Below are 170,969 nucleotides of genomic sequence, written 5' to 3'. Positions count from 1 at the left end.
GTCGGCGGTTCGACGCGTATGCCGGCGGTGGCGGAGCTGGTGAAGGAGCTGACCGGCGGCAAGGAGGCCAACAAGGGTGTGAACCCGGACGAGGTCGTCGCGATCGGCGCCTCGCTCCAGGCCGGTGTGCTGAAGGGCGAGGTCAAGGACGTCCTGCTGCTGGACGTCACCCCGCTGTCCCTGGGCATCGAGACCAAGGGCGGCATCATGACCAAGCTGATCGAGCGGAACACCACGATCCCGACGAAGCGTTCGGAGATCTTCACCACGGCGGAGGACAACCAGCCGTCGGTGCAGATCCAGGTGTACCAGGGCGAGCGGGAGATCGCGGCGTACAACAAGAAGCTCGGGATGTTCGAGCTGACGGGTCTGCCGCCGGCCCCGCGCGGGGTGCCGCAGATCGAGGTGTCCTTCGACATCGACGCCAACGGCATCATGCATGTGACCGCGAAGGACCTGGGCACGGGCAAGGAGCAGAAGATGACCGTCACCGGCGGCTCCTCGCTGCCGAAGGACGAGGTCGACCGGATGCGTGAGGAGGCCGAGCGCTACGCGGACGAGGACCACCGGCGCCGCGAGGCCGCCGAGACCCGCAACCAGGGCGAGCAGCTCGTCTACCAGACCGAGAAGNCCTGGGCACGGGCAAGGAGCAGAAGATGACCGTCACCGGCGGCTCCTCGCTGCCGAAGGACGAGGTCGACCGGATGCGTGAGGAGGCCGAGCGCTACGCGGACGAGGACCACCGGCGCCGCGAGGCCGCCGAGACCCGCAACCAGGGCGAGCAGCTCGTCTACCAGACCGAGAAGTTCCTCAAGGACAACGAGGACAAGGTCCCCGCTGAGGTGAAGACCGAGGTCGAGACCGCCGTCGGCGAGCTGAAGGAGAAGCTCAAGGGCGAAGACACCGCTGAGATCCGCACCGCCACGGAGAAGGTCGCCGCCGTCTCGCAGAAGCTGGGCCAGGCGATGTACGCCGACGCCCAGGCCGCGCAGGGCGCAGCCGACGGCGCCGCCGGAGCGGCGGGCGGCGCGGCGGGCGGCCAGGCCAAGGCCGACGACGACGTCGTCGACGCCGAGATCGTCGACGACGAGCAGCCCAAGGACGCGAAGGGCGGTGCCGCATGACGGAGGAGACCCCGGGTTTTGACGAGAAGCCCGACGTCCCCTCCGGCGCCACTCCTGATGACGCCGCCGCCGAGTCCGCCGAGTCCTCCCGCAAGGAGGGCGCGGCGGCCCCGGCAGGGGACGCAGCAGCACAGACCGCCGGTCTGACGGCACAGCTGGACCAGGTCCGCACCGCGCTCAACGAGCGCACCGCCGACCTCCAGCGGCTCCAGGCCGAGTACCAGAACTACCGCCGCCGCGTGGAGCGCGACCGGGTGACGGTCAAGGAGATCGCCACGGCGAATCTGCTGACCGAACTCCTGCCCGTGCTCGACGACATCGGCCGGGCGCGGGAGCACGGGGAGCTGTTGGGCGGCTTCAAGTCCGTCGCCGAGTCCCTGGAGACCGCTGCCGCCAAGATGGGTCTGCAGCAGTTCGGCAAGGAGGGCGAGCCCTTCGACCCGACGATCCACGAGGCCCTGATGCACAGTTACGCGCCTGACGTCACCGAGACCACGTGCGTCGCAGTGCTTCAGCCGGGGTATCGAATCGGCGAGCGCACCATCCGCCCCGCGCGCGTCGCGGTGGCCGAGCCCCAGCCGGGCGCGGCCCCGAAGGAGGCGCAGGGCGGGTCGGAGACCCCGTCCGCTTCGGACGAGTCCGGCGGCGGTGCGAGCGGCGGCAACGGCGGCGACAACGAGGAGAGCGGTGGCCCGGAGCAGGGCTGACGCCGAGGCGGTCCGGGAGGAGGGACGTCGATGAGCACGAAGGACTTTGTCGAGAAGGACTACTACAAGGTCCTCGGCGTCCCCAAGGACGCCACCGACGCCGAGATCAAGAAGGCGTACCGCAAGCTCGCCCGCGAAAACCACCCGGACGCCAACAAGGGCGACGCCAAGGCCGAGGAGCGCTTCAAGGAGATCTCCGAGGCCAATGACGTGCTCGGCGACCCCAAGCGGCGCAAGGAGTACGACGAGGCGCGCGCCCTCTTCGGCAACGGCGGCTTCCGTCCGCCGGGGGCCGGGGGGCCCGGCGGCACCTTCAACTTCGACCTGGGCGACCTCTTCGGAGGCGGAGGTCCCCAGGGCGGGGCAGGCGGCGCGGGCGGCGCGGGCGGCTTCGGCGGCGGCCTGGGCGACGTCTTCGGCGGGCTGTTCAACAGAGGCGCGGGCGGCGCGGGCGCCAGGACCCAGCCGCGCCGCGGCCAGGACATCGAGTCCGAGGTGACGCTCAGCTTCACCGAGGCCGTGGACGGGGCCACCGTCCCACTGCGGATGTCCAGCCAGGCCCCCTGCACGGCCTGCTCCGGCACCGGCGACAAGAACGGCACGCCGCGGGTGTGCCCGACCTGCGTCGGCACCGGACAGATCTCGCGCGGCGGCAGCGGGTCGTTCTCGCTCACCGACCCGTGCGTGGACTGCAAGGGGCGCGGACTGATCGCGCAGGACCCCTGCGAGACGTGCAAGGGCAGCGGGCGCGCCCGTTCCTCGCGCACCATGCAGGTCCGCATCCCGGCAGGCGTCGCCGACGGGCAGCGCATCCGGCTGCGCGGCAAGGGCGCGCCCGGCGAGCGCGGCGGCCCTGCGGGCGATCTGTATGTGGTGGTGCATGTCGACGCCCACCCGGTCTTCGGCCGCAAGGACGACAACCTCACCGTCACCGTGCCCGTCACCTTCGCGGAGGCGGCACTCGGCGGCGAGGTGAAGGTGCCCACCCTGGGCGGTCCGCCGGTGACGCTGAAGCTGCCGGCCGGCACCCCCAACGGCCGTACGATGCGCGCCCGCGGCAAGGGCGCGGTCCGCAAGGACGGCACCCGAGGGGACCTGCTGGTCACCGTGGAGGTCGCCGTGCCCACCCAGCTCGGCGACAAGGCGAAGGAAGCGCTGGAGGCCTACCGCGACGCCGCCGCGGACGAGGACCCGCGGGCCGAGCTGTTCCAGGCCGCGAAGGGAGCTTGACATGGAAGGCCGGTCGGGACGCAGTCGCAACCCGTACGAGCTCAACGACGAGACGCCGGTGTACGTGATCTCGGTGGCGGCCCAGCTCTCGGGCCTGCACCCGCAGACGCTGCGCCAGTACGACCGGCTCGGCCTGGTCTCTCCCGACCGCACCGCCGGTCGCGGCCGGCGCTACTCGGCCCGTGACATCGAACTGCTGCGCGCCGTCCAGCAGTTGTCCCAGGACGAGGGCGTCAACCTGGCCGGCATCAAGCGCATCATCGAACTGCAGAACCAGGTCGCCGCACTGCAGCAGAAGGTCGCCGAGCTGTCCGCGGCCGTGGAGGGCGCGGCGGCGGCGATGCGGCAGCGCGAGGCACAGGTGCACGCGTCGTACCGGCGGGACCTGGTGCCGTATCAGGACGTGCAGCAGACCGGGGCGCTGGTGGTCTGGCGGCCCAAGCGGTCCGGGGACTGAGCGCTCCGCAGGCGGCGCCGCGACGGGCCGTCGACCGTGTGCCGGCACGTGGTGGCCGGCCACGCCCGCGGCGGAGCCGCGTATGGATGCAGACACCGCGCCTTTCGGGGCGCTGATGACCGGAGATCCCCGTCGGACGCCGTCCGGCGGGGATCTCCGTTTGCTTCCAGAAAGACCGTGCGCCTGTGTGCCTGTGCACGCTGCAGTCAGCCAGTCAGCCAGTCAGCCAGTCAGCCAGTCAGCCAGTCAGCCCGTCAGCCCGTGCCGTGCCCGCCGGCGCCGTGGGCCGAGGGCCGCCCCGTGCGGGCGTGTGTGCGCCGGTCTGGGAGCCCGGGTGGTCCAGGAGCTGCCGGAGCCGTTCAGCGCCCCACAGCGCCTTCACACGCCCTGTGGGGCACACGGGCGGCGGCGGTGGCGGCCCCGCCCGTACGCGGGCGGGGACTCACTGGTTCTGCGCCGCCATCCGGGGAAGCCGGGGGCAGCGCTCCTGCTCATGCTCGAGGATGCCCGACTGCGCGATCAGATAGCCGAGTTGCGTTCTGCTGCCGCTGCCCAGCGCCGAGCCCAGCTTGGCGATATGGGCGCGGCAGGTGCGCACGTTCATCCCCAGGCGGCGGGCGATCGCCTCGTCGACGTGCCCTTCGACGAGCAGCTTCGCTATGGAGCGCTGGACGCCGGTGATGCCGTCCAACGTCGGCCCGTACGAGATCTGTTCCTCCCACGGGATGCCGTGCAGCCAGAACTGCTCGAAGACCCCGACGAGATACTCGACGATCCCCTTGTGCCGAAGCTCCAGCGCGGAGAGCCGGTCGCTGCTCGCCGGAATGAAGGCCACTTTCCGGTCGACGATGATCAACCGGTCGATGATCTCCTCCAGCGTCCGCACCTCCACGCCCGAAGGCCCGACCTGCTCCATGTACGACAGCGTGGCCGGGTGATGGCGCGCGGTGTGCTGATAGAGGGTTCGCATTCGGACACCCCGGTCGATGAGCGGCTCGACCCGGCGCAGCGCCTTCTCCAGAATATGCGGCTGACGCCCGCTGCCGGGCTGGACCGTGAGAAGCTCCTCCGTACAGTCGGCGGTGACCTGATCGAGGGTGGTGTTGATGCGGTTGAGCCCCTCGAGCACGGTGATCCCTTGCGGGACGGTGGAGTTCTGGGCGCTGAAGGCCATGAATGGCTCAAGTGCGTCGGTGAGAGCCACAGTTCGGCGTCTGCGCTCTTGGATCTCCCTCTCGATGGGGTGTATCAGCTGTGTCAACGCGGTGGTCGGAGGGACCGGGCGGAGCCACTGTGCATCGTCGGGGTCCGGGTGAAGCAGGGCGAGATCGAACAGGCATGGGGTCGCCTCTGCCTCTGAGCGGGTGATTCTCCCCGTCCGGAGGGCCGTTGTGTACAGGCCTTTGGCTGCCTCGCACAGCTCGCCACTCGGGTGAGAGTGTCCGGATTCGCCCTCGATCGACGTCATATGCACCCCCTCAGGCTCCTGCATTACAGGAACATGATGCCTGCCGTCGCTGGTGCAAGCGTTCGGAGTGAGACATCGTCTAATGCGCGGGGGAGGAGGAATGATCTGAAGAGGTGGAGATCTCCCATGTCTTGGAAGCTTCGTGCGCTATGTGCTCTAGCCGTGGCGGCGGCCGCGTTCGGCGCGGTGGCCTCCGGCGAGCCCTCCTGGGGCGGCTCCCCCGTCGGCGACGTGACGGCAGCCGTTCAGGGCGAGCCCTCCTGGGGCGCCGCTCCCGCGGCCCTGCCGGGCGAGCCCTCGTGGGGCGCGGCGCCCGCGGCGACCGAAGGCGAGCCCTCCTGGGGCGTCGTTCCCGCGGCCGCCACCGGCGAGCCTTCGTGGAGTGTTGCTCCTGCGACCGCCCAGGGTGAGCCCTCTTGGGGCTTCGCCGCGGGCACCCTCGAAGCATGACCGTGCCCCCGGACGACCGGGTCTTCCGGCGTGAGATGGCAACGGCCTACCGCTCGGGGTGGCATTTCATCGATCTCGTCACGGCCATTCCCCACCGTGGCGACTCGTTGATGGTCACCCTCTTCGGAGAGCCGATCGTCGTGGCACGCGAAGAGGACGAGGACGTCCGTGCATACCGTTGCCTGCGCCGGCCCCGGGGCGCTCCACAGCCCGTCCGCTGTGCCATCCGGTACGGCATGATTTTCGTCAATCTCGACGCGCGCGACCACCAGCTCGTCGAGGCCGACACCACCGCCACCCCCCGCAGTGCCTGAGCGATTCCCCCGTCGTTGTAGATCGCTTGGGTGCTTCCCCCACACAGCGGCGCCATCGCGGACCTGAAACGCGATGGCGCCGCTGTGCTGTTTGTTTTTGTAACTCGGTTCGCCTCCGGTGAAGGAGTGGCTGATCAGACGCGGCCCATGGCCCTGGTGAGGGCGATCTCGATGACCACCCGGTCCGGGTTGGGTCTCGGGACGCGCCCGTAGCGCTCCGTGTAGCGCGCCACCGCGTCGGCGACCGACTCCGGATCCGCGCGGACCGTCGCCCGTCCCTCCAGCGTCGCCCAGCGGGCCCTGCTGACCTGGCAGAGCGCCACCCGCGCCCCCTCCGGGCCCGCGGCCAGCACATGGGAGACCTTGCGGCTGTGCTTGTCGGCGATCACCCGTGCGATGCCCCGCTCGCCGCCCTCGGGGTCGTACGTCGCCCCCACCGGCACCACATGGGGAGTGCCGTCGGGGCGCGGGGTGGTCAGTGTGCAGACATGGTTCTCGCGCCAGAAGCCGAGGTACGACGCGTCAGGGTCGTGCAGGTCGATCGCCATGTCCCGGAACCTACCTTCTTCCCGATCCTTGAGCTGAATAGACTCAACTTTATGTATGCTGGATGAGTCATGGAGGTTATGGTCCGCAGTCGAGGAGGAGAAACCGCAGGTGGACGCCGAGCTGACCAACAAGAGCCGCGCCGCGTTGAACGCGGCCACCAACCGGGCCGTGTCGGCGGGGCACCCCGATCTCACCCCCGCGCATCTGCTCCTCGCCCTCCTCACGGGTGAAGAGAACGAGAACATCACCGACCTGCTGGCCGCCGTCGAGGCGGACCAGGCGGCCGTGCGCTCCGACGCCGAACGGGCCCTCGGCGGGCTGCCCAGCGTGACCGGCTCCACGGTCGCGCCGCCCCAGCCCAACCGCGATCTGCTCGCCGTCCTCGCCGAGGCCGACCGGCAGGCCAAGGAGCTGGGCGACGAGTACCTCTCCACCGAGCACCTGCTAATCGCGACCGCCGCCAAGGGCGGCCCCGCAGGGGACGTCCTCACCCGGCAGGGCGCCACCGCGAAGAAGCTGCTGGCGGCCTTCCAGTCGGTCCGCGGCGGACGCCGGGTCACCACCCCCGACCCCGAGGCCCAGTACAAGGCCCTGGAGAAATTCGGCACCGACTTCACCGCGGCCGCGCGCGAGGGCAAGCTGGACCCGGTCATCGGCCGGGACCAGGAGATCCGCCGGGTCGTGCAGGTGCTCTCGCGCCGCACCAAGAACAACCCGGTGCTGATCGGCGAGCCGGGAGTCGGCAAGACGGCCGTCGTCGAGGGCCTCGCCCAGCGCATTGTCAAGGGCGACGTGCCGGAGTCCCTGCGCAACAAGCGGCTGGTCGCCCTGGACCTCGGTGCGATGGTTGCGGGTGCGAAGTACCGCGGAGAGTTCGAGGAACGGCTGAAAACCGTCCTGTCCGAGATCAAGGAGAGCGACGGCCAGATCATCACCTTCATCGACGAGCTGCACACCGTCGTCGGCGCGGGCGCGGGCGGCGACTCGGCCATGGACGCCGGCAACATGCTCAAGCCGATGCTGGCCCGCGGCGAGCTGCGCATGGTCGGCGCCACCACGCTGGACGAGTACCGCGAGCGGATCGAGAAGGACCCGGCGCTGGAGCGCCGCTTCCAGCAGGTGCTGGTCGCCGAGCCGACGGTCGAGGACACCATCGCCATCCTGCGCGGACTCAAGGGCCGGTACGAGGCCCACCACAAGGTCCAGATCGCCGACGGCGCGCTGGTGGCCGCCGCCGCCCTCTCCGACCGCTACATCACCTCCCGCTTCCTGCCCGACAAGGCCATCGACCTCGTCGACGAGGCGGCCTCCCGGCTCCGTATGGAGATCGACTCCTCCCCGGTCGAGATCGACGAGCTGCAGCGCGCCGTCGACCGGCTGCGCATGGAGGAGCTGGCGCTCAAGAACGAGTCCGACGAGGCCAGCAAGCAGCGGCTGGAGAAGCTGCGCCGCGACCTCGCCGACAAGGAGGAGGAGCTCCGCGGACTCACCGCCCGCTGGGAGAAGGAGAAGCAGGGCCTCAACCGGGTCGGCGAGCTGAAGGAGCGGCTCGACCAGCTGCGCGGCCAGGCCGAGCGTGCCGAGCGGGACGGCGACCTGGAGACCGCCTCCCGGCTCAGGTACGGGGACATCCGCGCCCTGGAACGCGAGCTGGAGGAGGCCAGCGAGGCCGAGCAGGAGGCCGCCCGCGACACCATGGTCAAGGAGGAGGTCGGCTCCGACGACATCGCCGACGTCGTCGCCTCCTGGACCGGCATCCCGGCCGGCCGGCTGCTGGAGGGCGAGACGCAGAAGCTGCTGCGCATGGAGGACGAGCTGGGCAAGCGGCTGATCGGCCAGACCGAGGCGGTCCGGGCCGTCTCCGACGCGGTGCGGCGCTCCCGGGCGGGCGTCGCAGACCCCGACCGCCCCACCGGCTCCTTCCTCTTCCTCGGCCCGACCGGCGTCGGCAAGACCGAGCTGGCCAAGGCGCTCGCCGACTTCCTCTTCGACGACGAACGGGCCATGGTCCGCATCGACATGTCGGAGTACAGCGAGAAGCACAGCGTCGCCCGCCTGGTCGGCGCGCCGCCCGGCTACGTCGGCTACGAGGAGGGCGGCCAGCTCACCGAGGCCGTACGCCGCCGCCCGTACAGCGTGGTGCTCCTGGACGAGGTGGAGAAGGCCCACCCCGAGGTCTTCGACATCCTGCTCCAGGTCCTCGACGACGGCCGGCTGACCGACGGACAGGGCCGGACGGTGGATTTCCGCAACACCATCCTGGTCCTCACCTCCAACCTCGGCAGCCAGTATCTGGTCGAGCCCCTGACCACCGCGGAGGAGAAGAAACAGCAGGTCCTGAAGGTGGTGCGGGCCTCCTTCAAGCCCGAGTTCCTCAACCGGCTGGACGACCTGGTGGTCTTCTCCGCCCTTGCCAAGGACGAGCTGACGAGGATCGCCGAGCTGCAGATCGGCAGACTGGCCGACCGGCTCGCCGAGCGCCGGCTCACCCTCGACGTCACCCCGGCCGCGCTGGCCTGGCTGGCGGACGAGGGCAACGACCCGGCGTACGGGGCGCGGCCGCTGCGCCGTCTGGTGCAGACCGCGATCGGCGACCGCCTCGCCAGGGAGATCCTTTCGGGTGAGGTCCAGGACGGCGACACGGTCCGCGTCGACCGGTTCGACGACGACCCGGACGGCGGGCTGATCGTGGGTCCGGCCTGATCCCTTCGGGGGCAGGCCCGCTCCCCGCGGGGGCGGGCGCCGGGATCAGGACTCCCCTCCCGGGGAGGGTTGCGACCCCCTCCCCGGGATGAGAGAGGATGGCGGGAACCGTACGAAGGGACATCCACGGTGACCATCGATCCGTCCTCGATTCCGAATTTCGGGGGCAAGCCACAGCCTCAGCAGGCCTCGGGACCGGCGGGACCCGTCGTGCCCGACCAGGACCTGGTCAAGCAGCTCCTCGACCAGATGGAGCTGAAGTACGTCGTCGACGACGAGGGCGACCTCGCCGCGCCGTGGGAGGACTTCCGCACGTACTTCATGTTCCGCGGGGAAGGGGACCAGCAGGTCTTCTCGGTGCGGACGTTCTACGACCGTCCGCACTCGCCCGAGGACCGGGTCAAGATCCTCGATGCGATCGACGACTGGAACCGCCGCACCCTGTGGCCCAAGATCTACACCCACCTCCACGAGGACGAGGGCGGCGCGGCCACCCTCCGTCTGATCGGCGAGGCGCAGATGCTGATCGGCACGGGTGTGAGCCTTGAGCACTTCGTGTCCTCGACGGTGAGCTGGGTGCGCGCCTCGATCGAGTTCGACAAGTGGCTCGTCGAGCAGTTCGGCCTGGAGAAGCCGGAGTCGGACGGCTCGCCGTCCGACGAGGCCTGAGGCCTCACGCCGCACAGACACGGGAGAGCCCGGCCGTCAGGCCGGGCTCTCGCGCGTTCGCGGCCGACAGCCCGTCGCCACAGCCTCCCGACTGTTCCTTGCTCTGACGAAGCAGGACGACGGCGCCAAGTCGCTTCTGCTCGCGTTGCCCGAGGTGTTCCCGTGGGTGCGCCACCTGAATGACGAGGAAGGAGTACGAGATCACCAGCGGCGGTCGGGTCCGCTATCTGGTCAGCCCGACTCCGCGCCCGCGCCGGCCGTCAGCCAGATCAAGCCGCCCGCGCCGAAGAGCAGGGAGAAGACCGGGCACCGCCAGATACGAGTCGTCGGTCTGCTGACGCTGCTGCTTCTGCGGGACCTTGCAGATCCCTTGCTGCGTCAGCCGGGCGTCCACCCGCTGGCCGATCGATTCTGTGGCGTTGGCGACGAAGGACTCCAGTACGGCACGCTCGTAGTCCGGGCCCAGTTCCTTGCGGGCCTCGTATGCTGCGGTCGCCTCGTCGTGGAGGTCGGGAGCTACCATGGCTCGCGCGCCGTCCTTTCCGAATTTCCGGCATCAGGCAATCCGATCGTTCCGGTGGTCTCGAACACGGACGAAGGAATGGGTGTACGGCGTACCCTCGTTGGGGTTACGGCAGGTGGACGCCGTACACCTGTCAAGGGAAGGGTGGCCGGCTCCGGGCCCTGCCCAGACGAGAGGGGATGGTGGAGATAGTCACGCGGGCCGACGCCGCCGCGCAGCCCCGCCTCCCTCTGAGCAGGGAGCGGGTTCTGGCTGCTGCCGTCGCCCTGGCCGACGAAGGCGGGGTCGACGCGCTCAGTATGCGCAAGATCGCGCAGGCGCTGGGCGTCGTACCCATGGCGCTGTACAAGCATGTGGCGAACAAGAATGAGCTGTTGGACGGCATGATCGACGTCGTCGTCGGCGAGATCGCCCCGCCGGAAGCCAATACCGGCTGGAAGACCGCCATCCGCCGTCGGGTGTTGTCGGCTCGCCGCATGTTGCTGCGCCATTCGTGGGCGTCCGGGGTCATCGAGTCGCGGATGAAGGCGCGGGTCACTCCGACTCCCGTGGTGATGGAGTATCTGGACTCGATGATCGGGATCTTCCGGGCCGGGGGGTTCTCGATCGATCTGGTCCATCACGCGATGCACGTGATGGGCAGCCGTCTGCTGGGCTTCTCCCAGGAGCTGTTCGAGGACAGCTCTGGCCGTGAGCCGGATCCGGATGCGATGCCGCCCGAGGAGATGGCCGCCCGCTACCCTCACATCACCGAACTGGCTATGGCGGTCACCCACGACAACGAGTCCGTCGTCGGCTCCGGCTGCGACGACCAGTTCGAGTTCGAATTCGCTCTGGATCTGACGCTGGACGGTCTTGAGCGGCTCCGGGACGCGACCTGACCCACCGCGGTGAAGGGCCGGCAGTGTCTGCCTGAGCTCTTCGGTCGTCGCAGTCGCCCAGAAGCCGCTCACTCTCCTTTCCTCAGACAAGGGTGCGCAGTGTCGGCCTGCCTGATCATCCGCGCCCACTCGCGCGTGGCATGCCTCGAACTCGGCCCCTCCACTCCTTGACAGGTGTACGTCGTACACCTACCTTGCTCCTTAGTGGTGTACGCCGTACACCTGTAGTGATCTGCTGATCGGTTGATGCCGTAACCGGAGAACGGCGAGCGGCAATCGATCACGAGTGATGGGGGAGGCTGATGAAGGCGATCGTTCAGGAGCGGTTCGGCCCGCCGGACATCCTGCAAATGGTGGACGCCGACCGGCCCGAGGTCGCGGCCGATCAGGTGCTGGTGCGGGTGCACGCCGCCGCGCTCAACCCCTACGACTGGCACATGATGCGCGGCGACCCGTACGTGGCGCGGCTGATGGGAGGCGTGGGACTGACCCGGCCGAAGTCCCTGGTAGCCGGGATCGACGCGGCCGGACGCGTGGAGGCGGTCGGTGCCGACGTGCGCGGGCTCCAGCCAGGCGACGAGGTCCTGGGATTCTGCCCGGGCTCCTTCGCCGAGTTCGCGCGGACCACCGCGGACCTGCTGGTGCCCAAGCCCGCGACCCTGACTTTCGAGCAGGCCGCAGCCGTGCCGATGGGGGCGGTGACGGCCCTGCGCGGCATCCGGACCGTGGGTCAGGCACAGGCCGGGCAGCGGGTGCTGGTCAACGGGGCCGCCGGTGGTGTGGGCACGTTCGCCGTACAGATCGCCGCGGCCCTGGGCGCGGAGGTCACCGGGGTGTGCAGCGCCCGCAACGTCGAGTTGGTGCGCTCACTGGGCGCAGCGCACGTCGTCGACTACGCCCGGGAGGACTTCGCCGACGGGGGTGTGCACTACGACGTGATCCTGGACAACGTGGGCAACCGCCCGCTGAGCCGGCTGCGTCGGGCACTCACTCCGACAGGGACCCTGGTGGCCAACGGCGGCGGCTCGCCCGGTCACGTGTTCGGAGCGATCGGCGCCATGCTGCGACTGGTTGCGGTCAACGTGTTCGTCCGGCAGCAGCTCCGCATGATCCTCCCGGCGGCCCCGGCGGGGCCGACCCACGAGGACCTGCTTGCCGTCACCGCGCTCATCGAGGCCGGCAAGCTCACTCCGGTGGTCGACCGGACTTACTCCCTGACCGACGCGGCCGACGGCGTGCGCCATGTTGAGCAGAGCCACGCCCGCGGCAAGGCCGTGGTCACCGTGCCGTGAGCGATGGCGCCGACACCATGGCTGAGGGCGCCGACGTCAGCTCGTAGCGCCAAAGGTCGGTGTGAGGGAGGACCACGACGGCCGCGAACCTGTCCGGCCTGATCTCACAGTCGTACCGCCGGGCTCGGTGACACGGTGCCGTCCGCCGTATCCTGACCACACACGGGAAGGAGCCGTTCATGAGCGTCGACGCGATCGTGCACACCGAGTTCCCCAAGGGGTACACGGTCCTGTTCGGGGCCGACGGAAAGGTGATCACGACTCCGCAGAGCGAAGAGCACTCCAGCACCATCAGATCGATGCAGATCGACTCCGCTCTCGCCCTCGGCCGCCATGCGAAGGTCACCTCCGATGTCTACATCGACTTCCCCGCCGACGAGAACTCCGCCCCCGATCTGGCGATCCTTCGCGAGGACGCCCGCCGGGAAGGCAAGCGCTACAGCTTCGAAGACGTCCTGATGATCTCTGAGGTCGTCTCGACCTCCTCCGCGCGCAAGGACTACGACGACTGCACCGCGAAGTACGGCCGCTACGGCATTCCCGTCTACCTGGTAGTGGACCCCTACGCCCAGGAAGCCGTCCTCCACACCCAGCCGACGGCTACCGGTTACATCGCGGCGCATACCCACAAGTACGGCACGGGCAAGCTCCCCATCCCCCTGGCCGACGGCCGCACCTTCACCCTCGACCTCGACGAACTCCCGCGCCCGGAGCCCGAGGCGGACGCCCGCTGAGGTCGGACTCCCGGGCGCGGCCGGGCCGTACGTACGAGATCATCAGCGGCGGCCGGGTCCGCCATCTGGTCAGTCGGTGCTTCGCGCCTCACCGACCTCGACAACCTCGCCCTGACTGCTGACTTCCGGCTCAGCCCTTCGCATCGAGCCCTGGGTGAGCGGCTGCCCCCGGAGTGTACGAACTCAGCCGTCAAGGGCTGGGTCGGCATTCCGCTGTCCGCTGCCGAGGCCGATCGGCCGGTCTGCACTCGATCGAGCGCAGACCGGGCTGGCGCCCACGCCGGTGATGATCTCGCCTCGACCTCACTCGGGACGGAGGGAGCGCGAGTTCAGGACGCGAGGCGTGGCAGGCGGCGGGGGACGCGTCGACCAGTCCCGAAGGGCGGCGGTCAGTGCTCGAATGCCTTTCGGAGCCGTTCCGTCGCCTCCGCCAGTACCTCGGTGCGCTTGCAGAACGCGAACCGGACGTAGGGTGCGCCCGTCCTTTTGTGGTCGTAGAAGACCGCGTTCGGGATGGCGACGACACCCGCCCGTTCGGGGAGGGCGCGGCAGAAGGCGAAGCCGTCGGTCTCGCCGAGGGGGCGGATGTCCGTGGTGATGAAGTACGTGCCCGCTGGCCGGAAGACCTTGAAGCCCGCCTGCTCCAGCCCGTCCGCGAGCAGTTCCCTCTTGGCCCGCATATCGGTGCGGAACTCCTCGAAGTAGCTGTCCGGCAGGCGCAGGGCCTCGGCGACCGCGTACTGGAACGGGCCCGCCGAGACGAACGTCAGATACTGCTTCGCCGAGCGGACCGCGGCCACCAGCTCCCTGGAACCGGTAACCCAGCCGACCTTCCACCCGGTGAACGAGAACGTCTTGCCCGCCGAAGAGATCGTCACCGTGCGCTCCCGCATGCCGGGGAGCGTCGCGATCGGCACATGCTCTCCGTCGAAGACGAGATGCTCGTACACCTCGTCCGTCACCACCAGCAGATCCCGCTCCACGGCCAGCTCCGCGACCGCCGCCAGCTCCTCGCGGGAGAGGACCGTGCCGGTCGGGTTGTGCGGGGTGTTGAGGAGGATCAGCCGGGTGCGGTCGGTGACCGCGTCCCGCAGTTCGTCCAGGTCCAGCCGGTAGGCGCCGTCCCGCGGCCGGAGCGTCACCGGAACCCGGGCGCCGCCCGCCATGGCGATGCCGGCGGCGTACGAGTCGTAGTACGGCTCAAGCGCGATCACCTCGTCGCCCGGTTCCACCAGCGCCAGCAGGGACGCCGCGATCGCCTCGGTCGCGCCCGCCGTCACCAGGACCTCGGTGTCGGCGTCCCACTCCAGGCCGTACCGCAGCCGCTGGTGGTCGGAGATCGCGGAGCGCAGCTCGGGGATGCCGGGGCCCGGCGGGTACTGGTTGCCCCGGCCGTCGCGCAGCGCGCGCACCGCGGCCTCCCGCACCTCCTCGGGACCGTCCGCGTCGGGGAAGCCCTGGCCGAGATTGATGGAGCCGGTACGCGCCGCGAGCGCGGACATCTCCGCGAAGACCGTCGTCCCGAACTCCGCGAGACGTCGGTTGAGGGGCGGCCGTCCTGTTCGTCCTGTCATGACCGCCATCCTGAGCCGAACCTCTGGAGATGCTCAAGTCTGCTTTGGGTCCGCGTGGCCGGGGGCATTCCGTTGTCACACGGCGGTGGGCGCCGTGCAGACAGCGCCAAGGAGATGAAGCGGTCACGCAATGGTGCGGGGGGCTCGCTTCGGGGGAAATGAGGATGTGAGGGCCGTGGAAGGCATCATTGCGATCGTGGCAGCCGTTTTCGTTGTCGTCGTGTTCACATATTTGTTCGTCATCCTGCCGAGAGCTGACCGCAGGCGGAGCGCATCGCGTCGTAACGGCCGGGGCGCGAGGAGCAGCTGGTACGCGAGTAGCGGGGGAGGCGGCCACCACTGCGGCGGGGGTACGTCGGACAGCGGCGGGAGCTCGTCATGCGGGGGCGGAAGCTCCTCGTGCGGCGGCGGGGGCGGCGGAGGTGGCGGCGGGGGCGGCTGCGGCGGGGGGAGCTGACGAGCACCCTGCAACACCCCTGCGCGGAGGCGGCTGACACGGGGCAGCCGCCTCCGCGGCCATGGCGCAGGCGGCCGGCATATGACGAGTCAACAGCCTTTGTACGGCAGTGTGTTGATGATGTGCAGACCGTGCGACGGCCCAACGACGGTCATTCCGACGGTCGTTCCCATGACCTTCTCGACCATTTTCAGTTGAACAGATGAACCGTTGAGCCCCCAAGAGGATGGAAAGTCAATCAACTTGGGTAAAACCGCTGTGGGCATCGAGCAGTTCATGATTCAGTCACTGTCGGAACCTGATTGGAACCATCCAGCCCTCGGACCTGATGAAGGGGCCTGCGGGGATCCCCCTGTGCCCCGGCGGCCCAGAGGGAGGCGTTCCATCTCTTCCTCTTCTTGATTCCTTCTTCCGGGACGCCCCCGGGCCACGAGTCCACCCGCCAAAGCGTGTTTGCGGAGCCGACCCATGCTCACGACCCTCAAGACCGCCTATACCGACACCCGCGCCGACGACCTCGCCTGGGCGCTCGGTCGCGACCCGTTGCCCGCCCTCGCTCGGCTCGATCTCGAACTGTCAGGGGCAAAGCTGCAGTTGAGACTGTTGGGGGCATCGCATCAGGTGCTGCTGGAGGAGGAGCGGGGCAGCTGCTCCGAGACGGTCGCGTGCATGCCCGGCAGCAGCACACCGCTGCCGCTCGGAGTGGCGAAGCGGCTCGGCGACTGGGAGTACGAGTTCGCGGCGCGCGTCGAGACTCTGGGGCGCGGGTCGTTCGCCGGCCGGGCGCAGGAGCTGCTGGCGCTGGTCGCCGACCATCCGCAGGGGCTCGCCGGAACCTTCCCCGGCTCGCCGCACGCGTTCACGGCGATGCTGGCACAGCGCAGCGAGGGCCAGGTGCGGTGGCGTACCTGGCATGCCTATCCGCAAGAAGGGAGCCTCGTCGTCACCCGCACGCGTGTCGGGGTCCGCACGCCCGCCGCCGCCCTCTAGCCGCGGTCGGCCGCCTCGCCGTCCGGCCCGCGCGCCTTCGGGCGCGCCTTCGGGGGGCCCTTCGGACGCTCTGCGGTCGGCAGCGAGCGGCTCCCGTCCCCGTTCTCGACGGGTTACACCTCTGATGGCTGAGATGCACCCGTGTGGGTGACCAGTCGTACGCGTTCGGTGACGTAGCGTTTCGCCCGTGATCGACCAGCAGCCGACCTCAGCGCCCCAGGGTGCGGTGCGGCTCCCCGTACGCCCCAGAGCGGGGCGCGGACTGGTGCTCGCCGCGGTCTTCGTCTGCGCCGCCTGCGGGCTGGTGTACGAGCTGGAGCTGGTCGCGCTCGCCTCGTATCTCATCGGCGACTCCGTCACCCAGGCGTCCGTCGTGCTGTCCGTGATGGTCTTCGCGATGGGCGTCGGCTCCCTGCTCGCCAAGCGGCTGCGGTGCCGCGCGGCCGTCGGTTTCGGGCTGCTGGAGGCGGCGCTCGCACTGCTCGGCGGCTCCTCTGCGATGGTGCTGTACGCCTGCTTCGCCTGGATCGGCGAGTCACGCGTCGCCCTCGTCGGCTTCTCCCTCGCCATCGGCGTTCTGATCGGCGCGGAGATCCCGCTGCTGATGTCCCTGATCCAGCGGATCTCGCGGCGCGACGCGGAAGGAACCGTCGCCGATCTGTTCGCCGCGGACTATGTGGGGGCACTCGTCGGCGGGCTGGCCTTTCCGTTCCTGCTGCTGCCGTGGCTCGGTCAGCTCACCGGGGCGCTGCTCACCGGCGCGGTGAACGCGGTGGCGGGCGGGGGGCTGGTGCTCTGGCTGTTCCGCCGGGATCTGACCGCGCGGGCGCGCGGGGTGCTGCTCGTCGCCAACGTCGTCGTGCTCGCCGTGCTGGCGACCGCGGCCGTCCTCGTCGACGACTTCGAGCGGGCCGCGCGGCAGGCCGTGTACGGCGACGACGTGCGCGTCGCCGTGCTCACCGAGATGCAGGAAGTCGTGCTGACCGGGGCGCCGGACCGGCCGCCCGACCTCTTCCTCGACGGGCGGCTGCGGGTCAGCGGCCGTGACGAGCACCGCTACCACGAGTCGCTGGTGCACCCCGCCATGCGGGGTTCGCGCGGACAGGTGCTGATCCTCGGCGGGGGCGACGGGCTCGCCGTCCGCGAGGTGCTGCGCTATCCGGACGTACGGGCGGTGACCGTCGTCGAGGCCGACCCCGGCGTCGTACGGCTGGCCCGCACCGATCCCGGGCTCGTGGAGCTCAACGGGCACGCGTACCGGGACCCGCGGGTGCGGGTGGAGATCGCGGACGCCTTCTCCTGGCTGCGGGCGGCGGGGTCCGCCGGGGCGGCGGCGGGAGCCGGGCGGCAGCCGTACGACGTCATCGTCGCGGACCTGCCGAACCCGGGCATCACGGCGAGCGCCAAGCTGTACTCGCAGGAGTTCTACGGGCTTGCGGCGCGGGCGCTGGGGGAGGGCGGGCGGCTTGTGGTGCACGCGGGGCCGATGGCCGGGCGGCCGCGGACCTACTGGACGGTGGAGGCGTCGCTGCGGGCGGCGGGGTACGGGACGCGGCCGTACCGGGCCACGGGGCGGCTCGCGGAGGTCGCGGGGTTCGCGGCGGGGCCGGACCGGTCGACGGACGAGGCGGACGCGCTGCACGACTGGGGGCTGCTGCTGGCGGAGACGGGACGGGCCCCGCGGTTGTCGCTTCCGGCGGACGCGCCGTCGCTGCGGTCCGTGACGCCGGCGACCTTGGCGGCGGGTGCACGGGTCGCGGAGTCCACCCGCGTCGACGGGCTGCCGCCCTCCACACTGATGCACCCCCGGTACGCCCCCTGACCCGCCCGCCGCCTCTCCCGGGGTGCGGTGGGGTCTGCCCCGCACCCCGGGGCGGTGCTGTGCGCCGGGGCACGGCAGCCCGCCGGGAAGGGGCGCGCGGCGGAAACGCTGACGCGGGGCAGACCCCTGAGTAGGCTCGGGGCATGGAGCATGAGGTGTTCGTTCCGGTTCCGGCAGAGACCCTCCGGCAGGTGTTGCGCGACCCCGTGCGCGTCGCCCGATGCATCCCCGGGCTGCAACAGGACGCCGACGAGACCGCAAGTCCCCTCTCCGGCCGTCTCAAGGTCCGTGCCGGAGGGCACACGATCACCTACCGCGGAGCCCTCCGCATCGTCGAACAGGGAGATGCCTTCGCCGTCGAGGGCGAAGGCGTCGAGGCCCGCGGCAGCGGCTGTGCCAAGGTGACGCTGACCGTCCGTCCGGAGCCCGTCGAGGAGGGCGTCACCGTCGCGGTCACCGGCGTCACCCGAGCCGAGGGCCGGCTCGCCGAACTCGCCGACGACGCAGTGGAGTCCGCCGCCCGCCGCCTGCTCGACCGCATCGCCGACCGGCTGGCCACAGAGGCGGCCGAGGAGACCGGTGCAGCAGCCCCGGAGGAGCAGCAGCCCGTGCCGGAGGCCGCGTCCGGGCCCGAGGGGGCCGAAGCTGGGGCTGAGGGGGCCGTGTCCGGGCCCAGGGAGCCCGAGAACGAGCCCGAGTTCGGGCGCGAGTCCGGGCCTGAGCGCGAGTCCGGGCCTGAGCGCCAGTCCGGGCCTGAGCGCGAGTCCGGGCCTGACGAAGCCGCGCCCGGGCCTGAGGAGGCCACGCCCACCGTCTTCGACACTCCCGTCCCGCCCCCCTCCCTCGACCCCGCCGCCGAAGAAGAGTCCTTCGACGGCGACGACATCGACGACCACATCCACATCGGGGAACCGCCCGCCGCTGAAGCCGCCCACGCCCGGCGCACCATGATCGGCCGAAGTGCCGAAGAGGTCGACCACGCGCCGCCCCGCGGCCGCTACGCACCCGTGCCCGCGGCCGACGCAACCTCCTCCGGAGGAACGCTTCGCTGGGTCGCCCCCGCCGCCGCGCTCGCGCTCGCCTCCGCCGTCGTCGTCTCACGTGCACTGCGCCGCCGACGGTGATGCCCGCCGTCAGTCAGTAGTGTCGGAGGCGTGAGCAACGAAGAGAACGGCGTGCTGCTGTCCGCCGGGGACGTCGAGTTGACCGTGCAGCCGGACAACGGCTGCCGTATCGCCGGGCTTGTCATCGGAGGCGCCCAGCTGCTCCGCCAGGGCGAGAGATACGGGACCTTCCCCATGGTCCCCTGGTGCGGCCGGGTCGCGAACGGCCAGTTCCGCAACGGCGGTGTACTGCACCGACTTCCGCTGAACTCCCCGCCGCACGCCATCCACGGCACCGGCCGCGACTCCGTCTGGCGCACCGCCCGCGCCGGAAAGTCCGAGGCGTCCTTCACCTACGACCTCGCCGACCCCTGGCCGTACCCCGGCCGCGTCACCCAGACGTTTGAGCTGACCGAGCAGTCGCTGACGCTGGCCCTCGGCATCGAGACATATGACACCTCCTTCCCGGCGCAGGCGGGCTGGCACCCCTGGTTCCGCCGCAGGCTGGACGCCGACGGCGAGGAGGCGCGGATCGACTTCACCCCCGCGTGGCAGGAGAAGCGCGGAAGCGACCATCTGCCGACCGGAGAGCGCATCGCACCGCTGCCCGGCCCCTGGGACGACTGCTTCGGCATGCCCGACGGCGTGTCGGTCACCGTCACCTGGCAGGGACAGCTGGAGCTGACGGTCACCAGCCCCGCCCGCTGGGTCGTGATCTACGACGAGCAGGAGGAGGCGGTCTGCGTCGAGCCGCAGTCCGGTCCGCCGAACGGCCTCAACACCGACCCCCGGTTGGTCACCCCGCTCGAACCGCTGGAGCTCACCGCCACCTGGAGCTGGCGACGCCTCTGAGGAGTCGCCCCGCAGGGGCCGCCCTTAAGCTGGCCCGCATGAGTGATGTACGCGCTGACCTGCTCCAGCAGATCAAGGACAAGGCCGTGGTGCACGGCAAGGTGACCCTCTCCTCGGGTCTTGAGGCCGACTACTACGTGGACCTGCGCCGGATCACGCTGGACGGCGCGGCCGCGCCGCTCGTCGGCCAGGTGATGGCGGACCTCACCGCCGAGCTGGACTTTGACTGCGTCGGCGGTCTCACGCTCGGCGCCGACCCGGTCGCCACCTCGATGCTGCACGCCGCCGCGGCGCGCGGACGCCGGCTCGACGCCTTCGTCGTACGCAAGGCGGCCAAGGCGCACGGTATGCAGCGCCAGGTCGAGGGCCCCGACATCAAGGGCCGCCGCTGCCTGGTCGTGGAGGACACCTCCACCACCGGCGGCTCTCCGCTGACCGCCGTGGAGGCGGTGCGCGCCGCCGGCGGCGAGGTCGTCGCGGTGGCCACGATCGTGGACCGGGCGACCGGGGCGGGAGAGAAGATCAGCAGCACCGCCGGGGTGCCGTATCTGTACGCGTACTCGCTCGACGAGCTGGATCTCGGCTGATGAACCGGGTCTGACCTGGGCTTCCGCAAAGGGCCGGGGCGTCTGCGGTGAAACGCCCCGGCCCCTGCGCCGATGGCCGGGACAGGCGGGGTGGAGCCCGCGCGAGAGTCTGGAAAGATAGGCCGCGACGATGACGTCGCCCCCAGGTCAGGGCCAGCACATATCGCACGTACCCGCACATCACAAGGAGCGGACAGATGCCCATCGCAACCCCCGAGGTCTACAACGAGATGCTCGACCGGGCGAAGGCAGGCAAGTTCGCCTACCCGGCCATCAACGTGACCTCGTCCCAGACCCTGCACGCGGCGCTGCGCGGCTTCGCGGAGGCCGAGAGCGACGGCATCATCCAGATCTCCACCGGTGGTGCCGAGTTCCTCGGCGGCCAGCACAACAAGGACATGGTCACCGGCGCGGTGGCTCTCGCCGAGTTCGCGCACATCGTCGCCAAGAAGTACGACATCACCGTCGCGCTCCACACCGACCACTGCCCGAAGGACAAGCTGGACGGCTATGTCCGTCCGCTGCTCGAGGTCTCCGCCGAGCGTGTGGCCCGTGGTGAGGACCCGCTCTTCCAGTCCCACATGTGGGACGGATCCGCCGAGACCCTGGCCGACAACCTGTCCATCGGCCAGGAACTGCTGGCGAAGGCCGCCGCCGCCAAGATCATCCTTGAGGTCGAGATCACCCCGACCGGCGGCGAGGAGGACGGCGTCAGCCACGAGATCAACGACGAGCTGTACACCACCGTCGACGACGCCATCCGCACCGCCGAGGCCCTCGGCCTGGGCGAGAAGGGCCGGTATCTGCTGGCCGCCTCCTTCGGCAATGTCCACGGCGTCTACAAGCCGGGCAACGTCGTCCTCCGCCCCGAGCTCCTCAAGGACCTCCAGGCGGGCGTGGCCGCGAAGTTCGGCAAGGCCGCCCCGTTCGACTTCGTCTTCCACGGCGGCTCCGGTTCCACGGCGGAGGAGATCGCCACCGCGCTGGAGAACGGCGTCGTGAAGATGAACCTCGACACCGACACCCAGTACGCCTTCACCCGCCCCGTCGCGGACCACATGCTCAAGAACTACGACGGTGTGCTGAAGGTCGACGGCGAGGTCGGCTCCAAGAAGACCTACGACCCGCGCAGCTGGGGCAAGCTGGCCGAGGCCGGCATGGCCAAGCGTGTGGCCGAGGCCTGCGCCGCCCTGCGCTCCACCGGTACGAAGATCAAGTAAGCGTTGTCCGCCCGAAGGCCCGGCACTGATGAGTCTCAGTGCCGGGCCCTCGGCATGCCCAGGGAGGGAAAACGCATGGAGCACGACTTCGGCTTCGACGCTCCGGTGGACCGGCGGGGCACCTGGTCCGTCCAGTGGGACGGCGTCGCCGACCGCTTCGGAGCGGCCGGGCTGCTGCCGTTCACGATCTCCGACATGGACTTCGCCGCACCGCCCGCGGTGCTTCGGGCGCTGCATGAGCGGATCGCGCACGGCGTCTTCGGTTACACGGACTGGCGGCTCGGCGGCTTCCGGGACGCCGTGCGCCACTGGCACGCCACGCGTTACGGGACCGAGGTCGACCCGGAGCAGATCGTGTACGCCCCCTCCGTGCTCAGCCAGCTCTCCCAGCTGCTGCAGATGTGGACCGCGCCGGGCGACGGGGTGGTCGTCCACACCCCCGTGTACGACGGCTTCCGCAAAGCCGTCGACGGGCTCGGGCGGGAACTGCTGGGGGCGCCCGTCGGGGACATGCGGCAGCTGGAGCGACAGCTCGCCCGTCCGCAGGCGAAGGCGCTGATCCTCTGCTCCCCCCACAACCCGACCGGCCGGGTGTGGACGGAGCACGAGCTGGCCGAGACCGCGAAGCTGGCCGAGGCGTACGGGGTCGCGGTGATCAGCGACGAGATCCACGCGGACCTGGTGCACGAGGGGCGGCGGCACATCCCGTGGACCCGGTTCGCCGGCGGGGACCGGCCCGGTGCCGGTGCCGGTGTCGGTGTCGGTGTCCAGGGCGGAAGGTGGGCGCTGATCACATCCGGGTCAAAGGCGTTCAACTTCCCCGCGCTGAACGGCTCGTACGGCATCATCGCCGATCCGGACGAACGCACGGCGTTCGTCCGCCGGATGGAGACCGGCGAGGGCCTCGCCTCGCCGTCCGTCCTCTCGCTCACCGCCCATATCGCTGCATACCGGGAGTCGGCGCCCTGGCTGAACGCGCTGCGCGGCTATGTCGCCGGCAATCTCGCGATGGCAGCCGACCGGCTGAACGGGGCGTTTCCGGCGCTGGACTGGTCGCCGCCGCAGGCCGGATATCTTGCCTGGATCGATCTGCGGCCGCTGGGGGTGGAGGACGAGGAGCTCCAGCGGGAGCTGATCCAGCGGGAGCGGGTCGCGATCATGCGGGGGGCGGTGTACGGCTGCGAGGGATTCGTCCGTCTCAACCTCGGCTGCCCGCGGGCCAAGGCGGAGCGCGGAGTCGATGCGCTGGTCCGCGCAGTGCGCCGGCTGGCCGGGTGAGACGGCCACGCGGGATGATCCCGGTATGAGCAGCGGTGCGCGTGACGGTACGGAGGGCGAGCCCGGCCCGCGGCCCGAGCCGGGCGACGGCGACGCGTCCCCTGCCCGGCATGCGGCGTCGGAGGCCGGGGCCCGCAGGCCGGACCGGCCCGCGCCGGCTGGGGGCGGTTCGGAGGAAGGAGCCGGGCTGGAGGCGGGCGGCACCGAGGCGGCGGCCGACTCGGAAGCCAACCCAGAGGCCGATCCGGCGGCCGACCCGGAGGCCGGGCCGGTGCCGGAGGGCGGGGCCGGGGGGCTTCGGCTGGCGTCGGCCGTTGGCCGCTGGGTGGTGCTCACGACCGTCCTGGGCTCCGCGATGGCGCTGCTGGACTCCACCGTCGTCACCGTCGCCCTGCCCCGTATCGGCGAGGACCTCGACGCCGACCTGGGCGCCCTCCAGTGGACCGTCAACGCCTACATGCTCACCCTCGCCTCGCTGATTCTGCTCGGCGGGGCGCTCGGGGACCGCTACGGGCGGCGGAAGATCTTCGTCCTGGGGGTGGTCTGGTTCGCCGCCGGCTCGCTGCTGTGCGGGCTGGCCCCGGACGAGTCGGTGCTCATCGCCGCGCGTGCCCTCCAGGGGATCGGGGGCGCGCTGCTCACGCCCGGCTCGCTCGCGATCATCCAGGCGAGCTTCCACCCGGACGACCGGGCTCGTGCGGTGGGGCTCTGGTCCGGGTTCGGCGGGGTGGGCGCGGCGGTCGGGCCGTTCGTGGGCGGCTGGCTGGTGGACGGGCCCGGCTGGCGCTGGGTGTTCCTGATCAATGTGCCGCTGGCGGCGCTGTGCGTGCCGGTGGCGCTCAAGCAGGTGCCCGAGTCCCGCGACCTTCAGGCGCGCGGCCGTTTCGACGTCCTGGGCGCGGCGCTGGGGGCGCTGGCGCTGGGTCTGGTGACGTATGCGCTGATCGCGCCCGCGGTGTGGGCGGGAGCGGCGGGTGCGGCGGCAGGGGTGGCGTTCGTCCTTGTGGAGCGGCGGCGGCCGGAGCCGATGCTGCCGCCGTCGATCTTCGCGGTGCGGCAGTTCACCGTGGTCAATCTGGTGACGCTGTGCGTGTACGCGGCGTTCGGCGGGTTCTTCTTCCTGGCGGTGCTCCAGCTCCAGGTGGTGGCGGGGTACTCGGCGCTTGCGGCGGGCACCGCGCTGCTGCCCACCACGGTGCTGATGCTGCTGCTGTCCGCGAAGTCCGGCGAACTGGGCGACCGCATCGGACCGCGCATCCCGCTGACCGTCGGCCCGCTGCTGTGCGCCGCGGGGATGCTGCTGATGCTGCGGGTGGGCGAGGACGCCTCGTACGCGACCGATGTGCTGCCCGCGATGGCGGTGCTGGGCGCGGGGATGGTGACCCTGGTCGCGCCGCTGACCGCGACGGTGCTGGCGTCGGTCGACCCGGGGCGGGCGGGCCTGGCCAGCGGCGTCAACAATGCGGCGGCCCGGGCGGCGGGGCTTGTCGCGGTGGCCGCGCTGCCGCTGCTGGTGGGCATGGGCCCGGAGGCGTACCGCTCGGCGGCGGAGTTCGGCGAGGCGTTCCGGCGGGCGCTGCCGCTGCTCGCGGGGGTGCTGGCGGCGGGGGCGGCGATCGCGTGGTGGGCGGTGCGCCCGAAGGAGGCGGAGCTGGAGCGCTGCCATCCGGAGTGCCGTGTCAACTGCGGCGTCTCCGCACCGCCCCTCGAACCGCCGGAGTCGGGCCAGGCGCCCTGACCCGGCTCGGGCTGCCTGCCGGTCCAGGGGCCGGGCCGCGGCGGCGGCAAGCCGGCTCACGGAACCGCGCAGGCTGCTGCGCGAATGGAAGCCATCACGGCTCTGCGTATGTCATCTCGATGGGTTCCATGGATTCCGAGGACTCCGGCGCCGGGACGGGCGGTCCGCAGGTGGGGAGGGGCGGCCGGATGGGCGGCCCGGTCCCGGCGGTGGCCGGTGCGCCCGACTGGGAGACTGGGGTCATGGCCATTCATGAGAATCTGCTCGGGGGCCCGCCCCCGACCCATCTGCCCGACGATCCCGAGCCGCGTGAGCTCCTCGCCGGTGGCGCCGCGCCGGCCGACGTCGCGGCGAAGTACCCCACCTCCTCGCTGGCCTGGGCGCAGCTCGCCGACGACGCGTTCGAGAACGGCCGGGTCGTCGAGTCGTACGCCTACGCCCGCACCGGCTACCACCGCGGCCTGGACGCGCTGCGCCGCAACGGCTGGAAGGGCCACGGCCCCGTGCCGTGGGAGCACGAACCCAACCGCGGCTTCCTGCGGGCCCTGCACGCGCTGGCCCGCGCCGCGCAGGCGATCGGGGAGCAGGAGGAGTACGAGCGCTGCTCGGCCTTCCTGCGTGACTCCTCCCAGACCGCGGCCGACACCCTGAGCTGACCCGCCGGGACCCGGCGCGCGGGGCCCCCTCGGGTCCCCGCGCGCCGAGCCCCGTACCCGAATGCGGGCACCCGGCCGGTACGATCGAACGCGCTGTCGGAACAACGCTGTCGAACCATGCGGAAGCGCGCCGGACGCGCGCAACGGGGGATGAGGTCTGTCGTGGGCAAACGTGCTGCCTCTCGCCAAGTGCGCTCCCGCGCCGGGGTCCGCCGCCGTCCGTTCGCCCCGACCGTGCTGTCCGGCGTCGCCCTCGGCGTGCTGTCCCTCGGAGGCGGGGCCGCCCTCGCGCACTGGCAGGGCACGCCCGGCACAGCCGCCGACGACGCCCCCCGCGCGGCGGCCACGGAGCCGCGGACGCCGTCCGCCCCGGCCTCGCAGAGCCCGCCTGGGGCGACCGCGTCCGCGGAGCCGTCGGCGTCCGGGTCGTCGGGCGGCCCGGATCCGTCCAAGAGCCCGGACTCCTCGCCGTCCGCAGGCGACGGCGGAGAGCCGCCGCCCTCCGTGCCGGACAAGGCCAAGGGCACCTTCACCACCGCGCGGTCCTCGGGCAGCCCCGCCGGCAAGGGCCCGCTGCGCCGCTACCAGGTATTGGTCGAGGACGGTCTCGACCTCTCCGCCTCCCAGGCCGCCGCCGAGGTCGAGGCGATCCTCGCGCACCCCAGGGGCTGGGGCGCGAACGGCCGCGGCACCTTCCAGCTCGTCTCCGCGGGCGAGCCCGCCGACTTCGTCATAAAAATCGCCACCCCGGACACGGCGGACCAGCTCTGCCTCGCCGTGGGCCTGGACACGGGCGGCGAGCTGAACTGCGAGACCGTCGAAGGCGTCGTGGTGAACCTTAAGCGCTGGCTGCTGGGCTCGCCGACGTTCGCCGGGACCCCCGCCGAGTACCGGCACCTGATCATCAACCACGAGGTCGGGCATGAGATCGGCATCCGGCAGCACATGGGCTGCCCGGGCCCCGGAAAGCCCGCCCCGGTGATGATGCAGCAGATCAAGGGCCTCAACGGCTGTGTCTCCAATGCCTGGCCGTACGACGAGAATGGGACGTATCTCACAGGCCCGACTGTCTGAGGCGCCCGGCTTATGATGCCGGTGGGGACCGGGGCTCCCGTACCGGATCAGGAAGGAGCGGACCGCTACCCGGAGTGTCGAGGAGACAGCGATGTCACATGACGCCGCCCCGAATCTGGATTTCGCGGGCACCACTCCGTATGAGGACTATGTCCAGGCGGACGTCCTCACCCACCTCCAGCATCCCCGCTCGGAAGATCCGGGAGAGATGGTCTTCCTGGTCACCACCCAGGTGATGGAGCTGTGGTTCACGGTCATCGTCCATGAATGGGAGACGGCGACCCGCGCCCTGCGCGAGGACCGGCTGCCCGTCGCGATGGACGCGCTCAAGCGGTCCGCGCGGGAACTGGACGCGCTGAACGCCTCCTGGAGGCCGATCGCCCAGCTGACGCCCTCTCAGTTCAACGCCTACCGCTCCGCCCTGGGCGAGGGATCCGGCTTCCAGTCGGCGATGTACCGGCGCATGGAGTTCCTGCTCGGTGAGAAGTCGTCGTCGATGCTGGTGCCCCACCGGGGCGCACCGCGCGTCCACGCCGAGCTGGAGAAGGCCCTGCACGAGCCGAGCCTCTACGACGAGACCCTGCGGCTGCTGGCGCGGCGCGGGCTGCCCGTGCCGCAGGCCGTGCTGACCCGTGACGTGTCGCAGAAGTACGAGCCGTCGGCGGAGGTCGAGGCGGTCTGGGCGAGACTGTACGAGGGCGACCAGCAGAGCGACCTGGTCCGTCTCGGCGAGGCGCTGACCGACGTCGGGGAACTGGTCTGGCGCTGGCGCAACGACCATCTCGTCGCCACTCGCCGCGCCATGGGCTCCAAGACCGGAACCGGCGGGTCCGCCGGCGTCGCCTGGCTGGAGAAGCGCGCCCGGAAGAACGTCTTCCCTGAGCTGTGGACGGCGCGCAGCCATGTCTGAGCAGCTGGCCGACAGGGCCGCGGCGCTGGACGCCGCAGACGAACTCGCCGGATGCCGCAAGCTGTTCGCGCTCGACGACGCCACCGTGTACCTGGACGGCAACTCGCTGGGCGCGCTGCCCGCGCATGTGCCCGACCGGGTCGCGGACGTCGTGCGGCGTGAGTGGGGCGAGCTGCGCATCCGCTCATGGGGCGAGAGCGGCTGGTGGACCGCGCCCGAGCGGATCGGCGACCGGATCGCCCCGCTGATCGGGGCGCAGGCCGGCCAGGTGGTGGTCGGGGACTCCACCAGCGTCAACGTCTTCAAGGCCGTGGTGGCCGCGGTGCGGCTGGCCGACCCCACCCGCACGGAGATCGTCGTCGATGCGACGACGTTCCCCACGGACGGGTACATCGCAGAGTCCGCCGCCCGGATGACCGGGAAGCGGATCGTTCCGGTCGACCCGGAAGAGCTGACGGGCGCGGTCGGCCCCGCCACGGCCGCCGCGCTGGTCAACCACGTCGACTACCGCACCGGCCGACTGCACGACCTGCCGTCCCTGACTGCGGCGATCCACCGGGCGGGGGCGCTCGCCGTCTGGGACCTGTGCCACAGCGCGGGCGCGCTGCCGGTGGGCCTCGACGAACACCGGGTCGACCTGGCGGTCGGCTGCACCTACAAGTATCTGAACGGCGGACCCGGTTCACCCGCGTATCTGTACGTCGCCGAGCGCCATCAGGGGGCCTTCGACTCCCCCCTGCCCGGGTGGACCTCCCACGCCGACCCCTTTGCCATGACCCCCGGCTACCGGCCCGCCGACGGCGCGGTGCGGGGGCGCGTCGGAACCCCCGACATTCTGTCGATGCTGGCCCTCGAGGCCGCCCTCGACGTCTGGGACGGGGTCTCACCGGCGGCCGTGCGGGCGAAGAGCCTCGCGCTGACCGACTTCTTCCTCCAGTGCGTGGAGTCGTATGTGCCGCCGGGGCGGGTGGAGTGCCTGACGCCCCGTGAGCACGCGCGGCGCGGCAGCCAGATCGCGCTGCGCTGCGAGGACGCGCCGCGGGTGATGTCCGCGCTGATCGAGAAGGGGGTGGTGGGGGACCTGCGGCGGCCGGACGTCCTGCGGTTTGGCTTCACACCGCTGTATGTGTCCTTCGCGGACGCGGAGCGGGCGGCGCGGGTGCTGTCCGCCACCCTGCACTGACCCGCGGGCTGCCGCCCCGCACGCCCCGGTGCTCCGCCGGTCGGGCCCTCCGGCCCGCGCGGGTCGCCGGGGTCGGGCCCTTCTGCTCGCGCGGGTCGCCGGGGTCGGGCCCTGTTGCTCGTGCGGGTCGCTGAGGTCCGGGCCCTCCCGCCCGCGCGGGTCGCTGAGGCCCGGGCCCTGTCCCTTTCCCGCCTGCCCGTCCCCCAGTGCCTTGTCAGGCGCGGGTGCGGTCGGCCCGGAGTGCCGCTGCCGTCTGCTGCCGGCACCGCGCAGACGGGCACGCCCGAGAGGCCCACGGCGCGGGGCGCTGAGGGGTGCGGGGCGCTGAGGGGTGCGGAGCGGCCGCCCCGCACCCGGAAAGGGCGGGCGGGTGGGAAAGGATCGCGAACCCCGCGGGAGGCGTCCTGGTAGCGTCGCGGGATCGCAGGTGAAGTGTGGTTGTGCGTGGGAGGGTTGGAGATGCCGGACCCCGTCGCCCGGGATGCCGCGGAAGCCGAGTCGCTCTTCTCGCATCCGGCCGTCGAGCCGGACGCGTCCGTCGCGTACGGAGCGCACCCGGATCAGGTGGTCGATTTCTATGCGCCTCGGGGCGGCCGCGAGACCGCGCCGCTGGTCGTCGTGTTCCACGGCGGGGCCTGGCGGGCCCCGTACGACCGGCGTCATGTGTCCCCCTTCGCGGACTATCTGGCGCGCACGGGCCTGGCCGTGGCCAGCGTGGAGTACCGCCGCGGGCGGGACATCCCCCAGCAGGGGCAGCCGGAGGGCGGGGGCGGCGCGTCCGGCCCGGTCGCCGGCCGGTGGCCGGAGACCTTCGACGACGTCGCAGCCGTGCTCGACGCGCTGCCCGGCCTGGCCCGGGAAGCCCTGCCGCAGGCGGATGCGCGCCGCACGGTCCTCACCGGGCACTCGGCCGGAGGGCATCTCGCGCTGTGGGCGGCCGCCCGCCATGTGCTGCCCGCCGAGTCGCCCTGGCGGCTGGACGGGCCGCCCCCGCTCCGCGGCGTCGTGGCGCTCTCCCCGATCGCGGACTTCGAGCGCGCCGTCGAACTGGACGTCTGCTCCGGCGCGGCGGTGCAGCTGCTCGGCGGGGAGAGCGAGTTCAAGGAGCGGCGCGGTCACGTGGACCCCGCCGTGCTGCTGCCGACCGGCATCGCGACCGCCGTCGTGCACGGCCGTACGGACATCGTGGTGCCGCCCGCCGTCGTCGAGGCGTTCGTGGAGGCCGCGGCCCGGGCGGGGGAGACGGTGGGGCTGACGGTCCTGGAGGACGTCGGTCACTTCCCGCTGGTGGACCCCGCGGCCGACGCCTGCGCCGTCGTCGCTGAGGAGATCGCCCAACTCGCCTGGTGAACCGCGGGGCTTGCGGACCGGAACCGACCGCAGGCCTCCCTGGCGTGGCCGTCATGGACACCACACAGACCATCCTCGCCACCGGTGCAACCGGTGCAACCTGTGCCACCTGTGCCACCGGCGCCGTCGGCCGCCGCATCGTGGACGAGCTTGTGCAGCGCGGCCACCGGGCGGCCCGCCCGCACTTTCGCCGACTGGGCCCGGGAGCACGCGGCCGCGTTCCGCGGATGAGTGTGCGCGCCATGTAGTCCTCAAGGGGGACGCGGCAGGATCCGCATCACAGGTGACGCCCGCGTCTCCCCGCGCCCGTACCGTTCTTGGCGTGACCGAGAAGACCCGCGGCGCCCGCGGCGCCCGCAGCCCCGAGTACGACCTGGTCAAGGGTGCGCTCGCCGGGCTGCGCCACGACCTGTTCCACGATGCGTTCGCTTACCGCCCGCTGCCGCCCCTGCCGACGGACGGGCCCCTGATACGCCGGCTGCCCGAGCGGCTGCGGACGACGGCGCGCTGGATGCCGCACGCCGTCGTGGGGGGCCTCGCGGTGATCGTCCTGCTGATCGCCTTCGGCGAGAGCAGATACGGGAACCCCCTCGCCGTCGCCCTGACCGGGCTCATCCCCGCGGCCGCGGTCGTGATGACGCTGGTCAGGCCGGTGGGCGCCTGGTGGCTCTCGCTGGGCAGCGTGCCCGTCGTCGGCCTGCTCTCCGGCTACTGGGGGGACTGGCCGTGGACGCCCGCCTCACTGGCCGCACATCTGGTGGTGATGACGGTGGTGGCGGCCAGGACCCGGCCGCGCATCGCCGGCTGGATGTGGGCGCTGACCGCCGCTTACGGGCTGTTCGTGGAGGATTTCCTGGGCCGTGGCGCAGGCCGGGCCGCCACTGCCGAGGTGCTGTTCACCGCCGCGCTCGCGCTGCTCGTGGTCACCGTGTGGCATGTCCGCCGGGACGCGCGGCAGGAGGTCGCCGCCCAGCAGACCGTCACCGCCGTCGAGCGCGACCGGCGCACGCTGCTGGAGGAGCGCACCACGATCGCCCGGGAGCTGCACGATGTGGTCGCCCACCATATGTCGGTGGTGGCGATCCAGGCGGAGGCCGCCCCGTACCGGGTGGAGAACCCGCCGCCCGAGCTGGAGCAGGCCTTCGCCACGATCCGGGAGAACGCCGTGGCCGCCCTCACCGAGCTGCGGCGGGTCCTCGGCGTCGTACGGGCGGAGGACTACCAGGCCCCGGACGCGCCGCAGCCCGTGCTCGACGACGTCGACGGGCTGCTGTCGAACGTCCGGGACGCGGGCCTGGAGGTGGAGAAGACGGTCACGGGCGCGGTCCGCGAGCTGCCGCAGGGGGTGGAGCTGTCCGCTTACCGGATCATTCAGGAGGCGCTCAGCAACACGCTGCGCCACGCTCCGGGGGCGACGGCGAGGGTGGAGATCAGCTATGTCCTCGGAGGGCTCGGGCTGCGGATCGTGAACACCGCGCCGCAGGGGTTGGTCAAACCCTCGCCGGGCGCCGGGCACGGCATCACGGGCATGCGGGAGCGGGTGACCATGCTGAACGGCGAGATGACCGCGGAGCCGGCGCGGGGCGGCGGCTACGAGGTGACCGCCTTCATCCCTGTGGCGGAGTCGGCGGACGAGCGTGAGGGGCGGCAGCGGTCATGACGATCCGGGTGCTGGTCGTCGACGACCAGATGATGGTGCGCGAGGGCTTCTCGGTCCTGTTGAACGCGATGCCGGACATCGAGGTCGTCGGCGAGGCGGTGAACGGCCGTGAGGCGGTCGCCAGGGTCGCCGAGCTGACGCCCGACGTGGTGCTGATGGACATCCGCATGCCGGAGCTCAACGGCATCGAGGCGACGCGGGAGATCACGGCGCTGCACGCCGACTCCAAGGTGCTGGTGCTGACCACCTTCGACCTCGACGAGTACGTGTACCAGGCGCTGCGCGCCGGGGCGTCGGGCTTCCTGCTCAAGGACGCCTCCGCGCGCCAGCTCGCCGACGGGGTGCGTGTGGTGGCGGCGGGCGAGGCGCTGCTCGCCCCGACGGTCACCCGCCGTCTGATCACCGAGTTCTCCAAGCTGCCGCAGACGCCCAAGCCGCCTGCCATGGCGCAGATCGGCGATCTGACGGAGCGTGAGACGGAGGTGCTGGTGCTGATCGCCCAGGGGTTGTCCAACGCGGAGATCGCCGAGCTTCTGGTCGTCGCGGAGTCGACCATCAAGACCCATGTGAGCCGGGTCCTGGTGAAGCTCGGGCTGCGGGACCGCACCCAGGCGGCGGTGTTCGCATACGAGGCCCGGCTGGTCACACCGGGGTAGCGGTTCATGTCGGGGTGGCGGGCCGCGTCGGGTGGCGGGTCACGCCGGGGTGGCGGGCCGCGTCGGGTGGCGGTTCATGCCGGGATGGCGGGTCACGCCGGGTAGGGTCGGGTCGGGACGGCGGTCGCCCCGGGGGACGGCCGGTCGGACCGGGACAGCCGGTCGCACCCGGTCGGCGGGCACGTCCATGACCGCGGACTCCCGGACGCGCCCCGGCTCCGCTAGCGTCGGCCTATGGCAGACACGTTCGACCCGTGGTCACCGTCCTTCGTCGCCGACCCCTACCCCGCGTACGCCGCGCTGCGCGCCCGTGGCCGGGTCCATCGCTTCGAGCCCACCGGGCAGTGGCTCGTACCGCACCACGCCGAGGTCTCCGCGCTGCTGCGCGACAGGCGGCTCGGGCGGACGTACCGGCACCGGTTCACACACGAGGAGTTCGGGCGCACGCCGCCGCCCGCAGCGCACGAGCCGTTCCACACGCTCAACGACAACGGCCTGCTCGACCTCGAGGCGCCCGACCACACCCGTATCCGCCGCCTCGTCTCGAAGGCCTTCACGCCGAGGACCGTGGAGGCCCTCGCACCGACCGTGCACCGGCTGGCCGGTGAGCTGGTCGGCCGGCTCGTCGACGCGGGCGGCGGCGATCTGCTCGCCGAGGTCGCCGAGCCGCTGCCCGTCGCCGTGATCGCCGAGATGTTGGGCATACCGGAGGCGGACCGCGAGCTGCTGCGGCCCTGGTCGGCCGCCATCTGCGGGATGTACGAGCTGAATCCCGGCGAGGCGGCCGCGGCCCGCGCGGTCGCGGCGTCCGTGGAGTTCAGCGCGTATCTGCGGGAGCTGATCTCCGCGCGGCGCACCTCCCCCGGCGAGGACCTGATCTCGGCACTCATCGCCGCGCACGACGAGGGGGACCGGCTCTCCGAGCAGGAGATGATCTCCACCTGTGTGCTGCTGCTGAACGCGGGGCACGAGGCGACCGTCAACACCGCCGCCAACGGTTGGCAGACCCTCTTCCGCCACCCGGAACAGCTGGCCGCCCTGCGCGCCGCCGGCCCCGACGGCCCGCCGGACGCGCTGCTGTCCACAGCTGTGGAAGAGCTGATGCGCTACGACACCCCGCTCCAGCTCTTCGAACGCTGGGTGCTCGACGACATCGAGATCGACGGGACGACGATTCCGCGCGGCAGCGAACTCGCGCTGCTCTTCGGCTCCGCCAACCGCGACCCGGCCCGCTTCGAGCACCCGGACACCCTCGATCTGACCCGCGTGGACAACCCGCACATCAGCTTCGGCGCGGGCATCCACTACTGCCTCGGCGCGCCGCTCGCCCGCGTCGAACTCGCCGCGTCCTTCGGGGAACTGCTGCGCAGGGCACCGACGATGAAGCCAGCCGCCGAACCGGAGTGGCAGCCGGGCTTCGTCATCCGGGGGCTGCGCGAGCTGCTGGTCGAGCTGTAGAGCCGCTGCGCTGTTCTTCGCCGGTCCATGCGGTGATCCATGCGGTGATCCATGCGGTGATCCATGCGTCGATCCAGTTGATTCAGTCGATTCATCTGGTCCGTCTATTTCGTCTCCAGGTCCCGTCTGCGGAAGCCGGCCAGCCCCAGCCACACCAGCCCGGCCGCCAGCAGCGTCAGCAGCACCGGAGGCGTCCAGTCGAACTCCGCGGCCGGAAGCCGCGGGATGTGCCCGAAAGGCGAGAGGTTGTTCATCCAGTCCGGGAACTGGAGCAGCTGCCCCAGGTAGCCCACGACGAACGCGTACACGGGCACGATCCATGCCGCAGCGACCGCCCTCGGGAACCATCCGAAGAGCGCGAGCGTGAACCCGGACGTGACCCACAGCGCCGGGGCGTACGCCAGCGCCGCGACGGTCAGTTTGCCGAAGAGTGAGCCGTCGCCGGTCGAGGCGGCCCCCGACGCGCCGAAGCCGATCCCGGCCGCGAGCAGCAGCGCCGTGCCGCCGGCGGTCGCCACGGCGAGATGGCTGCCCGCCCAGCGCGCCCGGGACAGACCGGTGGCCAGCAGCGGCTCGGCGCGGCCCGCCGTCTCCTCGGAGCGCGGCCGCAGTGCTGCCATCACCGCGTAGACCGCCGCCACGACGGAGATCACGATCATCACGATCGAGGCGAAGGACTCAGCGACCGTGGCCCCGCCGATCTCCTCGATGGCTTCCTGGATCTGCTCGATGTTCTTGAGCATGTCCTCGGCGTCACCGAGGATCGAGCCGTACATCGCGCCCATCAGCAGCAGGCCCGCGCCGAAGCCGAGCAGCATCCCGCGGTGCAGCCGCAGTGCGAAGCCGAGCGGCCGGCTCAGTGCGCCGGAGGCTGCGGCGTTGCCCAGCCGGGCGGCGCGCAGGCCCGCGCCGACGTCCCGCCGGGTGCTCAGGGCGAAACCGGCGGCCGCCGTCAGCACGGCCAGGGCGAGGCAGAGCAGCAGCGGCCAGACGCGGTCGTCGACATAGGCGTACGTCCGCTGTGCCCAGCTGATCGGCGACAGCCAGGACAGCGCGTCGCCGCCGTCGCCGCCCGCGTCGCCCGCCGCGCGCAGCACATAGGCGGCCCCGATGACGGCGAGCGCCATGCCCGACGCGCCGCGCGCATGGGCGGTGATCTGTACGGTGACGGCGGCCGTGCCCGCGAAGACCAGGCCGACCGCGGCATGCGCGAACCCGTACAGCAGCGAGCCGCCCGTGTCGACGGACTCCACGCCCAGGCCGCTCAGCCCGAGGGCGAGCAGCAGCGCCAGCGCCAGATTGGCGAGCGCCGCGACGATCAGCGCGGCAGCCAGATGGGCGTGCCGTCCGACGGCGGTGGAACGCACCAGTTCGGCGCGGCCGGTCTCCTCCTCGGCGCGGGTGTGCCGGGTGACGGTCAGCACGCTCATCAGCCCGACGAGCACGGCGGTGAAGCCGAGCATCTGATGGCCCAGCATCGCGCCAAAGGTGTAGTCGTCGAGATAGTGGCGCGGGCCGGTCATGGCGAGCCCGGCGGGGCTGTTCATGGTGGTCGCGATGGAGGCGCGGTCCTCGGGGTCCGCGTACAGCGTCCGGTAGTTGCCGGCCGTGGCGAGGGTGCCGGCGAACAGCGCGAGAACCCACACCGGCAGCCGGACGCGGTCGCGGCGCAGACCGAAGCGGACGAGGGCGCCGACGCCGGCGAGCGGGCGGGTGCGGGTGGGAGTGCGGGTGGAGGAGGGGGAGCGGTGGGACGTGCCGGTGCCGGGCGCGGTGGTCATCGTGCCTCTCCCCGGCCTCCGCGGCTGCCGCGGCGGTCGCTGTTGGCGGCGTTGGCGGCGTTGGCGGCGTTGGCGGCGTTTGAGGCCAGCTCGTCTCCGTAGTGACGCAGCATCAGCTCCTCCAGCGTGGGCGGGTGGCTCACGAGGCTGCGGACGCCGAAGCCGGTGAGTGTGCGGACCGCGCCGTCGAGGTGCGCGCCGTCGACGGCGAACCGAACGCGTCCGCCCTCCTCGGTCCGCACGTCGTGTACGCCGGGCAGCGCGTCGAGCCCGGTCGCCGGGCGCTCGGTCTCCGCCTCGATCGTCGTACGGGTCAGATGGCGCATCTCGCTGAGCGTGCCGGACTGCACGGTCCGGCCCAGCCGGATGATGCTGACGCGGTCGCAGAGCTTCTCGACCTGGGCCAGGATGTGGCTGGAGAGCAGTACGGTCTTGCCGGCTGCCTTCGCTTCGAAGATGACGTCCTGGAAGACCACCTCCATGAGCGGGTCGAGTCCGGCCGTAGGCTCGTCGAGGAGCAGCAGCTCGGCGTCGGAGGCGAGAGCGGCGACGATGGCGACCTTCTGCCGGTTGCCCTTGGAGTAGGCGCGGCCCTTCTTGGTCGGGTCGAGGTCGAAGCGCTCGATCAGCTCGTCGCGGCGGCGCTTGTCGAGGGCTCGGCCGCCTCCGCGCAGCCGGGAGAGCAGATCGATGGCCTCGCCGCCGGTGAGGCCGGGCCACAGCTCGACGTCCCCCGGCACATAGGCGAGCCGGCGGTGCAGCTCGACCGCGTCATGCCAGGGGTCCTTGCCGAGCATCCGGGCGGCGCCTGAGTCGGCGCGCAGGAGACCGAGCAGCACCCGGATGGTCGTCGACTTGCCGGCGCCGTTGGGGCCCAGGAAGCCGTGCACTTCACCGGTCTCGACGCCGAGGTCGAGGCCGTCCAGGGCGCGTGTGCGCCCGAACGACTTGTGCAGACCGGCGATGCTGATTGCCTTCGTCATGCTTCAGAACGTACGCTATGTTCACAAACTTGTGAAGCTAAGGAACCATATAAACTCATGTGACGGCGAGCCGAAGGAGATGATGCGCAGGTGACGGACCAGACCGGACGGGACGAAGAGGCGGTGTCCGCCTTCGTCGAGCGCTTCGCGGGCCAACTCGTCGAAGCGGGGATGCCGCGCATGCCCTCCAGGATCTTCGCCGCCGTGCTCGCCTCCGAGACGGGCGCGCTGACCTCCGCCGAACTCAGCGAGGCGCTCACCATCAGTCCGGCCGCGGTCTCCGGAGGCATCCGCTACCTCTCCCAGGTCAACCTGATCTCCCGAGAACGGGAGCCGGGCTCGCGCCGCGACCGCTACCGGGTGCACAGCAACCAGTGGTACGAGGCGATGACCAACCGCGACCAGATCCTCAAGCGCTGGGAGGACACCATGCGCGAGGGCGTCACCACCCTCGGCCCCCGCACCTCCGCGGGCCGCCGGGTCGCCGAGACACTGGAGTTCCTCCAGTTCATGGAACGCGAGATGGCGGGTCTCCGCGACCGCTGGCGGGAACATCGCGCGCGCCTCTTCGAGCCCGAGTGACAACCGGCGGCTCGTCCCGGACACGCCGAGCCCGAGTGACAACCGGCTCGTCCCGGACACGGAGCGGAGGCCCCAGCGGGGACCGGAGCGAAGCCCCGGCTATGCCTCCGCCTGCGGCAGCACCAGCGACCACCCCTGCGGCCGAAGGGTCCAGGTTCGGCGGCGGACCGGACCGGTGACCTGGGTGTCGGCGCGGTAGCGGAAGGCCGTGCCCGAGACCGTCACCGCCCGTGCCTGCGCCAGCACCGGTTCTCCCTCCGCGCCACGGCACACGGTCACCTCGGCGTGCCCCGCGCCGGCCCGTACCCGTACGTCCTCCACCGGGTCGTGCAGATCGCTCAGCACCACCCCGTCCGCCTCCACCCGGAGCCGCTGCGCCCGCCTGCCGCCGTCGGCAGGGGCCGGGACCGCGGCCGGGCGGACCAGGGTGCGCACCAGTGAGCGGCAGGTGTCCCAGACCGAGGGCCCCCCTCCGGCGGCGGCCGCGGTCCTCGCCGAGGCCGGGGCGGCAGCCGCGCACGCGGGCGCCGCGGGAATGCTCAGATCGCCCAGGACCACTCCGTCGCTGTCGTCGACGAGCAGATCGAGCCGGTGTGCGACTCCGTCCAGCACGGCGCGCGCGGCCGCCACCGCGCCCGTCGGCACCCCGAGCGACCGCGCGAGCTCCAACGAGGCCCCGGGCGCGCCGACGGGCACCACGGCGAGCGTCTGGTCGGCCAGCTCACGCCCCTGGTGCAGCAGCGACACCGTGCGCTGCAGCGCCCGGTCGTCGCCCACCACCACTGGCCTGCGCGAACCTTTCCGCGCCAGGGCCCGGGAAAACTCCTCGGGCCCCTCCGGCAGGCAGATCTTCGCCGCCGCGCCGGCGCACAGGACATCTTTCGCGATCCGTACGGACTCGCCGTCGATGCGGCGGGCGACCGGGTCGATGACCACCAGGAGCTGGTCGTGAGCCGACACCTCGGTCCTTCCTCGGGTAGCATCTTTGTGCAAGAGCCCCTTGCGCTATTGCGCCAGGGGCTTCGTCTATTCCGGGGCACACCGGGTCGCGGCTCTGGCCCCCTGACCTTGGTCTTGCCCCGCCCGGAAGGGGTGTACGCCTGTGCCCGCACTTGTGCTGCTCGGTGCTCAGTGGGGTGACGAGGGCAAGGGAAAGGCCACCGACCTCCTCGGTGGGTCCGTCGATTACGTGGTGCGTTACCAGGGTGGCAACAACGCCGGCCACACGGTCGTCGTCGGCGACCAGAAGTATGCGCTGCATCTCCTCCCCTCCGGAATCCTCTCGCCGGGATGTACCCCGGTCATCGGCAACGGCGTCGTCGTCGACCCAGCCGTCCTGCTCTCCGAGCTGAGCGGGCTGAACGACCGCGGCGTCGACACCTCCAAGCTGCTGATCAGCGGTAACGCGCATCTGATCACCCCGTACAACGTCACCCTCGACAAGGTGACGGAACGGTTCCTCGGCAAGCGCAAGATCGGCACCACCGGCCGCGGCATCGGCCCCACCTACGCCGACAAGATCAACCGCGTGGGCATCCGCGTCCAGGACCTCTACGACGAGTCGATCCTGACCCAGAAGGTCGAGGCCGCACTGGAGCAGAAGAACCAGCTCCTCGCCAAGGTCTTCAACCGCCGTGCGATCGAGGCCGACAAGATCGTCGAGGAGATGCTCGGCTACGCCGACCAGATCAAGCCGTACGTCGCCGACACCACCCTGATCCTGAACGACGCCATCGACGAGGGCAAGGTCGTCCTCTTCGAAGGCGGTCAGGGCACCCTCCTGGACGTCGACCACGGCACGTACCCCTTCGTCACCTCCTCCAACCCGACCTCCGGCGGCGCCTGCACCGGCGCCGGCGTGGGCCCGACGAAGATCAGCCGGGTCATCGGCATCCTCAAGGCCTACACCACCCGCGTCGGCGCGGGCCCGTTCCCCACGGAGCTCTTCGACAAGGACGGCGAGGCGCTGCGCACCATCGGCGGCGAGCGTGGTGTGACCACGGGCCGCGACCGCCGCTGCGGCTGGTTCGACGCGGTCATCGCCCGCTACGCGACCCGCGTCAACGGCCTGACCGACTTCTTCCTCACCAAGCTCGACGTGCTGACCGGCTGGGAGCAGATCCCGGTCTGCGTCGCGTACGAGATCGACGGCAAGCGCGTCGAGGAGCTGCCGTACTCCCAGACCGACTTCCACCATGCGAAGCCGGTGTACGAGTACCTCCCCGGCTGGTCCGAGGACATCACCAAGGCCAAGACCTTCTCCGACCTGCCGAAGAACGCTCAGGCCTACGTCAAGGCCCTGGAGGAGATGTCGGGCGCCCCGATCTCCGCGATCGGCGTGGGCCCGGGCCGCACCGAGACGATCGAGATCAACTCGTTCCTGTGACACCCCCCGCCGTGTGGTGCGCGGCGCGCCAGCACCGCACACCACACGGCGAACGGCCCTGGATCTGGCCAGAGGCTTGTCAGACGGTGCACTCCAATTTCTTCTTCACGCCGAGGACGTACTCCTTGGTGAAGGTCTGGAGGATCTTGGCACCCTTCTCGGAAGCCTCGACGGTGTCGCCGAACTCCCAGATGTCGAAGGTCAGATATGGGGACCGGCCCTGGCACTGAGCGCTGACAAGGGCTCGATGGCTTCCGACGACTGCCCTGGCACCGGAGATGCCCAGGTCTGCTTCTGCAGAGTGAGGATAGCTCGCGACTGCGGTCGTCCAGTCCTCCGGAGCCAGAGTTCTATCAGATGTTCGGACGTCGATGCTGACGACCTCTGACCGATCGACGATCAGCGAGCAGTAGTGATGGGTGGTGCCAAAGCCTGAGCTCTCTCTCTCGCTCTCCTTCAGCTTCTCTCCGGGCGGCAGGAGTGGTGCCAGGGCCGATTCCTCGACGGCCGCGCCGCAGACCTTTTCGGGGACTGCGTAGTCACGCTCCGCCTGACCACAGGAGGTCAGTGCCATGGAGACACCCACAACAGCTAGTACGGTCCGCGACCGGTTGCCGGTTTTCATCACCGTTCCTGAGCCCCCGCTACTCCGTCATTCTTGTCGTTTCCATCGTTTGCGGCTGCCCGAATCCTGTTGTAGATGCCTTCTTCCTTTGAATACCCTGGCTCGTTCTCCGCCCATTCGGAGTTCTCGGCGTGCCAGGCGTGTGCGAGAGCGTTCAGCTGGTCTTGACGGGTTTGATATGTCGTTTTGCTGTCCTTGACGAGGCCGTCCTCGTAGCGTTGCATTTCGCCTTCGATCCATTTGGTAGTCACCATGTCGGCCCCGCGCTGGGCGATGTCGCCGACACCGGGAATGAAGTTCAGCGCCGCGCCAGTCAGGTGGTAACTCCAGGCCTTGTCCCATGTCATGTCCGGCAGGTCGCCCTGAAGCGCGTTGTACCGGGCCTCCTCCATGAAGCCGACTGCGTAACCAGCGGCGTTCAATGTGTCCTCCGGAGCGCGCGTCTTGTCGTCAAAGGCGTCCACGATGGCGTAGTTCATGCCCTCGGTGAGGATGACGTAGGAGTCTCTGTTTCTGGAGATCTGCTTGGTGATCTCCTGGACCTGTTCCTGGTCCAGAGGGGTGCGTGTTCCGCTCTGATCGCTCATCGCCGTGTAGACCTCGTCGCCGTGATTGATCATGATCTTGGCCAGGTCGTCGCGCAGCGCCGGTGCAAGGTCGTCACCCTGCTTGGACAGGTACTCAAGAGAGTGCTTGAAGACGCGGTCGTTGACCTCGGAGTGGCCCACAGCCTGGGCGTTCGGGTCGGTCGGGTCCATGCCCGTCGCCGCGGCTGTCAGCGCCAGGCCCAGGCCATGGCGGCTGTCCGCGTCTTCGACGTCCCGGCCGTAGGTCTCGCTCTTGCGGTATTCGACCGTGTCGACGACGTCCCAGTCGCGGCCGTCCTTGCCCAGCAGGTACTCGTAGTGTTCCTTCCCGGACTCCGTGCCCGGGTCGAGGTAGCCGGCCGCCGTCTCCGGGTCGCGGGCCATGACGCCGAGCGTGGCGTCGACGGGGTCATTGGCGAACCAGCCGTCCTTGCCCTCGAACGTGCCCCGGAGGTCCCAGATGTCGGGGTCCTTCGTCTCGGCCGCGATCATGTCGTCGGTGATGTCCGACAGGAACTGCCCGGAGTACCCGTCGCCGTGCTGGAGGAGCGTGGCCAGCGTCTGGTAGCCCTGCACCTTCTGGTCGTGGCCGATGCCCACCGCGTGCCTTTCGCCCGCGATTCTGAGGTCGTACTCGTCGTCTCCGTGCTTCTGAAGCCCTGTGCGCCACTCGTTGTAGAACGTCGCCTCCGGCGTCTTCTTCCACTGTTCAAATGCTTCCGTGTACGCCGTGGTCCCGAAGCGCAGTGGCTTGCCGTCGGCGTTCTTGAACTGCGGCACCCGGGTTGCCGAGGCCAATGAGTCGGCGATGCCGCCGTTGATGTTCAGATAGGCCTGCTTGGACTTGGTGTCGTCGAAGTAGGCGAGGTCGTGAAGCTTGTTGGAGAGCTTCAGCGTCGCATCAGGGCCCAGCGAGTTGAGGAAGGTCCGGCTGAAGTCCCTGTCGTCGGAGTTGTCGCGCATCAGGCGCTGCCACTCGGCCAAGTCCGAGGGCCGCTTGCCCGCCAGGATCTCGTCCGCGTACTCCCGGGCCAGCCTGGCCTCGACGACCTCGATGTCACCGACCGCGTCCGCGTTGAACTCATGGGCGCGCCCCGTGGCTGCGTCGAATGCCTCCTGGAAGAGGCTCTTGATACCGGCCGCGTCATGCAGGGCCAGCTTCACACCTTGGTCGGCGTCGTCGACGGCCTGCACCGCCTGCTTGAGAGTGCGTTCCCATATCTCCGACTTGTCGGGGGCTCGGACATACCGGTGGTCTTCGGGCACGTGCACCAGCTGTGCGTCGATACGGGACGCGCGGCCTTCGGAGTCGATGGCCACACCGCCTTTCCGCGCGTCCTCCACCACGTCCTTCACCCTGCCGATCAGCCTGACGAACTGGCCGTGGGCATCCCGCAGGATCGATGCGATCGCGCGGGCCTCGACCTGGGCGGCTGCGAACTGCTTTCGTGTGCCCGTAAAGGCCGTCGAGGCCGCGGACGCGCTGACGCCGACCCATTCCCCTTCATTCGCGGAGCTCTCGACCGCCGATTTGTAGACCCGCTCCAGTTCCTTGAAGGCGTCAGCCATACGGTCCCAGTCCACGGCGGCCGTGGTGAGCCGTGAGAGATCGACTGTGACAACGTCCTGATAAGTGAGCATGCGCTCGCAGCTTCCCGTTGCTTGGTGTGTCCGTTATGCCTGCTGTGAGTCGGGGCGGTCCGCGCCCAGTTGGGCGAGCCTGCTTCTCACCTCGTGGTTGATCTGGCGGAAATCGCCCTTTGCGGCGCGCAGCCCGTGCTCCTCCCATGCGAGGCGGGAGCGGAGGTTCTTCACCTGCCGCCCCCACTCCTCGTGAGCATTCTCAAGCCCGACGCCGGTCTGCCACCCTTTGAACGCCCGTGCCGCTGACTCCGACGATTCATCGGCCGCACAGCCCGCCTTCTGGGTGCCCGGGCCGATGTGTTCAATGAGGGCCTTGGCCGCGCCGCCCTTGACTGCGTCGCTGGTCTTGAGGTTGGCGCCACCATCGGCACCGGATGCCGTGTTCGCGGCCTCCGTCTTGTGGGCGGCCCACTCCTGCTCGAATGTCACGGTTCCCCCTCGCTACGGTATATAGCCGTCACCCTATTGCGGAGGCGTCACCCGGCTGCAGTCATGCTCAGCCCGACGGGTCGTCTTTCTTCCACGGCCTGACCCCGAGCTTCCCCGTGGTGCCGAGGTCAAGTTCCGGCGTCAGCATCACGGGCCGGGAGCCGGGCTCGGTCCGCACTCTGACGTAGGGGGCGTTCACGGGGGTGCCCGCCTCCGTGGTGTTGCGCCACATCAGGGCGGTGGATGCGGTCTCGCCCGGCTTCAGGGTCATCGGCTGCGGCGGGTCGTCGAAGCCGGTCACGGTGGCGATGCCGCCGCTGCCCCGCACGACTGTGACGCCGGAGACCGGAGTGCGATCCTCGTCCAGGACCTCGAGGAGCGGGTAGCCGTCGAGCCGGAAGCCGCCGGTTCCGCAGTTCTCCAGACGCAGCCCGACGACGCGGAGCCCCATCGCCGCGTCCCCGTCGTCCGCGGTGATCCGCATTCCGGAGGAGGGGCAGGCACCCGTCTCGGCCGGAGCCTCCTCCGTGGGGACACGTCTGACCTTCGCGATCCGCACATGCGCGCTGTCGAGCCCGTCCGGACGCATGGCGTCCAGTGAGACGGTCCCCGCCACGGTGCGGCCTGCCCCCACGGAGGGCACCGTGTGGTCGGTGTTGCTCAGCACCGCGCCGGACTGCGAGACGAGCGAGAAGGTCACGGTGTACGTGAACGACTCCCCTTGGCCGTTGGAGACCTCGAACCCGACGGTCGCCGGGGCCGGGTCGCCGGACCGGGGCGCTTCGCTCATGCCGGTGATCCGCACACCGTCCTTCTCCAGGCCCTCCGGGTCGCCGGGGAGCTCCTGGGGAGGGGGCATACGGGGCCGCCCCGCGTCATCACCCGGCGCACTGCCTCCGGGTGCACCGGCTCTCTGCGATCCGCACGCCGTCAGGAGCGCGACGCCGACGATCACGGCGGGAAGGACGCGAGGAAGGGCGGTACGCATCGGACCACCCCACCAGGGTCACGGCCGTCCGGGCCATGACCGGGGCCACACCCTCCGTCACAGGCGTGTAACGGGTCGTCAGGCTCCGTCCTGTCGCTGTGTCAGTCCTCGCCGCAGATCCGCAGACCCTTCGGGGTCGCGCACAGCAGATGGCCGTGGGTGCAGATGGCCGTCAGGCCGCTGCCGCGGGCAAGGCGGTCCAGGAAGCCGGAGGCGAGTGAGTCGGCGGGCGGCAGGCCGTAGGTGTAGGTGTATTCGATCTCCCGGTAGGGGTACGGGTCGGCGTCGACGGAGTCGATGGACGGCTCGGCGCCGTCGATGGACAGCGGTCGTACGCCCGGGAGTCCGTTCCCGGAGCGCAGTTCGCTGTAACCGAGGGATCCGGGGAGGCGGGCCACCGTCGCCAGGACGTGTTCGGTGCTGTCGAGTTCGCAGCGGACGACCGCCGCGCGGGGGTCGTCCTTGTGCTCGCAGTCGCGTGAGGAGAGTGCGGGCTCGTTGCGTCCCAGCACACGCCGCTGGAAGACCTCCCGGGTGCCGGAGTCGGCGTCGCGGCTCACCAGCAGGATGGGGAGGTCGGGGCCGCCGAGGTCCTTCCAGTTGCGCCGGTGCAGCGGTGTGAAGCAGCGCTTCTCGCGTCGCTGTGGCCGCCCGGTGCGGATGCCGCGACACGCGTCGAAAACACGTTCGCCCTCGGGGGGATGTGCGGTAGCGTCCTCGCTCGACAGCGATCAATGCCCACTCTCGCCGCCAACGACCTTGCGAAGGTGGGCAGTTGCTCCGACTGTGCAAGGGGGATTTTCGATGAACAGAAGGAAGCGCGGGGCCGTCCTGGCCGTCGCTGCTGTCGCCTTCACGGGGATCGGCACGGCCGCCTTCTCGGCGACCATCACCGACAACATGTACCCGACGAAGAACACGTCGTGGTCGTGCAAGGACGGGAACCTCGGTGACGGCTTCTGCAAGACCGACAACAAGACGCTGACCGTCTATCTCCAGGGGAGCCTGTCGAGCGCGGGCAAGAAGAAGGTGAAGAACGCGCTCAACAAGCAGTACAAGCCCACCTACCTGACGGTGACCTACCACAAGAAGGCCAGCTACAGCGGCAGCAAGGAAACGGACATCATCTACCAGAAGGGCTCCGTTCCGTCCGGCTACCGAGGGTTCGCCTGGTGCAACGACTCGGTGGGCAACAACAAGTGCGACCAGCACTATGTGCGGTTCGCCAAGGCCAACCCGCCGGCCAGCACCGCCTGTCATGAGACCGGCCACGCGGTCGGGCTGACCCATGGCCAGAACGCCTCGCCCAAGCTGAAGCAGAACGACTCCCGGCTGGGCTGCATGGTGACGCCGTCGTCTTCTTCGTCGCTGGGCAAGCACAACAAGTCCATGATCAACAAGACCTACTGATCCGAGGGGTGTCACAGATGCAGCTCACACGCGGCAAAATGCTCGGCGCCCTGGCCACCACGGCGGTGGCGGGTTCGCTGGCCGGCGCATGGATAGGACTCCCGGGCGGCGAACAGGCCCGCGCGGCGGCCGGATCAGGTGCGGACGAGGTGGTCGTCGCTCACGCCGATGACGCTCTGCCGTCGGTGACCGGCACGGACTGGGTCACCCACGCCGACCAGGTCGCCGTCGTCCGCCCCACCGCCGAGAAGGAGATCCCGGCCAGCGCGGAGGAGAAGGAGGCCGGCGAGGGGTACATCGGACGGTCCGCGACCCTGAGTCTGGAGCGGGTGCTGTGGTCCCGTGCGGGTGCGTCCGCCGCGCCGGAGTCGGTCACGCTGGATGTGGCGGGCTGGACGTTCAAGGGCGAGGAACGCCACAAGTTCGCCGTGCACGACGCACCGAGGCTGGAGCAGGGCCACACCTACATCGTGGCCCTGGCCCATGAGGACGACGGCTCATGGTCGCTCCTGGGCAGCGGAGGGGTGCTGCCGTATGACGCGGGGACCGTCGGCAACGGCGAGTCCGAGGGCGTCGTTCACACCGTCGCCAAGGCGGACAAGGCCAACCGGCCGCTGTCCGTCGCCGCCAGGGCGGGCGCGCAGTCCGACAAGAGCCTGGAGGAACAGGCTCAGGGGCGTTCGGCCGAAGCGCTGGTCTCCCTGCTGAACAGCGCCAAGCCGGAGCCCGGCGCGCGCTGACCCCTGGCGGTACGTCTCTTCCGGGGCCCGGCACCGCTCCCGTGGGGCGGGACCGGGCCCTCTCGCCGACCGCGCGACGCCAAGCGCATCCGCGGGAGTGCGGCGACCGGCCGTCGAGCGTGCACGGGGCACCTCGTGGCCCGTCGCGCCCACGTGGCGGAGCCGCACATCGATACAGCCCCGCACCCCCTCGGAGCGCTGCCGAGCTGCTGGCTTTCACCAGGCCCGCTCAGCCCGTGGCAGCGGCGGGAGCGGGCCGGGTCGTGCGCAGCAGCTCCGCCAGCTCCTTCTCGGTCTTGCCGGTCATCTGCTCCTCGACGCTGCCCTCCACATGGTCCCCGCTCGAGGCGCTGTGGATCACGCCTTCGGACTCCCCGCTCCCGATGGTTCCGCCGTCATAGGGCAGCACCGCGCTGCTGCCGAGCGTGGACCATGAGCCGTCGTCCTCCCGGGCCAGCGCCACGATGTATGAGTGCCCTATCTCTATGCGGGGCGCATCCCGCACGGCGAACTTGTGGCGTTCCTCGCCCTTGAACGTCCAGCCCGCCACATCCAGCGTGACCGACTCCGGCGCGGCGGACGCACCCGCACGGGACCACAGCACCCGCTCCAGACTCAGGGTCGCGGACCGTCCGATGTACCCCTCGCCGGCCTCCTTCTCCTCCGCGCTGGCCGGGATCTCCTTCTCGGCGGTGGGGCGGACGACGGCGACCTGGTCGGCGTGGGTGACCCAGTCCGTGCCGGTCACCGACGGCAGAGCGTCGTCCGCCTCCGAACCCACCGTCACCTCGCTGCCGCCGCCAGTCTCTCCGCCCTCGCCATCGGCCAGGACCACTACGGCGGTCGCGGCGACAGCGCCCGCCGCCAGCGCCGCGCCTGCCCACAGCAGGGGAGTCCGCCCTCCCCACGCGGCGCCCGTCATGTCAGTCACCGGGGGTCTTGCCGCCTGCTCGCGCAGCAGCCCCTCAAGCTCGCGCTCGACCCTGCTGACGCCGACCGCCGGATCGTGAGCCGACAGCAGCTCCCGCACCTTTTCCGCGTCCCGTCCCATCCGCTGCTCCTTCCTCTTTCTCTTCTTCTCTTTCTTCTTCTCCGACTTCGTCCGTCGCCGATTCGGCCAAGGCCCGGTCCAGCAGCTTCCGCGCACGGTGCAGCCGCACGGAGAAGGCGGCGCGGCTGCAGCCCATCACCCGGGCCGCCTGCCGGACGTCCAGCCCCTCCCAGGCGACCAGCAGCAGCGCCTCCCGCGCGGGCTCCGGCAGTCGGTCGAGCGCCTCGGCCGCCGCCATGCGGTCCAGCGCGCTGTGCTCCGCCGCGGCGGCAAGGCGCTCATCCGCCGAGGCGACCATCAGTTCGTGCAGCCGCACCGAACGGCCCGCGGCCCGCACCGAATTGGCCACGGTCATCCGGGCGATCCCGTACAACCAGGGCAGCGGCTCGCCCCGGACCTCCGCCCGGCGTCTCCACGCCGTCAGATACACCTCGGACAGAGCGTCCTCCGCCTGATCGCGCGGCAGTCTGCGCCGCAGATACCGGAGCACGGACACGCTGGTGTCCCGGTACACCGCCTCAAACCCGGCCCAGTCGTCCACCAGCCTGCCCTCCCCTGTCCGAATGCCCTGCACCCTGTCTGTGTCCGGCGGAGGCGTCGGATTACGTCCCACCGCCACGAGGTCACGGCGGATCCCGCGGAGTCGCGGCGGGGCGCGGCGGAGGGCGGTTGCGGCGTGGTGACGCGCCCCTCACGGGCTGCCGTACGCCGGGTTCCGCATGATGCGGGCAGGTGATGCTGCCCCTCGGCCCGCTCTACCGGCTGCCCGCGCCCGGCAACCGCCGCTACCGTCGCGGCCTGCGGCCTGCGGCCTGCGGCCTGCGGCACCGCGCCATCGCCGAGCGGCGGGCCCAGACCGGCGGCCTCGACGACACATCGGCTGTTGGTGACGCACAGGCTGCCGGCGACAGACAGGCTGCCGAAACCACTCCGGCCGGGTGGCGGCTCCCCGCGGGCACCGCCCTGCTCTGCAGCGCCTACCCGCTCCAGCACCGGCCCGAGCTGTTCCCCGACCCCGAGCGCCCCGACCCCGAGCGCTTCGACCCCGGCCGCCGGCTCGTTCGGCCCGGCGACGGCCTCCCCTGGGGCGCTCATGCCCCGTTCGGCGGAGGCAGCCGAAAGTGCATCGGCGACCAGTTCGTTCTGATCGAGATGACCATGGCCCTGGTGCCGTCTGCAGGCGCTGGAAGCTGTGCCCCGAGCCCGGAGATCCACCCTGCACGTCCGGGCCCGGGGCACACTCGCCCCCGGCCGTCCGACCACGACCTGCCAGCCGCGCGGCAAGGCCGCCGACGGCTGATGGGCGCTGTCCCCTGCGTCAGGCCGTTGGGCGGAGCACGACGCGGGCCGGGCCCGTGGCGCGCAGGGTGATGCCCGTGTCGACGGGGACGGACAGATCCACCGCGTCCAGTTCGAACTCCTGGAGGATCATCGCCAGCGCCAGCACCGACTCCAGCATCGAGAAGTGCTGCCCGATGCAGGCGCGCGGACCGCCGCCGAAGGGGAACCAGGCGTACCGGGGACGTTCCTTCTCCCGCTCCGGGGTGAAGCGTTCGGGGTCGAAACGCTCGGGATCATCCCAGTAGCGGCTGTGCCGGTGGGTCACCCACGGCGAGATGATCACATCTGCCCCGGCCGGGATCACATGCCCGTCGATCTCCATCGCCTCCACCGAGCGCCGCCCGATGACCGGGCCGGCCGGATAGAGCCGCATCGCCTCCTTCAGCACCCGGGTGATGTACGGAAGCGAGTCGAGGTCCGCGGCCGTCGGTATGCGGCCCTTGAGGACGTCCGCCGCCTCGTCCCGCGCCCGTGCCTGGACCTCGCGGTGCCGGGCGAGGAGGTGGAGGGAGAAGGCGAGGGAGGTCGCCGTCGTCTCATGGCCCGCCAGCAGGAAGACCAGCACCTGGTCGCGGATCTCGGAAGCCCCGAGGGAACCGTCTTCCGCGCTCTCCGCCTGCGAGAGGAGAGTCAGCAGGTCGTTGCCCTTGGCTTCCTCGCCCATCGCACGACGGCGGGCGATGATCGCATCGCACACCCCGTACAGCTCGTCCATCGCAGCCGCGGCCCTGCGGTTGAAGGGCGTCGGCCATGAACGCGGCACGTTCGCGGGGGAGTAGCCGCGGGTGAGGGTGTAGTCCCCTATGACGGGGAAGCAGCGCTCCACCACGTCCACGGCCTCGTCGACGTCCGCACCTCCGAAGAGGATGCGGGTGACGGCGCGGAGAGTCAGCCGCGTCATCTCGTCGACGACGTCCACCGTGCCGCCGGGAGCGGCGTGCCAGCCCGCCGTGATCACGGCTGTCTCGGCGGTTATGGCGTCGGCGTACCCGTCCACCCGCCGCCGGGTGAACAGCGGCTGGACGAGTCGGCGCTGGCGCGTGTAGTCCGCGTCCTGGGCGGTCAGCAGACCGTTGCCGAAGGACTCCCGCACTTCCTGGTAAAAGGCGTTGTCCTTGCGGAAGTTGGCCGAATCCGTGGCGAGTACGCGCTGCGCCCCCTCGGCGGAGAACACCGCGTACAGCTCGAACCGCAGCCCGGGAGGTCCCGCGGTGATGCGGACGACGTCCCCGTGCTCGCGGTAGGCGCTGAGGTAGGTCCCGAGCGAGTCCTTCTTGAGATCGAACATCGAGCCCAGCAGGGGCAGACCCGAGGGGCCCGGCACCTGCCTGCCGGTCGTACCTGTGATCGTCATGGGGCCTCCTGCGTCGGAGAGGTCAGTCCGCCCAGCGAAGGAAGGTGCTCCGGGCGGCCGGAGTGACGGCGAAGGTGGGGCCGTCGGGGGTCTTGGAATCGCGGACGTGGACGGTGTGGGGGCAGGCGGCGGCCTCCACGCTCTCGCTGCCGCCGGGGCTGCTGCAGCCGGACTCGAACCAACGGAGGGTGCTGCTCATGCTCCTTCTCCTGCCAACTGTTCGATGAGCCCCGGAGATTCAGGCGGATCCGGGGCCTGTGCTCGGATCCTCGCATACCGCTGCGTGTATGTACTCACCTTCGACGGTTACTTGATCAGGATGCTCTGGCCTCTGTGGCTCCGGATGTACATGGCGGTCGTGTCGCCGGATCTCCAGTCCTCCGCGGCGGCGTCGTCCGCTTCCTTCGCGAGGTCGATGAGCGCCCTTGCCGGCGCCGCTGCCGCGACCGCCGTGCTCGGCGCCGGAGTGCTCGGCGCCGGAGTGGTCGGCATGTCGAGCCCCGCGTACGCCGCGCCGGGCAAGAGCGTCAGCAGCTGTGTGAAGACACGCACCTTCAACCAGGCCGGCGGCTACACCGTGCAGGTGCGCAACACCTGCAAGAAGTCGGTGAAGGTGAAGGTCATCATGCGGCTGGGCAAGGACAGCAAGTACACGACGATCAAGAAGGGCGCGGCTACTTCCACTACAGGACGAACGGGCTCGGCACGCGGAAGTCCACCGTCCGGTGCTGACGCCGTACGAACGGGCATGACGCAGCGAGGGCGCGGTGAGGGCGTGACGGAGTGAGGCGTCGGCGGGCGGTCTCAGGGGAGCCTCCCGGCCGGGGTGTCTCAGCCGGCCGCGCCGGCGTCCGCGTCCGCGCCCGCTCGCCCCTCCGCGAGGGTGTCCAGGGCCCTGGAGAGCCGTTCCAGCGTCTGAGCCGTCTCGGCGAAGGCGTCCGGGCCGCCGAGAGCGTCGCGGAGGCGGTGGGCGAGGTCGGCGTGGCCGGGGCCGATCTGCTCGACCGCCGCGCGGCCCTCGGGGGTCGCCTGAAGGAGCTTGGCCCGGCGGTGGGCGGGGTTGGGGGCGTACACCGCCAGGCCTTGATCGACCAGCAGATCGGCGATGCGCTGCACGCTCTGGCGGGTGATGCCCATGGTGCGGGCGATCCCGGCGACGGTCTGCGCACGGCGCAGTACGGCTCCGAGTACCTGCCAGCGGGCGGCGGTGAGCCCGGCCGGGCGGGCCAGTTCCTCGGAGACGGTGAGGAACTGGCCGTTGAGCCGGAAGACGCCCAGGGCGGTGCGGGTGAGCAGGTCCTGGGCCGCCCGGGTGCCGATGTTGGGTGTGCGCGGGACGTCGGGTGTGCGCGGGGTCTGGTCGCTCATGCCTGGAGAACCTCGTAGGCGGTCGGGTCGGAGTCGTGGAACAGCCGGTACCAGGCGTCCAGCTTCTCGCCCTCGTACACGCCGAGCATGGCGAAGACCTCGCGGGCGAAGGCGACCGGCTCGGTGGGGCCCGCGGTGATGACGCCGCGGTCGCGGACTGCGTCCGCGTCCCGGTAGCGGTCGCCGCCCTGGTAGCCGGTGGCGGCGAGATAGAAGGAGACGGCGCTGGTGTGGTCGCGGTCGTCGAGGAGCCCCTCGCGGGCGAGCCCGGCGGTGGCGCCGCAGATGGCGGCGACCGGGACGGCCGCCTCGGTGAACTCCCGCGCTTTGGCTGCGAAGGGTGCGAGGTCGTCGCCGGTGTCCCACAGGGCCGCGCCGGTGAGGATGAGCAGGGCGCTGTCCTCGGGGCGGAGGTCCGCGAGCGCCATGTCGGGCTGGATGCGGACGCCGCCCATGGTGGTGACGGGCCGGTCGGCGGCCGGGCCCACGGTCTTGACCGTGTAGCCGTGCTGGGCGAGGTGGGCTGTGGTGTGTCCGGTCTCCCAGTCGGCGTAGGTGTCGTACACGGCGAGATGGACGGTTTTCGCCGCTGCGGGTTTCGATGCCGCGGCCTTCGACGCAGGGGTGTTCATGGTGTCCTCCCGGGGGTGCTCCTGGACGCTTTTCCGTATGACAACATGCTGTCACTTGGACAGTGTGCTGTCAATCCTTTCGGGTGGGCCGCGACGGCCCGACACCCTGCCGATGAAAGTGGCCCAGGCCATACAAGGTGGCCATGTCCGCCCCTGCCTGCGCGTCCTTACCCTGGGCCGCATGACCCCTCATGCCGACCTCCACGCCGACCCGCGTACCGGCGCCGCGGTGAAGGCCGCCGACCGCGCGCACGTGTTCCACTCCTGGTCCGCCCAGGGCCTGATCGACCCGCTCGCCGTCGCCGGCGCCGAGGGCTCGTACTTCTGGGATTACGACGGCAACCGCTACCTCGACTTCACCAGCGGTCTCGTCTACACCAACGTCGGATACCAGCACCCGAAGATCGTCGCCGCGATCCAGGAGCAGGCAGGGAAGCTGGCGACCTTCGCACCGGCATTCGCGGTGGAGGCGCGGTCCGAGGCGGCCCGGCTGATCGCCGAGCGGACGCCCGGCGACCTCGACAAGATCTTCTTCACCAACGGCGGAGCCGAGGCCGTCGAGAACGCCATCCGGATGGCCCGGCTGCACACGGGCCGCCCCAAGGTGCTCTCCGCGTACCGCTCGTACCACGGCGGCACCGCGACGGCGATCAATGTGACGGGCGACCCCCGGCGCTGGCCGTCCGACAGCGGCACGGCGGGCGTCGTGCACTTCTGGGGGCCGTTCCTCTACCGCTCGCCCTTCTACTCCTCGACCGAGCAGGAGGAGTGCGCGCGGGCGCTGACGCACCTGGAGGACACGATCGCCTTCGAGGGGCCCGGCACGATCGCGGCGGTCGTCCTGGAGACGATCCCGGGGACCGCCGGCATCATGCCCCCGCCGCCCGGCTATCTCGCGGGCGTCCGGGAGATCTGCGACCGGTACGGAATCGTCTTCGTCCTCGACGAGGTGATGGCGGGCTTCGGGCGCACGGGCGCGTGGTTCGCGGCCGACCACTACGACGTGGTGCCCGACCTGCTGACCTTCGCCAAGGGCGTGAACTCCGGGTACGTCCCGCTGGGCGGGGTGGCGATCTCCGGCGCGATCGCCGAGACCTTCGAGACCCGGCCGTACCCCGGCGGGCTGACCTACTCCGGCCATCCGCTGGCCTGCGCCGCCGCAGTCGCGACCATCGACGCCATGGCGGAGGAGAACGTCGTCGAGCACGCCGCCCGCATCGGCGAGACGGTTCTCGGCCCCGGGCTGCGCGAACTGGCCGAGCGCCACCCGTCGGTGGGCGAGGTGCGCGGCTTGGGCGCCTTCTGGGCGCTGGACCTGGTCCGGGACCGCGCCACCCGCGAGCCTCTGGTCCCGTACAACGCCTCGGGCGAGGCGAACGCGCCGATGGCCGCGTTCGCCGCCGCCTGCAAGAAGAACGGCCTGTGGCCCTTCGTCAACATGAACCGCACCCACGCCGTCCCCGCCTGCAACATCACCGAGGCGGAGGCCAAGGAGGGCCTGGCGGCGCTGGACACGGCGCTGGCGGCGGCGGACGAGCACACCACGGCGGCCTGAAGCCGAAGGGCGTCCTGTCGCGTCAGCGGTCGAGGCCGTACCCGTACGAGCGGTCGAGGTCGTACGAGCGGTCGAGGTCGTACGAGGGGCACGCTGCGCCCCTCGTACGGCCTCGCCTTGGGCTCCCCCGTTGCGAGCACGCGGACGGGGGAGATCGCGGACCCGGCCCTCAGGCCGTACCGGGGGTCCGGGGGGTTGCCCCTGGTTGTGGGAAGGGGGACTCCCCCCGTGCCGCAGGGCGCAGGGGGAACGGTGGGGGAATCTCCACCTCCAGGAACCGCCTGCCCCGCGGGCCCTTGTACAGCAGCGCCTCCCAGCCCAGGTCCGTGAGCGCCGCTGCGCAGGCGGTGAGTCGGGGAGTCTCCTCGTGGGCGGCGGCGCTGCCCGGGGGGCCGAGCCAGTCGACGAGGACGAGCTCGGGGCGGTCGCCGGCGCGGACGCGGTAACCGGTGGCCGTGCGGCGGCCGGACGCGTCGACGGCGGAGGGCGGGAAGCCGGCGGCCTCCAGGGCGAGGGAGACGGCCCGGACCATGCGGAAGCGCTCCCAGGGCGCGGGCGCCGAGGCATCGCCCCCGCCGGTCAGCCGGCGGATCTGGAGCAGCGATTCAAAGGCTGTGCGCACCTCGGCCGCCCGCGCCGCGCCAGGCGCCCCCGGCCCGTCCCCCGTCGCGGGCTCGAAGGTCTCCGGCGAACCGTTCGGCATGATGTGACCCTCCTCCCTGTCGTAGACCGTAGCCGCGGCCCCTGGCCTATCGTGTCGGGGACCTGAAGACCTCGGCCGCCGGGACCGGCGGAGAAGGAGAAGGAGAACGCCACGATGCGCGGCACCGGCAGCCCCAGCGCTGTCACCCGCAACACCTTGCGGCAGCAGATAGCCGAGGCGCTGCGCGACGAGGTCCTGGCGGGGCGGCTGCGGCCGGGACAGGCGTTCACGGTCAAGGAGATCGCCGAGCAGTACGGCGTCTCGTCCACTCCGGTCCGCGAGGCCCTCGTCGACCTCTGCGCCCAGGGGCTGCTCGACTCCGACCAGCACCGGGGCTTCAAGGTCCACCGGTTCTCCGTGGACGACTACCGCGGCATGGTCGAGGCCCGTGCCCTCATCGCGGACGGCCTCTTCCGCGAACTCGCCTGCCGCGGGTCCGAGGCCGCCCCGCGGGGCCGGGCCCTGGTGTCCGTACGCCGCCGGGCCGAGGAGGCCGCCCGAGCTGCCCGCAGCGGGGATCTGGACATCCTCATCGGCTACGACCTGCGGTTCTGGCGGGAGCTCGGCGCGATCGTCGCCAACCGCTACATCGGTGACTTCCTGCACCGGCTGCGCGTGCAGTCCTGGGTCTTCGCCGTGCCCTATCTGCGGGGCGACGCCAGTCTGCGCGACTGGCTGTGGAGCGGGCACGAGGAGCTCATCGACGCCGTCGCCGGCGGGGACGCCGCCACGGCCGGGGCGGTGGTGCGGGCGTACAACGACCACGCCCTCGCCTGGGCGGCCTGCCTGGAGGCCCGGCACGCACGACAGCCGGGCCCCGGGTCGCGTCAGTCTGCCGCGGGTGTCCCGGGGGCGGCGGAGTCGGGTGGGCTCGCCGAGCCGGGCCAGGTTTCCGGGGGTTCCCGTGAGGCAGCCGGTCCGCGTCTGTCTGCCGCGGGTGCGCAGTCCGGCCCCGGGGCGTGGCACTCTGCCGGTGCGCAGTCCGGCCCCGGGTCGCTTCGGTCTGCCGCGGGAGTCCCGGGGGCGGTCGAGCCGCCGCGCCAGGGGAGCCGTCCGGTCCAGGTCGCCGAGCCGGTCCAGGTGCCCGAGCCGGGCCCGGCCGCCGAGCCGGTCCAGGTGCCCGAGCCGGTCCAGGTCGCCGAGCCGGGCCCGGCCGTCGGAGGCCCGCAGGTGGCGGCCGGGCAGCCGGGGCCCGTCACCGGCACACAGGAGCCGGCCGCGCCGCCGTGCCCCGCCGTCGCGGAGTCGCCGTGCCCCGCCGTCGCCGAGTCGCCGCGCCCCGTCGCCGATCCATGCGAGGCGACCGAGCAGTGAGCGTCGTCGACCTGTCCGTCGTCGTACCCGCCTACAACGAGGAAGCCCGGCTCCGCCCCACCCTCGACGCCATCTGCGCCCATCTGCGCGCCGAACCCGGCCGCTGGGGCGAGTGGGAGCTGATCGTCGTCGACGACGGCTCCACCGACGCCACCGCGGCGGTCGCCCGCGAGGCCGCCGCCGAGGAGCCCCGTATCCAGCTGATCAGCGGCCATGGCAACCGCGGCAAGGGCGACGCCCTGCGCCGCGGGGTCCTGGCCAGCTACGGCCGCCGGGTGCTGATCACGGACGCCGATCTCGCCACGCCCATCGAGGAGCTCGACCACCTCGACAAGCAGCTCGCCGCCGAGGACAGCGCCGCCGCGATCGGCTCGCGCGCCCACCCCGGGGCCCGGATCGAGGTGCACCAGCGCCGCAGCCGCGAATGGCTCGGCCGTCTGGGCAACCGGCTGATACGCGCCGTCGCCGTACCCGGCGTCCACGACACCCAGTGCGGTTTCAAGCTGCTCGAGGGGGAGCGGGCACGCGCCGCGTTCGCCGAGTCGCGGCTCGACGGCTGGGGCATCGACGTCGAGATACTGCGGGTCTTCCACCGGCAGGGGTGGCCCGTCACGGAGGTCCCGGTGCGCTGGTCGCACCAGCCCGGTTCCAAGGTCCGGCCGCTGGACTACGCCCGCGTCCTCGTCGAACTCGCCCGCCTGCGGGCCCGGGGCCTCCGCCGCGCCGACCTCGCCGTCACCGGGCTGTTCCTCCTCGCCTCCGTCCTGCTCTACAAGGGCCTCTGGGCCGACCTCGACCGCGGCTACCTCGCCGACGCGGGGCAGGACCAGAACCAGTGGGAGTGGTTCTTCGCGGTCACGGCCGACAACGTCAGCCACTTCAGAAACCCGCTGTTCACCACCCTGCAGAACAACCCCGACGGTGTGAACCTGATGGCCAACACCGTCATGCTGGGACTGTCCGTCCCGCTGACCCCCGTGACGCTCCTGCTGGGGCCCACGGTCACCTGGGCGCTCGTCCTCACCCTGGGCCTCGCCGCCACCGCCGCCGCCTGGTACTGGCTCTTCGTCCGAAGAGTCACCCGCAACCGGCCCGCCGCCGCCCTCGGCGCGGCCTTCGCTGCCTTCGCGCCGCCGATGGTCTCCCATGGCAACGCGCACCCCAACTTCCTCGCCCTGTTCCTGATCCCGGTGATCGCAGACCGGGCGCTGCGGCTTGCCGACCCGCGGCCGCGCATCGCACGGGACGGCACGCTGCTGGGCCTGCTCGCCGCGTACCAGATCTTCCTCGGCGAGGAGCCGCTGCTGCTCGCAGCCATGGGCATGCTGCTGTTCGCCCTCGCCTACGCCGCCGTTCGCAGGGACGTTGCGCGGGCCGTGTGGCGGCCCCTGCTGCGCGGCCTCGGGGTGGCCCTCGCCGTCTGTCTGCCGCTGGTCGCCTTTCCCCTGGGCTGGCAGTTCTTCGGCCCGCAGAGCTATACGGGCGTGCTGCACGGCGACAACACCGGCAACAGCCCTCTGGCCTTCCTCCAGTTCGCCGGGCGCTCGCTAGCGGGCTCCGACGCGGGCGCGGACCCGCTCGCCATGAACCGCACCGAGCAGAACGCCTTCTACGGCTGGCCGCTGATCGCGCTCGCCGCCGCGATCGCCGTCCGGCTGTGGAAACTGGCCGTCGTCAAGGCGGTGACGTTCACGGCGCTGGCGGCCGCGCTGCTCTCGCTGGGGGTGCGCTTCCGGATCCCGTACACGGACATCGTGCTGACCGGGCCGTGGCGCGCGCTCGCCCACCAGCCGCTGTTCGAGTCGGTCATCGAGTCCCGGGTCGCGATGGTCTGCGCCCCGGCGCTGGGCGTGCTGCTGGCGCTGGCCGCCGACCGGCTGGCCGCCACGCCGGTGCGGCTGCACCGCGCCGTCGGCTGCGCCGCGCTGGCGGCCGCGCTGGCGCCGGTGCTGCCGACCCCGTATCCCGTACGGGAGCGGCCGGAGGTCCCGGCCTTCTTCGCGTACGGCGCGTACCGCGGTTACGTCTCCGAAGGAGAGTCGGTGGTGACCGTGCCGCTGCCCAACCCGGGCAGTGCGGACGCCCTGCACTGGCAGACCTCGTCGGGCCTCGGCTTCTCCCTCGCCGGGGGCTACTTCAACGGCCCGTGGGGCCCGGACCGCATCGGCATCTACGGGGCCGTCCCGCGCCACACCTCCAACCTCCTCGACGACGTGCGCGCCACCGGACGGGTCCCGCAGCTGGGCCCCGCCTGGCAGGCGCAGGCGCGGCACGATCTTCAGGCGTGGCGCGCGGGGGTGGTCGTACTGCCGCCCACCTACCACGAACAGGCCCTGTACGAGACCGTGGAGAAGCTTCTCGGCCGTCCCGGGGAGCGGGTGGCCGGGGTGTGGGTATGGGACCTGTGAGGAGGCGGACGGCCGCGGTGGCCGCCCTTCGCCCTACAGGCAGGGGGCACTACGCTGTCCGTCCCTCAGACGATCCTGCAACTCCGTTGGAGAGCGAGCTTTCCGTTGGCCTGTGACCTGTGGCTGGTGCCCCTTGTCGATGTGCTGTGCCACAGCCCCGACAATCCCTTCGCCGAAGAAATCGCGTCCTATGACAAGGCGCTGACGGAGTCCGGCCTGCCCACCGTCCCGGTCTTCGCCTATATGCCGGGCCTTTCCGGGGACGTCGCGCCGGTCGCGGGCTTCGACTACGACGCGCTGCACTTCCTGCGCCGCGCCTATCTGCTCCAGCTGTGCGGGCTCGCGGTCACGCCGGTGGACGAACTGGGCGGCGACTACGAGCAGTTGCTGGAGATGTTCGAGTCAACGGCCCAGCAGTCGCATCTGGTGTGGCACTACGACCACGCGGGCGCGTATGTGCCGGTCGACTTCCCGGCCCCGCTGTCCAACGAGGAACTGCTCGCGGGCGGCGGACCGCTGGGCTCCACCCAGGGGTTGCTGCGCGAACTGGAGTACGTCGCCCAGTCGATCGGCATCGATCCGGTGAATCCGCCGGACGCGCCGTCGCCGCCGGAGCGGCCGACCACGCTGGAGGAGCCCGCGGGGCCGATCCCGTACGACGAGAGCCCGTTCGCGCGGGAACGCCATGTGTGGCTGGGGCTGCACGCCGCGGCGACCCGGAGCCTCGGCCAGGGGTCCATGATCATCTTCAGCTGACCGGGCCGCTCCGTTGCGCTCCGCACGTGCTGCCGCACACAGAGTCTCCGCATTCTCTTCGGGCGTGCGCCGTCCGACGCGGGGCGGAGCCCCGGGGCCGGGGCCGCAGCGCCCCTACCGCGGGGGCTCCGGCGGCCGCTGCCGCGGCATGTTGGGGCGTGCGACCGGCGGCAGCGGCATCCGGCCGGACGGATGCCCGTTCTCCGGCCGCGGCGGCACCGTGCCGTTCGTCTGCATCACCAGCGGCGTCGGGCCCGACCGGAACGCCACCATCCAGTCGGCAGTCTCCGCGCGCACCAGCTCCGTCACGTCCTCGGTGAACCGCCGCAGCACCGTCAGGCAGCGCTCCGCCGCCTCGCCCGCCGTCCCCTCCGTGGGGCCCAGCACCTCGCGCACGCTCTCCGAGGCCCAGTCGAACTGCAGGGTCTGCAGCCTGCGGTACACCGCCTGAGCCGTCGCGACGTCCCGCATCCACCCCGAGGTGAAGCCGAACCAGCGGTCGCACCCCAGGCAGGCCGCGGCGAGCAGCAGCGACACATAGCCCCAGCCTGCCGCGCCGTCGAGCCCCGTCGTCACCTCCAGGAGCGGCAGCGCGGCCCCCACGACGGCGCCGGCGGCCGTGCCCGCGCGCAGGATCCGGGCGGCGAGGCGTTTGCGGTCGCGGTCGGCCAGGTACCACGCGGCCGTGCGCAGCGCACCCGCCTCCACCCAGCGGTACAGCTCGTCGAGGCGCTCAGCGGGCTCGCCCCAGTCGCCGAGCGGAAGCGGCCTTCCGGTCAGATCGCCGGGCGACGGCTTGCCGTCCTTGCCGTCCTCATCCCGGGCGGGTCCCCCGGGCTGCATCTCCGGCTGGCTCACCGGTGCACTCCTTACGCTCTGCGCTCTGCTGTGCATCTGCGTCTGCGCATCTACATATGCTGACAAGCTGGTGCGCTCCGCCACTGTGCGTGACGCGAAGGCGCGCGGGCGTACTGATGCGCGCGCTCTTCCTACCGCCGAATGGTGGGCCATGACCTCGGAATCCCGGTAATTCCGCCCGCAAGAGGCCGTTGATCAGGTATGGGAGCAGCAGGTTACTCACTCGAAAGTGTCAGTCGCCGTCTGCGGCGCATGACGACCGCCGACCACGTAGGCTCGCCCTACCGAACATCGTCGTCGAACGTGCCAGGAGTGACCGTGATTCCCGGTGGTGGCCAGCCGAACATGCAGCAGCTGCTCCAGCAGGCCCAGAAGATGCAGCAGGACCTCGCCAAGGCGCAGGAGGAGCTGGCGCAGACCGAGGTGGCGGGCCAGGCGGGCGGCGGCCTGGTGACGGCCACGGTCACCGGCTCCGGCGAGCTGCGCGGCCTGGTGATCGACCCCAAGGCCGTGGACCCGGAGGACACCGAGACGCTCGCGGACCTGGTCGTCGCCGCGGTGCAGGCTGCGACGGAGAACGCGCAGCAGCTGCAGCAGGCCAAGCTGGGCCCGCTGGCGCAGGGCCTGGGCGGCATGCCGGGTCTTCCCTTCTAACGGGAGCCCGCAGGAACTACCGTACGTACCAGAGATCCGAGCAGGGCAGGAAAGGCGTTCCGTGTACGAAGGCGTGGTTCAGGACCTCATCGACGAACTGGGCAGGCTGCCCGGCGTCGGTCCCAAGAGCGCGCAGCGGATCGCCTTCCACATCCTCCAGGCCGAGCCGGCGGACGTCCGCCGGCTCGCGCACGCCCTGCTGGAGGTCAAGGACAAGGTGCGCTTCTGCACGGTGTGCGGCAACGTCGCCCAGCAGGAGCAGTGCGGCATCTGCCGCGACGCCCGCCGCGACCCGGCGGTCGTCTGCGTCGTGGAGGAGCCGAAGGACGTCGTCGCGATCGAGCGGACCCGGGAGTTCCGGGGGCGCTATCACGTCCTGGGCGGGGCGATCAGCCCCATCGAGGGCGTCGGCCCCGACGACCTGCGGATCCGCGAACTGCTTGCCCGGCTCGCGGACGGGACGGTCACCGAGCTGATCCTCGCCACCGACCCCAATCTGGAGGGCGAGGCCACCGCCACGTATCTGGCACGCATGGTCAAGCCGATGGGACTCAAGGTCACACGGCTGGCCAGCGGTCTCCCTGTGGGGGGAGACTTGGAATACGCCGACGAGGTCACGCTGGGACGTGCCTTCGAGGGGAGACGACTTCTCGATGTCTGACGCCATGTTGCACGCCGTAGGCCAGAACCCCGACGACTTCGCTGTCCAGATCGCCGACTCCATCGAGTCGTTCATCGTCGCGACCACCGAGGTCGCCAAGGGCGACGAGCCCGACAGCGCCGTCCCCTTCCTGCTGCTCGAGGTCTCCCAGCTGCTGCTGACCGGCGGCCGGCTGGGCGCGCACGAGGACATCGTCCCCGACGAGCGCTACGAGCCCGACGTGGGACCGGACCTGGACATGGACGATCTGCGTGAGCGCTTCGCCAGGCTCCTTGACCCGGTCGACGTCTTCTCCGAGGTGTTCGACCCGTACGAGCCGCGCAAGGCGCCGGTCGCCTGCCGGGTCTCGGACAACCTCGCCGACATCGTCGCCGACCTGCGCCACGGCCTGGTGCACTACCGCGAGGGCCGCACCAGCGAGGCGCTGTGGTGGTGGCAGTTCTCGTACTTCTCCAACTGGGGCCCGACGGCCTCGGCCACCCTGCGCGCCCTGCAGTCCCTGGTCGCCCATGTCCGCCTGGACCAGCCCCTCCAGGCGCTGGACGGCCTGGACACGGACGAGGACCTGGGCGAGGACGCCCTGGCCGAGGAGGCGGGCCGGGTCATGGCCGAGGAGATCGCGGCCCCCCTGGGCCTGCGCACACCCGCGAGCTGAGCGGACGCGCCCGCGGCGGCCGGGCCGCGGGCGCTGGGGGGAGGGCGCGATGCGCGCATGGTGGAGACGGTTCCGGGCCCCGGCGGCAGAGGAGTTCCTCGAGGCTCCGGACGAGGAGCTGGATGCCGCGGCCGAGCGCTATGTCCAGCGGTTACGGCGCTTCTACGACGTCCGTGCGCGCTGGCACCGGCGGGGCTACCGGCTGACCGGGATCGTCGTGATCCTCGTCGGCGCGCTGCTGCCGTTCCTGGCGACGGCGGAGTACGCGCACAAGGAATCGGTGCTCGCCCTGGCGGGGGTGACGATCTCCGTGGTCACCGCGCTGCGTTCGTTCTTCCGCTTCGACCAGTCGTGGGTGCTGCTGCGCAATGCCGAGATCGCGATCACCGAGGAGTATCTGGGCTGGAAGCTCCAGCGGCGCTGTGACGGCGAGCAGCCGGCGGCAGCGGCCCGGCGGCTGATCGAGGCGGTGGTCCGCATTCGCCGCGACGAGGCCGGCGAGTACTTCAAAGAGCTGCCCTCGCCTCAGCCGGGCGTCGACGGCCAGGTGTCGGTTCCCACCCCCGGCAGGCGGCAGGTCTGAGGGTCCGGTGCAGACTGGAAGAGTACGGCGCAGGACTGTGGCTTGGGACACATCGAGGCGTGGGTCCGGCAGGTCAGGGCAGGCGCAGCCCCGGAGCGGACCGGCTCCGCCGCGTGATCGCACGGTGAGCGGGACATCTCACGATGTGGTATCTCGGGGTCGGAGTCCGGTCGCTCGTTAGACTGAGCCGACTGCGGCAGACTGCCGCAAACTGAACCGAGCGAGGAGCGCACGTGGGCCTTGTCGTGCAGAAGTACGGAGGCTCCTCCGTTGCCGATGCCGAAGGCATCAAGCGCGTCGCCAAGCGGATCGTCGATGCCAAGAAGAACGGCCACCAGGTCGTTGTGGTGGTATCCGCGATGGGCGACACGACGGACGAGCTGATCGATCTCGCCGGGCAGGTATCCCCGATGCCTACCGGGCGCGAATTCGACATGCTGCTGACCGCGGGAGAGCGCATCTCCATGGCCCTGCTGGCCATGGCGATCAAAAACCTGGGCCACGAGGCCCAGTCGTTCACCGGCAGCCAGGCAGGCGTCATCACCGACTCGGTCCACAACAAGGCGCGCATCATCGATGTGACGCCGGGCCGGATCCGTACGGCGCTCGACGAGGGCAACATCGCCATCGTCGCCGGCTTCCAGGGCGTGTCGCAGGACAAGAAGGACATCACCACGCTCGGCCGCGGCGGTTCCGACACCACGGCCGTCGCCCTCGCCGCGGCGCTCGACGCCGAGGTCTGCGAGATCTACACCGACGTCGACGGCGTCTTCACCGCCGACCCGCGGGTCGTGAAGAAGGCGAAGAAGATCGACTGGATCTCCTTCGAGGACATGCTGGAGCTGGCCGCCTCCGGCTCCAAGGTGCTGCTGCACCGTTGCGTCGAGTACGCACGCCGTTACAACATCCCGATCCACGTCCGCTCGTCCTTCTCCGGACTGCGGGGCACCTGGGTCAGCAACGAACCACATGTCGAGCAGGGAGCCCAGAAGGTGGAGCACGCCATCATCTCCGGAGTCGCCCACGACGTCTCCGAGGCCAAGGTCACCGTCGTCGGAGTGCCGGACAAGCCGGGCGAGGCCGCGGCGATCTTCCGGGCGATCGCCGACGCGGAGATCAACATCGACATGGTGGTGCAGAACGTCTCCGCCGCCACCACCCATCTCACCGACATCTCCTTCACCCTTCCCAAGACCGACGGCCGCAAGGCCATCGACGCCCTGGAGAAGGCGAAGGCCGCGGTCGGCTTCGAGTCGCTGCGCTACGACGACCAGATCGGCAAGATCTCCCTCGTCGGCGCGGGAATGAAGACCAACCCAGGCGTCACCGCCTCCTTCTTCGAGGCCCTGTCCGACGCGGGCGTGAACATCGAGCTGATCTCCACCTCCGAGATCCGCATCTCCGTGGTCACCCGCGCCGAGGACGTCAACAACGCCGTGCGCGCCGTCCACACCGCCTTCGGGCTCGACTCCGACTCCGACGAGGCGGTCGTCTACGGGGGCACCGGGCGATGACCCGCAAGCCGGCGCTCGCGGTCGTCGGAGCGACCGGGGCCGCCGGCGCGGTCATGCTCCAGATCCTGTCGCAGCACGCGGACGTCTGGGGCGAGATCAGGCTGCTCTCCTCGCCGCGTTCGGCCGGCCGCAAGCTGGCCGTGCGCGGCGAGGAGTGCGAGGTGTCGGCGCTCGCCGAAGAGGCCCTCGACGGGATCGACGTGGCCGTCTTCCTGGCGCCGCGCGAGGTGGCGGAGCGCTGGGCGCCCATCGCCGCCGCCAAGGGCGCGGTCGCAGTGGACACCTCCGCCGCCTTCCGGCTGGAGGCGGACGTCCCGCTGGTGGTGCCGGAGGTCAATCCGCACTCCGTGCGGGTGCGCCCGCGCGGCATCGTCGCCAGCCCGCACGACACCACGCTCGCGCTGCTCCCCGCGGTGGGCGCGCTGCACGCCGCGTTCGGGCTGCGGGAACTGGTCGTCTCCACCTATCAGGCCGCCAGCGGCGCGGGCCGGGACGCGGTCTCCGCGCTGCGGGCGCAGCTCTCCCTGGTCGCCGGCACGGAACTGGGCGCGGGCCCCGGGGACGTACGCCGGGCCGTGGGCGACGACCTCGGCCCGTTCCCCGCCCCGCTCGCGCTCAATGTCGTGCCCTTCGCGGGCGCGCTCCAGGAGGACGGCTGGTCCTCCGAGGAGCTGGGGCTGCGGGCCGAGACCCGCAAGATCCTCGACCTGCCGGGGCTGCCGGTGACCGCCACCTGCGTCCGGGTCCCGGTCGTCACCACCCACTCCCTGGCCGTGCACGCGCGTTTCGAGAACGAGGTCACGGTGGAACGGGCGCACGAGGTCCTGGCCACCTCGCCGGGCGTCGTGCTGTACGACAGCCCGGAGGCCGGGGACTTCCCGACCCCCGCGGACGTCGTCGGCACCGATCCGACCTGGGTGGGGCGGGTCCGGCGGTCCCCGGACGACCCCGCCGCGCTGTCGCTGTTCGTCTGCGGCGACAATCTGCGCAAGGGAGCCGCGCTCAACTCCGCGCAGATCGCGGAGGCCGTCGCGGCCGAGCTGGGTTCCGGCCGCTGATGAGCCCGGCACGCATACGCCGTGGCTTTGTAAGATCCGTGTAAGTACTGTGACCGAGTCGCAGGTCTGTACCTATTGAACGGGTGCACAAGGGTGTTCGACCATGCAGGTCCCGCGGGTCCCACAGGTCAACTGGCGTTCCCTTGCTGCAACCGGCAGTTGGCCGGGCGACGTCTTTGCGGTCGCGTCTGTGCAGTGCCGCGAACGAACGGGTCATTGGGGATGAGCGAGTACGCATGAACACATGCACAGCACCGTCGAAAACGGTGGCGTACGCGTACAACCCTGACGGGGGGAAGCGTGTCCAACCAGCGTGGCAGAGGTTCTCGAGTTCACCAGGGTGCTTCCGGCGCGCGGCATGCGCGGCGCCGGGCCGCGGCGCGTCCCGGCGGCCCCGCAGCCGCGCAGACCGCGGCCGCCCTGCGGCATGCCGGTGATCGCCCCGATGCCGATCGCCCGGACCTCCCGCACCGCCGCCCAGCTGCCGTCGCAGCGCGGGGGCGCTGACGACGCCATGGCTGCGGGCACCACCGTCGACCACCTCACCGAGACCTATCGCGCCCACTACCGTTCACTGCTCGGCCTTGCGGCCCTGCTGCTCGACGACACCGCCTCCTGCGAGGACGTCGTCCAGGAGGCGTTCATCCGCGTCCACTCGGCCCGCAACCGCGTCCGGGACCCGGAGAAGACGCTGGCCTATCTGCGCCAGACCGTGGTGAACCTCTCCCGGTCCGCACTGCGCCGCCGCATACTCGGCCTGAAGCTGCTCTCCAAGCCCATGCCCGACATGGCGAGCGCGGAGGAAGGGGCGTACGAGCAGTTGGAGAGGGACGCGCTGATCAAGGCGATGCGCGGGCTGCAGCGACGTCAGCGCGAGGTGCTGGTGCTCCGGTACTTCGCCGATATGACCGAGGCTCAGGTCGCCCAGACGCTGGGCATATCCCTGGGCTCCGTGAAGGCGTACGGATCACGGGGCATCGCGGCGCTGCGCGTCGCCATGGAGGCCACGGCGTGAACGGGCACCACAGCCGCCGGGACGGCTACGACGAATACGACGACCACGACGGTCACGACACCCACGACGGCCGTGAGGGATCAGACGGTCAGCGGTTCGGGCTCTTCGGGCCGGACGGACCGATGAGCAACGGAAACAGCGACAAGGGGTCGGATCAGCATGCGAGCGAGGGGCATGTGAGCGACTTGGACGGCGACGGCCTCGGGGCCGACGAGCTGGCGCTGCGCCGGCTGCTGCACGGTGCGGTACAGGACATCCAGCCGGTCGAGGGCGCCCTCGACCAGCTGAGGCGGGCGGTGCCCGCGCGGCGCGCCCGCAGGCGGCAGGCGCTGGTGGGCGTGGCCGCCGCCGCGCTGCTGGTGGGCGCCGCGGTGCCCGCGTTCGTCCACGCGGCGGGCGCCTCCGGCGGCGAGGACACCCGGGCGGTCAACGCAGGGCACGGCGAGCAGGCGCAGGGCGGCATCGGCGCCGAGACCTCCGGCGAAACCGGCGGAGAGACCGACGGCCAGGAGTCCGCGGCGGACAGCGGCGGAAGCGGGCGGAACCACAGGGCCCCGTCCCAGGCGCCCGGCGAGGAGCAGACCGCGGGCAGCACGGACGGCGCGACCGGGGCGCCGGTCGCCCCTCCCGGCACGGCGTCCTCCCCCTCCCCGGCGTGCCAGGCCGCCCAGCTCGGCGTCGCCGCGGCCCAGGCGGCCGCGCCGGACGCCGAAGGCACGGTGTACGGCACGTTCCGCATCGCCAATGTCTCCGACGCCGAGTGCACCGTCAGCACCCCGGGCGCCATCGCCTTCCAGACGGCCGGCGCGGCCGACCCGGCGAAGGTCGACGTCGTCGCGCATGTGGCGGGCGATGCGGCGACCGGCCTGCCGGACCCCGCACAGGAGCCCGGCACGCTCCGGCTGAAGCCCGAGGACGCCTACGAGGTGCAGTTCGCCTGGGTCCCCGCGGACACCTGCCCCAAGCAGAGCGAGCCGGCGCCCGACCCCACCCCGACGGGCGGGGGCTCCACCAGCGGCTCGGGCACCGCGGGCAGCACCTCCGGCGCGGGCGGCGGCGACACGACGACGTCGACCACCACCACGTCGGCGTCGGAGATGTCCGGCCAGACGGCGGAGACCGCCGACGGCGTCGAGCCGCAGCTCACCAGGGAGGACGGCGCTCCCCAGGAAGGGAGCGTCACCGTCACCCACACCCCGGAGGCCGGCGCGCCGACGGCACAGGCGACCGTGCCCAACGCCTGCTCGGGCACGATCTATCACACGGGCGTGCTGCCCGCTCAGTAGCCGGAGGAGTCGGCAGGGCCGCCCGGTGCCCGAAGCAGTGCGAGGACCGCCTCGGGGGTCCACGTCCCCCGGGCCCCGGCGCAGCCGGCCAGATAGCCGGCGGCACGCGCGGCGCTCCAGCCGTGCGCCTGCATCAGCCCCGCGGCCAGATGCCGCAGATACGGGGCCGAGGGCGGGTTCCCCGGCACATCGGCGCGCCCCCACGGGGCCGTGAAGGTCACCACGGGCAGGCCCTCCAGCAGACCCGGGCACACCAGGGTCTCGTACCGGCCGGGACCGAGCCGTGCGCGCCCGTGCGTCAGCACCTCCGTCAGATCGAGGTCCGCGCCGGGCGTCCGGTACATCTCCTGCGCGGCGATGTCCGAGAACTGGGCCGCCGTCAGCAGATGCGCGCGGGCGGGCGTCCCGCCCGGCTCGCCGGGGTCGTAGAACGCCCGGCCGCCGGTCCACACCGCCGACTCCGTGGCGAAGTACAGGCCGCCGGGCAGCACCACCGCCATGGAACGCTCCGGGGGACGCGGGTCACGGCAGCCGGGGCAGGCGCGGGCGCCGCCGGGGGGAGTGCCGCCGGCGATGTAGTGCATCAGGCGGCCCAGATCCATGTTGGAGCCGTACGCCGCGTACCAGACGCGGTCCGGCGGCCGCTCCGGCAGAGCCGAGGTCCGCCCGAGCGGGGTGATGACGCCGCCCGCGTCGCCGGTCATGCCGGCTCCAGACCCAGTTCCCGGTCCCTGGCCGCCTCCGCGTCCCGGCGGAGCAGCCGGAACCACATGAAGAGCACGAAGCCCGCGAAGACGAACCACTCGCCCGTGTAGCCCAGGTTCTGGAAGGCCTTCAGATCCAGTCCGCTGCCCTCGGGGGCGGCGGCCGGGACCGGCTTCAGACCCGGGTCGGCGGAGGTGAGCGTGATCCAGGCGTCGTACACGTCGTCCGGGACCAGATTCACCAGCGACGCCGCGCTGATCATGCCGAGCCGGCCGGGAGGCAGCCCGCCCGCCGTGTGCACGCCGTCCGTGCCGACGGTCTCCGAAGCCTGCAACGCGCCCGTGACCGTCACCTCGCCGGACGGGGCGGCCGGGGCCCGCTCCCCGTCGGCGAGCCAGCCGCGCACCACCGGCAGCGACCTGCCGCCGTCGGTCTTCAGCAGCGTCAGCACATAGCTGCCGCGCTCCCCGTCAAGCTCCCGTCCCGGCACCGTGAACTGCTCGCCGTACCGCCCGGTCGCCGTCGCCGCCCGCCCGGACGTCTCCTTGTCCACCGGCAGCAGGGTGTCGACCGGAACGGCCTTGACCGCGGAGGCGTCCGCGGTCTTCCGCCCGGCCTCCCGGTGGGTGTCGACGCGGTCCTCGAACTTCCCGAGCTGCCAGGAGCCCATGAAGATGCAGAAGGGGATCGCCAGCGCGACGAAGACGTTGATCCCCCACCAGCGGGGCGTCAGCAGGAACCGGTACACGCCTCCACGGTACGGAACGGACCCGGGCCGGGCCCCGCTGGGGTGGCGGGCCCGGCGGGGTCCGGGGCTTGTGGCCCGGGCCCCGCCGGAGGGGGGCCGGAGAACCTACCGTCGCCCCAGGTGCCGCTCCGCGAAGTCGATCTCCTTGGTCACCTGCTTGATCCGCTCTTCCACGACCAGCGACCCATGGCCCGCCTCATAGCGGTACACCTCGTGCACCGCCCCCCGCGCCGCCAGCCGGTCGACGTAGTTCTCGACCTGGCGGATCGGGCAGCGGGGGTCGTTGACGCCCGCGGAGACATAGACGGGGGCGCGGACCTCGTCGACGTACGTCAGGGGGGAGGAGACGCGGAACCGCTCGGGGACCTCCTCGGGGGTGCCGCCGAAGAGCGTGCGGTCCATGGCCTTCAGCGCCTCCATCTCGTCGTGGTACGCCGTGACGTAGTCGGCGACCGGCACCGCGGCCAGGCCCACCGCCCAGTCGTCGGGCTGGGTGCCCAGGCCGAGAAGGGTGAGGTAGCCGCCCCACGAGCCGCCCGAGAGGATGAGCCGCGCCGGGTCGGCGAGTCCGGAGGAGACCGCCCAGGCGCGCACCGCCGCGATGTCCTCCAGCTCGATCAGCCCGACCCGGTGCTTCAGGGCGTCGGTCCACTCGCGCCCGTAACCCGTCGAGCCGCGGTAGTTGACCCGTACGACCGCGTACCCGTGGTCGATCCAGGCCGCGGGCCCGGCGGCGAAGGAGTCGCTGTCGTGCCAGGTCGGGCCGCCGTGGATCTCGAAGACGGTCGGCAGCGGACGGCCCTCGGGCGCATCGGCCGGGCGCTGCACAAGGGCGTGGATACGGCCGCCGGGGCCGTCCACCCAGACGTCCTCGACCGGCACGGACGCGGGCGCCTTGCCGCCCGGCGGGTCGAGCACCACACCGCCCGCGGCGGAGCGCACGGCCGGCGGCTGCGCGGCCGACGACCACAGATACTCGACCGCCCCGTCGGGACGGGCCGTCGCACCCGACACCGAGCCCCTGGGCGTCTCGATGCGGGTCAGGGAGTGGTCGCCCAGGTCGTAGCGCCACAGCTCGCCGCGGGCCTCGAAGCTGTGGCCGATCAGCAGCGCGGAGCCGTCGGCGTACCACTCGGCGCTCACATCGCCGGGCAGGTCGATCGTCAGCGCGGTCTCCCGGCCGGCGGCGACGTCCCAGATCACCGGCTCCCAGCGGCCGCGCCGCTGGTGCGCGATCAGCAGCCGGGCGTCCCCGGCGACGGGGGCGAACCCGAGCACCTCGAGGCCCAGCTCCCTGGCGCCGCCCTCGGTGTCGTCGAGCTCCGCGACGAGCGAGCCTTCGAGCGTGACCACCCGGATCGCGGAGTGCATCGCGTCCCCGTGCTCGGTGTGCTCGAGCGCGACGAGCGTGCCGTCGTGCGAGAGGTCGCCGACCCCCGCCGACTCCCGGTGGCGGTAGATCTCGACCGGCTCCGCACCTTCCCGTACGACGTGGACGGTCGTCCCGTCCTCGTCCGTGGAGCGCCCGATCACGGCGAGGCCGTCGCGCCCTACCGCCAGCCCCGCGGGGTAGGACGGCGCGAGCCCCGGGGCGGCGGGCACATCCTCCCCGCCGCCGAAGGGCTGGCGCATCCACAGCCCGAACTCGTCCCCATCGGTGTCCGAGAACCACCAGACCCACTCGCCGTCCGGGGACAGCACGCCGTCCGTGGTGCCGTTGGGGCGGTCGGTGACCTGGCGCTGCTCACCGGCGGCCCGGTCCCAGGCGTACAGCTCGTACGTCCCGGTCGCGTTCGACACGAAGAGGGAACGGTCGGGCGCGTCCTCGGCCCACTCGGGCAGGGAGACACGGGGGGCGCGGAATCGCTTCTCCCAGTCGGGCATGGGGAGGGTCATGGCATCGCTCATGCCCCCCATGTAACCCGATCGAAACCCGATCAGAGCAGTCAGTGCTCCCCCGGGCCCCCGCAGGGCCGCTGCTCAGGCCGCTCCGTCACGGCAGGCCGGGCATGCCGGCCGTTCGGCGGGCTCGCGAGCAGATGGCGCGGGTCCGCCGCCCGCACGATCGCGGACTCGACCGCGGCCACCCGGTCCGCCAGCAGCCCCAGCGCGGCCACGGCGCGCGCCATCGGGTCGTCCTCCGCCCCGCCGAGGGCACGGGCGCGCACATAGAGCGCCTTGAGCTCCGCCCAGCGCGCCGCCCGCTCCGGCGTGAGCGAGCCGCGCAGCTCCGCCAGCTTGAGGAGATTGGCCTCCGCGCCGCTGGTGAGGGTCTGCGCCTCGCCTGTGTAGTGGTCGTCGACGACGGCGGACAGCTCGGCCTCGTTCATCACCGGGCTGATGCGCTCCGCGATCTTGTTCATATTGCGGTACGAGCCCTGGAGCTGGAACGGCGGCTCGGTGCGGGTCGCTTCGCTCTGTGCGGCGGAGGCGATATACGCCTCGTTGACGGCGAGGACCGTGCGCCGGGCGGTGAGCAGACGCCGCAGCACGGCCAGGACGCGCTCCAGCTCGGCGGGCGGGTACGGATGGACCAGCCGGTCCCGCTGCGCCGCAGGGTCGTCGGAGGCGAGGCGCACCAGCAGATCCAGATCCGCGCGGTCGCGTCCGGCCAGCGGCGCGAGGACCGGGTTGGCGGTCAGCGCGTTCTCGACGAAGCTCAGCGCGAAGACGTCCTCCTTGCCGGTGAGCACCTCGCCCAGGTTCCACACGTCGGCGCGGTTGGCGAGCATGTCGGGGATGCGGAAGCGCTGTCCGGACTCGGTGTACGGGTTGCCGGCCATGCACACGGCGAAGCGCTTGCCGCGCAGGTCGTAGGTGCGGCTCGCTCCGTTCCACACGCCCTCCATCCGGCGCTGCGCGTCGCACAGCGAGATGAACTTCTGCAGCAGCTCCGGCGAGGTGTGCTGGATGTCGTCCAGGTACAGCAGGACGTTGTTGCCCGCCTCCAGGGCGAAGTTGACCTTCTCGATCTCCTGGCGTGCGGTGGCGTTCGGGGCCTCGACCGGGTCGAGGGAGGTGACGCGGTGGCCCAGGGCCGGGCCGTTGACCTTGACCAGGACGAGGCCGAGGCGGTCGGCCACGTACTCCATCAGCGTCGTCTTGCCGTAGCCGGGCGGCGAGACGAGCAGCAGCAGACCGTTGCTGTCGGTGCGCCTGGACTCTCCCGCCGTGCCGAGCTGCTTGGCCAGGTTGTCGCCGATCAGCGGCAGATACACCTCGTCGATGAGCCGGTTGCGCACGAAAGCCGACATCACCCGTGGGCGGTGCTCGTCCAGCCGCAGCCGCTCCCGCTCGGCGGCGGCCAGCGCGGTGCGGCGCTGCTGGTAGGCGCGGAAGCCGGGCGTGACCCGCTCGCGGAAGTACCGGGTGCGGGACAGCAGTTCATCGAGCCGGACGGTCAGCCGGCCGCCCTGCCCGATCCTCGGGTGGCTGCCGAGGAGGCCCTCGACGGTCTCGGTCAGCGGGGCGTCCGACTCATAGCGGACGAGGTCCGGACAGAGCTCGACGGCGACGGCTTCGGGAAGGTCGTCCTCCCCCTCGCCGCCCCGGGCCGCGGTGTACGCGGAGAGCCAGTTCTCCACCAGCTGGCGGCGGGCGTCGAGTCCGTCGAGTCCGTCGAGGTCCTTCTCGTACGCGGGGGTCCCCGCGGCCCGGCGGAACCCCGCCAGCAGCGAGCGCGCGGACGCGGCCGTGACGAAACCCTCGGGGCCGGTCGTCAGCTCCTCGAAGAGGTACTCGGCGCACAGCGCGGCGTCGGCCTCCGTCCGCGCCGCGCGGCCGACCGCCTCCGCCAGCTCCCCGCGCAGCGCGTCGATCGCCGGGGCGAGGCCGAAGGTCTCGCGGGCACGCGCCATCGAGACCGCGCGGCGGGTGAAGTCCTCCCGTCGGGCCTCGTCCGCGCCGTGGGACCAGAACAGCTGGGCGGCGGCCCGTACGGCCGGCGGGTAGCGCAGAGCGCCCGCGGTCCGGGTCAGCCGCAGCAGCGCGCTCAGGATCAGCGTCGCGTCGTGGTCGTGGACGCCGCGCTCATAGCCCTCGTCGTAGGCGGACTGGGCCGCCTCGCGTACGAGGGCGGCCAGGTCGCCGGTCGCGGCGAGCTGCTGTGCGCCGTGCTCGGCCAGCAGGCGGGCCGCCAGGTGTTCGGCGCGGTAGACGTCCGCGTTCTCCGACGGCAGGGACTGGTTCCAGTACGGGCGGGTGTCCGCGAACGCCGGGTCGTCGACGGGCGACCGGTAGTCCGTGCCCGTCAGCGCGAAGGCGAGGCCGTCGTCGCCGTGCGGCACCAGCGTCAGGTCGAACGGCTGCGTGTTCACCGCGAAGCGGTGGCGGCCCAGGAGGAGGGACGCGCCGCCGTCGGCGTACAGGTCGGCGCGGTCGCGCAGCGCACGCGCCGCCTCCTGCCGGGCCGCCGTCAGCCGGCCGGCCAGCTCCTCCGCCCTTACGCCGTCGCCCAGTTCATGCAGCTCCTCCGCGGTGCGGCGGACCTTGGCGACCATCGGGTCGGAGGCGAAGTACGCGCTGACCGCCTCGGCGCCGTCCAGTGCGGCGGCCCGCCTGCCGATGGTCTCCAGCACGCGCACGGCCGACTCCGCGAGCCGCTCCGCGCGCCGGGCACGGGCGTCCTGCAGCGTCTGCTTGCGCGCCGAGAACGCCTCGTACAGCTCGGTGCGGCGGGCGTCCAGCTCGGCCAGGAAGCCGTCGTGCTCGGCGAACCGGGACTCCAGGTTCTCCAGCTGGAGCAGCAGCGCGGACAGCTGCTCGTCGCTCGCCTCCGGGGTGTCGGCGGCGGCCAGCGCGCCCGCCGCCGACTGGCCCAGCAGGGCCAGTTCGGCTGCGAACTCCGCCCGTCCCTCGCTGTCGAGCAGCTCCCGGCGGCGGCCGTCCAGCACGGCCCGCGCCCGGTTGACGCCGCCGAGGACCTCGGCGATCCGCTCCAGGATGGCGGTGCGCACCACGGCGTCGCCGATGTCCAGACCGGCCACCACGTCGGTGACCGTGCGCAGCGCTCCGGCCTGCCCGTCCAACTCGTCGGCGACCGGGGCCGCCTCGGCGACCGTGCCGATCGCGCCCGCCCGCTCGGCCAGCGCCGCCACGTCCCCGTGGTAGTCGTCGAAGGCGTCCTCACGGCTGAGGAACGCAACCGCGCGCTGCGCGAACGACGCGATGTCGGCGTCCGCGTCCGCGGACAGCGCGTCGATACGGCCGGTGTCCGCGTACCGCATCTCCTTGAGGGTGAGCAGTTCGCCTTGGGCGTGGCGGAGTTCGGTCAGCCCGGCGACCCAGCCGGCCGCGCCGCGCGGGGCCTCGCCGCGCATCCGGCGCACCAGCGCGGCGATCCGCCCGGCGCAGCCGTCCAGCGCCTCGGCGGCCCGCGCGGTCAGCGTCTGGACCGTCTCGAACTCTGCCAGCACCTGCTCGGCCGTCGCCCGCATCTCGGCGAGCGGGGTGCGCAGATCGCCCGTCTCGGCGTCGCCGAGCCAGTGGTAGGCGTCGAAGGCGCGGGTGCAGGCGGTCAGCAGCGCCTGGTACACGCCGGTCGCCGGGGTGGTCTCGGCGACGGAACGCGCGAGGGAGAGGCAGTCGGAGATGCCGCGCACGAGGTCGGCGTTGCCGATCCGGGCCAGCGGGCCCTCGCCCGTGGGGCGTGCGGCGGCATAGGTGTCGGAGACGTACGGGGAGAGCCAGCGCTGCAGCGGGTGCACGCGCGCGGGCTCGTCGGCGTCGGCGCGCAGCACCAGAAGCGTGCCGTCCTCGAAGACCGCGTAGCCGTGGCAGGTCAGCGGGGCGGCGACCTCCTTGCGGATGACGTTGTACGGCAGGAGCAGGCTGCGGCCCTCCACGCGCGCGTGGAACGCGTACAGCACGTCCTCGCCGTTGGGGGAGCGCACCGTCCGCTCGAACTCCAGGGAGGCGAGCAGTTCCGCGTCGAGGTCGAAGGTGCGGGCCGTGGCGGTGGCCGCCAGGTAGTAGCCGCCGGGGAAGATGATGCCCTGGTCCTCGGGGAGCCTGCGGCACGCCTCTCCGATGCCGTCGAGGCGCACGACGGTCTTGGCAGCGGTGTTGTAGACGAGGTGGCGGTGGGCCTCCTCCTTGTACGGGCGGATGCGCAGCAGCACCAGCGGGCCCACGCGCGCGTGGGCGACGTCGGCGTCGCCGAGGGACTGCAACGGCTCGTCGACCGGCTCGGAGTAGATGCCCTCGCCGGTCTCGGTGTTGTCCTCGACCTTGACGGTGAGGGTGCCGCCGACCGTCTCCACGAACAGCTCCCCGCCGATGGAGATGTGCGGGTGGCGACCCAGGATGTGGTCGTCGCGGGTGGCCGCGGTCCACTCGAAGTCATGGGACGGCGGGAAGACATGGTCGCGCTCGCCGCGCGCGTCCAGGAACTCGGCCTCACCGGCCGGGCCGATCGCCCAGCGCAGCACACGGATGTCGCCGGCCTTCTCGCCGGTCTGGAACACGGCGAGCAGCTTGCCGTCCACACGGCGCAGCTGGAGCAGATGCGCCTGCCGGTAGTAGCGGTACAGGGCATCGAACTCGCGGAGGAAGGCCGGGTCGTCGAGCAGTCCGGGAACCGCGTCGTCGGGCAGCCGGTTCAGCTCGGCGTCGTGCAGGGCGAAGACGTCGTCGACGGACGTCTGCGGCTTCAGGCCGAGGAAGACGTTGTAGCCGAAGAGGAGGCGGTCCTCGCCGACGGACACGATGTCGCGGGGCACGCAGTTGTTCTCGGTGCGGATCCGCTCGGTGCCGGCCAGCTTCAGCTCCATCGAGCCGAACGTCTCGACACGCCGCGCGTTGAGCTCTTCCGCCCGCCGCGCCAACTCCGCGGCCTGCGCCCCGAGCCGCTCGCGCAGCACCTCGTACGTGCCCGCGTCGAGCTGCGGTGTGGTCTGCGTGGTGGTCATGGTTGACGGTCGCTTCCTGCGAGTCGGTCGAACGGTGTGAAAGGCACTAAGGCACCCCCACGGGGGTTGCCCCCGGACGGGCCGGACATTCCAGCCCCTCCGGCGTTTGAGGAGCGGCTTTACGGGGGTGGAGCCCCCGTAAAGGGGGCTCCGCCGCCGTTACGGGAAGGGGCGGGACCGGGGAACAGAACCCGCCCCTTCCCTCGTCGCCGGGGCCCGGCCCCACCCCCGTTGCGGGGGCCGGGCCCCGGCCCCCGGCATCAGACCTGAACCCTGCCGTTCAGATCCGCCGGGGAGTCCGTTCCGCCGTCGCCGCCGCCCTGGGCGGCAAGCTCGGCGACCGGCATGTCCGCGAGTCCGAGGCGGTCGGCCGCCTCCAGCAGCTGACGGAGCTGCCCGCCGAGCTGACCGGCCGCGCCGCCGGACTTCATCAGCCGCATCAGCAGCGCGGACACGGTCAGGTTCTGCACGTCCCCCGTGGACACGGACCCCAGCACCCGCGTCAGGTCCGCGGTGAAGTCCGCGGAGCCGTCCAGCCACGGCTTGCCGAGCGTCTGCGCGGTCTCGGAGTTCTGCACGAAGCCGTCCACGCTCTTGCCGAGCGAGATCGACGACATCAGCCGGTCGAAGAAGACGGACTCGCCGCCCACGATGGAGATGTCCGCGCTCTCCAGGCCCGCCGCGACCACCGACGCCTGCGCCTCGGCGATCTGCCGCTGTGCCTCCAGGCCGGCCAGCCGGATGTCCTTCTCGGCCTCCAGGCGCAGCCGGTACTCCTCGTGTCCGCGCGAGGCCTCGTCCAGTGCGGCCATGGCCGCCGCCTTCTCGGTGAGGCCCGCGGCCTCGGCCTTCAGCTTCTCGGCGACCGCGGCAGCCTCCGCCGCCCCCTTGGCCCGTACGCCCTCGGCCTCGGCGAGCAGCCGCGCCTGGGCGGCCTCCGCCTCCGCGCGCCCGGCCTTCTCGATCGCGTCGGCCTCCTTCTCACGCACCTGCACCGCCGCGAGGCCGGCCGCGGCCGCCTCCGCCTGGATGCCCTCGGCGAGGCGCAGCTTGGCCTGGGCGTCGAGGTCCGCGGACTTCACCCGGGCCTCGGCGAGGGTGACCTCCTCGGCCGCCCGGTGCACCGCGGCCTGCTCGGCCGCCTCCGCCGCCTTGATGTCCTTGACCAGCTTCTCCTGGGCTTCCGCCTCGGCCGCGATGATGACGGCCTGGCGCTCGCGCTCGGCCTCCTCGACGGCGCGCAGCTTCTTGATGGACTCCTCCTGCTCGGCGACCGTGCGGTCCACCGCGACCCGCTCCCGGATGACCTCCGCGATCTCGCGGCGCTCCGCCTCGACCTCCTTCTCCGCGGAGATCCGGGTGAGTTCCGTCTCCCGGTCGCGTGCGATGACTTCGAGCAGGCGGTCCTTCTCGATCCGCTCGTTCTCGATGGCGATGACGCGCTCGCGGTTCTTCGCGGCGACCTCGACCTCGCGCGTCTGGTTCTCGCGCTGGACGCCGAGCTGCTCCTCGGTCTTGAGGAAGGCGCTCTGGGCGCGCAGCCGCTCCTCCTCGACCACCCGGGCGGTCTCGGCCTCCTCGCGGGCCCGCAGGGTGTCGATCTCCCGCTTCTGCTTGATCTCCGCGTCCGTCTGCCGGCGCTCCAGCTCCAGGATGGCCTCGCGGGCGTCGACGTTCTGCCGGGTGATCTCCTTCTGCTCGGTCTGCCGGAACTCGTTGGTGCGGACGTGTTCGGCGGCGGTCAGCTCGGTGATCTTCCGGATGCCCTGGGCGTCCAGGATGTTGTTGCCGTCGAGCTGGCCGACCGGGGTCTGCTCCAGGTAGTCGATCGCCGCGTCTTCGAGGCTGTAGCCGTTCAGATCGGTGCCGATGACCTCGATGATGCGGTCCCGCAGCTCATCGCGCTTGGTGTAGAGGTCGGTGAAGTCCATCTGCTTGCCGACGGTCTTCAGCGCCTCGGAGAACTTGGCGTTGAACAGCTCCTGCAGCGTGGCCTTGTCGCTGGCGCGGGCCGTGCCGATGGCCTGGGCGACCCGGATGACGTCCTCGACGGTCTTGTTGACCCGGACGAAGAAGGAGATCCGGATGTCGGCGCGGATGTTGTCGCGGCAGATCAGCCCGTCGCGGCCGGTCCGCGAGATGTCGATGGTCTTCACCGAGATGTCCATGACCTCGGCCTTGTGCAGGACGGGCAGCACGATCTGGCCGGTGAAGGTGACGTCGACCTTGCGCATCTTGGAGACGATGAGCGCCTTGCCCTGCTCGACCTTGCGGAAGAGGCGGGTGACCACCAGCAGCAGACAGAAGGCGATGAGCAGGACGACGGCGACGAGCACGCCGACGCCCCAGGAGATGGCATCCATGAGGAATCCTCGGTGGTGAGCGGAGAGCTTGAGGGGGGACGGGGGTCCGGTCGCCGGCGCCTGCTTCCGGCACCGGGTTTGAGGGTTTTGAGGGTCTTGCAGACTCTGACGGCGTTGAGGACCCGTGCTGGTCTGTGTGCCTCGGCCGCCTCAGGCGGCGGACTCGAGGGAGCCGTACGGCGCGACCCAGAAGAACTCGCCGTCCTCGTCGTACGCGTAGAGCAGCCCGGTGGACCCTGCGGTGAGCCCCGTGGGGTCCTTGCGCAGATCGTGTTCGGCCAGTCTGACCTGTACGAGGGCGGTGGCGCCGTCCTCGGCGGCGACCTCTGCCTGGCCGAACGCCGTATCCACCCGTCCGGTGCGGATGGTGCAGGTCAGACCGATGAAGTCCTGGCGCGAAGGTGCACGTTCGTCGGGGAAGAGCTTTGCCAGCGGGTGCAGCAGCCCCCGGGTGACCACCCAGGCGGCGAGCGCCGCGGCGATGAGCAGTCCGCAGGCGAGCGCGGCGTAGGCGCCTCCGGTGAGCCCGGAGCGGCGCAGCGGCACGGCGCCTGCGAGGCTGACGAACCAGCCGGTCAGGATCAGGAGGGACGCCGCCACGGCGACCGGGACTCCGGCGAGTCCGGCCGCGGGGCCCGAGCCCACGTCGCCGTCGAAGGCGTCGTGCTCGGCGGCTCCGAGCAGCACCAGCAGCCAGAAGCCGGCGACGACGACCAGCGCCGCGCTGAACAGGATGGTGGGGAAGGCGAAGGAGGCCGACAGGAACTCGTTCATGTCACTCTCCTTCTTCCGGTGCGTCACCCGATGGGATTTCAGCCATCAGGCCGTGGTGAGGCCGTTGCCGAATTACTGCATCGAGGGGTTCCGTTTCCCCGTCGCCCTTCCATGGTGACAGTGAGGGGCGGTCGTACGCATTGCCGGACTCCGGCAATCTTTACGGGTGCTTAATGCCGGTCGCACCGTGCGGCGCCTGATCCGGAGCGGCGACGGCGACGGCCGCCGCGCAGCCCGTCGGCGCGGGCAGGTCGGCCAGCAGCCAGCCGTTCTGCGGGGCGGGCCGGGGCCCTGTGCCCACATACGTCAGCGTCAGTTCCTCGTTGAGCCCGACTCCTTTCGCCTTCAGCAGCGCCTCCTTGCGGGTCCAGCAGCGCGCGAACGCGGCCGCCAGCTCCGCGGACCGGTCCAGGCGGCCGAGGCTTCTCAGCTCCGTGCGCTCCGCCGAGTGCAGCTGCGCGGCCACGTCGAGGGCCGTGGCGGGGGCGGGGAGCGCCTCGACGTCGATGCCCACGGCCTGCTCGGCGATCGCGATCAGCACTGCGTCGTGGGCGTGGGAGAGCGAGAAGTGGACGGGATCGCCGGGGACATGGGGTCGTCCGTGCGGACCGCCGCAGCTGACGCAGGGGAGGCGTGCCAGCGGCACCTCCCGCGGGGGCAGCCCGAGCCGCTCGCCGAGCAGTTCACGCAGCGCCACATGGGCGACGGCGTAGGTGTCGCGGTCGCGGTCGCGGACGAAGGCGGTCAGCCGGGCGGTCTCCTCGGCGTCGAGGACGTGCCGGTGTGCGAGCGCGTGCGCGCGGTGGTCGGCGGCCAGGCCCGACCACACCAGCTCGACGCCCGGCAGGGGGCGGGCCGGCTCGACCGGTGTGTACGTGCTCATGGACGTGCTCCCTCGCTCACGGTCTCGCCGTGTCCGTCGGACTGTCCGTCTGCCGGGCCGCCGGCCTGTCCGCCACTCTGTCCGGCGGCCTGTGCGTCAGCCGCCGCCGTGGCCGGCGATGCGGCTGCTGCGCGCTGCCTGAGCCGAGCCGTCAGCCGGGTGGCCACCGGCTCGGTGTAGCGGGCGGCCAGTGGTCCGGCGATCACCAGGATCAGCACATACGCCGTCGCCAGCGGGCCGAGCGAGGGCTCGATCCCGGCGGTGACGGCGAGCCCCGCGATGACGATGGAGAACTCGCCGCGTGCGACGAGCGTTCCGCCGGCCCGCCACCGCCCCTTGGCGGAGATCCCGGCCCGGCGCGCCGCCCAGTAGCCCGTGGCGATCTTGGTGCCGGCGGTCACGACGGCGAGGGCGAGCGCGGGCAGCAGCACCGGGGGAATGCTGGCGGGGTCGGTGTGCAGCCCGAAGAAGACGAAGAACACCGCGGCGAACAGGTCGCGCAGCGGGCTGAGGAGATTGTGCGCGCCCTCGGCGACCTCGCCGGACAGGGCGATGCCGACCAGGAACGCGCCGACGGCCGCGGAGACCTGGAGCTGCTGGGCGATCCCGGCGACGAGCAGGGTCAGACCGAGGACGACGAGCAGCAGCTTCTCGGGGTCGTCGCTGGAGACGAAACGGGAGATGAGCCGCCCGTGGCGGACGGCCAGGAACAGCACGAGCCCCGCGACGCCCAGCGCGATGGCGAGGGTGACGCTGCCCGCGGCCAGGCTCACCCCGGCCAGCAGTGCGGTGACGATCGGCAGATAGACGGCCATGGCCAGGTCTTCCAGGACCAGGATGCTCAGGATCACCGGGGTCTCCCGGTTGCCGAGTCGACCCAGGTCGCCCATCACCTTGGCGATGACGCCGGAGGACGAGATCCAGGTGACCCCGGCGAGCACGACGGCCGCGACCGGGCCCCAGCCGAGCAGCAGGGCCATGGCGGCCCCGGGCAGCGCGTTGAGTCCCGCGTCGACGAGCCCCGCCGGATACTGCGTCCTGAGGTTGGAGACGAGATCGCTGGCGGTGTACTCCAGGCCCAGCATCAGCAGCAGCAGGATGACGCCGATCTCCGCGCCGATCGCGACGAACTCCTCGCTCGCGACGAGCGGCAGCAGCCCGCCCTCGCCGAAGGCGAGACCGGCCAGCAGATAGAGAGGGATGGGGGAGAACTTCAGGCGTCCGGCGAGCCGGCCGAGCAGCCCGAGTCCCAGGATGATGGCCCCGAACTCGATCAGGAAGACAGCGGAACCGTGCACCGGATCACTCCCGCCCGAGTATCGCCGCGGCCGCCTCCACGCCTTCGCGGGTGCCGATCACGATCAGGGTGTCCCCGCCGGAGAGCCGGAAGTCCGGCGCGGGGGAGGGGATCGCGGTGGCGCGGCGCAGCACCGCGACGATCGACGCCCCCGTCTCCGTACGCATCCTGGTCTCGCCGAGCAGCCGGCCGTTCCAGTGCGAGGTCGACGGCAGTTCGACGCGCTCGGCGACCAGTCCCAGGTCGGTGGTCGACAGCAGGCTCGGGCTGTGATGGGAGGGCATCAGCGCATCGATCAGCGCCTCCGCCTCTCCGGACGTCAGCTTCACGGACAGCGCGCACTCGTCCGGGTCGTCGCCGTGGTAGGCGTTGAGGATGCGGCCGCCGTCGCGGTGCGCGACCACGGAGAGCCGACGGTGCTCACGGGTCGTCAGGTCGTACCGTACGCCGATTCCCGGCAGCGGCGTACGGCTCAGTCTCGGCGCTCCCACCCGTGTCTCCCAGTCTCTGTGTGTCCGCGTGTCCGCGTGTCCATGTGGCCGCGTGCGGCCGTGCGGCTGTGTGGCTGTGCGCAGCGCCGCCCGGCAGAACGCCTTCACCCTAACGGCGGACGCGGCGCCGGTCCCCGGAGGACGAGGGGCACGGCGGGGCGGACGATGGCGGCATGCGCACTCCCGCCGTGTCCGACGCCCTGCGGGATGGTCTGGCGTCCCTCTACCGGGATCTGCACGCCCACCCGGAGCTGTCCTTTGCCGAGACGCGCACTGCCTCGCTCGTCGCGGAGCGGCTGGCGCGGCTGGACGGGGTGCGGGTGACGACGGGGGTCGGCGGCACGGGGGTGGTCGGCGAACTGGCGAACGGCGACGGGCCGCACATCCTGCTGCGTGCCGACCTCGACGCGCTCCCGGTCCAGGAGAGGACCCGGCTGCCGTACGCCAGCGGGACGGCGGGCGTGATGCACGCGTGCGGCCACGACATGCACGTGGTGTGCCTGCTGGGCGCGCTTGAGCTGCTCGCGGGCGCCCGCGACGGCTGGTCGGGCAGGGTCACGGCCGTCTTCCAACCCGCGGAGGAGGTCGGCGCGGGGGCCCAGTCGATGATCGACGACGGTCTGCTCGCGGGGATGACCGAGACCCCGGACATCGTGCTCGCACAGCATGTGGGGCCTTTCCCGGCGGGCACGGTCGGCTGCCATCCGGGGCCCGCCCTGGCCGCCGCGGACGGACTGAAGGTGACCCTGTACGGGCGTGGTGCGCACGGTTCGCGCCCCGAGGCGGCGGTCGACCCGGTGGTGCTGGCGGCCGCGACCGTGATGCGGTTGCAGACGGTGGTCTCCCGGGAGATCGCGGGCGGGGACACGGCGGTCCTCACGGTCGGCGCGATCAACGCGGGCGTGCGGGGCAATGTGATCCCGGACGAGGCGGAGCTGAAGCTCAGCATCCGCACCTTCACGGCGCCGGTGCGCGAGCGGGTGCTCGCCGCCGTGGAACGCGTCATACGGGCCGAGGCGGCGGCGTCCGGAGCGGACCGCGAGCCGCTGATCACACCGCTGGACAGCTTTCCCGCACTGGTGAACGACGAGCGGGCGATGGAGCGGACTGAGGGGGCGTTCCGCCGCCACTTCGGCGAGCTGAGCGTCTTTGACCCCGGTCCGACAACGGGCAGCGAGGACTGCGGCGTGCTGGGCGCGGCCCTCGGCGCGCCGGTCTGCTACTGGTTCATCGGCGGCACGGACCCGGAGGCGTACCGCAGCGCGGCCGCGGAGGGCGCCACGGACCGCGACATCCCGGCCAACCACTCGCCGCGCTTCGCGCCGGTCGTCGAGCCCACGCTCACCACGGGCGTCGAGGCGCTGACGACGGCGGCGCTGACCTGGCTGGCCCCCTCGTGACAGCCAGCCCCGTCATCACAGGGGAGGATCCGCCGTGCGCCTGGTGAACCGCGAGCAACTGATCGCCGCCTCGCCGGCGGTGCTGCTCGTGCTGTACTTCACCCTCCCCTTCGACGGCCTCGGCCCTCGCCGGCCGACGCTCAGCTGGACACTGTTCGGCCTGAGCCTCGCCCTGATCGCGCTGCTGCTGATCAAACACATCCGCGACATCTACCTGGAGCGCACGGACGCCACCCACCCCGGCATCGCCATCCCGGCCCTGATGTTCCTCTCGGTCCTGGTCTTCTCCACCACCTACTACTCCCTGGCCGACGACCCTGACGCCCTCCCGGGCCTCGACACCCGCCTGGACGCCCTCTACTTCACCATCGTCACCCTGGCCACGGTGGGTTATGGCGACATCTCCCCCGCGAGCCAGTCGGCGCGCCTGATCGCCCTGCTGAACATCGCCTACAACCTCATCTTCATCACCGCCGCGGCGACCACACTCACGCACTACTACCGCGGCCGCATCGCAGCCCGCCACGGCAGGCCGCCGCCGGACGACTGAACCCGCGCACGGGGCGCTGCGCACGGCGTCAGTTCGCCTCTCATCCCGCTCCGCCGCCGTCGGCGTCCAGCCGCCCGAACCACGGGGCCTTACCATGAACGGCCCCCGCGGGGGGCCGGAGAGCGCAGCGGCTGGGGAAGAGGAGGCAGACGGCATGGCGCAGGAGCGTGCGGGCGGCAGCGGCCGGGAGGCGTCCGCGCAGACCCGGCGGCGCGGGCAGGGAGAGCTCGAGTCGCTGGTGCTCGCCGCTCTGCGTCAGGCACCCGGGCCGGTGAACGCCGGCTGGGTGCGGGAACGGCTCGGCGAGGGCCTGGCGTACACGACCGTGGTCACCATCCTCACCCGGTTGCACGCCAAGGGCGCGGTCGAGCGGGAGCGCGCCGGGCGGTCGTTCGCCTGGACGCCGGTGGCGGACGAGGCAGGGCTCGCCGCCCTGCGCATGCGGAAGGTCCTCGACGCCGAGGCCGACCGCGAGGCCGTTCTCGCGCGCTTCGTCACCGGCCTCGGCCCGGGAGACGAAAGACTCCTCAGAGATCTGCTGCGTCAGGCGTCCGACGAGCCCCCCGGGCCCGGCGGAGAGGCAGACTGACGGGCATGGGGGTTTTCGTCTTCCTGCCGCTGATACTGCCGCTCACCGCATGGCCCGTCGCCCGGCTGGCCGAACAGCATCTCCATCCGCGCGCCGCCACCCGGCTGCTGTCCGCCGTCGCCGCCGTCCTCGCGGTGTGCAGCACGCTCTGCCTGGCGCTGCTGATGGTGGTCGGCACCGCCCAGCTGCCGGGCAACCCGCTGCCGGACGGCTGGTCGGACCCCGAGGTGCGCGAGGCGCTGCCGTACGACGAGGTCGCGGGCACGGCGGCCATACCCGCGCTGTTCGCCGTACTGCTGTCCTGCGGGCGGGCGACCTGGCGGCACGGCCGCGTACGGAGGAGGGCCGCGCAGGCCCTCGCGGGCGGCGGGGTGTCGGCGTCCGCGGGCGGCGGCGTCGCCGTACTGCCCGACCGGACCCCGTACGCGTACGCCCTGCCGGGCAGCCGTCGCGCGCGCCGCGCCGGACGGATCGTGGTCACGGCGGGCATGCTCGCCGGCCTCGACTGCGCCGAACGCAGCGCCCTCCTCGCCCATGAGCGGGCCCATCTCACCGGCCGTCACCACCGCTTTCTGCTGGCGGTCCAGCTCGCCGCGCGGGCCAACCCGTTCCTGCGCCCGCTGCGCACGGCCGTGTCGTACACCGCCGAGCGCTGGGCGGACGAGGAAGCCGCCGCGGCGGTCGGCAGCCGCCGCGCCGTGGCGCGCGCGATCGGCAAGGCGGCGCTCATCTCGCACGCCGCCCCGGTCCCCGTCTCCGCCTCGGCGCTGGCGGGCTTCGCGGTCGCCGGCCCGGTGCCCCGCAGGGTGGCCGCGCTGCTGGCGCCCGCCCCGGCGGCGGGAAGCTGGCCTCCGGTCCGCACCGCGGTCGGGCTGGCGGCGTGGGGCGCTGCGGCGGGGGCCGCGGTCTCTGCGCTGTCCTCGGCGAACTCCGCCGTCACGCTGTTCCTTGTGCTGCGGGCGGCCACTCCGCTGTAGGCCCGCAAGGGACCGGGGTACGGCACCGGTACGGAAACCGGGGCGCGGGAAGCGCCGCGACCGGCCACGACCTGTGCCGGCACACGCACGACGGCCGGTCGCGGCGCTTCCCGTGGAGCGCGCCTAGAGGTCGAACTCGTGCGGCGGCAGCTCCAGCGTGAAGCAGGCCTCCCTGACGACCGCCTGCTCGGTCTTGTCGAAGTCGCCGTCCGCGCCGCCGATGACGATGCCGATCTGGATGACGGCGCGCGCCTCGGCGGGCTTCTTCCTCGCCTTCGCGACCTCCTGCATCACGCTGACCTTGCCGAAGTCGAAGTCGGCGGTCAGCTTGTTCAGATTGTCCTCGAAACGCCGCCTCAGATCGTCCGCGTCGAAGTTCTGCAGCACCTCGTTGGTGGCGATGAGCTGTGCGACCCGCTGCCGCTCGGAGGGGTCGACCGTGCCGTCGGCGGCGGCGACCAGCGCGCACATCGCCATGCTGGCGTCCCGGAACGCGCCGCTCTTCAGATCGTTCTTCTTCGCCATGAGCTGGGTCTGCATCGTCGATGCGGACTCCCTGATGCGATCCCACAGGGCCATGAGGACTCCGTACCTCTCGGTGACTTCCTTCTACAACGATGTAGAAGCTACCAGGGGGCCGTCTCCTACCCTTCGTCCTCCTCCTCGCCCTCGAAGAAGTCGCCGATCTCGTCGATCGCCTCGGCAGCCGCCATCCCGCCGACGACGCCGACCGCGAGCCCCGCCGCGCCGGCCGCGACCGCACCGCCCATCCCGTGCCCGGAGCGGTGCTCGGGCTCATGCCCGGAGTGATGCCCGGAGTGGTGACCGGCCGCGTGATGGCCGCCGTGCCCGCCGTGCCCGCCGAAATGCCCGTGCCGTTCGGCCAGCTGCCGCATCCAGGAGTCCACTTCCGCGTTCCAGTCGCGCAGCTCCACGCCGTCGTGCGCCACCGTGTGCAGGACCACCGCGTCATGCCCCTCCGAGAAGAGGCCGCCGCGCTTGTCCGCCTCCAGGACCACGTCCACCCCGCCGGGGGAGGCGAGGAACGTCACCTCGATCTCCTGGAAGGCATGGGCGTACTGCGGAGCCGGAGCCAGCTCGATCTCCTGGTAGAACGGCAGCTGCTGCGACGTCCCGCGGATCCGTCCGTACTCGAGGTCCGCCGACCGGAACCCGAACCCGAGCTGCCCGAGGGCCTGAAGGACCGCTTCCTGCACCGGCAGCGGCCGCACCGCGAGCGGGTCCAGGTCGCCCTTGTCCTTCGCGCCCGCCACCGCGAGCTCCGTGCGCACGCCGAGGACGACGCCCAGAGGCTGGCCGTGCAGTTCGGTCACGGGTGTCTCCCAGGGCAGCGTCAGCTGGAACGGAACGCTGTGGTCAGCGCCCGCCGCGAGCCGGAAGCCGCCGCCGACGGCGAACCGCTCGAAGGCCACGCCGCCCTCCGACTCGCCCTCCTCGTGCTCGACCTCGACCCTCCCCACCAGTTCCAGGCCGATCTGCTCGATCGTGAAGTCGGCGTCTCCGCCCTTGAGACGGACCTGTCCGGTCAGGGATCCGCCGGGCAGCGCCGCACCCGGATCGAGAACCGTGTCCACCGTGGGCCCGCCCACACCGAGCGAGCCGAGCAGTCGCTTGAACACCATGTCGGCGTCCACTCCTCCTGTCGTGCGTACGTCTTCCGTGCGGTACGGCGAAACAGCGCCGCCCGGCGCTACTTCGCGGCCGCGGCCAGCGCTCCCAGCGCCTGAGCCCACCGCACGTATTTCAACTCGGCCAGATCGGCGACGGTCTTGACCCCGAAGGCCTCCTCGAGCAGTTCCCCGTCCCGCTCCGAGACCCCCTTCAACGCCGCTGCCGGCGCCTCCATGATCTCCGCCAGGCTCCTGTCCGCCCACGCCTTGTCCAACACCCTGTCCAGGTCGATCGAAGCCATGAGAATCCCCTCCCGAGTCATTGCCCCTGCATATCTACAGGCGTGTAGAAGGATAGGGGCGCGGCAGCCCGCCGGCCGCTCGGAACAGGACAGCCCCGCGGCCGGAGTGCACCTCTTGACGGCAGCTCTCCCACCGGCTACCGCACTTCTCCCTCTCCGGCGTCCTCGTCCTCTTCCCTCTGCTTCCCTTCCCCCTGCTCCCCGCCCCCCTGGTCGGCCGCGTCCGTCTCCTCCACGTACAGCCGCCGGTACTTGGCGTTGCGGAGCTTCAGCAGCACGCTTGCGACGACTGCGGCGGCGACCGAGCCCAGCAGGACGGCGGACTTGATCGGATCGACCTCTCCGGGGCCCGGATACGCCAGTTCGGCGATGAGCAGGGAGACGGTGAAACCGATGCCGCCCAGTACGGAGATGGCGAAGACGTCCTCCCACTCCAGATCCGGGTTGAGGCGGGCGCGGCTGAACCGCACCGCCAGATACGCGCCGATGAAGATGCCGAGCGTCTTGCCGGCGGCGAGGCCGATCAGCACGCCCAGCGGTTCCGGGCTGCTGACGACCTGCCACAGGCTCTCTCCGGAGATCGGCACCCCTGCCGAGAACAGCGCGAACACCGGAACCGCCAGTCCCGCGGAGACCGGCCGTACGAGGTGCTCGATGTGTTCGGCCGTACCTCGCTCCGGTTCCCCGTCGCCGGCGGAGGAGTCCCGGGTGCTCACCCGGAGCATCAGCCCCATCGCGACGCCCGCCACGGTGGCATGGACTCCGCTGGTGTACATCAGCGCCCAGGTGACGAGCGCCAGCGGCAGATACCAGTACCAGCCGTGGACCCTCCTGCGGTGGTGCAGCCAGTAGAAGAGCGCGAGCCCGGCCGCGGCCCCCGCGAGCGCCGCGAAGTCGATGCTCGCGGTGAAGAACAGGGCGATGATGACGATCGCGCCCAGATCGTCGACCACGGCGAGCGTGAGGAGGAAGGCGCGCAGCGCCGAGGGCAGATGGGTGTCGATCACCGCCAGCACGCCCAGGGCGAAGGCGATGTCGGTCGCCATCGGCACGGCCCAGCCGGTCCATGTGCCACCCGTCGGCACGGCGACCAGCCCGTACACCAGGGCCGGGACCGCCATCCCGCACACTGCGGCCACGACCGGCAGCACCGCCGTGGCCGGCCGGCTGAGATCGCCGGTCACCAGTTCCCGCTTCAGCTCTGCGCCCGCGACGAAGAAGAAGATCGTGAGCAGACCGTCCGAGGCCCAGTGCGCGACCGACAGATCGAGCCCCAGGGCCGGTATCCCGAAGTGGGTGTCGCGCACGGTCTCGTACGCGGCGCTGACCGGTGAGTTGGCCCAGATCAGCGCGGCCGCCGCGGCCGCCAGCAGCAGCATGCCGCCGAACGTCTCGGTGCGCAGGGCGTCGGCGAGGAGCATCCGCTCCGCCCGCTCGGGCCGACGGAGGAAGAGCCCCCTCGAACCGTTCGCCCGGCTCATCGCCGCCTCACATGACCGGTACGGCGCCGGGGAGCCGTTCCCGCAGCTGACCGGCGGTGACGTCGATGAGCGTACCCGCGGGTGGAGCGCCCGACCGGGACGGCCCGCCGGGCGACAGGCGGGCGTCGCGCAGCGGGCGCGTCGCGGGCCGCCGCGGGCGCCGGCCCGCCGGTCCGGCCCCGTTGCCCCCGCCGTCGTACGGCTGTGCGAGATCGTGTGCACGCATGGCGGCCTCCCCGACGAGTGGGCGCCCGTCGACGTGCTGCTCCCGGCTCCGTGTGCCGTGAGTGGCGCTGGTGGCGTCCGGTGTGCCTGGATCTGGACCGTACCCGCGCAGGCCCGCCCGATCCAGCCCTCGTCCGCCGACTGTCGCCCGTCTGGGCTCGAAAGCCACCTCAGGGGCCGGGGCCCTGCGGCCTCGGCCCGTCCCGGACCAAGCCGCCCCACACCGCGCTGTGCCAGCCGCTTCCCACCCGCGGAGAATGAGTACAGAATCTTCTGAATTCAGGATTTCATATATGATCAGTGAATGCTGACCATCACCCCTGACATCGAGGTGCTGGCCCGTTTCGGCCGCGCGCTCGCCGACCCGATCCGCTGCCGTCTGCTGCTCGCACTGCGCGAGGCGCCCGCCCATCCGTCCGACCTGGCTGACCGGCTGGGGATATCCCGGACCCGGCTCTCCAACCACCTGGCCTGTCTGCGTGACTGCGGGCTGGTCGTCGCCGTCCCCGTCGGCCGCCGGGCCCGCTACGAGCTGGCCGACGAACGCCTCGGCCACGCCCTCGACGATCTGCGCACCGCCGTGGTCGCCGTCGAAACCGACCGCACGACCTGCACGGATGCCGCGGACAAGGACTGCTGCTGATGGTCTCCACACTCCACCCCAGGGGCCCGGCCTCGGCCGCCGGGACGCGCCGAACCCGCCGCATACGGCTTCCGACCGCCGTCGCCTGGATGGCCGCGACGCCCGGCGCATCGAGGCTGCTGCGCGGTTCCCGCAGCCGGATGCGACGGCTGCTGACCATTGAGCACGGAAAGGCGTGAACGGCGATGCACGACGGGGAACTGGGCGCGGACCAGCAGGCCCACTGGCAGCAGACCTACACCGAGCACCCCGGCATGTACGGCGGCGAACCCTCGGAGCCGGCACGCTACGCCGCAGGCGTCTTCCACACGGCAGGCGCCCGGGACGTCCTGGAACTGGGCGCGGGCCACGGCCGCGACACCCTGTTCTTCGCCCGCGAGGGCTTCACCGTCCGCGCCGCCGACTTCAGCCCCGTCGGCCTCGACCAACTGACGTCCGCCGCCGCCTCCCTCGGCCTCGCCGACACGGTGACCACCCTGGTCCACGACGTGCGCGACCCGCTGCCGCTCCCCGACGCCTCGGCGGACGCGGTCTTCGCCCACATGCTGCTGTGCATGGCCCTCTCCACCGAGGAGATCCACGCCCTCACCGCTGAGATCCGCCGAGTCCTGCGCCCCGGCGGCATCTTCGTCTACACCGTCCGCCACACCGGCGACGCCCACTTCAACACCGGCACCCCCCACGGCGACAACATCTTCGAACACGCCGGCTTCGCCGTTCACTTCTTCGAGCGCTCCCTGGTCGACTCCCTCGCCGAGGGCTGGCGCCTCACCGAGATCCACCCCTTCGAAGAGGGTGACCTGCCCCGCCGCCTGTGGCGCATCACCCAGACCCTGCCGGCGGCCGTCCAGCCGGCGAAGTAGCACCAGAGCCGTATCTCCCCATCCGGGTGTCAGACACCCGACAACGCCAGAGGGCTCCTGCCGTTAACCCGGCGCTCACAGGACCTCGACCTGCTGGCCCCGGCAGCGGTTCCGGGTGTCGAGGACGTATGACGCCGTCCGTTCGACGAGCGAGTAGTCGAAGACGTCGTGGTCGGTGGCCACGACGACCACGTCCGCCGCCCGGATCTCCTCTTCGGTGAGCTCCACGCACATGATGTCCGGGGGCAGCAGATGCGAGTCGGTGTGAGGTTCCACCGCGACGACATGGGCGCCCAGCGCGCACAGCGCCTGGGCGAGCATGACGGCCGGCGACTCGCGGATGTCCCCGGTGTTCTTCTTGTAGGCCAGACCCAGTTGCAGAACCCGGGATCCCTTGACCGACTTGGCCCGCTCGTTCAGCCCGCGAGTGATCCGCGAGGTGACATAGGCAGGCATCTGGTCGTTCATCTCGTTCGCCAGGGAGATGAACCGGACGTCCTGCCGCAGCAGCCTCTTGACCTGCCACGACAGATACGAGGGGTCGACCGGCAGGCAGTGCCCGCCCACACCGGGCCCCGGGGTGAAGGGCATGAAGCCGAACGGTTTGGTGCCCGCGGCCTCGACGGCCTCCCAGATGTCCGCTCCCAGCTGCCGTGAGATCATCGCCATCTCGTTGACCATCGCGATGTTGACGTGCCGGAAGGTGTTCTCCAGCAACTTCGTCAGCTCGGCGGTGCGGCAGGAGCTGACCGGAACCGTCTGCTCCACGATGCGTGAGTAGAACCGCTCGACGCTGCGCAGTGAGGTGGAGTCGATGCCCGAGGTCACCTTCGGCGTGTTCTCAAGGCGCCAGTCCGGGTTGCCGGGGTCGATGCGCTCTGGGCTGTATCCGAGGTGGAAGTCCACGCTCGCCTTGAGCGCACTGCCCTCCTCCAGCAGTGGACGCAGCAGGCACTCGGTGGTTCCCGGGTACGTGGTGGACTCCAGGACGACGGTGGCGCCGACCGTGATGTGGGGGGCGATGCTCCGGCCCGCGCTCTCCACGAAGCTCAGATCGGGCACCCCGTCACGCAGCGGCGTGGGCACCGTGATCACACACACGTCGAAGCCGGCGATCCGGTCGTAATCGGTGGTGGGCTCGTAGCGGCCGCTGTCCAGGGCGGCCGCCAGGCATGCGCCGTCGACACCCTCGATATAGGAATCGCCTGAGGCCAAGCGCTTCACGCGCAGTTCATCGGTGTCCACGCCGACCACACGGAAGCCGGCCGCCACCGCCCGCACAGCGAGAGGAAGTCCCACATACCCCTGACCGACGACAATCAGCTTCTCTTGCTCGTGCGCGTCGTGCGCCAACGTCACCGTGGCCTCCCGGGCGGCTAATGTTCTACCGGTCAATTGAGGCACACGCGATGCTCGGCGGACCCGTTGCCGCCGCATGTCTTCCCGACGTCACTCCAATCGAGTATCAGGCAGCCACGTCGAAGTAACTTCAGGCGTGCCGATGTTTCAATTTCCGCCTTTTCTCCCATAGGTGAATGTTGGGCTCGGTACGACGACTGAGCTCCGTCGGAGCTGTCCGACACTCACCCACCGAACCGGAGCGGCCCGCATGGATCCTTGTTCGAAGTACCTGGTCACCGGCGGAGCCGGTTTCATCGGCTCGCACCTCGTGGAGGCGCTGTTGGCCGAAGGAAAGGAAGTGGTGGTCCTCGACAACCTTGCCACCGGGCGAATGGCCAACCTCGCCGGGGCACAGGAGCACCCACGCTTCCGCTTCGTCCACGGCTCCGTGCTGGACGGGCTCCTGGTCGATGAGCTGGCGGGCGAGTGCGACGCGGTGGTCCATCTGGCCGCCGCCGTCGGGGTCAAACTCATCGTCGAGCAGCCGCTGAAATCGTTTATCACCAATATCAGGGGTACCGAGACGGTGCTGGAGTCGGCCCAGCGTCACTCGCTCAGGGTACTGGTGGCCAGTACGTCGGAGATCTACGGAAAGAACTCGTCCGGACCGCTCGACGAAACCTCCGACCGAATCCTGGGAAGTCCTTCAGTGGTCCGCTGGTCCTACAGCACGGCCAAGGCGGTCGACGAGATCCTCACCGGTCTGTATCACTGCGAGCGGGGCCTGAACGCGACGATCGTCCGGTTCTTCAACACCGTCGGCCCTCGCCAGAGCCCGGCATACGGGATGGTGATTCCGCGCTTTGCCAGGCAGGCGGTGCACGGAGAGCCTCTCACCGTCCACGCGGACGGTCGGCAAAGGCGCTGTTTTCTGCATGTCGCGGACGCGGTCAAGGCCCTGATGCTCCTGCTGGAGAATCCAGGGGCGGTGGGCGAGACGTTCAATGTCGGCTCCTCCGAAGAGATCAGCGTCCGTGAACTCGCCGATCGTGTCATCGCCCAGGCGGGAAGCGTCTCCTCGGTCGAACACGTGCCGTACGCCAAGGCATACGGAGCGGGCTTCGAGGACATGCAGCGCAGAGTCCCGGAAACCACGAAACTCCGCACGCTGACGGGGTGGCAGCCCCGACACAACCTCAGCGACGTGCTCACCGACGCCATCGCGGACGCACGCGACGAGATGAGCCGCCTGGCGTCGACGAGTCTCCCGGGCGGCAGGGCGGAGGGTCTTCCCGCGGCCCCGGCGAGCGCCGTGACGACCGCCCTGGCGGGCCAGTGAGTCCCTTCCCGACGACCGTGGCGGTCGGCTGCGCGGCCCTGTCGCTCGCTGCGCTGGTGACGGAACTGCTGCGGCGTTTCGCCCTGCGTCACGACGTCACCGACCGACCCGACGGCCGCAAGGGCCATGCCCGGCCGACCCCGTACCTCGGTGGGATCGCGGTTGCGGTCGTCACGCTCGTCGCGGGAGCCGTCACGGCGGTCGCCGGAGGTTTCGGGAACCCGGGACTCGCGGTACTGCTCGGGGGTGCCGCGATCATTGCGGTGCTGGGGCTCATCGACGACCTGCGTCCGCTGGGCCCGGCACCGCGGCTGGGCGTGGAGGCGACGGCCGCCTCGGCCGTGGTACTGGTCGGGGGACATCCGACGGTCTTCGGCGGCTGGCTCGACGCCGCTATCGCCGTCATGTGGATCGTCTTCATCACCAACGCGTTCAACCTGCTGGACAACATGGACGGAGCGGCCTCGTCGGTGTGCGCCGTCATCGGCGGGATCCTGTGCTGGCAGGCGTGGTCGAGCGGGCAGGCCGGGCTGGGAGTGGTCCTCGTGGCTCTCTCCGGCGCCAGTCTGGGTTTCCTCCTCCACAACTGGCATCCCGCGCGGATCTTCCTCGGCGACTCCGGGTCCCTCTTCATCGGCTTCACCCTGGCGTCCGCGTCGGTGGTGCTCCACAAGGACGCTGCCGGGCTCGCCGTGCCGGCCGGGCTGCTGGCCACGACACTGGTCGTGACCGTGGACACCGCACTCGTCATGTTCTCCCGCTACCGGGAGGCGAGGCCGCTGCTGCAGGGGGGACTGGACCATGCGTCCCACCGGCTGCGCCGCATGGGACTGACGGTACGGCAGACCACCGTGATCATCGGCATGTTCGCGGCCCTGGGCGCAGTGTCCGGAGCACTGCTGGCACGGGGCGTCCTGCCGTCGGGTGGCGTGCTCCTCGCAGCCGCCGCGGTCGGCCTCGCCACGGTGGCGATGTTGCTGAGGATTCCGTCCCTTCCCGGCGGGGCGCCGTCCGCGGTACCCGGACCAGGGCTCTCCGTGGGACGGCAACTGGCCCGTCAGACAGCCGGAGAGGCTGCGGACCTGCGGAAGGGAGCCAGCCATCTGCGCAAGTCAGGCGCGGCCGGCTGATGCGTACTGGCGCGGCGGGACCCGCTCGTCCGACAGCGTCGGGTGTCGGCCTGCATCTGTCGCCGGCTGCTTGGCGGCCCGCACGTCTCCGGTCCACGCGGCAGCGCGAGAGTCGGCAGCCACGCCCACTCCGGGGGTCGAACCGCATGCTTCCACTGGTCCTATTCAGTGACCCTCGGCGGGGTGGGCAGGTGGGGAGCGGGGCGGGAGGCGATGCTTCGTTGAGGTCCGGTCAATGGGCCGCTCCGGGCGGTCTACGAGGGGTGAGCCGGTGGTTCGAGCATTCGAGTCGGCCGCAGGGTGGAGCGATACTGTGATGCGCATCGTCCGGGTGAGCTACCGGGTTCCGCCCATGCCAGGTGGAATGGAACGCCACGTCGAATGCCTGACGCGCGAGCAGGTCACTCACGGGCACCGGGTGACCATGGCGTTCCGCCACGGATCGGTGGTCCCGCAGGGGGCCACGCGACTGCCGTTGCGCGGCGGGGCCCTGCCGCGGGCGCTGGCGCACGCGTCGGACCGGCTGGCGTTCGCGGCGGAAGCCGCTGCCGCCATCCGGCGCCTCTGCAACGATCCGCGTTCTACTGGGGTGGATCTGGTGCATCTGCACGGTGATCATGTCGAGGCCCTTGTGCTCGGCCCCGTGTGCCGACACCTCCGCGTCCCGCTGTTCCTGACCGTCCACGCGTCCCTGACCCAACGTCATCGCCGCCTGGCTCGGCGCGCCTTCAAGGACGTGAGGGCGTTCGTCGCCCTCGGATCGGCCACGGCCGCGGACCTCGTCGCACGCGGCGTGGACGAACGACGTGTCCTCACCATGTCGAGTGGCCTGGAACTGTCCGACATGCCGTCTCCGGCCGAGGCCGTGCCCCGCGAGCGCGGCCTGATCGTGAGTGTCGGCGCGCTGAATCCGATGAAGAACCACGGTCTGCTCATCGAGGCGTTCGATGAACTGGCCCGTAGTCGGCCGTGGTTGCGCCTGGTCATCGCCGGGGACGGCCCGGAGCGGGACCGGCTTGCCGGGATGGCTGCCGCCCGGCGGGGAGTGGAGCTGGCCGGTCCGCTTTCCCGGGCGGGAGTCTACGCGCTGGTGCGGAGGGCGGAGGCTTTTGTACTCGCCTCGCGTCGGCTTCCGGACAAGGGCGAAGGCGTACCGACGGCAGCGCTGGAGGCACTCGCCCTGGGCGCCCCAGTTGTGGTGTCGTCGGACGCCTCGCTCGATCCTGTGGTCACCGATCGCGAAGCCTGGAGGATGTTCCAGTCCGGGTCGAAAGCCGATCTCGTGCGTGTATTGGGCGCTGTACTGGACGACGAACCGGGCCGTCGGAAGATGAGCGCCCTCGGGGCGGGCGCCGCCGCGGCACTGGACTGGTCACGGGTCGCAGAGCGTGTCGAGAACTGGTACCGCGTGCAGTTGCGGCAGCGGCATTCCCCACCTGATTCGCGCTGAACAGGAGCAGAGGATTGCCGATGACAATTCATGGCATGGTGCGCGGAGCGTTACCGTTTTGTCGCGACAGCGAGAAGGTTCATCGCGAGGTGACGCCGCGGCGGAAACCGTTCCACTAGTTTGGCCAGCTGCTGGAACTTCCCTACCCAGCGATACACCTTTGGATATCGATAGTATGTGACGACGGCGTCGAACCCGCTCAACCCCAGGACGCCGAGCAGTTGATCGCGCGACAGTTCGCTCCAATGGTGATTCGGGTCCCAATCGCCCCGCAGAACTGGGCTACGCGCGAACCAGCGTTCGATATTGGGCGTCGTCAGTAGTAGGCGCCCGCCAGGCCGCAGTACACGCGCGGCCTCGCCGATGAATTCGGCGTGCTTGTGCGGCAGCAGATGTTCGATAACCTCGCTACAGATAACGACGTCGACGCTGGCCGACTCCAGGGGCCATCGACATTGGAGATCAGCCTCAATGAACCGGCTGGGAACCTGGACTGTGGAAAACAGTCGCTGAGCCTCTCTGACCCTGTCTGGCTGTACATCAACGCCGAGCACGGAACGCGCTCCAGCGCGCACCGCATATGCTAGCAACGGGCCGCTATCGCAGCCAGCCTCGAGTACATCCGCCCCTGCTGCGAATTGCTTGATGAACGGACGTAGCGTCTGTTGGTGGACGTTTTGGGCCGCCCTGCCGTGGTCCCAGAGTTGAGCGGCGGCATTCGCCCTGCTGTCAGTGATGTGAAGCCGCTCTCCTGTCGATTCCATGTCCAGAATCTACAACGGACACTTGATTCCACCGTGCATGCCGGTCGCGCCCGGCGTGTGACCCTGGATTACCTCCCACACGCCCCCGCGGCGAACTTGTTTGAGGGCCGCGGATACGACGTGGTGCTCTACGCCCCGGCCCGCAACCGGCTCGTGCCGACCCCGGAATCGCCCTCCGCGGGGCCCGACGTTCTCGCCGTGCACCGTCGATGCCGGCAGTTGGGGGAGGCGCGGCTCAGCAGTGAGGTCTGACGGGGAGGGGCGCGACGGCCATCACCCGTCCGCCCGAAATGGGCCGAATCCCGGCTATCTGGCGGGCGTCGCCGCCATTAGGACCTCCCTCGCGTGTCCAAAACAGGCAAACAGCATGTAAAGGCTAAAAATTAGCTGATTGCTCACTGGTGCTGTCCCGTGACCCGCGCCGTGCGGCAGGGGCATGCGACGAAAGGAAGTCCTCCATGGGTACAGCTCGACGCGTGGAACGCGCCGTCGTGACGGGAGCAGCGGGCTTCATCGGCTCACACCTCGTGGAGTCCCTGCTGCAACAAGGCGTCACCGTGCTCGGCTACGACCGGCGTTCGCCCGGCGACAACGCCATGGCGGCGCAAAACCTCGGCGGTGTACTGGGGCATCCAGGATTCCGGCTGGTGCAAGGAGACTTGGTCACGGATGACTTGAAGCCCTGGGTGAACGGTGCCGACACCGTCTTCCATCTCGCCGCCGTGCCGGGCGTCCGGCCGTCGTGGGGGGACACCTTCGGTGAGTATCTTGAGTGCAACGTGCTGGCGACACAGCGGTTGCTGAACACTTGTGTCTCCCTCGGCGTGGAGCGCCTGGTTCTCGCCTCCTCCTCCAGCGTGTACGGCGACTGCACGGGGCCGCTGCGCGAGGACGGCGTCACCGCTCCCCGGTCGCCGTACGGGGTCACCAAGCTCGCCGCCGAACGTCTGGCCCTCGCCTACGCACTTGCACCGGACAGCCCCATCAGCGTGGTCGCAATGCGCTACTTCACGGTGTACGGTCCGCGGCAGCGGCCGGACATGGCCATCGGGCGCATGCTGCGCGCGGTGCTGACTGGAGAGCCGCTGCACCTGTACGGGGACGGCCACCAGCGCAGGGACTTCACCTTCGTCGCGGACGCCGTCGCGGCCACCGTCGCCGCGGCGACCGCGGAGGCGACTGCGGAGGCGGTCAACGTCGGTGGCGGCGACAGCGTCTCGGTGCTTGATGTGCTGCGCCGGGTCGCTGAGATCGCTGGGGCGGAGGTCCCGGTGCGCGATGACGCGTACCAGCCGGGCGATGTGCAGGTTACCGAGGCCGATCTGACGAAGGCCCAGACGCTGCTCGGCTACCGGCCCTCGGTCACACTGACCGAAGGCATCGTGCACCAGTGGAAGTGGCTCTCCGCCCGTACCCCGACCACCGACTGCCCGGCGGCCGTGACCGCGTAGCGGCGAGAAAGTGGGAAGCATGCGCATCTTCCTCGATGTCGGCGGACACTACGGCGAAACCCTTGATGTCGCCCTGGATCCCCGTTGGGGGTTCGACAAGGTCTTCTGCTTTGAACCGGCCAGGCCCTGCCGTCGCATCCTGGGTGGCTTCCGCGATACCAGAGTGCGTGTCGTGCCGGTGGGACTGTCCAACAGGACGGGACGGACGACCCTTTACGGGACGGGCCTGCTGGGCGGAAGCGTGTACGCCGACAAGAGGCAGTTCGACGCACATGTGGCAGCGGAGACCGTCGACCTGGTGAGGGCCACGGACTGGCTACTGGCCAACACGTCGGACCACGACGAGATCTATCTCAAGCTCAACTGCGAAGGCAGCGAGTGCGACGTCCTCGAGGACATGCTGGACAGCGGCGTGATCGACCGCCTGCGGTGCATCTACGTCGACTTCGACGTCCGGAAGATCCCGAGCCAGGCGCACCGGCAGGCGTTCGTCGAGGAGCGTTTGCGGCAGGAGGGCTGCCGGTTCGTCACCCCCGAGTCGCTTACCTCTCCCGGCGGCAGCGCGGCCGTACGGGAGTGGCTCACGGCGGTGACATCCGCCGCCCCCGCCGCCTCCGGCACGCTGCGCTACCGGTTGGGGCTGCACCGCCCCCTGTATGTCTGGGCCAGGACGGCGGCCAGAACCGCCCTTCCGCGCCCCGTCTACTCGCTGGCGGCCCGACGCCTCGGCGCCCAGTCAAGGCAGCGCGCCAAGGATGCCGCCGGCTGATCAGGGTCTGAAGGCGGGTGACCGCCGTACCGTGGTCACCCGCCTTCGTCGTGCCCGGCCACGAGGCGTCGGTCACCGTGGCCGTGCCGGCCAAGGGCCGTCGGTCACCGTGCGCAGACGCTTCGGAACAGGGCGGCCAGCGCATCGATGTTCGTGTCGAAGCCGTACTCCGCGAGGACCCGGCTCCGCACCGCAGCCAGTTGTTCCGCGCTGGGAGGGGACTCGATGGCCCGTCGGACAGCGGACGCGATGGCGGCGGAGTCGGGCGGAACCAGACGGACACCGTCCCAGTCCGCGCAGGCCGCCGGGATGCCGCCCACCGATGTGGCCACGAGTGGCACCTCCGCGCTCGCGGCTTCGAGCAGGGTCCTCGGCAGCCCCTCGTCCCGGGAGGAGATGACGAAGAGATCGGCGCGCGCGAGTTCGGCGCGGATCTCGTCGACGTCACGTGCTCCGAGGAACTCGACATGGCCGGACAGCCCCAGACGTGCCGCCTCCTCGGCGACATGGGCCCGCAGCGGTCCATCGCCCACCACGCGCAGTCGCAGCCCCGGATGGGTGCGGACCAGTTCGGCGAGCGCCTCCAGCAGCAGGTCGTAGCCCTTCGACGACACCAGTCGGCCCACCGTCAGCAACCGGGGGGCGCGGGTGTCGGACAGCGGCGGCCGGTCACGCTCAAGCCTGTGTTCCCACACCGGAAGCAGCCTCGGCGGTACCAGGACCGAGGGGATGCCGCGCCGGTCCAGGGCATCGAGCATCGACCGCGCGACGACCCTGCGCCCGCCGGCGTGATGGGCGAAGAAGACCACGGCTCTCTTCAGCACCGCGCGGCGCCACCGGCCGAGGGAAGCTGCCGGCAGGTGCAGATAGTCGCCGTGGATCTCCATCAGCCACGGACGACGCACGATCAGCGAGACGATCGAGGCGGACAGCCAGCCCCATGGCTCGGCGCCGTTGAGGAGTACGGTCTCGCCCCTGCGAGCGGCCGCCCGTGCCAGACGCACCCCGATCCGTACCGAGCCGGCTGCCCAGAGCAGCGAGTGCGGTCCGGGGCGGCGGGGCCGCTGTACCACCCGAAGGGGACCGCGGCGGGCAGCCAGGCGCGGCCCCGACCAGACGCAGCAGGCATGACCGAGCCGATCGGCCAGCGCACCCCATGTGCGGAGGTTGGGAGAATCCCTGACCTCGGGCTGCTGGTGCCCGGAGAACGTCACGACGGTGACGCGGGGCAGGGGCGCGCGGACGGCGGGTGAGGGCGGCGTGGTCGTCATCGGTCGCTGAGCCGGTAGCGCGACAGCAGCAGCGGGAGCTCGGCCTGGACGAGCCGCGACCAGGCGTCGACCGCGGAGAGGCAGGGGACGAAGGAGCTGCCGCCCTGGGGGTACGTGGGATGGTCGAAGTCGAAGAACCGTACCCGGATGCCATGGTCGGCGAAGGCCGCCAGGTCCAGGTAGTCGCGTCCGGAAGGCCCCGCGATGTACTCGTCGGCGCCCACCGTCCTGCACAGGTCGAGGATGAGTCCGCTCTTGCTCCCGGTGGCAGAGAGTTCGCTCGCGCGGACCCGTGGAACCTTGACCTCGAACTGAGGGAACAGCCAGTCCACGATGTCCAGGTTGAGGTCCGCCAGCGGGGAACCGGGTGCCGCCGCCTCGATCAACGCCAGCAACCCCTCGAGCCGGCCGGCGCCGGGGGTGCCGGCCACCGCCTGGACGAGGCGTCCGCGGTACCGCCGCAGCCAGTGCGGTGTGCCCGCGACCCGGACATCACGGATCAGTGTGCCGAACGGGGCTTCGACCGGCACGGTGAGCCAGGTCTGCTCCCCGTTCAACAGGACCCTGTTGCGGTTCTGGAAGTAATTCTTCCGGTACGGCACCGAGTCGAGCACGATCCACAGGTCCGAGGCCGCGACCTTGGCCAGAAGGCCCAGCCACGGCAAGTGCTCCGGCTGATGAATCGTCACCTTCATGTGAGCACCTCCGGGCCGGGCCGCCTCGGGGGATTGGCGCTGGACATCAGTCATTCCTCCTGGGGAACGCAGACCGCCACAGCGACCGCGACAGCAGGGCGGCCGGGCCGGCGCCCTGGGACCGCAGAGAACGGAGCGTCACGGCGAGGGCCGAGGCCACCGGTTCGGTGTCGAAAACCGCGGCCCGCTGGACGAGTGCGGTGCGCGCTGCTTCGGGGAGCGGCGCCCGTGCTGCCGCGACCGCCAGCTCGGCCATCCGCTCGAGGTCGCCGTCGGGAGCCACGTACCGGTCCCGCAGCTCCCCCATGACGTCCGCGCAGCCGCCGACGTCGAAGGACACGCAGGGGGTGCCGACCGCCATCGCCTCGACAAGGACCCGAGGAAAGCCCTCCTGGCGTGATGGCACAAGCAGACAGCCCGCTTGCGCCATCACTCGGACGACGACGTCGTTCGGGACGCGGCCCGCCAACAGCACCGGCTCGGGGGCGAGCCGTGAGAACAGCGGACCGTCTCCCAGGACCAGGAGCTCGGCGTCGGGCAGGTCCGTGCGGATCTCCGCCAGCAGCCGGGGCAGTCGGTCCGCTCCGCGGATGGCGTCGAGGCTGTGCACGTAGAGGAACCGGTGGGGGGACTTGAGCCACCGCCGGACGACCGGTCCCCAGGCCAGCTCGGGGCCGTCGGTGAGGGTGCGCAGCGCCTTCCCGTTCACGTCGTTGCAGGCGAGCAGCATCCGGTCCCGGCCGAGACCGTAGCGCCCGGCGTACTGGTCGATCAGGCGTGGCGGACCGGTGACGACCGCGTCGACCATCCGGCGCAGCACCTGGCGGTGGACGAGCCGTCCGGCGCGCGCGCGAAGGCCGAGGCGAGTTCCGGAAAGCACGCCGACGCCGCCGGACGACCACAGCGCGACGCGCCATCCGCCCCCCATCCGCCCGGCCATCCACAGCAGCGCGGCAAGTTTCCAGTGGATGCGGACGAAGACGACATCGACCCCCTCCCGCCGCGCCCGTGCCGCGAGGCGGAGGAAGGCGCGCACCCAGTCGAGGCTGAGTCTCAGCGGCGGAAGGTCCGCGGGATCGCCGTACCCCACGGCGGTGGCACGGCAGGTATGCGACAGGGTGTCGACAAAGCCGGGGACGTGAGCCGCGTGTCCGCTGCGCATGCCCGCTGTGGTGAAGACGTACCACACGCACAGCTTCTCGACGGGAATCAGCGGGTCGGTCGAGAGCAGCAGTTTTCCGGCCGGTGTGGTCCCCCTGACGCGGAAGCCCGCGCGGGTGTACAGGGCGATCGCCGGCTGGTTGCCCGGATCGCAGTTGATCGTGACCGTCCCGGACGACTGGGCGAACAACCGGGCGATGAGCCAGGCGGCGACACCCATGCCCCGATGGCGCGGATCGACAGCCACGCGGTTGACGTGAACGCCGTCAGGGCGACTGGAGGCCACCAGGAAACCGACCGGCTTGCCCGACTCCATGACGACCAGGCTCAGTTCCTGCTTGCCCGGCAGAGGACGGGTGAAGTTCTCGAGATCCCAGGGCCGGTCGTCGTAGTGGGCGCTCTCCCGGTGGACGAGACGTTCCAGCTCGACGAGCGCGCCGAGCGATTCGTCCGTCAGGTCCGTCAGACGGCACAGTTCGTAGCGGTGCGCACCGCTCGGGATCGTCCCCACGGCACCATGCATCCGATTCCTCCGGGTCGTGTGGTGGTTCGCCCGCCAGGCTGACACGGTGTGACAGGTGGCTCCCACCGACGGGCCGTCCACCGTGCCCGGTCCATGCGGACGGCGTACCCCGTGTCCCGGGCGTGCCGGTCAGCCTCGGCGTGCCTCGGCCGTCATGGTGGCGTAGAGCTCGTCGAACCAGTCGGCGGTTTCCGACACGTCCACCTTGGCGGCGTCCGCGCGTGCCCCGGCGGCGAGGACCCGATGGACCTCGGGGCGCATGGCCCGAAGGACGCCCTCCGCGAAGGCCTTCGGCGAGCCCGGTCTGGTGAGGATTCCGTTGCGATTGTCGTCGACCAGTTCGGGGACGCCTCCGACCGCGGTGGACACCACCGGTACTCCCGCCGCGATCGCCTCCATGACCACGACCGGCAGCCCCTCGCTGTGCGAGGACAGCACCAGCACGTCCGATGCCGCCACCAGACGACTGGCCTGCGGAACCCTGCCCAGGAAGCGGACCCGGTCGCGCAGCCCCCGTCGGTCGATATCGGCCAGGACCTGCCCTCGCAGGGGGCCGTCCCCGGCGAGCACGAAGAGCGCGTCAGGGCGGTGGGCGATCACCCGTGACGCCGCGTCGATCAGCAGTTGATGGTTCTTGACCGGTCTCAGATTGGCCACGCATGTGAGGACGAATGCGTCCAGGGGAATCCCGAACTCCTGCCGCACCTGGTCTGCATGCCTGGCCCAGTGGCCCTGCCTTCCGGCGTCGATGCCGTGGACACGCGTGAGGACACGGCGGGCTCCCTTCACGCTTCGTGCTCTGGCGACCTGCGGAGAGACCGCCACCACCAGATCATCGAGACACCGGGTGGGACGGTTCAGCAACATGGCCAGTGAGTTGTAGCGCACCTGATGGACCGTAGAGATCAGCAGGGGCCGGGGCCGCATCAGGTGGACGAAGGGGCGCAACGCGGCCGCGGGAGACGGCGAGTGCACATTGATCACATCGGGCCCGAGGTGCCTGACCACAGCGATCAGCCTGGCATAGCGGAGCCACCGCGGGCAGTCGCGCAGGTCGACGACCCTCACCCCGGCGGACCGGAGAGCGTCGCACAACTCGTCGGTCGCCGCCTGCATGAAGACCACGGTGTACTCCAGCCCGGCCCGTCGCTCCCGGCGGAGGCGCTCGACAAGCAGTACCTCGGCGCCGCCGACGTCAAGGGTCTTGATCACCTCACAGACACGCGTCGTAGTCATCACCGGCCGTGCTCGATCCGATGGTTCACGCATGTCACGCCAGTGTGCCTTCCAGGCGCGACACCTCGAACGCCTCGCCGTGACGGGTGCGCATCTCATAGCCGCGGTAGCGCGACCGGGCCTCGACGCCTTCGATCCACTGCTCGCCGTACTTCTCGTACTCCGACCTGTGCTGCCGCAGGGCCTGCAGTTTCTGTTCGATGGTGTCGTCGATGCTGATGTACAGCTGCGGCCGGAAACCGACATAGCTGCGACCGGAGGGCACGATGGGCTCGTACATCACCACGGAGTTGTAGTACCTGCTGGCCGCGATGGTGGCGAGCGCGGTGTTCGCGTGCGACCGGTGGGTGTCGAACGGCCAGTGCGTGAAGACCATGGTCGGGCGGAAGTCGTCGACGACCTTGTTGATCGACTCCACGACGGCCGAGTGGTTCTCCACATCCTTCGCCGGAAACCTGAGGATGTCGATCTCCTTCACCCCGAGTGTCGCCGCGGCCTCCCTGCCTTCGGCCACCGCCACATCCGCGTCGCGGAAGTGACGGCCGTTGTAGCTGGTGTACTCCGAGGTGCTCATCACCAGGAAACGCACCTGCGCTCCCGCGTTGACCAGCCTGGCGGCGGTTCCGCCCGCCGCCAGTTCGATGTCGTCGAGATGGGCCCCCACGAACAGACTCCGCTCGAACATCGGGTTGCTGCAGAACATCACGTCTTCCTTTCGGGTAACGCCTGGCGTGGGCCCGGGAAGCGGACGGCACGCCGTGACGCGACGCCGCGTCACCCGGAGCCGGTCGGCGGCCCAGCGGTGTGTCAGGCCTGGAAGCCGCGGCCTCGGCCTCAGCGTGGCACGCACGGGGCCGCCCGCCGCCGCCGACGAGCCGCCCCGGAGAGCCGGTGTACTCCAACGGCGTACACCGCCCGGAGGCTCCGCGCGCCGGACAAGTCAACGTGACCCATCCGGCCGACACTTGGCCCTGCACCACCACCGAGGATGCCGCAGACGGCGGTCCTCCAGTCTGCGGAGGGAGCTTGCGGATGCGAACCCGGCCCCAGGAAGCCGTCCTTGTCATGGCCTGTGCCGCGGTGTTCGTCCTGCTGGTCACGGCACTCGGGATCGTGACCAGCACAACCGGCCCTGCAGCGATCGCGGTACGTGTGCTGGGCAGTTCCCCAGCATGGCTGCCGACGGTGGCTCTGACGACTGTCGCCGTACTGGCGGCGCTGGTGCTGTCGCCCACCCTTCTGCTGGTCGGTGCCGTCGTGGCGGGCCATGGGCTCGGCATCGCAGCCCTTCAGGAGCCGCTGGCGGGGCCGCTGGTCATCAGCGACCTGCTACTGCTCGCCCACCTGTTGGCCTCCTTCGCCAAGCAGCGCATCGAGAAGGCGGCACTGTTCGCGCCCGTGTGCCGGTGGCTGGGACTCTTCCTGGCCTGGTCCTTTCTGGCCACGGCGTCCGCCGGCGCGCCCATCACGCCGCTGCTGCGGATCAGCGTCTACGCAGCCGTGTTCGTCCTCCTGTCGAACCACCCGATCGATCGGAGGCTGATGTACGGGGCCGTTCTGTGCTACGCCCTGGTCAACCTGGTGGGCGGAGTGCTCCTGGGGCAGCCGCGGCTCATCGGGCTCGACATCGGAGACCCGGCGCAGATGGGGGCCCTTCTGCTGGCCGCGCTGTGTCCGCTGCTGACGACCGAACTGCGCTTCACCGGCCGGTGGGTGGTCGGCTCGATGCTGCTGTGCGGAGTCTTTCTGACGCAGACACGCAGCGTGTGGTTCGCCACGGTCGTGGTGCTCGTCGTCTGGGCGCAGAGGAGGGTGTCACTCGTCAGGATCGGAGCCATCCTGCTGGTGCTCGGACTGCTGGGGTTGGGGACCGTCGACCTGGTCACCCGCTGGTTCGGCCTCAATCCGTTCAGCGGGGACCTCCGCACGCTGAGCGTGATCAACGGAATCCACGCCGGTATGCAGGAACCCTGGTTCGGGGCCGGATGGGGGCGGATCCCGTTCGTGGATTGGGCGGGGGCCTCGATGCCGCCCTCGCCCGACCCGGTCATGCCCTACAACCTGTTTGTGGGCGTGTTCGCCTCGGTGGGCCTGCCTGCCGCTCTTCTCCTCCTGCTGTTCCTGGGAGAGCTCCTGCGCCGAGTGGCCCCTCAGCGTGGAACTCCTCTGCTGTTCACGGTCGGAGTGCTCGCCATGTCGCTGACGGAGATGACCCTCTATGCCGGATCGATGCTGACACTTCTGTTCTTCGTCTACGCGGGAATGGGTCTCGGCCGGGAGCCACGAGGGCCCGGCGTCGACGGAAGAAACTCGTCCAGCAACTCGGCGTACCCGCGGGCGAGCACGTTCCAGTCCACGAGGGAGGCCGCCGCACGTGCGTTGTCCGCCAACTGAGCGCGCAGCGCCGGGCTGCGCAGTACGTGTGTGAGGCGGCGGACGAACTCCTCGGTGGTGTCGACGACGACGCCTGCGCCTGTGCGGGTCACCAGATCGGTCGGGACGCAGCGGTAGCCGATCACCGGTACTCCGGCGCTGATGTACTCGGACAACTTGACGGCGGCACGGCGGTGTTGAATGCGTCTCGGATAGACGGCGGCGTCGAATGCGTCCAGATAGGTGGGCACCTGGTGCTGCGGAACCCGGCCGACGATCTCGATGTCGTCCCGGCCGTCGAGCTTGCGGCGCAGTCCGGCGCCGATTCCGCCCACCAGCCACAGTCGGGCGCGCGGACACGCTCTCACCACGGCGGGCCACACCTCGTCGACGAGGTGGTCGACGTCGTAGGCGGTACCGGCGCCGGCCTCCTCGGCGGTCTGGTGCCAGGCTGCGACATACCCCACGGTCAGCTCCCCGGGCGCGCGGCGCTGACGCAGCTGCCGGGCCAGACGGGCGTCGACGTCGAGAGTTGACGCGCCCTGGCCGATGACTCGGATCGGGGCTCGGATGCCCAGCTCGCGGTAATGATCGGCAGCGGACTCGTTGGTCACCACGATCGCGGCCACGCGCTGTGAGCCGAGCAGGGAGATCTCCTCCGTGGTGAACAAGGGATCGTCCATGTCCACGACGACGGGAAACCGCGCATGCGCGATGTGCTGGACGTTGGTGATGAACCCGTAGCGGTAGGTTCTTGCCGCGCGCCCGAACAGGTATGTGTTGTGCACCCCGCTTGTCATGTGCAGCGCCCGGAACTGCACTCCGCGGACGTACCTGTTGTCAGCGCATGACAGCAGGTAGTTGTCAATTCGGCGCAGCCGGGGCAGCAGGCTCTCATATCGGGCGTTGCTTCCCGCGAACCAGATGTTTGTGTGGAAGATGCGGTTCTCTGCATCGCCTTTGCGGCCGAGACTCAGAAAGGCCGTCGGGCCCTTCCTGGCAACCTGCATGGCCATTCCCGGTCAGTCGGAGTAGGGGCGGGCGCAGAAAAGGAAGTTGGTGTAGAGCAGGTCTGGATCTCTGAAGCGGCCGGTCACCGGGACGATCCCTTGGGCGCTGATGTGGTAGACGTGCCTGTATCCGGCGGGAGTCACCACCCGGCGGGCGCTCTCCAGCGCCGCAGAGTCAAGGCACTCGATGATCAGGTGGGGTGCGCGGGTGCGGAGAATCTCCGACATCCCTCCCAGCACCTGTGACTCCAGGCCCTCCACATCGATCTTTACCAGGTCCACCGGCATACCCGAGAGGAGCGCGTCCCCCGTCGTCACCTCGGCTTCGAGGGTCGTCTCCCCCTGGAGGGGGGCGCGAAGTGATGCAGCGTGGGTCCTTCTGCGCGGGATGGAGAGTGTGGCGCTTCCGGGAGCGTCGGACAACGCCGCCGCCACCACCGTGAGTCGTTCGGTGAGCCCGTTCAGTGCGGCATTCGCCCGGATGCGCTCGGCCAGGCCCGGGTTCGGCTCGCAGGCGATGACCCGCAGCTCGGGATTGGCAAGGCATCCCAGGATCGAATAGATCCCGGTGTGCGCTCCCACATCGACGAATACACGGGACTTCTTGGCCAACGAGTACAGCAACGGCTGGGTCGTTCTCTCCCAATCCCGCATATCGCGCCAGACGATCATGCGGCCGAACCCGTCCTCCTCGAAACACTCATACCGGAAAGGGGATCCGTCCGGGGCATGCAAGGTGGCCACACCGATAGGCTGGAGCCGTCGGTACAGGGCTTTGGGAAGACATTTGTGCGTGGCCCCCTGCTGGATCAGACGCTGCATCGCCGGGCTTCGTCGGACAATCCCGTTCCTGATGCTGATGGCAGTGGAGCGCAAGGATGTCGTGGTCATCTGCAATAACTCCTCTTTCTCTCCAGCCTGGTGCACGACGATATACGCGGCATCAACGCCTACAGGGATTCGCCACCGTCGGCGGTCGGCCGTTCACCCGTGCGCAGGGAGCGAGCAGGGCCTGTTGCAGCGCCTTTCCCGACAGACGCCTGTTCCGTCCTGCCCCGGTGCTCATGCGAACGAGCTGTCCGCCGGCGCCTCACTCCGGCGTGGCGAAACCGGGATTTCCGCACCGGGCAGGGTGCGGGTGAGGAACCACAGCACGACGAACCAGCCGACCGTGCTCAGAGCCAGTAGGCCCAGGGAGCTCCAGGCGAAGGCCAGCGCCACGAGTGACGCGCCGACCCAGATCTGGGTGACGCCGACCAGAGCCCCCAACTGGCAGATTCCTTCGACGGTCAGGAAGGCCAGCCGGACGCCTGGGAAGCCGAGGGCCGGCGGCAGTACCTTCCCCCAGACCACGCCGCCGCGCAGCGCGGCTCCGGCCAGCAGCACCAGGGCGGTCGTCGACAACATCACGTACCCATGGCCGTAGACCAAGGTCAGCAGCGGGCCCACCAGGGGGGTGGCGACGACGACGGTGATGACCCCGATGCCGCCGATCAGTGCACTGCAGCGCAGGGTGTCGCGCCTCACCGCCGAACGGCGCCCCTCGGCACTGGCCTGCGCCAGACGAGGGTAGAGCTGCGTCGCCACCGGGCTGACGAAACTCGAGAAGAGGCGGCCCGGTGCGGAGGCAATCCTCAGGTATGTCACCAGCGTCGGTCCGCCGAGCAGCCCGGCCAGTACGGAGATGCCGGTGTCCGAGGCCAATGAGACGGACCCTGCCGCCGAACTCTTCACCAGGAAGGGCACCAGGCCGACGGGCAGCGCGGCGGGACCGACAGCGGGTGAGCCGCACGCCTCGCGCACCCGCCGGCAGGCACTGGTGGTCAGCACGGATGTGGACACCAACGCCATGACCACGGTGGCCGCGAGGTAGCCGATCGGACCGGCCACCAGCAGGGCCGCAAGGGCGCCCAGACAACCGACGACGGCGAGAACCAGACGGATGGCGCCCAGCCGGGCCAGTTGGTCGGCGATCGCGAAACCGGACGATGCGCTCCCGGAAGGAGTGGCCGCCCCGGCAGCCAGCAGGGCCAGTAGGAACAGCCAGAACCGATCGCCGGAAATCCACCCGGCGGCAGCGGCAGCCAACACCGCGACCACGCCCACCAGCGTCGCCAGCACCCCGGCCGCGACGTCCAGCCGGAGAAGCCGGATATACAGCCGGGTTCCGCAGCCATGGCCTCGAAGCCGCTCGACGGGGACGAACCGCTGCTGCGCGTCCTCGAAGCGCGGATCCCACAGCAGGAACCAGACCGTGGCCACTGCCTGGGCGAACAGCACTTCTCCCGCTCCGGTGCTGCCGGCGATCCTGATCAGCACGGCGGTGGTGGCGAACGACAGGGCGGACTCGATCTGACTGGCGGCCGTGAGCGAGCCGAAGGTCCGCAGATGTCTCCGCCACGACCGCCGCTTCCCTGCCGGCCCGGCGTGTTGCCGTCGCCGGGTCTCCTTCACAGGACCTTGTCGCGCTCCCTCCGGATGTGGCTGTGCAGCATCGTCGCTTCCACCGGCCGGCGTTCGGTTGTCGGGGTCAGAGCACACTGGCACCAGCCGGTTCGCCGGCTGACTGTGCCGCGTACTGGGGAAGCCCGCGGAACCACCGCACCGTCTCCGCCAGCCCGTGGTCCAGCGGCACCGGCGTGACATCGGGGAAGAGTCCACGCAGTACGCCGTCGGAGGCCTGGGAGTCACGGACGTCTCCGGGACGGGCTGCCAGGTGTTCCACGGTGGGCGGCGGGCCTCCCACCGCCTCGGCGAGACGCTGGACGAGCTCGCGGATGGAGACCCGGGTGCCGAAGGCCAGGTTCACGGGGCCCGCGCAGGTGACGTGGCGGAGCGCGGCGTCGGCCAGGACCCGGACAACGGTGCCGACATAGGTGAAGTCACGCGTCTGCAGACCGTCGCCGTGGACGGTCACCGGCGCTCCGCGCAGCATGGCGTGGATGAAGGCGGGGACGACCGCGGCATAGGCGTGCCCCGCGGGCTGGAGCGGCCCGTACACGTTGAAGAAGCGCAGCGCGAGCACGGGGAGGCCGAAACTGGCCCCGTGCGCGAGTACATACGCCTCCGTGGCGAGCTTGCTCGCGGCGTAGGGGCTGAGAGGGCGGGTCGGCAGGTCCTCGTGCTTGGGCAGCGTGGGGACCGCTCCGTACACCGAGGACGAGGAAGCGGCGACCAGATGGGTGCCTCGGCGGCGGCACGCCTCCAGCACCCTTACGGTGCCGGTGGCGTTGACCTCGTGGCTGGCGAAGGGATCCGCGAGGGACCGGGGGACGGACGGGCGCGCGGCCAGGTGCACCACCGCGTCCGCCGAGGACACCGCGTCGTCCAGCAGATCGGTGTCGAGGATGCTGGCTTCCACCAGTTCCGCGTCGACGCCCTTGAGATTCGCGGCGCTGCCGGTGCTGAGATCGTCCAGGGCGATGATGCGCCCGACGCCGGGGCGGGCGGAGAGTTCACGGCACAGGTTCGCCCCGATGAACCCGGCTCCGCCGGTGACTACTACGTTCATTTCCCTTCACCCTCTGTCGGAGTAGGCGGCCACCAGCCGTGCGCCACCGCGATGGAGGCGTACAGGCGGTGGGTGTCGTCGACCAGGCGCTCCGCGCCGAATCGGCGGGTGGTCCAGGAGCGGGCGCGCTCGCCCATGTCCTGGCGGAGGCGCGGGTCACGAAGGAGGCGCACGGTGTGGCGGGTCAGCTCCGGGGCGTGGGGGCCGCACAGCAGCCCGGTCTCCCCGTCCCGTACGACCTCTGCCACGCTGCCCACGTCGGTTGCCACCACAGGCACCCCCGCCTGGCCCGCCTCGATGAGGCTGACCGGCATCCCCTCGTTGTCGGACGTGAGCAGGACCACGTCCGCCGCCGCGTACACGGTCTCCACGTCGGTGCGCCAGCCCAGGCGGTGGAGAGCACCGTCCAAGCCGTGGTCCTGTTGCAGAACGGCCCCCAGGTCGCCCTCCCCGCACATCAGGAAGGCGGCCTCGGGGACCGTGCGGCGTACCTCCTGCGCGACGGCCAGGAAGCGGTCAGGGCGCTTGATCCGCGTCACCCGGCCGACATAGGCCACCACCGGGGCGTCCTGGGGGAGGCCCAGCAGCCGCCGGGCCTCGGAACGCTCCGGCGGTGCGGGGAGCAGGGTGCCGGGCGGCACCACCGCGTACTGTTCCGTCCGGCCGATTCCGGCGGCGAGGAGTTCGTCGCGCACCCGCTCGCCGACCGCCACCAGCCGGTCGGTGCCTCGCGCCAGCCCTCGCTCGGCGTGCACCACCAGTCTGGTCTTCCGCGGTGAGAAGTAGCCGTGCAGCAGATGCCCGTGAAACGTGTGCACCCGGGCGGGAACGCGGGCCGTGATCGCCGCGATGCGCCCGAGCGCTCCGGCTTTGGCCGTGTGGGTGTGAACGATGTGCGGACGGAACTGCCGGATGGCCGCGACGAGTTCCCGCAGGGCCCGGACGTCGTCGGCGGGCCGCACCGCCCGCCCCAGGAAGGGCACACGGGAGACCGCCACATCGGTGGCCGACGTCTCGATGTAGTCCGCTTCGTCCGGTCCCACGGAACCGGCGAACAGCCGGTGGTCGAAACGCTCGGTGTCCAGGCCGCGCATCAGGGCGGACACCTGGAGGGCCGGGCCACCGACGTTCATCCTGGCGATGACTCTTATGACGCGGAGACGCATGGAGGCGACCTCGTATTCCGGAGTTCGGATGAGCGCTGGCTGAGGAATGTGCCGGCCGAGGCCGGGTGTCCGATCACGGGAAGCCCGTTGCGTCTATTCGCAGGCGGACACGGCCTCCAGGCGGGCGCGCAGCGGCGTGACCAGAGGCTGGTTCAGCAGTACGGGGGTGCGGTCGCTGATCGGCTCCAGGAGGTGGAGCGTCAGCGTGCGGCTGCTCTGCGCGGGCAGCTCCACATCCAGCGTGTAGACGGCGTGGCCGCGTTCGACGCTGGTGCCCACGGTGACCGGCTGACCGTCCAGGGTGGCGCCGGACAGGCGGGCGCCCGAGCTGGCGTAGTAGGAGACGAGCACGCGGTTGTCTCCCGGCCGGGTGGGGTATGGCGGATCGTCGACGCGCTGAGTGACGTAAGGGGGGAGCCCCGACGCGGGGGCCCGGTTGCCGAGTGTGACCCGCGCGGTGACCTTTCGGCCGTGCCGAGTGCAGTCGCCGGGGATCCAGTGCAACTCCCGATCCAGGTAGTAGTCGAGCTTGCCGCCCGCGGCGTTGTTGACCACCACTCCCGCGAGCGGTCCGGACTGCGACGGCAAGGCACCGGCCAGGGGGCGTTGCTGCAGCAGGCTCTGTTCCCGATGCTCGGCGCTCCATACTTTCAGGCGCCCCTGCCGCGTGATGTCGTAGGTCGCCTTGAGGAGTTCGGGAAGCTGGCCGGGGGTGCTCAGGGCACCCGTGAACGTGGTCGCGGCGGCGCGTGCGACGCCGAGGAGGAACGCCTTGCGCTCCCGGCTGTCGGCGAAGCGGGCATAGCTGGTGCGCTGGGTGAGTTCCAGTACGTTGTCGGCAGTGAGCGCTGTTCCGTCGGGCAGTCTGCCCGGGCCTGTCGCCTGAAGAAGCCTGGCCAGGGCGCTGGGATCCACGGCGGCCGCACCGTCCACCCGCTGTCCGCTGTACTTGCTCCACGCCGCCGTCCAGATGCGTGCCGCGTAGGGGAAATGAGGGCTGACGTTCGAGTTGGCCCAGGTGCCGGTGGGGTCCATGGCGCCGTACTGAGCACGGTACTCGGCTCCCAGGTCGACGTCGGGGCGCACATGGGCCAGCGTGGTGTCGATGTCGAAGGTCTCGAACCGGGGTCTGCCCTGATCGACCGTCAGTACGGTGAAGGCTCCGGGGAGGCCTCCGGTGCCCCTGGCTTCGGCGGTGTTCTGGAACACGACGATGTAACGCCGTGGGCCGTCCATTCCCAGCATGGAGGGAAGCACACGGCCCGCCACAGCCATGTCGGCCATGGCGGGGGCCGTCCGTTGGAGCTGCGAGACCAGCTGGACACGCGCCCGATCGAGCCCCGGCACCCAGGACGCGCGAGGCAGCCCATCGGCGAGAGCGCGCGTCTCGGCGGCAGCCCGTGCGGCCTGCTCAAGAGCCGCGGCACTGCTGCGGAGTTCGGACAGCAGGGCGTGCAGCCCGCTGTGACCGGCATCGTCGCTCGGCCGCGCCGCGAGTCCCACCAACGGCGGCAGCACGTCACCGGCCAGCCGGTCGGCGGACTCGGCGATGCCGCGAACCGTGGTGACCGGCCGACCCAGATAGGGCACATGTGAGGCCATGTACCAGGCGGGGCCGGTGGTGAGCCGGTGTGCCCGGGCGGCATGTGCCGCCGCGGCCCGCATCGTTCTCTCGGGGCTCGTCGAACTTTCTGTGGGTGAAGCGCTTGTGACGGTGCGCTTGAGCGTTGACAGCTGCCGCTGCGCCTTCAGCAGTTCGGAGCGTGCCATCAGCCCGGTGACCCCGATCCAGGCGGCGCCGGCCACGCACAGCGCCGCGGCGGCCAGCAGTGCGTTCCTGACTGAAGGGCGCCGAAGGGATCCGCGCAGGCGGGAGACGCCGTGGACGGGACCGGAAGGCCCTGGGACGGCAGACACATGTCGCTCCGTCATGGCACATGAATACATGCACGAACGGAGTGGTCGACTGCCGGGCGATCGGTGTTGCGCGTAAGTCACCTGATGGGGTGGCTCACTCCTGCCGCGGGCCCCTGGTGGGCGAGCCTGTCTCCTCGGGAACGAACACCACACGGAACATCTTGGGCCAGAACTTGCCGGTGACCAGGAACTGGTCGGTGCCGGGGACGGCCGCCACGCCGTTCAGGACGGAACCGTCCACGCGCTCGCTCTCACGGAGGAGCCCGGTGGCATCGATGCTCGCCGTCACCGCGCCGGTGGCAGGGTCGATGCGCACGATCCGATCGCTCAACAGGACGTTGGCGTACACGGCGTCGCCGACACACTCCAGTTCGTTCAGCATCGTCACCGGTCGCCCGTTCTCGGTGACTTCGATGTCGCCCGTCGTCCCGAGCGTCCTCGGGTCCCGGAACGTCAACCGGGACGAACCGTCGCTCGTCACCAGCCGGTTCCGGGACCGCTGATGGCACACTCCCCAGCCCTCGTCGGGGTAGCGGACGCGGCGCACCTCCTTCAAGGTCCTCGCATCGCGCTCGACGGCGATCCCGTTCCGCCAGGTGAGCTGCCAGAGCGTCCGGCCTACGAGGGTGATCCCCTCGCCGAACAACGGAGCCGGCATGTCCACACGGGCCGTGGGCCGGCCGCCGGGCGGGCCCGCCCGTACCGATGACCGCCCGGCCAGACCGGTCCCTTCGTACAGCGTGTCACCGGCCATTTCCAGACCCTGGGTGAAGGCCTGCGGATCGTGCGGCAGGGCCTCCAGCACCTTGACGCGCAACCGCTCCACATCGTCCGCGGACGCCACCGCGTCCCTCGCGGTGCAGGACGTGCAGCACAGGAGCAGCGCCCCCGAGAACACGGACGCCATCACGACGCCGACGTGTTCACGCAGGCAGGCACCGCTCTGTTCTGACGGCGTCATCTTCTCCACTCTCCTCGGTCGAGCGCCTGCCTGCCGGGCTGTTTGCGGGCCGAATGGGGGTGGCTCCCCGGATCGGGATGTTCTAGCCCCTATGTTCAGCAATGTACATAGGGAATAAACCTCTCCTTTGGGTGGTTTCCCTCGGTCCTTTGAGGGGTGCAGTTTGGATCTCCACGGATTCCTGAAGGCTCTTGCCCGACGCTGGGTGACCGTTGCGGTCTGTCTTGTTCTCGCGGTGGGGGCGGCGCTCGCCGTCACGCAGCTGAGCACCCCCGTCTACGCTGCCGGAACGCAACTCTTCGTGGCCACTCGCTCCAGTGAGGACACCACTCAGCTGAGCCAGGGGCAGAGCTTCTCGCAGGCGCGGGTACAGTCCTACGCCGCGATCGTGCCGACCCGTCAGGTGACCGGGCCGGTTGTGCGTGATCTGAAGCTGAGCACCACACCGGAGGAGCTGGCATCCCGGATCACCGCCGACGCCCCGCTCGACACCGTGCTCATCAACATCACCGTCCGGGACGCCGACCCCAAGCGTGCCGCAGAGATCGCCAATGCCGTCGCGGCCAGCTTCAGCGCGGTCGTCGAGCGGCTGGAGACACCCAAGCCGGTAGGCTCCCGGCGCGACGCGGACGCACCTCCAGCCGCTGTCTCACCCGTCTCGCTGGGCGTCACCCAGCAGGCGGTCGCGCCCGACGCCCCCGTCTCTCCGCGGCCGTTGCTCAACCTGGCCGGAGGAGCGTGTGTCGGACTGCTGCTCGCCGCCGGACTCGTCGTCCTGCGCGAGACCCTCGACACCACCCTCAAGACCAGCCAGGCGCTCAGCGAGCTCACCGGTCTGCCGGCCCTCGGAACCATTCCGTACGACAAGAGCGCACCCGCACAGCCGCTCATCACCGCCGCCGCTCACTCCCAGCGCGCCGAAGCGTTCCGCAAACTCCGTACCAATCTGCAGTTCGCCCAGGTCGACGACCGTCCCCGGATCATCATGGTGACGAGTTCGGTGCCGGGTGAGGGCAAGACCAACACCTCGGTGAACCTGGCCCTCTCCCTCGTGGAGGCAGGCGTCTCCACGTGTCTGGTCGACGCCGACCTGCGCCGTCCGTGTGTGGCCAATACCTTCGGCCTCGTCCAGGACGCCGGACTGACCACCGTGCTCATCGGACAGGCCCGGGCCGAGGAAGTGATGCAGCAGGTCGGCAACGGGCTCTCGGTGCTGGCGGGTGGCGCCGTGCCGCCGAACCCCACCGAGTTGCTGGCCTCGGCCCGTATGAGCGAGGTCCTCCAAGACCTCGCGAAAACGTACGAGGCGGTCATCGTCGACACGGCGCCGCTGCTGCCGGTCGCCGACACCATCGGACTCGCCCCGCTGGCCCAGGGCACGCTGCTCGTCGTCCGGTCCTCGAAGACCAGCCGAGACCAGGTCCGCACCGCCACCGATGCGCTGGAACAGGTGGGCGGCCGTGTGCTCGGCACCGTTTTCAACATGGCCGCGCCCCCGAAGGGCGACCGCTACGAAGCCTACGGGGCGCACGGCGAACTGCCCGCGCCGCGTTTGGCGGCCCAGCAGAAGAAGGCCGCCGTCATGGATCTCGCAAGTGAGAAATGAGCCGGGGGCCGCGGGTCCGACGTGCCGTAGCGCACCTCGGCCGGTGCCGAGGTGCGCTACCGAGGCGTGTCGCCGAGCCGTCGGCCGGCTCAGAAGGGGGAGACCTTGAGGAGGCGCTCCTTGACGGCGTCCCCGTCCTGCGACGGCCAGGCCCAGTCGAGGCTGCCCGCGTTCTGCAGGGCAGCCTTGACGGTCTGGGGGGACGCGGTCGGGTGGGTGGCCAGGTAGAGTGCGGCGCCGCCCGCCGCGTGCGGCGCGGCCATGGAGGTGCCGGACAGGGTGGTGTAGCCGCCGTTGAGGTAGGTCGACCTGATGCACACGCCCGGTGCGATCAGATCGATGTCGGAGCCGAAGTTGGAGAAGTCGGCGAGGGTGTCGTCCTGGTCGTCGCGGCAGGTCGGCCCGGCCAGGCCGCCGGGCTTCCCGTCGAAGTCCGCCAGAGCGCTGACGGTGATCACCTCGTCGTACGCGGCCGGCACGGTGTTCTTGGCGTCGGCGTGGCTGTTGCCGGCCGCCACGGTGTAGGTGACGCCCTTGGCGACCGAGTTGCAGATGGCTTGGTGCATGGCGTCGTTGCTGGTCTTGCCGCAGTTGCCGTCGTCGGCGCCGGAACCGCCCAGACTCATGTTGGCCACTTTGATCTGGTCGGCGTGCTGGGTGACGTAGTCGATGCCGCACAGGACGGTCGAGGTCGATCCCATGCCGAGGGGGCTGAGCACCTGCACCGGCCAGAGCCGCACACCGGGAGCCACCCCGACGACTCCGGTCCCGTTGTCCAGGGCGCCGATGGTGCCCGCCACGTGCGTGCCGTGGCCGTGGTAGTCGTTGGGCGGCAGGAAGGGCATCCAGCAGTTGACACCGCCGGACCGGTTCACATTGAGGTCCGGGTGGCTGGTGCTGATCCCGGTGTCGAGGACCGCGACATCCGTGTTGACCCGTGTGTCCACACCGTCGATGGCCGCGGTCGGGCTGAGGTCGGCGTCGACCCGGTTCACACCGGTCGGGACCGACTGGTCCGTGGCACGGACCACTCGGTCCGGCTGCACCGACTGCACCTGCGGGTCGAGGGCTAGCGCGGCCGCGGTGCTCGCGGTCATCGACGCCGCATAGCCATGGAGTGCATGGCGATAGACGTGGTGCACGAGGGCGCCCATGCCGGAGGCGCGCTCGGTCGCCGCCGTCAGGACGTCGTCCATGTCGCCATGTCGGTCAGTGCCGGTGTCCTTGAGCATCACGATGTACCGGTCGGCGATCGTGCCGGTCGTGTCGGACACCATGGCTGTGGGCGGGAAGTCTACTTCGCCCGTATGGGCGATGGCACTCGGTGTACCAGCCGCCAGGGCCGTCGCGAGGAGGGTCACCACAATGGTCTTGGGCATCCCGGACCTTTCTCGAATGTGTCGGAGTGGCGAGCCGGACTGACTTTGATGTTCTGGGTGTTCAGCTCGGCCGTGATTCCTAGAGCTTGCAGGTGCGCGAGGAATGGCGACGCCCCGACGTTCGGGCAGGCGGGATTTTCCGTGTATCTGTCAGCCGTGTGGCTCTGTGGCCCGCTTTCTGTGACGGTGCGAGAGCGTCAGCGTTCCGCGGAAACACGCGACGCCGGTGTTATGTGAATGCTTCGCACCCGGGTCTCAACGTTCGCAACGGGGGCGACCATGCGGCGGGGCCGGCGGCGCCTGTCGGCGCCCTTGCTCTGGGCGCCGCCGAATACGCGGCGGCCGCAGAAGCCCGCTGTTTCGGACCGTCGGCCTACTGAGCGACGCGGTGGTCCACGTCATTCGCCTCAAGGTCGGTGTGTTCGGGGCATCGTCGTCCACGGCCCGCTGCCCGAGGCGGTGACCGCCGGCCCGCTGACTCGTGGTGCGTTGTGCCGTTCTTCTCCGCCGTGGCCGTGGCCGTGGCCGTGGCCGTGGCCGTGGCGCTGCGCGTTCGGTGCGGGAAGGGATGACGACGGCAATCCAGATCCCTCTTGAGGGTGAAGTCGGTAGCTCGATGCGGCAGCAGGTGCCTTACGGGCCCTTGCCCTCAGACGGATGTGACGTCCATTTGGTGATCTTCATGCGCCAGATGGAGTCTCATACACCGACAGACGTTAAGACATGCCTTTCGGCGAGATACATGCGTATACCGTACTCGCGGGTCGCGCCAAGGCGTCGGCCTGATCCCACTCGAGGAGCGTGAAATGCGATGACGGCGTCATCCAAATGGCGTGCCGCACTCGCGGCCACAGCAGCCTCTGCTGTCATGGCCGCTGTACCAGTACTGGGGGCGCAGTCCGCCCTGGCCCAACCGTATCCCCCGCAGCCTCCGAGCCTGACTCTCGGCGCCGACACCGTCACCCAGGGAGACTCGCTCGACTTGACCGGAACCGGATTCGGACCGGGTGAGGACGGCATCGAGTCGGCGATCTTCTCCGACAAGGTCATTCTGGATTTCCACACGGCCGACGAGAACGGCACGGTGACGGACACCGTCACCATCCCCCATCACGTCAAGCCGGGTGAGCACATCTTCCGCCTCGAGGGTGAGATGCAGGTCCTCCTGGCCGAGATCACCGTGCTGGACGACGAAGACGATCCCGGTCGTCCCGGTGACGGTGACGGTCCCGGTCGTCCCGGTGACGGTGACGGTGACGGTCCTGGTCGTCCCGGTGACGGTGACGGTGACGGTCCTGGTCGTCCCGGTGACGGCCATGGCCACCCCGGTGACGGCGACGGGCCCGACCGTGATCAGGACGGCAGGCCCGGCCGCGATCACGACGGCAGGCCGCGCCTCGCAGACACGGGTGAGGACCACTCGGCCCTCCTGCTGGGCGGAGTCGCCGGGCTGTTCCTGCTCGGTGGCGGGGCGATTCTTCTCACCCGGCGCGTGAAGCGCGGCTGATCTGCGCGCATAACAAGCGCCCCCGACGCCTCAGGCAATACCTGTGACGGCCGGCAGCGACGAACCCTTCCCACACGCTCTCGCGGCGTCGGGTCGGGTACGTGCTGTCGGCCGTCGGCGTCTGTGCGTATCCGGGATCGGCTGGGCGAGTCGGTCGCGGTGCGGCCGACTCCGCACAGAAATGTGATGGCCCGACCGCGGGTCGATATGTGGGATGTAAGGGCAGTCATTCGGTTGGTTCCTGCGGGGTGTTTCAGGCCTTATCTGTCACCCGGCCTAGGTGTCCGCGTTATTCGGGTGTCCGTGAAATTCCTCGTGCGCCGTACTCCCTGCGGAGGTTCGAGGTACAGCCACCAGAACGACGGAGGAGACAACCGTGTGGAACACCGCTCTCTGGGTGTTGATCGTCTGTGCTTCTGCCTGCACCGTGGGAGCCCTTCTGGGGTCGCCTCCACTCGGCCGGATGTGGCGTGTTGACGTTCTTGAGCTGCGTCGGCGCCGCCGCATGATCGAAGTGCTCGAAGAGAACACCCACCCCCTGCATCGCGAGCTGGACGCTGTCGGCGTGGACCTCCTGACGGTGGCCCGATCCTGACCAACGGTCAAGCAATAGGGGTCATCATATGAATGTCGCAGCGCGAGTGAATACTGTCGAAATTCTTATGGACTGCATGCTTGCTCCGGTGTCCCTTCACTCCTTTGCCGCGCATCCAGGGGGAAGGGGAAGCGTTAGTGGTGACATGACTAAGGAAAGGAACATCGGCCTGTCCGTCCATCGCGAGGACGGACAGGGCCTGGCCGGGGCACATGCGGTGACGATGGGCCCCTCTATCCACACTCCGTCCTCTGCGTACTCCACGCCCGGTGCCAACGGCACTTCCGGCAAACCGGGGCGGCCGGTTGTACTGCGGGCCGCCGAACCCCTGCTGCGGAGATCTCCGGATTCCATGATGATGCGGCTGCGGGTTGGTCGCATTCAACGATTGGGTGCCTTGACAGGCCAAGGAACCCGTCCTCGGGCCGAATGATCAAGTTGCGAGATGAACGACGAGCGCATCGACCACCACTCCGGCTTCCACGCCGACCATCGCGGCTGGTACGACATGGAGGGCACCGGCCGGCATCGGCGTGCGACCGAGGCGTCCCACGCCCCCCTGGTTCCGCCGGATCCGGCATGGGACCCGGCCGAGGAACTCGCCTACCTGCTCCAGGACGCCATGGCGGCCGAGCGTGCCCCAGCCGAGCGCCCGGCCTGCGAGGAGACGTCGGTAACCGCACCGCCTTCAGGAAGCCCTCTGGGGAAGCTGCGAGATATCACGGCCGAACTGCCGCCGCTGAGGGTTGCTCCCACGAGCCATCGGAAGCTGCGGGAACGCAGACGTCCCAGCGGTGTGCGCACCCTGAGCTGTCTGATCGCCGCATTGGTCGCCGTCATCACATCGATGGTGAGCGTCTTCGGCGGCATGGCCACCTATGAGCCTTTGCGGCTCGCTGCCGTTCTCACCTCGCAGAACAGTGCTGTTTCCTGGTGGCCGCTGCTTGTTTACGGTCCCTGGCTTGTGGCGGCGCTGTCGATCCTGCGCGCCGCGCTGCACCGATGCCGGGCCGTGCACTCCTGGGCCGTGGTACTGCTGTTCTCCTCCGCCGCGGTGTTCCTGTGTGTCGTCCAGTCACACGGAACCGCCACCGACGTCGCTGCTGCTGCCCTGCCGACTTGCGCGGCTCTGGCGTGCTTTCAGCAACTCGTCCGACAGATCCGCCTGACAAGGCCACATCACCGAACCAGGCCCCGGCACCGATCGCGGCTCGCCGCGAGCACGGCCGCATTCGCTGACACGGAATCGGTTCGCGTGACGACGGACAGGCGTTCTCAGCCGCACGTACCCTGACGGGATCTCTGAGGCACTGGTGGGAGGCTCCAGTGTCGTCGGACTCCGGAGCGGCGGCCTGCGGAAGCGCTCCGTCCTTCCGCCTCCATCGCCGCGGTGCGGCGATGGAGGCCGGCCGATTGGGGCGGGCGCACCGGTGCCCGTAGCGCCCATCGCGACGGGCACCGGGAGAAGACGGCGACCACACAGACAGGTGAACCCGGAACCGGCCATCCCGGAACCGCGGGCCGGGACCTCCTTCCCCGGTCAGAGGATCCGGGAATACGGCCGCCGTGACGATCCGAATGGTCTTCGCCTGGCCGACGGCCGAAGCGCTCCGGGCCGCCCGGCTCGACGCCCATGAGTCATCCGGTCCGTACGGCCGCCGCGACGCGCTGCACGACGCCCTCGATCCGTTCCAGGCACTTCTGCACCTCTTGGGGACCGGCGCCGACAGGATCGTCGATGTCGTCATCACCGGCGTACGCACGCACGGCACCACGCCGAGAGGCCGCGCCCTGGACGAGGTTCGCGAACCGTGCGGCGGGATCCACCACACCCGAGGCGTCCTCGGCCCGCACCAGCCGGGCGAACTCGCAGAGGGTGAAAGACCGGGTCAGCGACCATGTGGGAGCCAGCCGCACAGCGGCTTCGCGATGTTCCCTCGCGGCCCCCAGCACCAGATCCGAGTTCTCGACCAACTCCTTCGTCAGGCGCCGGGAGTTCGTTCCGGAAGGATCCGCTCCGCGTGCGAGGAGGAAGGACGCCACCGTGGTCGCCATGGGAGTGCCGGGGAGGGCCTCCGTGCCCGCACTGCTCACCCGGATCGTCTGCCGAGCATCGAGATCGAGCAGCTGCTGCCTGAGCAGGCACTCGGCGAGGGGCGAGCGGTAGAGGTTGCCGGTGCACACGACGAGTACGCGGAACCCGGGTGCGTACGCGCCGGGCGACGAGGAAGGCGAGGACCCGAGGATGTTGAGCATGGCGTCAGTATTCACCGGTGACTTCCACTGGGCGGGGAGCCTCAGCTCCGTCAGGGCGTCGGATCGCCGTTTCGGGTGGAAACGCCGCCAAGTCGCCGACCCCTGGCGATGCCCTTCGGGGCGGCGCGTGTCGCCCCGGCGCCGTGAGGCGTCCTGTCGACCGGTGGGCGCGTCGAGCGCTGGAGGCGGCGGGCCGTGACTCACGATGGCCCTGTTGCGCGTGCCGGGGGCGATCGGCGGTGACCGGTGGGCCGTGGCCCGGCGTGCCCGTACGAGGCCGCGGGGCATCCGGCCGCGCGGAAGCGTGCCGGCTGCCGATCAAGGACCGGCTGACCCGCCACGGCCTCCGCCACGGGCACCGCACGCTCCTGGAGGAGCTGGGCACGCCCAAGGTCCTCATGGACGAGCGGATGGGCCACGAGGACGGATCGGTCGGGGCGCGCTACTCGCCCATGACCGACTCCATGCGGGCCCTGCTGATGGAACAGCTCACCGAGGTCCGGCACAAATCGCTGGACGACCGCCTGGCGCTTGCGCCCCGGTCCGCGGTGCCAGTGCTCGACCGGCTGCTGCAGGAGCGTGCGGAGTCCGCGTAGCCGCCGACCAAGATCACACCTGGTTGACACCCAACACCCGCATAGAACGCAGTCAGGGCCGGTCTCCCCGAAGGGTGACCGGCCCTGACCTGCTCTTACGAAGTCGGGGTGGCGGGATTTGAACCCACGACCTCTTCGTCCCGAACGCGATCAGGCCCTTTGTGACCTTGTCCACAAGGTGCTGAGCTGCACGTACCACTCCGCAGGCGTCCATAGCCGTCCAGGACGGTACTGGCGCGGCTGCCTCGTTTGGCCCCCCGTTTGGCCCCCTGCTCGGACGCCTGCGGGGCCATATCGTGGGCGGATCGTGCCTGGTCCCGGGGCCTGTGGGCGCGCTCGCTCGGCCGACTACGTGCGTCGCTGTTGCCGGCATGAGCTTGGTGTAGGGACAGCCCGAGCATGGTCCGCAACGCAACTGGGCAGAGAAGCATCTATGGCGGTGACCGATCCGTGACAGAACGTAGAGTTCGCAAGCGTCACTTTGGTCCCTAACCTATGGTCGAGGGGGAGGTGAGTGGCATGTCTGTCCGTGTCCGGGTGGAACCGGCTCTGTTGGAGTGGGCGGTTGAGCGGGCCGGATGGTCGGAGGAGATTACTGCCCAACGTGTCCCGAAGCTTGACGAGTGGCTTACCGGGAGAGCTCGCCCCACGCTGAAGCAGTTGGAGCGTTTCGCTCACCTCACCCACGCACCGCTCGGACTCCTGTTCCTCCCTGAGCCGCCGGAGGAGCCTGTACCGATCCCCGACATGCGAACGCTCGGCAATCGCGCCATTGTTCGCCCCTCCGTCGACCTCCTTGACACCATCTATTCCTGCCAGTCGCGACAGGACTGGTACCGCGATTATGCGAACAGTCACGGCGCCCCAGACCTCGAATTCGTTGGATCTGTAAACACGTCTAGTGACTCCCGTGAAGTAGCCGACGAGATCAGGGAAGTGTTGCGCTTCAGCGTTTCTGAGCGGACGGCTTTCGCAACTTGGCGAGAAGCGTTGCGTCAACTCATTGACCGCATCGAGGACATTGGGGTTCTCGTTATGGTCAATGGGGTGGTGGGAGCTGACACGCATCGTAAGCTGAAGCCGGAGGAGTTTCGCGGCTTCGCCCTGTCCGATCCCATTGCTCCGCTGATTTTCGTTAACGGTGCGGATACTAAGGCTGCTCAAATCTTCACCATGGTTCATGAGCTTTGCCATATCTGGCTCGGTGAAAGTGCACTCTCTGATGCTGCAATGGCGAAGAAAAGTGACAATGAAGCGGAGCTATGGTGCAATCGTGTGGCAGCAGAGGTGCTTGTTCCGCTGGTGGAAATTCGCAGTGAGTATGGCGGTGACGCTACAGTTGCCGAGTTGGAACGTCTTGCGCGTCGGTATCGCGTAAGTACCCTAGTGGTTTTGAAGCGGCTCTATGATGCAGGGTTCCTTCAATGGGATGATTATCAGGCGCGGTACGCTGCTGAACGCCAACGTGTTGTCGCCGCAATGGCAGGGCGGGAGGGTGAGTCTGGTGGCAGTTTCTATAACACGCAGCCTCTGCGTCTTGGTCGACGGTTCGCACGCGCAGTGATCGCAGACACCTTTGAAGGCGGGACGCCCTTCAGGGATGCCTATCATCTTCTGGGTACGAAAAAGCATCAGACGTTTGAGAATCTCGTTGCGAGTATCGGGGCCGCCTAATGTATCTAGTCGACTCCAACGTGCTGATCGAGGCGAAGAATCGCTACTATGCCTTTGATATAGCGCCTGGATTCTGGGCGTGGCTTGATTACGCTCACACTAACTTCGTAGCATGCAGCATTGAGCCTGTAAGGGATGAGTTGATCCAGGGTGGGGACGAGCTAGCAGATTGGGCGAGCGGTCATCCTGACTTCTTTCGGCCCATTGACGCAGTCACTACCACGCACTTTGCTCCGCTTACGGTTTGGGCTAATTCTCGCAGCTACACGACTGCTGCCATCGCGGAATTCTTGAATAATACGGCTGATTTCTTCTTGGTGGCCTATGCGAGAGCGCACAATCATACGCTCGTCACCCACGAACAACCTCGGCCGGACTCTAAGAGGCGCATTCTTATTCCAGACGCCTGCGAGGCGATGGGGGTTACTTACGCGAATACATTCGTAATGTTGCGAAATTCGAGAGCGCGGCTTGACTTCCAAACGCCGACGGCTGCCTGATCGTCGGACGGTTAATGACGCGAGGACCTGGGTCCATGTGAACCCAGGTCGCCTCTCGTGAAGTCACCGAGGCATGAACCCGGGCTTCTGCTCGGCGAGCGAGTGAAGCCGGGCGAGGTAGTCCTGTGCCCCCGGCTCGGAGCTGTACCGGTGGCGCATCTCGGCAGCAAGCTCGCGGCTGGTCATGATCAGTGAAGGCACCGACTTGCGGTCCCCTTCGAGAGCCCGCTCACCCATGATGAGTGCCTGCTCCAAGTCGCCCTCACGCGCCGCCGTGACTCCGAGCGTGACCCGCGCTTCCGCATTGCGCATCGGTGAACGCTCGGTGCCGTCGAAGTCTGTTCCCGCCCTCAGCACCTCGTCGGCGAGCGTGCGAGCAAGCTTGTCTTCGCCGACGAGGCGGTAGCAATCCATTGCGTAGAAGTCGAACTTGGCTGGGTCCACCACGAAGTGGTTGTCCAGGTTCTCGGGGTACGGCATCCCTTCGAGCAACCGCCGCCCCTTGTCCAAGGCCACCTCGACTTGCCGGCGGTCGCCGATCCGGGCCCACGCCTTGGCTTCCTGGGCTGCGAGTTGCACGGCCACGCCGTGGTGCTGCGCCGTCTCGGCTCCGGCCCGCGCTGCTGCGATGACACCGCGGTAGTCGCCGGTCGTGAGAGCGAACCACGCCCGCATCTCGTGCGCCCACCCGGCGACCTCCGCATGGTCAGCCTCGGTCGCGAGCGAGAGCGCCGCCTGCCGTGTCGACTCAGCCGCGTGCCGTGCGCCCGTGTCGTACTCGACACAGCCGACCAGGAGGGCGAGCCAACCGGACAGTGCGAGAACCTCGCGATGCTGCGCGAGCGTGAGGCTCTTTGTGTGGAGTTCGACGACACGGCGCAGCCACTGGCGCCCCTCGATGAGAAGCTGCTCGCTCGGCATGAACGGGTACTCCGAGGCGAGCCTGTCGGCCGTGATCCGCAGGGCGTCAAGCGTGGCGTTGTCGACGTCGGACCGGTTGAGACGGCTCACGATCTCCAGCGTCTCCATGCCGGACGCTGCCAGGATCTCCCTGTCACCGTCCCGCCGTGAGGGCGCCGGGAAGAGCGCGTGCGTCACGGTGCCGAAGAGGGCCGCGATGATCGGTTGGTAAAAGTCGTTCGGCATCTGGCCTGACTCCCAGCGCTTCCACTGGCGAATCATGCTGTCTTCCGCTGGGAGCTCCGTGGGAGCGTGCGCCCGAAGCGCCCTTACCGCGTCGCGCTGCGACCAGTCACGGGCCGCTCGTTCGGCAGCGATGCGCCGCGCCCATGCGGGCCTGTCGTCGGTCATGTGCCCTCCTCCGAGTGCCTACTCCGAGTCTCACCCGCGAGCCACGGGGACAGGGAAGGGGACACGGGGGTGTCACTGGACATGTCCCCACCTCCGCTTCGCCGTCCCCTGGCTGTCACTTACGCCACAACTCCCGTTCCCTGCAAGCTGGTTGCAGATCACGCACCACCCGGGACGGAGCGCTCTTCGAGCACTGCGACCCGTTCAGCCAATGCCTGAATCTGGGAGCGGATTTCCTTGATGTCGTCGCGCACGTCGCTGCTGGGGGAAGCCCCGTCGCTGACGAAGTTGCCGAGGTTCCCGGCCGACACGATCAACCCCTCGGCCCGGAGTGCAGCCAAGCCGTTCTGGATGGTCTGGCTCGCGAACCCGAAGCGGTCCATCAGCTCGCGCTGTGACGGGAGCTTGTCTCCCGGCTTCATCTTCTTGATGTCGTCGCGAAGTGCGTCCGCGACCTGCACCGCTTTCGGCTTCGGCCCTCCTGTGACAGTCATGCTCTGAGCGTACCCACCACAGCGAACTAGTGCGCATCACCCCACGAGGGTTGTGCACCACAGCAGACTAGTGCAAGCTAGTCAACAAGCGGTCCCGAAACCTCGGGAAACAGCCGCTTGACCTGCACGAATGCACAGGGCGGGGACGCTGCAATCCCGCTAAAGGCCAGGTGGAACAGGGCTTCGGCCCGTACTGGCGAGGTGGCCCGGTGACCGCGAGCAACGGCCGGAGAGTGGGGACACGGTCCCCCTTGCAGTGCGTATCCCCTGTTCAGCGGTCTGAAGGAGTGGCAGTGAGTCGACGAAAGCGATGGGCGCGGCCGTGATGACCGGCACGGCGGCGCCGTTGCATCCCACCGCCCGCGAGCACCTCGCAGTGCTGCGGGCAACCGGTCACCTTCCACCGAATCGCGGCGGCTAGCGCCGCGCCGGTTGCTCGCCTTGCCCGTCCGGGAGCTCTGCGGAGCGTCTCGTACGGGCGGGGTTGAGGGGAGCCGGAGCCCCGGTGTCCACAGCGTTCCGGAGCAGTCGCCGTCTCACCACACATGCCTGCGACTGCTCCGGCTCCAGTCCCTCCCACTTCAGGAGCATTCATGCGTGCGTACATCGGTCGCCAACAGGCCATCTCCGCTGAGGACTTCGCGGAACTCGCGCTCGGCACCCCCATTGAGCTGTGGCTCGGGGAGGAGGGCGAGACGGACGAAGAGCCCGCGGCCCGCGAGGACGCGGCGCGCGACATCCTCGCCGACAACCCGAACCTTCCCGATGACCTGGTCCGCATGGCCGCCCAGGTCATCGAGGAGAACCCGAACCTGTTCGACGTCATCCCGCTCACCCGCCCCGCCCGGCGCCGTCGCCCGGCACGCAAGGGGGTGGCGGCATGACCACGTCTCCCACCCCGGAGGCGCCCGCGTCCGGGGTGCCGCCGCTGACCCGCCCGGAAATGGGGCTCGCCGGAGTCGGCGCGCTCGCCGCGGCCGGAGTCGGCGCGCTCGGCCTGATCGCCTCCTTCGACGCCGTGTCGGCTGCCGCGCTGCGCTGGGGTTTCGGTGAGCCGTGGATGCTGCCGGTCGGCATCGACGTGGCCATCCCCGTCTTCACCGTCGCCAACCTGCTGCTGATCCGCATGGATATGGCGCTCGCATGGGTGCGGTTCGTGCCCTGGGTGCTCACCCTGGTCACCTGCGGGCTGAACGTCGCCGCCGGACACGGCGTGTGGGCCAAGGTCGCGCACGGCACGATGCCGCTGCTGTGGGTGGTGTTCTCCGAGATCGGCGCGCACATCTACGCCGTCCGCATCGGCGCTGCCACCGGCCGCCGCATGGAGAAGATCCGGTTCTCCCGCTGGCTGTTGGCCTTCCCCTCCACCTTCGCTTTGTGGCGCCGCATGACGCTGTGGGAGGTCACCTCCTACTCCGAGGCACTCCAGCGGGAGAAGGAACGGCAGTTGGCCCGCGCGGACCTGCGCGAGCGCTACGGCCGTAAGTGGCGCTCGAAGACCCCGCGGCGCGAGCGCGTGATGCTGCGCATGGGCGAACTCGCCCCCGCCACAACTGAGCAGGAGACGCCCGCACCGCCCACGGTGGAGACTCCGCCGGCGCCTCCGGCCGACCCCAGGCCGCGCCCGCGCCGGGCTCCTGTCAAGGGCAAGGGCAAGGCACAGCGCACCTTCGAGGAGCTGCTGACCGAGGCACGCGCGGCCACCGCGCAGTGGACGGACGCAGAGCTGACCGCGGACCGCCTCCGCACCACGCTGCACGTCTCGCAGGCCAACGCCCGCACGCTGCGCGACACCCTGAAGGGCGAGCGCGCCGAGGGCCGCCCGCTGCACTCGGTCGAAAACGCCGTTGCCGATTCGCGTCAGGATGACGCACCGGCTGAGGCGGCCTGATGCCCGCGTACGGCAAGTGCTTCGACCCGTCCGGCGCCCGGTTCGGGGTGCCCACCTTCCCGTGGCGCTTCGCCCCGGACGGCTACGCCACACGCCGCCAGTTGCGCGAGCGCGGGTTACGGCCCGGTGGGCAGCCAGTCGCCGCGCAGGTGATGCGCCAGCACCGGGGCCGCAAAGCGGGCGTGCAGGTCGCCTACCTCTACCGCGAGGACTTGGCCAAGCCGGTCCGCCCGATGACATCGCGCAAGTGGGGCGCGCTGGCGTTGGCGATGCTCGCCCGACGTACCTGCCCTCAGTGCCGGATCACCTACAGCTACTGCCTGCCGACCGCGCTCGGCTGCTGCCTGCTGTGCGCCTACCCCGATCCTCCGGCCGATGGCCCTGACCCGGGAGGTCAGCTGTGAAGCACTTCGTCTGCGAGTCGCCGGGCGACGACCACGCCCGCACCGAACGGCTGCTGGACGCCGCCGACATCGCTTTCGAGTACGAGCCCGCCACGGAGCTGCACGCCGACTTCGAGGCCGTCGTCATGGAAGGCCTGCTGACTGACCGTGCCGTCCCCGTCTATCCACCCGTCGGCCACACCTACCCCAGGAGGGGCTGACCATGTCCAAGCCCAACACCCGCCGCCTTGACCGCGAGATCCAGCAGACCGAGCGCAAGCTCGAAGCGGTCCGCAAGCAGGAGATGTGGCCGCTGACCGGCCGCGAGCGCCGTCAGGTCGTGTCTGCCCTGGCGGGTGGCTCGTACAAGGTCGTCCGCGGCAAGAGCCCCGGCCGCGCGGAACGGAAGCTGGAGACGCTGTGGCAGTCGGTGCTGAACCGGCTCACCACGGAGCTGACCGCGTTGCAGACCGAGCGGCAGCGGATCGTCAACGAGGCCGCCACCGCGAAGGCCGCCAAGAAGTCCTCCATCTGGTGGTGACCGCGCCGACCACGGGCGCCCCCACCGCCGTCTGACCGCCCCGGAGTGATCCGGCGGGGCCCGTCCGCTCACCTCCTACAGCGACGGACCGGCCCCGCCTTTCCTCCCCATTGGAAGGGACCTTCAGTGAAGCACCCCGACGACGACAACGAACTGTTCAACCGACTCGAAGCCGAGATGGCTGCCGACTCCGGGGGCGAGGTAGTCGACCTCGACAAGGCGCGGTCGGCCCGCGCAGAGTCGGCCGACTCGACCATTCGACCTGATGCCGACCGGTCGGCCGACTCCGAGGCCGGTCGGTCGGGTGTCGAGTCGGCCGACCCGACCGCGCGCGTGATGGTCGACCAGCCGACCCCGAGGGCGACCGGTCCGGGCTACCTCGGTCGGCTCGCGGGCGCGCACCGCCGTGCGGTCGTTCCCGAGTGGCTGCGGTCGGTGGCAGAGCTGCGGACCGCGGCGGCGTGGGTGGCTCGCCACTACGCCCACTCGGTCGGCTATCACGCGCTGCGTGCTCCGGTTTACGCCGCCCGGCTCGCCCTGCAAGCCCCGACCGGCACCGCCCGGTTCGTGGGCGGCACGATGCGGTGGGTGGCCGACCGTGAGGGCGAACCGGTCCGACTCGCCGCGGTCCGCCGCGAGGACGCCGCGGAGTACCTGAAGCTGTCCCGGCAGCGCGACGGACGCGTCCGACTGCGCACCCTCGTAGCGGTGCTCGCCATGTTCGTCGGGCTCGGGGCCGCGCTCGCCATGTACGTGCTCGCCCCCGACTGGCTTCAGGCGGTGTCGGTGAGCGCGGTTGTGATGGCGCTAGGGTTCGCCGGTCGCCGCGCGGATGCTCCGGTCATCCACCGGGCTGTGGAGCTGCCCAAGGCGGTCAAGCTCACCAGTGACATCGTGCTGCGTGCGCTGGGTGCGCTCGGCATCCCCGCTATCAACCAGGCGCAGGCCAAGGGACGCGATGGGTTCGAGTTCACCGCCCCGATCACCCGCGACGGTCCCGGTTGGCGTGCGGAGGGCAACCTCCCGTACGGCGTCACGGTGACCGACGTCATCGAGCGTCGCGACCGGCTCGCTTCCGGCCTGCGCCGCCCGCTCGGGTGTGTGTGGCCCGAGGCGGTGCCGGATGAGCACACCGGTCACCTCGTGCTGTGGGTCGGGGATCAGGACATGTCCCGCGCCAAGCAGCCCAAGTGGCCGCTGCTCAAGTCGGGTTCGGTCGACCTGTTCAAGCCCGTCGCCTACGGCACCGACCAGCGCGGACGCTGGGTCGAAGCCACGCTCATGTACATCGCGGGCGTCATCGGCGCCATCCCACGCATGGGCAAGACCTTCCTGCTCAGGCTGCTGCTGCTCATCGCCGCGCTCGACCCGCGCGCGGAGCTGCACACCTACGACATGAAGGGCACGGGCGACCTTGACCCGGTCGGCGACGCCGTCTCCCACCGGCACGCCGCGGGCGACGACGACGAGTCCATCGAGTACTGCCTGAACGACTTCCGGGCCCTGCGCGAGGAACTCCGCCGCCGCACCAAGGTGATCCGCTCGCTTCCGCGGGATGTCTGCCCGGAGTCGAAGGTGACCAGCACTCTCGCCGACAAGCGCTCCCTGGGCCTGCACCCGATCGTGATCGGGGTGGATGAGTGCCAGGTGCTGTTCGAGCACCCCGAACACGCCAAGGAGTTCGAGGAGATCGCCACCGACCTGGTCAAGCGCGGTCCGGCCACCGGCATCGTGCTGCTGCTCGCCACGCAGCGCCCGGACGCCAAGGCGCTGCCCACCGGCATCAGCGCGAACGCGTCGGCCCGCTGGTGCCTGAAGGTCATGGGCCAGCTCGAAAACGACATGGTGCTCGGCACGTCCGCGTACAAGCGCGGGGTGCGGGCGACCATGTTCGCCTGGGGTGACAAGGGCATTCACTACTTCGTCGGTGAAGGCTCGGACGCCCGGATCGTGCGGTCCGTCTACATCGACGGACGGGGCGCCGAAGCCATCGGCGCCCGCGCCCGTCGCCTGCGCGAGGAAGCGGGCACGCTGTCCGGGCACGCGCTCGGGGAGGCACCCGAGCCGGTCACCAGCGCGTATGACCTGCTGCGCGACATCCTCGCGGTTGTGCCGGCCGATGAGCCCAAGGTGTGGTCCGAGACCGTCGTCGCCCGGCTCGCCGAGCTGCGCGAGGAGGTCTACGACGGCTGGGACCCGGAGGGACTGGCCGCAGCCCTGAAGCCGCATGGCGTATCCACGATCCAGGTGGGTCGCCGGGTGAAGGGCAAGGTCGTCAACCGGCGCGGCATCGACCGCTCCCACATCACCGCTGCGATTGCAGAGCGTGACGGAAAGCGGGACGCGGGCTGATGCTCCGGGGCCGCTAGCGCTAGCGGCACACCCCGCTAACGTTAGCGGCCCCGCTAGCGCCCCAAACCCACTCTGATCAGGCCGCTAGCGGATAGCGGCCCACCTGCGGAAACCCCTGAAACCCGTCCGGAAGGGCCCGTCATGACTCCTGCCCTGCTCGCTATCACCCTGCTCATCGGCGTAACGCTGTGTTACGTCGCCGTGTGTGCGACCTCGCCGTTCGGTAACTGCCGCAAGTGCTCCGGCTGGGGCTTCGCGTTCAAGACCGACCGCAAGGGCCGCATGAAGCGCGGCAAGGACTGCCGCCGCTGCCACGCGACCGGCAAGCGCATACGCGTCGGCCGCTGGCTCTACAACCGCTTCGCCCGCATCTACCGCGCCGGCACGTCCTGAGACAGACGACCGGCGACCGCCCGTCATGAGACGGACCCCGCTCCGAGAAGGAGCTAGGCGGGCGCGGTCGCCGGTCAACGCCCCGAACTTGCCAGCACCCGGGGCGTGCAGAGCGTATCCCCCATCCACCTCGCCCGAAAGCGAGTTCCGTCGTGATCCTCAACCTCTCCGCCGTGCTGCTGTTCGGCGCGGCCTCCGCCCTCGCCGTCAAGACCCGGTCCGCCGGGGGCGGCGCCGCCGTCGTGCTGTTCCTGTTCGGGTTCTTCACCGCCGGGACCGGCGCCTATGAGCCCATCCACAACCTCGTGCAGGCGTCCGCCGACGCCCTGTCCGCGCTCGGCAACTGACAGGAGGAGCAGTCGTGCACGACTCCACCACCGCCCGCCACTGGCTCGCCGCCGCACTGCCCAAGGCCGCCCCTGCCATCGCCACCACGACCGTGCTCGCACTCGCCCGGATCTGGAACGCCAACGGCGCCGAACACTCCGTCGGCAATGCCGTGCTCATGACCGCCCTGTCCCTGGGCGTCGCCGCCGCGGGCGTGGTCGCGGGCAACGCAACCGGAGATTCCGTGCTCACCGGGACCGCGTTCGCCGCGTCCGGCGCGCTCGCCTTCGCCGGGGTCGCCGGATACTCCGACGGTCTCTCGCTGCCTCTGCTGCTGTGGTCGCTCGCCACCGCCGGCGCCTACGCCCTCGCCGCCCGCTACTGGCGCCACGACCGCCGCGAAACGGTCGCCTACGAGCGCCAGACGAGCGAGCGGCGCGAGGAGTACGCCCACATCGAGCGCGTCGAAACCCTGCGCGCGACGACGCAGATCGAGGTGGCCCGTACCGGCGCCGCGTACGCCGAACAGCTCGCGCAGGCACTCGTCACCCGCGCCACGCTGCCCGGCTTCGACCCCAAGGCTCTGGAAGCCGCCGGGCTCCCGGAGCTCCCGCAGGGGGATCGGTGAGGTTCTACCTGACCACCCACAAGCGGCACTGGCTGCGCCTGACCGACAAGCCGCTGTTCCTGAAGTCCGAGCACTTCGACCGCGCCGTCAAGTGGGACGAAGCCCGTGGCCCCTACGCCGTCGACTCCGGCGGCTTCATGGAGCTCAAGGACAAGGGCACCTGGACTCGCCCGCCCCGGCAGTACGTCGATGACCTGCGCCGCATATGGGAGCACGTCGGCCCTTACGACTGGGCTGCTCCGCAGGACTGGATGTGCGAAGAGGCCATCATCGAGGGCGGTTGGTTCGGCGGACAGTACTTCGTCGGCACTCACCTCAGCGTTGCCGAACACCAGCGTCGCACCGTCGCCAACTTCCTCGAACTGCGCTCCCTCGCACCCGATCTTCGCATCGCCCCGGTCCTGCAGGGACGGGAAGTTGACGACTACGAGCGCTGCGTAGAGCTCTACGAGAAGGCTGGCGTTGACCTGCGAGCCGAACCGATCGTCGGCCTCGGCTCGGTATGCCGGTTGCAGTCCACCCGCGAGGGTGCCGCGATCGTGACCGCGATGGCCGCGCACGGCTTCAGGCTGCACGGCTTCGGCTTCAAAACACTCGGCCTGGAACGCGTCGGCCACCTACTCGCCTCCGCGGACTCCGCCGCGTGGAGTTCCCACGCCCGCCGCCGCCCGGCCCTGCCCGGCCACACGCACAAGAACTGCGCCAACTGCATCGACTACGCCATGCGCTGGCGCACCCGCGTCCTGGACTCCATCCCCACCTGGCACCCAACCCCTCCTTGATGCAGCCTGACGAAAGGAAGCCATGTTCGAGATCCGCATCATCTGTGACCCGGCCGATACCGACCGCGTCACCGACGCCCTGTCGCAGGCCTTCACCACCGGCCCCGTCCGCCAGCACCCCACCCGCGACGGCAAGCGGCTGCGCCTGTACGTCACGGCCGACCACCACAGCAACACCGGACCGTGGCCCACGCCGGGAGAGGCCTACGCGCTCGCCCCGAGCATCGTCAGCGAGATCGGTTGGACCGCTCAGACGGCCGCCGACAAGCCGTTCGGCTCCCGGCTGCCGCGTGACTTCTGGCTCCGCAAAGCCGCGCTGCTGGACCGCATCGCCCTCCAGGACGTCGGCGACGACGCGGCAGAGGTCGCGAACGAGGCGGCCGAGCGGTTGATGAGCCTGGACGACGCGGGCGTCATCTGCGACCCGCGGCACTACGTCCGCCAGCAGTACGCCCACTGGATCACCAACCAGTAGCTACGCCCGAGGCGGGCGCCGTCTCACCACAAGCCTGCGCCCGCCCCGGTTCTCCAGTCCCTCCAAGAGAGCAGGAGACATCCAGCATGACCCAACGAGCGTCATTCGGCGAGGGCCGTCCGGCCCAAGCCACCCCATCGAGCACGGCGGGGGTGACGGCATGAACCGGCACCTCCTGTACGCCGCCCTCGACGCCGCGGAGCGGGGATGGGCCGTCCTCCCGCTACGCCCCGGCGACAAGCGTCCGGCCCTGCATGGTGAGGACGTCTGCCCCGGCATCGGGGACTGCGCGGGCGGTCACCGCAAGTGGGAAGAGCGCGCCACCATCGACCCGGACCGCATCCGCCGCGCGTGGGGCGACCTGCCGTTCAACGTCGGCATCGCGACCGGCCCGTCCGGCTTGGTCGTTGTCGACCTCGACATGCCCAAGCGGAAGAGCACTACGGACACGCCTAGCGGCGTGACGACCTTCACGGCGCTCTGCGAGCGCGCCGGGCATGCCGTCCCCACCACGCGCACGGTGCGGACCGCGAGCGGCGGGGTCCACCTGTACTTCACCGCCCCGTCCGGCGTCCGGCTCGGCAATACGGCCGGACGGCTCGGCAAGCGCATCGACACCCGCGCATGGGGCGGCTACGTCGTCGCCTCCGGCAGCCTCACCCCCACGGGCGCCTACGCGGTCATCAACGACATGCCGCCCGCCCCGCTGCCGGAATGGCTGAGTGCTCGCCTGACGGGCCGTCAGGTTTCGCGGGCACTGATGGCTGCACCGTCGGCCGTACGAGCCTCTCGCTACGCGGCAGCGGGCTTGAACGCGGAAACCGCGTCCGTGCGGCAGGCTCCGGAAGGCGAGCGCAACGCCACGTTGCTGCGGGCGGCGCGAGCCTTGGGGCGGTTCATCGCGTGGGGCGACCTCCCCAGGGAGCAGGTTGAGGAGGCTCTTCAGTGGGCTGGGGAGCAGGCTGGTCTCGCGCCGCGGTCGTGTGAGGCGACCATTCGCAGCGGGCTGAACTGGTCGATTGCCCGCAACGGTCAGGGGAGGGCGGCATGAGCACCCCGCCCCGCCCCGCCCTGAAGAGCCTTCCCGCCACCCCGACCGGCCCGCGCGCCGCCGCACAAGCCGCGCCCGCTCCGGCCGTGGGCGAGCCGAAAGGCGCCGCCCGCAAGGGCGTCCCTTCTGCTCTTCGTCCTGACCCGCACGCGGGAGACGGCCGGTTCCCGGTCGCGTGGCTGTGCATCTGCGCGCCGCGCGGCGCCGTCCCGACGGCCACCTCGAAGTGCCTGTGCGGCAGGGACCGCAGCGCCGTCGGCCACACGAAGGTGCTCGCCCTGATCGAAGACCACACCGCCCACCGCGACGCATGCCCGCTCCGCAGCAACCAGGAAGGGAGGCAGGCGGCATGAGCACCAATCCGCCGGCACCCGCCATGGACGGCTCCGCACTGCTCGATGAGGTCGAAGCCTTCCACCGCCGCTTCAACATCTTCCCCCTCGATGCCGCGTACGTCGCTGTGACGCTGTGGGACGCGCACGCGCACCTGCTCGACTGCTTCGACTCCACACCGCGGCTCGCGTTCCTGTCGCCGGAGCCGGGTTCGGGCAAGTCCCGTGCGCTGGAGATCGTGGAAACCCTCGTGCCGCAACCGATGGTCGCGGTCAACGCCTCAGCGTCCGCGCTCTTCCGCGCGGTCTCGGGGATGGAGGGACGGCCCACGATCCTGTTTGACGAGATCGACACCGTGTTCGGGCCCAAGGCGGGAGAGAACGAGCAGCTCCGCGGCTTCCTGAACGCCGGGCATCGCCGCTCCGGCGTCATGTGGCGCTGCGTGGGCGACGGATCTAATCAGCAGGTGCAGGAGTTCCCGTCGTTCTGCGGGGTCGCGGTCGCGGGTCTCGGCTCGCTGCCGGACACGATCCTGACCCGCTCCGTCATCGTGCGCATGCGCCGCCGTGCGCCGAACGAGCGTGTGGAGCCGTTCCGGCAGCGCATCCACGAGAAGGAGGGCCACGAGCTGCGCGACCGGCTCGCCGCGTGGGCGCAGTCCGTCCGCCACGTGGTCGACGGGGTGTTCCCGGAGCTCCCGGAGGGCATCAGCGACCGGCCCGCGGACGTGTGGGAACCCCTGCTCGCCGTGGCCGACGCCGCGGGCGGGGCGTGGCCGGAGCGGGCCCGCGCCGCCTGCATCGAGCTGGTCAACGCGGCCAAGACCAGCGACAAGGGCAGCATCGGCATCCGCCTGCTCACGGACCTGCGCGACTACGTGTTCAACGGCATCGACCGCCTGCCCACCGTCGCCATCCTCGACAGGCTGCACAGCCTCGAAGAGGCGCCGTGGGCGGACATGAGCGGCAAGCCGCTCGATGCCCGCGGGCTCTCTCGGATGCTGCGGGAGTACATGACCGCGGACAACACCCCCATCGCGGCCCGCAACATCAAGGCAGGCGGCAGCGTGATGAAGGGCTACTACGCGGCGGACCTTCACGACGCATGGCAGCGGTACTGCCCACCCCCCGCGGAAAGTGCGCTACTTCCGCTACCTCCGCTACCGGGCAGGTCAGAGCCCTAAAACCGGTAGCGGATCGCCCTTCCGCATCCGCTACCGCGCCGCCCCATCCGCTACCCGCCCCGCGGCCACGAACCCGGGGCCGGTAGCGGCTCCATCCGCTACCCGCACCCCTCTCCGCTACCTAGATCATGCCCCTGACCAGGGCGGTAGCGGAGGTAGCGGAAGTAGCGGACCTGACAGGAAGGGGGCTACCGCCCCCGACAGCCTGCCGAGGAGGCACCGCCGCATGACCACGGTTGCTGAACCCGCCGAACAGCTCCTCTACCGCCCCGAAGAGGCGGCCAAGGCTCTCAGGATCGGACGCTCGATGGTCTACGAGGAGATACGCCTCGGACGCCTTCAAACCGTCCGCATCGGCCGCCGCCGACTCGTGCCGCCGGAGTACATCGCGCAGTACGTCGAACTCCTCAAGCGCGAGGCAGAGGCCTCCGCCTGACCCCCCATCACCCCAGTTCCACAGGGCCGCGTCCTTCAGGGCGCGGCCCTGTCCTATGGAGGCACAACAGAAGATGAGCGAGACCCCGAAGAGCACTCGGGCTGGCCATGGTGCGGACACCATCTATTGGGACCCCGCCAAGAAGAGCTACGTGGGAGCCGTCTCCCTGGGCTACGCCCCGAACGGCAAGCGCCGTCGGCCGAAGGTGTACGGCAAGACGAAGACCGAAGTCCGCCAGAAGATCCGAGACCTGAAGAAGGAGATGCAGACCGGCGTCAAGGCGCCGGCCAACTACACCGTGGCCGACGCGGTGAACGACTGGTTGGAGCGCGGGCTAAAGGGACGCGACGAGAAGGGCACCATCGGCAAGAACCGCTCGATGGCGAACAAGCACCTGATCCCGTTCATCGGCAAGGCCAAGCTGAAGGAACTCAGCGCGGACGATGTCGACGACTGGTTGGACGACAGGGCCGAATTCCTGGCGACGCGAAGCCTGCGCGACCTGCTCGCCATCCTGCGCCGCTCCATCGCGCACGCACAGCGCAGGGACAAGGCCGCGCGGAACGTCGCCTTACTCGTCACCGCACCCGAGGGGCGCCCCGGCCGTCCGAGCAAGGCACTGAACTTGGAGCAGGCCAAGGCCGTGCTGACCGCCGCGCGCCCGTCACGGCTGTACGCCTATCTCGTGCTCTCGCTCCTCAGCGGTGTCCGTACGGAAGAGGCGCGCCCCCTTACCTGGGATCACGTCTTCCTGGAGACCACGGACGGCGTTCCGCCTCACGTCGCTGTGTGGCGTTCGGTACGCAAGCATGGTGAGACCAAGACCAGGAAGAGCCGCCGGACCATCGCCCTACCGAAGCAGGTGGTCGACGTCCTCAAAGAGCACATGCGATGGCAGAAGCAGGAACGGGCATCGAGGGGGATGGAGTGGAGCCCGACCGGCCGTGTCTTCACGACCCGGAGCGGTGAGCCACTGGACGCGGCGAACGTCCGGCGTGACTTCAAGGCCATCGTGAAGAAAGCCGGACTGAAGCCGGAGTGGACCCCGCGGGAGCTCCGGCACAGCTTCGTCTCCCTGCTCTCCGACCACGGCATCCCCCTGGAGCGGATCGCGCTCTTGGTCGGTCACAGCAGCCAAGCGACCACAGAGGCGGTCTACCGCAAGCAGCTCCGGCCCGTGATCACACAGGGTGCCGAAGCGATGGATGACATCTTCGCCGAAGATCAGGAAGGGGAGGACACGGAGGCCGACGAAGAGGGCGACGCGGTGGCCTGATCAAATTCGTTTGGCCCCCTGTTTGGCCCCCAAGCACGACAGAGGGCCATTCGCGATCATGCGAATGGCCCTCTGATCAGCGTCGGGGTGGCGGGATTTGAACCCACGACCTCTTCGTCCCGAACGAAGCGCGCTGCCAAGCTGCGCTACACCCCGGTGTCGCGCGCTGTCGCGGCGACGTCGATTACTTTAGCCCACCCGCGGCCGGAGACGAAATCCGGTTTTCGCCGCTTGCGGTCGGGGACGCCCCCGGCCACAGGCGGCGCGGTCAGTCCTTCGGGGCCAGGGTCAGGAGCGTGGCCTCCGGGGGGCAGGCGAAGCGGACCGGGGTGTAGCGGCTGGCGCCGCAGCCTGCGGAGACGTGGAGGTAGGAGGTGCGGCCCGCGCAGTGGTGGGTGGAGAGGCCCTTGACGCGGTCGGTGTCGAGATCGCAGTTGGTGACCAGGGCGCCGTAGAAGGGGATGCACAGCTGGCCGCCGTGGGTGTGACCCGCGAGGATCAAGGGGTAGCCGTCGGCTGTGAAGGGGTCCAGGGCGCGCAGGTACGGGGCGTGGACGACGGCGAGGGAGAGGTCGGCGTCCGGGTCGGGGCCGCCGGCGACCTGTTCGTAGCGGTCGCGCTTGATGTGGGGGTCGTCGAGGCCCGTGAAGGCGATCTCGCAGCCCTCGAGCTTCATCTGTGCACGGGTGTTCGACAGGTCGGACCAGCCGGCCGCGTCGAAGGCGTCGCGCAGCCCCTCCCAGGGGTTGTGGACGACGCCGACGGCCGGGGCGTTGCCGTTCAGGCCGTGTCGGCCCTGGGCCTTCTCGATCAGGTAGCGGGCCGGGTTGCGCAGCCGGGGCCCGTAGTAGTCGTTGGAGCCGAACACGTACACGCCCGGGTACTCCATCAGCGGGGCCAGCGCGTCCAGGACCTCCGGCACCGCGTCCGGGTCGGAGAGGTTGTCGCCGGTGTTGACGACGAGGTCGGGGCGGAGCCCGGCGAGCGACTGGAGCCAGGCTCGTTTCTTGCGCTGCCCGCACACCATGTGGATGTCGGAGACCTGGAGCACCCGCAGCGGCCGCATGCCTCTCGGGAGGACCGGTACGGTCACTCGCCGGAGGCGGAAGGAGCGGGTTTCGAACCCGGCGGCGTAGATGAGCCCGGCAGCGCCGACTGCCGTGATTCCAAGGGGTACTCCGTAGCGTGCGCGCATGCGCCCATCGTCGCAGACCCGCCGGCGACCAGGTGTCTTCGGGAGTCGTCCGCAGGGGCGGACGCGCGCACCGGGAGCGCGAGCAGCAGCCCCAGACAGATCCAGACGTACGCGTTGCCGCCGAGGAAGCCGTCGGCCCCGGCCGCGTCCCAGCTCCACAGCCATATGACGCTGCTGCACAGGATCACGTAGAGCGCGGCCGCCCAGGCCAGTCGGCGGCGTCGTAGTTCGGCGTCGGCGGAGAGCAGCCCGGAGTCGGCCAGGACGATCAGCGCCGGCACCGTCCACACCAGGTGGTGCACCCAGGTCACGGGGCTGATCAGACAGGCGGTGAGACCGGTCAGCGCGAAGCCGGCCAGTTCGTTGCCCGCAGCGGCGGCCTGCCGCGCGCGCCACGCCCAGAGCGCGAGCAGCACGGCCACACCGACCGCCCACGCCGTTCGGCTGGGCTCGCCGGGGTCGGCGAGCCTGGCCAGGACGCCCTGCCAGGACTGGTTGGAGACATACGCCAGTGCCCCCACGCGGTCGGTGTCCCACATGGCCTGCGTCCAGTAGTGGCGGGACGCGCCGGGTGCTGCCCAGAGGGCGAACAGCGTCGCCCCGAGCGCGACCGCCGAGGCGACCAGGGCCGCGCGCAGCCGCCGGGTGACGAAGAGATAGAGGATGAAGACGGCGGGGGTGAGCTTGATCGCGGCGGCGAGGCCGATCCCGATGCCCGCGAAGCGGCCGCGGCCGCCGCCTGCGGCCAGCAGCCGGGCGTCCGTCAGCACGAGCGTGAGCAGCAGCAGGTTGACCTGCCCAAAGCTGATCGTGTCCCGCACCGGTTCCAGCAGCGCGAACAGGCAGCCCGCGACCGCGAAGGCGTACCAGCGGCTCCACCCCTGCCGCCGTACCGCCGCGCCCGCGGTCAGCGCCAGGATCGCGGCCCCGGCGAGGGCGTTGAGCAGCAGGCTCAGCACCACTGCCTGGTGCCACCCCACCAGCGTCATCGGCAGCATGCACAGCGCGGCGAAGGGCGGATAGGTGAAGCCGTAGTGCGTGCCCGGGACGACGTAGTCGTAGAGGGGGCCGCCGCTGCGCCAGTGGGTGACGGCGCCCCGGTAGACGCCCAGGTCGAACCACTCCCGGTGCAGCGGGACGGTGATCAGGAAGATCCCGGTCGCGAGCGCCAGCGCCGCGACCAGCAGGGCGCGTGCGCGTGTGCTCAGGGGCCGGCCGGACGGCGAGCCGATGCCGGAGCGGGTCATATGGTGCTGCCCGCCACGGCCGATGCGGTCCGGCCCCGGCGTGCCGCCAGACAGGCGCACCAGAGCGTCAGCACCGCCAGCAGCCCTCCTGCCGTCGCGAGCGCCAGCTGCCGTCCGTCCGGTGCGAAGCCGTTGGGCAGGACCGCGAGGGCCAGTGCGCCGCTCCCTGCCGCGACCGCTCGGCGCACGGAGCGGTCGGGGCCTGCCGCGGCTATAAGGAACATGCCCCACAGCACGTACCAGGGGCGGATCGCCGGGCCGAGCAGCGCCACGGCGATGAGGCTCAGGCCCAGTGCGTAGAGGGGACGGCGCAGCCGGTGGCGGCGCCAGACCAGCAGTATGGCGAGCGCGGTGGCCGCCAGACCGGTCAGATGCCAGGCGGGGGCGGCGAGCGGGGCGAGACTGCTGCCCGCGCCCTCCAGAAGTCTGTGCGTCATCCGGCCGAGGGAGGAGGTCAGGGACCAGTTCTCCGGAGAGACGGGGGTGTCCAGTGCGGATATCCATCCGTATCCGGTGCCGGTGAGGGCGGTGGTGACGACGGTGGTCGCCGCGGACACGGCGAGCACGCCGAGGACCGCCCGTGCTTGAGCCCGCTTCCTGCCGAAACGCCGTCTCGCCCACAGCACCGCCACCGCTGCGAGCCCCAGCGCCGCCGGCGCCTTCACCAGCGCCGCCAGCGTGACCAGTACGGCGCCGAGCACCGGCCATCGGCCCAGCGCGGCCACCAGGCCCGCGCCCAGCAGGCCGAGCATGACCGCGTCATTGTGGGCCCCGCCCACCAGGTGCAGCAGGACCAGTGGATTCAGGGCGCCCAGCCAGAGCGCGGCCGCCGGGTCCGCCCCGCAGTGCCGGGCCAGGGCGGGCAGACACAGCGCCATCAGGGCCACCCCGAGGAGCGCCACGATCCGCATGCCGAACACCCCCGACGTCACTTCCGCCCGCGAGACATCCGCTATGGCCGAGGCGAGGGCCAGAAAGACCGGCCCGTAGGGAGCTGGGGTGTGCTGCCACAGCGGGGCCACCTCGGCCGGCAGCGGACCGCCGAGGTGGGAGGGCCCGTACGCGTACACGTCCATCCGTGCCTCGACCATCGCGCCCTGGGCGAGATAGCTGTAGACGTCCCGGCTGAACAGCGGCGGCGCCAGCACCAGCGGGGCCGCCCACAGGCACAGCGTGAGCATCAGGGTGCGGCGGACGGGGGGTTCGGGGCCGCGGACGGCTCGGCCGAGGAGGGCCCAGCCCGCGATCAGCAGGACGAGGCCGAAGTAGACGCCTACGAGGCCGAGGGCGGCGCGCCCCGAACCCGGTGCGAGCATCTCCCGCATCGGCAGGGCCCCCGCCGTGGCGCCGCCGGCGGCCAGCGCGGTCGAGCCTGCCAGCCCCAGGAGTTGGCAGCGGCGGGTGTCGACGACGGGGAGGCGGATGGCCAGCACGCGGGCAGGTTGTCAACATTCGATGACGGCCGGGCGACGTGCGCCTCGCAGCCCGGGGGACGGCGTGTGTCCGCGGTGTGACGGGCGCGGGACGGGACCCGGCCTCTTGTGTGACGGGCGCGAACGGGACACAGCCTCCTGTGGGGGGCGAAATGCGCAGGCGCTCCGACCTGCGCACCTGTCACACTGGATGCCATGACCACGCTCAAGTCCAGGCTTCAGGAAGACCTCACCGAGGCGATCAAGGCGCGCGACGAGCTGCGCTCCGCCACGCTCCGGCTGACCCTCTCTGCGATCAGCAAGGAGGAGGTGGCGGGCAAGCAGGCCCGTGAGCTCTCCGACGACGAGGTCCAGAAGGTGATCGCCAAGGAGGCGAAGAAGCGCCGTGAGGCCGCCGAGGCGTTCGCCAAGGGCGGGCGTGCCGAGCAGGCCCGGCGTGAGCAGGCGGAGGGCGAGGTGCTGGAGGCTTATCTGCCGCAGCAGCTCTCCGACGAGGAGCTGGCCGCGATCGTGGCGGAGGCGGTCGAGGAGGCCAGGGCCGCCGGGGCCGAGGGCCCGCGTGCGATGGGCCAGGTCATGAAGATCGTGAACCCGAAGGTGGCCGGACGCGCCGAGGGCGGCCGGGTCGCCGCCGCGGTCAAGCAGCGCCTCGCGGGCTGAGCCCGTACAGGACGGGGAAAGGGGGTGCGGCCGCCGGCCGCACCCCCTCATCGCTCCGTCGGCTAGCCGTCGCGGCGGCCGCCGATCCCTCCGAGGTTGCCGCCGAGGTCGAAGCCGCCGTTCCCGTTCCCGTTCCCGGCCGTGGCGTCGCCCTCGTCTCCGGTGCCGCCGTCGATGCCGGAAACGCCGCCGTCCGTGGTCCCCTGGGTGTTGCCGCCGATCAGGTCCGGCGGGATGGAGATGCCGGGCCAGGGCGTCTGCCCGCCGTTGTCGGCTCCGCCGCGGCCGTTGTCGTTTCCGCCGCGGTTGTTCCCGCCGCCGGGCTTGCCGTCGCCGGGCCGGCCGGGTTCGCCGCCCTTCGGGATGTCCGGGATGTGCACGCTGTTGAACGACGGCGCTTCCTTCCCGTCCAGCGCCCCGCTCATCGCGTCCTTCCAGATCGGTCCCGGGACCTGACCGCCGAAGACCTTCGCGTGGTAGGTGCCGCCGATGGTGATGTTCTCCATCTCCACCTTCTGGCTCGGGTCGCCCACCCACACCGCGCCGGAGAGGTTCGGGGTGTATCCGACGAACCAGGCGTTCTTCCGGAAGTCGGTCGTACCCGTCTTGCCCGCGCTGTCACGGCTGGTGAGACCGGCCTGCCGGCCCGTTCCGGAGTCGACCACGCCGCGCAGCAGCGTGTTGATGGTGTCGGCGGTCCGCTCGGTCATGGCCTTGGCGCACCTGGTCTCGGGCACCTCCAGGCTCTTGCCGCCCGCTGTGGTGATCGACTCGATGGCGGTCGGCGTGCAGTACGTGCCGCGGTTGGCGAAGGTGGCGTAGGCACTGGCCATGGTCAGCGGGGCGATGCCGGTGGAGCCCAGGGTCAGCGGGGCCGGTGAGACGGGCAGCTTCGCGCCGTTGCCCTGCATCACGCCCAGCTTGTCGGTCATCTCCTCGACCGGGCACAGCCCGATCTCCTCCACCATCTGCACGAAGTAGGTGTTGACCGACAGGGCCATGGCCTCCTTCAGCGCGTAGGGGCCGACCTCCGACTTGTTCTCGTTCGGGATCTCCTCGTTCTGGAGGTTCTTCCACGGCTTCCCGCTGCACGTCGTGACCTCGTCCGGATAGGGCATCTTGTACGGCGAGGAGTACACCTGCGTCGGCGGCTTGCCCTGCTCCAGCGCAGCGGCCGCGACGAACGGCTTGAACGTGGAACCGACGGGGAAGCCGTAGTTCGAGCCGCCCTTGCCCTTGTCGACCGAGTAGTTGATCGTCGTCTCGGTCTTTCCGAAGCCGTACGGGCGCGACTGGCCCATCGCAAGGATCCTGCCGGTCCCCGGCTCGACCATGGTCACCGCGGTGGCGACCTTGTCCGACTCGTAGACGTGCTTCTTTATCGCATTCTGCGCTGCCTGCTGCGCCTGCGGGTCGAGGGTCGTCTTGATCGTCAGACCGCCGCGGTTCCAGGTCTTCGCCCGCTCCTCCCGCGTCTTGCCGAAGACGGGGTCGGACAGGAACACCTCGCGTACGTAGTCGCAGAAGAAGCCCGCGCCGTTGACGGAGGTGATGCAGCCGTTCTTGGGCTTGCTGACCTTGAGGCCGAGCGGGGTCTCCTTCGCCCGGTCCGCCTCCCCCTGTGGGATGTCGCCCACGTCCGCCATGCGCTGCAGCACCATGTTGCGGCGCATGGTGGCTTCCTGGGCGTCATTGACCGGGTCGTAGCGGCTCGGCGACTGGACGAGGCCGGCCAGCAGCGCCGACTCCGCCAGGTTCAGGTCCTTGGCGGACTTGGAGAAGTAGCGCCGGGCGGCCGCCTCGACGCCGTACGCCTGCTGCCCGAAGAAGGTGATGTTCAGATAGTTCTGCAGGATCCGCTTCTTGCCCAGTTCCTCCTCGACCTGGATCGCGTACTTCAGCTCGCGGATCTTGCGGCCGAGGGTCTGCTGGGTGGCCTGCGCGACCTTCTCGGGGTCGTCGCCCGCCTCCTCGACGAAGACGTTCTTCACATACTGCTGTGTGAGCGTCGAAGCGCCCTCGGAGACCCCGCCCGACTGCGCGTTGCGGTTGAGCGCCCGCAGCACGCCTTTGAGGTCGATCGCCCCGTGCTCGTAGAAGCGCGCATCCTCGATCGCGATGATCGCCTTCTGCATATGCGGGGAGATGTCCTTGAGCTCCACTTCGGTCCGGTCGCGGGAGTACACCGTGGCGATCGGCCCGCCCTGCGCGTCCAGGATGGTGGTGCGCTGGCTCAGCGGGGGAGTCTTGAGGTTGGCGGGGATCTCGTCGAACCCCTCGACCGTCCCCTTGGCGGCAAGTCCCAGAGCACCGGCGGCCGGCAGGGCGATGCCCGCCAGCACGGCTCCCGAGAGCACACTGACACCGAGGAACTTGGCGGCCTGCTGGGTCCCGGTCAGACCTCCGCCCGCGCGCTTCTTTGCCATGAGGGGCAGCCTACGTTCTCATTCGCCGGACAAGCCCACATGCCTTGGCCTAAGCTGCTCTCAGCTGTCACAGCAGTGCAATTTCGTATCACGTATGTGACAGAGACCCGCCCTTTTCACCCACGAGGCACTGTGGCCGCATGAGGTGTCATGTGCCCGATGAGACGCAGCTCGACTATCCCGCTTTGTCGGATTAGTCGTATATGCCGTCAGCTCACTCCCCTGGGTGATCTGCCGCGTACGCATAGTCCGTTCGGGCCATTCAAGATTGGGCCCCACGGGGGTGTTGCACTGTGCCTGCCTTCCGTAACGTCCTCAACTGGCGGCGGTGAATATGCCGCTGCCGCCGTGGGGGAGCCTCGATTCGGGAGAGGACGGCGCCGGCATGGGCTGGGTAACCGACTGGAGTGCGCAGGCTGCCTGCCGCACTACCGATCCGGATGAACTGTTCGTACAAGGGGCAGCGCAGAACAGGGCCAAGGCGGTGTGCACCGGATGCCCGGTGCGGACCGAGTGTCTGGCCGATGCGCTCGACAATCGCGTCGAGTTCGGCGTGTGGGGCGGAATGACCGAGCGGGAACGGCGTGCGCTGCTGCGCAGGCGGCCCACCGTCACTTCGTGGCGGAGGCTGCTCGAAACGGCGCGCACGGAGTACGAGCGCAGCGCGGGCATTCTGCCTGTGGGGCTCGACGACGACGAGACATACGAGGCATACGCGGCAGTGGGCTAGGCCGAGACACGTACGGTCGGCACCCGCGGGGTCGGCACACGTACGGTCGGCGAACAGGGTCGGCACGCCCACAGCCCGCTCACGCACGGTCGGCAGACGCTCCGTCGGCGGATACGGCCGACAGACGCCGCCGACAGACGCGGCCTACGGGTGCGTCGGCAGTTCCCCGGGGCCACGTGTCCTGGGGTGGACAGGGTCGGTCGACGGCTGTCGTCTCAACAACGGTCGTTCGCGGCGAGACGGTCGCCGATGGCCCGTAGCCCCGCGAGATCGTGTACGTCTCCGGGCAAGGCGGCGACCTCCGCCACGGCCACCTCAGGGTGGAGCGCAGTGAAGCGGTCGCGCGTGCGCTGCTCCCGGGCGAGCACCTGCATACGTTCGGCGTGCAACCGCAGCAAGCCCGCGGTCAGCTCTTCCGCCGAATGTCCGACAGCGTGCCCGTCGGCTGCGGCAGACGGGGATTCGGGAGAGGCGTCCGCCGCGTCATACAGCCCGGGTACGTGATGCTCGTGGTGCTCGTCGATTTCGTCGTGAACGTCGTCGGGGTCGTGAACGACGTCGCGAACACCAGTCTTCCCGGGCATATGATCCACAATGCGGCCCTCATCAAGATTTTCTGCCGCCGCCAGCGCCCGCTCCGCCGACAGCCGCGCCGCGCCGCTGCCGTGCACCCGGTTCAGCACCAGCCCGGCCAGCGGCATCTCCTCCTCCGCCAGCCGCTCGACGAAGTACGCGGCCTCCCGCAGGGCGTCCCGCTCAGGCGCCGCGACCACCAGGAAGGCCGTCCCCGGGGCCTGGAGCAGCCGGTATGTGGCGTCGGCGCGGGTCCGGAAGCCTCCGAACATGGTGTCCATCGCCGCCACGAAGGTCTGGACGTCGCGCAGCAGCTGACCCCCCAGCAGCTTGCCGAGCGTCCCCGTCATCATCGACATGCCGACATTGAGGAACTTCATGCCCGCCCGGCCGCCCACCTTCGCCGGAGCCATCAGCACCTTGATGAACTTCCCGTCCAGGAAGGAACCGAGCCGCTTGGGCGCGTCGAGGAAGTCCAGCGCCGAACGCGACGGCGGAGTGTCGACGACGATCAGGTCCCACTCGTCCCGCGCCCGCAACTGGCCCAGCTTCTCCATCGCCATGTACTCCTGTGTGCCGGCGAAACCGGCGGACAGGGACTGGTAGAAGGGGTTCTCCAGGATCGCCCGCGCCCGCTCGGGGTCCGCATGCGCCTCGACGATCTCGTCGAACGTCCGCTTCATGTCCAGCATCATCGCGTGCAGTTCGCCGCGGCCCGTCGGATCCTCGATCCCCTCGACCCGGCGAGGGACGTTGTCCAGCTGGTCGATGCCCATCGACTGGGCGAGCCTGCGCGCAGGATCGATCGTGAGGACGACCGCCCTGCGGCCGCGCTCCGCCGCCCGCACGCCGAGGGCCGCCGCGGTCGTCGTCTTGCCGACGCCGCCCGCGCCGCAGCAGACGATGATGCGGGTGTCCGGATCGTCGATGAGCGGATCGATCCGCAGAGAGGGCGGCGCGTCCAGGGCGTCCGCGGCGTCCAGACCGCCGCTGTGACTGTCCCGGGACGCCCGGGACGGCGAATGCAGCGTCATGACCCGGCCGCTCCTTGCTTCCGCAGATCCTTCGCCAGGCGGTAGAGCCCCGCCAGGTCGACTCCCTCACTCAGCAGAGGCAGTTCATAGGAGTCCAGCTCCAGACGGCGGAGCGCGGCGCGCTGCTCGCGCTCCAGCTCGACGCGCTGGGCGTGCTCCGCGGCCTCCTCCAGCAGCGGATCGACAAGACTCGCGGCGCCCGTTCCCCCGTCCGCACCCGCACCCGTGCCGGCACCCGCACCCGTGCCGGCACCCGCACCTGTGCCGGTGCCCGTGCCCGCACCGCTTGCGCCGCCTGCCGTGCCGGCACCCGCACCTGTGCCGGTGCCCGCGCCCGCACCGCTTGCGCCGCCTGCCGTGCCCGCGCCGACGAGGCCCCCCGCGCCGCCCAGGCCCGCGGCGGCCAGCACCCGGGCGATCTCGTCACGTCGGCCGTCGGCGGCGCTCTGCACCGCCTCCTCGTCGAGGAGATGGGGCCGGACCATGTTCACGATCACCTTGCCGACGGGCAGCCCCGCCTCGTGCAACTCGGCGACCCCGTCCGCGGTCTCCTGGACCGGCATCTCCTCCAGCAGCGTCACCAGATGCACCGCCGTCTGCGGGGACTTGAGGACCCGCATCACCGCCTGCGCCTGATTGTGTATGGGGCCGATCCTCGCCAGCCCCGCCACCTCGTCGTTGACGTTCAGAAACCGGGTGATGCGGCCCGTGGGCGGGGCGTCCATCACCACGTAGTCGTAGGCGTACCTGCCCAGCTTGTCCCGTCGGCGCACCGCCTCGCAGGCCTTGCCGGTCAGCAGCACGTCGCGCACGCCGGGCGCGATGGTCGTCGCGAAGTCGATCGCACCCAGCTTCTTCAGCGCCCGGCCCGCGCCGCCGAGCTTGTAGAACATCTGCAGATAGTCGAGGAGCGCCCGCTCGGCGTCGATGGCCAGGGCGAAGACCTCGCCGCCTCCGGAGGAGACGGCGATCTTGCGTTCCTCGTAGGGCAACGCCTCGGTCTCGAAGAGCTGGGCGATGCCCTGCCTGCCCTCCACCTCGACGAGGAGAGTCCGCTTTCCCTCGGTGGCGAGGGCGAGCGCGAGGGCGGCGGCGACCGTCGTCTTACCGGTACCGCCCTTGCCGCTGACGACCTGGAGCCTGCTCACGCATTCGAGCCTAACCAGTCGGCCCGCGGCCTACGCAGGAGGCTGTCGGTCGGCAAGGGTGCGGTGCGGATACAGTCGGCTCCATGACCAAGTGGGAGTACGCCACTGTGCCGCTGTTGGTACATGCGACGAAGCAGATTCTGGACACCTGGGGCGAGGACGGCTGGGAGCTCGTCCAGGTCGTGCCCGGCCCGAACAACCCCGAGCAGCTTGTGGCCTATCTCAAGCGGGAGAAGTCCTCATGAGCGCCGTGGAGGCGAAGCTCGCCGAGTTGGGGCTGACCCTGCCGGAGGTGGTCCCTCCGCTGGCCGCGTACCAGCCGGCCGTGCAGTCGGGGCCGTATGTCCACACCGCGGGCCAGCTTCCGATGGTGGAGGGCAAGCTCCCGGTCACCGGCAAGGTGGGCGCCGAAGTCACCCCGGAAGAGGCCAAGGAACTGGCGCGCACCTGTGCGCTGAACGCCCTGGCCGCCGTGAAGTCGGTGGCGGGCGACCTGGACCGGATCGCGCGGGTCGTCAAGGTCGTCGGCTTCGTCGCCTCGGCCTCGGACTTCACCGGGCAGCCGGCGGTGCTCAACGGGGCCAGCGAGCTGCTGGGCGAGGTACTGGGCGACAAGGGCGTGCACGCGCGCAGCGCGGTGGGCGTCGCCGTCCTGCCGCTGGACGCGCCGGTGGAGGTCGAGATCCAGGTGGAGCTGGTCAACGGCTGATCAGGCTGTCCGACCAGCTGGTGATCCGAACCGGCCGCCCTCGAACATCCCGGTGATTGCGCATAGCATCCGGCCATGTCCAATGGTCAGTGGTACCCACCCGAATGGCCCGACCGGATCCGGGCGCTCGCTTCCGGCGAGCTGACGCCCGTCGCCCCGAAGCGGGCCGCGACGGTGATGCTGCTGCGCGACACGCCCGACGGCGGCCCCGCCGTGCATATGCTGCGCCGACGCGCCTCCATGGCTTTCGCCGGAGGCGCGTACGCATATCCGGGCGGCGGGGTCGATCCGCGGGACGACCGGCCGGTGCGGTGGGCGGGCCCCTCCCTGGAGAGCTGGGCCGCCCGGCTGGGTGTCGACGACACGGCGTCCGCGCAGGCCATCGTGTGCGCGGCGGTCCGGGAGACGTACGAGGAGGCGGGCGTGCTGCTCGCAGGCCGTACGCCGGACACCGTCGTCGGGGCTGTCGGAACCGCCGACGCCGACGCCGCTGATGCCGACGCCGCCGGCACCGGCGACGACGGCGAGGGCTGGGAGGCCGACCGGCAGGCTCTCGTCGACCGCGAGCTGTCCTTCGCGGAGTTCCTCGACCGGCGCGGACTGGTCCTGCGCTCCGATCTGCTCGGCGCATGGGCGCGTTGGATCACCCCGGAGTTCGAGCCGCGCCGCTACGACACCTGGTTCTTCGTCGCCGCCCTCCCGCAGGGGCAACAGGCTCGCAACGTCTCCACCGAGGCTGACCACACGGTGTGGATCCGGCCCGTGGACGCGGCCGCCGGCTACGACAAGGGCGAGCTGCTGATGATGCCCCCGACGATCTCCACGCTGCGGGCGCTGACGGCGTTCCCGACGGCCGGGACGGCGCTCGCGGCGGCGGGGAAGCAGGACCTCACCCCCGTAATCGCCCGGGCCGCACTGGTGAAGGGGGAGATCGTCCTCAGCTGGCCGGGGCACGAGGAGTTCACCAAGAGGATCGAACCGGCGGCCCCGGGGCGGCCCGCGGAAGACGAGGAAGGCCGATGACGGACGCAGCCGCGCTGCCGGGGCAGCCGCGCGGCGGGGTGCTCTCCGGCCCCGCCACCGCCCGTGCCGTCAACGTCCTCGCGCCGAATCCGTCCGCCATGACCCTGGACGGCACCAACACCTGGATCGTGTCGGAACCGGACTCCGCCCTCGCGGTCGTCATCGACCCCGGGCCCCTCGACGAAGGCCATCTGGAGACCGTCGTGTCCACCGCGGAGAAGGCGGGCAAGCGCATTGCGCTGACCCTCCTCACCCACGGCCACCCGGACCACGCGGAGGGCGCGGCCCGTTTCGCGGAGCTGACCGGCACGGCGGTGCGCGCACTCGACCCGGCGCTGCGGCTGGGCGACGAGGGACTCGCGGCCGGAGATGTGATCACGGTGGGCGGGCTGGAGCTGCGGGTGGTGGCCACGCCCGGACACACCGCCGACTCGCTCTGCTTCCATCTGCCCGCCGACCAGGCGGTGCTGACGGGGGATACCATTCTCGGCCGCGGCACCACCGTCGTCGCCCATCCTGACGGACGCCTCGGCGAATACCTCGACTCCCTGCGCAGGCTGCGCTCGCTGACCGTGGACGACGGCGTGCACACAGTGCTGCCGGGCCACGGCCCGGTACTGGAAGACGCCCAGGGGGCCGTTGACTTCTATCTCGCCCACCGCGCCGGCCGGCTCGCCCAGGTGGAGACGGCCGTCGAGAACGGCCATCGCACGGCCTCCGACGTGGTGGCCCATGTGTACGCGGATGTGGACAGGTCCCTGTGGCCGGCCGCCGAGCAGTCGGTGCGGGCGCAGCTGGACTATCTGCGGGAGCACGGCCTGATCTGAGCCCGCGCCGCTGACTCCGTGCTGCTGAGCGCGCTCCGCTGACTCCGTGCTGCTGACTCCGTGGAGCTGAGCCCACGCCGCTGACTCGGGCGAACGAGGCGGAGGGCATCGCCAGGGCGAACAAGATCCTCAACGAGTCGCTCAGCGACAAGGTGCTGGCCAACCAGTGCATCGACGCCTTCAAGGAGGCGGCAGCCAAGAACCCGGTGTATGCGGTGCCGTGCGGCGACGGCAGCGGAAACCCGCTGATCGTCGATGGTACGAAGGACTGACAGCCCACAGCTGAACAGCTGAGAACTGGACAACTGAAACAACCGACAGGCGGCGGGTGCGCGGAACCGCCTGCTGAGCAGAGGGCCGCCCCGGCTTCGGCCGGGGCGGCCCTCCGCTCGTGTGTGTCGTTATGTGTGTCCAGCCGGCGGGTGTGCTCAGCCGGCGTGTGTGCTCAGCGCGAGCGCTTGGCGAGCCGTTCCACGTCCAGCAGGATCACGGCGCGTGCCTCCAGGCGCAGCCAGCCGCGCTGGGCGAAGTCGGCCAGGGCCTTGTTCACCGTCTCGCGGGAGGCGCCGACGAGCTGCGCCAGCTCCTCCTGGGTGAGGTCGTGGACGACGTGGATGCCCTCCTCCGACTGCACGCCGAAGCGCCGCGACAGATCGAGCAGCGCACGGGCGACCCGGCCGGGAACGTCGGAGAAGACCAGGTCGGACATCTGGTCGTTCGTCTTGCGGAGACGGCGGGCGACCGCGCGCAGCAGGGCGCTGGCGACCTCCGGCCGGGCGTTCAGCCAGGGCTGCAGATCGCCGTGGCCCAGGCCGAGGAGCTTGACCTCGGTCAGCGCGGAGGCGGTGGCGGTGCGCGGCCCCGGGTCGAAGAGCGACAGCTCGCCGATCAGCTCGCCGGGACCGAGGACGGCGAGCATGTTCTCGCGGCCGTCGGGCGAGGTGCGGTGGAGCTTGACCTTGCCCTCGGTGACCACGTAGAGGCGGTCCCCGGGGTCGCCCTCGTGAAAGAGCGCGTCGCCGCGGGCGAGCGTCGCTTCACTCATCGAGGCGCGGAGCTCCGCGGCCTGCTCGTCATCGAGCGCCGCGAAGAGCGGGGCGCGCCGCAGAACGTCGTCCACGAGTTCTCTCCTTGTCGACCTGCTCAGGGGACGTTGGTCCCCATGATGCCGGACCGTCCTGTACTCGTCTGTACACGTCCGGGGTGGGCCCACGGACTTCCGGGCGGCAAAAATTCGTGCGATCAGTCACAACAAGTTTGACGCACGGAGGCGTCCGTCCCTACGGCAGGGGCCCGATTGGGGCCTGATTGCCGGTGACCGGGGCGGATGTCAGTGGCGGCCCTTAGGCTGGCCGGGTGTCCGATTCGCCGGTGAGAGCGCAGGCCAAGGGGGCTGGAAGCGTGTCCGCGAAGCAGAATTCCGCTGTGGGCGAACAGTCGTCGCCACCCCGCTCGCCTAATCCGTCAAAAGGGAAGAAAAGCGACAAACCGGAATCGAGGCTGGCCATGGTCCGCCGCGCGCGCCGGATCAACCGCGAGTTGGCCGAGGTGTTCCCGTACGCCCATCCCGAGCTTGATTTCGAGAATCCGTTCGAGCTGCTGGTCGCCACCGTTCTCTCCGCACAGACGACGGACCTCCGGGTGAATCAGACCACCCCCGCGCTCTTCGCCAGATACCCGACGCCGGAGGACATGGCCGCGGCCGTGCCGGAGGAGCTGGAGGAGATCATCCGGCCCACGGGCTTCTTCCGGGCGAAGGCGAAGTCGCTGATAGGCCTCTCCGCCGCCCTGCGGGACAACTACGGCGGCGAGGTCCCCGGCACCCTCAGAGACCTGGTGACGCTGCCCGGGGTGGGCCGCAAGACGGCGTTCGTGGTACTCGGCAACGCCTTCGGCGTCCCCGGCATAACGGTCGACACCCACTTCGGCCGGCTGGTGCGGCGGTGGAAGCTGACGGACCAGGAGGACCCGGAGAAGGTCGAGGCCGAGATTGCCGCGATCTTCCCGAAGTCGGAGTGGACGATGCTTTCACACCGCGTGATCTTCCACGGGCGGCGGATCTGCCACGCCCGCAAGCCCGCCTGCGGCGCCTGCCCCATCGCCCACCTCTGTCCGTCGTACGGGGAGGGCGAGACGGATCCGGAAAAGGCGAAGAAGCTGCTGAAGTACGAGCTGGGCGGGCAGCCGGGCCAGCGACTGAAGCCGCCGCCCGACTATCCGGGCAAGCCTGCGCCGCCCGCCCCCGCCCTGGGGGCGGCCGGGTGACGGGCCCGCTGGCGAGCGGGACGGCGGGCGGCCCGGAGGCGAGCGAGGCGGCGGTCGGCCCAGAGGTCGGGGCGGCGGTCGGCGCGGTGGTCGGGACGGTGGGCGGCCCGGTGACGGGTCGGGCGAGGCATGCCGCGATGAGCCCGGCAGCCGGCCGGGGGGCTTGCGGACGCGGAGCGCCGTGCCGCTGCGGCGGAACGATCCATAGGCCCCGGGGCGTTGTGCCCAGGGGGTGCATCTGATTGCGCATGGGAGAAGACACGGACGAGACATCCCGTACACACGGGGTCACGGAGACGGGACGGGCCGCGGGCGAGGTCGTCGTCACGACGCAGGGGCTGCCCGAGTGGCTCGATCCCGTCGTACGCGCTGTGCAGACCGTCGAGCCCGAGCAGCTCAGCCGGTTTCTGCCGCCCAAGAGCGGCCGCGGCCGCCAGTCCGCCGTCCTGATCCTGCTCGGGGACGGCGTGCGGGGCCCTGAGCTGCTGCTGATGGAGCGCGCGGGCTCGCTGCGCTCGCACGCCGGGCAGCCGTCCTTCCCGGGCGGCGCGCTCGACCCCGAGGACGGCGACCCGGCCGCCGCCGGCCCGCTGCGCGCCGCCCTGCGCGAGGCGGAGGAGGAGACCGGCCTTGATCCGTCGGGCGTGCAGCTCTTCGGGGTCCTGCCCAAGCTCTACATCCCGGTGAGCGGTTTCGTGGTGACACCCGTCCTCGGCTGGTGGCGTGTGCCGAGCCCCGTCGGCGCGGTGGACCCCGCCGAGACCGCCCGGGTCTTCACCGTCCCCGTGGCGGATCTCACGGACCCGGCCAACCGCGCGACCGCGCTGCACCCGAGCGGTCACACCGGCCCGGCGTTTCTGGTCAAATCCGCCCTGGTCTGGGGTTTCACCGCCGGAGTGATCGACCGGATTCTGCACTTCGCGGGCTGGGAGCGGCCGTGGGACCGCTCCCGGCAGGTCCCGCTGGACTGGCGCTCATGACAGGCTGATCCACACGCCGTGCTCCGCGGAGACGGCACTCAGGGCGGCTCTGCCGCAGGACCCCAAGGCCGGCCGGACGGGCGCCGGCGACGACACTGCGAGGCAAATGACGGTGAACGTGCTGGACATCCTGTTGCTGGTCGCCGCCGTGTGGTTCGCGATCGTCGGCTACCGCCAGGGCTTCGTCGTCGGCATCCTGTCGGTGATCGGCTTTCTCGGCGGCGGCCTCGTCGCCGTGTATGTGCTCCCCGTCCTCTGGGACCATCTGACGAACGACTCGGAGGTGTCCACCGCCGCCGCGATCGCCGCCGTGGTGATCGTGATCGTCTGCGCCTCCGTGGGGCAGGCGCTCACCACGCATCTGGGCAACAGACTCCGCCGGTACATCACCTGGTCGCCCGCTCGGGCCCTGGACGCCACCGGCGGCGCGCTGGTCAACGTGGTGGCGATGCTGCTGGTCGCCTGGCTGATCGGCTCCGCCCTGGCCGGAACGTCCCTGCCCACGCTCGGCAAGGAGGTCCGCAGCTCCAAGGTGCTGCTGGGCGTCGACCGCGTGATGCCCGATCAGGCCTCCACGTGGTTCAACGACTTCTCCTCCGTACTCGCGCAGAACGGCTTCCCGCAGGTCTTCACGCCGTTCGCCAACGAGCCCATCACCGAGGTCCGGGCCCCCGATCCGGCGCTCGTCGACAGCCCTGTCGCCGCCCGTGCCAAGCAGTCCATCGTCAAGGTCGTCGGCACGGCCCCGGGCTGCGGCAAGGTCCTGGAAGGCACCGGCTTCGTCTTCGCCGAGCGGCGGGTGATGACCAACGCCCATGTCGTGGGCGGCGTCGACGAGCCGACCGTGCAGATAGGCGGTGAGGGCAGGCTCTATGACGCCAAGGTGGTGCTGTACGACTGGCAGCGGGACATCGCCGTACTGGATGTGCCGGATCTGAGGGCGCGACCGCTGCAGTTCGCGGACGGCGATGCGAGCACCGGCGACAGCGCGATCGTCGCCGGCTTCCCGGAGAACGGCTCCTACGACGTGCGTTCGGCGCGGGTGCGTGGCCGCATCAACGCCAATGGCCCGGACATCTACCATCGCGGCACCGTGCAGCGCGATGTCTACTCGCTCTACGCCACGGTCCGTCAGGGCAACTCCGGCGGTCCGCTGCTGACGACGGACGGCAGGGTTTACGGCGTCATCTTCGCCCGCTCCCTGGACGACCCCGACACCGGCTACGCCCTGACCGTCGATGAGATCCGCGAGGACATCACCCTCGGCCGCAGCGCCAACCAGGAGGTCGACAGCCAGCGCTGTGCGCTGTAGACGGTGACGGGGAGAAGGGCGCGACAGACGGTCAGCCGCGGATGCCCCGACCGTGTGCCGGGCGGTCAGCCGGCGGGCCGGCCGGGCAAGCCGCGAGCGTGGCCGCCGGGGTCAGCCGCGGGTGTGTCGCAGCCGCGCGGACACCCAGCGGGCCCGACGCCTCAGGATGCGGGAGATGCCGACCCCCTGCCCGTAATGATCATGATCTCCGCCTCGGGGACCACCTGTGTCATGGGTGATCGGCCCACTGGCCGTGCGGCGGTTGCGTGCTGCGTCACCGTAGTCGTGCGTCCAGCCCATACCCCGACGTGTGCCCGTGGCCCATGGTCCGTAACCGTGCCGGACGCGGCCAATTGGCCTATGCGCCGGGCATTTGGCCGTTCGTAGGACAACCGTCCCCGGCGCATCCTGTAGAAGTCGACGATCGGACGGCCCGGCGGCCGGCGGCTTGCGGCGCACGGCTTCCGGAACGGGCCGGCGGCGTATGGTCACCGGTCCGGTTCGGGGTCCTTCAGCCAGTTGATGAGCTCCGTGGAGAAGGCCACCGGGTCCTCCTCGTGCGGGAAGTGGCCGAGACCGTCGAAGAGCCTCCAGCGGTAGGGGGCCTCCACATACTCGCCCGAGCCCGCCGCGCTGCGGGTCCGCATCGCGGGGTCCAGCGAGCCGTGCAGATGCAGCGTGGGCACCCGCACCGGTCGCTTCATCCGCCGGTTGAACTGGATGCCGTCCGGCCGCGCCATCGAGCGCACCATCCACCGGTACGGCTCGATCGAGCAGTGCGCCGTCGACGGGATGCACATCGCACGCCGGTACACCCCGAGCGCCTTCTCGTCCGGGGGCTGCGGACCCGACCACGTACGGATCAGTTCGCCCACCAAGGCGCCCTCGTCCGCCACGAGCTGACGCTCCGGAATCCATGGGCGCTGAAAGCCCCACACATACGACCCGGCACGGCTCTGTGCGAAGTCGGACAGCATCGCCGAACGCCACCGCCGCGGATGCGGCATCGAGGAGACCGCCAGTCGGCGCACCAGCTTGGGCCGCATCACCGCCGCGGTCCAGGCCAGATATCCGCCCAGGTCATGGCCGACGAGTGCCGCGTCCGGCTCCCCGAGGGAGCGGACGACCCCGGTGATGTCGAGCGCCAGGTTGGCGGGGTCGTAACCCCGGGGCGTACGGTCGCTGCCGCCCACGCCCCTGAGGTCCATCGCCACCGCGCGGAACCCCGCGTCGGCGAGCGCGGTCAGCTGATGCCGCCAGGTCCACCAGAACTGCGGGAAGCCGTGGAGCAGCAGCACCAGCGGCCCGTCGCCCAGCTCCGCGATATGGAAGCGGGCGCCGTTGGCCGCCACATCGCGGTGGGTCCACGGGCCGTCGATGCGTACGGGGCTGCCGGAGCCGCCTGAGCCGCCGGCACGGATGTCTGGGGCCGTCATGCTGTCGAGCGTCCCACATCCGGCGGAATGCGGCGCGGCTGCTCCGGAAGCGTCACACGACCGCCTTGTCCCGGGCCGGACGTGTGTGCGGCTTGACGGTCTGCAGGACGGCGGCCGTCTGCTTGGCCGACGCAATGGACTTCTCCGGCGGCTTGACCTTCTTGAACTTGGAGACGCCCAGCAGCGCGAGGCCCACGCCCAGCAGGATGTATGCGCCGCCCACGATCAGGAACGACCAGGCCAGGCCGAGGCCGAGATTGTGGATCCCGTACGCCGCCGCGAAGCTCAGCACGGGCAGCGCGAAGAGCACGAGCACCCCCGCGACGATGAACGCGAAGCCGCCGATCGCACCGCGTTTGACATCCTGGCGCAGCTCGGCCTTGGCCAGGGCGATCTCGTCGTGCACCAGCGCGGACATCTCCGCGGTCGCGGAGGCGACCAACTGTCCGAGGCTGCGGTCGGCGCCGGGTCCGCTGCCGTTGACGCCCGTCGTGCCCTGGGCGCTGCTGCCGGGGTCGCTCATCGCTGACTCCCTCTTCTCGCTCTTCTCGCGCTTCCCGATGTGTCTGACGTTGCCACGTTCTCGACTCCGGACCGCCTTCGGCTGCGAATCCGTCGCAGACGACTGCGAATCCGTGTCAGATCATGCCGGACTGTCGCCGCCGTCGCGCGACGCCCCCGCCACTTCCGCCATGCGGCGGTGCTCTGCGGCCTTCTCCTCGTAGATCGCCGCCATCCGCAGGTGGTACTCGGGATCGTCCTGCTCGTAGACGTCGGGGATGCCGTCGCGGTCCTCATCGCGGTCCTCTTCCGCGCACAGCGCCTGGTACCTGCGCACACGCACCTTGAGCAGCACGGTCGCGCAGACCGCGGCGATCAGCGAGCCGAACAGGACCGCGGCCTTGATCTCGTCGGTCATCACCGGATCGCCGGCGAAGGCCAGTTCGCCGATGAGGAGCGAGACGGTGAAGCCGATGCCCGCGAGTGTGGCGACGGCGAAGACATCGGGCCAGGCCAGCTCCTCGTTCAGCTGGGCCTTGGTGAAGCGCACGGTCAGCCAGGCGCCGCCGAAGATGCCGACCATCTTGCCGACCACCAGGCCGAGGACCACGCCGAGCGTCTCGGGCTGGGTGAAGACATCGGAGACCGCGCCGCCGGAGACGGAGACTCCCGCGGAGAACAGCGCGAACAGCGGCACCGCGAAGCCCGCCGAAAGGGGGCGCACCATGTGCTCGATGCGCTCGCCGGGCGAGTGCTCCTCGTCCTCGTGGCGGGTGCAGCGGAGCATCAGGCCCATGGCCACCCCGGCGATCGTGGCATGGACGCCGCTGTTGTACATCAGCCCCCAGATCACCAGGCCCAGCGGGACGTACACGTACCAGCCGCGCACACCCATGCGCAGCAGCAGCCAGAAGAGGCCCAGCCCGACGAGCGCGCCGCCCAGCGCCGCGAAGTTCAGGTCGCTGGTGAAGAAGATCGCGATGATCAGGATGGCGAGGAGGTCGTCGACGACCGCGAGGGTGAGCAGAAAGGCGCGCAGGGCGGACGGCAGTGAGGCGCCGATGACCGCGAGGACGGCGAGCGCGAAGGCGATGTCGGTGGCGGTCGGCACGGCCCAGCCGTCGGTCGAACCGCCGCCGATGCTGTTGACCAGCAGATAGACCAGCGCTGGGGCGGCCATACCGGCGATCGCGGCGACCACGGGGAGGGTGGCCGCCTTGGGGTCCCGCAGCTCTCCCGCGACCAGCTCGCGCTTGAGCTCGATGCCCGCGACGAAGAAGAAGACGGCCAGCAGACCGTCGGCGGCCCAGTGCTGGAGGGAGAGGTCGAGGCCGAGGGCGGACGGCCCTATGTGGAAGTCCCGTACGGACTGGTAGTCGTCGGCCAGAGGACTGTTCGCCCATATGAGGGCGATGATCGCCGCGATGAGCAGCAGCACGCCGCCGACGGTCTCGGCCCGTAGCGCGTCGGCGATGAAATTCCGCTCGGGAAGGGACAGACGTCCGAGGAACCTGCGGTCCGTCTGGCCGGCGGGACGATCGGTCTGGCCGGTGGGGGTCGGTGCGGGCACGTCGAAGGACCTCCGATGGTCGGGTGGGCAGGGGTGAAGCGCATGCCGACCAGACTTCCCGGCGCACCATTCGTCACATGCAGTTCTTCTAAGAGCGTCGTTGACGCGCGCTTACCTTACCCAAGCCCGCAAGGGTGTATCCGTGATCCTCACCATAGACACATAAGGGACATCCGGCGCGTCGGCCGGATGTCCCTTATGTGGTTCGGCTGGTCAGTCCTCGCTGGGGGCGCTCGGCAGCCTCGTCTGGATGAGGTCCATCACCGAGGAGTCCGTCAGGGTGGTGACATCACCGAGCTGGCGGTTCTCCGCGACATCGCGCAGCAGCCGGCGCATGATCTTCCCGGACCGGGTCTTCGGCAGTTCGGCGACCGGCAGGATCCGCTTGGGCTTGGCGATGGGGCCGAGCGTCGCTCCGACATGGTTGCGGAGATCGGCGACCAGGTCGGCGTCCTCGGCAGCGCTGCCGCGCAGAATGACGAAGGCGACGATCGCCTGACCGGTCGTCTCGTCCGCGGCGCCGACCACGGCGGCCTCGGCGACCTTGGGGTGCGAGACCAGCGCCGACTCGACCTCCGTGGTGGAGATGTTGTGGCCCGAGACCAGCATGACGTCGTCGACCCGGCCCAGCAGCCAGATGTCCCCGTCGTCGTCCTTCTTGGCGCCGTCGCCCGCGAAATACTTGCCCTCGAAGCGGGACCAGTAGGTGTCGACGAAGCGCTGGTCGTCGCCCCAGATCGTGCGGAGCATCGACGGCCACGGCTCGGTCAGCACCAGATAGCCGCCGCCCCCGTTGGGCACCTCGCGCGCCTCGTCGTCCACGACGGTCGCCGCGATGCCGGGCAGGGGGCGCTGCGCCGAACCGGGCTTGGTCTCGGTGACCCCCGGCAGCGGAGAGATCATCATCGCGCCGGTCTCGGTCTGCCACCAGGTGTCCACGATCGGGCAGTTCCCGCCGCCGATGTGCTCCCGATACCAGATCCAGGCCTCCGGGTTGATCGGCTCGCCCACCGACCCCAGGATGCGCAGGCTGGACAGGTCGAACTTGGCGGGGATGTCGTCGCCCCACTTCATGAAGGTGCGGATCGCGGTCGGCGCGGTGTAGAGGATGGTGACGCCGTACTTCTGCACGATCTCCCAGAACCTGCCCTGGTGGGGGGTGTCGGGCGTGCCCTCGTACATCACCTGTGTCGCACCGTTGGCCAGCGGCCCGTACACGATGTACGAGTGGCCGGTCACCCAGCCGACGTCGGCCGTGCACCAGTAGACGTCCGACTCCGGCTTGAGGTCGAAGACGGCGTGGTGGGTGTAGGCCGCCTGGGTGAGATAGCCGCCGGACGTGTGCAGGATGCCCTTCGGCTTTCCGGTGGTGCCGGAGGTGTAGAGGATGAAGAGCGGATGCTCCGCCTCGAAGGCCTCGGGGGTGTGCTCGGTGGACTGGCGGGAGACGATGTCGTCCCACCACACGTCCCGGCCCTCGGTGAACGCGGTGTCCTGGCCGGTGCGGCGGACGACGAGAACGTGCTCGACCTGGGGGCACTTGCTGACGGCCTCGTCGATCGCGGGCTTCAGCGCGGACGGCTTGCCGCGCCGGTAGCCGCCGTCCGCGGTGATGACCAGCTTGGCGTCGGCGTCCTGGATGCGGGAGGCGACGGCGTCGGCGGAGAAGCCGCCGAAGACCACCGAGTGGGCCGCGCCGATGCGGGCGCAGGCCAGCATGGCGACGGCGGCCTCGGGGATCATCGGCAGGTAGACGGCCACCCGGTCGCCCTTGCCGACGCCCAGCTCGGTGAGCGCGTTGGCCGCTTGGGCCACCTGGTCCCTCAGCTCCGCGTAGGTGATGGCACGGCTGTCACCCGGCTCGCCCTCGAAGTGGATGGCGACCCGGTCGCCATGGCCCGCCTCCACATGGCGGTCCGCGCAGTTGTACGCGACGTTCAGCCGGCCGTCCGCGAACCATTTCGCGAAGGGCGGGTTGGACCAGTCCAGGGTCTCGGTCGGCTCGACGGCCCATGTGAGCCGCCGCGCCTGCTCGGCCCAGAAGCCGAGCCGATCCGCCGTGGCCCGCTCATACGCCTCCGCCGTCACATTGGCGTGCGCGGCCATCTCGGCCGGCGGGGTGAATCGGCGCTCTTCGCGAAGAAGATTGGCCAGGCTCTCGTTGCTCACGACATCTCCCTTTCCCAGGGCGTCCTCTGTACCTATGTGTCCCAGGCCATAGCTCATCAGCCGACGGCCCGGGTGACAAGAGCCATCTGGAAATTGGTGTAGACCTATGCGGCCAGTTTTCGCCGCATGTAGGAATCCGCTGCCATGGGTGCGCTGAGCCCGGGGTTCCTCCTTCCCAGGGTGGCGAGGGAGGAGGAACCACCCGTTCCCACGGACGGACCGGGCCGGCGGTTCACCGGCCGGTCGGTTCACGGGGCCGGTCGGTTCACGGGGCCGGTCGGTTCACAGGGAGGCGTGGCTCGGACGGGGAACTCCTCCAGCGGAGCGTGCGGCCCTTCGGCCGCGCGAGGGGCCCCGGAGGACCGGGAGGTGGTCCGGGAGGTAGTCCGGGAGAACCGGGAGATGAGAGAGCTCCGGGAAACCAGAGGGCTCCGGGAGGCCGGGGAGCTCCGGGACGTCATGGCGGCCCCGGACACCGGCAGGGCCGAGACCGCGGGGTCGACGCGGTGGAACACCGCGCCGCTGTTCAGCCCCTCCCCCTCTCCGTCGTCGCCCGGGCTGCTCTGTCGCCCCGCTCCGCCTTCGCCGTCCGTCAGGAGATACGCCTGGGCCTCTCCCACGTGGAAGTACATCCCGTGCAGTTCGAGGGTGCCCTCCGCGAGCCGACGAGCCACGGACTCATGCGCGCGCAGATGCTCGAGCTGCTGCACCACATTCGTCAGACACAGCTGCTCGACCGCATCGGTGGGCAGCCTTCCGGCGATGCGCACCCAGGTGCGGTTTTCGCCGTTCAGCCGCTCCAGGCTCGGGCGGCCATGCCGGAGCCAGCGCTGCAAGGGGGTCTGTACGCCGGCTTCTCCGTCCGGCGTACCGCTCAGCAGTGCCTGCATCGCCCCGCAGCCGGAGTGCCCGCAGACCGTGATCGAGTCCACCTTCAGCACCTCGACCGCGTACTCGATCGCAGCGCCGACCGAGTCGTCGCCGCTCTCCTCGCCGGGCGGGGGCACGAGGTTGCCCACGTTCCGCACGGTGAACAGGTCGCCCGGGCCGCTGGCCGTGATCATGCTGGTGACGAGCCGGGAGTCCGCGCAGGTGAGGAAGAGCTGGGAGGGGCGCTGCCCCTCGCGCGCCAGCCGGGCCAGCTCGTCCCGCACCAGCGGGGCCGTGTTGCGCTGGAAGGAGCTGAGGCCGCTGGCCAGTTGGTGTACGGTCGGCGACTCTCGCTCGGCCGCAGCCTGGGCGCCGCTTCCGCAGTAGTGGTTGCGCCACGGCGTCCAGGGGCGGCAGCAGCCGTGTGTCTCCGACGCAGGCTCGCTGATCCGGCTGCCCGCCCTGCCGGTGAACTCCACCGTCCCGCCCTGTGCGATGTGCGCGGTCTGCCAGTCGTGCAGGGCTTCATGGGCGGCGTGGTCCATGAAGGAGCCGTCCAGTTCGACGAGGCAGTCCGCGCCGAACGGCACCTGGCCCAGCATCCGGCTCAGCCGGGGCACGGCCAGGAACGTCAGCTGCCCGCGCACCCGCACCCGGTGCACGCCCCCCTGCTCCTCGACGGTGATCCGCGTCCTGGTCAGCCGGTGCAGCGCCACGATGACCGCCACCGCGATCCCGATGGCGACGCCTTCCAGGACGCCGGTGAGCACCACTCCGGTCAGCGTCGCCGCGTACACCAGCGCTTCGCGATTCCGCTTGACGCTGCGCACATGGGTGATGTTGACCATCTGCACGCCGACGACCATCACCAGCGCCGCCAGGGCGGCCAGTGGGATCAGATCGAGCACGGGCACCAACAGCAGTGCGGCGACCACGACCCACAGGCCGTGCAGGATCGTCGAGTTGCGGCTGACCGCGCCGACGGCGACATTGGCGGTGCTGCGCACGGCGACGCCGGTGACCGGCAGTCCGCCGAGGGCCCCCGAGACCACGTTGCCCGCTCCCTGGCCGGCCAGTTCACGGTCGAGACGGGCGCGCGGAATGTGAACGTCCGGCGTTTTGCGTGCGGCGGTCAGCTTGTCGACGGCGACCGCGGACAGCAGTGACTCCACGCTGCCGACGAGGGTGATGGTGAGCACGGCCGCGATCAGGCCGAGTACGGGTCCCTCGGGCATCTCGGGCAGGGCGTGGCTGCTCCAGGACGGCAGGTCGACGCGGGGCAGGCGCAGCCCGGCAACTGTGGCGAGCACGGTCGCGCCCGCCACCGCGGCGAGAGCCGCGGGAAGCTTCCGCACGAGCTCCCCCGTCCGCCCTGGAATCCGCGGCCACAGCAGCAGCACCGCCACGGTGAGCGCGCTGACGGACAGGGCTGCGGGATGCAGGTCGGCCAACTGGGCAGGCAGCCCTTGGACGTTGGCGACGGCGGAGCTCTGGGGGCTGCCGCCGAGCACGATGTGCAGCTGCGCGAGGGCGATGGTGACGCCGATGCCGCCGAGCATGCCGTGCACGATCGCCGGGCTGACGGCGAGGGCGGAGCGGGCCACCCGCAGGGCGGCCAGGCCGAGTTGAGCCAGTCCGGCGACCGCGGTGATGGCGCAGGTGGCGCGCCAGCCGTACCGCTGGATCAGATCGGCGGTGACGACGGTCAGACCGGCTGCGGGGCCGCTGACCTGGAGCGGCGCCCCGCCCAGCCGCCCGACGACGATGCCGCCGACCGCCGCCGCGACCAGCCCGGCCTGGAGCGGCGCCCCGGTGGCGAGCGCGATGCCGAGGGACAGCGGCAGGGCGATCAGGAAGACGGAGATGGAGGCGGACAGATCGGCGCCCGCAACGGGGAAGCAGAAGCGGCGGCCGCCGGGTGGTCGCGAGCCGGGCGGGCTGTGCGGCCGTCGTGGAGAGCGGGGGCTCCGGCCGAGGCGGGATCGTCGGGGTGGTGTGCGAGAAGCGTCGTCGTCGGTGCGGATGGGGACGCAGGCGGACATGTTCCCGTCTCCTCCGGGGCTGCGCGGTCGCGGAATGTGGGGTCGCGGCCGTGTGTCACGGCGTGTAGCGGCGGGATTCTCAACTCTCGGTAAATTGATCGTAATGCAGAGTAAAGATTGAGGCATCATTTTCGGGGCAAACAGGGCAAGCTTTCACTCGTTCCGGTGATAAGTGATCTGATCGCGCCCCGTCTTCCTGCTTCTCCGCGGCCCTCGATGCGACGTTGGCGTGCCATCCGTCCTGTCGTACAGGCGGATAGTCGTACTGCCGGATCTTCTTTCGGCGTGCTTCCGTGCGGCGCGCCGCACGGCGCCGTCCGGTCAGCGGAAGAGCGAGGAAATGAGGTGGGCGGATGAAGGCCGCCACGAGCAGGATCGCCGTCGGCGTGCTCGCCGCGGCGCTGACCGCAGGACTTGCCGGCTGCGCCGACCCCGGCTCGGACTCCGCGGACTCGGACCCGCGGGCGGGCGCGAAGCAGGGAGGCGCCGAGAAGCAGGGCGCCGCCGGCCCGAAGAACGCGGTACGGCTGATCGGCGACGGCTCCACGGCGGTCACGGGGCCGCAGCCGGGGCTGCTCAAGCCGGAGCGCCTGAAGCCGGGTCAGACTCCGCCGCAGTTCGTGGTGTTCTCCTGGGACGGCTCCGGTGAGGACGGTCAGAAGCTCTTCTCGCACTTCCGCTCGGTGGGCAGGAAGTACGGCGCGACCATGACGTACTTCCTGAGCGGCGTCTATCTGCTGCCCGAGGAGAAGGCCACGCTCTACGACCCGCCGAAGCATGCGGCCGGCCGCTCCGACATCGGCTTCAACGACACCGGGGGAATCCGGGACACGGTGCGTGAGCTGCGCGGCGCCTGGCTCGAAGGCAACGAGATCGGCACCCACTTCAACGGTCACTTCTGCGGTGCCGACGGCGGCGTGGGCACCTGGTCCGTCGAGGAGTGGAAGAGCGAGATCGGGCAGGCCAAGTCCTTTGTGAAGAACTGGAAGACGAACGCCGGGCTGAAGGGCGAGAAGCCCCTTCCCTTCGACTACGACGAGGAGCTCATCGGCGGGCGCACTCCCTGCCTGGAGGGGCGCGACAACTTTGTGCGCGCCGCCGGCGAGCTGGGCTTCCGCTATGACACGAGCGGCATCAACAACCAGCTCTGGCCCGACAAGGACAAGGGCCTGTGGGATCTGTCCCTGCAGCTTGTGCCGGTGCCCGGCCGACAGTTCGAGACGCTCTCCATGGACTACAACTTCATGGTCAACCAGTCCGGGACCGTCAACGGCGACCCCGCAATGCACCGGTACTGGGGCAACCAGATGCGCGACGGCCTGCTGCAGGCCTTCGACCGGGCCTATGCGGGCAACCGGGCTCCGCTGATCATCGGCAACCACTTCGAGTCGTGGAACGGCGGCACGTATATGCGCGCCGTCGAGGAGACCATTGCGACCGTCTGTGTGAAGTCGGACGTGCGGTGCGTGTCCTTCCGCCAGCTCGCCGACTGGCTGGACGCCCAGGACCCCAAGGTCCTTGGGAAACTGCGGGCGCTGAAGGTGGGCCAGGCCCCGGAGGGCGGCTGGACGGCCTATCTTGCCGCCCAGCCGGCTGCCCCGTCCGGGCCCGCCTCCCCGTCGGCCGCGGCGGAGGGCTCCGCTCAGGCGGGCTGAGGGGTGTCGATCCGCGAGGCGCCCTCGCGAGGGGCGTGCTCGACCGGGGGCGACTCGCCCAGTACGAAGCCGGGGTCGACCTGGGCGGCCAGGTCGACCCCGGCCCTCTCGTTCCCCCAGCTCTCGGCGTTCTTGAGATGGAAGTGCACCATCTGGCGGGTGTAGCGCTCCCAGTCCCGCCCGGCATACGACTCGCAGGCCGTGTGGCCCAGTGTCTCCAGGGCCGTGCGGATCTCCTGCTCCAGCAGCCCGAAGCGGGCGGGACGGCCCTTCTCCATAGCCCGGACCCACTCGGAGTGTGCGAAGACGGTGAGCAGGTCGTCGCCCGTCTCTTCACGCAGAAACGACACATCGTCCCGGCCCTGCGCCTTGTTCCCGACGACCCGCAGCGCGACGCCAAAGTCCCGTGCGTACTCCTTGTACTGGCGGTAGACGGAAACGCCCCTGCGGGTCGGCTCGGCCACCAGGAAGGTCATGTCGAAGCGGGTGAACATCCCGGAGGCGAAGGAGTCGGCGCCCGCGGTCATATCGACGACCACGTACTCGTCCGGGCCGTCGACGAGGTGGTTGAGGAAGAGTTCGACCGCCCCGACCTTGGAGTGGTAGCAGGAGACCCCGAGGTCGGACTCGGCGAAGGGGCCCGTGGCCATCAGCCGGATCTCGCCGCCGTCCAGGCGCACCCGGCGGGCGCAGGCCTCGTAGACGGGGTTGCTCTCACCCACCCGCAGCAGCCGGGATCCCGTTCCCGGCGGAGTCGTCTTGATCATCGTCTCGGCGGAGGCGATGCGCGGATTGGAGCCCCGCAGATAGTCCTTGATCAGCGGCAGATGGGAGCCCATGGCCGGGAGCGCGGCGGCCTCCGCGTCATCGAGCCCGAGCGCTGCCCCCAGGTGCTGGTTGATGTCGGCGTCCACCGCGATGACGGAAGCCTGACGGGCGGCCAGATGGCGGATGAAGAGCGAGGACAGCGTGGTCTTCCCGCTGCCGCCCTTCCCTACGAAAGCGATCTTCATGTTCACCTAGCGTAGTGGTCTGCTTCCGAAGGGTGGTCGTGTCGAGTGAAGAAGACCACTCCAAGGTGGGGCGCAAGCCTCGGGCGCGTAGCCTCGCGGCTATGAGTACGCATGCCTCGCCGGCCTCTCCCGGCCCCGCTGCCGATCCTCTCGTCACGCTGGCCGGTCTCGCGGGCGTCTCCGACTCGGTGGACGCGGTGCGCACGGCGGTCGACCGGATCTACGGGCACCGGGTGATGCGACGCCGCAGCAACGAGATCATTTCTGAGGCGGCGCTGCGCGGAGCCCGTGCTTCCGCCGCGCTCTCGGGCGCGGACTGGGCCCTTGAAGAGGTCCGCAGGCGTACGGACTTCGGCGGGGAACCCGAGGCGCGGACGGTGGGAGCCGCCCTGCGGCTGACGGCGGAAGCCGGCCAGCTGCTGTCCATCTGGCGGCAGTCCCCGCTGCGCGTGCTGGCGCGGCTGCACCTGGTCGCCGCGGGCGGGGCGGTGGCGGACGAGACGGTCGGCCGGCCCAGGCTCGCGGGCGAAGGCGTCGACGAACCGCTGATCGAGGCGCCTCTGCCGGACGCCGGCGAACTCGCCGGCCGACTGGACGGGCTGGCGGAGCTGATCGTGGCGGGCAGCTCAGCGCCCGCCCTGGTGACCGCTGCCGTCGTGCACGGCGAACTGCTGGCGCTGCGCCCCTTCGCTTCGCACAACGGCTTGGTGGCGCGGACGGCCGAGCGCATCGTCCTGGTGGGCAGCGGGCTGGACCCCAAGGCCGTCTGCCCGGCCGAGGTCGGACATGCGGAACTGGGGCGTGCGGCCTATCTCGCCGCGTTCGACGGGTATCTGTCGGGGACGCCGGAGGGGATGGCCGCATGGATCGCGCACTGCGGGCGCGCGGTGGAACTGGGCGTCCGCGAGACGACGGCGGTCTGTGAAGCGCTCCAGCGGGGGGCCGCCTGAACGACCGGCGTCGGCGGCCGGGGAACTCGGAGCCGTGTGCAAGCGCTGGACGACGCGTACAAAGGGCTGCGGCGGTACCGGAAGTGGTACCGCCGCTGGCATGTCCACCGAGTTACCAAGCGTCCTCGAAAATGTGCCCATCAGGTCGGGAACTTCTGCCCGTCACCTGGTGCGGCTGGCCCGTAATCGACGGGTCGACGTCGCGTGGGTGCTCAGTTTTCATGCTCCGGTCCGTGGGGCCTTGCGTTAAAAGATGATCCTTTCGGATGTCCTTGGTCTCGCGGGCCGTTGACTCCTTTGTACTCCAGGGGGCGGGCAAGCGGAACCCCTGGCTGCACTTCTTTACTTTTGGGTTCAAACGCGCGTGAAATGCTCGGCGAACCGCTCCGGCGCCCTGCCGGTCAGTCCCTCCGGCGTGTTCACGGCGTCCGCCGAGCGGCCGACTGCCTTTTCCGCCACCCGGCCGGCGAACTCCCGCACCCGGTTCACCGTCCTGCTGTGCGCGGCGGAGCGGCGGCGGCTCGCATACCAGACCAGGCCCGCGGTCGCCGCCGCCGCTCCGACCGCGGCGGCGGCGACCAGAGCGGGCCTCGGCGGCATGGACAGGGCGGGCACTCGCTGTTTCAGTCGTACGGGACGGTGGAAGTCCAGAATCGGCCAATCACGTGCAACGGCCTCCCGGCGCAGTGCGCGGTCCGGATTGACGGCATACGGATGGCCCACGGACTCCAGCATCGGCAGATCGGTCGCCGAATCGCTGTAGGCATAGCAGCGAGCCAGATCGTATCCCTCCGACTCGGCAAGCTCCTTGACCGCTTCGGCCTTGGTCGGGCCGTAGGCGTAGTACTCCACCTCGCCGGTGAAGCACCCGTCCTCGCCCACCACCATCCGGGTGGCCACCACCCGGTCCGCGCCGAGCATCTCGCCGATCGGCTCGACGACCTCGGCGCCGGAGGTGGAGACGATGACGACGTCGCGCCCCGCGGTGTGGTGCTCTTCGATGAGGGATGCGGCCTCGTCGTAGATGATCGGGTCGATCAGATCGTGCAGTGTCTCGGCGACGAGCTGTTTGACCTGCTCGACGTTCCAGCCCTTGCAGAGCGAGGAGAGGTACTCCCGCATCCGCTCCATCTGGTCGTGGTCGGCGCCCCCGACGAGATAAACGAACTGGACGTAGGCGGTCCGCAGGACGGCACGCCGGTTGATCAGCCCGCCTTGGTAGAAGGACTTGCTGAAGGTCAGCGTCGACGACTTCGCAATGACCGTCTTGTCCAGGTCAAAGAAGGCTGCTGTGCGCGGCAAGGAGTGGTTTTCCACGAGCTTGAGCATAGGTGCCCGCCATTCGGCGTACGCTGGGGCGCGTGGGTTTGCCTGAGAAGGCTCTCGGGTACACCATGGAAGTCACGGATCGTTCGCGACCGTGCTAACCCGGACCGGCTCCTCCCCCCCCGAGTCGGCCGGAGAGACGACCCCCGCTCTCCCCCCCGGCGGGGGTCGTCGCATGTCCGGGGGCGTTTCTCCGTTCGCTCGATGATCGGCTCCGACTGTCGGCCCGATGTGCCGCCTCTGTCGGACGGGGCGCAGCCATGCCCATATTCGTCACTGTGGGTAGTCGTGAGGGTGCTCTCCGGGAGTCACTGGTTTGGGCTACGGAGATATTCACAAGTGGCCAGTTGTCCACAGTTTTTCAGCAAGATCCACACGATTTCCCGGTGCGCTGCACGGTGATTCCGCCCGCGAAGTTCGCGGACTGAAGGAATCCACATCTCGCGGTGAAGCGAGGGCGCAGGAGGAGGCGTAGCGATCATGGCTGGATCCATCGCATCGGACATGCGGCAGACCGCCGAAGGGCGGCGCGACGGCCCGCTGATCATCACCGAGGATCTGGAGCTGCTCGACGATCTGCTGCGGCTGTGCGCCGCCGCGGGAGCCGAACCGGAGGTCTGTCACTGTCTGCCCGAGCGTGGGGGCGGCTGGACGAGTGCTCCTCTGGTGCTGGTCGGCGACGACGCCGCTGCGCGCTGCCGTGGGGCGACACGCAGAAGCGGGGTGCTCCTCGTCGGGCGGGACCAGGACGACCCGGACGTCTGGCGGCGGGCGGTGGAGATCGGGGCGGACTGCGTGCTGCGGCTGCCGGACGCGGAGGGCTGGCTCGTGGACCGCATCGCCGACGCCACGGAAGGGGTCGGTCGGCAGGCCCTGACCGTCGGAGTGATCGGCGGGCGCGGCGGCGCCGGGGCGTCGACACTGGCCTGCGCCCTGGCGGTGACCGCGGCGCGCTCGGGCAGCGGCACCATGCTCGTCGACGCGGACCCGCTGGGCGGAGGCCTCGATGTGCTGCTGGGCGGCGAGCAGGCGGAAGGCAGGCGATGGCCGGATTTCGCGGCATCCAAAGGACGGGTGGCAGGCGGCGCGTTGGAGGAGTCGCTTCCGCAACTGCATCGGCTGAGGGTGCTCAGCTGGGATCGCGGCGACTCCGTGGTGATCCCTCCGGAGGCCATGCGCTCCGTCCTCGCCGCGGCGCGCAGGCGGGGCGGCGTCGTGGTCGTAGACCTGCCGCGCCGGGTCGACGAAGGCGTGGCGGAGGCACTCGCCCAGCTGGACCTCGGGCTGCTGGTCGTACCGGGCGAACTGCGTGCGGTCGCCGCGGCGAACAGGGTGGCGTCGGCGGTCGGCATGGTGCTCCAGGACCTGCGCGCCGTGGTCCGCGGGCCGTATGCCTCCGGGCTGGACGAGCAGTGGGTCGCCGGCGCCCTGGGGCTTCCCCTCGCCGGTGAACTGCCCTTCGAAGACGGGCTGCTGGCGGCGCAGGAAAACGGCACACCGCCGGGGGCGAGCCCCCGCGGCCCGCTGGCCCGGTTCTGCTCGGCCTTCTGGGAGCGCGCGCTGGCGGGGGACGGCATGAGGGGAGAGGACGTCTCATGACCGCGGGACTGCTCGACGAGGTGCGCAGGCAGCTGGCAGAGAGCGGGGCCGAACCCACCCCCGCGCGGGTGGCGGCTGCGCTGAGAGCTCAGGGCCGGCTCCTCGGGGACGCGGAAGTGCTCGGCGGCACCGAGCGGCTCCGCTGTGAACTGGTCGGCACGGGACCGCTCGAACCGCTGCTGGCCGACCCCCGGGTGACGGATGTGCTGGTGTCCGGACCGGATCGGGTGTGGGTGGACCGCGGCCGCGGACTGGAGCTGACGGAGGTGACCTTCGAGGACGCGGGCTCGGTCCGCAGACTGGCGCAGCGTCTCGCCGCCGTGGCGGAGCGGCGGCTGGACGACGCGCGGCCGTGGGTGGACGCCCGGCTGCCGGGCGGGACGCGCATGCACGCGGTGATCCCTCCGGTGGCGGTGGGATCGACCTGCCTGTCGCTGCGGGTGGTCCGGCCCCGCGCCTTCTCGATGGCGGAACTCGTCGCGGCGGGAACCGTTCCGCCCGGCGGGGACGTCGTGCTGCGCGCGCTGGTCGAGGCCCGGCTGTCGTTCCTCATCGGCGGCGGCACGGGCTCGGGGAAGACCACCCTGCTCTCCAGCCTGCTTGGAATGGTGGGCGAGCGGGAGCGGATCGTGCTCGCGGAGGACTCGGCGGAGCTGCGCCCCGATCACCCGCACGTGGTCCGGCTGGAGACGCGCACGGCCAACCAGGAGGGCGCGGGTCTGGTGACGCTTCGGGACCTGGTGCGGCAGGCGCTGCGGATGCGGCCGGACCGGCTGGTGGTGGGCGAGGTGCGCGGCTCGGAGGTGTCCGACCTCCTGG

At 70.5% G+C, this 170,969-nt stretch carries 155 protein-coding genes, 1 tRNA gene and 8 pseudogenes (1 of these 164 running past the window's edge); 96 read left to right on the top strand and 68 right to left on the bottom strand.

Translation table 11 applies throughout. The annotated features are described in order from the left end of the window. The 5 genes and pseudogenes from QCN29_RS03395 to QCN29_RS03375 form a co-directional block, all read left to right on the top strand. Positions 1 to 618 (top strand): annotated as a pseudogene (locus QCN29_RS03395) (Hsp70 family protein); the annotation flags it as partial. Between the two features lie 173 nt (positions 619 to 791). Next, positions 792 to 1,124: pseudogene (locus tag QCN29_RS03390) on the top strand (Hsp70 family protein); the annotation flags it as partial. Beyond that, positions 1,121 to 1,831 (top strand): nucleotide exchange factor GrpE, encoded by a 711-nt coding sequence (gene grpE / locus QCN29_RS03385; RefSeq protein ID WP_279926140.1) that lies wholly within the window; start codon positions 1,121 to 1,123, stop codon positions 1,829 to 1,831. The pseudogene QCN29_RS03390 and the gene grpE, both read left to right, overlap by 4 nt. Before the next feature lie 30 nt (positions 1,832 to 1,861). Beyond that, positions 1,862 to 3,061, top strand: a complete 1,200-nt coding sequence (gene dnaJ, locus QCN29_RS03380; RefSeq protein ID WP_279926138.1) for a molecular chaperone DnaJ — start codon at positions 1,862 to 1,864, stop codon at positions 3,059 to 3,061. A gap of 1 nt (position 3,062) precedes the next feature. After that, positions 3,063 to 3,518, top strand: a complete 456-nt coding sequence (locus QCN29_RS03375; protein WP_279926136.1) for a heat shock protein transcriptional repressor HspR — start codon at positions 3,063 to 3,065, stop codon at positions 3,516 to 3,518. Between the two features lie 442 nt (positions 3,519 to 3,960). Here QCN29_RS03375 and QCN29_RS03370 read toward each other — a convergent pair whose 3' ends face one another. Continuing rightward, positions 3,961 to 4,986, bottom strand: a complete 1,026-nt coding sequence (locus tag QCN29_RS03370) for a helix-turn-helix transcriptional regulator (protein ID WP_240134528.1) — start codon at positions 4,984 to 4,986, stop codon at positions 3,961 to 3,963. 126 nt (positions 4,987 to 5,112) lie between these two features. Here QCN29_RS03370 and QCN29_RS03365 point away from each other — a divergent pair, with 126 nt between their 5' ends. Both QCN29_RS03365 and QCN29_RS03360 read left to right on the top strand, forming a co-directional pair. Then, on the top strand, positions 5,113 to 5,436 hold the full coding sequence (locus QCN29_RS03365) for a hypothetical protein (RefSeq protein ID WP_279926135.1): 324 nt from the start codon (positions 5,113 to 5,115) through the stop codon (positions 5,434 to 5,436). Continuing rightward, positions 5,433 to 5,750 carry a Rieske (2Fe-2S) protein gene (locus tag QCN29_RS03360; protein WP_240134439.1) on the top strand — a complete coding sequence of 106 codons (318 nt, stop codon included), beginning with the start codon at positions 5,433 to 5,435 and terminating at the stop codon, positions 5,748 to 5,750. The genes QCN29_RS03365 and QCN29_RS03360 overlap by 4 nt, the downstream gene beginning before the upstream one ends. 134 nt (positions 5,751 to 5,884) lie before the next feature. Here QCN29_RS03360 and QCN29_RS03355 read toward each other — a convergent pair whose 3' ends face one another. Continuing rightward, positions 5,885 to 6,298, bottom strand: coding sequence for a pyridoxamine 5'-phosphate oxidase family protein (locus tag QCN29_RS03355; protein WP_279926134.1), 414 nt, complete (start codon positions 6,296 to 6,298; stop codon positions 5,885 to 5,887). Positions 6,299 to 6,407: 109 nt separating this feature from the next. Between QCN29_RS03355 and clpB the strand changes: the two genes are divergently transcribed. The 3 genes and pseudogenes from clpB to QCN29_RS37020 form a co-directional block, all read left to right on the top strand. Next, positions 6,408 to 9,002 carry an ATP-dependent chaperone ClpB gene (gene clpB / locus QCN29_RS03350; protein WP_279926157.1) on the top strand — a complete coding sequence of 865 codons (2,595 nt, stop codon included), beginning with the start codon at positions 6,408 to 6,410 and terminating at the stop codon, positions 9,000 to 9,002. Positions 9,003 to 9,131: 129 nt separating this feature from the next. Then, entirely contained in the window at positions 9,132 to 9,671 is a 540-nt protein-coding gene (locus QCN29_RS03345) for a type III secretion system chaperone family protein (RefSeq protein WP_240134437.1), read from the top strand. A 91-nt stretch (positions 9,672 to 9,762) separates the two neighbouring features. After that, positions 9,763 to 9,861 (top strand): annotated as a pseudogene (locus QCN29_RS37020) (prevent-host-death family protein); the annotation flags it as partial. A 33-nt stretch (positions 9,862 to 9,894) separates the two neighbouring features. On the opposite strand, the gene QCN29_RS03340 reads toward QCN29_RS37020, so the two are convergent. Further along, positions 9,895 to 10,194 carry a hypothetical protein gene (locus tag QCN29_RS03340; protein ID WP_279926133.1) on the bottom strand — a complete coding sequence of 100 codons (300 nt, stop codon included), beginning with the start codon at positions 10,192 to 10,194 and terminating at the stop codon, positions 9,895 to 9,897. 179 nt (positions 10,195 to 10,373) lie between these two features. Here QCN29_RS03340 and QCN29_RS03335 point away from each other — a divergent pair, with 179 nt between their 5' ends. From QCN29_RS03335 to QCN29_RS03325, 3 genes are all read left to right on the top strand, one after another. Further along, entirely contained in the window at positions 10,374 to 11,075 is a 702-nt protein-coding gene (locus QCN29_RS03335; protein ID WP_279926132.1) for a TetR/AcrR family transcriptional regulator C-terminal domain-containing protein, read from the top strand. A gap of 302 nt (positions 11,076 to 11,377) precedes the next feature. Continuing rightward, positions 11,378 to 12,367, top strand: a complete 990-nt coding sequence (locus QCN29_RS03330; protein WP_279926130.1) for an NAD(P)-dependent alcohol dehydrogenase — start codon at positions 11,378 to 11,380, stop codon at positions 12,365 to 12,367. 179 nt (positions 12,368 to 12,546) lie between these two features. Continuing rightward, positions 12,547 to 13,101, top strand: coding sequence for a Uma2 family endonuclease (locus tag QCN29_RS03325; RefSeq protein ID WP_279926129.1), 555 nt, complete (start codon positions 12,547 to 12,549; stop codon positions 13,099 to 13,101). 389 nt (positions 13,102 to 13,490) lie between these two features. On the opposite strand, the gene QCN29_RS03320 is transcribed toward QCN29_RS03325, so the two are convergent. Further along, a complete protein-coding gene (locus QCN29_RS03320; protein ID WP_279926128.1) occupies positions 13,491 to 14,675 on the bottom strand; it encodes a pyridoxal phosphate-dependent aminotransferase in 1,185 nt (394 codons plus the stop codon). Between the two features lie 925 nt (positions 14,676 to 15,600). Between QCN29_RS03320 and QCN29_RS03315 the strand changes: the two genes are divergently transcribed. The 16 genes from QCN29_RS03315 to QCN29_RS03240 all read left to right on the top strand — a co-directional run bounded on the left by QCN29_RS03315 (position 15,601) and on the right by QCN29_RS03240 (position 33,669). After that, the gene (locus tag QCN29_RS03315) at positions 15,601 to 16,122 is read left to right on the top strand and encodes a DUF2617 family protein (protein ID WP_279926126.1); all 522 of its coding nucleotides are present in this window, start codon (positions 15,601 to 15,603) and stop codon (positions 16,120 to 16,122) included. A gap of 187 nt (positions 16,123 to 16,309) precedes the next feature. Next, on the top strand, positions 16,310 to 17,944 hold the full coding sequence (locus tag QCN29_RS03310) for a polyamine aminopropyltransferase (protein WP_279926124.1): 1,635 nt from the start codon (positions 16,310 to 16,312) through the stop codon (positions 17,942 to 17,944). Positions 17,945 to 18,087: 143 nt separating this feature from the next. After that, the gene (locus tag QCN29_RS03305; protein ID WP_279926122.1) at positions 18,088 to 19,068 is read left to right on the top strand and encodes an SRPBCC domain-containing protein; all 981 of its coding nucleotides are present in this window, start codon (positions 18,088 to 18,090) and stop codon (positions 19,066 to 19,068) included. A gap of 30 nt (positions 19,069 to 19,098) precedes the next feature. Further along, complete coding sequence (locus QCN29_RS03300) at positions 19,099 to 19,899, top strand: aldose epimerase family protein (protein ID WP_279926121.1); 801 nt, start codon at positions 19,099 to 19,101, stop codon at positions 19,897 to 19,899. 38 nt (positions 19,900 to 19,937) lie between these two features. Next, on the top strand, positions 19,938 to 20,486 hold the full coding sequence (gene pyrE, locus QCN29_RS03295; protein ID WP_279926119.1) for an orotate phosphoribosyltransferase: 549 nt from the start codon (positions 19,938 to 19,940) through the stop codon (positions 20,484 to 20,486). Positions 20,487 to 20,683: 197 nt separating this feature from the next. Then, complete coding sequence (gene fbaA / locus QCN29_RS03290) at positions 20,684 to 21,706, top strand: class II fructose-bisphosphate aldolase (RefSeq protein ID WP_279926118.1); 1,023 nt, start codon at positions 20,684 to 20,686, stop codon at positions 21,704 to 21,706. A 75-nt stretch (positions 21,707 to 21,781) separates the two neighbouring features. Continuing rightward, the gene (locus QCN29_RS03285) at positions 21,782 to 22,984 is read left to right on the top strand and encodes a MalY/PatB family protein (protein ID WP_279926116.1); all 1,203 of its coding nucleotides are present in this window, start codon (positions 21,782 to 21,784) and stop codon (positions 22,982 to 22,984) included. Positions 22,985 to 23,009: 25 nt separating this feature from the next. Then, on the top strand, positions 23,010 to 24,722 hold the full coding sequence (locus QCN29_RS03280; protein WP_279926114.1) for a DHA2 family efflux MFS transporter permease subunit: 1,713 nt from the start codon (positions 23,010 to 23,012) through the stop codon (positions 24,720 to 24,722). Positions 24,723 to 24,964: 242 nt separating this feature from the next. Then, a complete protein-coding gene (locus QCN29_RS03275; protein WP_240134425.1) occupies positions 24,965 to 25,378 on the top strand; it encodes a DUF3151 domain-containing protein in 414 nt (137 codons plus the stop codon). A gap of 162 nt (positions 25,379 to 25,540) precedes the next feature. Continuing rightward, entirely contained in the window at positions 25,541 to 26,452 is a 912-nt protein-coding gene (locus QCN29_RS03270) for a DUF3152 domain-containing protein (RefSeq protein WP_279926112.1), read from the top strand. Positions 26,453 to 26,543: 91 nt separating this feature from the next. Then, entirely contained in the window at positions 26,544 to 27,362 is an 819-nt protein-coding gene (locus QCN29_RS03265; RefSeq protein ID WP_279926110.1) for a tryptophan 2,3-dioxygenase family protein, read from the top strand. Then, positions 27,355 to 28,545 carry a kynureninase gene (kynU, locus tag QCN29_RS03260; RefSeq protein WP_279926108.1) on the top strand — a complete coding sequence of 397 codons (1,191 nt, stop codon included), beginning with the start codon at positions 27,355 to 27,357 and terminating at the stop codon, positions 28,543 to 28,545. Before QCN29_RS03265 ends, kynU begins: the two co-directional genes overlap by 8 nt. 459 nt (positions 28,546 to 29,004) lie before the next feature. Next, entirely contained in the window at positions 29,005 to 29,895 is an 891-nt protein-coding gene (locus tag QCN29_RS03255) for an alpha/beta hydrolase (protein ID WP_279926106.1), read from the top strand. Positions 29,896 to 30,217: 322 nt separating this feature from the next. Continuing rightward, positions 30,218 to 31,555: a sensor histidine kinase gene (locus QCN29_RS03250; RefSeq protein WP_279926105.1), complete on the top strand. Its 1,338-nt coding sequence runs from the start codon at positions 30,218 to 30,220 to the stop codon at positions 31,553 to 31,555. Further along, positions 31,552 to 32,211, top strand: a complete 660-nt coding sequence (locus tag QCN29_RS03245; protein WP_240134418.1) for a response regulator — start codon at positions 31,552 to 31,554, stop codon at positions 32,209 to 32,211. Before QCN29_RS03250 ends, QCN29_RS03245 begins: the two co-directional genes overlap by 4 nt. Positions 32,212 to 32,445: 234 nt before the next feature. Further along, entirely contained in the window at positions 32,446 to 33,669 is a 1,224-nt protein-coding gene (locus QCN29_RS03240) for a cytochrome P450 (protein ID WP_279926103.1), read from the top strand. A 104-nt stretch (positions 33,670 to 33,773) separates the two neighbouring features. On the opposite strand, the gene QCN29_RS03235 is transcribed toward QCN29_RS03240, so the two are convergent. Then, positions 33,774 to 35,450, bottom strand: a complete 1,677-nt coding sequence (locus tag QCN29_RS03235) for an ABC transporter permease (RefSeq protein ID WP_279926101.1) — start codon at positions 35,448 to 35,450, stop codon at positions 33,774 to 33,776. After that, positions 35,447 to 36,433, bottom strand: coding sequence for an ABC transporter ATP-binding protein (locus tag QCN29_RS03230; RefSeq protein WP_279926099.1), 987 nt, complete (start codon positions 36,431 to 36,433; stop codon positions 35,447 to 35,449). Before QCN29_RS03230 ends, QCN29_RS03235 begins: the two co-directional genes overlap by 4 nt. A 90-nt stretch (positions 36,434 to 36,523) precedes the next feature. Here QCN29_RS03230 and QCN29_RS03225 point away from each other — a divergent pair, with 90 nt between their 5' ends. Continuing rightward, a complete protein-coding gene (locus tag QCN29_RS03225; RefSeq protein ID WP_240134413.1) occupies positions 36,524 to 37,015 on the top strand; it encodes a GbsR/MarR family transcriptional regulator in 492 nt (163 codons plus the stop codon). A 99-nt stretch (positions 37,016 to 37,114) separates the two neighbouring features. Here the strand turns inward: QCN29_RS03225 and QCN29_RS03220 are convergent, their stop codons facing one another. Continuing rightward, positions 37,115 to 37,975 (bottom strand): diacylglycerol kinase family protein, encoded by an 861-nt coding sequence (locus tag QCN29_RS03220; RefSeq protein ID WP_279926096.1) that lies wholly within the window; start codon positions 37,973 to 37,975, stop codon positions 37,115 to 37,117. 142 nt (positions 37,976 to 38,117) lie between these two features. Here QCN29_RS03220 and QCN29_RS03215 point away from each other — a divergent pair, with 142 nt between their 5' ends. Further along, on the top strand, positions 38,118 to 39,401 hold the full coding sequence (locus tag QCN29_RS03215; protein WP_240134411.1) for an adenylosuccinate synthase: 1,284 nt from the start codon (positions 38,118 to 38,120) through the stop codon (positions 39,399 to 39,401). A gap of 79 nt (positions 39,402 to 39,480) precedes the next feature. On the opposite strand, the gene QCN29_RS03210 is transcribed toward QCN29_RS03215, so the two are convergent. The 5 genes and pseudogenes from QCN29_RS03210 to QCN29_RS03190 all read right to left on the bottom strand — a co-directional run. Further along, positions 39,481 to 40,026 (bottom strand): hypothetical protein, encoded by a 546-nt coding sequence (locus tag QCN29_RS03210; RefSeq protein ID WP_279926095.1) that lies wholly within the window; start codon positions 40,024 to 40,026, stop codon positions 39,481 to 39,483. Continuing rightward, positions 40,026 to 42,254, bottom strand: a complete 2,229-nt coding sequence (locus QCN29_RS03205; protein ID WP_279926094.1) for a hypothetical protein — start codon at positions 42,252 to 42,254, stop codon at positions 40,026 to 40,028. The genes QCN29_RS03210 and QCN29_RS03205 overlap by 1 nt, the downstream gene beginning before the upstream one ends. A 33-nt stretch (positions 42,255 to 42,287) precedes the next feature. Beyond that, the gene (locus tag QCN29_RS03200; RefSeq protein ID WP_279926093.1) at positions 42,288 to 42,686 is read right to left on the bottom strand and encodes a hypothetical protein; all 399 of its coding nucleotides are present in this window, start codon (positions 42,684 to 42,686) and stop codon (positions 42,288 to 42,290) included. Positions 42,687 to 42,753: 67 nt separating this feature from the next. Beyond that, on the bottom strand, positions 42,754 to 43,545 hold the full coding sequence (locus QCN29_RS03195) for a DUF4232 domain-containing protein (RefSeq protein ID WP_318036685.1): 792 nt from the start codon (positions 43,543 to 43,545) through the stop codon (positions 42,754 to 42,756). A 230-nt stretch (positions 43,546 to 43,775) separates the two neighbouring features. Continuing rightward, a pseudogene (locus QCN29_RS03190) lies at positions 43,776 to 44,276 on the bottom strand (substrate-binding domain-containing protein); the annotation flags it as partial. A gap of 202 nt (positions 44,277 to 44,478) precedes the next feature. On the opposite strand from QCN29_RS03190, the gene QCN29_RS03185 reads away from it, so the two are divergent. Continuing rightward, positions 44,479 to 45,084, top strand: a complete 606-nt coding sequence (locus QCN29_RS03185; RefSeq protein WP_279926091.1) for a hypothetical protein — start codon at positions 44,479 to 44,481, stop codon at positions 45,082 to 45,084. 17 nt (positions 45,085 to 45,101) lie between these two features. Continuing rightward, a complete protein-coding gene (locus tag QCN29_RS03180) occupies positions 45,102 to 45,824 on the top strand; it encodes a hypothetical protein (protein WP_279926090.1) in 723 nt (240 codons plus the stop codon). Between the two features lie 229 nt (positions 45,825 to 46,053). Here the strand turns inward: QCN29_RS03180 and QCN29_RS03175 are convergent, their stop codons facing one another. Continuing rightward, positions 46,054 to 46,875, bottom strand: a complete 822-nt coding sequence (locus tag QCN29_RS03175) for a hypothetical protein (RefSeq protein ID WP_279926089.1) — start codon at positions 46,873 to 46,875, stop codon at positions 46,054 to 46,056. Then, on the bottom strand, positions 46,790 to 47,416 hold the full coding sequence (locus QCN29_RS03170; protein ID WP_279926088.1) for an RNA polymerase sigma factor: 627 nt from the start codon (positions 47,414 to 47,416) through the stop codon (positions 46,790 to 46,792). The genes QCN29_RS03175 and QCN29_RS03170 overlap by 86 nt, the downstream gene beginning before the upstream one ends. A 194-nt stretch (positions 47,417 to 47,610) precedes the next feature. Here QCN29_RS03170 and QCN29_RS03165 point away from each other — a divergent pair, with 194 nt between their 5' ends. After that, positions 47,611 to 48,246: a cytochrome P450 gene (locus QCN29_RS03165; protein WP_279926156.1), complete on the top strand. Its 636-nt coding sequence runs from the start codon at positions 47,611 to 47,613 to the stop codon at positions 48,244 to 48,246. Here QCN29_RS03165 and QCN29_RS03160 read toward each other — a convergent pair. After that, positions 48,194 to 49,570, bottom strand: a complete 1,377-nt coding sequence (locus QCN29_RS03160) for a cytochrome P450 (RefSeq protein ID WP_279926087.1) — start codon at positions 49,568 to 49,570, stop codon at positions 48,194 to 48,196. The two genes, QCN29_RS03165 and QCN29_RS03160, sit on opposite strands and share 53 nt — an antisense overlap. A 22-nt stretch (positions 49,571 to 49,592) precedes the next feature. Next, positions 49,593 to 49,769: a DUF397 domain-containing protein gene (locus tag QCN29_RS03155; RefSeq protein WP_279926086.1), complete on the bottom strand. Its 177-nt coding sequence runs from the start codon at positions 49,767 to 49,769 to the stop codon at positions 49,593 to 49,595. Positions 49,770 to 49,889: 120 nt separating this feature from the next. On the opposite strand from QCN29_RS03155, the gene QCN29_RS03150 reads away from it, so the two are divergent. Beyond that, positions 49,890 to 50,357 (top strand): hypothetical protein, encoded by a 468-nt coding sequence (locus QCN29_RS03150; RefSeq protein ID WP_279926085.1) that lies wholly within the window; start codon positions 49,890 to 49,892, stop codon positions 50,355 to 50,357. Positions 50,358 to 50,401: 44 nt separating this feature from the next. Here the strand turns inward: QCN29_RS03150 and QCN29_RS03145 are convergent, their stop codons facing one another. Both QCN29_RS03145 and QCN29_RS03140 read right to left on the bottom strand, forming a co-directional pair. After that, positions 50,402 to 50,938 carry a MarR family winged helix-turn-helix transcriptional regulator gene (locus QCN29_RS03145; RefSeq protein ID WP_279926084.1) on the bottom strand — a complete coding sequence of 179 codons (537 nt, stop codon included), beginning with the start codon at positions 50,936 to 50,938 and terminating at the stop codon, positions 50,402 to 50,404. Beyond that, positions 50,935 to 51,570, bottom strand: a complete 636-nt coding sequence (locus tag QCN29_RS03140; protein WP_279926082.1) for a DJ-1/PfpI family protein — start codon at positions 51,568 to 51,570, stop codon at positions 50,935 to 50,937. Before QCN29_RS03140 ends, QCN29_RS03145 begins: the two co-directional genes overlap by 4 nt. Positions 51,571 to 51,751: 181 nt before the next feature. Between QCN29_RS03140 and QCN29_RS03135 the strand changes: the two genes are divergently transcribed. Next, on the top strand, positions 51,752 to 53,125 hold the full coding sequence (locus QCN29_RS03135) for an aspartate aminotransferase family protein (RefSeq protein WP_279926080.1): 1,374 nt from the start codon (positions 51,752 to 51,754) through the stop codon (positions 53,123 to 53,125). Between the two features lie 169 nt (positions 53,126 to 53,294). On the opposite strand, the gene QCN29_RS03130 is transcribed toward QCN29_RS03135, so the two are convergent. After that, positions 53,295 to 53,828 carry a hypothetical protein gene (locus QCN29_RS03130; protein WP_279926079.1) on the bottom strand — a complete coding sequence of 178 codons (534 nt, stop codon included), beginning with the start codon at positions 53,826 to 53,828 and terminating at the stop codon, positions 53,295 to 53,297. A gap of 114 nt (positions 53,829 to 53,942) precedes the next feature. Here QCN29_RS03130 and QCN29_RS03125 point away from each other — a divergent pair. From QCN29_RS03125 to QCN29_RS03115, 3 genes and pseudogenes are all read left to right on the top strand, one after another. After that, a pseudogene (locus tag QCN29_RS03125) lies at positions 53,943 to 54,644 on the top strand (GntR family transcriptional regulator); the annotation flags it as partial. A 476-nt stretch (positions 54,645 to 55,120) separates the two neighbouring features. Continuing rightward, a complete protein-coding gene (locus tag QCN29_RS03120) occupies positions 55,121 to 57,550 on the top strand; it encodes a dolichyl-phosphate beta-glucosyltransferase (RefSeq protein ID WP_279926078.1) in 2,430 nt (809 codons plus the stop codon). A gap of 105 nt (positions 57,551 to 57,655) precedes the next feature. Further along, positions 57,656 to 58,306 carry a hypothetical protein gene (locus tag QCN29_RS03115; protein WP_279926077.1) on the top strand — a complete coding sequence of 217 codons (651 nt, stop codon included), beginning with the start codon at positions 57,656 to 57,658 and terminating at the stop codon, positions 58,304 to 58,306. Positions 58,307 to 58,420: 114 nt separating this feature from the next. Here QCN29_RS03115 and QCN29_RS03110 read toward each other — a convergent pair whose 3' ends face one another. Continuing rightward, positions 58,421 to 59,164: an SLATT domain-containing protein gene (locus QCN29_RS03110; RefSeq protein WP_279926076.1), complete on the bottom strand. Its 744-nt coding sequence runs from the start codon at positions 59,162 to 59,164 to the stop codon at positions 58,421 to 58,423. A gap of 318 nt (positions 59,165 to 59,482) precedes the next feature. On the opposite strand from QCN29_RS03110, the gene QCN29_RS03105 reads away from it, so the two are divergent. From QCN29_RS03105 to QCN29_RS03070, 8 genes are all read left to right on the top strand, one after another. Beyond that, complete coding sequence (locus tag QCN29_RS03105; RefSeq protein ID WP_240134526.1) at positions 59,483 to 59,818, top strand: YbaB/EbfC family nucleoid-associated protein; 336 nt, start codon at positions 59,483 to 59,485, stop codon at positions 59,816 to 59,818. Between the two features lie 61 nt (positions 59,819 to 59,879). Continuing rightward, the gene (recR, locus tag QCN29_RS03100; protein ID WP_240134392.1) at positions 59,880 to 60,479 is read left to right on the top strand and encodes a recombination mediator RecR; all 600 of its coding nucleotides are present in this window, start codon (positions 59,880 to 59,882) and stop codon (positions 60,477 to 60,479) included. Beyond that, on the top strand, positions 60,472 to 61,134 hold the full coding sequence (locus QCN29_RS03095) for a DUF5063 domain-containing protein (RefSeq protein ID WP_240134391.1): 663 nt from the start codon (positions 60,472 to 60,474) through the stop codon (positions 61,132 to 61,134). Before recR ends, QCN29_RS03095 begins: the two co-directional genes overlap by 8 nt. A 49-nt stretch (positions 61,135 to 61,183) precedes the next feature. After that, entirely contained in the window at positions 61,184 to 61,717 is a 534-nt protein-coding gene (locus QCN29_RS03090) for a DUF4231 domain-containing protein (protein WP_279926075.1), read from the top strand. A gap of 233 nt (positions 61,718 to 61,950) precedes the next feature. Further along, on the top strand, positions 61,951 to 63,231 hold the full coding sequence (locus QCN29_RS03085; RefSeq protein WP_240134390.1) for an aspartate kinase: 1,281 nt from the start codon (positions 61,951 to 61,953) through the stop codon (positions 63,229 to 63,231). Next, positions 63,228 to 64,289 carry an aspartate-semialdehyde dehydrogenase gene (locus QCN29_RS03080; protein ID WP_279926074.1) on the top strand — a complete coding sequence of 354 codons (1,062 nt, stop codon included), beginning with the start codon at positions 63,228 to 63,230 and terminating at the stop codon, positions 64,287 to 64,289. The genes QCN29_RS03085 and QCN29_RS03080 overlap by 4 nt, the downstream gene beginning before the upstream one ends. 313 nt (positions 64,290 to 64,602) lie before the next feature. Continuing rightward, positions 64,603 to 65,304: a SigE family RNA polymerase sigma factor gene (locus QCN29_RS03075; protein WP_398859100.1), complete on the top strand. Its 702-nt coding sequence runs from the start codon at positions 64,603 to 64,605 to the stop codon at positions 65,302 to 65,304. Further along, positions 65,301 to 66,590 carry a hypothetical protein gene (locus tag QCN29_RS03070; RefSeq protein ID WP_279926073.1) on the top strand — a complete coding sequence of 430 codons (1,290 nt, stop codon included), beginning with the start codon at positions 65,301 to 65,303 and terminating at the stop codon, positions 66,588 to 66,590. Before QCN29_RS03075 ends, QCN29_RS03070 begins: the two co-directional genes overlap by 4 nt. Here QCN29_RS03070 and QCN29_RS03065 read toward each other — a convergent pair. From QCN29_RS03065 to QCN29_RS03025, 9 genes are all read right to left on the bottom strand, one after another. Next, positions 66,584 to 67,294, bottom strand: coding sequence for a histone deacetylase (locus QCN29_RS03065; RefSeq protein ID WP_398859099.1), 711 nt, complete (start codon positions 67,292 to 67,294; stop codon positions 66,584 to 66,586). The two genes, QCN29_RS03070 and QCN29_RS03065, sit on opposite strands and share 7 nt — an antisense overlap. Next, on the bottom strand, positions 67,291 to 68,043 hold the full coding sequence (locus tag QCN29_RS03060; RefSeq protein WP_279926072.1) for an SURF1 family protein: 753 nt from the start codon (positions 68,041 to 68,043) through the stop codon (positions 67,291 to 67,293). Before QCN29_RS03060 ends, QCN29_RS03065 begins: the two co-directional genes overlap by 4 nt. 105 nt (positions 68,044 to 68,148) lie before the next feature. Continuing rightward, the gene (locus tag QCN29_RS03055) at positions 68,149 to 69,960 is read right to left on the bottom strand and encodes a S9 family peptidase (RefSeq protein WP_279926071.1); all 1,812 of its coding nucleotides are present in this window, start codon (positions 69,958 to 69,960) and stop codon (positions 68,149 to 68,151) included. Positions 69,961 to 69,989: 29 nt separating this feature from the next. After that, a complete protein-coding gene (locus QCN29_RS03050) occupies positions 69,990 to 74,951 on the bottom strand; it encodes a DNA repair ATPase (protein ID WP_279926070.1) in 4,962 nt (1,653 codons plus the stop codon). A gap of 260 nt (positions 74,952 to 75,211) precedes the next feature. Further along, positions 75,212 to 77,314, bottom strand: a complete 2,103-nt coding sequence (locus QCN29_RS03045; RefSeq protein ID WP_279926069.1) for an SPFH domain-containing protein — start codon at positions 77,312 to 77,314, stop codon at positions 75,212 to 75,214. A gap of 150 nt (positions 77,315 to 77,464) precedes the next feature. After that, complete coding sequence (locus QCN29_RS03040) at positions 77,465 to 78,088, bottom strand: hypothetical protein (RefSeq protein WP_279926067.1); 624 nt, start codon at positions 78,086 to 78,088, stop codon at positions 77,465 to 77,467. Between the two features lie 160 nt (positions 78,089 to 78,248). Then, on the bottom strand, positions 78,249 to 78,971 hold the full coding sequence (locus QCN29_RS03035) for a 4'-phosphopantetheinyl transferase family protein (RefSeq protein WP_279926066.1): 723 nt from the start codon (positions 78,969 to 78,971) through the stop codon (positions 78,249 to 78,251). After that, positions 78,968 to 80,269 (bottom strand): cation:proton antiporter, encoded by a 1,302-nt coding sequence (locus QCN29_RS03030; RefSeq protein WP_279926064.1) that lies wholly within the window; start codon positions 80,267 to 80,269, stop codon positions 78,968 to 78,970. The genes QCN29_RS03035 and QCN29_RS03030 overlap by 4 nt, the downstream gene beginning before the upstream one ends. A 4-nt stretch (positions 80,270 to 80,273) precedes the next feature. Next, on the bottom strand, positions 80,274 to 80,759 hold the full coding sequence (locus QCN29_RS03025) for a TrkA C-terminal domain-containing protein (protein WP_240134380.1): 486 nt from the start codon (positions 80,757 to 80,759) through the stop codon (positions 80,274 to 80,276). A gap of 173 nt (positions 80,760 to 80,932) precedes the next feature. Between QCN29_RS03025 and QCN29_RS03020 the strand changes: the two genes are divergently transcribed. The 4 genes from QCN29_RS03020 to QCN29_RS03005 all read left to right on the top strand — a co-directional run bounded on the left by QCN29_RS03020 (position 80,933) and on the right by QCN29_RS03005 (position 84,275). Continuing rightward, a complete protein-coding gene (locus QCN29_RS03020; protein WP_279926063.1) occupies positions 80,933 to 82,159 on the top strand; it encodes an amidohydrolase in 1,227 nt (408 codons plus the stop codon). 34 nt (positions 82,160 to 82,193) lie between these two features. Beyond that, positions 82,194 to 82,709: a potassium channel family protein gene (locus tag QCN29_RS03015; RefSeq protein ID WP_240134378.1), complete on the top strand. Its 516-nt coding sequence runs from the start codon at positions 82,194 to 82,196 to the stop codon at positions 82,707 to 82,709. Between the two features lie 154 nt (positions 82,710 to 82,863). After that, positions 82,864 to 83,298 carry a BlaI/MecI/CopY family transcriptional regulator gene (locus QCN29_RS03010; protein ID WP_240134377.1) on the top strand — a complete coding sequence of 145 codons (435 nt, stop codon included), beginning with the start codon at positions 82,864 to 82,866 and terminating at the stop codon, positions 83,296 to 83,298. Positions 83,299 to 83,303: 5 nt separating this feature from the next. Continuing rightward, entirely contained in the window at positions 83,304 to 84,275 is a 972-nt protein-coding gene (locus QCN29_RS03005) for a M56 family metallopeptidase (RefSeq protein ID WP_279926062.1), read from the top strand. Positions 84,276 to 84,398: 123 nt separating this feature from the next. Here QCN29_RS03005 and QCN29_RS03000 read toward each other — a convergent pair whose 3' ends face one another. The 5 genes from QCN29_RS03000 to QCN29_RS02980 all read right to left on the bottom strand — a co-directional run bounded on the left by QCN29_RS03000 (position 84,399) and on the right by QCN29_RS02980 (position 87,915). Beyond that, positions 84,399 to 84,854: a tellurite resistance TerB family protein gene (locus tag QCN29_RS03000; RefSeq protein WP_240134375.1), complete on the bottom strand. Its 456-nt coding sequence runs from the start codon at positions 84,852 to 84,854 to the stop codon at positions 84,399 to 84,401. 65 nt (positions 84,855 to 84,919) lie between these two features. Next, positions 84,920 to 85,918, bottom strand: a complete 999-nt coding sequence (locus QCN29_RS02995) for a sporulation protein (protein WP_279926061.1) — start codon at positions 85,916 to 85,918, stop codon at positions 84,920 to 84,922. Positions 85,919 to 85,986: 68 nt separating this feature from the next. After that, entirely contained in the window at positions 85,987 to 86,208 is a 222-nt protein-coding gene (locus QCN29_RS02990; RefSeq protein WP_279926060.1) for a hypothetical protein, read from the bottom strand. A gap of 137 nt (positions 86,209 to 86,345) precedes the next feature. Beyond that, entirely contained in the window at positions 86,346 to 87,689 is a 1,344-nt protein-coding gene (gene nhaA, locus QCN29_RS02985) for a Na+/H+ antiporter NhaA (protein ID WP_279926059.1), read from the bottom strand. A gap of 7 nt (positions 87,690 to 87,696) precedes the next feature. Further along, positions 87,697 to 87,915, bottom strand: coding sequence for a hypothetical protein (locus tag QCN29_RS02980; protein ID WP_279926056.1), 219 nt, complete (start codon positions 87,913 to 87,915; stop codon positions 87,697 to 87,699). Positions 87,916 to 88,218: 303 nt separating this feature from the next. Here QCN29_RS02980 and QCN29_RS02975 point away from each other — a divergent pair, with 303 nt between their 5' ends. Genes QCN29_RS02975 through QCN29_RS02965 form a run of 3 tightly spaced genes read left to right on the top strand, consistent with a single transcriptional unit; the run spans position 88,219 to position 89,420 of the window. Beyond that, a complete protein-coding gene (locus tag QCN29_RS02975; RefSeq protein ID WP_240134370.1) occupies positions 88,219 to 88,557 on the top strand; it encodes an ArsR/SmtB family transcription factor in 339 nt (112 codons plus the stop codon). After that, complete coding sequence (locus tag QCN29_RS02970) at positions 88,557 to 88,736, top strand: hypothetical protein (RefSeq protein ID WP_279926054.1); 180 nt, start codon at positions 88,557 to 88,559, stop codon at positions 88,734 to 88,736. The genes QCN29_RS02975 and QCN29_RS02970 overlap by 1 nt, the downstream gene beginning before the upstream one ends. 6 nt (positions 88,737 to 88,742) lie before the next feature. Then, complete coding sequence (locus QCN29_RS02965; RefSeq protein WP_279926053.1) at positions 88,743 to 89,420, top strand: class I SAM-dependent methyltransferase; 678 nt, start codon at positions 88,743 to 88,745, stop codon at positions 89,418 to 89,420. Between the two features lie 75 nt (positions 89,421 to 89,495). On the opposite strand, the gene QCN29_RS02960 is transcribed toward QCN29_RS02965, so the two are convergent. Beyond that, complete coding sequence (locus tag QCN29_RS02960; RefSeq protein WP_279926052.1) at positions 89,496 to 90,779, bottom strand: nucleotide sugar dehydrogenase; 1,284 nt, start codon at positions 90,777 to 90,779, stop codon at positions 89,496 to 89,498. A gap of 250 nt (positions 90,780 to 91,029) precedes the next feature. Here QCN29_RS02960 and QCN29_RS02955 point away from each other — a divergent pair, with 250 nt between their 5' ends. The 3 genes from QCN29_RS02955 to QCN29_RS02945 all read left to right on the top strand — a co-directional run bounded on the left by QCN29_RS02955 (position 91,030) and on the right by QCN29_RS02945 (position 94,680). Further along, positions 91,030 to 92,100, top strand: a complete 1,071-nt coding sequence (locus tag QCN29_RS02955) for an NAD-dependent epimerase/dehydratase family protein (RefSeq protein ID WP_279926051.1) — start codon at positions 91,030 to 91,032, stop codon at positions 92,098 to 92,100. Beyond that, positions 92,097 to 93,230, top strand: coding sequence for an MraY family glycosyltransferase (locus tag QCN29_RS02950; protein ID WP_279926050.1), 1,134 nt, complete (start codon positions 92,097 to 92,099; stop codon positions 93,228 to 93,230). Before QCN29_RS02955 ends, QCN29_RS02950 begins: the two co-directional genes overlap by 4 nt. Positions 93,231 to 93,594: 364 nt before the next feature. After that, complete coding sequence (locus QCN29_RS02945; RefSeq protein ID WP_279926049.1) at positions 93,595 to 94,680, top strand: glycosyltransferase family 4 protein; 1,086 nt, start codon at positions 93,595 to 93,597, stop codon at positions 94,678 to 94,680. Between the two features lie 50 nt (positions 94,681 to 94,730). Here the strand turns inward: QCN29_RS02945 and QCN29_RS02940 are convergent, their stop codons facing one another. After that, on the bottom strand, positions 94,731 to 95,444 hold the full coding sequence (locus QCN29_RS02940; RefSeq protein ID WP_279926048.1) for a class I SAM-dependent methyltransferase: 714 nt from the start codon (positions 95,442 to 95,444) through the stop codon (positions 94,731 to 94,733). A 458-nt stretch (positions 95,445 to 95,902) separates the two neighbouring features. Between QCN29_RS02940 and QCN29_RS02935 the strand changes: the two genes are divergently transcribed. Further along, positions 95,903 to 96,895, top strand: a complete 993-nt coding sequence (locus QCN29_RS02935) for an NAD-dependent epimerase/dehydratase family protein (protein ID WP_279926047.1) — start codon at positions 95,903 to 95,905, stop codon at positions 96,893 to 96,895. A 19-nt stretch (positions 96,896 to 96,914) separates the two neighbouring features. Then, a complete protein-coding gene (locus QCN29_RS02930; protein ID WP_279926045.1) occupies positions 96,915 to 97,664 on the top strand; it encodes an FkbM family methyltransferase in 750 nt (249 codons plus the stop codon). Positions 97,665 to 97,768: 104 nt separating this feature from the next. Here the strand turns inward: QCN29_RS02930 and QCN29_RS02925 are convergent, their stop codons facing one another. From QCN29_RS02925 to QCN29_RS02905, 5 genes are all read right to left on the bottom strand, one after another. Continuing rightward, a complete protein-coding gene (locus QCN29_RS02925) occupies positions 97,769 to 98,935 on the bottom strand; it encodes a glycosyltransferase family 4 protein (protein WP_279926044.1) in 1,167 nt (388 codons plus the stop codon). After that, the gene (locus QCN29_RS02920; protein WP_279926043.1) at positions 98,932 to 99,630 is read right to left on the bottom strand and encodes a WbqC family protein; all 699 of its coding nucleotides are present in this window, start codon (positions 99,628 to 99,630) and stop codon (positions 98,932 to 98,934) included. Before QCN29_RS02920 ends, QCN29_RS02925 begins: the two co-directional genes overlap by 4 nt. Positions 99,631 to 99,676: 46 nt before the next feature. Then, positions 99,677 to 101,302 carry a GNAT family N-acetyltransferase gene (locus tag QCN29_RS02915; protein WP_279926042.1) on the bottom strand — a complete coding sequence of 542 codons (1,626 nt, stop codon included), beginning with the start codon at positions 101,300 to 101,302 and terminating at the stop codon, positions 99,677 to 99,679. Between the two features lie 141 nt (positions 101,303 to 101,443). Continuing rightward, positions 101,444 to 102,550 carry a glycosyltransferase gene (locus QCN29_RS02910; protein ID WP_279926041.1) on the bottom strand — a complete coding sequence of 369 codons (1,107 nt, stop codon included), beginning with the start codon at positions 102,548 to 102,550 and terminating at the stop codon, positions 101,444 to 101,446. A 34-nt stretch (positions 102,551 to 102,584) separates the two neighbouring features. Continuing rightward, positions 102,585 to 103,253, bottom strand: coding sequence for a PIG-L deacetylase family protein (locus QCN29_RS02905; RefSeq protein WP_279926040.1), 669 nt, complete (start codon positions 103,251 to 103,253; stop codon positions 102,585 to 102,587). 329 nt (positions 103,254 to 103,582) lie between these two features. On the opposite strand from QCN29_RS02905, the pseudogene QCN29_RS37015 reads away from it, so the two are divergent. After that, positions 103,583 to 104,653: pseudogene (locus tag QCN29_RS37015) on the top strand (O-antigen ligase family protein); the annotation flags it as partial. Between the two features lie 149 nt (positions 104,654 to 104,802). On the opposite strand, the gene QCN29_RS02900 reads toward QCN29_RS37015, so the two are convergent. The 7 genes from QCN29_RS02900 to QCN29_RS02870 all read right to left on the bottom strand — a co-directional run bounded on the left by QCN29_RS02900 (position 104,803) and on the right by QCN29_RS02870 (position 113,488). Beyond that, the gene (locus QCN29_RS02900; protein ID WP_279926039.1) at positions 104,803 to 105,933 is read right to left on the bottom strand and encodes a glycosyltransferase family 4 protein; all 1,131 of its coding nucleotides are present in this window, start codon (positions 105,931 to 105,933) and stop codon (positions 104,803 to 104,805) included. A 12-nt stretch (positions 105,934 to 105,945) separates the two neighbouring features. Beyond that, the gene (locus tag QCN29_RS02895) at positions 105,946 to 106,824 is read right to left on the bottom strand and encodes an FkbM family methyltransferase (RefSeq protein WP_279926037.1); all 879 of its coding nucleotides are present in this window, start codon (positions 106,822 to 106,824) and stop codon (positions 105,946 to 105,948) included. Between the two features lie 171 nt (positions 106,825 to 106,995). After that, positions 106,996 to 108,387 (bottom strand): lipopolysaccharide biosynthesis protein, encoded by a 1,392-nt coding sequence (locus QCN29_RS02890; protein ID WP_279926036.1) that lies wholly within the window; start codon positions 108,385 to 108,387, stop codon positions 106,996 to 106,998. Between the two features lie 76 nt (positions 108,388 to 108,463). Further along, on the bottom strand, positions 108,464 to 109,444 hold the full coding sequence (locus QCN29_RS02885) for an NAD-dependent epimerase/dehydratase family protein (protein WP_279926035.1): 981 nt from the start codon (positions 109,442 to 109,444) through the stop codon (positions 108,464 to 108,466). After that, positions 109,441 to 110,610 carry a glycosyltransferase gene (locus QCN29_RS02880; protein WP_279926034.1) on the bottom strand — a complete coding sequence of 390 codons (1,170 nt, stop codon included), beginning with the start codon at positions 110,608 to 110,610 and terminating at the stop codon, positions 109,441 to 109,443. The genes QCN29_RS02885 and QCN29_RS02880 overlap by 4 nt, the downstream gene beginning before the upstream one ends. Before the next feature lie 93 nt (positions 110,611 to 110,703). Further along, entirely contained in the window at positions 110,704 to 112,527 is a 1,824-nt protein-coding gene (locus QCN29_RS02875; RefSeq protein ID WP_279926032.1) for a DUF4012 domain-containing protein, read from the bottom strand. Positions 112,528 to 112,621: 94 nt separating this feature from the next. Then, a complete protein-coding gene (locus QCN29_RS02870; protein WP_279926031.1) occupies positions 112,622 to 113,488 on the bottom strand; it encodes a glutaminyl-peptide cyclotransferase in 867 nt (288 codons plus the stop codon). Between the two features lie 163 nt (positions 113,489 to 113,651). Between QCN29_RS02870 and QCN29_RS02865 the strand changes: the two genes are divergently transcribed. Continuing rightward, entirely contained in the window at positions 113,652 to 115,094 is a 1,443-nt protein-coding gene (locus QCN29_RS02865) for a polysaccharide biosynthesis tyrosine autokinase (RefSeq protein ID WP_279926030.1), read from the top strand. A gap of 89 nt (positions 115,095 to 115,183) precedes the next feature. Here the strand turns inward: QCN29_RS02865 and QCN29_RS02860 are convergent, their stop codons facing one another. Further along, positions 115,184 to 116,473 carry a S8 family serine peptidase gene (locus tag QCN29_RS02860; protein WP_279926028.1) on the bottom strand — a complete coding sequence of 430 codons (1,290 nt, stop codon included), beginning with the start codon at positions 116,471 to 116,473 and terminating at the stop codon, positions 115,184 to 115,186. An 868-nt stretch (positions 116,474 to 117,341) separates the two neighbouring features. On the opposite strand from QCN29_RS02860, the gene QCN29_RS02855 reads away from it, so the two are divergent. From QCN29_RS02855 to QCN29_RS02845, 3 genes are all read left to right on the top strand, one after another. Further along, the gene (locus QCN29_RS02855) at positions 117,342 to 117,980 is read left to right on the top strand and encodes an LPXTG cell wall anchor domain-containing protein (RefSeq protein WP_279926027.1); all 639 of its coding nucleotides are present in this window, start codon (positions 117,342 to 117,344) and stop codon (positions 117,978 to 117,980) included. Positions 117,981 to 118,356: 376 nt separating this feature from the next. Beyond that, positions 118,357 to 118,575: a hypothetical protein gene (locus QCN29_RS02850; protein WP_240134350.1), complete on the top strand. Its 219-nt coding sequence runs from the start codon at positions 118,357 to 118,359 to the stop codon at positions 118,573 to 118,575. Positions 118,576 to 119,020: 445 nt separating this feature from the next. After that, positions 119,021 to 119,869 carry a DUF2637 domain-containing protein gene (locus tag QCN29_RS02845; protein ID WP_279926026.1) on the top strand — a complete coding sequence of 283 codons (849 nt, stop codon included), beginning with the start codon at positions 119,021 to 119,023 and terminating at the stop codon, positions 119,867 to 119,869. Between the two features lie 344 nt (positions 119,870 to 120,213). Here the strand turns inward: QCN29_RS02845 and QCN29_RS02840 are convergent, their stop codons facing one another. After that, the gene (locus tag QCN29_RS02840) at positions 120,214 to 120,846 is read right to left on the bottom strand and encodes an arsenate reductase/protein-tyrosine-phosphatase family protein (RefSeq protein WP_279926025.1); all 633 of its coding nucleotides are present in this window, start codon (positions 120,844 to 120,846) and stop codon (positions 120,214 to 120,216) included. 230 nt (positions 120,847 to 121,076) lie between these two features. On the opposite strand from QCN29_RS02840, the pseudogene QCN29_RS02835 reads away from it, so the two are divergent. The 3 genes and pseudogenes from QCN29_RS02835 to QCN29_RS37010 all read left to right on the top strand — a co-directional run. Beyond that, a pseudogene (locus QCN29_RS02835) lies at positions 121,077 to 121,427 on the top strand (LacI family transcriptional regulator); the annotation flags it as partial. 519 nt (positions 121,428 to 121,946) lie between these two features. Next, entirely contained in the window at positions 121,947 to 123,101 is a 1,155-nt protein-coding gene (locus QCN29_RS02830; RefSeq protein ID WP_279926024.1) for an ImmA/IrrE family metallo-endopeptidase, read from the top strand. Then, positions 123,101 to 123,601, top strand: a complete 501-nt coding sequence (locus QCN29_RS37010) for a DUF4411 family protein (RefSeq protein ID WP_398859097.1) — start codon at positions 123,101 to 123,103, stop codon at positions 123,599 to 123,601. Before QCN29_RS02830 ends, QCN29_RS37010 begins: the two co-directional genes overlap by 1 nt. A 63-nt stretch (positions 123,602 to 123,664) precedes the next feature. Here the strand turns inward: QCN29_RS37010 and QCN29_RS02825 are convergent, their stop codons facing one another. Next, positions 123,665 to 124,912, bottom strand: coding sequence for an XRE family transcriptional regulator (locus tag QCN29_RS02825; protein ID WP_279926023.1), 1,248 nt, complete (start codon positions 124,910 to 124,912; stop codon positions 123,665 to 123,667). Between the two features lie 158 nt (positions 124,913 to 125,070). Continuing rightward, a complete protein-coding gene (locus QCN29_RS02820) occupies positions 125,071 to 125,406 on the bottom strand; it encodes a winged helix-turn-helix domain-containing protein (RefSeq protein ID WP_279926022.1) in 336 nt (111 codons plus the stop codon). 593 nt (positions 125,407 to 125,999) lie between these two features. Between QCN29_RS02820 and QCN29_RS02815 the strand changes: the two genes are divergently transcribed. The 16 genes from QCN29_RS02815 (at position 126,000) to QCN29_RS02740 (ending at position 137,457) form a co-directional block, all read left to right on the top strand. Beyond that, positions 126,000 to 126,290: a hypothetical protein gene (locus tag QCN29_RS02815; protein WP_279926021.1), complete on the top strand. Its 291-nt coding sequence runs from the start codon at positions 126,000 to 126,002 to the stop codon at positions 126,288 to 126,290. Continuing rightward, complete coding sequence (locus QCN29_RS02810; RefSeq protein WP_279926019.1) at positions 126,287 to 127,297, top strand: DUF2637 domain-containing protein; 1,011 nt, start codon at positions 126,287 to 126,289, stop codon at positions 127,295 to 127,297. Before QCN29_RS02815 ends, QCN29_RS02810 begins: the two co-directional genes overlap by 4 nt. Beyond that, the gene (locus tag QCN29_RS02805) at positions 127,294 to 127,701 is read left to right on the top strand and encodes an RRQRL motif-containing zinc-binding protein (protein ID WP_398859104.1); all 408 of its coding nucleotides are present in this window, start codon (positions 127,294 to 127,296) and stop codon (positions 127,699 to 127,701) included. The genes QCN29_RS02810 and QCN29_RS02805 overlap by 4 nt, the downstream gene beginning before the upstream one ends. Continuing rightward, positions 127,698 to 127,901, top strand: a complete 204-nt coding sequence (locus QCN29_RS02800) for a hypothetical protein (RefSeq protein ID WP_279926016.1) — start codon at positions 127,698 to 127,700, stop codon at positions 127,899 to 127,901. Before QCN29_RS02805 ends, QCN29_RS02800 begins: the two co-directional genes overlap by 4 nt. Before the next feature lie 2 nt (positions 127,902 to 127,903). Further along, a complete protein-coding gene (locus QCN29_RS02795) occupies positions 127,904 to 128,221 on the top strand; it encodes a hypothetical protein (RefSeq protein WP_279926015.1) in 318 nt (105 codons plus the stop codon). A gap of 126 nt (positions 128,222 to 128,347) precedes the next feature. Further along, complete coding sequence (locus tag QCN29_RS02790) at positions 128,348 to 130,573, top strand: cell division protein FtsK (RefSeq protein ID WP_279926014.1); 2,226 nt, start codon at positions 128,348 to 128,350, stop codon at positions 130,571 to 130,573. 141 nt (positions 130,574 to 130,714) lie between these two features. After that, the gene (locus tag QCN29_RS02785; protein ID WP_279926013.1) at positions 130,715 to 130,966 is read left to right on the top strand and encodes a hypothetical protein; all 252 of its coding nucleotides are present in this window, start codon (positions 130,715 to 130,717) and stop codon (positions 130,964 to 130,966) included. A 152-nt stretch (positions 130,967 to 131,118) separates the two neighbouring features. Further along, positions 131,119 to 131,313 (top strand): hypothetical protein, encoded by a 195-nt coding sequence (locus QCN29_RS02780; protein ID WP_279926012.1) that lies wholly within the window; start codon positions 131,119 to 131,121, stop codon positions 131,311 to 131,313. A gap of 14 nt (positions 131,314 to 131,327) precedes the next feature. Continuing rightward, positions 131,328 to 131,921 (top strand): hypothetical protein, encoded by a 594-nt coding sequence (locus tag QCN29_RS02775; RefSeq protein ID WP_279926011.1) that lies wholly within the window; start codon positions 131,328 to 131,330, stop codon positions 131,919 to 131,921. After that, a complete protein-coding gene (locus QCN29_RS02770; RefSeq protein WP_279926010.1) occupies positions 131,918 to 132,703 on the top strand; it encodes a deazapurine DNA modification protein DpdA family protein in 786 nt (261 codons plus the stop codon). Before QCN29_RS02775 ends, QCN29_RS02770 begins: the two co-directional genes overlap by 4 nt. A gap of 22 nt (positions 132,704 to 132,725) precedes the next feature. After that, complete coding sequence (locus QCN29_RS02765) at positions 132,726 to 133,178, top strand: hypothetical protein (RefSeq protein WP_279926009.1); 453 nt, start codon at positions 132,726 to 132,728, stop codon at positions 133,176 to 133,178. Positions 133,179 to 133,338: 160 nt separating this feature from the next. Beyond that, a complete protein-coding gene (locus QCN29_RS02760; protein ID WP_279926008.1) occupies positions 133,339 to 134,229 on the top strand; it encodes a bifunctional DNA primase/polymerase in 891 nt (296 codons plus the stop codon). Then, a complete protein-coding gene (locus tag QCN29_RS02755) occupies positions 134,226 to 134,582 on the top strand; it encodes a hypothetical protein (protein ID WP_279926007.1) in 357 nt (118 codons plus the stop codon). The genes QCN29_RS02760 and QCN29_RS02755 overlap by 4 nt, the downstream gene beginning before the upstream one ends. Then, positions 134,579 to 135,745 carry a DUF3631 domain-containing protein gene (locus tag QCN29_RS02750; RefSeq protein ID WP_279926005.1) on the top strand — a complete coding sequence of 389 codons (1,167 nt, stop codon included), beginning with the start codon at positions 134,579 to 134,581 and terminating at the stop codon, positions 135,743 to 135,745. The genes QCN29_RS02755 and QCN29_RS02750 overlap by 4 nt, the downstream gene beginning before the upstream one ends. Positions 135,746 to 135,971: 226 nt before the next feature. After that, the gene (locus QCN29_RS02745; protein WP_279926004.1) at positions 135,972 to 136,181 is read left to right on the top strand and encodes a helix-turn-helix domain-containing protein; all 210 of its coding nucleotides are present in this window, start codon (positions 135,972 to 135,974) and stop codon (positions 136,179 to 136,181) included. A gap of 73 nt (positions 136,182 to 136,254) precedes the next feature. Continuing rightward, positions 136,255 to 137,457 (top strand): site-specific integrase, encoded by a 1,203-nt coding sequence (locus tag QCN29_RS02740; RefSeq protein WP_279926003.1) that lies wholly within the window; start codon positions 136,255 to 136,257, stop codon positions 137,455 to 137,457. 82 nt (positions 137,458 to 137,539) lie between these two features. On the opposite strand, the gene QCN29_RS02735 is transcribed toward QCN29_RS02740, so the two are convergent. The 4 genes from QCN29_RS02735 to mptB all read right to left on the bottom strand — a co-directional run bounded on the left by QCN29_RS02735 (position 137,540) and on the right by mptB (position 141,332). Continuing rightward, positions 137,540 to 137,613 (bottom strand) — tRNA-Pro (locus tag QCN29_RS02735). 112 nt (positions 137,614 to 137,725) lie between these two features. Continuing rightward, complete coding sequence (locus QCN29_RS02730) at positions 137,726 to 138,652, bottom strand: metallophosphoesterase (protein ID WP_279926002.1); 927 nt, start codon at positions 138,650 to 138,652, stop codon at positions 137,726 to 137,728. Then, positions 138,547 to 139,899: a glycosyltransferase 87 family protein gene (locus tag QCN29_RS02725; protein WP_279926001.1), complete on the bottom strand. Its 1,353-nt coding sequence runs from the start codon at positions 139,897 to 139,899 to the stop codon at positions 138,547 to 138,549. Before QCN29_RS02725 ends, QCN29_RS02730 begins: the two co-directional genes overlap by 106 nt. Then, positions 139,896 to 141,332 carry a polyprenol phosphomannose-dependent alpha 1,6 mannosyltransferase MptB gene (gene mptB / locus QCN29_RS02720; protein WP_398859096.1) on the bottom strand — a complete coding sequence of 479 codons (1,437 nt, stop codon included), beginning with the start codon at positions 141,330 to 141,332 and terminating at the stop codon, positions 139,896 to 139,898. Before mptB ends, QCN29_RS02725 begins: the two co-directional genes overlap by 4 nt. A 195-nt stretch (positions 141,333 to 141,527) precedes the next feature. Between mptB and QCN29_RS02715 the strand changes: the two genes are divergently transcribed. Then, the gene (locus tag QCN29_RS02715; RefSeq protein WP_279925999.1) at positions 141,528 to 141,992 is read left to right on the top strand and encodes a GatB/YqeY domain-containing protein; all 465 of its coding nucleotides are present in this window, start codon (positions 141,528 to 141,530) and stop codon (positions 141,990 to 141,992) included. A 62-nt stretch (positions 141,993 to 142,054) separates the two neighbouring features. Here the strand turns inward: QCN29_RS02715 and QCN29_RS02710 are convergent, their stop codons facing one another. Then, on the bottom strand, positions 142,055 to 144,418 hold the full coding sequence (locus QCN29_RS02710; protein WP_279925998.1) for a transglycosylase domain-containing protein: 2,364 nt from the start codon (positions 144,416 to 144,418) through the stop codon (positions 142,055 to 142,057). A gap of 385 nt (positions 144,419 to 144,803) precedes the next feature. On the opposite strand from QCN29_RS02710, the gene QCN29_RS02705 reads away from it, so the two are divergent. Further along, entirely contained in the window at positions 144,804 to 145,148 is a 345-nt protein-coding gene (locus QCN29_RS02705) for a WhiB family transcriptional regulator (RefSeq protein ID WP_187283156.1), read from the top strand. A gap of 215 nt (positions 145,149 to 145,363) precedes the next feature. On the opposite strand, the gene QCN29_RS02700 is transcribed toward QCN29_RS02705, so the two are convergent. Further along, complete coding sequence (locus QCN29_RS02700) at positions 145,364 to 146,755, bottom strand: ArsA family ATPase (RefSeq protein ID WP_279925995.1); 1,392 nt, start codon at positions 146,753 to 146,755, stop codon at positions 145,364 to 145,366. Continuing rightward, on the bottom strand, positions 146,752 to 147,903 hold the full coding sequence (locus QCN29_RS02695; protein WP_279925993.1) for an ArsA family ATPase: 1,152 nt from the start codon (positions 147,901 to 147,903) through the stop codon (positions 146,752 to 146,754). Before QCN29_RS02695 ends, QCN29_RS02700 begins: the two co-directional genes overlap by 4 nt. An 83-nt stretch (positions 147,904 to 147,986) precedes the next feature. On the opposite strand from QCN29_RS02695, the gene QCN29_RS02690 reads away from it, so the two are divergent. The 4 genes from QCN29_RS02690 (at position 147,987) to QCN29_RS02675 (ending at position 150,462) form a co-directional block, all read left to right on the top strand. Next, positions 147,987 to 148,148 carry a DUF4177 domain-containing protein gene (locus QCN29_RS02690; protein WP_005314434.1) on the top strand — a complete coding sequence of 54 codons (162 nt, stop codon included), beginning with the start codon at positions 147,987 to 147,989 and terminating at the stop codon, positions 148,146 to 148,148. Then, a complete protein-coding gene (locus tag QCN29_RS02685; RefSeq protein WP_279925991.1) occupies positions 148,145 to 148,612 on the top strand; it encodes a RidA family protein in 468 nt (155 codons plus the stop codon). The genes QCN29_RS02690 and QCN29_RS02685 overlap by 4 nt, the downstream gene beginning before the upstream one ends. Positions 148,613 to 148,687: 75 nt before the next feature. Then, on the top strand, positions 148,688 to 149,635 hold the full coding sequence (locus QCN29_RS02680) for an NUDIX hydrolase (protein ID WP_279925989.1): 948 nt from the start codon (positions 148,688 to 148,690) through the stop codon (positions 149,633 to 149,635). Beyond that, entirely contained in the window at positions 149,632 to 150,462 is an 831-nt protein-coding gene (locus QCN29_RS02675) for an MBL fold metallo-hydrolase (protein WP_279925987.1), read from the top strand. The genes QCN29_RS02680 and QCN29_RS02675 overlap by 4 nt, the downstream gene beginning before the upstream one ends. A gap of 445 nt (positions 150,463 to 150,907) precedes the next feature. On the opposite strand, the gene QCN29_RS02670 is transcribed toward QCN29_RS02675, so the two are convergent. Continuing rightward, positions 150,908 to 151,582: a Crp/Fnr family transcriptional regulator gene (locus tag QCN29_RS02670; RefSeq protein WP_240134338.1), complete on the bottom strand. Its 675-nt coding sequence runs from the start codon at positions 151,580 to 151,582 to the stop codon at positions 150,908 to 150,910. A gap of 281 nt (positions 151,583 to 151,863) precedes the next feature. On the opposite strand from QCN29_RS02670, the gene nth reads away from it, so the two are divergent. The 3 genes from nth (at position 151,864) to QCN29_RS02655 (ending at position 155,019) form a co-directional block, all read left to right on the top strand. After that, positions 151,864 to 152,727 carry an endonuclease III gene (gene nth / locus QCN29_RS02665; protein WP_279925984.1) on the top strand — a complete coding sequence of 288 codons (864 nt, stop codon included), beginning with the start codon at positions 151,864 to 151,866 and terminating at the stop codon, positions 152,725 to 152,727. A gap of 248 nt (positions 152,728 to 152,975) precedes the next feature. Continuing rightward, a complete protein-coding gene (locus QCN29_RS02660) occupies positions 152,976 to 153,707 on the top strand; it encodes an NUDIX hydrolase (protein ID WP_279925981.1) in 732 nt (243 codons plus the stop codon). 112 nt (positions 153,708 to 153,819) lie between these two features. Continuing rightward, the gene (locus QCN29_RS02655) at positions 153,820 to 155,019 is read left to right on the top strand and encodes a MarP family serine protease (protein WP_279926152.1); all 1,200 of its coding nucleotides are present in this window, start codon (positions 153,820 to 153,822) and stop codon (positions 155,017 to 155,019) included. Between the two features lie 111 nt (positions 155,020 to 155,130). Here QCN29_RS02655 and QCN29_RS02650 read toward each other — a convergent pair whose 3' ends face one another. The 6 genes from QCN29_RS02650 to QCN29_RS02625 all read right to left on the bottom strand — a co-directional run bounded on the left by QCN29_RS02650 (position 155,131) and on the right by QCN29_RS02625 (position 163,607). Then, positions 155,131 to 155,319 carry a hypothetical protein gene (locus tag QCN29_RS02650; protein WP_240134335.1) on the bottom strand — a complete coding sequence of 63 codons (189 nt, stop codon included), beginning with the start codon at positions 155,317 to 155,319 and terminating at the stop codon, positions 155,131 to 155,133. Between the two features lie 188 nt (positions 155,320 to 155,507). Next, positions 155,508 to 156,455 carry an alpha/beta fold hydrolase gene (locus tag QCN29_RS02645; protein WP_279925978.1) on the bottom strand — a complete coding sequence of 316 codons (948 nt, stop codon included), beginning with the start codon at positions 156,453 to 156,455 and terminating at the stop codon, positions 155,508 to 155,510. A 52-nt stretch (positions 156,456 to 156,507) separates the two neighbouring features. Then, positions 156,508 to 156,978: a phage holin family protein gene (locus tag QCN29_RS02640; RefSeq protein WP_279925976.1), complete on the bottom strand. Its 471-nt coding sequence runs from the start codon at positions 156,976 to 156,978 to the stop codon at positions 156,508 to 156,510. A gap of 120 nt (positions 156,979 to 157,098) precedes the next feature. Further along, positions 157,099 to 158,526 carry a Na+/H+ antiporter NhaA gene (gene nhaA / locus QCN29_RS02635; protein ID WP_279925974.1) on the bottom strand — a complete coding sequence of 476 codons (1,428 nt, stop codon included), beginning with the start codon at positions 158,524 to 158,526 and terminating at the stop codon, positions 157,099 to 157,101. Between the two features lie 213 nt (positions 158,527 to 158,739). After that, entirely contained in the window at positions 158,740 to 160,695 is a 1,956-nt protein-coding gene (acs, locus tag QCN29_RS02630; RefSeq protein ID WP_240134331.1) for an acetate--CoA ligase, read from the bottom strand. Between the two features lie 248 nt (positions 160,696 to 160,943). Then, a complete protein-coding gene (locus tag QCN29_RS02625) occupies positions 160,944 to 163,607 on the bottom strand; it encodes a bifunctional SulP family inorganic anion transporter/carbonic anhydrase (protein ID WP_279925972.1) in 2,664 nt (887 codons plus the stop codon). Between the two features lie 353 nt (positions 163,608 to 163,960). Between QCN29_RS02625 and QCN29_RS02620 the strand changes: the two genes are divergently transcribed. Next, complete coding sequence (locus QCN29_RS02620; RefSeq protein WP_279925970.1) at positions 163,961 to 165,262, top strand: polysaccharide deacetylase family protein; 1,302 nt, start codon at positions 163,961 to 163,963, stop codon at positions 165,260 to 165,262. Here QCN29_RS02620 and QCN29_RS02615 read toward each other — a convergent pair. After that, positions 165,250 to 166,275 carry an ATP-binding protein gene (locus tag QCN29_RS02615; RefSeq protein WP_279925968.1) on the bottom strand — a complete coding sequence of 342 codons (1,026 nt, stop codon included), beginning with the start codon at positions 166,273 to 166,275 and terminating at the stop codon, positions 165,250 to 165,252. The two genes, QCN29_RS02620 and QCN29_RS02615, sit on opposite strands and share 13 nt — an antisense overlap. Positions 166,276 to 166,376: 101 nt before the next feature. Between QCN29_RS02615 and QCN29_RS02610 the strand changes: the two genes are divergently transcribed. Beyond that, positions 166,377 to 167,225, top strand: a complete 849-nt coding sequence (locus tag QCN29_RS02610) for a Fic family protein (RefSeq protein WP_279925966.1) — start codon at positions 166,377 to 166,379, stop codon at positions 167,223 to 167,225. A gap of 504 nt (positions 167,226 to 167,729) precedes the next feature. Here the strand turns inward: QCN29_RS02610 and QCN29_RS02605 are convergent. Next, positions 167,730 to 168,554 (bottom strand): annotated as a pseudogene (locus QCN29_RS02605) (HAD family hydrolase); the annotation flags it as partial. Between the two features lie 477 nt (positions 168,555 to 169,031). Here QCN29_RS02605 and ssd point away from each other — a divergent pair. Together ssd and QCN29_RS02595 are read left to right on the top strand one after the other, a co-directional pair. Continuing rightward, positions 169,032 to 170,150 (top strand): septum site-determining protein Ssd, encoded by a 1,119-nt coding sequence (gene ssd, locus QCN29_RS02600; RefSeq protein ID WP_279925964.1) that lies wholly within the window; start codon positions 169,032 to 169,034, stop codon positions 170,148 to 170,150. Next, positions 170,147 to 170,969, top strand: partial view of a TadA family conjugal transfer-associated ATPase gene (locus QCN29_RS02595; protein WP_279925962.1) — the 5' portion only. 326 nt of this gene lie beyond the right edge of the window; the window shows 823 of its 1,149 coding nt (coding positions 1-823); it begins with the start codon at positions 170,147 to 170,149; the stop codon falls past the right edge of the window. The genes ssd and QCN29_RS02595 overlap by 4 nt, the downstream gene beginning before the upstream one ends.

It is taken from the genome of Streptomyces chengmaiensis (assembly GCF_029846775.1).
In the GTDB taxonomy this organism is placed as follows: domain Bacteria; phylum Actinomycetota; class Actinomycetes; order Streptomycetales; family Streptomycetaceae; genus Streptomyces; species Streptomyces chengmaiensis.
Note: the sequence above shows the minus strand (reverse complement) of the source record. Positions and strands in the feature narration are given on the sequence as shown.

Bases quoted from the DNA above. Each gene is read 5' to 3' on its own strand.
- grpE (WP_279926140.1), top strand. From the start codon at position 1,121: ATGACGGAGGAGACCCCGGGTTTTGACGAGAAGCCCGACGTCCCCTCC.
- dnaJ (WP_279926138.1), top strand. From the start codon at position 1,862: ATGAGCACGAAGGACTTTGTCGAGAAGGACTACTACAAGGTCCTCGGC.
- QCN29_RS03375 (WP_279926136.1), top strand. From the start codon at position 3,063: ATGGAAGGCCGGTCGGGACGCAGTCGCAACCCGTACGAGCTCAACGAC.
- QCN29_RS03370 (WP_240134528.1), bottom strand. From the start codon at position 4,986: ATGACGTCGATCGAGGGCGAATCCGGACACTCTCACCCGAGTGGCGAG.
- QCN29_RS03365 (WP_279926135.1), top strand. From the start codon at position 5,113: ATGTCTTGGAAGCTTCGTGCGCTATGTGCTCTAGCCGTGGCGGCGGCC.
- QCN29_RS03360 (WP_240134439.1), top strand. From the start codon at position 5,433: ATGACCGTGCCCCCGGACGACCGGGTCTTCCGGCGTGAGATGGCAACG.
- QCN29_RS03355 (WP_279926134.1), bottom strand. From the start codon at position 6,298: ATGGCGATCGACCTGCACGACCCTGACGCGTCGTACCTCGGCTTCTGG.
- QCN29_RS03340 (WP_279926133.1), bottom strand. From the start codon at position 10,194: ATGGTAGCTCCCGACCTCCACGACGAGGCGACCGCAGCATACGAGGCC.
- QCN29_RS03335 (WP_279926132.1), top strand. From the start codon at position 10,374: ATGGTGGAGATAGTCACGCGGGCCGACGCCGCCGCGCAGCCCCGCCTC.
- QCN29_RS03330 (WP_279926130.1), top strand. From the start codon at position 11,378: ATGAAGGCGATCGTTCAGGAGCGGTTCGGCCCGCCGGACATCCTGCAA.
- QCN29_RS03325 (WP_279926129.1), top strand. From the start codon at position 12,547: ATGAGCGTCGACGCGATCGTGCACACCGAGTTCCCCAAGGGGTACACG.
- QCN29_RS03320 (WP_279926128.1), bottom strand. From the start codon at position 14,675: ATGACAGGACGAACAGGACGGCCGCCCCTCAACCGACGTCTCGCGGAG.
- QCN29_RS03315 (WP_279926126.1), top strand. From the start codon at position 15,601: ATGCTCACGACCCTCAAGACCGCCTATACCGACACCCGCGCCGACGAC.
- QCN29_RS03305 (WP_279926122.1), top strand. From the start codon at position 18,088: ATGGAGCATGAGGTGTTCGTTCCGGTTCCGGCAGAGACCCTCCGGCAG.
- pyrE (WP_279926119.1), top strand. From the start codon at position 19,938: ATGAGTGATGTACGCGCTGACCTGCTCCAGCAGATCAAGGACAAGGCC.
- fbaA (WP_279926118.1), top strand. From the start codon at position 20,684: ATGCCCATCGCAACCCCCGAGGTCTACAACGAGATGCTCGACCGGGCG.
- QCN29_RS03285 (WP_279926116.1), top strand. From the start codon at position 21,782: ATGGAGCACGACTTCGGCTTCGACGCTCCGGTGGACCGGCGGGGCACC.
- QCN29_RS03280 (WP_279926114.1), top strand. From the start codon at position 23,010: ATGAGCAGCGGTGCGCGTGACGGTACGGAGGGCGAGCCCGGCCCGCGG.
- QCN29_RS03275 (WP_240134425.1), top strand. From the start codon at position 24,965: ATGGCCATTCATGAGAATCTGCTCGGGGGCCCGCCCCCGACCCATCTG.
- QCN29_RS03265 (WP_279926110.1), top strand. From the start codon at position 26,544: ATGTCACATGACGCCGCCCCGAATCTGGATTTCGCGGGCACCACTCCG.
- kynU (WP_279926108.1), top strand. From the start codon at position 27,355: ATGTCTGAGCAGCTGGCCGACAGGGCCGCGGCGCTGGACGCCGCAGAC.
- QCN29_RS03255 (WP_279926106.1), top strand. From the start codon at position 29,005: ATGCCGGACCCCGTCGCCCGGGATGCCGCGGAAGCCGAGTCGCTCTTC.
- QCN29_RS03245 (WP_240134418.1), top strand. From the start codon at position 31,552: ATGACGATCCGGGTGCTGGTCGTCGACGACCAGATGATGGTGCGCGAG.
- QCN29_RS03240 (WP_279926103.1), top strand. From the start codon at position 32,446: ATGGCAGACACGTTCGACCCGTGGTCACCGTCCTTCGTCGCCGACCCC.
- QCN29_RS03235 (WP_279926101.1), bottom strand. From the start codon at position 35,450: ATGACCACCGCGCCCGGCACCGGCACGTCCCACCGCTCCCCCTCCTCC.
- QCN29_RS03230 (WP_279926099.1), bottom strand. From the start codon at position 36,433: ATGACGAAGGCAATCAGCATCGCCGGTCTGCACAAGTCGTTCGGGCGC.
- QCN29_RS03210 (WP_279926095.1), bottom strand. From the start codon at position 40,026: ATGAAAACCGGCAACCGGTCGCGGACCGTACTAGCTGTTGTGGGTGTC.
- QCN29_RS03205 (WP_279926094.1), bottom strand. From the start codon at position 42,254: ATGCTCACTTATCAGGACGTTGTCACAGTCGATCTCTCACGGCTCACC.
- QCN29_RS03195 (WP_318036685.1), bottom strand. From the start codon at position 43,545: ATGCCCCCTCCCCAGGAGCTCCCCGGCGACCCGGAGGGCCTGGAGAAG.
- QCN29_RS03185 (WP_279926091.1), top strand. From the start codon at position 44,479: ATGAACAGAAGGAAGCGCGGGGCCGTCCTGGCCGTCGCTGCTGTCGCC.
- QCN29_RS03180 (WP_279926090.1), top strand. From the start codon at position 45,102: ATGCAGCTCACACGCGGCAAAATGCTCGGCGCCCTGGCCACCACGGCG.
- QCN29_RS03175 (WP_279926089.1), bottom strand. From the start codon at position 46,875: ATGGGACGGGACGCGGAAAAGGTGCGGGAGCTGCTGTCGGCTCACGAT.
- QCN29_RS03165 (WP_279926156.1), top strand. From the start codon at position 47,611: ATGCTGCCCCTCGGCCCGCTCTACCGGCTGCCCGCGCCCGGCAACCGC.
- QCN29_RS03160 (WP_279926087.1), bottom strand. From the start codon at position 49,570: ATGACGATCACAGGTACGACCGGCAGGCAGGTGCCGGGCCCCTCGGGT.
- QCN29_RS03155 (WP_279926086.1), bottom strand. From the start codon at position 49,769: ATGAGCAGCACCCTCCGTTGGTTCGAGTCCGGCTGCAGCAGCCCCGGC.
- QCN29_RS03150 (WP_279926085.1), top strand. From the start codon at position 49,890: ATGCTCTGGCCTCTGTGGCTCCGGATGTACATGGCGGTCGTGTCGCCG.
- QCN29_RS03145 (WP_279926084.1), bottom strand. From the start codon at position 50,938: ATGAGCGACCAGACCCCGCGCACACCCGACGTCCCGCGCACACCCAAC.
- QCN29_RS03140 (WP_279926082.1), bottom strand. From the start codon at position 51,570: ATGAACACCCCTGCGTCGAAGGCCGCGGCATCGAAACCCGCAGCGGCG.
- QCN29_RS03135 (WP_279926080.1), top strand. From the start codon at position 51,752: ATGACCCCTCATGCCGACCTCCACGCCGACCCGCGTACCGGCGCCGCG.
- QCN29_RS03130 (WP_279926079.1), bottom strand. From the start codon at position 53,828: ATGCCGAACGGTTCGCCGGAGACCTTCGAGCCCGCGACGGGGGACGGG.
- QCN29_RS03120 (WP_279926078.1), top strand. From the start codon at position 55,121: ATGCGAGGCGACCGAGCAGTGAGCGTCGTCGACCTGTCCGTCGTCGTA.
- QCN29_RS03095 (WP_240134391.1), top strand. From the start codon at position 60,472: ATGTCTGACGCCATGTTGCACGCCGTAGGCCAGAACCCCGACGACTTC.
- QCN29_RS03090 (WP_279926075.1), top strand. From the start codon at position 61,184: ATGCGCGCATGGTGGAGACGGTTCCGGGCCCCGGCGGCAGAGGAGTTC.
- QCN29_RS03080 (WP_279926074.1), top strand. From the start codon at position 63,228: ATGACCCGCAAGCCGGCGCTCGCGGTCGTCGGAGCGACCGGGGCCGCC.
- QCN29_RS03065 (WP_398859099.1), bottom strand. From the start codon at position 67,294: ATGACCGGCGACGCGGGCGGCGTCATCACCCCGCTCGGGCGGACCTCG.
- QCN29_RS03055 (WP_279926071.1), bottom strand. From the start codon at position 69,960: ATGGGGGGCATGAGCGATGCCATGACCCTCCCCATGCCCGACTGGGAG.
- QCN29_RS03050 (WP_279926070.1), bottom strand. From the start codon at position 74,951: ATGACCACCACGCAGACCACACCGCAGCTCGACGCGGGCACGTACGAG.
- QCN29_RS03045 (WP_279926069.1), bottom strand. From the start codon at position 77,314: ATGGATGCCATCTCCTGGGGCGTCGGCGTGCTCGTCGCCGTCGTCCTG.
- QCN29_RS03040 (WP_279926067.1), bottom strand. From the start codon at position 78,088: ATGAACGAGTTCCTGTCGGCCTCCTTCGCCTTCCCCACCATCCTGTTC.
- QCN29_RS03035 (WP_279926066.1), bottom strand. From the start codon at position 78,971: ATGAGCACGTACACACCGGTCGAGCCGGCCCGCCCCCTGCCGGGCGTC.
- QCN29_RS03020 (WP_279926063.1), top strand. From the start codon at position 80,933: ATGCGCACTCCCGCCGTGTCCGACGCCCTGCGGGATGGTCTGGCGTCC.
- QCN29_RS03010 (WP_240134377.1), top strand. From the start codon at position 82,864: ATGGCGCAGGAGCGTGCGGGCGGCAGCGGCCGGGAGGCGTCCGCGCAG.
- QCN29_RS03005 (WP_279926062.1), top strand. From the start codon at position 83,304: ATGGGGGTTTTCGTCTTCCTGCCGCTGATACTGCCGCTCACCGCATGG.
- QCN29_RS03000 (WP_240134375.1), bottom strand. From the start codon at position 84,854: ATGGCCCTGTGGGATCGCATCAGGGAGTCCGCATCGACGATGCAGACC.
- QCN29_RS02995 (WP_279926061.1), bottom strand. From the start codon at position 85,918: ATGGTGTTCAAGCGACTGCTCGGCTCGCTCGGTGTGGGCGGGCCCACG.
- QCN29_RS02990 (WP_279926060.1), bottom strand. From the start codon at position 86,208: ATGGCTTCGATCGACCTGGACAGGGTGTTGGACAAGGCGTGGGCGGAC.
- nhaA (WP_279926059.1), bottom strand. From the start codon at position 87,689: ATGAGCCGGGCGAACGGTTCGAGGGGGCTCTTCCTCCGTCGGCCCGAG.
- QCN29_RS02980 (WP_279926056.1), bottom strand. From the start codon at position 87,915: ATGCGTGCACACGATCTCGCACAGCCGTACGACGGCGGGGGCAACGGG.
- QCN29_RS02975 (WP_240134370.1), top strand. From the start codon at position 88,219: ATGCTGACCATCACCCCTGACATCGAGGTGCTGGCCCGTTTCGGCCGC.
- QCN29_RS02970 (WP_279926054.1), top strand. From the start codon at position 88,557: ATGGTCTCCACACTCCACCCCAGGGGCCCGGCCTCGGCCGCCGGGACG.
- QCN29_RS02965 (WP_279926053.1), top strand. From the start codon at position 88,743: ATGCACGACGGGGAACTGGGCGCGGACCAGCAGGCCCACTGGCAGCAG.
- QCN29_RS02955 (WP_279926051.1), top strand. From the start codon at position 91,030: ATGGATCCTTGTTCGAAGTACCTGGTCACCGGCGGAGCCGGTTTCATC.
- QCN29_RS02945 (WP_279926049.1), top strand. From the start codon at position 93,595: ATGGAACGCCACGTCGAATGCCTGACGCGCGAGCAGGTCACTCACGGG.
- QCN29_RS02940 (WP_279926048.1), bottom strand. From the start codon at position 95,444: ATGGAATCGACAGGAGAGCGGCTTCACATCACTGACAGCAGGGCGAAT.
- QCN29_RS02935 (WP_279926047.1), top strand. From the start codon at position 95,903: ATGGGTACAGCTCGACGCGTGGAACGCGCCGTCGTGACGGGAGCAGCG.
- QCN29_RS02930 (WP_279926045.1), top strand. From the start codon at position 96,915: ATGCGCATCTTCCTCGATGTCGGCGGACACTACGGCGAAACCCTTGAT.
- QCN29_RS02925 (WP_279926044.1), bottom strand. From the start codon at position 98,935: ATGACGACCACGCCGCCCTCACCCGCCGTCCGCGCGCCCCTGCCCCGC.
- QCN29_RS02920 (WP_279926043.1), bottom strand. From the start codon at position 99,630: ATGAAGGTGACGATTCATCAGCCGGAGCACTTGCCGTGGCTGGGCCTT.
- QCN29_RS02910 (WP_279926041.1), bottom strand. From the start codon at position 102,550: ATGACTACGACGCGTGTCTGTGAGGTGATCAAGACCCTTGACGTCGGC.
- QCN29_RS02905 (WP_279926040.1), bottom strand. From the start codon at position 103,253: ATGTTCTGCAGCAACCCGATGTTCGAGCGGAGTCTGTTCGTGGGGGCC.
- QCN29_RS02900 (WP_279926039.1), bottom strand. From the start codon at position 105,933: ATGCAGGTTGCCAGGAAGGGCCCGACGGCCTTTCTGAGTCTCGGCCGC.
- QCN29_RS02895 (WP_279926037.1), bottom strand. From the start codon at position 106,824: ATGACCACGACATCCTTGCGCTCCACTGCCATCAGCATCAGGAACGGG.
- QCN29_RS02885 (WP_279926035.1), bottom strand. From the start codon at position 109,444: ATGAACGTAGTAGTCACCGGCGGAGCCGGGTTCATCGGGGCGAACCTG.
- QCN29_RS02880 (WP_279926034.1), bottom strand. From the start codon at position 110,610: ATGCGTCTCCGCGTCATAAGAGTCATCGCCAGGATGAACGTCGGTGGC.
- QCN29_RS02870 (WP_279926031.1), bottom strand. From the start codon at position 113,488: ATGACGCCGTCAGAACAGAGCGGTGCCTGCCTGCGTGAACACGTCGGC.
- QCN29_RS02860 (WP_279926028.1), bottom strand. From the start codon at position 116,473: ATGCCCAAGACCATTGTGGTGACCCTCCTCGCGACGGCCCTGGCGGCT.
- QCN29_RS02855 (WP_279926027.1), top strand. From the start codon at position 117,342: ATGGCCGCTGTACCAGTACTGGGGGCGCAGTCCGCCCTGGCCCAACCG.
- QCN29_RS02845 (WP_279926026.1), top strand. From the start codon at position 119,021: ATGAACGACGAGCGCATCGACCACCACTCCGGCTTCCACGCCGACCAT.
- QCN29_RS02830 (WP_279926024.1), top strand. From the start codon at position 121,947: ATGTCTGTCCGTGTCCGGGTGGAACCGGCTCTGTTGGAGTGGGCGGTT.
- QCN29_RS37010 (WP_398859097.1), top strand. From the start codon at position 123,101: ATGTATCTAGTCGACTCCAACGTGCTGATCGAGGCGAAGAATCGCTAC.
- QCN29_RS02825 (WP_279926023.1), bottom strand. From the start codon at position 124,912: ATGACCGACGACAGGCCCGCATGGGCGCGGCGCATCGCTGCCGAACGA.
- QCN29_RS02820 (WP_279926022.1), bottom strand. From the start codon at position 125,406: ATGACTGTCACAGGAGGGCCGAAGCCGAAAGCGGTGCAGGTCGCGGAC.
- QCN29_RS02815 (WP_279926021.1), top strand. From the start codon at position 126,000: ATGCGTGCGTACATCGGTCGCCAACAGGCCATCTCCGCTGAGGACTTC.
- QCN29_RS02810 (WP_279926019.1), top strand. From the start codon at position 126,287: ATGACCACGTCTCCCACCCCGGAGGCGCCCGCGTCCGGGGTGCCGCCG.
- QCN29_RS02795 (WP_279926015.1), top strand. From the start codon at position 127,904: ATGTCCAAGCCCAACACCCGCCGCCTTGACCGCGAGATCCAGCAGACC.
- QCN29_RS02785 (WP_279926013.1), top strand. From the start codon at position 130,715: ATGACTCCTGCCCTGCTCGCTATCACCCTGCTCATCGGCGTAACGCTG.
- QCN29_RS02765 (WP_279926009.1), top strand. From the start codon at position 132,726: ATGTTCGAGATCCGCATCATCTGTGACCCGGCCGATACCGACCGCGTC.
- QCN29_RS02760 (WP_279926008.1), top strand. From the start codon at position 133,339: ATGAACCGGCACCTCCTGTACGCCGCCCTCGACGCCGCGGAGCGGGGA.
- QCN29_RS02755 (WP_279926007.1), top strand. From the start codon at position 134,226: ATGAGCACCCCGCCCCGCCCCGCCCTGAAGAGCCTTCCCGCCACCCCG.
- QCN29_RS02750 (WP_279926005.1), top strand. From the start codon at position 134,579: ATGAGCACCAATCCGCCGGCACCCGCCATGGACGGCTCCGCACTGCTC.
- QCN29_RS02745 (WP_279926004.1), top strand. From the start codon at position 135,972: ATGACCACGGTTGCTGAACCCGCCGAACAGCTCCTCTACCGCCCCGAA.
- QCN29_RS02740 (WP_279926003.1), top strand. From the start codon at position 136,255: ATGAGCGAGACCCCGAAGAGCACTCGGGCTGGCCATGGTGCGGACACC.
- QCN29_RS02730 (WP_279926002.1), bottom strand. From the start codon at position 138,652: ATGCGCGCACGCTACGGAGTACCCCTTGGAATCACGGCAGTCGGCGCT.
- QCN29_RS02725 (WP_279926001.1), bottom strand. From the start codon at position 139,899: ATGACCCGCTCCGGCATCGGCTCGCCGTCCGGCCGGCCCCTGAGCACA.
- QCN29_RS02715 (WP_279925999.1), top strand. From the start codon at position 141,528: ATGACCACGCTCAAGTCCAGGCTTCAGGAAGACCTCACCGAGGCGATC.
- QCN29_RS02710 (WP_279925998.1), bottom strand. From the start codon at position 144,418: ATGGCAAAGAAGCGCGCGGGCGGAGGTCTGACCGGGACCCAGCAGGCC.
- QCN29_RS02705 (WP_187283156.1), top strand. From the start codon at position 144,804: ATGGGCTGGGTAACCGACTGGAGTGCGCAGGCTGCCTGCCGCACTACC.
- QCN29_RS02700 (WP_279925995.1), bottom strand. From the start codon at position 146,755: ATGACGCTGCATTCGCCGTCCCGGGCGTCCCGGGACAGTCACAGCGGC.
- QCN29_RS02690 (WP_005314434.1), top strand. From the start codon at position 147,987: ATGACCAAGTGGGAGTACGCCACTGTGCCGCTGTTGGTACATGCGACG.
- QCN29_RS02685 (WP_279925991.1), top strand. From the start codon at position 148,145: ATGAGCGCCGTGGAGGCGAAGCTCGCCGAGTTGGGGCTGACCCTGCCG.
- QCN29_RS02680 (WP_279925989.1), top strand. From the start codon at position 148,688: ATGTCCAATGGTCAGTGGTACCCACCCGAATGGCCCGACCGGATCCGG.
- QCN29_RS02675 (WP_279925987.1), top strand. From the start codon at position 149,632: ATGACGGACGCAGCCGCGCTGCCGGGGCAGCCGCGCGGCGGGGTGCTC.
- QCN29_RS02660 (WP_279925981.1), top strand. From the start codon at position 152,976: ATGGGAGAAGACACGGACGAGACATCCCGTACACACGGGGTCACGGAG.
- QCN29_RS02650 (WP_240134335.1), bottom strand. From the start codon at position 155,319: ATGGGCTGGACGCACGACTACGGTGACGCAGCACGCAACCGCCGCACG.
- QCN29_RS02645 (WP_279925978.1), bottom strand. From the start codon at position 156,455: ATGACGGCCCCAGACATCCGTGCCGGCGGCTCAGGCGGCTCCGGCAGC.
- QCN29_RS02640 (WP_279925976.1), bottom strand. From the start codon at position 156,978: ATGAGCGACCCCGGCAGCAGCGCCCAGGGCACGACGGGCGTCAACGGC.
- QCN29_RS02625 (WP_279925972.1), bottom strand. From the start codon at position 163,607: ATGTCCGCCTGCGTCCCCATCCGCACCGACGACGACGCTTCTCGCACA.
- QCN29_RS02620 (WP_279925970.1), top strand. From the start codon at position 163,961: ATGAAGGCCGCCACGAGCAGGATCGCCGTCGGCGTGCTCGCCGCGGCG.
- QCN29_RS02615 (WP_279925968.1), bottom strand. From the start codon at position 166,275: ATGAAGATCGCTTTCGTAGGGAAGGGCGGCAGCGGGAAGACCACGCTG.
- QCN29_RS02610 (WP_279925966.1), top strand. From the start codon at position 166,377: ATGAGTACGCATGCCTCGCCGGCCTCTCCCGGCCCCGCTGCCGATCCT.
- ssd (WP_279925964.1), top strand. From the start codon at position 169,032: ATGGCTGGATCCATCGCATCGGACATGCGGCAGACCGCCGAAGGGCGG.